This is a genomic window from Anaerotignum propionicum DSM 1682, from assembly GCF_001561955.1.
Classification (GTDB): Bacteria; Bacillota; Clostridia; order Lachnospirales; family Anaerotignaceae; genus Chakrabartyella; species Chakrabartyella propionicum.
Genome location: NZ_CP014223.1, coordinates 2,249,192 through 2,479,877, shown reverse-complemented (window position 1 = coordinate 2,479,877; position 230,686 = coordinate 2,249,192). Strand labels below are relative to the sequence as shown.

At 39.6% G+C, this 230,686-nt stretch carries 216 protein-coding genes, 8 tRNA genes, 3 rRNA genes, 1 pseudogene, 1 riboswitch and 1 other annotated feature; of the genes and pseudogenes, 182 read left to right on the top strand and 46 right to left on the bottom strand.

Annotated elements, in window-relative coordinates:
* The first annotated feature begins 12 nt into the window (after window positions 1-12).
* Genes rsmD through CPRO_RS11585 form a run of 3 tightly spaced genes read left to right on the top strand, consistent with a single transcriptional unit; the run spans window position 13 to window position 1,562 of the window.
* Window positions 13-573, top strand: a complete 561-nt coding sequence (gene rsmD, locus CPRO_RS11595; protein WP_066051999.1) for a 16S rRNA (guanine(966)-N(2))-methyltransferase RsmD — start codon at window positions 13-15, stop codon at window positions 571-573.
* Complete coding sequence (coaD, locus tag CPRO_RS11590; RefSeq protein ID WP_066051996.1) at window positions 570-1,049, top strand: pantetheine-phosphate adenylyltransferase; 480 nt, start codon at window positions 570-572, stop codon at window positions 1,047-1,049. The genes rsmD and coaD overlap by 4 nt, the downstream gene beginning before the upstream one ends.
* A gap of 9 nt (window positions 1,050-1,058) precedes the next feature.
* Window positions 1,059-1,562 carry an ATPase gene (locus tag CPRO_RS11585; RefSeq protein WP_066051991.1) on the top strand — a complete coding sequence of 168 codons (504 nt, stop codon included), beginning with the start codon at window positions 1,059-1,061 and terminating at the stop codon, window positions 1,560-1,562.
* A gap of 2 nt (window positions 1,563-1,564) precedes the next feature.
* Here CPRO_RS11585 and CPRO_RS11580 read toward each other — a convergent pair whose 3' ends face one another.
* The 8 genes from CPRO_RS11580 to CPRO_RS11545 form a co-directional block, all read right to left on the bottom strand.
* The gene (locus tag CPRO_RS11580; protein WP_066051988.1) at window positions 1,565-2,668 is read right to left on the bottom strand and encodes a nucleoside recognition domain-containing protein; all 1,104 of its coding nucleotides are present in this window, start codon (window positions 2,666-2,668) and stop codon (window positions 1,565-1,567) included.
* A 148-nt stretch (window positions 2,669-2,816) separates the two neighbouring features.
* Window positions 2,817-4,043, bottom strand: a complete 1,227-nt coding sequence (locus tag CPRO_RS11575; protein WP_066051986.1) for a nucleotidyltransferase — start codon at window positions 4,041-4,043, stop codon at window positions 2,817-2,819.
* Between the two features lie 444 nt (window positions 4,044-4,487).
* Window positions 4,488-5,480 (bottom strand): phosphate acyltransferase PlsX, encoded by a 993-nt coding sequence (gene plsX, locus CPRO_RS11570; RefSeq protein WP_066051984.1) that lies wholly within the window; start codon window positions 5,478-5,480, stop codon window positions 4,488-4,490.
* 191 nt (window positions 5,481-5,671) lie between these two features.
* Window positions 5,672-5,851: a 50S ribosomal protein L32 gene (gene rpmF / locus CPRO_RS11565; protein WP_066051981.1), complete on the bottom strand. Its 180-nt coding sequence runs from the start codon at window positions 5,849-5,851 to the stop codon at window positions 5,672-5,674.
* A gap of 2 nt (window positions 5,852-5,853) precedes the next feature.
* Window positions 5,854-6,360 carry a YceD family protein gene (locus CPRO_RS11560; RefSeq protein WP_066051979.1) on the bottom strand — a complete coding sequence of 169 codons (507 nt, stop codon included), beginning with the start codon at window positions 6,358-6,360 and terminating at the stop codon, window positions 5,854-5,856.
* Window positions 6,361-6,407: 47 nt separating this feature from the next.
* Window positions 6,408-7,604 (bottom strand): acetate/propionate family kinase, encoded by a 1,197-nt coding sequence (locus CPRO_RS11555; RefSeq protein WP_066051976.1) that lies wholly within the window; start codon window positions 7,602-7,604, stop codon window positions 6,408-6,410.
* A gap of 94 nt (window positions 7,605-7,698) precedes the next feature.
* Window positions 7,699-8,700 (bottom strand): phosphate acetyltransferase, encoded by a 1,002-nt coding sequence (gene pta / locus CPRO_RS11550; RefSeq protein WP_066051973.1) that lies wholly within the window; start codon window positions 8,698-8,700, stop codon window positions 7,699-7,701.
* A 193-nt stretch (window positions 8,701-8,893) separates the two neighbouring features.
* The gene (locus tag CPRO_RS11545) at window positions 8,894-9,940 is read right to left on the bottom strand and encodes an ATP-binding protein (protein WP_066051970.1); all 1,047 of its coding nucleotides are present in this window, start codon (window positions 9,938-9,940) and stop codon (window positions 8,894-8,896) included.
* Window positions 9,941-10,525: 585 nt separating this feature from the next.
* On the opposite strand from CPRO_RS11545, the gene CPRO_RS11540 reads away from it, so the two are divergent.
* From CPRO_RS11540 to CPRO_RS11505, 8 genes are all read left to right on the top strand, one after another.
* Window positions 10,526-11,065 carry a hypothetical protein gene (locus CPRO_RS11540; protein WP_066051967.1) on the top strand — a complete coding sequence of 180 codons (540 nt, stop codon included), beginning with the start codon at window positions 10,526-10,528 and terminating at the stop codon, window positions 11,063-11,065.
* 119 nt (window positions 11,066-11,184) lie between these two features.
* Entirely contained in the window at window positions 11,185-11,589 is a 405-nt protein-coding gene (locus CPRO_RS11535) for a hypothetical protein (protein WP_066051964.1), read from the top strand.
* Between the two features lie 157 nt (window positions 11,590-11,746).
* On the top strand, window positions 11,747-11,977 hold the full coding sequence (gene acpP / locus CPRO_RS11530; protein ID WP_066051962.1) for an acyl carrier protein: 231 nt from the start codon (window positions 11,747-11,749) through the stop codon (window positions 11,975-11,977).
* 2 nt (window positions 11,978-11,979) lie between these two features.
* On the top strand, window positions 11,980-12,675 hold the full coding sequence (rnc, locus tag CPRO_RS11525) for a ribonuclease III (protein WP_066051959.1): 696 nt from the start codon (window positions 11,980-11,982) through the stop codon (window positions 12,673-12,675).
* Between the two features lie 262 nt (window positions 12,676-12,937).
* On the top strand, window positions 12,938-14,395 hold the full coding sequence (locus CPRO_RS11520) for an aminoacyl-histidine dipeptidase (protein WP_066051957.1): 1,458 nt from the start codon (window positions 12,938-12,940) through the stop codon (window positions 14,393-14,395).
* A 21-nt stretch (window positions 14,396-14,416) separates the two neighbouring features.
* Window positions 14,417-15,574 (top strand): AI-2E family transporter, encoded by a 1,158-nt coding sequence (locus tag CPRO_RS11515; RefSeq protein WP_066051954.1) that lies wholly within the window; start codon window positions 14,417-14,419, stop codon window positions 15,572-15,574.
* A gap of 546 nt (window positions 15,575-16,120) precedes the next feature.
* A complete protein-coding gene (locus tag CPRO_RS11510; protein WP_066051951.1) occupies window positions 16,121-16,549 on the top strand; it encodes a SoxR reducing system RseC family protein in 429 nt (142 codons plus the stop codon).
* Window positions 16,550-16,805: 256 nt separating this feature from the next.
* A complete protein-coding gene (locus CPRO_RS11505; protein WP_066051945.1) occupies window positions 16,806-17,165 on the top strand; it encodes a C-GCAxxG-C-C family protein in 360 nt (119 codons plus the stop codon).
* A gap of 224 nt (window positions 17,166-17,389) precedes the next feature.
* On the opposite strand, the gene CPRO_RS11500 is transcribed toward CPRO_RS11505, so the two are convergent.
* Window positions 17,390-19,174, bottom strand: a complete 1,785-nt coding sequence (locus CPRO_RS11500; RefSeq protein ID WP_066051940.1) for a hypothetical protein — start codon at window positions 19,172-19,174, stop codon at window positions 17,390-17,392.
* A gap of 209 nt (window positions 19,175-19,383) precedes the next feature.
* On the opposite strand from CPRO_RS11500, the gene CPRO_RS11495 reads away from it, so the two are divergent.
* The gene (locus CPRO_RS11495) at window positions 19,384-19,959 is read left to right on the top strand and encodes an RBBP9/YdeN family alpha/beta hydrolase (RefSeq protein WP_066051935.1); all 576 of its coding nucleotides are present in this window, start codon (window positions 19,384-19,386) and stop codon (window positions 19,957-19,959) included.
* A gap of 162 nt (window positions 19,960-20,121) precedes the next feature.
* On the opposite strand, the gene CPRO_RS11490 is transcribed toward CPRO_RS11495, so the two are convergent.
* From CPRO_RS11490 to CPRO_RS11455, 8 genes are all read right to left on the bottom strand, one after another.
* Window positions 20,122-20,550 (bottom strand): aspartate carbamoyltransferase regulatory subunit, encoded by a 429-nt coding sequence (locus CPRO_RS11490; protein ID WP_066051932.1) that lies wholly within the window; start codon window positions 20,548-20,550, stop codon window positions 20,122-20,124.
* Window position 20,551: 1 nt separating this feature from the next.
* Window positions 20,552-21,466: an aspartate carbamoyltransferase gene (gene pyrB, locus CPRO_RS11485; protein ID WP_066051930.1), complete on the bottom strand. Its 915-nt coding sequence runs from the start codon at window positions 21,464-21,466 to the stop codon at window positions 20,552-20,554.
* Window positions 21,463-22,101, bottom strand: a complete 639-nt coding sequence (gene pyrE / locus CPRO_RS11480) for an orotate phosphoribosyltransferase (RefSeq protein WP_066051927.1) — start codon at window positions 22,099-22,101, stop codon at window positions 21,463-21,465. Before pyrE ends, pyrB begins: the two co-directional genes overlap by 4 nt.
* Window positions 22,101-22,808, bottom strand: a complete 708-nt coding sequence (gene pyrF / locus CPRO_RS11475; RefSeq protein WP_066051924.1) for an orotidine-5'-phosphate decarboxylase — start codon at window positions 22,806-22,808, stop codon at window positions 22,101-22,103. The genes pyrE and pyrF overlap by 1 nt, the downstream gene beginning before the upstream one ends.
* Window positions 22,805-23,719, bottom strand: a complete 915-nt coding sequence (locus tag CPRO_RS11470; protein ID WP_066051922.1) for a dihydroorotate dehydrogenase — start codon at window positions 23,717-23,719, stop codon at window positions 22,805-22,807. The genes pyrF and CPRO_RS11470 overlap by 4 nt, the downstream gene beginning before the upstream one ends.
* The gene (locus CPRO_RS11465) at window positions 23,713-24,447 is read right to left on the bottom strand and encodes a dihydroorotate dehydrogenase electron transfer subunit (protein WP_066051919.1); all 735 of its coding nucleotides are present in this window, start codon (window positions 24,445-24,447) and stop codon (window positions 23,713-23,715) included. Before CPRO_RS11465 ends, CPRO_RS11470 begins: the two co-directional genes overlap by 7 nt.
* 12 nt (window positions 24,448-24,459) lie before the next feature.
* A complete protein-coding gene (carB, locus tag CPRO_RS11460; RefSeq protein WP_066051916.1) occupies window positions 24,460-27,633 on the bottom strand; it encodes a carbamoyl-phosphate synthase large subunit in 3,174 nt (1,057 codons plus the stop codon).
* A 121-nt stretch (window positions 27,634-27,754) separates the two neighbouring features.
* Window positions 27,755-29,023, bottom strand: coding sequence for a dihydroorotase (locus tag CPRO_RS11455; protein WP_066051913.1), 1,269 nt, complete (start codon window positions 29,021-29,023; stop codon window positions 27,755-27,757).
* A 167-nt stretch (window positions 29,024-29,190) separates the two neighbouring features.
* Window positions 29,191-29,349: riboswitch (ZMP/ZTP riboswitch) on the top strand.
* A 73-nt stretch (window positions 29,350-29,422) separates the two neighbouring features.
* Here CPRO_RS11455 and purE point away from each other — a divergent pair.
* The 46 genes from purE to CPRO_RS11240 all read left to right on the top strand — a co-directional run bounded on the left by purE (window position 29,423) and on the right by CPRO_RS11240 (window position 72,165).
* Entirely contained in the window at window positions 29,423-29,917 is a 495-nt protein-coding gene (gene purE / locus CPRO_RS11450; protein WP_066051911.1) for a 5-(carboxyamino)imidazole ribonucleotide mutase, read from the top strand.
* 219 nt (window positions 29,918-30,136) lie between these two features.
* Window positions 30,137-30,847: a phosphoribosylaminoimidazolesuccinocarboxamide synthase gene (purC, locus tag CPRO_RS11445; RefSeq protein ID WP_066051908.1), complete on the top strand. Its 711-nt coding sequence runs from the start codon at window positions 30,137-30,139 to the stop codon at window positions 30,845-30,847.
* A 38-nt stretch (window positions 30,848-30,885) separates the two neighbouring features.
* Entirely contained in the window at window positions 30,886-32,346 is a 1,461-nt protein-coding gene (purF, locus tag CPRO_RS11440) for an amidophosphoribosyltransferase (protein ID WP_330383838.1), read from the top strand.
* The gene (purM, locus tag CPRO_RS11435) at window positions 32,330-33,367 is read left to right on the top strand and encodes a phosphoribosylformylglycinamidine cyclo-ligase (RefSeq protein WP_066051906.1); all 1,038 of its coding nucleotides are present in this window, start codon (window positions 32,330-32,332) and stop codon (window positions 33,365-33,367) included. Before purF ends, purM begins: the two co-directional genes overlap by 17 nt.
* Entirely contained in the window at window positions 33,361-33,969 is a 609-nt protein-coding gene (gene purN / locus CPRO_RS11430; protein ID WP_066051903.1) for a phosphoribosylglycinamide formyltransferase, read from the top strand. The genes purM and purN overlap by 7 nt, the downstream gene beginning before the upstream one ends.
* 1 nt (window position 33,970) lies before the next feature.
* A complete protein-coding gene (locus CPRO_RS11425; RefSeq protein WP_200777680.1) occupies window positions 33,971-34,690 on the top strand; it encodes an IMP cyclohydrolase in 720 nt (239 codons plus the stop codon).
* Window positions 34,691-34,702: 12 nt separating this feature from the next.
* Entirely contained in the window at window positions 34,703-36,139 is a 1,437-nt protein-coding gene (gene purB / locus CPRO_RS11420) for an adenylosuccinate lyase (protein WP_066051900.1), read from the top strand.
* An 18-nt stretch (window positions 36,140-36,157) separates the two neighbouring features.
* A complete protein-coding gene (locus CPRO_RS11415; RefSeq protein ID WP_066051897.1) occupies window positions 36,158-37,342 on the top strand; it encodes a phosphoribosylaminoimidazolecarboxamide formyltransferase in 1,185 nt (394 codons plus the stop codon).
* Window positions 37,343-37,359: 17 nt separating this feature from the next.
* Window positions 37,360-38,622, top strand: a complete 1,263-nt coding sequence (gene purD, locus CPRO_RS11410) for a phosphoribosylamine--glycine ligase (protein ID WP_066051894.1) — start codon at window positions 37,360-37,362, stop codon at window positions 38,620-38,622.
* Window positions 38,619-42,314 carry a phosphoribosylformylglycinamidine synthase gene (locus tag CPRO_RS11405; RefSeq protein WP_334292472.1) on the top strand — a complete coding sequence of 1,232 codons (3,696 nt, stop codon included), beginning with the start codon at window positions 38,619-38,621 and terminating at the stop codon, window positions 42,312-42,314. Before purD ends, CPRO_RS11405 begins: the two co-directional genes overlap by 4 nt.
* 464 nt (window positions 42,315-42,778) lie before the next feature.
* The gene (locus CPRO_RS11400; RefSeq protein WP_066051889.1) at window positions 42,779-43,489 is read left to right on the top strand and encodes a FadR/GntR family transcriptional regulator; all 711 of its coding nucleotides are present in this window, start codon (window positions 42,779-42,781) and stop codon (window positions 43,487-43,489) included.
* A gap of 238 nt (window positions 43,490-43,727) precedes the next feature.
* Entirely contained in the window at window positions 43,728-44,765 is a 1,038-nt protein-coding gene (locus tag CPRO_RS11395) for a DctP family TRAP transporter solute-binding subunit (RefSeq protein ID WP_066051886.1), read from the top strand.
* Between the two features lie 246 nt (window positions 44,766-45,011).
* Entirely contained in the window at window positions 45,012-45,515 is a 504-nt protein-coding gene (locus tag CPRO_RS11390) for a TRAP transporter small permease (protein ID WP_066051883.1), read from the top strand.
* Complete coding sequence (locus tag CPRO_RS11385; protein ID WP_066051880.1) at window positions 45,512-46,798, top strand: TRAP transporter large permease; 1,287 nt, start codon at window positions 45,512-45,514, stop codon at window positions 46,796-46,798. The genes CPRO_RS11390 and CPRO_RS11385 overlap by 4 nt, the downstream gene beginning before the upstream one ends.
* A 302-nt stretch (window positions 46,799-47,100) precedes the next feature.
* Entirely contained in the window at window positions 47,101-48,099 is a 999-nt protein-coding gene (locus CPRO_RS11380; RefSeq protein ID WP_330383837.1) for a thiamine pyrophosphate-dependent dehydrogenase E1 component subunit alpha, read from the top strand.
* Window positions 48,096-49,076, top strand: a complete 981-nt coding sequence (locus CPRO_RS11375; RefSeq protein ID WP_066051878.1) for an alpha-ketoacid dehydrogenase subunit beta — start codon at window positions 48,096-48,098, stop codon at window positions 49,074-49,076. The genes CPRO_RS11380 and CPRO_RS11375 overlap by 4 nt, the downstream gene beginning before the upstream one ends.
* Before the next feature lie 17 nt (window positions 49,077-49,093).
* Window positions 49,094-50,332 (top strand): dihydrolipoamide acetyltransferase family protein, encoded by a 1,239-nt coding sequence (locus tag CPRO_RS11370; protein WP_066051874.1) that lies wholly within the window; start codon window positions 49,094-49,096, stop codon window positions 50,330-50,332.
* Window positions 50,333-50,653: 321 nt separating this feature from the next.
* Complete coding sequence (gene lpdA / locus CPRO_RS11365; RefSeq protein WP_066051871.1) at window positions 50,654-52,354, top strand: dihydrolipoyl dehydrogenase; 1,701 nt, start codon at window positions 50,654-50,656, stop codon at window positions 52,352-52,354.
* 15 nt (window positions 52,355-52,369) lie between these two features.
* The gene (locus CPRO_RS11360) at window positions 52,370-53,248 is read left to right on the top strand and encodes an NAD(P)-dependent oxidoreductase (RefSeq protein WP_066051867.1); all 879 of its coding nucleotides are present in this window, start codon (window positions 52,370-52,372) and stop codon (window positions 53,246-53,248) included.
* A 61-nt stretch (window positions 53,249-53,309) separates the two neighbouring features.
* On the top strand, window positions 53,310-53,777 hold the full coding sequence (locus CPRO_RS11355; protein ID WP_066051862.1) for a PPC domain-containing DNA-binding protein: 468 nt from the start codon (window positions 53,310-53,312) through the stop codon (window positions 53,775-53,777).
* Window positions 53,778-54,307: 530 nt separating this feature from the next.
* Window positions 54,308-55,060: an MBL fold metallo-hydrolase gene (locus tag CPRO_RS11350; RefSeq protein WP_066051859.1), complete on the top strand. Its 753-nt coding sequence runs from the start codon at window positions 54,308-54,310 to the stop codon at window positions 55,058-55,060.
* An 18-nt stretch (window positions 55,061-55,078) separates the two neighbouring features.
* The gene (locus CPRO_RS11345; RefSeq protein WP_066051856.1) at window positions 55,079-56,026 is read left to right on the top strand and encodes an AEC family transporter; all 948 of its coding nucleotides are present in this window, start codon (window positions 55,079-55,081) and stop codon (window positions 56,024-56,026) included.
* Between the two features lie 896 nt (window positions 56,027-56,922).
* Window positions 56,923-57,078: a hypothetical protein gene (locus CPRO_RS15615; protein WP_200777681.1), complete on the top strand. Its 156-nt coding sequence runs from the start codon at window positions 56,923-56,925 to the stop codon at window positions 57,076-57,078.
* A gap of 65 nt (window positions 57,079-57,143) precedes the next feature.
* On the top strand, window positions 57,144-57,284 hold the full coding sequence (locus CPRO_RS15610; RefSeq protein ID WP_200777682.1) for a hypothetical protein: 141 nt from the start codon (window positions 57,144-57,146) through the stop codon (window positions 57,282-57,284).
* A 262-nt stretch (window positions 57,285-57,546) separates the two neighbouring features.
* Entirely contained in the window at window positions 57,547-58,005 is a 459-nt protein-coding gene (locus CPRO_RS11340; protein WP_066051853.1) for a terminase small subunit, read from the top strand.
* On the top strand, window positions 57,989-59,209 hold the full coding sequence (locus tag CPRO_RS11335; RefSeq protein ID WP_066051851.1) for a terminase large subunit domain-containing protein: 1,221 nt from the start codon (window positions 57,989-57,991) through the stop codon (window positions 59,207-59,209). Before CPRO_RS11340 ends, CPRO_RS11335 begins: the two co-directional genes overlap by 17 nt.
* Window positions 59,199-60,524, top strand: coding sequence for a phage portal protein (locus tag CPRO_RS11330; RefSeq protein WP_066051846.1), 1,326 nt, complete (start codon window positions 59,199-59,201; stop codon window positions 60,522-60,524). Before CPRO_RS11335 ends, CPRO_RS11330 begins: the two co-directional genes overlap by 11 nt.
* A gap of 441 nt (window positions 60,525-60,965) precedes the next feature.
* On the top strand, window positions 60,966-61,514 hold the full coding sequence (locus CPRO_RS11325) for a phage scaffolding protein (protein ID WP_066051843.1): 549 nt from the start codon (window positions 60,966-60,968) through the stop codon (window positions 61,512-61,514).
* 15 nt (window positions 61,515-61,529) lie between these two features.
* Entirely contained in the window at window positions 61,530-62,396 is an 867-nt protein-coding gene (locus CPRO_RS11320) for a hypothetical protein (RefSeq protein WP_066051840.1), read from the top strand.
* A gap of 14 nt (window positions 62,397-62,410) precedes the next feature.
* Window positions 62,411-62,632: a hypothetical protein gene (locus CPRO_RS11315; RefSeq protein WP_066051837.1), complete on the top strand. Its 222-nt coding sequence runs from the start codon at window positions 62,411-62,413 to the stop codon at window positions 62,630-62,632.
* A gap of 16 nt (window positions 62,633-62,648) precedes the next feature.
* Complete coding sequence (locus CPRO_RS11310) at window positions 62,649-62,999, top strand: head-tail connector protein (RefSeq protein WP_066051835.1); 351 nt, start codon at window positions 62,649-62,651, stop codon at window positions 62,997-62,999.
* Window positions 63,000-63,002: 3 nt separating this feature from the next.
* Window positions 63,003-63,368 carry a hypothetical protein gene (locus CPRO_RS11305; protein WP_066051834.1) on the top strand — a complete coding sequence of 122 codons (366 nt, stop codon included), beginning with the start codon at window positions 63,003-63,005 and terminating at the stop codon, window positions 63,366-63,368.
* Window positions 63,365-63,763 (top strand): minor capsid protein, encoded by a 399-nt coding sequence (locus tag CPRO_RS11300; RefSeq protein ID WP_066051831.1) that lies wholly within the window; start codon window positions 63,365-63,367, stop codon window positions 63,761-63,763. The genes CPRO_RS11305 and CPRO_RS11300 overlap by 4 nt, the downstream gene beginning before the upstream one ends.
* Window positions 63,753-64,196, top strand: a complete 444-nt coding sequence (locus CPRO_RS11295; RefSeq protein ID WP_066051828.1) for a hypothetical protein — start codon at window positions 63,753-63,755, stop codon at window positions 64,194-64,196. Before CPRO_RS11300 ends, CPRO_RS11295 begins: the two co-directional genes overlap by 11 nt.
* A complete protein-coding gene (locus CPRO_RS11290) occupies window positions 64,193-64,684 on the top strand; it encodes a hypothetical protein (protein WP_066051826.1) in 492 nt (163 codons plus the stop codon). Before CPRO_RS11295 ends, CPRO_RS11290 begins: the two co-directional genes overlap by 4 nt.
* Window positions 64,685-64,708: 24 nt before the next feature.
* Entirely contained in the window at window positions 64,709-65,083 is a 375-nt protein-coding gene (locus CPRO_RS11285; RefSeq protein ID WP_066051823.1) for a hypothetical protein, read from the top strand.
* The gene (locus CPRO_RS11280; RefSeq protein WP_066051820.1) at window positions 65,080-65,676 is read left to right on the top strand and encodes a bacteriophage Gp15 family protein; all 597 of its coding nucleotides are present in this window, start codon (window positions 65,080-65,082) and stop codon (window positions 65,674-65,676) included. The genes CPRO_RS11285 and CPRO_RS11280 overlap by 4 nt, the downstream gene beginning before the upstream one ends.
* A 25-nt stretch (window positions 65,677-65,701) precedes the next feature.
* Window positions 65,702-67,174, top strand: a complete 1,473-nt coding sequence (locus CPRO_RS11275; protein ID WP_066051818.1) for a hypothetical protein — start codon at window positions 65,702-65,704, stop codon at window positions 67,172-67,174.
* Window positions 67,174-67,869, top strand: a complete 696-nt coding sequence (locus CPRO_RS11270; RefSeq protein ID WP_082754352.1) for a distal tail protein Dit — start codon at window positions 67,174-67,176, stop codon at window positions 67,867-67,869. The genes CPRO_RS11275 and CPRO_RS11270 overlap by 1 nt, the downstream gene beginning before the upstream one ends.
* Window positions 67,869-69,056, top strand: a complete 1,188-nt coding sequence (locus CPRO_RS11265; protein WP_066051816.1) for a BppU family phage baseplate upper protein — start codon at window positions 67,869-67,871, stop codon at window positions 69,054-69,056. The genes CPRO_RS11270 and CPRO_RS11265 overlap by 1 nt, the downstream gene beginning before the upstream one ends.
* Window positions 69,057-69,058: 2 nt before the next feature.
* The gene (locus CPRO_RS11260) at window positions 69,059-69,361 is read left to right on the top strand and encodes a hypothetical protein (protein ID WP_066051814.1); all 303 of its coding nucleotides are present in this window, start codon (window positions 69,059-69,061) and stop codon (window positions 69,359-69,361) included.
* Window positions 69,358-69,495, top strand: coding sequence for an XkdX family protein (locus CPRO_RS15045; protein WP_236782345.1), 138 nt, complete (start codon window positions 69,358-69,360; stop codon window positions 69,493-69,495). Before CPRO_RS11260 ends, CPRO_RS15045 begins: the two co-directional genes overlap by 4 nt.
* Window positions 69,495-70,760: a phage tail spike protein gene (locus CPRO_RS11255; protein ID WP_066051812.1), complete on the top strand. Its 1,266-nt coding sequence runs from the start codon at window positions 69,495-69,497 to the stop codon at window positions 70,758-70,760. The genes CPRO_RS15045 and CPRO_RS11255 overlap by 1 nt, the downstream gene beginning before the upstream one ends.
* Before the next feature lie 11 nt (window positions 70,761-70,771).
* On the top strand, window positions 70,772-71,071 hold the full coding sequence (locus CPRO_RS11250) for a hypothetical protein (RefSeq protein ID WP_066051810.1): 300 nt from the start codon (window positions 70,772-70,774) through the stop codon (window positions 71,069-71,071).
* Window positions 71,072-71,194: 123 nt separating this feature from the next.
* Window positions 71,195-71,548 (top strand): hypothetical protein, encoded by a 354-nt coding sequence (locus tag CPRO_RS11245; protein WP_066051807.1) that lies wholly within the window; start codon window positions 71,195-71,197, stop codon window positions 71,546-71,548.
* Window positions 71,545-72,165 (top strand): NlpC/P60 family protein, encoded by a 621-nt coding sequence (locus tag CPRO_RS11240; protein ID WP_066051804.1) that lies wholly within the window; start codon window positions 71,545-71,547, stop codon window positions 72,163-72,165. Before CPRO_RS11245 ends, CPRO_RS11240 begins: the two co-directional genes overlap by 4 nt.
* 157 nt (window positions 72,166-72,322) lie before the next feature.
* Here the strand turns inward: CPRO_RS11240 and CPRO_RS11235 are convergent, their stop codons facing one another.
* Together CPRO_RS11235 and CPRO_RS11230 are read right to left on the bottom strand one after the other, a co-directional pair.
* On the bottom strand, window positions 72,323-72,688 hold the full coding sequence (locus CPRO_RS11235; RefSeq protein WP_066051800.1) for a VOC family protein: 366 nt from the start codon (window positions 72,686-72,688) through the stop codon (window positions 72,323-72,325).
* A gap of 27 nt (window positions 72,689-72,715) precedes the next feature.
* Window positions 72,716-74,359, bottom strand: coding sequence for a hypothetical protein (locus CPRO_RS11230; RefSeq protein ID WP_066051797.1), 1,644 nt, complete (start codon window positions 74,357-74,359; stop codon window positions 72,716-72,718).
* Window positions 74,360-74,728: 369 nt separating this feature from the next.
* Here CPRO_RS11230 and CPRO_RS11225 point away from each other — a divergent pair, with 369 nt between their 5' ends.
* A complete protein-coding gene (locus CPRO_RS11225) occupies window positions 74,729-76,474 on the top strand; it encodes an ABC transporter ATP-binding protein (protein ID WP_066051794.1) in 1,746 nt (581 codons plus the stop codon).
* Between the two features lie 192 nt (window positions 76,475-76,666).
* Here CPRO_RS11225 and addB read toward each other — a convergent pair whose 3' ends face one another.
* Complete coding sequence (addB, locus tag CPRO_RS11220; RefSeq protein ID WP_066051791.1) at window positions 76,667-80,053, bottom strand: helicase-exonuclease AddAB subunit AddB; 3,387 nt, start codon at window positions 80,051-80,053, stop codon at window positions 76,667-76,669.
* 133 nt (window positions 80,054-80,186) lie between these two features.
* Between addB and CPRO_RS11215 the strand changes: the two genes are divergently transcribed.
* Entirely contained in the window at window positions 80,187-80,600 is a 414-nt protein-coding gene (locus tag CPRO_RS11215; protein ID WP_066051786.1) for an FMN-binding protein, read from the top strand.
* Window positions 80,601-80,764: 164 nt separating this feature from the next.
* Here the strand turns inward: CPRO_RS11215 and CPRO_RS11210 are convergent, their stop codons facing one another.
* Complete coding sequence (locus CPRO_RS11210) at window positions 80,765-81,187, bottom strand: 2-thiouracil desulfurase family protein (RefSeq protein ID WP_066051784.1); 423 nt, start codon at window positions 81,185-81,187, stop codon at window positions 80,765-80,767.
* Window positions 81,188-81,330: 143 nt separating this feature from the next.
* Entirely contained in the window at window positions 81,331-82,407 is a 1,077-nt protein-coding gene (gene rsgA, locus CPRO_RS11205) for a ribosome small subunit-dependent GTPase A (protein WP_066051781.1), read from the bottom strand.
* A gap of 285 nt (window positions 82,408-82,692) precedes the next feature.
* Here rsgA (CPRO_RS11205) and CPRO_RS11200 point away from each other — a divergent pair, with 285 nt between their 5' ends.
* The 5 genes from CPRO_RS11200 to rny all read left to right on the top strand — a co-directional run bounded on the left by CPRO_RS11200 (window position 82,693) and on the right by rny (window position 87,587).
* Window positions 82,693-83,061, top strand: coding sequence for a hypothetical protein (locus tag CPRO_RS11200; RefSeq protein WP_066051778.1), 369 nt, complete (start codon window positions 82,693-82,695; stop codon window positions 83,059-83,061).
* 19 nt (window positions 83,062-83,080) lie between these two features.
* Window positions 83,081-83,539, top strand: coding sequence for a M23 family metallopeptidase (locus CPRO_RS15955; protein WP_066051774.1), 459 nt, complete (start codon window positions 83,081-83,083; stop codon window positions 83,537-83,539).
* Window positions 83,536-84,378, top strand: a complete 843-nt coding sequence (locus tag CPRO_RS11190; protein WP_066051771.1) for a zinc metalloprotease — start codon at window positions 83,536-83,538, stop codon at window positions 84,376-84,378. Before CPRO_RS15955 ends, CPRO_RS11190 begins: the two co-directional genes overlap by 4 nt.
* Before the next feature lie 24 nt (window positions 84,379-84,402).
* Complete coding sequence (locus tag CPRO_RS11185) at window positions 84,403-85,839, top strand: Rne/Rng family ribonuclease (protein WP_159430695.1); 1,437 nt, start codon at window positions 84,403-84,405, stop codon at window positions 85,837-85,839.
* Between the two features lie 209 nt (window positions 85,840-86,048).
* A complete protein-coding gene (gene rny, locus CPRO_RS11180) occupies window positions 86,049-87,587 on the top strand; it encodes a ribonuclease Y (protein WP_096348685.1) in 1,539 nt (512 codons plus the stop codon).
* Between the two features lie 349 nt (window positions 87,588-87,936).
* Here rny and CPRO_RS11175 read toward each other — a convergent pair whose 3' ends face one another.
* Window positions 87,937-89,277 (bottom strand): MATE family efflux transporter, encoded by a 1,341-nt coding sequence (locus CPRO_RS11175; protein WP_066051766.1) that lies wholly within the window; start codon window positions 89,275-89,277, stop codon window positions 87,937-87,939.
* 260 nt (window positions 89,278-89,537) lie between these two features.
* On the bottom strand, window positions 89,538-91,307 hold the full coding sequence (locus CPRO_RS11170) for an Rqc2 family fibronectin-binding protein (RefSeq protein ID WP_066051763.1): 1,770 nt from the start codon (window positions 91,305-91,307) through the stop codon (window positions 89,538-89,540).
* 308 nt (window positions 91,308-91,615) lie between these two features.
* Between CPRO_RS11170 and CPRO_RS11165 the strand changes: the two genes are divergently transcribed.
* From CPRO_RS11165 to rpmB, 17 genes are all read left to right on the top strand, one after another.
* A complete protein-coding gene (locus tag CPRO_RS11165; RefSeq protein WP_066051760.1) occupies window positions 91,616-92,503 on the top strand; it encodes a YicC/YloC family endoribonuclease in 888 nt (295 codons plus the stop codon).
* Between the two features lie 13 nt (window positions 92,504-92,516).
* Window positions 92,517-92,774 carry a DUF370 domain-containing protein gene (locus CPRO_RS11160; protein ID WP_066051757.1) on the top strand — a complete coding sequence of 86 codons (258 nt, stop codon included), beginning with the start codon at window positions 92,517-92,519 and terminating at the stop codon, window positions 92,772-92,774.
* A gap of 2 nt (window positions 92,775-92,776) precedes the next feature.
* Window positions 92,777-93,385, top strand: a complete 609-nt coding sequence (gene gmk, locus CPRO_RS11155) for a guanylate kinase (RefSeq protein WP_066051752.1) — start codon at window positions 92,777-92,779, stop codon at window positions 93,383-93,385.
* Entirely contained in the window at window positions 93,386-93,679 is a 294-nt protein-coding gene (gene rpoZ / locus CPRO_RS11150) for a DNA-directed RNA polymerase subunit omega (protein WP_066051749.1), read from the top strand.
* Between the two features lie 105 nt (window positions 93,680-93,784).
* Window positions 93,785-94,312 carry a primosomal protein N' family DNA-binding protein gene (locus tag CPRO_RS11145; protein ID WP_066051747.1) on the top strand — a complete coding sequence of 176 codons (528 nt, stop codon included), beginning with the start codon at window positions 93,785-93,787 and terminating at the stop codon, window positions 94,310-94,312.
* Window positions 94,309-96,234: a replication restart helicase PriA gene (priA, locus tag CPRO_RS11140; RefSeq protein WP_066051745.1), complete on the top strand. Its 1,926-nt coding sequence runs from the start codon at window positions 94,309-94,311 to the stop codon at window positions 96,232-96,234. The genes CPRO_RS11145 and priA overlap by 4 nt, the downstream gene beginning before the upstream one ends.
* Before the next feature lie 194 nt (window positions 96,235-96,428).
* On the top strand, window positions 96,429-96,890 hold the full coding sequence (gene def / locus CPRO_RS11135; RefSeq protein ID WP_066051742.1) for a peptide deformylase: 462 nt from the start codon (window positions 96,429-96,431) through the stop codon (window positions 96,888-96,890).
* 14 nt (window positions 96,891-96,904) lie between these two features.
* Complete coding sequence (fmt, locus tag CPRO_RS11130; protein ID WP_066051739.1) at window positions 96,905-97,834, top strand: methionyl-tRNA formyltransferase; 930 nt, start codon at window positions 96,905-96,907, stop codon at window positions 97,832-97,834.
* 97 nt (window positions 97,835-97,931) lie between these two features.
* Window positions 97,932-98,606, top strand: coding sequence for a zinc metallopeptidase (locus CPRO_RS11125; protein ID WP_066051736.1), 675 nt, complete (start codon window positions 97,932-97,934; stop codon window positions 98,604-98,606).
* Window positions 98,607-98,884: 278 nt separating this feature from the next.
* The gene (rsmB, locus tag CPRO_RS11120; protein WP_066051733.1) at window positions 98,885-100,231 is read left to right on the top strand and encodes a 16S rRNA (cytosine(967)-C(5))-methyltransferase RsmB; all 1,347 of its coding nucleotides are present in this window, start codon (window positions 98,885-98,887) and stop codon (window positions 100,229-100,231) included.
* 2 nt (window positions 100,232-100,233) lie between these two features.
* The gene (gene rlmN / locus CPRO_RS11115) at window positions 100,234-101,283 is read left to right on the top strand and encodes a dual-specificity RNA methyltransferase RlmN (protein WP_066051731.1); all 1,050 of its coding nucleotides are present in this window, start codon (window positions 100,234-100,236) and stop codon (window positions 101,281-101,283) included.
* Between the two features lie 62 nt (window positions 101,284-101,345).
* Window positions 101,346-102,089 carry a Stp1/IreP family PP2C-type Ser/Thr phosphatase gene (locus CPRO_RS11110; RefSeq protein ID WP_066054004.1) on the top strand — a complete coding sequence of 248 codons (744 nt, stop codon included), beginning with the start codon at window positions 101,346-101,348 and terminating at the stop codon, window positions 102,087-102,089.
* Window positions 102,089-104,482: a protein kinase domain-containing protein gene (locus CPRO_RS11105; RefSeq protein ID WP_066051728.1), complete on the top strand. Its 2,394-nt coding sequence runs from the start codon at window positions 102,089-102,091 to the stop codon at window positions 104,480-104,482. Before CPRO_RS11110 ends, CPRO_RS11105 begins: the two co-directional genes overlap by 1 nt.
* Window positions 104,483-104,494: 12 nt before the next feature.
* Complete coding sequence (rsgA, locus tag CPRO_RS11100) at window positions 104,495-105,376, top strand: ribosome small subunit-dependent GTPase A (protein ID WP_066051725.1); 882 nt, start codon at window positions 104,495-104,497, stop codon at window positions 105,374-105,376.
* A gap of 1 nt (window position 105,377) precedes the next feature.
* Window positions 105,378-106,043 carry a ribulose-phosphate 3-epimerase gene (rpe, locus tag CPRO_RS11095; protein ID WP_200777692.1) on the top strand — a complete coding sequence of 222 codons (666 nt, stop codon included), beginning with the start codon at window positions 105,378-105,380 and terminating at the stop codon, window positions 106,041-106,043.
* A 1-nt stretch (window position 106,044) separates the two neighbouring features.
* Window positions 106,045-106,683, top strand: coding sequence for a thiamine diphosphokinase (locus CPRO_RS11090; RefSeq protein WP_066051721.1), 639 nt, complete (start codon window positions 106,045-106,047; stop codon window positions 106,681-106,683).
* A 112-nt stretch (window positions 106,684-106,795) separates the two neighbouring features.
* Entirely contained in the window at window positions 106,796-106,999 is a 204-nt protein-coding gene (gene rpmB / locus CPRO_RS11085) for a 50S ribosomal protein L28 (RefSeq protein ID WP_066051717.1), read from the top strand.
* Between the two features lie 68 nt (window positions 107,000-107,067).
* Here rpmB and CPRO_RS15400 read toward each other — a convergent pair whose 3' ends face one another.
* Window positions 107,068-107,238 carry a hypothetical protein gene (locus tag CPRO_RS15400; RefSeq protein WP_157881675.1) on the bottom strand — a complete coding sequence of 57 codons (171 nt, stop codon included), beginning with the start codon at window positions 107,236-107,238 and terminating at the stop codon, window positions 107,068-107,070.
* 421 nt (window positions 107,239-107,659) lie between these two features.
* On the opposite strand from CPRO_RS15400, the gene CPRO_RS11080 reads away from it, so the two are divergent.
* Genes CPRO_RS11080 through CPRO_RS11070 form a run of 3 tightly spaced genes read left to right on the top strand, consistent with a single transcriptional unit; the run spans window position 107,660 to window position 110,162 of the window.
* Window positions 107,660-108,601 carry a ribonuclease Z gene (locus CPRO_RS11080; RefSeq protein WP_066051714.1) on the top strand — a complete coding sequence of 314 codons (942 nt, stop codon included), beginning with the start codon at window positions 107,660-107,662 and terminating at the stop codon, window positions 108,599-108,601.
* Entirely contained in the window at window positions 108,591-109,619 is a 1,029-nt protein-coding gene (gene tsaD, locus CPRO_RS11075; RefSeq protein ID WP_066051711.1) for a tRNA (adenosine(37)-N6)-threonylcarbamoyltransferase complex transferase subunit TsaD, read from the top strand. The genes CPRO_RS11080 and tsaD overlap by 11 nt, the downstream gene beginning before the upstream one ends.
* A 15-nt stretch (window positions 109,620-109,634) precedes the next feature.
* Window positions 109,635-110,162, top strand: coding sequence for a GNAT family N-acetyltransferase (locus CPRO_RS11070; RefSeq protein ID WP_066051707.1), 528 nt, complete (start codon window positions 109,635-109,637; stop codon window positions 110,160-110,162).
* 271 nt (window positions 110,163-110,433) lie between these two features.
* Here the strand turns inward: CPRO_RS11070 and CPRO_RS11065 are convergent, their stop codons facing one another.
* Complete coding sequence (locus tag CPRO_RS11065) at window positions 110,434-111,123, bottom strand: YjjG family noncanonical pyrimidine nucleotidase (RefSeq protein WP_066051703.1); 690 nt, start codon at window positions 111,121-111,123, stop codon at window positions 110,434-110,436.
* The gene (ymfI, locus tag CPRO_RS11060) at window positions 111,123-111,863 is read right to left on the bottom strand and encodes an elongation factor P 5-aminopentanone reductase (RefSeq protein WP_066051700.1); all 741 of its coding nucleotides are present in this window, start codon (window positions 111,861-111,863) and stop codon (window positions 111,123-111,125) included. The genes CPRO_RS11065 and ymfI overlap by 1 nt, the downstream gene beginning before the upstream one ends.
* Before the next feature lie 143 nt (window positions 111,864-112,006).
* Here ymfI and CPRO_RS11055 point away from each other — a divergent pair, with 143 nt between their 5' ends.
* The 4 genes from CPRO_RS11055 (at window position 112,007) to CPRO_RS11040 (ending at window position 118,751) form a co-directional block, all read left to right on the top strand.
* Window positions 112,007-112,834, top strand: a complete 828-nt coding sequence (locus tag CPRO_RS11055) for a hypothetical protein (protein WP_066051697.1) — start codon at window positions 112,007-112,009, stop codon at window positions 112,832-112,834.
* 415 nt (window positions 112,835-113,249) lie between these two features.
* Window positions 113,250-115,223, top strand: a complete 1,974-nt coding sequence (locus tag CPRO_RS11050; RefSeq protein ID WP_066054000.1) for a fructose-bisphosphatase class III — start codon at window positions 113,250-113,252, stop codon at window positions 115,221-115,223.
* 369 nt (window positions 115,224-115,592) lie between these two features.
* A complete protein-coding gene (locus tag CPRO_RS11045) occupies window positions 115,593-117,962 on the top strand; it encodes an endonuclease MutS2 (RefSeq protein WP_066051694.1) in 2,370 nt (789 codons plus the stop codon).
* A gap of 102 nt (window positions 117,963-118,064) precedes the next feature.
* A complete protein-coding gene (locus tag CPRO_RS11040) occupies window positions 118,065-118,751 on the top strand; it encodes a response regulator transcription factor (RefSeq protein ID WP_066051691.1) in 687 nt (228 codons plus the stop codon).
* 121 nt (window positions 118,752-118,872) lie between these two features.
* On the opposite strand, the gene CPRO_RS15515 is transcribed toward CPRO_RS11040, so the two are convergent.
* On the bottom strand, window positions 118,873-119,019 hold the full coding sequence (locus CPRO_RS15515; RefSeq protein WP_159430697.1) for a hypothetical protein: 147 nt from the start codon (window positions 119,017-119,019) through the stop codon (window positions 118,873-118,875).
* A 320-nt stretch (window positions 119,020-119,339) separates the two neighbouring features.
* Between CPRO_RS15515 and CPRO_RS11030 the strand changes: the two genes are divergently transcribed.
* The gene (locus CPRO_RS11030; RefSeq protein WP_159430699.1) at window positions 119,340-120,755 is read left to right on the top strand and encodes a sensor histidine kinase; all 1,416 of its coding nucleotides are present in this window, start codon (window positions 119,340-119,342) and stop codon (window positions 120,753-120,755) included.
* Between the two features lie 203 nt (window positions 120,756-120,958).
* Here the strand turns inward: CPRO_RS11030 and CPRO_RS11025 are convergent, their stop codons facing one another.
* Window positions 120,959-122,899 carry an NAD(+) synthase gene (locus tag CPRO_RS11025; RefSeq protein ID WP_200777693.1) on the bottom strand — a complete coding sequence of 647 codons (1,941 nt, stop codon included), beginning with the start codon at window positions 122,897-122,899 and terminating at the stop codon, window positions 120,959-120,961.
* A 12-nt stretch (window positions 122,900-122,911) separates the two neighbouring features.
* Window positions 122,912-123,523: a transcriptional repressor LexA gene (lexA, locus tag CPRO_RS11020; protein ID WP_066051682.1), complete on the bottom strand. Its 612-nt coding sequence runs from the start codon at window positions 123,521-123,523 to the stop codon at window positions 122,912-122,914.
* A 215-nt stretch (window positions 123,524-123,738) separates the two neighbouring features.
* On the opposite strand from lexA, the gene yneA reads away from it, so the two are divergent.
* The 29 genes and pseudogenes from yneA to CPRO_RS10880 all read left to right on the top strand — a co-directional run bounded on the left by yneA (window position 123,739) and on the right by CPRO_RS10880 (window position 146,686).
* Complete coding sequence (yneA, locus tag CPRO_RS11015; protein WP_082754343.1) at window positions 123,739-124,044, top strand: cell division suppressor protein YneA; 306 nt, start codon at window positions 123,739-123,741, stop codon at window positions 124,042-124,044.
* A 522-nt stretch (window positions 124,045-124,566) separates the two neighbouring features.
* Window positions 124,567-125,031 (top strand): NfeD family protein, encoded by a 465-nt coding sequence (locus CPRO_RS11010; RefSeq protein WP_066051679.1) that lies wholly within the window; start codon window positions 124,567-124,569, stop codon window positions 125,029-125,031.
* Window positions 125,032-125,054: 23 nt separating this feature from the next.
* Window positions 125,055-126,062: a flotillin-like protein FloA gene (floA, locus tag CPRO_RS11005; protein WP_066051677.1), complete on the top strand. Its 1,008-nt coding sequence runs from the start codon at window positions 125,055-125,057 to the stop codon at window positions 126,060-126,062.
* A gap of 207 nt (window positions 126,063-126,269) precedes the next feature.
* Window positions 126,270-127,085: an EcsC family protein gene (locus tag CPRO_RS11000; RefSeq protein ID WP_066051674.1), complete on the top strand. Its 816-nt coding sequence runs from the start codon at window positions 126,270-126,272 to the stop codon at window positions 127,083-127,085.
* Window positions 127,086-127,155: 70 nt separating this feature from the next.
* Window positions 127,156-127,317, top strand: coding sequence for a hypothetical protein (locus CPRO_RS15395; protein WP_157881674.1), 162 nt, complete (start codon window positions 127,156-127,158; stop codon window positions 127,315-127,317).
* 516 nt (window positions 127,318-127,833) lie between these two features.
* Window positions 127,834-129,367: ribosomal RNA gene (locus CPRO_RS10995) — 16S ribosomal RNA — on the top strand.
* A gap of 236 nt (window positions 129,368-129,603) precedes the next feature.
* Window positions 129,604-132,501, top strand: a 23S ribosomal RNA gene (locus CPRO_RS10990).
* 66 nt (window positions 132,502-132,567) lie between these two features.
* Window positions 132,568-132,639 (top strand) — tRNA-Asn (locus tag CPRO_RS10985).
* A gap of 5 nt (window positions 132,640-132,644) precedes the next feature.
* Window positions 132,645-132,716 (top strand) — tRNA-Glu (locus CPRO_RS10980).
* A 9-nt stretch (window positions 132,717-132,725) separates the two neighbouring features.
* Window positions 132,726-132,843 (top strand): 5S ribosomal RNA (gene rrf / locus CPRO_RS10975).
* Together the 16S, 23S and 5S rRNA genes with 7 tRNA genes alongside form the textbook arrangement of a ribosomal RNA operon.
* A gap of 10 nt (window positions 132,844-132,853) precedes the next feature.
* Window positions 132,854-132,926 (top strand) — tRNA-Thr (locus CPRO_RS10970).
* Between the two features lie 27 nt (window positions 132,927-132,953).
* Window positions 132,954-133,027 (top strand) — tRNA-Ile (locus CPRO_RS10965).
* 13 nt (window positions 133,028-133,040) lie between these two features.
* Window positions 133,041-133,114: transfer RNA gene (locus tag CPRO_RS10960), tRNA-Asp, on the top strand.
* Between the two features lie 5 nt (window positions 133,115-133,119).
* Window positions 133,120-133,192, top strand: a tRNA-Val gene (locus CPRO_RS10955).
* Window positions 133,193-133,217: 25 nt separating this feature from the next.
* Window positions 133,218-133,291 (top strand) — tRNA-Met (locus CPRO_RS10950).
* 212 nt (window positions 133,292-133,503) lie between these two features.
* Window positions 133,504-134,136, top strand: a complete 633-nt coding sequence (locus tag CPRO_RS10945) for a flavodoxin family protein (RefSeq protein ID WP_066051671.1) — start codon at window positions 133,504-133,506, stop codon at window positions 134,134-134,136.
* A 136-nt stretch (window positions 134,137-134,272) separates the two neighbouring features.
* Window positions 134,273-134,746 carry a 2-C-methyl-D-erythritol 2,4-cyclodiphosphate synthase gene (gene ispF, locus CPRO_RS10940; RefSeq protein WP_066051668.1) on the top strand — a complete coding sequence of 158 codons (474 nt, stop codon included), beginning with the start codon at window positions 134,273-134,275 and terminating at the stop codon, window positions 134,744-134,746.
* Window positions 134,747-134,751: 5 nt separating this feature from the next.
* Window positions 134,752-135,042: a binding site (T-box leader), on the top strand.
* Between the two features lie 117 nt (window positions 135,043-135,159).
* Window positions 135,160-135,723 (top strand): serine O-acetyltransferase EpsC, encoded by a 564-nt coding sequence (gene epsC / locus CPRO_RS10935; protein ID WP_066051666.1) that lies wholly within the window; start codon window positions 135,160-135,162, stop codon window positions 135,721-135,723.
* A gap of 195 nt (window positions 135,724-135,918) precedes the next feature.
* Window positions 135,919-137,331 (top strand): cysteine--tRNA ligase, encoded by a 1,413-nt coding sequence (cysS, locus tag CPRO_RS10930; protein ID WP_066051663.1) that lies wholly within the window; start codon window positions 135,919-135,921, stop codon window positions 137,329-137,331.
* Window positions 137,332-137,333: 2 nt separating this feature from the next.
* Window positions 137,334-137,759 (top strand): Mini-ribonuclease 3, encoded by a 426-nt coding sequence (locus CPRO_RS10925; RefSeq protein ID WP_066051660.1) that lies wholly within the window; start codon window positions 137,334-137,336, stop codon window positions 137,757-137,759.
* A gap of 150 nt (window positions 137,760-137,909) precedes the next feature.
* On the top strand, window positions 137,910-138,674 hold the full coding sequence (gene rlmB, locus CPRO_RS10920) for a 23S rRNA (guanosine(2251)-2'-O)-methyltransferase RlmB (RefSeq protein ID WP_066051657.1): 765 nt from the start codon (window positions 137,910-137,912) through the stop codon (window positions 138,672-138,674).
* Between the two features lie 116 nt (window positions 138,675-138,790).
* A complete protein-coding gene (locus CPRO_RS10915; RefSeq protein WP_096348694.1) occupies window positions 138,791-139,309 on the top strand; it encodes an NYN domain-containing protein in 519 nt (172 codons plus the stop codon).
* Window positions 139,279-139,983, top strand: coding sequence for an RNA polymerase sporulation sigma factor SigH (sigH, locus tag CPRO_RS10910; RefSeq protein ID WP_082754342.1), 705 nt, complete (start codon window positions 139,279-139,281; stop codon window positions 139,981-139,983). The genes CPRO_RS10915 and sigH overlap by 31 nt, the downstream gene beginning before the upstream one ends.
* A 38-nt stretch (window positions 139,984-140,021) precedes the next feature.
* A tRNA-Thr gene (locus tag CPRO_RS10905) sits at window positions 140,022-140,094 on the top strand.
* Between the two features lie 352 nt (window positions 140,095-140,446).
* The gene (locus CPRO_RS10900) at window positions 140,447-141,244 is read left to right on the top strand and encodes a MerR family transcriptional regulator (protein ID WP_066051654.1); all 798 of its coding nucleotides are present in this window, start codon (window positions 140,447-140,449) and stop codon (window positions 141,242-141,244) included.
* Between the two features lie 82 nt (window positions 141,245-141,326).
* Window positions 141,327-142,502 (top strand): trans-sulfuration enzyme family protein, encoded by a 1,176-nt coding sequence (locus tag CPRO_RS10895; protein WP_066051650.1) that lies wholly within the window; start codon window positions 141,327-141,329, stop codon window positions 142,500-142,502.
* Window positions 142,503-142,543: 41 nt separating this feature from the next.
* Window positions 142,544-143,977 carry an alanine/glycine:cation symporter family protein gene (locus CPRO_RS10890; protein ID WP_066051648.1) on the top strand — a complete coding sequence of 478 codons (1,434 nt, stop codon included), beginning with the start codon at window positions 142,544-142,546 and terminating at the stop codon, window positions 143,975-143,977.
* A gap of 57 nt (window positions 143,978-144,034) precedes the next feature.
* A complete protein-coding gene (gene alr / locus CPRO_RS10885; protein ID WP_066051646.1) occupies window positions 144,035-145,177 on the top strand; it encodes an alanine racemase in 1,143 nt (380 codons plus the stop codon).
* A 308-nt stretch (window positions 145,178-145,485) separates the two neighbouring features.
* Window positions 145,486-146,686 (top strand): annotated as a pseudogene (locus CPRO_RS10880) (IS110 family RNA-guided transposase).
* Between the two features lie 239 nt (window positions 146,687-146,925).
* On the opposite strand, the gene CPRO_RS10875 reads toward CPRO_RS10880, so the two are convergent.
* Window positions 146,926-147,345: a YjdF family protein gene (locus CPRO_RS10875; protein WP_066051643.1), complete on the bottom strand. Its 420-nt coding sequence runs from the start codon at window positions 147,343-147,345 to the stop codon at window positions 146,926-146,928.
* A gap of 738 nt (window positions 147,346-148,083) precedes the next feature.
* Here CPRO_RS10875 and CPRO_RS10870 point away from each other — a divergent pair.
* A complete protein-coding gene (locus tag CPRO_RS10870; RefSeq protein ID WP_066051640.1) occupies window positions 148,084-149,091 on the top strand; it encodes an HD-GYP domain-containing protein in 1,008 nt (335 codons plus the stop codon).
* A 131-nt stretch (window positions 149,092-149,222) separates the two neighbouring features.
* Here the strand turns inward: CPRO_RS10870 and CPRO_RS16285 are convergent, their stop codons facing one another.
* The 4 genes from CPRO_RS16285 to CPRO_RS10850 form a co-directional block, all read right to left on the bottom strand.
* Entirely contained in the window at window positions 149,223-149,468 is a 246-nt protein-coding gene (locus tag CPRO_RS16285) for a DUF6485 family protein (RefSeq protein ID WP_066051637.1), read from the bottom strand.
* A 234-nt stretch (window positions 149,469-149,702) separates the two neighbouring features.
* Window positions 149,703-150,611, bottom strand: a complete 909-nt coding sequence (locus tag CPRO_RS10860; RefSeq protein ID WP_066051634.1) for a glycyl-radical enzyme activating protein — start codon at window positions 150,609-150,611, stop codon at window positions 149,703-149,705.
* Between the two features lie 60 nt (window positions 150,612-150,671).
* A complete protein-coding gene (locus tag CPRO_RS10855) occupies window positions 150,672-153,044 on the bottom strand; it encodes a glycyl radical protein (protein WP_066051631.1) in 2,373 nt (790 codons plus the stop codon).
* Between the two features lie 255 nt (window positions 153,045-153,299).
* Entirely contained in the window at window positions 153,300-153,851 is a 552-nt protein-coding gene (locus CPRO_RS10850) for a helix-turn-helix domain-containing protein (protein ID WP_066051629.1), read from the bottom strand.
* Window positions 153,852-154,227: 376 nt separating this feature from the next.
* On the opposite strand from CPRO_RS10850, the gene CPRO_RS15040 reads away from it, so the two are divergent.
* Complete coding sequence (locus CPRO_RS15040; protein ID WP_082754340.1) at window positions 154,228-155,721, top strand: S-layer homology domain-containing protein; 1,494 nt, start codon at window positions 154,228-154,230, stop codon at window positions 155,719-155,721.
* Window positions 155,722-155,979: 258 nt separating this feature from the next.
* Complete coding sequence (locus tag CPRO_RS15925) at window positions 155,980-156,105, top strand: hypothetical protein (RefSeq protein ID WP_257721870.1); 126 nt, start codon at window positions 155,980-155,982, stop codon at window positions 156,103-156,105.
* Window positions 156,106-156,239: 134 nt separating this feature from the next.
* Here the strand turns inward: CPRO_RS15925 and CPRO_RS10840 are convergent, their stop codons facing one another.
* A complete protein-coding gene (locus CPRO_RS10840) occupies window positions 156,240-156,635 on the bottom strand; it encodes a pyridoxamine 5'-phosphate oxidase family protein (RefSeq protein ID WP_066051626.1) in 396 nt (131 codons plus the stop codon).
* A 127-nt stretch (window positions 156,636-156,762) separates the two neighbouring features.
* On the opposite strand from CPRO_RS10840, the gene CPRO_RS10835 reads away from it, so the two are divergent.
* Together CPRO_RS10835 and CPRO_RS10830 are read left to right on the top strand one after the other, a co-directional pair.
* Window positions 156,763-157,107: a winged helix-turn-helix transcriptional regulator gene (locus tag CPRO_RS10835; RefSeq protein WP_066051623.1), complete on the top strand. Its 345-nt coding sequence runs from the start codon at window positions 156,763-156,765 to the stop codon at window positions 157,105-157,107.
* 222 nt (window positions 157,108-157,329) lie between these two features.
* On the top strand, window positions 157,330-158,178 hold the full coding sequence (locus CPRO_RS10830) for a PhzF family phenazine biosynthesis protein (protein ID WP_066051620.1): 849 nt from the start codon (window positions 157,330-157,332) through the stop codon (window positions 158,176-158,178).
* A gap of 286 nt (window positions 158,179-158,464) precedes the next feature.
* On the opposite strand, the gene CPRO_RS10825 is transcribed toward CPRO_RS10830, so the two are convergent.
* Window positions 158,465-158,791 carry a helix-turn-helix domain-containing protein gene (locus tag CPRO_RS10825; RefSeq protein ID WP_066051618.1) on the bottom strand — a complete coding sequence of 109 codons (327 nt, stop codon included), beginning with the start codon at window positions 158,789-158,791 and terminating at the stop codon, window positions 158,465-158,467.
* Window positions 158,792-158,950: 159 nt separating this feature from the next.
* Between CPRO_RS10825 and CPRO_RS10820 the strand changes: the two genes are divergently transcribed.
* The 26 genes from CPRO_RS10820 to CPRO_RS10700 all read left to right on the top strand — a co-directional run bounded on the left by CPRO_RS10820 (window position 158,951) and on the right by CPRO_RS10700 (window position 187,447).
* Complete coding sequence (locus tag CPRO_RS10820; protein ID WP_143148996.1) at window positions 158,951-159,166, top strand: sporulation initiation factor Spo0A C-terminal domain-containing protein; 216 nt, start codon at window positions 158,951-158,953, stop codon at window positions 159,164-159,166.
* Between the two features lie 66 nt (window positions 159,167-159,232).
* Window positions 159,233-159,577 carry a DUF7957 family protein gene (locus CPRO_RS10815; protein WP_066051613.1) on the top strand — a complete coding sequence of 115 codons (345 nt, stop codon included), beginning with the start codon at window positions 159,233-159,235 and terminating at the stop codon, window positions 159,575-159,577.
* Between the two features lie 218 nt (window positions 159,578-159,795).
* Entirely contained in the window at window positions 159,796-160,473 is a 678-nt protein-coding gene (locus CPRO_RS10810) for a hypothetical protein (protein ID WP_066051611.1), read from the top strand.
* A gap of 557 nt (window positions 160,474-161,030) precedes the next feature.
* The gene (gene spoIVA, locus CPRO_RS10805) at window positions 161,031-162,509 is read left to right on the top strand and encodes a stage IV sporulation protein A (RefSeq protein WP_066051608.1); all 1,479 of its coding nucleotides are present in this window, start codon (window positions 161,031-161,033) and stop codon (window positions 162,507-162,509) included.
* Between the two features lie 236 nt (window positions 162,510-162,745).
* Complete coding sequence (locus CPRO_RS15035; RefSeq protein WP_157881673.1) at window positions 162,746-163,114, top strand: hypothetical protein; 369 nt, start codon at window positions 162,746-162,748, stop codon at window positions 163,112-163,114.
* Window positions 163,066-164,682: a sigma-54 interaction domain-containing protein gene (locus CPRO_RS10800; protein ID WP_082754338.1), complete on the top strand. Its 1,617-nt coding sequence runs from the start codon at window positions 163,066-163,068 to the stop codon at window positions 164,680-164,682. The genes CPRO_RS15035 and CPRO_RS10800 overlap by 49 nt, the downstream gene beginning before the upstream one ends.
* A gap of 232 nt (window positions 164,683-164,914) precedes the next feature.
* Entirely contained in the window at window positions 164,915-165,277 is a 363-nt protein-coding gene (locus CPRO_RS10795; protein WP_066051606.1) for a Lin0512 family protein, read from the top strand.
* Between the two features lie 37 nt (window positions 165,278-165,314).
* Window positions 165,315-166,301: a thiamine pyrophosphate-dependent dehydrogenase E1 component subunit alpha gene (locus CPRO_RS10790; RefSeq protein ID WP_066051603.1), complete on the top strand. Its 987-nt coding sequence runs from the start codon at window positions 165,315-165,317 to the stop codon at window positions 166,299-166,301.
* On the top strand, window positions 166,298-167,266 hold the full coding sequence (locus CPRO_RS10785; RefSeq protein WP_066051601.1) for an alpha-ketoacid dehydrogenase subunit beta: 969 nt from the start codon (window positions 166,298-166,300) through the stop codon (window positions 167,264-167,266). The genes CPRO_RS10790 and CPRO_RS10785 overlap by 4 nt, the downstream gene beginning before the upstream one ends.
* 23 nt (window positions 167,267-167,289) lie before the next feature.
* Window positions 167,290-168,285 (top strand): ATP-NAD kinase family protein, encoded by a 996-nt coding sequence (locus CPRO_RS10780; RefSeq protein ID WP_066051599.1) that lies wholly within the window; start codon window positions 167,290-167,292, stop codon window positions 168,283-168,285.
* A 28-nt stretch (window positions 168,286-168,313) separates the two neighbouring features.
* Window positions 168,314-169,642 (top strand): dihydrolipoamide acetyltransferase family protein, encoded by a 1,329-nt coding sequence (locus tag CPRO_RS10775; RefSeq protein ID WP_066051596.1) that lies wholly within the window; start codon window positions 168,314-168,316, stop codon window positions 169,640-169,642.
* A 103-nt stretch (window positions 169,643-169,745) separates the two neighbouring features.
* Window positions 169,746-171,476, top strand: a complete 1,731-nt coding sequence (lpdA, locus tag CPRO_RS10770; protein WP_066051593.1) for a dihydrolipoyl dehydrogenase — start codon at window positions 169,746-169,748, stop codon at window positions 171,474-171,476.
* Between the two features lie 604 nt (window positions 171,477-172,080).
* The gene (locus tag CPRO_RS10765) at window positions 172,081-173,574 is read left to right on the top strand and encodes a biotin/lipoyl attachment domain-containing protein (protein WP_162264909.1); all 1,494 of its coding nucleotides are present in this window, start codon (window positions 172,081-172,083) and stop codon (window positions 173,572-173,574) included.
* A gap of 19 nt (window positions 173,575-173,593) precedes the next feature.
* The gene (locus CPRO_RS10760) at window positions 173,594-174,301 is read left to right on the top strand and encodes a YggS family pyridoxal phosphate-dependent enzyme (protein ID WP_066051587.1); all 708 of its coding nucleotides are present in this window, start codon (window positions 173,594-173,596) and stop codon (window positions 174,299-174,301) included.
* Window positions 174,302-174,331: 30 nt separating this feature from the next.
* On the top strand, window positions 174,332-174,844 hold the full coding sequence (locus tag CPRO_RS10755; protein ID WP_066051584.1) for a cell division protein SepF: 513 nt from the start codon (window positions 174,332-174,334) through the stop codon (window positions 174,842-174,844).
* 14 nt (window positions 174,845-174,858) lie between these two features.
* Window positions 174,859-175,146, top strand: a complete 288-nt coding sequence (locus CPRO_RS10750) for a YggT family protein (RefSeq protein ID WP_082754336.1) — start codon at window positions 174,859-174,861, stop codon at window positions 175,144-175,146.
* A gap of 15 nt (window positions 175,147-175,161) precedes the next feature.
* Window positions 175,162-175,953: a YlmH family RNA-binding protein gene (locus CPRO_RS10745; protein ID WP_066051582.1), complete on the top strand. Its 792-nt coding sequence runs from the start codon at window positions 175,162-175,164 to the stop codon at window positions 175,951-175,953.
* Between the two features lie 16 nt (window positions 175,954-175,969).
* Window positions 175,970-176,449, top strand: a complete 480-nt coding sequence (locus CPRO_RS10740) for a DivIVA domain-containing protein (protein WP_066051579.1) — start codon at window positions 175,970-175,972, stop codon at window positions 176,447-176,449.
* A 269-nt stretch (window positions 176,450-176,718) separates the two neighbouring features.
* On the top strand, window positions 176,719-177,198 hold the full coding sequence (gene lspA, locus CPRO_RS10735) for a signal peptidase II (protein WP_066051576.1): 480 nt from the start codon (window positions 176,719-176,721) through the stop codon (window positions 177,196-177,198).
* A gap of 1 nt (window position 177,199) precedes the next feature.
* A complete protein-coding gene (locus CPRO_RS10730; RefSeq protein WP_066051573.1) occupies window positions 177,200-178,114 on the top strand; it encodes an RluA family pseudouridine synthase in 915 nt (304 codons plus the stop codon).
* A gap of 18 nt (window positions 178,115-178,132) precedes the next feature.
* Window positions 178,133-179,062 (top strand): aspartate carbamoyltransferase catalytic subunit, encoded by a 930-nt coding sequence (locus CPRO_RS10725; protein WP_066051572.1) that lies wholly within the window; start codon window positions 178,133-178,135, stop codon window positions 179,060-179,062.
* Window positions 179,059-180,330, top strand: a complete 1,272-nt coding sequence (locus CPRO_RS10720) for a dihydroorotase (protein ID WP_066051569.1) — start codon at window positions 179,059-179,061, stop codon at window positions 180,328-180,330. Before CPRO_RS10725 ends, CPRO_RS10720 begins: the two co-directional genes overlap by 4 nt.
* A gap of 22 nt (window positions 180,331-180,352) precedes the next feature.
* The gene (smc, locus tag CPRO_RS10715; RefSeq protein ID WP_066051567.1) at window positions 180,353-183,916 is read left to right on the top strand and encodes a chromosome segregation protein SMC; all 3,564 of its coding nucleotides are present in this window, start codon (window positions 180,353-180,355) and stop codon (window positions 183,914-183,916) included.
* Window positions 183,917-184,560: 644 nt separating this feature from the next.
* A complete protein-coding gene (gene ftsY / locus CPRO_RS16165) occupies window positions 184,561-185,472 on the top strand; it encodes a signal recognition particle-docking protein FtsY (protein WP_066053976.1) in 912 nt (303 codons plus the stop codon).
* 14 nt (window positions 185,473-185,486) lie between these two features.
* Complete coding sequence (locus tag CPRO_RS10705) at window positions 185,487-186,206, top strand: suppressor of fused domain protein (protein WP_082754335.1); 720 nt, start codon at window positions 185,487-185,489, stop codon at window positions 186,204-186,206.
* A 773-nt stretch (window positions 186,207-186,979) separates the two neighbouring features.
* Window positions 186,980-187,447, top strand: a complete 468-nt coding sequence (locus tag CPRO_RS10700) for a hypothetical protein (RefSeq protein ID WP_236782343.1) — start codon at window positions 186,980-186,982, stop codon at window positions 187,445-187,447.
* Between the two features lie 181 nt (window positions 187,448-187,628).
* Here CPRO_RS10700 and CPRO_RS10695 read toward each other — a convergent pair whose 3' ends face one another.
* Both CPRO_RS10695 and CPRO_RS10690 read right to left on the bottom strand, forming a co-directional pair.
* Window positions 187,629-187,979: a cupin domain-containing protein gene (locus CPRO_RS10695; RefSeq protein ID WP_066051564.1), complete on the bottom strand. Its 351-nt coding sequence runs from the start codon at window positions 187,977-187,979 to the stop codon at window positions 187,629-187,631.
* A gap of 20 nt (window positions 187,980-187,999) precedes the next feature.
* On the bottom strand, window positions 188,000-188,923 hold the full coding sequence (locus CPRO_RS10690) for a radical SAM protein (protein ID WP_066051555.1): 924 nt from the start codon (window positions 188,921-188,923) through the stop codon (window positions 188,000-188,002).
* Window positions 188,924-189,101: 178 nt separating this feature from the next.
* Here CPRO_RS10690 and CPRO_RS10685 point away from each other — a divergent pair, with 178 nt between their 5' ends.
* Complete coding sequence (locus tag CPRO_RS10685; RefSeq protein ID WP_066051550.1) at window positions 189,102-189,332, top strand: hypothetical protein; 231 nt, start codon at window positions 189,102-189,104, stop codon at window positions 189,330-189,332.
* Window positions 189,333-189,596: 264 nt separating this feature from the next.
* On the opposite strand, the gene CPRO_RS10680 is transcribed toward CPRO_RS10685, so the two are convergent.
* Complete coding sequence (locus tag CPRO_RS10680; protein WP_066051548.1) at window positions 189,597-190,292, bottom strand: response regulator; 696 nt, start codon at window positions 190,290-190,292, stop codon at window positions 189,597-189,599.
* Between the two features lies 1 nt (window position 190,293).
* Complete coding sequence (locus CPRO_RS10675) at window positions 190,294-191,844, bottom strand: ATP-binding protein (protein WP_066051545.1); 1,551 nt, start codon at window positions 191,842-191,844, stop codon at window positions 190,294-190,296.
* A gap of 156 nt (window positions 191,845-192,000) precedes the next feature.
* Between CPRO_RS10675 and CPRO_RS10670 the strand changes: the two genes are divergently transcribed.
* Complete coding sequence (locus tag CPRO_RS10670; RefSeq protein WP_066051542.1) at window positions 192,001-193,257, top strand: diaminopimelate decarboxylase; 1,257 nt, start codon at window positions 192,001-192,003, stop codon at window positions 193,255-193,257.
* Between the two features lie 249 nt (window positions 193,258-193,506).
* Here CPRO_RS10670 and dsdA read toward each other — a convergent pair whose 3' ends face one another.
* Entirely contained in the window at window positions 193,507-194,841 is a 1,335-nt protein-coding gene (gene dsdA / locus CPRO_RS10665; RefSeq protein ID WP_066051540.1) for a D-serine ammonia-lyase, read from the bottom strand.
* A 199-nt stretch (window positions 194,842-195,040) separates the two neighbouring features.
* Between dsdA and CPRO_RS10660 the strand changes: the two genes are divergently transcribed.
* From CPRO_RS10660 to CPRO_RS10635, 6 genes are all read left to right on the top strand, one after another.
* Window positions 195,041-195,664: a formate/nitrite transporter family protein gene (locus tag CPRO_RS10660; RefSeq protein WP_066051537.1), complete on the top strand. Its 624-nt coding sequence runs from the start codon at window positions 195,041-195,043 to the stop codon at window positions 195,662-195,664.
* A 36-nt stretch (window positions 195,665-195,700) separates the two neighbouring features.
* The gene (gene mutY / locus CPRO_RS10655; protein WP_066051533.1) at window positions 195,701-196,744 is read left to right on the top strand and encodes an A/G-specific adenine glycosylase; all 1,044 of its coding nucleotides are present in this window, start codon (window positions 195,701-195,703) and stop codon (window positions 196,742-196,744) included.
* Window position 196,745: 1 nt separating this feature from the next.
* Window positions 196,746-197,303 carry an NUDIX hydrolase gene (locus CPRO_RS10650; protein WP_066051529.1) on the top strand — a complete coding sequence of 186 codons (558 nt, stop codon included), beginning with the start codon at window positions 196,746-196,748 and terminating at the stop codon, window positions 197,301-197,303.
* Between the two features lie 198 nt (window positions 197,304-197,501).
* The gene (locus CPRO_RS10645) at window positions 197,502-198,602 is read left to right on the top strand and encodes a GNAT family N-acetyltransferase (RefSeq protein ID WP_066051527.1); all 1,101 of its coding nucleotides are present in this window, start codon (window positions 197,502-197,504) and stop codon (window positions 198,600-198,602) included.
* Between the two features lie 16 nt (window positions 198,603-198,618).
* Window positions 198,619-199,638: a DUF2156 domain-containing protein gene (locus CPRO_RS10640; RefSeq protein ID WP_066051524.1), complete on the top strand. Its 1,020-nt coding sequence runs from the start codon at window positions 198,619-198,621 to the stop codon at window positions 199,636-199,638.
* Window positions 199,639-199,851: 213 nt separating this feature from the next.
* A complete protein-coding gene (locus tag CPRO_RS10635) occupies window positions 199,852-200,454 on the top strand; it encodes a DedA family protein (RefSeq protein ID WP_066051521.1) in 603 nt (200 codons plus the stop codon).
* A gap of 277 nt (window positions 200,455-200,731) precedes the next feature.
* Here CPRO_RS10635 and CPRO_RS10630 read toward each other — a convergent pair whose 3' ends face one another.
* The 3 genes from CPRO_RS10630 to CPRO_RS10625 are packed head-to-tail and all read right to left on the bottom strand — an operon-like array spanning window position 200,732 to window position 203,622.
* Window positions 200,732-202,141, bottom strand: a complete 1,410-nt coding sequence (locus CPRO_RS10630) for a tetratricopeptide repeat protein (RefSeq protein WP_066051518.1) — start codon at window positions 202,139-202,141, stop codon at window positions 200,732-200,734.
* Between the two features lie 17 nt (window positions 202,142-202,158).
* A complete protein-coding gene (locus CPRO_RS15390) occupies window positions 202,159-202,311 on the bottom strand; it encodes a hypothetical protein (RefSeq protein ID WP_157881671.1) in 153 nt (50 codons plus the stop codon).
* A gap of 15 nt (window positions 202,312-202,326) precedes the next feature.
* The gene (locus CPRO_RS10625) at window positions 202,327-203,622 is read right to left on the bottom strand and encodes a bifunctional folylpolyglutamate synthase/dihydrofolate synthase (RefSeq protein WP_066051515.1); all 1,296 of its coding nucleotides are present in this window, start codon (window positions 203,620-203,622) and stop codon (window positions 202,327-202,329) included.
* A 363-nt stretch (window positions 203,623-203,985) separates the two neighbouring features.
* Here CPRO_RS10625 and mltG point away from each other — a divergent pair, with 363 nt between their 5' ends.
* The 24 genes from mltG to CPRO_RS10505 all read left to right on the top strand — a co-directional run bounded on the left by mltG (window position 203,986) and on the right by CPRO_RS10505 (window position 229,292).
* On the top strand, window positions 203,986-205,098 hold the full coding sequence (gene mltG, locus CPRO_RS10620) for an endolytic transglycosylase MltG (protein ID WP_157881670.1): 1,113 nt from the start codon (window positions 203,986-203,988) through the stop codon (window positions 205,096-205,098).
* Between the two features lie 16 nt (window positions 205,099-205,114).
* Window positions 205,115-205,801 (top strand): O-methyltransferase, encoded by a 687-nt coding sequence (locus tag CPRO_RS10615; RefSeq protein ID WP_066051511.1) that lies wholly within the window; start codon window positions 205,115-205,117, stop codon window positions 205,799-205,801.
* Complete coding sequence (locus CPRO_RS10610) at window positions 205,794-207,035, top strand: peptidase U32 family protein (RefSeq protein ID WP_066053966.1); 1,242 nt, start codon at window positions 205,794-205,796, stop codon at window positions 207,033-207,035. Before CPRO_RS10615 ends, CPRO_RS10610 begins: the two co-directional genes overlap by 8 nt.
* 71 nt (window positions 207,036-207,106) lie before the next feature.
* Window positions 207,107-207,535, top strand: a complete 429-nt coding sequence (locus CPRO_RS10605) for a MarR family winged helix-turn-helix transcriptional regulator (RefSeq protein WP_066051508.1) — start codon at window positions 207,107-207,109, stop codon at window positions 207,533-207,535.
* Between the two features lie 367 nt (window positions 207,536-207,902).
* Window positions 207,903-209,132: a type II secretion system protein gene (locus tag CPRO_RS10600; RefSeq protein ID WP_066051506.1), complete on the top strand. Its 1,230-nt coding sequence runs from the start codon at window positions 207,903-207,905 to the stop codon at window positions 209,130-209,132.
* A gap of 92 nt (window positions 209,133-209,224) precedes the next feature.
* Window positions 209,225-213,730 carry a GLUG motif-containing protein gene (locus CPRO_RS10595; RefSeq protein ID WP_066051503.1) on the top strand — a complete coding sequence of 1,502 codons (4,506 nt, stop codon included), beginning with the start codon at window positions 209,225-209,227 and terminating at the stop codon, window positions 213,728-213,730.
* Window positions 213,731-213,748: 18 nt separating this feature from the next.
* Window positions 213,749-214,525 carry a hypothetical protein gene (locus CPRO_RS10590; RefSeq protein ID WP_066051500.1) on the top strand — a complete coding sequence of 259 codons (777 nt, stop codon included), beginning with the start codon at window positions 213,749-213,751 and terminating at the stop codon, window positions 214,523-214,525.
* A complete protein-coding gene (locus CPRO_RS10585) occupies window positions 214,522-214,830 on the top strand; it encodes a type IV pilus modification PilV family protein (RefSeq protein ID WP_066051497.1) in 309 nt (102 codons plus the stop codon). The genes CPRO_RS10590 and CPRO_RS10585 overlap by 4 nt, the downstream gene beginning before the upstream one ends.
* Before the next feature lies 1 nt (window position 214,831).
* A complete protein-coding gene (locus CPRO_RS10580; protein WP_066051494.1) occupies window positions 214,832-215,350 on the top strand; it encodes a type II secretion system protein in 519 nt (172 codons plus the stop codon).
* Between the two features lie 31 nt (window positions 215,351-215,381).
* Window positions 215,382-217,100 (top strand): GspE/PulE family protein, encoded by a 1,719-nt coding sequence (locus CPRO_RS10575; RefSeq protein ID WP_066051491.1) that lies wholly within the window; start codon window positions 215,382-215,384, stop codon window positions 217,098-217,100.
* Complete coding sequence (locus tag CPRO_RS10570; RefSeq protein WP_066051488.1) at window positions 217,090-218,136, top strand: type IV pilus twitching motility protein PilT; 1,047 nt, start codon at window positions 217,090-217,092, stop codon at window positions 218,134-218,136. Before CPRO_RS10575 ends, CPRO_RS10570 begins: the two co-directional genes overlap by 11 nt.
* A 35-nt stretch (window positions 218,137-218,171) precedes the next feature.
* A complete protein-coding gene (locus CPRO_RS10565) occupies window positions 218,172-219,368 on the top strand; it encodes a type II secretion system F family protein (RefSeq protein ID WP_066051485.1) in 1,197 nt (398 codons plus the stop codon).
* A 192-nt stretch (window positions 219,369-219,560) separates the two neighbouring features.
* On the top strand, window positions 219,561-219,965 hold the full coding sequence (locus tag CPRO_RS10560) for a type II secretion system protein (RefSeq protein WP_066051482.1): 405 nt from the start codon (window positions 219,561-219,563) through the stop codon (window positions 219,963-219,965).
* Window positions 219,966-220,081: 116 nt separating this feature from the next.
* Window positions 220,082-220,897, top strand: a complete 816-nt coding sequence (locus CPRO_RS10555; RefSeq protein ID WP_082754331.1) for a prepilin peptidase — start codon at window positions 220,082-220,084, stop codon at window positions 220,895-220,897.
* Between the two features lie 114 nt (window positions 220,898-221,011).
* A complete protein-coding gene (gene pilM / locus CPRO_RS10550; protein WP_066051480.1) occupies window positions 221,012-222,007 on the top strand; it encodes a pilus assembly protein PilM in 996 nt (331 codons plus the stop codon).
* 12 nt (window positions 222,008-222,019) lie between these two features.
* On the top strand, window positions 222,020-222,625 hold the full coding sequence (locus tag CPRO_RS10545) for a hypothetical protein (RefSeq protein WP_066051477.1): 606 nt from the start codon (window positions 222,020-222,022) through the stop codon (window positions 222,623-222,625).
* A complete protein-coding gene (gspM, locus tag CPRO_RS10540; RefSeq protein ID WP_066051474.1) occupies window positions 222,622-223,179 on the top strand; it encodes a type II secretion system protein GspM in 558 nt (185 codons plus the stop codon). The genes CPRO_RS10545 and gspM overlap by 4 nt, the downstream gene beginning before the upstream one ends.
* 334 nt (window positions 223,180-223,513) lie before the next feature.
* Window positions 223,514-224,659, top strand: coding sequence for an acryloyl-CoA reductase (gene acrC / locus CPRO_RS10535; RefSeq protein WP_066051471.1), 1,146 nt, complete (start codon window positions 223,514-223,516; stop codon window positions 224,657-224,659).
* A 15-nt stretch (window positions 224,660-224,674) separates the two neighbouring features.
* Window positions 224,675-225,478: an acryloyl-CoA reductase electron transfer subunit gamma gene (gene acrB, locus CPRO_RS10530; protein ID WP_066051468.1), complete on the top strand. Its 804-nt coding sequence runs from the start codon at window positions 224,675-224,677 to the stop codon at window positions 225,476-225,478.
* 21 nt (window positions 225,479-225,499) lie between these two features.
* On the top strand, window positions 225,500-226,603 hold the full coding sequence (acrA, locus tag CPRO_RS10525; RefSeq protein ID WP_066051465.1) for an acryloyl-CoA reductase electron transfer subunit beta: 1,104 nt from the start codon (window positions 225,500-225,502) through the stop codon (window positions 226,601-226,603).
* 48 nt (window positions 226,604-226,651) lie between these two features.
* Window positions 226,652-227,833 (top strand): CaiB/BaiF CoA transferase family protein, encoded by a 1,182-nt coding sequence (locus tag CPRO_RS10520; RefSeq protein ID WP_066051462.1) that lies wholly within the window; start codon window positions 226,652-226,654, stop codon window positions 227,831-227,833.
* A gap of 50 nt (window positions 227,834-227,883) precedes the next feature.
* On the top strand, window positions 227,884-228,342 hold the full coding sequence (locus tag CPRO_RS10515; RefSeq protein WP_066051458.1) for a beta-alanyl-CoA:ammonia lyase: 459 nt from the start codon (window positions 227,884-227,886) through the stop codon (window positions 228,340-228,342).
* Window positions 228,343-228,374: 32 nt separating this feature from the next.
* Window positions 228,375-228,749, top strand: coding sequence for a hotdog fold domain-containing protein (locus CPRO_RS10510; RefSeq protein ID WP_066053960.1), 375 nt, complete (start codon window positions 228,375-228,377; stop codon window positions 228,747-228,749).
* A 6-nt stretch (window positions 228,750-228,755) separates the two neighbouring features.
* Window positions 228,756-229,292 (top strand): nitroreductase family protein, encoded by a 537-nt coding sequence (locus CPRO_RS10505; protein WP_066051455.1) that lies wholly within the window; start codon window positions 228,756-228,758, stop codon window positions 229,290-229,292.
* A 354-nt stretch (window positions 229,293-229,646) separates the two neighbouring features.
* On the opposite strand, the gene CPRO_RS10500 is transcribed toward CPRO_RS10505, so the two are convergent.
* Window positions 229,647-230,507: a MerR family transcriptional regulator gene (locus CPRO_RS10500; protein WP_066051452.1), complete on the bottom strand. Its 861-nt coding sequence runs from the start codon at window positions 230,505-230,507 to the stop codon at window positions 229,647-229,649.
* Between the last annotated feature and the right edge of the window lie 179 nt (window positions 230,508-230,686).

Below are 230,686 nucleotides of genomic sequence, written 5' to 3'. Positions count from 1 at the left end.
GGGTGGTATGATATGAGAGTAATCTCTGGGTTGGCAAAAGGACGAAAACTACAAACAATTGAAGGTTTATCCACAAGACCCACCACAGACAGGATAAAGGAGACTTTATTTAATATTATTGCTTTTGATTTGCCTGAGGCAAATTTTTTAGATTTGTTTTCTGGAAGTGGAGCCATTGGCATTGAGGCATTAAGCCGCGGTGCGTCAAAGACAGTTTTTGTAGAGAATAATCTCCAGTGTCAACAGATTATTCGGGAAAATCTACTGCATACCGGATTGGACAAGCTAGGGAGAGTATTGGGCTTAGAAGTACTTCAGGCTTTGACTCAGCTTTCAAAGGAAGAGACTATATTTGATATTATTTTTTTAGATCCGCCTTATGCAGCTGGGCTGACAGAGTCCACACTCAAAGAAATTGTCAGAGGTGGGTTGCTTAAAAAAAATGGTTATATTATTGTTGAACGTGCCGCACAAATTCCCCTTGTACCCATACCCGGGCTTCGGGTTTTACGCGAAAAAGAGTACAGAACAACGGTTATGACGTTTCTGTGCCTGGAGGAAGAAAATTTATGAGAAAAGCTATTTACGCAGGAAGCTTTGATCCTATCACATTAGGACATATGGATATTATCAGGCGAGCGGCAAAGCTGTTTGATATTTTGGTTGTTGCAGTTTTGGAAAATCCCAATAAATGCTCTTTATTTACAGTAGAAGAGAGAAAAGAACAATTGGAATTGGTTCTTTCGGAGATGGAAAATATTGAAGTTGCCTCTTTTCGCGGGCTATTAGCTGACTTTGCGAAGGAAGTTGGCGCAACTGCGGCAGTGAGAGGGCTTCGTAATACGATGGATTTTGCAGTGGAATATCAGATGTATTTAATTAACCGTAAGCTTGGGAAGGATATGGAAACGGTCTTCTTAGCGGCGGATGAGGATCATCTTTGCTTAAGTTCCACAAATGTTAAAGAAGTTGCAGTTTTTGGTGGGAATATTGATTTTATGGTTCCTCAGCAAATTAAGCCTTTTATTTTAGAAAAATATAAGAAGTGAGGGAATGCTATGGATTCTGTTTTGCAATTATTAGACGAATTGGAAGAGATTTTAGATAGTAGCAAGGGGGTGCCTTTTAGCAACAAGGTATCCGTTGATAAAGACGAAATTTATGATATTATCAGCGAAATCCGCATGAAGCTTCCCAATGAATTAAAGCAGTCAAAATGGGTCATTGAGGAAAGAAATAAGATTTTGATAGATGCGCAAAGGGAAGCGGATGAACTGTTGAAAAATGCGGAAGACCGCATGGTAAGAATGGTTGACGATAATGAGGTAACGAAAAAGGCGTATGAGCAGGCAGCGGCCATTATTGATTCAGCAAAAAAGACCTCCAAGGAAATGCGCTTAGGCGCCATGGAGTACGCAGAGGGTGTTTTGGCTGATGCAGAGGGTAAGCTGAAAGAATTGAAAGCCGTTGTTTACAGTGAAAGTATAAAAACCGATGATTATTTTGCCCAAACGCTGAACGTATTAGCTGAAAATATTCAGGAACTGCGCTTAGGCAAATAATCCTATTGTTTTTGCCGTAGAGTGTATAAAAAAACGAAGAAAAGAAACAAAAGACTGCATTTTAAATATGAAACGGGAATGAAAAATTCAGTTTCTGCCATCATAACAAAGGCAGGAACTGTTTTTTGTACGTATTTTTCAATGAATGGAAATGCAATATAAAAAAACAGACCACTAAATATGCTATTACAAATTTTAGCCGCAAGATAGCGGCTTTTTTTTATGGGCACATTTCTTAAAATTCCCATGGTCTGGCATAAAATGGACAGACCTCCCAATGCCACCAGCATACAGGTTGCGGTGAGTCTATAAATCAATGGGTCTGGGGCATAGCTTAAGAGAAATGCTCCGTTGGTCATTTCAAGCAATCCACCTAACACCCCGGAAAAAAAGTCCACAGAGAAGGGCAAAAAAGAAAAGGCTTTTGCAATAAGATGCAATAAACCTGCTTGTTGAAAAGCCTCCACATAAACGGCAAAAAGAATGATATAGCCTCCGATTTGCGTGACAGTATCCATGGAATCAGCAATGGTTTGAGGGAGACACTGTGTGATAGACGGAGGGCTTTTTTTATGATAGAGAAGAGAATCATCCCAAGAATTTTGAGGATAAAACAGGCGAAACAGGATTCCCGTTGCAACTGCCCCAAAAAAACAGCAAAGTAAGAAGATGTATCCCCAATAAGGTGCTTGAAAAAAAGCGGCACCTACTGTTCCAACCAGAAACAGTGGGCCGGGATTATTACAAAAGGATAAAATATGTTCCGCCTGTGAAAGTGAAATTTTTTTTTCTGAATACAATGAGGCGGTGATTTTTGCTCCCATGGGATAACCGGAAAATATTCCAAGAAAAAAAGGGAATGCAGCAATTCCCGGAAGACCAAAGAGGGGTTTCATCAGAGGCCTTAGCCATTCCCCCACTGTTTCCGCAGCGCCCATCCGCAACAATAGCCCACAGGCCACCATAAATGGGAACAAGGAGGGCAAAACTTGATTAAACCATAGCATGACACCCTTTGTACTTGCTGCCAACATAGCCTGAGGATAGCGTAGTAAGGCGAAAATTAAAAAACAGGTACAAAGGATAACGAAGGAGTTTTTTCTCATTTTAATACTTCTTCCATTATGTATTGTTACAATTTATGCCTCGAAACGCTGTTCTATGAAGGCATGTTACAAGTAAAGCAGGAAATGGTATGAAGAAGCTGTGTAGTCCTTTTATTTTTAAGAATGATAATCTTAATAGAGATTCTTGTTATAGAATCGCCATTGGCATAGTAAAATCTTGATTAGCACCACGATAAAGAGGTGTGGGTGCTGCCATCGCATATAAATCAGTGGCGGTTTTTTCCAGTGCCAGCAGGTGCAGGCCGTCTTCATTGAGAATTTCAGGGGCCTTTTTTAAATTAGTCAGAACAGGGCATTTGGCGTTCATTGTAAGATCCCCTAATAGCTCGGCATTTTCTTTGCGGAAACCTAGAACACGTATGTAAGGCATATAAGGTTTTTTCATAAAATACGCAACCTCAGCGCCTTTGATATCCAGTAAAACATGAAGAAGGATGCGTTGTATTTTCGTTCGGGTATAGCGTTTGGATTTGACAAAATTAATTATATCTTCAATCTCGTAGGCAGAATCGATTGATCTTAAAATTCTGTTTTCCAGACCCTCTGTTACTTCAAAAATCTGTCTCATATCTTCTGGGGACATGGTTCTTAATTTATAGTTTAACGGCCCTGCATAGTTTTTCCAGAGGACAGGAGCTGTTCCTAAGGAAAGAGCTTTGCTGTATAGTGAAGAGCAATTTTCCGGAACTTGAGAGAATGACTCTGCCAGTTGTTCTTCTAGTATTCCTGTTCGTATTGCTGAGGCAGAAGCAAATTTACTTTCCAAAGAGGTGCTATGATAGGCCGCACCTTCACGTTTGATAGCCAATGGGGTCATATTGCATTGGTAGCGCTCCAGAGCTTTTAAATACTCCAACGCTAAAATATGATTTGGTTGGCTTAAAATCTCACTATTGATATTTGAAATGGTTTCCATAGCCTTAGCACGGGCACTTGGGTAGGACAGACCCTCATCCAGGTGGGTTTTTAGAAGAGAGCGATATTCCTCAGTCTCATTTGTCATTAATTTCGCTGCTTCCTGAAGCGCAGGAAGGTTTCCGCTTTCTGAACCAAAAGCAAGGATATCCACAATTCCTGTATCTTCTAGAATTCTAACTGCGGCAGAGGCAAAAGTTTCTGCATTTGCGGTAGCAAACAAAACAGGGAGCTCCAGCACCATGTCCACACCATTGAGCAATGCCCCTTTGGCTCGGGTCCATTTATCAAAAAAAGCGGGTTCACCTCGTTGAACAAAACTACCGCTCATTACCACAACAACACGGTCAGCGCCACTTTTTCTCTTCGCCTCTTCTATCATATACTGGTGTCCAAGGTGAAAAGGATTATATTCCGTTATGATACCAAGTGTTTTCATTTTTACATCTCCTTTTCCCAGAGGGTATTTCTTTTTATAATATATTATACCATAAAAAGACAAGAAGGAAGGGTATAAAAAGAAGTGGTTGGCAGAAAGCTTTCGACATTTGTTTTATTACATAGAAATGTTAATGAAAAATAAAAGGATTCTGTTTATTCGGGAACCTTACGGAAGGGGAGGATAGTTCGTTCTTGGTTTACTGCACTAGTAATAGAGAGTTCTTTATTATATCAATCTGAGCATTGACAAGAAAAAGGGGTAGTTTATTCAGAGCATCTACGAAGAGAATAGTTATCATGATTCATTAACATTGAATTATAGGGGGAGGTATATAGGTGGATATATTTGCATAAAAAAACCGCCTATATTATTAGGCGGGCTAGGAAAACAATTTATTAAGATGGGAAAAGGGGTTCCCCTAATATTTGTGATTTATGCAAATTACAGCTTATGTTTTATTTTGCCAACAATATCGGCTTCCGTAAATAATACGCACTGGCGAATGGCATTTTTGATGGCTCTTGCATTTGAACTGCCATGAGCTTTAACAACGAGAGATTTTAGGCCGATAAATGGTGCACCACCAACCTCATCAGAATCAAAGCGTTTTTTCACATTTCGAAAAGGTGTTTTTAACATTGCCGCCGCAAACTTGTAGGAACCTGCGGTAATTTCTTCTTTAATAATATCAATCAAGGTTTTGCTTAAGCCTTCACTAAGCTTCAAAATGGTATTACCCACAAAGCCATCACACACGATGACATCAGCTTGACCAAAGGGTATATCTCGTGGTTCAATATTACCCACAAAATTTATGTTTTCGCTTACTTCCAATAATTCATAGGCTTCTTTGGTCAGTGCATTTCCTTTTTCTTTTTCTGCGCCGATGTTTACCAAGGCAACCTTTGGCTGTGCCATGCCGAAAATATTCTCCACATAAACAGAGCCCATCTTTGCGAATTGCTCCAGATATTTAGCCTTACAATCTACATTTGCGCCACTATCCAGAAGGAAGGTAAAACCGTTTTTTGTAGGCAGGCAAGTTCCAAGAGCAGGGCGCTCTACGCCTTCAATGCGGCCTACAATCAATAAAGCCCCAGTAAGTAATGCACCGGTACTTCCGGCAGAAACAAAAGCATCGGCTTCTCCGCTTTTTGCAAGATTTAACCCTACAACCAAGGAAGAATCCTTTTTTCTACGGATCGCTGATGTAGGCACTTCGTCCGTGCCGATGACTTCTTCAGCATGAATCACTTGTATACGTTCTTTCGGATATGTGTATTTAGCTAGCTCAGCATTTATCTTATCTTGCTGGCCAACAAGCTTTATATCTACATTTAATTCTTTTACTGCATCTACGGCACCTTTTACAATCTCAACAGGAGCCAAGTCGCCACCCATGGCATCCAGGGCTACGATTACTTTTTTATCCATGAAATCACCTGAGTCCTTCCATCATTTTGGTGTTTCTATCATTATTTTTATCTTTAGGATTTCCTAATTTATGTTATTATTTTACTCGAATTGAGTGATGATTGCAACCTCATTCCATGCAAATCAATGCTTAAAAAATGTTATAGATAAGAAGAAAAGACAGCATGTATGCTGTCTTTTCGAGTTTGACATTAGTCAACTTTGATAATTGTCTTTTTGTTATATGCGCCACAAGCCTTGCAAACCTGATGAGGAGTCATCAGTTCACCACACTTGCTGCATTTTACCAAGCTAGGAGTTGCAATTTTCCAACTCTGTGCTTTTCTCTTATCTCTTTTAGATTTCGACACTCGTCCCTTGGGTACAGCCATTTCTACACCTCCTCGTCAACATTGAAAAGAGTCCTTAAACTTTCAAATCTCGGATCTATATAGGTTGTATCGCATTCGCACACACCTTCATTTAGATTCTTTCCGCAAACGGGGCAAAGCCCTTTACAATGATCGCTGCAAAGAACCTTCATAGGTAAAGCACAAAGAATACCCCTTCTGACAAAGTCCGCAAGATCAATTTGATCCCCCGAAAAAGTTTCTGTCTCTTCGTTTCCTCTGCCTGTATGAGCAAAACGTTCCTTGATCTCGAAGCAAAGCTCTTTTCTGACAGGTGCAAGACAACGGTCACACCGAAGGTTGACCTCTGTATTGCCCTTTGCTTCAAAAACGAAAGTTTCATTTTCGTTTTTAAGAGTTCCCTCTAACTTTACAGGCTGCAAAAATTCCACAACATCGGGATAATCCGACGTATCATTGATTTGCTCAGTCAGCATAACGGGAATTGATAATCCGTTTTTGCTAAACAATTGAGCCATTCCAAGTAACATTCAAATCACCCCATAGTCGTACCTAAAATATTATACTGAAAGGCTTCTTATTTGTCAAGAAGTTCCTTCGTATCTCTTGCAATTACCAATTCTTCGTTGGTAGGGATAACTAAAACTCTTACTCTGGAATCAGGAGCAGAGATTTCGATTGCGCTTCCTCTTAAGCAATTGTTGTAAGAGTCAATGTGAACACCAAGGTAACCCAAGTAATCACAAATCAATCTTCTTGTAGGGCCGGAGTTTTCACCCAAACCAGCTGTAAATACGATACAATCAACGCCGTTCATTGCTGCTGCATATGCACCAATTCTCTTTGCTACTTTGTAAGAGAATACTTCCAGGGCAGCTTCTGCTCTTGCATTGCCATGCTCGCTTGCATCTTCAATATCACGGAAGTCGCTGGATACGCCGGAGATACCCAAAACGCCGGATTTTTTATTTAAGATATTATCCATTTCCTGAGGAGTCAGTTTTTCTTTTTCCATCAAGAATGTGATAACAGCAGCATCAACGTCACCAGCTCTGGTACCCATTACAAGACCTTCCAAAGGTGTGAAGCCCATGGTTGTATCAATGGATTTACCGTTTCTTACTGCGCAGATGGAACCACCGTTGCCTAAGTGGCAAGTAATGGTCTTTGTCTGATCGTAAGGTCTGCCCAACATTTTTGCAGCTTCTTCAGAAACGTATCTATGGCTTGTCCCGTGGAAGCCGTATCTTCTGATTTTATATTTTTCATAATATTCGTAAGGAATTGCATACAGGTATGCTCTTTCAGGCATTGTCTGGTGGAAAGCTGTATCAAATACACCAACCTGAGGCACGCCGGGGATAATTCTTTCACAAGCTGCAATACCAATTAAGTTTGCAGGGTTATGCAAAGGAGCAAGCTCGCTACATTTTTCCAAAGCTTCTTTTACTGCATCGTCAATGACAACGGAGCTTGAGAAGTATTCGCCACCATGAACTACACGGTGACCAACTGCGTTGATTTCAGTCATGCTCTTCACTACGCCGTAAACGGGGTTTGTTAAAGCTTCCATTACTTTGCTTACAGCTACATCGTGATTTTCCAAATAGTCATTAAAAACAACATCTTCCTTATCGGTAGGCTGGTGTTTCAATCTGGAACCTTCGATACCGATTCTTTCGCAAAGACCTTTTGCCAATACCGCTTCGCCTTCCATGTCGAAAAGCTGGTATTTCAAAGAGGAACTGCCGCAGTTCAATACAAGAATTTTCATTATTTTCTCTCCTTCATTATTTACCTTTTCTTACTTAAAATTTATTATTTTGAATCGCTTTCAATTGAAAAGCGATCAAGAAACATGTGGAGAATTATTTACCCATTACATGAGCCTGAACAGCTGTCATAGCAACAACTGCCACGATATCATTTGCGGAGCAGCCTCTGGATAAATCATTTACGGGCTTTGCAATACCCTGAAGCACAGGACCGAAAGCTTCTGCTTTACCAAATCTCTGTACTAATTTATAGCCGATATTTCCAGCGTCAATGTCGGGGAATACCAAGCAGTTTGCCTTACCAGCAACGGGGCTTGTTGGTGCTTTTAATTCGCCAACCTCTTTAACGATTGCTGCATCCAACTGGATTTCGCCATCCAACTTGATTTCAGGATATTTTTCCTTCGCAATTTTTACTGCCTCTACTACTTTTGTAACATCAGCATGCTTTGCAGAACCCATTGTAGAATGGCTCAGCATTGCAACTCTTGCTTCTTTGCCTACAAATGCAGCATAGGACTTTGCGGAGTCACCTGCGATGCAAGCCAATTCTGCGGGAGTAGGGTTTTGATTGAGTGCGCAGTCAGCGAACAACAAAATTCCGTCATCACCGTATTCAGGTGTCTGTGTTACCATAATAAAGAAGGAAGACACCAATTCTGTGCCGGGTGCAGTTTTTAAAATCTGCAATGCAGGACGCAGTGTATCAGCAGTAGAATGGATTGCACCAGAAACCATGCCATCTGCAACACCCATTTTAACCAACATAACACCAACAAACATGGAATCATCCAAAAGAAGTTTTTTTGCTTCTTCCAATGTCATGCCTTTGCTTTTTCTTGCTTCTGCAAGGCCTGCAACCATTTCATCCATTCTATCATAAATTTCGGGATCAACGAAAATTGCCTTGGAAACGTCAAAGCTGCCTGCTGCTTCCATGATTTTTTCTTTATTACCGATTAATACGATTTCTGCTAATCCATCCTTTAAGCATTCTGCTGCTGCTTCCAGGTTTCTTTTTTCATAGGATTCAGGTAAAACAATTACTTTCTTATTGGCTCTCGCCTTTTCTTTCATTAGTGTCAAAAAGTCCACGGTAAAAAACCTCCTAGTTGATTGTAGAATTTCATTTGTTACCCACATCTCTATTATTATAAACAAAATGTCCCACAGGTACAAGGGCAAAGACATAAAAAAATGGCTGAAATTTACTCATTTTTTCAGCCAAGTCGCATCTTTTTGCTATATAAATAATTACAGGTTCTTAATTATAATTGATATGATTTCGTTATGAGATGACAGGAAATTCCATAAAAAAAGTGGTTCCCATATACTCTCGACTTTCAATGCGGATGCTTCCACCCAAAGCAGAAATTGTTGCATTTACAACATCAAGGCCTACACCTCTGCCTGAAAACATTGTGGCTCTGCTTTTGGTAGTGAAACCCGGGCGCAACAAAAATGCAAAAATTTCGTTATCCTCATATTCTTCCTCAAGTTTTTTCAAAAGACCCTTTTCATGAGCTGTCTCCAATATGCCATGCTTATCTAAGCCTCGTCCATCATCTCGGAAAACAACAAAGACCCTTTGTCCAGCTTTTTGAATTTCTAAAGAGATTTCTCCAATGGGGGTTTTTCCCAGTTGTTCACGAACAGAAGTGTTTTCTAACCCGTGATCCATACTGTTTTTCATCATCTGTAAAACGGCCATGGAGATTTTGTCGAAAATATCCCTTGGAACTTCTGTATCTGCTCCGGAAACTTTAACTGTAAACTCCTTTGATAGCTCTCTTCCCATAATGCTTGCAAGGCGCTCCATTTGAGGTATGAGGGAAGCAAAGTTTGTGTAAGGAATAATTTGTTTACCTTTACGAGTATAGGCAATTTGGTAGCTTGGGCCTTCCGGTTCATTTTCGTTATCAACATGGGCTAAAAAATTTTTAATTCTTCGCACCACAGCCCAACCAAAATCAGTAACCTCTTCATCCGTTTCCATACGACGCAGTTCCCGTTTCATAAATCCGGATACCATACGCAGTAGTTGTAGGATAGTTTTCAAGTCTTTTTGGGCAGGGTTTTCTTCCTCACGCAAATAAGAGAACAAGTCCTCCGCGCTATGGGCTGTTTCTGAAATAGAGGGATATCCCATCATGGATGCAGAGCCTTTGATGCTATGCATGGTGCGGAATAAGCCGTCTACCTCTTCCCTGGATACGGAAAAGTCTTCTTCTTTTGCTTTTTCTTCTATGAAGCTGTCAATCTTATCAATGTTTTTCCAAGATTCCTCAACAAAGATGTCTTGCAGGAAATCTGGCTTTTCTAAAAACTTTTCCACGTTATCATCCTCAAATCGTAAACTATTATTAAAATTATATCCTTTTTTTTGATAAATTTCCAGATAAATTTTTAACGATTTTTTAATATTTCTTTTGGTTTTTTTTGTTATATCACATATAAATGTAACAATTCATTTTATATGCAATTTGTTATTTATTTACCATTTAAATTATTTAGGTTTATTCTAATATTTGAAAGAATGAGAATGGCTGTTTTTTTGGCGGTTTTAAATATAAACATTTTAAGTTTATTGGATTTTGGCGTTTTTAGAGGTTAGCGAAAAACGATGCACAAAAATACACGGGCTTTATTGAATTTGAATAGTTAACAAGTAATAAGTTGAAATAAAAAGCTATGAAGAAAAATATAATCATGAAAATGTATACTTGTAAAATATTGTCGAATTTTTATCAACCATATTCTGGAATTTTTATTAAATAATAATTGACATAATACAGTGTTAAATAATATAATTTAAAAAGGAAAAAATTACATGTTTAATGAAGGCATTCTGAAAACTTTGTACAGTTTTTCTTAAATAACATATAATGAGAGATGTAAATGACGAGGAGGAATAAATATAATGAAGAAATATATTGCAAAACTATTGGTTTGCGTAATTTGTGTTTCAAGTATTAGCATTCCAACATATGCGAAAGAGAAAGATGGTACAACATATGTGGGTACTGAAAATGCTCCAATTTCTACTAGAGCTCATGAGATGGAGGTAAAAAAAGAAAAAATAGGAAATACTGTAAGAACTACGGTTGACTTAGGGGAAGCGGGAGGACAATTACCGGGGGGAACTAGTTTTACAGGTGGTTCTGGTATGCTTATCTGGAGTGATGGTGGAGCAAATGCTAATTGCTCAGTGAGTATAGCAGGTAGTGCTGTCAGTTTTTCTTTGAATATTGGAACATCAAAATCTGGAGTAAGTGGAAAAGGTATTACGGTACCTGGCGATGGCCGTTTTTATAAACTTGGGGTAAAGCGAACTGTGGATGTTACCGGATATAAATGCTATGAACGATTAGCAGGAACTAGTTTGCCATGGAATTATGTAGGTACAAATGCCGAGGTGAAAAAAATTAGTGAGTCTTTTTATTTGATTAAAGTGCAATAAGATAATTGGGCAAAAAGATTATAGATAAGAAAGTAAATATTAAGTAAATATCAAGTAAATAAAGAAGACTGCCTATCAGATTGGTAGGCAGTTTTTACGACAAAGGCTTGGAGGTGACTATGAAAACGAAAGTAAGGAGATTCATTTATTTGTTTCTCATTGTAATTTGTGTAATCATAGCAAAAAAAGTGATGGATACACCTATATTAACAGGTTCTTTTCAGGGTACATATTCTTATGAAGGGTATACAGTAAGCGTTACTGATACGAATGAATTTTACTTAATGAATCAGGTGTTAGGTATTTATATTAAGGGAGAATACGAAAGAGAAGCTGAAAACGTTTATTATTTAGAGGGAACAGGCATTCAAGGTCAGGAAATAAGATTGAAAAACAAGGTTTTTATTCTTGTTTTTGATGGAAACGAGATGAAGTTTACCAAAATATCTGATTCGGCTATGTTTATAGAAGGTTTAGAAGATTTGGTATTAGAATATGAAAGGAAGCTGAAAAATCCAAAATGAAAAAGTAATTGTGCCTATCTAATAAAGATAGGCAATTATTTTGCCGAAAATTCGCTGGAAAAGTTTCTTTCTTTTTTCGGCTTTTCTACTGACAAATGGGAGCAAATGGGTTATAGTATTGAAAGAAAAATAAAGTTGAATTAAGGAGGTTAATTATATGGACGAATCAGTAGTAATGAATGTAATTGCAGAGCAGATGAATATATCGGTGGATACTTTAACACCTGATACTGTTTTTGCGGATTTGGGTGCGGATTCTTTAGATTTATTTCAGATTATTTCTGCTTTAGAGGAAGCTTTTGATATGGAATTTGAAAATGACGAAGCGGAAAAAATCAAAACCATTGGTGATGCAATTGCCTATATTAAAAATGTATTGGAGAACTAAGTATGAATCATTTAAATCTGGAGGAGTTCGAGCGAAAGATAGAGTACTCTTTTACGGATAAAAGCCTATTGGTGTTAGCTTTGACCCATAGCTCTTATGCCAATGAATTGAAAAAGGGCAGTCATGAAAACAACGAACGCTTGGAATTTTTGGGCGACGCTGTTTTGGATATGGTGGTAAGCGAGTATATGTATCGTTTTTTTCCACAGATGCCTGAGGGAGAGCTGACAAAGCTTAGGGCAGCGGTGGTTTGCGAGGGGTCTTTGGCGGCTTTATCCCGCAACCTGGGTTTAGGACGTTGTATTTTGCTGGGCAAAGGGGAAGAGAGTACAGGAGGAAGAAACCGAGACTCTATTTTGGCAGATGTTTTTGAGGCCATCATTGGTGCTGTTTGCATTGATGGAGGCATTGAGGTAGCCAACGGCTATGTAATGCGTTTTATGGAAGAACAAATTGCCAATACCAAAAATAACTTTAAAAGCTTAGATGGAAAGACTCATTTACAAGAAGTCATTCAGAAAATAAGTAAGGTTCCTTTGCTTTATAAAATTGTTGATGAGCAAGGTCCGGACCATAATAAGGTATTTCTGGCTCAAGTTATCCACGATGGCCGTGTTTTGGGCAAGGGAAGTGGACGCAGTAAGAAAGAGGCGGAGCAAAATGCCGCAAATAACGCATTGGAGCATATGAACGGTTGACAACGGCATATGCTCGAGGGCGCTGTATCGTAAACTCCGATGGAAACCATTCTATCGGAGTTTTTTATGAAGAATATGATTCAGATGAAAGAAGGTCATATGTTTTTGTAAGGATGAATAATACACAAGAAAATAAAGTATGTTTGGTAAAATAGCATTAAAGTGGCTTTTTCCACACATAATAGGGCTGTGAACGGCATTGACATCCTATACTGTTAGGAATAATATGGAAAAGGCGATGTCGAAGGGAGGAAATTAAATAATGGGTAAGCTAGACGGACTATGTGGGGATAAGGTATTTTATTACTTTGAAGAGATTTGTAAAATTCCCCATGGAAGTGAAAATGAAATGGCTTTAAGCGACTATATTGTTGCTTTTGCAAAGGATAGAGGCTTATATTACCGTCAGGATGAGAGTCATAATGTTTTGATTAAAAAAAGCGGGTCAAAGGGATATGAAGAGGTGCCACCTGTGATTCTCCAGGGTCATATTGATATGGTCTGTGAGAAAAATGCAGGAACAGAGATGGATTTTTTGAAGGATCCTTTAGACATATATGTGGAGGATGGATTTATTCATGCCAAGGGAACAACGTTGGGCGGTGATGATGGAATTGCTGTAGCTTATATGTTGGCAATTTTGGATGATAATACATTGGAACACCCACCCATTGAAGCTCTTTTTACCGTTGAAGAAGAAATCGGCATGGGTGGAGCAAGAGCCTTTGAGCCCTTTGATGTGGAGGGCAAGCGGCTTTTAAATATGGATACGGAGGAAGAGGGTGTTTTACTTTCAGGCTGTGCCGGAGGAAGACGGGCAAGGGTTTATCTGCCAGCAGAACGCATGGAAATTTCTGAGGGAAAAGGCGCATATCATATTTCTATTCGTGGATTAAAGGGTGGTCACTCCGGGTCTGATATTCATTTGCAAAGAGCCAACGCCAACCGTTTGATGGGCAGAGTGTTATATATGTTACTGGAAAAGGAAGATTTCTCTTTGGCTAGTGTGGATGGAGGGAACATGGACAATGCCATTTGCCGAGAGGCGGAGGCGGTCATTGTTTTTGACAAGGAAAAAGAAGATGGGATAAGAGAATATTTAATGAAAATAGAAAATATTCTCAAGGAGGAATATAATTCCTGTGAGCCGTCTATAACTATATCAATAGAACTTTTGAAGGAAGCCGTTTTTCAGGTTTTCACAGAAGATACGAAAAGCAAAGTCATTTACACCTTATTGCTTTTGCCCTTTGGGGTGCAAACCATGAGCATGGAAATGAAAGGTTTGGTTGAAAGCTCAAATAATATTGGGATTGTAAAAACCACCGCAGAATATATCTATTTTGATAATGCAGTCAGAAGCTCTGTGGAGAGCAGAAAAGAGCTAATTTGTCAGAAAATTCATGCCATTGCCAACCTTTGCGGCGCAAGGGTTGAGGAAGTAAATGATTATCCCGGGTGGAGGTTCAATCCAGATTCTGAAATGCTAAAATTGTTTGCAAAAACCTACCAAGAAATGTATGGCAAGGAAGCGGAAATTGCTGCAATTCATGCTGGTTTGGAATGTGGGTTGTTTTCCGAAAAGATACCCAATCTGGACATGGTTTCCATTGGGCCGGAGATGCACGATGTGCATACCCCTGATGAATGCCTTTCGGTGGCTTCCACAATACGCGTTTGGGAGTATTTAAAAGAAGTATTACGAAAAATGGATCACTAAAACTTAAGGAATGGTGAAGATATGCGGCTGCCTTGGAACAAAAAGTATTTGGTCATCTCCTTTCATGTAATTTTTACGGTTGGTATTTTAGTTATATTGGGGATGCTTTTGTTTCAGCTTTCCGAGGCGAAAAATGTCGTAATACAGACGGCGAGGGGAATCCTCGCCGTTTTTGCTCCCCTTTTGTGGGCGATTTTCTTCTCGGTATTATTTGAACCCCTTACTCACTTCTTGCAAAGGCAGTATGAAAATCGTTTGACAGCAATACAACGGAGTAAAATCAAGAACAGAAAGGTAGGAACGGGAGCGGCCTATATTATTATATTTATTGTATTATTTTTAGGAGGCAGATGGGCTGCAAAAGGCTTAGGAGCAGCAGATTTAGAAGGCTTAGCAGAGCAGCTATCTGCTTTTGTCAGAAAAATTGGGGATTATTTGGTACTGGTAAATTTAAAGCTGGCGGAACTAGGCATTTTGCAAAATGTGGAAGGAATTTTATCGGCTTGGACAGAGAATGCCACTCTTTGGATACAGGAACAAATCATGGGAATAACTGCATATATTCCACAAATCGGTAACAGTTTGATTGATATTACCATAGGGCTTACGGTGGCTTTTTATTTTCTTATGGAGAAGGAAATGATATTAAACTATTTAAAGGAATTTTCTTTGCTATTATTTGGAGAAAAAGTAACAAGACGGATTCGCAGGGCTTCTTTGGAAGTCAATAATGTAATAATAGGGTATTTAGGGGGACAGATGACAGATGCGGTAATCATGGCGATTTTGTTTTCCATTTCCTTTACAATAGTAGGCCTGCCTTATGGGGTTGTGTTGGGGCTGATTTCGGGGTTTTCAAACTTAATACCTTATTTTGGGGCATTTATAGCTTTTATTTTAGCCATAATGGCGGGGCTATTGAGTGGAGAATCTATCCGCGCATTATATGCTTCCATACTAATTTTAATTTTACAGCAAATTGATAGTGTATATATTGTTCCCAAGGTTGTAGGGAAAAAAGTTGAAATGCATCCCGTATTAGTTTTATTGTCACTGGCTATATTTGGAAGACTATTTGGATTTTGGGGACTGTTGGTTGCTGTACCATTGGGAGCTTTAATCAACAATTTTATAATTTGGTTTATAAAGAAAAAACAAGGGAGTCTGGATGTTTGGTGACGATTCGAACTACCTTTATAAAAGATACAATATTTTTATAATATCAATTAGAAGATAGGAAAAGGCGTCGATTTTATCGACGCCTTATTAAAATGTCTAAGGTTATTACTTAAGTTGATTTGTATCTTAAAGAGGGGGAGGCTGATAAACTGTTTTTATGGCGTCAGTGATTTTATAAAGAATACTGCCATATATTTATTGTTCAAATTTTTTGTGAGAGACATAGACTACAAATGCAGTATGTGTTTTATAAATTTTTATAGGAAAATGATGTGGGAATAGAGATAGAGAAGTTGACAATAAAGGCAGGGGGGATAGGTTAATCATAATGTTCTTAAGGAATTTAACGAAAATTACGATTCAAAATATTGACGAGTAAAATTATAAATGATTCTAAAATTTAGCGTAAATCAGGATGGTAGGAAAAACCTTTCAATAAAATAAAAGCATTGGATATTGAAAAAGCATTGTATTATGTATATAATGTAGTTATAAAGTGTGGAGAAAGCCCTATTTAAGGGTCAGAATAGAAAGGTGGTCTTGCCAATGAAAGGATTGGTAACACAAGAAAGTGGAAATATGGTTAAGGTTCATATTATTCGCCAGGAGGCTTGTGGTCATTGTAAAGCATGTTTCTCAGGCCATATTGAACAGGATATGGATATAGAAGCGAAAAACCTTTGTGATGCAGAGGTAGGGGATTGGGTTGAACTGGAACTGCAGGACAATGCTTTTTTAAAGGCTATTTTGATTAGCTATGGCATACCTATGATTGGTTTTTTCATTGGATTATTTTTTGGTTATTTCGTAGTGAGTCCTTTGGTGTCCCTGCCTGAAAGTTTGATTTCTTTTACCTTGGGTATTGTAGGTGTTTTGATTAGCTTTGCATGGATTAAAAGCCAGAACTCCAGATGGGAAAACGGAAAATATTTGCCATTGGCAGTGCGTTTAACCTCAGAGGGTTATGGTCAGTAAGAAAATGTTCAGAGAAGTAATTATAACTGAAAAAGTATAGAAAACCAAGAGGGCGTCTACTTTAAGGATGCCCTCAAGCAATCTCAATTGAGGTTGCTTTTTTAATATTCAAATCTTTAAAAAGAGTATTCAAATGAAAATAGTTTTTCTTTTAAAGCTAAAATGTATGACACAATTAAAAAATTTTATTATTTGTCCCCATAAGGCAGAACCATTGTCCTTTTTTTTCATACTATGAAGCAAAGGAGATGATTTTATGAAGGAGCGGGCAATGGCTCTTTGCGTTCAGGGAGAAAATTGCTCCCGTGCTATTTTAAGGGCCGCATCAGAAACATACGGGTTTCCTCTTTCTGAAGAATTATTAATGAGCTGTAATGCAATTAGTGCAGGATTTGGCGTAGGAGGCATATGCAGTGCATTGGTTGCGGCGGTCATGGTTTTGGGAATTTTATTTCCTGTAGAGGAGGCAAAGCAGAAAAGCTTGATCTTGCTGTGCAGAGCACAAGGAAACTGGAATTGCGTTGATTGCTGTAGACTTTCTGCCCGAAGAGAAAATTGTAACGATTTGATTGGAGAAATTGCAGAGATGCTAGAGGAGATTATTCGTGAAGAATAAAAATGGCATGATTGATATTCTATTTCATGTCATTTTCAATTTTACAAAATACGCAATTTCAAGGACGGTCAAGCTTTTTCTGAGTTTAGAAAAGAAAAACCCGTATCATAAAAATTCTCTATGGATTCTTGTGATACGGGTTTATTGATGTTCAAAAAAAATCAAAAGCAAGGTCTATGAATCTGCCTCAGATGAATACTCGTTAATCGTGATTTGTAAAATGGTCAATCAATAATTTCTGTTTTTACATCCATTTGATTTTCAGGTGCCTCGACTAGGGGTAATGGAGTTTCGTGGGACTGTGCAGCTATATTTTCTGCCGCTTGAAGCTTTTCAAATTTCACTTCTGTTTGGGCAGATGGAACATGTTGTACAGAGGCAATCCGTTTTTTTTCAACTTGTGCTGCATGGATAGATTGCTTGAGTTTTTCATTCTCTTTACGCAATGTTTTAAGCTCTGCTTCCAAGCGTGAAATTTGGGCTTTCCAACGGGCATTTACCTCAGTGATTTCATCACTTCGTTGAGCCAGAAGTGCAGTTAATTCTTCAATTTGCTGTTTTTGAGAGTTCTGGATAGACGTATATTTTTTTTGCTTTTTTTGCAGTAAGGAATCTTGCCTAAAAGGATTGTTCTGTGTCTCTTGGACAAAAGAGTTTGGTTGTGCTTCTTGAGTAAATCGAGAGTATTGCATCTCTTGCTCAAAAGGAGTACTTTGTGATTGTGTAACCTCCACAGGGATAGGTTGTGTTTCTTGCCCAAATGGCATGGGCTGTGACTGTGGCTCTTGGGTAAAGTGACTGTATTGCGCTCCTTGTTTAACGGGCGTACGCTGTGGTTGTGCATCCTGAACAAACTGTGAGAGCTGCATTTCCTGACCAAAGGGAATGCCCTGTGGCTGTGTATCTTGGGCAAACCGATTTGGTTGTGGTTCTTGGGTGTAGTAAAGGGGTGAAGATTTTTTTTCCTGCTTCCCAGGAAGGGGCTGTTCTTGTTCAAAAGGCAGTGCTTGTATTTGCATTCTAGACTCGGATGCATTCACCAAAAGGAAGGGGTTGAAATTTCTGGACAAATCCCCATAGGTCTCCATGGCGTTGCATTCTAAGGCGTCTGCATTTGTAAGCTCACCCTTTAAGCATTGAGTAGGGAAGCTGCCTGTATAGTGTTCCACTACTCCGAATGTTGCGCCGTTATTTTCCGAAATACAACGCAAAGGTCGGCCGTTGGCAGTCCACATCAACATGAGTTTTCCGTTCTCCAAAAACGCCATGGCATTATCACAATTTGTGTCTTCCCAAAGAACACGAGGGGTGCTGACTGCCGTTGTTTGCTTATATTGATAAATAACCTGGGTGCGGAACATATTACGGGTAATATACAAAATATGAATACGCTCCATATCGTTTACAATGGAAATATCAACAAAATTGGTTTGTGTTTGAATTAGTGGCGTTAAGCTTCCAAGTGTATATGGAGTAAGAAGCATTTCCCGAGCGCACCATGTATTTCTGGCAGTTCTATAATATAGAATGATGTGTTCCTTGCTTAAACGCCGTGCAAGAAAAATAGTTTTCCCAAAGGGGATGAAACGGTCAATTTGTGTAGGGGTTTCCCATCGTCCATTGCGAAAGGAGCAATATACCAAAGAATCAATCCCTTTGGCTTCTGTTGGTAAATGATAGATAATATGTAATGCGTTTTCTGTTGGTACAATAAAGAATTTTAGGTTACTAGAATTGATTGTCATGCCGTTTAAAGGTTCATGCTCCCAATTCACAAAATCTTTGGAGGAAGCGATGTTTAAAGTTCCACCTATTGTGGTATATAGAACATAACATACCTCTCCGAATTGGCAAACAGAGAAGGTTGAACCGATTCTTTCTGCCAAGATTTGCGGTGTTGACCAGCCTGTACTTGTATTTGACTGGAAGAAAAGAATATTACTTTGGCGATAAAAGAGACAGAAATATCCGTTTGGCATTTTTAAATATTTTACATTGGGGTTTTGCATAGGAACGCTCCCTTGAATTTTTTTATCAGTTTATGCATGATACGGGGGAAAAAGAATAGAAGGGTGAAAGATTACCAGATAAGGGATTCATATTGTAAAGGGATTACCTATGGCATTATTTTCAATATACTGATAATATTGAAGAAAAAGTATTAATTAAATGAAATAGAAAAACAAAGATTTGAGAAGTAAAAGAGAAGGGGTCATTTATGCACAAGTCACCTATTTATTTGACACATGGGTTTACTGCCTCCAGCAAGGCAAATTGGTTTCCTTGGTTGAAGGAGCAAATGAAGAAGAAGGGCGTTGAAGTAATTGTTCCTGATATGCCAAATACAGAAGATCCTCACCTTGTGCCTTGGATAGAAAAATTAGAAGAGAATGTATGTGAAATCAATGAAGATACTGTTTTTATTGGACACAGTCTTGGTTGCATTACGACGTTACGATTTATATTGAAAAAGGGACTTAAAATAAAAGGTGCTATTCTAGTTTCCGGATTTATGGACGAAAATCCCATGGAAGTACAAAAGGAGGGATTGATTGAATTTGTGGATGGGGAAATTGATGTAGACAAGGTGAAATGCCTTATTCCACACAGAGTAATGCTAACGGCGGTAGATGATGACATTGTGCCAATGGAGGCAACGAAAAAAATGGCAGAGAAGCTAGATATAAGGCTGATTGTTCTTGATAAAGGCGGTCATTTTATAGATCGTGATGGATTTACTGAATTTCCTCAGGTTTTGGAGTTGTTGGAGGAACTTATTCAATGTGAAAAGTAGTCTATAGTTTAAATGCAGATAATAGAGGGCGGGTTTATAAAGAAAAAGATATAACGAAAGGGTGGTTGTTTTAAGAACCACCCTTTTTGGCTATATCTTAATACTTATAGATAAATTTTTGAGACAATCTGTCAAATAGTTTATCTGTATAGTGAAAATAGGTTACATGGATTCTCCCTTTGCTTTTGACTCGCAATAAATACAGCGATATACCCTGTTTTCACCATCTGTCAACTTAAAAACATGGTCGATTTCCTGTTCCACAGAGGTGATACAACGGGGGTTTTTACATTTGATGACGTTGGTTAATCTTTCGGGCAATTGGGGATGAAATTTTTTGATTCTCTGACCGTCTTTGATAACGTTTATCGTGATATCCGGATTAATATATCCCAATACATCTAAGTTTAGGTCAAAATCAGCATCTATTTTTATAATGTCTTTTTTGCCGATTTTACCACTACTTGCGTTTTTGATTAAGGCAATGGAGCAATCTAAGGCTTCAAGGTTTAATAGTTGATAGATTTCCATGCCTTGTCCAGCCTTGATATGATCAATTACAATTCCGTTGCGAATAGAGTCAATATTCATATCATTCCACCTCCAAAAGCTTTAAAATCAGTGCCATACGGATAAATTTGCCATAGAGAACCTGCTTAAAATAGCATGCCCTTGGGTCATCATCCACGTCTACGGAAATTTCGTTGACACGAGGAAGAGGATGCATGATACACAGGTCGGTTTTGGCAGTAGTCAGCTTTTCTTTATTTAAGATATAGCTATCTTTCAAACGTATATAATCCGCTTCGTTGAAAAATCGTTCTCTTTGTACACGGGTCATATAGAGAATATCCAAGGTGGGCATAACCTTTTCTAAGCTGGTGGTAACGGTATAGGAGATTCCCTTTTTATCTAAAATATCATTAATGATATATTCAGGTAATTTTAATTCCTCAGGAGAGATTAAAACAAAGTGAATATTTTCATAGCGTGACAAGGCGTGTATCAAAGAATGCACAGTTCTACCGAACTTTAAGTCACCGCAAAGCCCTACGGTTAAGCTGTCAAAGTGGCCTTTTTCCCGTTGTATGGTTAAAAGGTCGGTAAGGGTTTGGGTTGGATGGTTATGACCGCCATCTCCCGCATTGATTATGGGGACGGAAGAGTGGAGGGAAGCTACCATTGGTGCGCCTTCTTTGGGATGGCGCATGGCAATGATGTCTGCATAACAGCTTACGGTTCGGATGGTATCGGAAACGCTTTCTCCTTTTGCGGCGGAGCTATTGCTTGCCGCAGAAAAACCTAATACATTACCCCCCAATTCCATCATTGCCGCTTCAAAACTTAACCTTGTTCTTGTGGAAGGTTCGAAAAATAGGGTGGCAAGTTTTTTGCCGCGGCACTTTTCGCTATATTTTATGGGGGATTCAATTATATCATTGGCGGTAGCGATTAATTCGTCAATTTCTGCAATGGAAAGGTCAACAATATCAATCAAGCTTCTCATAATGAAACATTCCTCCAGCCTTCATCACTTGGGTTATTACGGAAGGTAATTAATTTTTTTATATCCTCTTGCTTTATATAGCCTTCTTTTGCGGCAACCTCTGCAACTGCATCAAAGTCCGACAGGCTAATGTTTTTTACGTTGGCTTCTTTCAAACGGTCTAAGCCTTTTTGCATCCCGTAGGTAAAGATGCTGACTACGCCAAGAACTTCTGCACCAGCTTCACGAAGGACATTGACAACCTCAATGACACTTCCTCCTGTGGAAATCAAATCTTCAACCACGACAACCTTTTGGCCTTTTTCCAATTTGCCCTCAATCTGGTTATTGCGGCCATGATCTTTGGCGCCAGAGCGGACATAGCCCATAGGGAGACCTAAAATATGAGCGGTGATTGCTGCATGGGCTATGCCTGCAGTACTGGTGCCCATCAAAACTTCGCAATCGGGGTACTCTTTGCGGATGGTTTCTGCCAAAGCATGCTCCACATGGTCTCTCACTTCGGGAGCGGTCAAGGTTAATCGGTTATCACAATAAATGGGGCTTTTAATACCGCTTGCCCAGGTAAAAGGGTCTTCTGGGCGAAGAAATACGGCACCAATGGATAATAAGTCTTTTGCAATCAAATGTTTCATCACGCATTTCCTCCTAAAAATTCGGTTAAGCATCTTCTATATGCGGCAACAGGATCGGTGGCTTGGGTAATGGGGCGGCCTACGACGATATAGTCGGAGCCTAATTCCCTTGCACGTTCAGGGGTTGCAATACGCACTTGATCCCCTGCGTCCCCATCGGCAAAGCGTACACCGGGAGTAATGGTTAGGAAATTCTCGCCGCAAACCTCCTTTACTTTATTTGCTTCCCAAGGAGAGCAAACGATACCATCCAAGCCTGCTTTTTTTGTATTTTTGGCGTAATGTAATACGGTTTCTTCAAGGCTTTTGTCAATTAAAAGGTCAGCTTGCATTCTTTCCTCACTGGTGGAGGTGAGCTGGGTTACAGCGATTAATAGACCACGGGTGCCATCTTTTTTAGTGAAACCTTCCAGAGCTGACTCCATCATGGCAATGGTGCCTGAGGCATGAACGTTGCACAAATCCACATCCAAATCTGACAAAACAGAGATTGCTTTTTTCACAGTATTGGGGATATCATGAAGCTTTAAGTCTAAGAAGATTTTATGGCCTCTTGCTTTAATCTCTTTTACGATTGCGGGGCCTTCTGCATAGAATAGCTCCATTCCGATTTTCAAAAAAGGTCTTTCTTCCTTGAAATGTTCCAGAAAGGCTATGAGGTCGGCTTTGCTGTTAAAATCGCAAGCAATGATTACATCTTTACTCATTTATGGGCACCTCCAATAATATGGTTTAAATCTTTGATTCCGTATTTTTTCATCACATGGGGTAAATCTTCAATTATATTTTTGCAAGCAAAGGGGTCCACTAAATTTGCGGCACCGACTTGCACTGCCGTTGCACCTGCCAACATTAGCTCTAATACATCCTCAGCAGTGGATACACCACCCATACCGATGATGGGCAGGTTTACTGCTTCATATACCTGATAAACCATACGCACCGCTACAGGGAAAATAGCACTGCCCGAAAAGCCGCCCATTTTATTGGCAATAGTAGGCTTACCTGTTTTTAGGTCAATGCGCATGCCCATTAGCGTATTGATTAAGCTAATGCCATCAGCACCAGCCTCCTCACAAGCCTTTGCAATGGAAACAATATCTGTTACATTGGGGCTCAGCTTAATATACACAGACTTTGTTGTGACTGTTTTTACCGCTTTTGTCACCGCCGCCGCCGCTTGGGGGCTTGTTCCAAAGCTCATGCCGCCATGATGTACATTGGGACAGCTTACGTTGACTTCGATGATGCCTACTTGCTCTTCTGCATTTATTTTTTCTGCGCAATATACATATTCCTCCACAGAAGAACCACTGATATTTGCAATCACAGGCTTGTGAAAAACCTTTTTCATTTTAGGCAATTCTTCGCTAATGACCTTTTCAATCCCTGGGTTTTGTAAACCTACGGAGTTAATCATTCCACCTGTGCATTCTGCTATTCTTGGGGTAGGGTTTCCGAAGCGAGGTTCTCTTGTGGTTCCTTTAAAGGAAAAGGAGCCTAATATATTGATGTCATAGAGCTCTGCAAATTCATAGCCATAGCCAAAGGTTCCGCTGGCAGGGATGATGGGGTTATCTAAGGTAATACCGCTTAAGGTAACTTTTGTGTTTACCATATGATTTCCTCCTTTTCCAAAACAGGTCCTTCTTTGCAAATACGTTTATTACCATACTTTGTTTGGCAGGAGCAACCCATACAAGCACCGAAACCACAGCCCATTCTTTCCTCGAAGCTTAGCTGTCCACTGGTGTTGGTACATGCTGAAAGGGCTTTCAGCATTGGTTCAGGGCCACAGGTATAAAAATAAGTATACGCAGTCAGACTCTTTACAATATCGGTAACAAAGCCTTTTGTGCCAAGGGTTCCATCTGCTGTGGCAACAAGGACTTCTATGCCAAGTTGTTTAAATTCTTCCATATAAAAGGCTTCATCCTTTGTATTAAAGCCCAAAATAACGACAGGTGTTTTTCCTTCATCAAGGAGATTTTTTGCCAGGCGGTACATGGGGGGAACGCCAACGCCACCGCCGATAAGCAAGGGGTGGTTTCCACTTTTTGTGGTATCATAGCCATTTCCCAGACCCGTAAGAATGTCTAATTGGGTAGAGGGCGTCAAGTCTTTCATGATATTTGTACCCTTACCTACAGTTTTATATAAAATTGTAATTGAACTATCGTCATAATCACAGACAGAAATAGGACGGCGCAAAAATAGACCTTCTATTTTTATATTGATAAATTGCCCTGCTCTTGTTATAGCAGAGGTATCCCCCTCAAGCACCATGCGGTACACAGTGCTTGTAAGGGGCTCATTTTTTACTATTTTAAAGTGAGACTGATTCAAGAAAAGCCCTCCTTAGGCGTTGATTGTGGAAATGCAAAGGGTTGTTTCTTCCAAAACATCCAAGAGTACTCTTACGGTATCCAAGGCGGTGAACATGGTAACGTTGTTTTCTACGGCACACTGACGAATTTCTTGACCATCGTTCATACCTTCTTCGGAGTTCACGTCTCTTGTATTTATGACATAGCTGACATAGCCGGAGCGGATGGAGTCGAAGATTTCTTCACTGCCTTCGCTTACCTTTTTCTTGATACGGGTACGGATACCATGCTCCTTCAAAAATTCTGCTGTGCCTGCGGTTGCTTCAATATTAAAGCCCAATTCGTAGAAGCGGCGAATGAGAGGAAGTGCTTCTTCCTTATCCTTATCGGCAATGGTAGCCAAAACGGTGCCGTAGTTCAGAATATTCATGCCTGATGCTTGCAGGGCTTTATATAAGGCTCTGTTCAGCTTATTATCATATCCGATTGCTTCCCCTGTGGACTTCATTTCTGGAGAGAGGTAGGTATCCATGCCTCTCAGCTTTGCAAAGGAGAAGGCGGGAACCTTTACATACCATCTAGGGCTTTCATCAGGGTAGATGCCGAAGATGCCTTGTTCCTTTAAGGTTTTGCCTAAGATGACCAGTGTTGCAATATCCGCAAGAGAGTAGCCTGTTGCCTTGGAAAGGAAGGGTACTGTTCTGGAGGATCTGGGGTTTACCTCAATCACGAAAACGTTGTCGTTGCTATCTACAATGAACTGAATATTGAATAAACCTTGAATGCCTATTCCCAGACCCAATTTTTTTGTATATTCTAATATTTTGCCTTTTGCTTTTTGAGATACACTAAAGGTTGGATAAACACTAATTGAGTCACCGGAGTGAACCCCTGTGCGTTCTACATGTTCCATAATGCCGGGGACGAATACGTCAAAGCCATCGCAGACTGCGTCAACTTCCAATTCCTTACCTTGGATATACTTATCAACCAGTACAGGTTGATCTTCGTTAATTTGTACTGCTGTTTTCAAGTAGGTGCGAAGAGAACTCTCGCTGGAAACAATCTGCATTGCCCGTCCGCCTAAAACGTAGCTGGGGCGAACCAAAACGGGATAGCCGATTTCATTGGCTGTCTTTACCCCATCTTCAATATTGGTGACAGCTCTTCCTTTAGGCTGAGGGATATCCAAAGCTTTTAAAATATGTTCAAAAGCGTCTCTGTTTTCTGCCCGCTCGATGGCGTCTACATCTGTACCTATTATTTTTACACCACGCTCCATGAGGGGTTGCGCAAGATTGATGGCGGTCTGTCCACCAAGGGAGGCGATAATACCCATAGGGTTTTCCAATTCGACGATATTCATAACATCTTCTACGGTAAGGGGCTCAAAGTATAATTTATCACTGGTAGTATAATCCGTTGAGACTGTTTCCGGATTGTTGTTAATGATGATGGATTCATAACCGAATTCTTTAATCGTTGTTACTGCGTGTACAGTTGAATAATCAAATTCTACGCCTTGACCGATACGGATTGGCCCTGAGCCAAGAACGATGATTTTTTTCTTATCGCTGATGATGGAATCATTTTTTTCCTCATAGGTTGAATAGAAGTAAGGAATATATCCGCCGGTTCCACTGGTTTCAATCATTTTGTAAACAGGGAATAATTTCATTTCTTTGCGCAGATTAAAAATCTCGATCTCCTTTTGATTCCAAAGCTTTGCAATGATCTTATCTGAAAAGCCCATCTTTTTAGCTGTGGTCAGGAGTTTTTTGTCACCTATATTTTCGGCTAGAATTTTTTCGTAGTCTACGATATTTTTCATTACCTCTAAAAAATATTTTGTAATCATAGTGGCGTTGAAAATTTCATCTAAGCTCACACCATTGCGGATTAACTGGGCAATGGCATAGATTCTATCATCAGGGCTTTCTGCAATATAGGCAAGGAGTTCTTCGTTGCTTATGGTATCAAACTTTGGCATATATAGATGTGATGTGCCGATTTCCAAGGAGCGGATGGATTTTAATAGACACTCCTCAATGGTACGACCGATGCCCATAACCTCTCCTGTTGCTTTCATTTGCGTGCTCAATTTATTCGTTGCGCTAGCAAATTTATCGAAGGCAAAGCGTGGGAATTTTGCAACAATATAATCTAATGCCGGCTCATAATTTGCATTGGTATTTGCGATTTTGATTTCATCTAAGGTCATGCCTACGGCTATTTTTGCTGTTACCCTTGCGATGGGATAGCCGCTTGCTTTGGATGCCAAGGCAGAGGAACGAGATACACGAGGGTTTACCTCAATTAAATAGTATTTGGAGGAGTTGGGGTCTAAAGCAAACTGAACATTGCAGCCACCCTCTATTTTTAATGCACGAATGATTTTTAAAGCACTATCTCGCAACATACTAAAATCTTGGTCATTCAGGGTTAGGATTGGTGCCACAACAATGGAATCTCCTGTATGTACACCCACAGGATCTACGTTTTCCATGCCACAAATGGTTATTGCACGGTCTGTCTTATCTCTCATTACCTCAAATTCAATTTCTTTGAAGCCTTTCACGCTTTTTTCTATCAAAACCTGATGGGTGGGGGAGAGGGAGAGGGCATTTTTCATCATTTCTTTCAACTCGGCTTCGTTTTTCGCAAAGCCGCCCCCTGTGCCGCCTAAGGTGAAGGCAGGGCGCAGAACAACGGGATAACCGATTTCAACAGCTGCACGAACTGCTTCCTCTATAGAATAGGTGATAATAGAAGGGATAACGGGTTCTCCAATTTCCTGACAAAGTTCTTTAAAGAGTTCTCTATCCTCTGCTTTTTCGATGCTTTCACAGCTTGTGCCCAAAAGCTCTACTTGACATTCCTTTAAGATGCCCTTTTTCTCCAGTTGAATTGCCAGATTTAAGCCTGTTTGTCCACCGATTCCTGGAACGATAGCATCGGGGCGTTCATAGCGAAGGATTTTTGCAATGTATTCCAAGGTCAACGGTTCCATATAAACCTTATCTGCGATGGTGGTATCAGTCATTATGGTGGCGGGATTGGAATTGACCAAAACCACTTCATAGCCCTCTTCTTTTAAAGCCAGGCAAGCCTGTGTTCCGGCATAGTCGAATTCCGCTGCTTGTCCAATTACAATGGGGCCGGAGCCGATGATAAGGATTTTTTTAAGATCTGTTCTTTTAGGCATTTTATTTCCTCCTTGAAATAGATGGATAGGTGTTCTTGCTGGTACAAAAATTTATTTAAACCTTGGAATGTTTCAGAAATTCATAAGCTAGGTAGATGAATGTCTATATTCCTAAGGGTACTTATCTCCTTTGATAAGCGATTTTGCTGTTACAAAGTGTTAGTTCACAGCGACCGAATACTTCTTTTCCTGCAAAGGGCGTGCTTCGACCTTTAGAGAGGAATTCATCTGGATATATTTTATACTGTTTTCTTAAATCAAATACAGTAAGGTCTGCGGGTTGTCCCTCTTCCAAGGGGGTGCCGATGTCAAAGCGTTTTCTGGGATTGGTATGAAGTAATTCCACGAGTTTCTCTAAAGTTAGGATTCCTGTTTGCACCAAATCTGTATACAAAACAGGGAAGGCTGTTTCCAGACCTACAATGCCCATCATGCTTCCTGCAAGTCCCTTTGATTTTTCATCAGCGGAATGGGGTGCATGGTCTGTGGCAATCATATCAATGGTGCCATCTAAAATTCCTTCGATTAATGCGAGTCTGTCTGCCTCACTTCGAATGGGTGGGTTCATTTTAAAACGACCATCCTCTTCCAGCATACTATCATTCATAACTAAGTAGTGAGGTGCTGTTTCACAGGTAACATCAATTCCACAGGCCTTCGCTTTTCGAATGAGGGCGACAGATTCTTTTGTGGAGATATGGCAGACATGATATTTACAGCCAGTTTCTTTGACTAAGGCAAGATCTCGTTCAATTTGCTTCCATTCACTTGCAGAGCAAATACCTTTGTGCCCATGAAGGGTGGCATATTCCCCATCGTGTATATAGCCACCATGAAGCAAAGTATTATCTTCACAGTGGGCTGCAATGATTTTTCCGTATTTACTGATTTTTCTCATGGCAGAGCCCATGAATTCGTCATTTTGCACACCCCTGCCGTCATCGCTAAAACCACAAACCTGCTTTGCAATTTCGTCATATTCGGCGAATTCTTCGCCTTTTTCCCCTACAGAAATGGTGCCGTAGGGATGAACATGGATACAGGCATTTTTTTGAATGCTTTCCAGTTGGGGCGCAAGATTTTCTTTTGAATCCGGTGTGGGCGACAGGTTTGGCATTGCACAGACGGTGGTATAACCCCCATGAGCGGCGGCTTTCGTTCCTGTTTCTATGGTTTCTTTATAAAAAAATCCCGGTTCTCTTAGATGTACGTGAACATCAATAAAACCGGGAAATACAAAACAACCTTCCAATTCAAAAAGAATAGTATCTGAAGAATAGGAAGGTTTGGTTGTGGAAATTTTAGAAATAAGACCATCTGCAATAAATATGTTGGAATTGACAAATCCACCTTGAACAAATACATTAACATTCGGTAAAATGTAGTTCAATTGCTCCAGCTCCTTTCCATTTGGTCGTTTAGGGTAAGTATTTCTTTACAAATTGTCAGTAGTATAGCATACGGTTTTTAATGTGTCAAGAATATATTTTAAGGTTTTTTAGATTGCTTGAATTGACAGAAACGTTTTTTTTGTGTAGACTTAGTTTGTCAATTTAAGAGGCTTTTTATAACTGACGGATCAGTGGGAAACCACAAGGGAGTAGAAAGCTTGAAGTGAGCAGTTCGGAAATATTCGGCGTTTTTTGTGACGCACCTGATTCGCAATGAAAAGTCAGGGGATTGATACTGCTTTTGTCGACCGTCTGGGCAGTCCTGTTTCTGACTAAGGAATAGGAATGCCCTTTTTTTGTTCAAATCATTAAATTTTATAGCCATTAGGAGGTTATCCATGAAAAAAGTAGCGATTCTTATGGGCAGTGACAGTGATTTTCCTGTTGTGGAAAAAGCTCTAACAACCTTGGACAAGTATGGTGTGCCCTTTGAGGTTCACGTGTACTCTGCCCACAGAACACCCGAAGAAGCAAGGGCCTTTGCAATGAATGCAAGAGAGAATGGTTTTGGCGCAATTATTGCGGCGGCGGGGAAAGCGGCTCATCTGGCAGGGGCTATGGCGGCAAATACCACATTACCTGTAATTGGTATTCCCATCAAATCTTCCACGTTGGATGGCTTGGATGCACTCCTTTCTACAGTTCAGATGCCCGGGGGCATGCCTGTGGCAACAGTGGCCATTGATGGAGCAGAAAACGCAGCATTATTGGCAATTCAGATTTTGGCGGTAACGGATGAAGATTTGGCTGAAAAGCTTCGCGTGGCAAGAGCTGATAATGCAAACAAAGTATTAGAAAAGGACCGTATGATAGCGGAAAAATATAATAAATAAACAATAAGATTCACGCATTTCTAGATGGAAAATCTTAATAGATAGATAATTTTAATTTGTGGACAAGGTCGTTGTAGAAATAGGATTTTCTCTGTAAAATCCTGTGGTTCATTCCATTTTTAACCGAAACAAAAAGTAACGATACTTAAAAATATAAATGCTCATTAACCCAACAAGCCGAAAGGCAAAAAGATGATTCTTTAGGAGGAATTCAGTATCATGGAAAAGACAGTTCAGATGTATGAAGGCAAGGCAAAAAAGGTATTTGCAACCAACGATGAAAATTACTGCATCGTATCCTACAAGGATGATGCAACTGCGTTCAATGGTCTGAAAAAAGGCACCATTCTTGGTAAAGGTGCCATCAACAACCGTGTAACAAATCACCTCATGAAGCTTTTAGAAAAAAACGGGATTCCTACACATTTTGTGGAAGAGCTTTCCGATAGAGAAACTGTAGTAAAGAAAGTAACAATTGTACCCTTGGAGGTAATTGTAAGAAATATTGCCGCTGGATCTTTGGCAAAGCGTCTTGGATTGGCGGAAGGCACAAAAATGAAGAGTACAGTTCTGGAATACTGTTATAAAGATGATGAACTGGGCGACCCTATGATTAATGAATATCATATTTTAGCCATGGAATTTGCGACAAAAGAAGAAATTGATTTAATTGCAAAATACTCTTTTAAGATTAATGAAATTTTGAGCAATTATTTGAAAGATGCAAATATTGAATTGATAGATTTCAAATTGGAATTTGGTAAGACAGCTGATGGTCAAATTGTATTGGCAGATGAAATTTCCCCTGATACCTGCCGTTTCTGGGATACCGTAACAGGAGAGAAGCTTGACAAAGACAGATTCCGCCGTGACTTAGGCAATGTGGAAGATGCTTATCAGGAAGTATTAAAGCGTTTGATGGGTGAATAATCCGGTTACAGTACAGAGTGAATAGACGAGGTGCTAACATGTGTATGAATGAAATTCATGAGGAATGTGGTGTATTCGGTGTTTTTGGAAAAGAAACCGCCACAGTTGCGGCAACAACCTATTATGGTCTGTTTGCTTTACAGCATAGAGGTCAGGAAAGCTGCGGCATTGTAGTAAATGACGATGGTATTTTTCGTTTTCATAAAGATCCTGGCTTGGTAAACGATGTATTTACCCCTCAGGTGATGGCTTCCTTGGGAGAAGGCAATATGGCGATTGGCCATGTACGCTATGGCACAACTGGAGTGAATGACCGTACCAATGCCCAGCCTATCGTTGTAAATCACATCAAAGGCAAGCTTGCATTGGCCCATAACGGCAATTTGGTAAATTCTTTTGAATTAAGACAAGAATTGGAATTACAAGGCTCTATTTTTCACACAACAAGTGATACAGAAGTTATTTCTTATATGATTACAAAGGAACGATTGAATGCCCCTTCCATTGAGGAGGCAGTAAACCGTGCCATGAACCGCATAAAAGGAGCGTATTCATTAGTGATTATGTCTGCTTCCAAAATGGTTGCGGCAAGGGATGAAAATGGATTCAGACCCTTATGTTATGGGATAACAGAGGATGGCAGCTACATTGTTGCTTCTGAAAGCTGTGCTTTGGATGCCGTTGGTGCGAAGTTTATTCGAGATATTCGTCCCGGGGAAATTGTGGTTTTTGACCATGAAGGAATTCGTACCATTACAGACCATTGTGAAAAAGTAAAGCCCACTATCTGTATATTTGAATATATTTATTTCTCCAGACCTGACTCCCGTGTGGAAGGCAGAAGTGTGCACGATGCAAGGGTGAAGGCGGGGGCTTGTCTTGCCATGGAGCACCCTGTACAGGCGGATGTTGTCATCGGCGTTCCGGATTCAGGGTTGGATGCGGCAATTGGCTATGCAAGACAGTCCGGCATTCCTTACGGTATTGGATTTATTAAAAACAAGTACATTGGGCGTACCTTTATTTCTCCCGGACAAAAGGTCCGTGAGGATAAAGTGAAGATAAAGTTAAACGTAATTGCAGAAACGGTAAAAGGAAAAAGAGTAGTTTTGGTGGACGATTCCATTGTAAGAGGGACAACCTCCGCACGGATTGTAAAGCTTCTTAGGGATGCGGGAGCAACTGAGGTGCATATGCGTTCTTCTGCTCCTCCCTTTTTGTACCCTTGCTTTTATGGAACGGATGTGGATTCTCAGGAGAATTTGATTGCCTGTAACCATACCATAGAGGAAATTAGAGATATTATTGGCGTAGACAGCTTAGGATATTTAAGTCTTGACCATTTAAGTATGCTGATTGGTACCCCCAACGGTGAGGGTTACTGTGCTTCCTGCTTTGACGGCAAGTATCCCACAGAAAAACCAACAGAGGCTGATAAAAATAGATTTGAAAATAAGCTCAGCGAGAGGAGAAAAAATCAAGATGAAGAGTCACAGTGAGAGCTATAAAGCAGCAGGTGTGGACATTGTTGCAGGATACCAAGCAGTTGAGCTGATGAAGCAGCATATTGCAAAAACAATGACAGCAGGAGTCATGTCTGATATTGGGGGCTTTGGCGGTCTGTTTGAATTGGATATGACAGGGATTACAAAGCCTGTTTTGGTAAGCGGTACCGACGGTGTAGGCACAAAGCTGAAATTGGCATTTTTGATGGACAAGCATGACACTGTGGGCATTGACTGCGTTGCTATGTGCGTGAACGATATCATTTGCGTTGGTGCAAAGCCTTTATTTTTCTTGGATTATATTGCTGTGGGCAAAAACTTTCCTGAAAAAATTGCGTCTATTGTTTCCGGTGTAGCAGAAGGCTGTGTTCAATCCGGTGCGGCATTAATCGGCGGGGAGACCGCAGAGATGCCTGGTTTCTATCCAGATGATGAATATGATTTGGCTGGTTTCTCGGTTGGCGTTGTAGATAAAGCTAAAATTTTGAATAATAAAACAATCAAAGAAGGGGATGTGCTGATTGCATTGCCCTCCAGCGGTGTGCATTCCAATGGTTTTTCCTTGGTACGCCGTGTGTTTGATGTGGAAAATACTGATATGAAGGCGCCTGTTGCGGAACTGGGTGGAAAGTCCTTAGGGGAAACCTTACTGACACCAACAAAAATCTATGTAAAGCCTATGCTTGCTTTGTTTGAAGAAATTTCAGTTAAGGCAGTTTCTCATATCACAGGCGGTGGTTTTTACGAAAACATTCCCAGAAGCATTCCCAAGGGTTTTGGGGCGAAGATTGATAAAAAAGCATTACGTATCCTGCCAATTTTTGATTTGCTTGCTAAAACAGGCAATATTCCCGAAAGAGATATGTTTAACACCTTTAACATGGGTGTGGGTATGAGTGTTGTTGTGGCAAAAGAAGATGCTGAAAAAGCATTGGAAATCCTAAAGGCAAACGGCGAGGATGCATATATTATGGGTGAAATTGTAGTGGCCGAGGAAGGTGTCGTTATATGCTAAAAACAAAAATTGCAGTTTTTGTTTCCGGCGGCGGCACGAATTTACAAGCACTCATTGATGCTGAAAAAAGAGGGGAAATACCCAGTGGTGAAATTGCGCTGGTTTTGGCTAGCAACGACAGTGCTTATGCTTTAACCAGGGCTGAAGAAAACGGCATTAAAAGTGTAGTGATCAAAAGAAAAGGATTTCCTTCTCAAGAAGCATATGAAGAAGAAATGAAAAATGTGTTGGATGAGAACGGAATTAATATGATTGTTTTGGCAGGGTTTATGTCCTTACTCAGCGAGAAATTTACCGCCCTTTATCCCAAGAGAATTGTGAATATTCATCCGTCTTTGATTCCTTCCTTTTGTGGCAAAGGGTTTTATGGCTTGCATGTGCATGAAGCTGCCCTTGGTTACGGCGTGAAGGTGACAGGGGCTACGGTGCATTATGTGAATGAGATTCCTGATGGAGGGGAAATCATTCTGCAAAAGGCTGTGGAGATTTTGGAGGGCGACACCCCAGAGGTATTGCAAAAAAGAGTCATGGAAGAAGCAGAATGGGTGCTTTTGCCCAAAGCTGTGGAAATGGTAGCTTGTAAATTACAGAAAGGAAACTGATATGGATATCTATAAGATCAACCCCATGAGGGACTTGGTAAAGGAAAACCCTTACGTTGGCAGAGGGATAGTAATTGGAAAAACAGCGGATGGAAGCAAGGCGGCAACTGCATACTTTATTATGGGTCGCAGTGAAAACAGCCGTAACCGTGTTTTTATTGAAAACGGTGAAGAAGTGATTATCAAGCCCTTTGATGAATCCAAGGTAGAAGACCCTTCCTTAATTATATATTCTCCCATTAAAAAATTGGAAAACAAATTGATTGTAACTAACGGAGACCAAACAGATACCATTTTTGATTTTATTCAAGCTGGAAAAACCTTTGAGGAGGGCTTGGAGACTAGAGAATTTGAGCCTGATGCCCCCAATTTTACACCAAGAATCAGCGGTATGCTGACCTTTGGGAAAGCGGATTTTACGTATAAAATGAGTATTCTGAAAAGCACCGATGCAAAGGGCAGTGCTTGCAGCAGATATTCCTTTTCTTTTCCAGCTGTAAATGGTTTGGGACATTTTATTCACACCTATGCTTGTGATGGCAATCCTCTGCCTACATTCCAAGGAGAACCAGAGCGAGCAGAAATTCCGAATCAGATTGATGATTTGGTGCAAGAAATTTGGGGGAATCTAAATGAAGAAAACAAGATTTCTCTTTATGTAAGATATATTGATTTGAAAACAGGAACCATTGAAAACCGTATGATAAATAAAAACAAATAAGGAGATTCAGATATGGATAGCACAAAGGAAATTTATCTTTCCCCTTTTTCAACCAGATATGCCAGCAAGGAAATGCAGGCTGTTTTTTCCGAGGGATTTAAGTTTCGTACATGGCGCAAGCTTTGGATTGCTTTAGCTAAAGCCGAAAAAGCCTTGGGTTTAGAAATTACAGACGAGCAAATTTCTGAATTGGAATCTTTTAAAGATGATATTAATTTTGAAGTTGCGGAAGCAAGAGAAAAAGTTGTACGCCACGATGTTATGAGCCATGTATTTGCTTATGGCCAGCAGTGCCCTAAGGCAGAGCCAATCATTCACTTAGGGGCAACTTCCTGTTACGTTGGAGACAACACAGATGTGATTATCTTAAAAGAGGCATCTCATATCATTTTGAAAAAAGCGGCACAGGTTGTAAAAAATCTTTCTGAATTTGCAGATAATTATAAGAACCTTCCTTGTTTGGCTTATACCCATTTACAGCCTGCACAGTTGACAACAGTTGGCAAAAGAGCCACTCTTTGGATTTATGAATTGTGTCAGGATATCCATGAATTGGAGCATCGTTTGGAAGAATTGCTTTTATTGGGTTCAAAGGGAACTACAGGTACCCAAGCAAGCTTTATGGAGCTGTTTGAAGGGGACGAAGAAAAGATCAAGAAAATGGAAGAAATGATTGCCTTAGATATGGGCTTTAAGGGCTGTGTGCCTGTTTCCGGTCAGACCTATTCCCGTAAGGTGGACGCTTATTTCTTATCTGTACTTTCCGGTTTTGCCCAGAGTGCTTACAAATTTTCCAACGATATGCGTATTTTACAGTCTTTTGAGGAAATGGAAGAGCCTTTTGAAAAAAATCAGATTGGTTCCTCTGCAATGCCCTACAAGAGAAATCCTATGAGAAGCGAAAGAATTTCCGCTTTGGCAAGATACGTGATTGTGGATTCCTTAAACCCTGCATTGACAGCAGGAACACAATGGTTTGAGAGAACATTGGACGATTCTGCGAACAAGCGTATTTCCAGTGCAGAAGCCTTTTTGGCAATTGATTCTATTTTGAATATTTATATGAATGTGACAGCTGGCTTGGTTGTTTATGATAAGGTTGTTGAGCGTCGTGTGATGGAAAAACTGCCTTTTATGGCAACAGAAAATATCATGATGAAATCCGTAAAAAAAGGCGGCAACAGACAGGAATTGCACGAATTGCTGCGTACCCATTCCCATGCGGCGGCGGCAAAAGTGAAGCTTGAGGGTGGCAAGAATGATTTGATTGAAAGAATTGCAGAGGACGATGCATTCCCACTGACATTAGAAGAAATTAAGGCGGAATTAGATCCATCTTTATATATCGGCAGAAGTGCTTCTCAGGTGGATGAATTTATAAAAGAGATTGCGCAACCCATTATTGCAAAATGGTATGAAGGTGAAATTGAAGCGGAGTTAAAGGTTTGATAACAGGAGGCTTTTAAAATGAATGAATTTGAATTAAAGTACGGCTGTAATCCAAATCAGAAACCTGCAAGAATTTATATGACAGACGGCAGTGACTTGCCTATCCGAATTTTGAGCGGAAAACCCGGTTACATCAATTTTTTGGATGCCTTTAACAGCTGGCAGTTGGTAAAGGAATTAAAAGAAGCTTTGGGTATGCCTGCGGCAACTTCTTTTAAGCATGTAAGCCCTACCTCTGCGGCGGTAGGTACGCCTATGGGCGCAGATTTAAAAAAGGCTTGCTTTGTGGATGATATTGAAGGTCTGGATGAATCTCCGATTGCTTTGGCATATGCCAGAGCAAGGGGCACTGACCGCTTATGCTCTTATGGTGATTGGATTGCCTTAAGCGATGTTTGCGATGCAGTGACAGCAAATATGATTAAGCGAGAGGTATCCGACGGTGTTATTGCACCCGGTTATACAGCAGAGGCTTTAGAAATTTTGAAAGCAAAAAGAAATGGAACCTATAACGTTGTAGAAATTGATGTTGATTTCCTTCCTGAGGAAAAAGAAGTAAAACAGGTTTTTGGAATTACTTTTGAACAAGGGAGAAACAATTTTAAAATTGATAAGGCTCTTTTGGAAAACATTGTAACAGAAAACAAAGAGCTGACAGAAGAAGCAAAAAGAGATTTAATTGTTGCTTTAATTACTTTAAAATATACCCAGTCTAATTCCGTATGTTTTGCAAAAGACGGACAGGCAATTGGGGTGGGTGCTGGTCAGCAGTCTCGTATTCATTGTACCCGTCTGGCAGGAAGCAAAGCGGATATTTGGCATTTACGCCAATGTGAAAAGGTATTAAACCTACCCTTTTTGCCATCTGTAGCTCGTCCTGCAAGGGACAATGCCATTGATATTTATATATCTGACGATTATGAGGATATTTTGGCGGATGGTGCTTGGGAAAGCATTTTTTCTGTAAAGCCTGAGCCCTTAACAAGAGAAGAAAAGAAGGCATATCTTACTACAATCAAGGGTGTTGCTTTGGGCAGTGATGCGTTCTTCCCCTTTGGTGATAATATTGAAAGAGCGGCAAAAAGCGGTGTTTCTTATATTGCGGAGCCCGGTGGTTCCATCCGTGATGACAATGTGATTGAAACCTGTAACAAACACAATATGGTTATGGCATTCACAGGAATGCGTTTGTTCCATCATTAAAAGGGGGAAAGAATGAAATGAAGGTCATGGTAATTGGCGGTGGCGGCAGAGAGCATGCCATCGTGAAAAAAATTAAGGAAAATTCCAATGTAACTGAGCTTTTTGTTCTTCCCGGCAACGGTGGAATTGCCCAAGATGCCACTTGTGTGGATATTGGTGTGAAGGAAGTGGAAAAAATCGTAGCTTTTGCTATGGAAAATAGAATTGAGTTTGCTGTAGTGGCTCCTGATGATCCTCTTGTATTAGGGGTTGTGGATGCATTAGAGGCTGTTGACGTTCCTTGCTTTGGCCCCAATAAAAGAGCGGCAATTTTAGAGGGAAGTAAAGTTTTTTCTAAAAATTTAATGAAGAAATATAATATTCCTACTGCACAGTATGAAGTTTTTGATGATATGACCAATGCTTTGGAATATTTAGAAACAGCACCCATTCCTACAGTAATCAAAGCGGATGGGTTAGCATTGGGTAAGGGCGTTGTTATTGCGGAAACAAGAGAAGCGGCGAAGGATGCCGTTCGCTCCATGATGGAGGACAAAATCTTCGGTGCCAGCGGTGACCATATCGTGATTGAGGAGTTTCTCACTGGTCCCGAGGTTTCTGTACTTGCTTTTACAGATGGAAAAACCATGCTTCCTATGGTTTCCTCTATGGATCACAAAAGAGCATTGGATGGAGATAAGGGGTTGAACACTGGGGGTATGGGAACGATTGCTCCAAACCCTTATTATACAGATGAAATTGCGGCAGAGTGCATGAAAACCATTTTTCTGCCCACAATGGAAGCGATGAATCAAGAGGACAGAACCTTTAAGGGATGTTTGTACTTTGGATTGATGTTGACACCAAATGGACCTAAAACGATTGAATATAACTGTCGTTTTGGTGATCCTGAGACGCAGGTTGTGCTACCTTTATTGGAAAGTGACCTTTTGACCATTATGCAACACATCGCAAAGGGCACTTTAGCAGAAGCTGAAGTGAAATTTAGCGAGAAAGCTGCTTGCTGTGTGATTATGGCATCGGAAGGCTACCCCGGAAAATATGAAACTGGTTTCCCTATTTTGTTGCCTGAAAACAGCAACCGGATATACGTTGCAGGAGCGAAAATTAAGGATGGCATTATGGTAACAGGCGGGGGACGTGTATTAGGCGTGACAGAAGTTGGGATTACATTAGGCGAAGCCATTGAGAAGGCGTATGAAACGGTAAAAACCGTAAAATTCGAGAATGCATATTATCGCAAGGATATTGGCAAAAAGGCCTTAGCGGCGGAGGTATAAGCATGGTTTACAGAGTTTATGTAGAGAAAAAACAAGGTCTTACAGCAGAGGCAGATGGATTGCGCCATGATATTGTAAATTTGCTGGGGATTACAAATTTGACCGACTTACGCCTTTTTAATCGATACGACGTGGAAAGTATTGAAAAGGATTTATTTGAGTATTGCAAAACAACCGTTTTTTCTGAGCCCCAGCTTGATCATTTATATGATACATTGCCGAAAGAGGATGTAGTTATATTTGCTGTAGAGTATTTGCCCGGGCAGTTTGACCAAAGAGCGAATTCAGCGGCAGAATGTGTGCAGATTATATCCAAGCAGGAAAGACCTTTGGTTCGTACGGCAAAGGTTTACTATTTATACGGTAAGCTGACGGAAGAAGAAATTCTGGCTATTAAAAAATATGTTATCAATCCTGTGGAGGCTAGAGAGGCAACTTTAAACACTTTTGAGACCTTAGCAATGCAGTATGAAATTCCCACAGAGGTTGCAACTGTTGAAGGCTTTTTGCAGTTGGATGAAGCCGGTTTAGATGGTTTTGTGAAGCATTTGGGCTTGGCTATGGATTTGGATGATATTAAAGTTTGTCAGGCATATTTTAAGGAAGAGGACAGAAATCCCACGATTACAGAGATTAAGATGATTGATACTTATTGGTCTGATCATTGCCGTCATACAACCTTCTTGACAACCATTGATAAAATCAAGTTCGAGGATACCTTATTACAGTCTGCTTATGACGAATATTTAAAAACAAGAGAAGCAATTGGTCGCACAAAACCGATCAATTTAATGGATATGGGCACCATTGTTGCAAAGTTTTTAAAGCAAGAAGGAAAACTAAGCAAGCTAGATGAATCAGAGGAAATCAACGCTTGCACAGTTAAAATTGATGTAAATGTGGAGGGTAAAACAGAAAAGTGGTTACTGCTTTTCAAAAATGAAACCCATAACCATCCCACGGAAATAGAGCCCTTTGGTGGAGCGGCTACCTGTGTTGGTGGTGCAATACGTGACCCATTATCGGGTCGTTCTTATGTATATGCTGCAATGCGTGTGACGGGGGCAGGTGACCCTACAGTACCAGTTTCCCAAACCATTCCGGGAAAACTGCCCCAGCGCAAAATTGTAACAACAGCGGCGGCGGGATACAGCTCCTATGGGAATCAGATTGGCCTTGCAACGGGACAGGTGGACGAAATTTATCATCCCGGTTATGTGGCAAAGAGAATGGAAATTGGTGCAGTGATTGGTGCGGCACCTGCAGAGAATGTGCGAAGAGAAGAGCCGAAGGATGGAGATATTATTATTCTTTTAGGTGGTCGTACCGGGCGTGATGGTTGCGGCGGTGCAACAGGCTCCTCAAAATCTCATACTGTGGAATCCTTGGAGAGCTGTGGTGCAGAGGTGCAAAAGGGTAATGCTCCCGAAGAAAGAAAATTACAGCGTTTGTTCCGTAACGCAGAAGCGGCTAAGCTAATCAAGCGTTGCAATGACTTTGGTGCGGGCGGTGTATCTGTAGCTATTGGTGAGTTGGCGCCTGGTCTGGTGATTGACTTAAATGCAGTGCCCAAAAAGTATGATGGCCTTGATGGTACAGAATTAGCCATCAGCGAGTCACAGGAAAGAATGGCGGTAGTAGTTGCGGCGGAAGATGTGGAGCGATTTAAGGAATTAGCATACAGCGAAAACCTAGAGGCCACTGTTGTTGCTGAGGTAAAGGCAGAGCCACGATTGGTTATGCAATGGAATGGCAAGAATATTGTGAATATTTCCCGGGAATTTTTGGATTCCAATGGTGCAGAAAAGCACATTACTATTGCTCCAGCGGCACCCAAAGATATTACAAAGAAAATCCCAGCAAGCTTTAAGGAAGGATTATCGGAAATAGCAGAGGATTTGAATGTTTGCTCCAAGAGGGGATTGTCTGAACGTTTTGACTCCACCATTGGTGCAGGGACTGTATTGATGCCTTTTGGCGGAAGAACCCAGAGAACACCTATCCAAGCAATGGTAAACAAGGTTTCAGTTGAGAAAAAGGATACGACTACCTGCTCCCTAATGGCTTGGGGATATAATCCTTTTATAGCTGAAGCGAGCCCTTACCACAGTGCGTATTTAGCAGTGGTGGAATCGGTGGCGAAGCTGGTGGCAACGGGTGCTAAGTTTGAGGATGTTTACTTATCCTTCCAAGAGTACTTTGAAAAGCCCATGAAGGATGAGAAGCGTTGGGGTAAGCCTTTAGCAGCGTTGCTGGGTGCATTTATGGCGCAAAAAGGTCTGGAGATTGCTGCAATTGGTGGGAAAGATTCCATGAGCGGTAGTTTTGAGCATATTGATGTACCGCCTACATTGGTTTCCTTTGCGGTAACCACAGAGGAGATTAGTAATATAATTTCTCCTGAATTTAAAGGTTCTGGTCATAAGGTTGTTTTGATACTGCCTGAATATGATGTAAGTGGGTTGCCAACAGCCAAAAGCTTAAAGGCTAATTTTGACTTAGTCAATAAATTAATGAGAAATGGCAAGGTTCTAAGTGCATATACACCAACCTACGGCGGTGTTGCTGAGGCAATTTTGAAAATGGCTATGGGCAATGAGCTTGGATTTACCTTTGCCGATGAAATTACTTTAGAAATGGTATTTGGTTATCAGTATGGTGGTTTTATCTTAGAATTGTCCGTAGACGTTGAAGCTGGTATTCTTCTTGGTGTAACAACTGAGAAACAGGCTATTGTTTTTGATAAAGACGAGATTCCTATGAAAGCTTTATTGGATATTTATGAAGGAAAGCTTGAGAAGGTTTATCCTTGCGATATTGCAACAAAAGCTGAGCAAATACCTACCTTTACCTATCATACAGACAAAAATTTTCAGGCAAAAGCATCTTTTGCAAAGCCTAAAGTGTTGATTCCTGTATTCCCCGGTACAAATTGCGAATATGATTCTGCAAAGGCTGTGGAACGGGCAGGTGGGAATGCTGAGATTTTCGTTATCAACAACCTTTCTGCCACGGGTATTTCTGATTCCATTCAAAGATTTGCAAAGGAAGTGGAAAAATCCCAGATGATTTTTATTCCAGGTGGATTTTCCGGTGGAGATGAACCGGATGGTTCAGGTAAATTTATTACTGCTTTCTTCCGTAATCCTGAAATTAAAGAAGTTGTAACACAACTTTTGGAGGAAAAAGATGGTTTAATGTGTGGTATTTGCAATGGATTCCAAGCATTAATTAAACTGGGACTGGTACCTTTTGGAAAAATAATGGATACGGATGAAACTTGTCCCACACTTTCCTATAACACCATTGGGCGTCACCAATCAAAACTGGTTCGCACCAGAGTTGCTTCTAACAACTCCCCTTGGTTGATGAATGTAGAGGCGGGAGAGGTATTTACAGTTCCCATTTCCCATGGAGAAGGTAGGCTATTAGCTGACGAGGCATTGGTGAAAGAATTAGCAAAGAATGGGCAAGTTCTTACCCAGTATGTGGATAATAATGGGAATGTTACAAATGAAATTGCATATAATCCAAATGGCTCTTTTAATGCAATTGAAGGGCTGATTTCTCCTGATGGTCGGATTATCGGGAAGATGGGACACTCGGAACGTATAGGTTGTAACTTGTATCAGAACGTACAAGGGAAGTATGATATGAAATTATTTGAATCAGCAGTGAAATATTATAAATAATTTATTGACAATCTATAAAAATATCCTGATAATATAAGCATATCAGGATATTTTTTTTATGCCAAATTGCAAAAAAAGGAGGCCTTATCTGAGAGAAATTACTGGTGTATATATTGAACAACAAAATGTTTTTTGTATGTATTTTTTAGTTACTGTAGTGGAATACTTACAAATACTATTATTTTTTTCTGCGAAACATGGGCTTTTTTGATGTAAATGCACAAGAAATCCAAGGTGTATGGGCATCTATACAAATTTTTGTTTAAATGTTTGTACAAAACGGAAATTGCTTTTTATTGAGTTGTATGATAACTTATAGTACAAGTAATACATGGTGTACGACAGGTATTAGAACTTTTATTAACATCAACGAATAGAGCCTCCGAAAGAATGCTCCAAATAATTTTCGTACTACTTTTTGTATTGAAAAGGGGCCATGCAAGAGCAGATTAGGGGAGAGAATCATGGATTACTATAAAGGCAGATTGTCACTGAGTGACGAGGTTTATAATCAAATTTTAGAGCAGATTACCAGCGGGGAGTGGAAAGTTGGAGATAAGCTTCCTTCTGAAAGCAAACTTTGCAGCATGTTTGGTGTGAGTAGAACCAGTGTTAGGGCTGCGCTGCAAAATTTACAAGGCAGTGGTATTGTGGTTACAATGCAGGGTGTTGGTTCCTTTGTACATAGAAATCCCGAACAGGGAGTTACGAATGAGGAGCCGCCAGAAGCTTTAAAATCCTCGGATATTTCAAGTGAAGAATTTAAAGAATTTTTTGAATTCAGACAGGCCATTGAGTTTAAAGCAATCGAATTTTTTGTGAGAAGAGCCACAAAGGAAAATGAAGATGTTTTAAAAGACTTGGTTGAAAAGATGCAGGAAGCAGCAAAAATTGATGACAGGGCTTCTTTTACACAGTATGACCTAGATTTTCATATGGCCATCATTGAAGGGGCAAAAAATGTTTTTCTTTATAATTCCATGCTAAATTATAAAGATATTTTTTCTCATTACATGGAAGAGATTACTCGATTGACTGATAAACCACTAACCGTTTTAGCGGAAGAGCATGTGGAACTTTACACCTATTTGATTGAAAAGAAGCCAAAATGGGCGAAGGACTACTTGTTCTGTGATAACACATATTATCACGTTGCATACTTTAACGGTCGTTAATTTCTAAAGATAGGATATTTACGCTTGGATAAAAAGGGAACAGAAAAGGCAATTTGCCGAAGTAGGGGACTTTTTATAAATTTGTGTATGTACCAATGGATATATACGCGAAAGAATTGCGTAGTTACGCAAAAAAACAAAAGAAAAGAGCTATGCCGGCTGCTTTGGAAGGGGTAGCGAGCAAGTAGCAAAAAAGACATGTTGGAAAAGAGTCCAAAATAACGAGGAGGGTAATGAAATGAAAAAAAGATTATTAGCTGGTATTATGTGTGCTGTTATGGCTTTGGGCGTTGCAGGGTGTGGCGGCGGAAGCAAAAGCAGCGATGGTAACAGCGGCGGTGAAGTAAAGGCAATTAACCTGAAAATGGCAGTAACACCTTCTGAAACTAGTGTATGGATGGTGGCAGCAAATGAGTTTAAGAAATTAATTGAGGAACGTACCGAAGGCAGATATACGGTAACAATTTACGGAAATGAGCAGCTTGCAGCTGGCGATCAGACAAAGGGTGTTGAAATGTTATTCAACGGCACAACAGATGTTGACCTTCACTCTTCCATGATTATTTCTAACGTAGTACCTGAATTATCTGTAATCAGTATGCCTTGGATTTTCCCTAATGGCTATGACAGCGTTGATGAGTACATTTTCAATGAAGGTTCTACCGGTTCCGAATTTATTAAAAAAGCAGTTGAAGCAAAGGGTGCACATGTAGTTGGTATCGGCGAAAATGGTTTCCGTCAGATTACAAACAACAAGCGTCCTATTACATCAGCAGCTGATATGTCTATGCTGAAAGTTAGAGTACCTGCGATTTCTTTGTTGGTTGACGTATTTAAGACATTGGGTGCTGATCCTACACAGATGCCTTTCGGTGAAGTATTTACAGCTTTACAGCAGGGTGCAATTGATGGTCAGGAAAATCCTTATGACACAATCAGATCCGCAAAAATTCAGGAAGTTCAGAAATATATGACTATTTGGAATTACTGCTACGATCCAATTATTTTGAGTGTAAGCGGTAACATCTGGAATAAATTAAGTGATGAAGACAAGGCTATCTTCGACGCAGCTGGTAAAGAAGCATGTGCAACTCAGGTGGCAGCTTCCAGAAATATGGATGCTGAAATTATTGAACAGTTCAAGGGAATTGGTGTAGAAGTAAACGAATTGTCCCCTGAAGCTATTGCAGAGATGAAGACAGTTGTTGCTCCTGTTTATGACAAATATAAAGAGCAGTTTGGCGCAGAAGCTTTTGCAGCATTTGGCTACAAATAATTTAGAATAAAAAAATAAGAAAATCATGAAACTGTAGTGTCGAGAGGGCAGGTAGACACGCTGTCCCTGCCCTCTCTTTTTACTGTACATAATGGAATTATTTTGAAATTTTAATAGAGACTAAACAAAAGAAAAAGGTGCGCTGAAAGACTAGTATAGTTTATTAATTATTAATACTTATTTTGTAATAATATTCGTGCTATTTGGCGTGAATGAAAATTAAAAAACGAAAGAAAGGTGGAAAATATGAAATTGCTTTCCAAAATACTTGATTATTTTGAAGAAACGCTCATCATTCTTATGATGTCCTATATGGCGATTATGAATTTCCTCAACGTTGTTTTTAGATATTGTTTTGCAAATTCTTTTTCCTTTACGGAAGAATTAACTGTTACAGTATTTGTATGGGTGACAATGTTGGGTGTTGCAGCCGGCTTTAAAAGATACGCTCACTTGGGTATGAGTTTTCTTGTTGATTTGTTCCACGGAAAAACAAAAGCGATGCTGGCATTATTCAGTGTGGTTTGCAGTTTAATCTTTATGGTACTTGTTTTCTATTTCGGCATAGTAATGGTACAGGGTCAGATTGCTATGGGCTCTACAACTCCTGTTTTGAGAATGCCTCAGGCAGTACAGGGGCTATCTATGCCTGTTGGTGCGGTTTTTGTTATCATTCGTATAATACAGGCAGGTTATCTTCAAGTGAAAGGCCTGTGGAATGAAGAAAAAAAGGGGGGTACTGAGGCATGATGACTTTAATTCTTTTTGGGTTATTCTTTGTACTGGTATTCCTGAATGTACCCATTGCAATTTCTCTTGGTTTAGCAGCATCCGTTGGCTTAATGTACGGTCAGTTTCCACTTTCCGTTATTCCCGGCATCTTATATTCCGGCACAGCCAAGTTTACGTTGCTTGCGATTCCGTTCTTTATTTTAGCCGGTAGTATTATGGAATATGCCGGTATTTCCAAACGTTTAATTAGTTTTGCAAACGCTTGCGTTGGTCACAGAAAAGGTGGATTAATGGCAGTCGTTGTTATTGTTGCATGTTTCTTTGCTGCAATTTCAGGCTCAGGCCCCGCTACTGTTGCGGCGATTGGTCCTGTTTTGATTCCCGCAATGGTAAAGGCTGGCTATGGCAAAGATATGCCTGCTGCTTTGGTTAGTGCTTCCGGTGCCATCGGTATCATTATTCCACCAAGTATTGCGTATGTAGTTTACGCTTCTTGTACTGACGTTTCTGTTGGTGCACTGTTTACCGCTGGTATCATTCCCGGTATTGTTGTAGGTATTGCGTACTATATGGCAGCAGCATGGGATTCCAGAAACAACAAAGAAATTATTGCTCAACCTAAAATGAGTGGTAAGGACAGATTGATTGCTTTTAAGGATGCTTTCTGGGGATTGATGACACCAGTAATCATTCTAGGTGGTATTTACGCAGGTATCTTTACACCTACTGAAGCAGCAGGTATTGCTGTTATTTACGGTTTGATTGTGGGTATCTTTATTTACAGAGAAATTAAACTGAAAGATTTGTATCATATTTTTATGGAATCTGCCGTATCCTCTGCAACAGTAATGTTTATCATTGCAGCAGCAGCGGTATTTGCATGGATTTTAACGACAAGCCAGATTGCAAGTCAGCTGTCTCAGATGGTTCTTGCGGTAAGTGACAACAAATACATAATCTTACTGTTAATTAATATTATTTTCTTGATTGCAGGTTGCTTCCTTGATGCAAACTCTGCATTCTATATCCTGTTGCCTATTATAGTTCCTGTTTTGAACGCAATTGATGTAAGTCTGCTTCATGCAGGTGTTTTCTTGACAGTAAACATGGCAATCGGTATGATTACACCTCCTGTAGGTATTAACCTTTACGTTGGTTGTAATGTTGCAGAAATTCCAGTTGCAGATATTTGTAGAAAGATTATCCCTTTCCTCATTGCGGGTATCGTGGCACTGTTCATCTTAACCTTTATTCCTGACATCTCCTTGTTCTTGCCAAGAATGATTGGACAGATTAAGTAAATAAATTTAAAAGGGTGTATATTAGGTGCCGCTGATAGCAGCGGTACCTAAATTACAAGAATATATACAAAGGATGAAAATGAATAATTTACAAAGGAAAATCGGCTTTTAGGAAACAAAAGATAAGAAATTTATGTGGCCGTATAAAAGACGGCTTTTCATTCGCCACTATCTTGTATTACAGGTAATAGAGGTTTTGCGAGACATACATGACAAGTTACAAGTGGCACTCGGAATTGAAAGCAATATTATAAAACATAATATAATTATATAACTAAAAACTTAAGAAAAGGGTGATTTCATTGGCTAAGAAGAAATATTCAAAAGAAATGCTCATTGATTTGTATCGCATGATGATTCGTATCAGAGCATTTGAAACAAGAGCGGCTGAATGCTTCACAAAGGGAATGCTTGCAGGTAATATTCACCTGTGTATTGGTCAGGAGGCTGTAGCAGCGGGTGCTTGCTATGCCTTGGAAAAAGAAGATTATATGGCTACAACCCACAGAGGACACGGACATACCATTGCCAAAGGCGGCAAATTAGATAAAATGCTTGCCGAATTGTTTGGCAAGAAAACAGGATATTGCAATGGTAAAGGCGGTTCCATGCATATTGCGGATGTTGAAGGCCTGCATCACTTAGGTGCAAATGGTATCGTTGGTGCGGGAATTCCCATAGCTACCGGTTCCGCTTTGGCCTCTAAGGTTCTGGGAGACAAGCATGTTACACTTTGCTTCTTTGGTGACAGTGCTTCAAACCAGGGAACTTTTCATGAAGCGGTGAATATGGCGGCAGCTTGGAAGCTACCTGTTGTATTCCTATGTGAAAACAACAAATATGGTGTATCTACTAACATTCATTCAGTAACAAATACAGATACCATTGCAGTTCGCGCGAAAGGTTATGATATTCCCGGAACTACAGTAGATGGCAATGATCCCGTGATTGTTTACGAAGCAGTAAAAGAGGCAGCGGATTTTGCCAGAGCCGGCAACGGTCCATCTATTGTTGAATGTATCACATATCGTCATCAAGGACACTACTGCGGAGACCCTGCCAACTATCGTCCCGCTGAATATATGGAAAACGCACATAAAGATGATGGCATTCCCAACATGAGAGCAAGATTATTAGACGAAAAAGTTGCAACGGAAGAGGAACTGGTTGCCGTTGAAGAGGAAGTAAAGGCAGAGATGGATGCGGCCTATGAATTTGCTGTAGCATCTGAATACCCCGATCCTTCCGAAGCTACAACAGATGTTTATAGCTCTGATAATGAAAGGAGTGTTGCAAGATGAGTAAGGTATTAAGCATCAGCAAGGCAATTGGTGAAGCTTTGCATGAAGAAATGGCAAGAGATGAAAATGTAATTATCCTCGGCGAGGATATGGGGAAGATGGGTAATGTTTTTGGCATCACCGTTGGTTTCCAAAAAGAATTTGGCGAACACAGAGTATATGATACACCAATTTCCGAATCCGGTTTCTGCGGTATGGCGGTGGGTGCGGCAATGAGAGGTATTCGCCCTGTTGTAGAATTGATGTATGATGACTTTATTACAGTTGCGGCAGACCCTATTATTAATCAGGCAGCAAAGATGAGATATATGACAGGTGGTCAGGCAACAGTGCCAATGGTACTCAGATTACCAATGGGCGCAGGCAGAAGAAACGCAGGACAGCACTCTCAGTGTTTGGAGAATATTTTCTGTCACACACCAGGCTTGAAAGTTGTTGCGCCTTCTACAGCTGCTGATGCAAAAGGTCTTTTGAAATCCGCAGTGCGTGATGATGACCCTGTTATGTTTATGGAGCACAAGCTGTTATATGCGAAAAAAGAAGAATTACCTGAAGGCGAATATACAATTCCTTTGGGCGTTGCTGATGTAAAAAAAGAAGGAACAGATCTGACAATTATTACATGGAGCCGCCAAGTATACTTTGCTTTGGAAGCTGCCGAGGAATTGGCAAAAGTGGGCATTCATGTTGAAGTCCTTGACCTTCGTACATTAGTTCCTTTAGATTGGGATGCAATTGTGAAATCTGTTTCCAAGACACACAATGTTATCGTTCTTTCCGAGGAAGTAAAAAGAGGCAGCTATGCAGGTGAAATTTCTGCACAGATTGCAGAGGAATTATTTGATGAATTAGATGCACCGGTAGAACGTGTTTGCGGTCTGAATATTGTTTCTCCTTTCAGCCCTACACTGGAGGATGAAAACTTCCCTCACCCTGCAGATATTGTAAAAGCAGTGAAAAAAGTTCTGAATAAGTAATTAAAGGAGGGAAAGTCATGGCTTTTGAAGTAAAGATGCCTCAGCTGGGCCTTACCATGGAAGAAGGTACCGTAACCAGATGGGTGAAAAAAGAAGGCGAAGCGGTGAAAGCCGGCGACGTTATTGTTGAGATTACAACAGATAAATTGACAAGCGAAGTAGAAAGCGAATTTGACGGAACAATGTTAAAAATCGTTGCACAAGAAGGGGAAGATATTCCTGTAAAAGGCTTGTTGGCATATATTGGAGAGCCCGGTGAGACAGTGGGCAGTGCAGAAGCAGCACCAGCGACAGCACCTGTGGTAGAGGTGGCACCTGTTGTGGCAGCACCTCTGGCAGCAGTGGCTGTTACAGCTACTGGCAGAGTACGTATCTCTCCTTTGGCGAGAAAAACAGCAACAAAAATGGGGATTGATTACACAAACGTTAAGGGCTCCGGTCCAGCAGGACGTATTGTACAAAAGGATATTCTGACAGCAGCACAAAGTGCACCTGTTGTGGCAACGGTGGCTACACAAGCAGCAGCATCCACACCTGCACCTGTTATAGCTTCCGGTTCCATTGATTTAATGGAAGGTGACGAAGTTGTGAAATTGGCGGGTATGAGAAAAGTTGTTGCAGAACGTATGGCACAGTCTCGCAGAGAAATTCCCAGCGTGACACAGAACGTGAAGATTGACGTAACCAACTTGATGAAATTCCGCAAGCAGGTTAACGAAGACCTTGGCGTAAAATATTCCGTAAACGACTTTATCTTAAAGGCAGTTGCAAAGGCTTTGAAAAATAACAAACACATCCTGGTAACATTAGATGGAGACAAAATCATCAAGCGTGCCCATGTGAATGTTGGTATGGCTGTTGCCTTGGATGAGGGCTTAATTGTTCCTGTTTTGAAGGATATTGATAAAATGAGTCTTGAGGAAATTTCTGCTACAGCAAAGGATTTGGCAGAAAGAGCAAGAACAAACAAACTGGGTATGGATGAATATAAAGGTTCCACTTTCTCCATTTCCAATCTGGGTATGTTTGGTGTAGAGACATTTGACCCCATTGTAAATCAGCCTGATTCCGGTATTTTGGGTGTATGCGCAGTACAGGATGAGTTGGTGATGGATGATGAGGGCAATATCTCAAAGAGACAATTTATGCGCATTTCCTTCACATTTGACCATAGACTGATTGATGGTGCAACAGCTGCCAAGTTTGAATTGGCAATCAAAGAGCTGTTGGAAAACCCTATGAAAATTTTACTTTAATTTGACATAGTCTGTTTTTTGCATGATGACTAAAGATAAAATGCTAATATTAGCATAAATTACAAAAGAAAAGGGAAAGGGTTTCGGCTCCTTTCACGAAAAAACAAAAGTAGACGCCTTTATAGTAATACAACCCGAAATACTGCAAATTTAGTATTTTTATTATCCCAAACCTCTATAAAGCACACGTCTATTGGGAGGTCCTCCTTAACGCAGGTTCTGCCTAAGGAGGACTTTTCAAAATTTTGCCGAATAATAACCCTTTTATAAAAACAAAAAGGTTTGTACAAATTTGTACAAAATAGATTAGGAGGAATTCAAATGGCAGTAGAGGTAAAAATGCCTCAGCTTGGTTTGACTATGGAAGAAGGCACTGTTTCCAAGTGGATCAAAAAAGAAGGCGATACCGTTAAGGTTGGTGATATTCTTGTAGAAATCACCACAGATAAACTAACCAGTGAAGTAGCCAGCGAAGCAGAAGGCACACTGATCAAAATAGTTGCAGAGGAAGGAAAGGATGTACCTGTAAAGGGGATTTTGGCATATATTGGGCAAGCAGGTGAAGTGATTGGCGGCACGGCACCAGCAGCGACCCATCAGGTAGCACCTGCACCTAAAAAAGATGGTAAAACAACAATTGCGGTTATCGGCGGTGGTCCCGGTGGTTATGTTGCGGCAATTCGTGCGGCACAATTGGGCGGCGAGGTAACTTTAATTGAAAAGAATAAGCTGGGTGGTACTTGTTTAAATGTTGGTTGTATTCCTACGAAGGTTCTTTTGCATTCCGCAGAAGCTTTGGCTGAGGCAAAGGAAATGGCGGAGCTGGGCATTAATGTGGAAGTAAAGGGTGTTGACTGGAACAAGGTTCAAGCGAAGAAAAGCGCAGTAACAAACCAATTAGTCAGCGGCGTAAGCGGATTGATGAAGGCAAACAAGATCAAGGTGATTGAGGGTGTTGCATCATTTGCATCAAAGGATACTTTGGCAGTTACTAAGAAAGATGGTTCCAAAGAAAACCTAACCTTTGATAAAATTATTATTGCTGCTGGCTCTGTACCTGCTGTACCTCCAATTCCTGGGGTAAAGGAAAATGCCAACTGCGTGGATTCCACCGGAGCCCTTTCCTTCGACACAGTACCTAAGAGCTTGTTGGTAATCGGCGGCGGCGTTATAGGCATTGAATTGGCAACAGCGTATTCACGTTTTGGAACAGAAGTTACTGTAGTGGAGGCAATGAGCAAGCTTTTACCTATGATGGACGGTGAATTGACGGCTCAGCTTCGTAAGATGATGGAAACAAGAGGCATCAAAATCATGACAGACGCTAAGGTTCAGTCTGTTGAAGCGGTTGGTGCAGCTACAAAAGTAAATGTTGAAGTTGGCAGTAAGGTAGAAGCCTTTACAGCAGAAAAGATTTTGGTTGCTGTTGGTAGAAGAACCGATACAGAAGCTTTGAATTTGGATGCAGTTGGCATTTCCCATGACAGAGGTCGTATATCAGTAAATGATAAAATGGAGACCAGTGTTGCCAATGTTTATGCAATTGGCGATTGCTTAGGTAAGGTTATGCTTGCTCACGTTGCATCTGCACAGGGCGAAATTGCGGCTGAAAATGCATTGGGTGAGGACGTTAATTATGATGGAACAACAAATCCTTCTTGTGTTTATACAGACCCCGAATTTGCAGGGGTAGGTTTGACAGAGGATAAAGCTAAGGAATTGGGCATAGAGTATCAGGTTGGTAAATTCCCTCTGATGGCAAATGGTAAGTCCTTGATTATGAACGGCGGCGTGGGGATGATTAAATTCATCATTGGTAAGGAATATAAAGAGGTATTGGGTGTTCATATTCTTGGGCCCAGAGCTACAGATTTGATTGGAGAATGTGCTTTAGCTATTGGTATGGAAGCAACAGTGGAAGATATTTTTGCTACAATTCATGCACATCCTACAGTGACTGAGGCGGTAAGAGAAGCTGCGTTAGCAGCTGAAAAGAGAGCAATTCATATTCCCAATAAATAATTAGGAGGAAGCGATATGAAAAAGCTTGGTTTTATTGGAATGGGTATCATGGGGCTTCCCATGGCAACAAATATTTTGAAAAAAAGCGGTCGCCCTGTGATTGGTTTTGACGTGATGGAGGCCTCTAGAGAAAAATTTGCTGAGGCCGGCGGAATTGCCACAGGGGATGCAAAAGCAGTATATGAAAATTGTGAAATTATTTTCTTGTGTCTTCCCAAAAATGAATTGGTTGAAAGCGTAGTAAGTGATATCCTTGTTCAAGGGAAAAAGGGTACCATTATTGTTGATTTCAGTTCAACCTTCCCCGGTGTAATCCGCAAACTTTACCCTGAGGTGAAGGCGGCAGGAATGTCTTTAATTGATTCTCCTGTAAGTGGCGGAGAAACGGGAGCCATTGCAGGCACATTGGTTGTAATGTGCGGAGGCGATAAAGAAGTTTTTGAGGAAGTAAAGGATTTGATTGGCTTTGTCGGTAGCAGAGTGACCTACATGGGTTCCTCGGGTTGTGGTGATGTTGCCAAGCTTGCCAATAATATGATTGTTGGGTGCAATTTGATTGCAGTTTCTGAAGCGTTTGCTTTTGCGGTAAAGGCAGGCTTAGATCCAGAGGTATTATTTCATGCAATCAAAGACGGATTTGCCCAGAATGCTGTGATGGATTTAAAGGTACCTAAAATTATCAGCAGAGATTTTAGTGCTAGCGCCAGAATTGCAGTACATCAAAAAGATATGAAAAATGCAGCAAAGCTTGCGGAGGATATGGGTGTGGAAATTCCTATGTCTGCCCTTGTTTTAAACTACATGAACAGAATGGATGAGGCTGGCTTAATTAATGAAGATCAGTGCGCCCTTGTGAAAATGTTTGAGCAGGATATGGGCATTGAAGTGAAATAATTAAAGTTAATGACAAACGAAAGATGAATCTTCAAAGGCGAGGTTTGAAAGGAGTAATATTATGATTTCAACTGCACAGGGAAACATTAAAAGAATCGTTGCTGCAAGAATGAGCCCCGGTGAGGATGTACTTTTAGGGCTTGAAAAAATTTGTAAAGACTACGGTATCAAAGATGGTGTGATTTTGAGCGGTATCGGCAGTTTGGATGGTGCGCAGTTCTTTAATCCGGTTCCGTTGAAGGATAAGAAAGCAGGTTACGGTTACGGTGAGCCTATCATTTTAAGAGGTGCCATTGAATTGGTGGCACTATCTGGTATGATTTGCCATGATGACAAGGGAGAGACTTTGTTACATGTACATTACAGTTTATCTGACCAGTACGGTACAGGCCATGGTGGTCATTTGATTGAAGGCAATAAGGTGCTTATGACCGTTGATGTTGTCATTGCAGAAGTGGATGGCATCGAAATGGGTAGAGGATATGACGAGGATTTGGAAGTGTTCATATTTGCACCTAAGCAAAAATAAGCAGGACGAATAATTTATTGGGAAAATTAGGCGGGGTTACTATCCCTTGCGTAGATTACAATAAGATTTTGAGTTTGGATTGTTTTTTTAGATTGAAAGGTAAGTGCTTTTATTGCTTCCTTTCCGTTAAAATTTAGGGCGCTGTTCTAGTAACCTGTTAGAGGCTTTGGATTATTTTGATAAACAAAAGTACCCATTGCCATGACTTCTTTGCCAATATGTTTTTCCCCATGTAAACATTTAAAAAGCGTTTTCAATCAAATTGGTCTTTCTTTTTAAAAAGCAAGTGGGTTTAGACAACGCCTAAAATTTTAATTGATGGAGCATACTGAGAAAACAAACGAGCGGTATACCAAGAGGCCTGAAAGCTACTTGTTTTTGTAGATGATCAAAGCCTATACAGGGAAGTGCTTTGGGAGGCCCTTTGTTTTCCAAGCCTTTTCGCTACATAAAATAACTTTGTTGACTGTCTGAGGCGGCTATTAGCCGCCTTTCTTATAAAAATGATAAAATGATTTGGAGGATATTTTATGGAACAAAAAAGCTATGCCGTTTTGGTATCGAATGCTGGCGTGATTGTGTTTCATAAAGGGGTTAGGATATTATTGGATGGACTTTATAAGGATTTGGGAAAGAATTTTACAGATTTGCCTGAATGGGCTTGGGAGTTAATGAAAAAGGGGAAGGGAGAATTAGCAAATGTAGATTATTTGCTTTTTTCACATTCTCATTATGACCACTTTTATACGCCGTATTTTATGGAGTATATGGCTGCAAATAAGGTTAAGGGAATTTGTTTTCCCCCTGTTGATGATACCCATGGTTTGGCGGCGGCTGAAGTGGAATATGCCGATAGGAGAATTGCCTTTGATTTAAACAATGAGGCGGTCTTGGAACAAGGCATTAAGCTAAAGATTTTTACCACAAGACATGTGGATAAAAAGTACTATGACATTCCAAATCAATGCTTTCGATTGGATTTAGATGGTATTAGATTAGCATTTTTATCAGATGTGGATTATTATGAAGAAGACTTTGTCCAGGAAAAGGATTTTAGTGCGGACATTGCTTTTGTAACGCCTATTTTTTTTAATCATCCAAAGGGAAGAAGAATATTGCGAGAAATCATGAAAGTGAAAAAAGTTATTATTTATCATTTGCCATCTCCTGAGGACGATCGCTTTATGTATTACAAAATGGCACAAAGAGATGTTGAAAAGTACAGAGAAGAAGGGGAAGAGATTATAATCTGGAACCAAAGTGGGCAAAACCTGTCCTTTTAAGAAAGAAGGGGTTTATGGGTGGAAAATCTTTTATTTGCTTTTAATGCAGTTGCACCATCCTTCAGTATAGTTATTTTTGGATATCTGTTGAGACGCAAGGGTGTTTTGACAGAAGATTTTATTGGAAAAGGAAATGCCTTGTGTTTTAATGTATTGTTCCCGCTGTTGGTATTTTTTAATTTATATGATGCTAAAAACATTGATTTTACTTATCTTAAGATTATCTTTTTTTGTATTGGTGTAATCTTAATTTCTGTTGGAGTTCTGACTCCGCTGATACCTAAATTAGTAAAAGATCGCCGTAAAATCGGCGTTATGATACAGTGCATGTACAGAGGAAATTTTATGCTGTATGGTCTGCCTTTTTCCAAAAGTTTGGGGGGTGCCCAAAGTGTAGCTTTGGCGACTTCAATTATGGCGGCCACTTTGCCTATTTTAAATACAATGGGTGTGTTTGTTTATTCAGCTTTTACGGATATGGGTGAAAAGCCCAGTGCAAAAAAGGCCTTTCTGAATGCGTTGAAAAATCCGATAATATGGGGCGTCATTATGGGAATGTTTTTTTATCTCTTGAAGCTTCCTATGCCTGGTTTTTTACATACTGCTGGAGGAGACGTTGCGAAAATGGCAACACCACTGGCGTTCCTTTTCCTAGGGGGCCAATTTGAATTTCGCTCAGCTAAGAAAAATTTGAGAGTACTGGTGATAGGTTTAATTACTAAATTAGTTATTATGCCTGCTATTTTTTTATTCCCTGCGGTTTATTTTCTTGGCTTAAGAGGAACAGATTTAATTCCTGTTTTTATTTTTGTTTCGGCACCTACTGCAATTACCAATTACCAAATGGCGATACAATTTGATGCAGACTATGAATTAGCTGGGGATTTTTTGATCTATTCTATGATTTTTTCGGCATTTACATTATTCTTTTTTATTTATATTCTTCGAGGACTGGGGCTTATATAGTGTGGTTTTATTTATTTAAAACATTTCTCAATATAAAGCAATGTGTAAGCGAAGCAATGGCAAAATGGGAGTTAGAAAAGCATTGGAAATTTGATTTGAAGCTGTTTGCCCCAAATAGAAATCTTGTAATTTATAGGGGAATAGTAGGCTACAATGTGTAGTATGGGTAGAATCCTTAACACTTTATTTACGTTTCTTTTAGGTCTTTGTTGTGTATAATTAACTCATAACATAGATGAAACATTTTTAATATATGTTTCCATAAATAAATCGACGAAAGTCCCTCTTCCGTTGGTTTATTAAGGGAAGGGTGTAAAAGCCTTATCCCACTCCCAAATTCGACTGCCGAAAGGCAGTTGTTTTTTTACTACAAAAAGGAGAGTATTGAAAAGTTTAAAATAGGTATAAATGAGCAGAAGAAACTTTTGGAAGTAGAACTTCAATGTGCCTGACCAGGGGATTGCTTCAATAAATTACAGAGCATTTGGAGATAGCAAAAATAATTCGTTATATAGAAGATATTGGTCATAGTGTTATTAGCAATCATAGGCTTTTTTTGAGAAATATACTTTTGTTAAGAGGAATTTGGAGCAATTCCTATGAGTTGTGTATATGAATGAGGAATATTATCCTATGAAATCGAAAAAAGTCTTAAATTCGGTTGATCAAAGTTCTCTATAAGAGGCTTTTGGACTGGTGGTAGATATTTTTTTAAACTGCCAGAATTATAGACATCTCATCCCTGTAGTTTTTTAGCTTTTTTTGTATTTTTGGACAAAGGTAACATTTCCCCATGTTATAGTAATAGCATGGCAAGTTTGGAATTGTTTAAGTGGGAAATTCTTTCCTGTATCCTTTTAAAGCTTTTTTGAGAAAATATCTTCGAGGTGAGAAAAATGGCTAAAGCAGGTATGAGAAGACCAAACCCAGAAGAACCCCACGGAACAGAGAGCAATCACAAGACAAAATTTCCCAAAAATGATGCACCCCCTGTTCCTGAAATTCAAGGGAAAGCAAAACATGGACATGAAAAAGCCGGTAGAATCAATTAATTTTTATTGTATCAAAATATGAATTTAGAAAAAGCTAAAAATTAATATTCTATTGAGGTGGGTTTATGGAAAAAAATCAGAAAAGACAAGAAGAACAAAGAAGTAAAAATAAATTCAACAATGAAACAACGTCTCAAAAGGTTCAGAATCAAAATGATACTCACAACTCGGTGAAAGAGGGAATGGGTCCAAACACCAAAAGATAAGTATAGGGCATCCAAAAGGATGCCCTATTTTCATAGAAGGCAGAGTTCTCTGCACACTTCCCTTGAGATGGGATTTGTATCCCATGGCTCTGTTTATAGTATTGGTTTTTCTACATCGAGAACATATGTAGGGGATTCTATTTTACATGTGATTATTAATTGTTTAATATGAGAAAAAATTTTACCTCAGAGGAAAAATATTAAGAATCAATTTGGAAAAGTAGTTGTGTTATTGCAATACTTTTCTGGGGGGAAGAGGGTGATGTTTTTCATGCCGAAATGGGATAGAAAAGGTATGCCGCAATACGAAAATAAGGAAATGGTGGAAGGGCTGATGCAAGATTATTTTAAAATGTGCAAAGGGGAGCCATTACAGGATGAAAATGGAAGTGTGGTTTATCAAAAGAATGGTGAGCCCACTATGGTTGGAGCAAGGCCACCGACTGTTTCCGGTCTTGCTTGTTCTCTCGGCTTTTTAAGCAGAAAGGATTTTTTAGAATACAAAGGAAAATATGCCGAGGTTGTTGCCCAAGCCCGGCTGATGCTAGAGGGATACGCTGAGGAGCGGCTGTATGACAAGGACGGATTACAGGGGGCAAAATTTACATTGACCAATAATTTTCAAGGGTGGGCTGACAAAACGAGAGAAGAATATGATATACAAATTTATGAGAAGTTAGATGGTATTTTGGAGGGGATAAACAATGCAGCTAAGCAGTAAGCAAAAGGAATATTGGAATGAAGCCAACTGCCGCTGGAATATCAAATCGGGAGCAACGCGTTCAGGCAAGACGTATTTGGATTATTATATGATTCCCAGAAGAATTCGAGCGGTAAGAGGAAAATCGGGTCTTGTGGTGATTTTGGGCAATACAAAAGGGACACTGCAAAGAAATATTATTGAGCCATTACAGAAAATTTTTACGCCTGCACTGGTGTCAGATATACACTCAGATAACACGGCAATGCTTTTTGGAGAAAAATGCTATTGTTTGGGGGCAGGCAGGGAGAATCAAGTAGACAGAATTCGAGGGGCAAGCATCAAATATTGCTATGGGGATGAAATAGTAACTTGGCATCAAGACGTTTTTCATATGTTGAAAAGCCGACTGGACAAGCCCTACAGCTGTTTTGATGGCACTTGCAATCCGGAAAGCCCAAACCATTGGTTTTATCAGTTTTTACAAAGTGATGCAGATATTTATTTGCAAAATTATATTTTGGAGGACAATCCATTTTTGAGCAACGATTTTGTAGAAAACTTGAAAAAAGAATATCGGGGTACAGTTTTATATGACAGATACATATTAGGTAAATGGGCATTGGCAGAGGGGCTGATTTACAAGGAATTCGCCGATAATCCTGAAAAATATTTGGTTTCTAAGGATGATTTGCCCAGGGGATTTGACTATATTGGCATTGGACATGATTTTGGAGGAAACAAATCAAACCATGCATTTGTTGCCACAGGAATTTCTTTTGATAACCATGTATACAAATTGCGGGCAAAGAGCATTCCGGCAACGGGTATGAGTTTTTATTCGTTGGAAAAGGAGCTGATTGATTTTGTGGAGGGCATTATTCGGGACTATGGATATCCCAATGGCATTTATTGTGATAGTGCTGAACAGACCATGATAAACAGCTATCGTCAACATACCACATATCCAATTTACAACAGCATTAAGCGACCGATTAACGACAGGATACGTTGTACCTTATTGCTTATGGGTGGGAAGCGGTTTCATATTGTGAAGGGGGAGTGCGACGACCTTGTGAGGGGACTTTCTACAGCAGTTTGGGATAATCAGTTTTTAGAGGACAAGCGATTGGACAATGGCAGCAGTGACATAGATATTTTGGATGCTGATGAGTATAGTTTTGAATACAACATATATAGATTGGTGGGAAATTATGATGCTTAAAATAGTTTGGGAATATATTATGCGGATTTTTGGTATCACTAAAACAAATACAACGGGGGAACAGATGAAGGAGAATATGGCCTTCACCCAGAAATATGAGGCAGCGGATGAGCTGAATCTTACTGCAATCTTTGCTAACAAGCTTTCTACCCTCGCCTTGAACGAAAGCACTGCTGATGTTTCCGGGAATAATGGGAGAGTGGCCTTTCTGGATCAGTGTTTGATTGAAGTTTGGGATAGGATGAAGCGAGTTATTTCTCGCATGTTGGGAACAGGGGGATGCATTGTTGTTCCATATGTTAGACTTGGGATTATTCAATTTGATGTGTTGTCTCAAGAAAGAATGGTTATCCATGAGAAGCAAGGTAACCGCATCACCAGAGCAACAGTTTTGGCGGATAGCGTAAAACAAGGGGAAAAACATTACCACAGATGGATGGATTATCAGGTGGATGGGGGAAATCTTTATATTACAAATAAGGTTACTGACCAATGGGGGAATGCAGCTTTTCTTGAGCAATGGGCAGAAATTGAGGATATTGCTATTGCTGGTGTTGACCGAGTCTTATTTGCCTATTTTCAATCGCCAATAGACAACAGACGGTTTGGGGACGAATATGGTGTACCTATTACATATGGTTGTGATCGTTTAATCAGCGAGATTTTTGAGTGCTTTGAGCAAATTCGAGATGAGTATAAGCTAAAAGAGGTAAAGATTTTTGCCGATGAACGCATGTTTCAAAAGGATGTCAAAACAGGGAAATATCGTATGCCAAGTAAGGTGTTTTTTGCCGCCCATGGCAAAGAAAATGGCGACATGATTGAAGTATTTAGTCCTGAGATTCGACATAGCAGTTATTATGAGCGATTACAATATTTATTTGGGCTACTGGAAAAAAGTATTGGAACAAGCAAAGGAATTCTAACAGCACCGGAAAGCAGAGGAGCCACAGCCACGGAGATTAAGGCAGGGCTTTATGACACCTATGCCCTAATTGGTGATATTCGTAATGCTGTTGAGAGAGGCGTGCGGGATTATCTTTATGCATGTAATGTTTTAGCTAATTATTACGAGTTGGCACCAATGGGAGCGTATGGGGTTCGTTTTGATTGGTCTTATGAGATGATAGAAAGTAGTAGTGAAACATGGGGGCAATTAAAGGATGCGTTGGAGTTAGGTGTAAAAAGCAAAGTTGAGTTAAGGCAATGGCTGAACCCTAACGAGACATCAGACGAAGCACAAAAGGTTTTGGGAGAGATTGAAGAAAGGCAAGAAGTTGGGCAAGGGCAAGATGTAGTATTAGAAAGAATTTAAGAGAGATGAGCATTAAAAACACAAGACTTTTAGATTTTCCTAAAATGATGCAAGCTTATGAAAAGAGGTCGGTTATAATGAAAAAGAGTGCATAGGCATATGGGACACTGGTCTAAAAGGTATTAAGGCTTTCCTCTAAACACCTTGAACGATTAGAAAAGAAATCAAAACAATTACATGCAAAACATGAAATCTCAGAATATAGTGTTTTCAATAAAAAAGTTCAAGGGATGATCCTTTGCAGGGAATAGGGGACAGAGCTCCCAAGGTCAAATGTGTTCTTTTTGTTCTTTCGTCTTTAGGCAATAGACGTTAAACAGGCCTTTTTTTGTACCCTAGCCTGGGGATAAAAAGAGGCGGTTCAAAATCGGGACTGGCCGAATGAAAAGGATAGAACCTAAATGACAATACAAAAATTGAGAGATGGAAGGAGAAAAATTCATGGAATGGTTAAAAGAAGCTTTGAAAGGCTTAGAGAATGCTCAAGAACTAGAGAAGAAAATTGCCGAAGGAATCGGAAAAAATTTTGTTGCGAGAGCAGACTTTAATGCATTAAACAGCGCAAAAAAAGGCTTAGAAGCACAGCTTTTACAGCTTCAGGAGTCCTCTGTAAAGGAAAGTGACTTTAAACAAAGACTGGAAGAGCTGGAGCGAAAGATTGCTGCGGAAAAAGACGAGACCAAACGAAAGGAAAGGGAGGCTGATCAGGAGGTTTATTTGAGAAAACGTTTTGATCAGGCTGTTGGTGAAAACAAATGGCGTGATGAGTTGACGGAAAAGGCTGTTTTTGCCGAGTTTCAGAACGCTGTCGTCATGGACATAAACAAAGGCAAGGAAGATCAGGAAATTTTAGAGGGGCTGACAAAGGACAAAAACTATTATTTAAATCCCAATAGACCCATTGAGATGCCCAGCATGGGCCGAGTGTCTTTGACAAAAGTGGAAGAAAACAAGATGAGAGCATTAATGGGATTAACATTAAAGGACTGAAAGGAGAGATAGACGATGGGAATTGCTTTGGCAAAAAACTATACAAACTTAATTGATGAGGTATACAAAAGTGCTTCGGTAACTGCCGACTTAACCAGTGACAATAATATGATGAAAGCAGGGGGGAACGGTAACGAAATTCTATATCCCCAAATCAGTGTTTCCGGTCTGGGCAATTATGATAGAAACAGTGGTTATACTAACGGCTCTGTTGATGTGGTTTGGAAAACTGCCACATTTAATTATGATAGAGGTACAAAGCTTTCTATTGATACCATGGATGACGCTGAAACCTTTCAGGTGGCTTTTCATATGGCAGGGGCAACGCTGCAAAGGGAAAAGGTTGCTCCCGAGGCAGATGCATTTACCTTTGCAACTTTAGCAGGAACAGAAGGGATTTCAGTAGCAGCTACAGCGGCTTTTTCAACAGCAGAGGAATTTTTACAGGCATTGATGGCGGCAAAAAGCAAGATGGATGAGGATGAGGTGCCTGAGGAGGGCAGAGTGCTATATGCAACTCATGCCCTTTTAAATAGTGTTATGGCATTGGATACCACAAAATCCAAAGAGGTTTTGACTAGCTTTGAGATCGTTCGTAAGGTGCCCCAGAGCCGTTTTTATACAGCCATCGATCTTTTGGATGGCAAAACCACAGGAGAAGAACTGGGGCATTACAAAAAAGCAGCAGAGGGTAAAGACATCAACTTCATGATTGTACATAAGGGTGCTGTAATTAAGTTTGATAAGCATGTAGTGGGTGATGTGATTGACCCTGCAGGGAACCCCGATGCAGACAGTTATATTGTAAAATATCGCAAATATGGAATTGTGGATGTATATAAGAATAAGGTGGCCGGTGTTTATTTGTCTCATAAGGCATAAGGAGGTTGACGATTATGTCAAAAACAGTTGGGTTGGGTGCAAAGCCTGAAAGAGCTAAACCAATTCCTACGGAAGAGGGAAGTAAGAGCTCGCAGACAGAAATGGAAAAGCTTTTTAAGAAAAAGAAGAAGGTTCCGGAAGCAAATAAGATATTAAAAAAAGAGCAAGAAGTGCCAAAGAAAGAGGTCTCCCATGTGAGACCTGATACAGGGGATCAGTCCGAAAATAAGGAGTAAGAGAGGGGGAAGGGCAATGGTATATGCGACCTACGAATTTTATCAGGAAGGGTTTGGGGGAGATGAGATTCCCCAAGATAGCTTTAGCCGCCTAGCAAAACGGTCATCAGAATATATTAATATGGTCACTTTTGAGAGAGCCATGGCGTTTTCTGATGATAATGATTTATTGAAAAAAGCCTGCTGTGCCGTGGCGGAGGCAATTAAAATCAACGAGGAGGGCGGCGGTGTTGTGGCGGAAAGCGTTGGGAGAATAACGAAAAATTATGCCGCCGGTGTTACAAACACACCAAATGAAGAGGAACGCCTTTCCATTGCCGTTCGCCGCTATTTATTGGCAACTGGTCTTTTATATCTGGGGGTGTAAAACTTGAAATCAAGTGATGTATGTACTATATTTAACCGGATTTATGATCCTATTTTTCGCAAATATTTTTTACAGTCTACTATAATAAAGGGAGTTTTTTGGCAGGAAGCTTTGGGAGCGAGGCTGAACCATGAGAAGCTTTATGAGGCGAATGAGGTACATATCTTTATTCCTTTTTCGGCAGAAGCAACCCGTACATTTGGTATACCAGAAGAGTTTGAGAAAAATCCTACATCCTATTTTACTTTGCGCCCTGAGGATAAAATAATCAGAGGAATTACTTCAGGGAAAAGTCTTACTATTTTATCCATCAATACTTTTGACTATGGAAGTAAGGATATGCAGCATTGGGAGGTGGTGGCAAAATGAGTTTTTCGGTGGATTTAAGCAGTTTAGATGTACTGAAAAAAAGTCAGGGTTTAGGTAAGGAAGGAAGAATACAGAGGTATATTGATCAAGAGGTGATTCGCCGCATGGCACTCTTTACTCCCTTTGGCACAGGGGCATTGCAAAACAGTGCTTATGGTAAAAACGGTGAGGTGATTTACACTGTACCCTACGCAAAATTCCTATATTATGGAAAGGTAATGGTGAGCACCAGCACCGGCTCAACATGGGCAAGGGCTGGTGAAGAAAAAGTGGTTGCCAACAGGGCGTTGACATTCAAAGGAGCACCTATGCGGGGGTCATATTGGTTTTTGCGAATGAAGGCACATTATGGGCGGGAAATTTTGAAAGGGGCAGGAAGACAAATTGGAAAATAAAAGTTTAATCCAGTCCATCCGAGATTTTTTTTGTACTTGTCCGTTGCTAAAGGATGGAGCAATTCATGTGGACTATCTTGGGGTTCTTCCCACGGAGTATAGTATTGACGGTGTTCCAGCTAAAAAAGAAGTGAAAGCTTATATTGATGGGAGTGCCCTTTGTCAGTATGTATTTACCTTTGGTAGTGTGGAGAAATATGGGTCAGATGTAGAAACAAATATTGAAAACAGTGGGTTTTATGAAAACTTTGTAGGCTGGTTAAAGGAAAAAAGTCTGAAGAAGGAACTGCCGTCCTTGGGATGTGGCCGCGAAGCTCTGAGTATAGAGGCGGAGAGCGAAGGTTATGTGATTGACGCAAGAGAGAATATGGCAAGGTATCAGATTCAGTGCAGATTACTTTATTTTGAGAAAGGAGTAAAAGAAATAACATGAGTGATACAGTAATGAGACATCAAATTGCAGATTATTTAAATACAAGCAGCAGTAACACGCCAAGCTATGCTTTAATGGGTGTGGGGTTTAATACTTTAGATGAAAATCCCAATGCCCAGACGGATACAAAAACATATATTCACCAAAAGGCACAGTCCAGTCAAATTAAGAATTATCAGACACAGTTTCCCTTTGATACGGATTTGATTGCATCAGAGGAGGCAGTTATGGCTCTTTATAACATTGGACGAAATCAAAAAACAGGTGCTGAGGCTGAGCTGGAGTATGTGCGTGTAGAATTATTTCAACCCCATGAGACTTTGGAGAATACCTTTTATGGAAGAAAATTCAAGGTTGCTGTAGCTGTGACTGGAATTACCGGTGCTGGTGGTGAAGCTATGAAGGTAACAGGAACTCTTCATGGCGTTGGAGACCCCGTTTATGGAACTTTTAACACTACGGCAAAAACATTCACAGAAACAGCATAATATATGCGGGCTAGGGGGATTTTTATGAGCACCTTTCTAAAGAGAGAAACCAAACGAGAGATTTCCATTCTAGGACAGAAATATACTGTGGATTTTGGTAGAGACCACCTTGCTTTTATTTTTAAAAGGGTTCAAGTTGAGCTTGGACAAATTGAGAAAAAGGACCGAGGCAATTTAAGTCAAGAGGAATGTTTTTACGAAATGCAAAATGAGGAAAAGGTAATTCTAAAAAGGGTGATTGAAGAGATTTTGGATTTTCAAAAAGAAAAATTTTTTATTTTTAAGAAAGACGATACGATTGTGTTTCACAGGGACATTTATACTTATTTGGTAGAGGAATATATCGACGTTATGAAAACAAAATCCCCCTATACAATAGAGAGGATTGAAGGGCTATGAACCTTTTAATTGACGCACTGCCAAAAAAGATTTGGATTGATGATAAGGAGTACCCATTTCGATGGGACTTTCGTGTGGGAATTTTATATGAATTATTAATGTTGGACAAAGATGTGGAAGGGGCTGAAAAGCCCCTTCTTGCTTTGCATTTATTTTACCCTGAGGTTCCAATAAACTGGAAGATGGCTTTAGAAGGGATTCAATGGTTTTATCGATCAGGAGAGTCGGAAAAAACGTCAAATCAAAAGAGAAGCCATAGAAAGCAGGAAAGGACTTATTCTTTTGAACATGATGCTTCTTATATATACAGTGCCTTCTTAGAGCAGTATGGAATAGATCTAACACAGGAAAAACAACTGCATTGGTGGAAATTTCGGGCGCTATTTCAGGGTTTAAGGGAAGATATAGCTTTTTGCAAAATTATGGGATATCGTTCCATGGAAATTTCAGAAAGTATGGGTAAGGAACAAAAAGAGTTTTACCGTAGAATGAAAACAATACATAGACTTCCCTTCTCTAAGGGTGAGGCGGAGAAGTTATCTGCAATAGAGGCTGCTCTTTTAACAGGAGGGGATTTATCAGGGCTATTATAATTAATTTTGAAATGAGGTGGGCAAAGTGGCATATCATTATGATGGATATTTGACCTTTGGAACAAAAGTAGATGAATCAGGATTTGAAAAAGGAGTTACTGACTTAAAAAATCTGGCGAACCTCAGTGCAAAGGCAGTTTCTGCTTCCTTTCTTGGTTCGGCAGGCAACCTTTCGTTGTTTGCCACGGCGGTTAACACTGGGCTGGAAAAAATAACGGAGAAAGCCTTAAGTATAGAGAATTCCGCAAAAAACGGTGTCACAAGAAGTGCTTTTGAATTGGAAAAAACTATGAGCGGAGTAGAAAAGGCTGTGGTTGCCATTTCAGAGGAATCTATGCAAAAGGCGAAGAATAGGGCGGTTTCTTATAAAGAATTGGGGAGCCTTTACCTAAAGAGCATGAAAGCTGGAATGGAGGAAGAAGCTTCCACTGCCATTTCACGTATGGAATGGAAAATTGATGCTAATGTAAATGCATTTGCTGAGGCAAACAAAAAGGCCGCTCCAGCATACAGGAAGGCAGCTAAGGAATTAATGGCTGTTTATAAGGAAGCAATCAATAGCGGAGCGAATGAAGCCTATAAGCTTGTAGCCACAAGAATTGAAAATATTACAGAGGTTGCACAAAAACAATATGATGCCCTTATAAATGAAAGACAACGCATGGAGAAAAAGCTTTCCGATTATGGGGATTTGTTTGCCTTTGATGAAAGGGGTGTGGTTCAGCTTGAAAAAATTGACCGTCAAATTGAAGGACTGGAGAGATATGCGCAAATATTAGATAAGCTTCAGGAGAAGGGAATTTCACAAGGGTTGTTTGATGAAGTTCTGGGGATGAGTGTTGAAGATGGGATGGCTTTTGGCGAGGAGTTACTTTCAAAAAGCGATTCATTTTTCGAAGAGTACTCAAAAACTTGGGATGAGAAACAAGACTTAGTAAGAGAAATTGCCGCTAAGTTTTATGAAAAAGAGCTGAAGGCCTTAGATGAGGACTTTTCAGGTGAATTGGAAAAGGCTTTAAATGATATCCCTATTATTTGTCAGGTTGTGGGCGTAGATGCCATGGAGGGGGTGGTCAATGGCATGGAAAGCAGACGTGCTGAGGCCGTTGCCACGGCTAGAAGTATTGCAGATGCAATTATTGCGGAGCTAAAGCGTGCTACTGAAACAGCAAGCCCTTCCAAGAGAGCAGCTAGAGAGGTTGGAAAGCCCATCACACAGGGTGTCATCAAGGGAATGAAGGATGCTTACGACCCACAAGAGTTATTAGTGTACACAGACCGCATGTTGGCAGACATAGGACAGGCGCAAAGCAAGGCTTCGCAAAGTGTTTTGCAGAAAAATACATCTAATGTTTGGAACAGTTCTACCTACAACGGTGGTGATCTCATTTTAAAAGTTGAAAAAATGGTAAATAATGGGAAAGGTTCTGTTTCAAGCCTATTACAAGAGGCAGAATTTTATCGCAAGCAAAGAGTTTCCGCCACAGGAGGTGCATAGTGTTAGAGTCTTATTTTATTTTTAAAGGAAAAGACAGCAGAGATATGGACATTTTGATTTCTGCTATGCCCGACATTGTGAAGCCTCGTCGTCGAGAAGAGGAGGTGGCAATTCCCGGGAGAAACGGTGTTTTAACCATAGATGAGGGTACATATGAAGGGTATACCATTTCTGTGGAATGTGGTGCAAGGGGGACAGAAAAGCTGGAAGAAATAGCGGCATGGTTAGACGGGAGTGGGGATTTGATTTTATCAACGGAGCCTGACAAGATTTACAAGGCGAGAATCAGCAATGCCATTTCAATCGCTGATGTAATTTATTTGTATATTTCCTTTTTGGTGCAGTTTAAGGTTTTTCCATTTAAGTATTCTGTAAATGCCTTTGGGGATAACTTTACCCTTACCAGACCGTGTTCTATTCACAACAAAGGTACCGTTTATTCTGAGCCTACGATGACGATTTATGGTAATGGAAACATCATTTTAACCGTAAACGGCACGAATTATGGACTAAATGGTATAAATGGGAGTGTAACCATTGATAGTGAGATGATGGAAGTTTATAAAGACGCTACCTATGCAAACGACAAATACTCTGCTTTGGATTTTCCCCGCTTTGAGGTAGGGGAGAATAGTGTCAGTTGGACAGGAAGTGTAACAAAAATAGAAGTGGAACCGAAATGGAGGTGGTTATAATGGCCCAAGTTTATGATAAGTTTGTTGTTGATGTGAAAGTAAAGAGAGATAGCATTATTACGGCTGTGCAGAACGACTCTAACAGCCGTTTTTTAGATGTTTATTTGAAGGACAACGGATTGCCCATTAATCTATCAGGTCATGAGGTACGAATTTATTGTAGGAAGCCCGAGGACGGTGGCGAGATTTACAATAACGGTGTGATTACGGAGGCGGCTAACGGCAGGTGTCAATTCCCTCTAACAGACCAGACCCTTGCAAAAGTGGGATATGTGGAAGCACAGATTATTATTTACTACCAAAACGTACAAATTTTGCAAACCATGGAGTTTAAAATTCATGTGGTAAAAAGTTTGTTCTCCAAAAATGCTGTACAAAGTAGTAACGAATACGGCGCATTGGTGGTACTATATCAAAATCTATATGAAGCCTATGATTTAATGACTAACATGGTTCAAAATATTGGCGTTCCCGGGGAGATCGCGGAACAGCTTACCATCGATACTATGTGGGATGCTTGGGAATACCTTTGCAATTATGTTTCCGAGGATTTAACCACACTGCTACAGAATGCAATCAATAACAACTCTGTGGATGGGGTTGTGGAGAGGTTGGGAAATACTGCGGACATAGGCGGAACGGCAACGGCAGGTACGGTAATGGGGAAGCTAAATGCATTAACAGATTTTAACTGGAATTATCAGATGGTTCAGAGGGTAAAAAGCAGTGCTGTTACAACAATTCCTGCACCGGTAGCCAGCGGCACCCAAGGAACGGCAAATTTTGGTATTGAGTTTGATACTCCTGTTCCATTGGATTATATAAAAATAAATATCTTAAGTGTTCCTAGTGGTTATAGTGACAGGTCTGGGATTACAGGAAATATCAGGCTTACTTATTATGATAACACAACACAAGTAATCAGCTTGGTTTATAGTAATTGGAATTACACTTATTATTTATATCTGGGTGCGGTTTTTGGCTTTGCTTATCATGTGTACGGCTCAAGTGCTTTATCGGGAGCATTGACAACGGCTTCTGTACCCAACTTTAAGACTGCTTACATAAAAAAAGTAGAGGCATTGAATTGGTATCACAGGAATGCCATAACCGATCCACCCATTACAGGAACATGTAATGTAAGAGTAGATGTTTACTACAATGAGATGACAAAGGTGAGGGGATAAAAATGCGATATTATGCAGTTTTGAAGGAGGATTCTATTTGTGCAGAAATAAGAGGTGTGCATGAAGAGATAGAACTTCACAATTATATTTCTTTGGACAACGAGGATATATCTATTTTAGGAAAACGGTATAACAATGGTGAATGGGAAGAAGTTGAACTACAAGATTCCATTCCCAAATCCACAGAGGATGAAATCCTACAAGCTGAAATGCTATTAAATCAGCAGATGATTCTAAGCAAACAGACAGAGATTGATATGACATTAGCCGAATTATTGCTGAATCAACAGGGGGTGGTGAGATGATTTATAAAATTGTAAAGCGGTATTTTGATTCTCAGATTTATTCTGCTGAGAATGTAGGTATGTTCGTAAAAAGTGGCAAAATCACAGCAGAGCAGTATGCAGAAATAACAGGGCAGGAGTATGAGGTGGTTTAATGATTACCATACATGAAAAGAATAGCACAACATTTGATACTTTGGGCTTGGGGGCATTGCTTCCGAGCCTTTGTACTGTAAAAGAGGAATTAAATGGCCTGTATGAATTAGAGCTGGAACACCCTTATGATGAGTGGGGGAAATGGGAGGACATTGAAAAGGAGCGGATTCTTGTTGCATCCACGCCTCGTGGAAAACAGCCTTTTCGCATTTATCACATCAAACCAGATATGAATGGAATTCAGGTAAATGCTCGGCAAATTTTTTATGATTTGCTGGACAATCTTTGTTTGAATATCAGTGTATCAGGCACAGCTCAAACCGTGATAAACAGTATCAAAAATGCCTTTGCCTATTCCATGCCTTTTGCTTTTACAACCAATATGTCGGGGACAGGTTCAGTCTCTGCAAGCAAAGTAAACCCTATAGCCGCATTGCTTAGTGATGATGAAGATGCAAGTAGTTTTGTAAAGGCCTTTGGTGGGGAAATCCTGCGGGACGGCTTTACTGTTTCTATGAAAACTTCTATTGGACAGGATCGTGGTGTTGCCATTCGATACGGCAAAAACCTTGTAGGGTTGGAGATTAGTGAGGATATTTCAGAGGTGGCCACAAGAATTTACGCCTTTGGAAAAGACGGTGTGTCAATGTCGGGCGGGTACCTGGATAGCCCATATATTAGTAGCTACCGCTACCCCAAAATCCATGTATTCGAGGATAGCAGTTTGACTTATTATGAATTACCCGGGGCTGTTCAAGCTTTATTTAATGAGGGTTGCGATTTACCCAAGGTTAATATTAAGGCTAATTTCCAGATGCTTTCCCAAACAGCAGAATACAAGGAGTACTCTGTTTTGGAAGAAGTTCAGTTGGGGGACGTAGTGACGGTTTCTAATGTAAAAATGGGCTTTCATAAGAAAGCCAAGGTCATTTCCTATGAGTGGGATTGCTTGCTTGAACAATACAATGAGGTGGAATTGGGGGATTTTGTTGCAGACTTGACATCATCTGTAACCAGCGGGGAGAAGAGCCTTTCCACAGCGGTGAGTGCATCTACCGAGGTAAAACAGGTTTACGGGTTGATTACAGGAAAAGTCACAATAAATGATGGGGGGCTTTATATCTGTGTGGATGGAAATTCTTTTGATACCGCTACAAAGTTATTTCATTTCGGAAAATATGGATTAAGATTTAGTGCTACAGGAACAAATGGCAGTTGGACAACTATTATAGATAGTGAAGGGAGTGTACTATCGCGAATGTAGGAGGTGAAAAGATGAATCAGGATGAAGTTTCGGAAAAATTAGTTGAGGTTGATCAAAGAAGCAAAAGTAACAAAGACAGACTGGACAAATTAGAAGAACGTCAGGGGAATCTAGAGCAGCTTACAAATGCTTTTTCTGTGATGCAAAAAGAGCAAGAATATATTAAAGAAGATGTACGAGAAATAAAAGCGGATGTTAAGATATTAGCCGAAAAACCGGTCAAACGGTGGGAAAGTGTGGTTGAGCGTGTCATCACAATTGTGGTAGGTGCGGTGGTGGGCTATCTTTTGAGTGGTGGACAACTACCATAAGGTAATAGAGATACTTTCTGATAAGTAATGAAATGAATTGCGATTGATATCGTTTTGTAGGTTGCGTGTGCTTCACATATTTTAAGTGATAACTATATCTGAAATTATGAATGGGGGAGCGTTATGAACTGGTTTATTGAAAATTGGTTTTTAATTGTAGTGTTGGTGGCTGGATTATGCTGTGTTGGTGTTTTTATTTATAATTTTGCAAAAAAACCTACACAGGAACAAATCAATACAATCAAAGAATGGTTGCTATATGCCTGTATAGAAGCAGAAAAAGAATTGGGTGGTGGAACAGGGCAACTGAAGCTTAGATATGTATGGGATTTATTTATTTCGAGATTTCCAGCAGCAGCCAAGGTAGTTACTTTTGAAATGTTTTCTGCATGGGTAGATGCAGCGTTAGAAGAGATGAGAACGCTGTTGACACAAAATAAGGCAATTAGAGAGGTTGTAAAGGGGGAAGATAAATGACTGGGGAACAGTTAGTGGCTTTTGCACGCTCAAAGCTTGGAACACCTTATGTATACGGAATGAAGGGGACAGTTATGTCTCAGGCCAATTTTAATTATTTGCAGGGGCTATTCGGCGTGAAGCTTGTATGGAATAGTGATGAGAAGAAGGTTGGCAAGGTTTGTGTGGATTGTTCAGGCTTGATTTCATGGGCTACAGGTATCGTTTTAAGTTCAGCTCAGCTGTTTGAAAAAGCAGTTCGCAAAGAGCCAATTGGCACAATAAAAAATGCACCCATTGGTGCCTTGGTCTGGAAAAGTGGGCACGTGGGAATTTATACGGGTCTGGTAGGTAATGTTCCATACTATATTGCTGCGGATGGTTCGGCATATGGTGTGCGGGAAGTACCGCTGAGCCAGAATAGCTTTACCCATTGGTTATTGATGGAGTATATTAACTATGACAAGGAGGATGATGAAGTGGTAACCAGAGAGAAGATAATTGTAGATGGAAAAGAAATTGTTGTAGACCTGATTTTTAAGAACGGAACCAATTATGTTAAAATACGAGATCTGGGAGATGCTTTGGGTTACGCGGTAAGTAGTAAAGGTAAAACTCCTGTGCTTCAAAAAAAATAAGCACACTTTGTAAATGGAAGCTGTCGGCATGGCTGTTTTCCTTAAAATTAGGAGAAAGCTGTTAGACGGGATTTTACTAGAATTTTTTATTAAATTATAAAAAATAGAAAGCAGAAATTATTGGGATTTTCCCTTTAATTCCTGCTTTTTTGTTTTGTTATCCCTTTGGAATGATTTCGATCCAATAATGATCGGGATCACTGATAAAATAAATTCCCATTTCTGGGTTTTCGAAGCAGATACAGCCTAATTCTTCATGCTTTTTGTGGGCTTCGTCAAAATCCTCTGTTTCAAAGGCGAGATGAAATTCGTTTTCACCTAAGCTATAGGGTGCAGTTCTCTCTTTTAACCATGTCAATTCCAAATTAAAATCTGTTACTCCATCTCCAAGATAAACCAGTTTCCAACTGCCATCGGGAGATTCTAATCTACGAACCTCTTTTAGTCCAAGGGCTTTCTCATAAAAATCCATACTTTTTTCCAGGTCTATGACATTAAAATTATAATGATTAAATGTGAACATATTCTGCCTCCTTTATCTTTTGTGTTTTTAGTGATGCTTGTGGTCATGGTCGTGTTCACAGTTGCAGTCGTGCTTGTGTGCATGATGATGGTCGTGGTCATGTCCACAGTTGCAGTCGTGCTTGTGCTCATGATGGTCGTGGTCATGTCCACAGTTGCAATCGTGCTTGTGCTCATGATGAAGGCCATGGTCATGTCCGCAGTCGCAATCATGCGTATGTTCATGACTGTGATGATGGTTCTCTTCCTGATTTGTAATGGACTGATAACCATTATCGGCAAAAACCATACCCACCTTATCTACAATTAAAACCCTTTGTTCCTCGGTGGAAACATTATCAATTGCATCCATAATGCGTTGCATAATATCCTGAACTGTGCAAACAGGTGGCAATGCTCCCATTAGGGTTTGCATAGCAATTTTCCTTGTTTGTACAGGCAGCGTATCGAAGCTATTTCTTGTGTTTTCGACAAAAGCATCAAACAAGCTGTTCTTTTCTTCTTGTGTAGCGGGAGGCAAGCCATTTGGAAGGTCGAAGCGGAATAATTCGTCATTAAGACCGCCAAAGAAGCATTCTCTTATAAACTCTTCGGTCATAAGAACTTTCTTTGTGTCCTCATGAAAGCCTTCAAATGAGCCGATTTTTTCTAGAAGTTCATACTCTTGCCGACCGATTTCATTTGCTTTATCAATGACTGGCTCTACAGCTTTTTCCAGTTGTTCGTTTAATGTGTCTAAATAAGCGGCTTTTTCCGTCGCATTCCATTCTCCGCCTAAAAACTCACACACAGCGTGGTATAAATCCCCATAGGCTGCATCTCTTTGGGTTAATTCGGTAAAGGAATAGCTAAGATACAGCAAAAGAATGCAGGAATTAATATCATGAAGAATACAAGAAAAATATTCTTCTATTTCTTCCAAAACTTCGAATAATTCATTTAGATCACCATAGGCTTCGCCCAGAACTTCATCTTCCATTTTATGGGGCAAAATCATACGCTTTGTGCCTAAGGTCTCGGCAATTTCAGGGAAATATTTTCCGTAAAGAGGATTTGTTTCAGGGCAGCAAAAACCCTCGAAGGTTTTTAAGGACATTTCAATAAATTCTTTGCTTTCCTCAGTGAAGGCGGCATTTAGGCATTCCTTCACTTCTGTATAGAACTTGTCCCTGGTAATGAAAAGGGGAATACACTTTAATAACTGACTCATGTAGCTTTTTTGTGCCAATGTATGATCTGCACTTTCCATAAAAGCATGACAGTCTGCAAAAAATAAAGACCATTCCACCTGTTTTTCAGTAACCTTGTCTTCAATATATTTTCTCAGAGCGATTTGATCATTTATGGTTGTGGAAATAATGTTCCACTGAGAAAAATAACTATATACAGTTTCATAGATGGAGAGAAGCCTTTTTTTAAGAGAAATACAGTTTTCTAAAACCGCAATACGCCCTTCAGTAAGTCCATCTAATATGTCTTCTAAATTTAAAAGATAGCCGCGGATTTCTTTTCTGATTTCAGCAATATCTTGAGGGATTTGGTAAGGTAGCGGGGGCTGTTCCTCTTCTTCCATTGCGCTTATTAAAAGCAGCAACAGACTGCCAATTGCTTGCTGGTAAATATATTCCGCCGAAAGTGTTTTGATTTGTTCCTCTGATGCATGATTTGACAAAAGAAGATCTCCTTTCTGAATTCAAAATCTTATAATAAGTTTCCCATCTATTATATAGGGTTTTAGTAAAAAGTACAACGAAACTTTTTATTCAAGTGAAGCGTATTGTGCCAAAAACAGTCATTTATAGCATGAAAATAAGTTTTTTTCAAATATCAACCAGTGGGGAGAAAAGGCTCAAAAAGTAATTTCTTTGTAATAGATTTTTTGAAATAAAAAGTAGGAAGGAAAAAAGGTGTAAAATTTTGGTGATGCTGTTATAATGAAACAAATATAAGAGATGTACTATGCTATTTAAATACATGCAGAGTAACAATTATATTAGAAAACTAGAGATATGATACACGAGTACTTACAAAGGAGAACATTATGGAGCTTTTTCAAAAATTCAGTAAATATTATAGGCCATATCGCTTTTTATTTTATATGGATTTATTTTGTGCATTAATTGTATCAGCCATTGATTTATCTTTCCCGTTGATTCTAAATATTCTGAATCGAGGGGTTTTTCTGGGAGACGGAGAAAATATCATAAAAATCATTGGCTATGTAGGCGTTCTTTTGCTGGTGATGTATGTGGTGCGTTATTTTGCCCAGTACTTTATTACTTCTTGGGGGCACATAATGGGTGCCAGAATGGAAAGTGATATGCGGCAGGATTTGTTTTCTCATTTACAGAAACTGAGTTTTTCCTATTATGATAAAAACAACACGGGGGATATGATGTCTCGCATTGTATCCGATCTTTTTGATATATCCGAGCTTGCTCACCATGGGCCGGAGAATATTTTTATGTCAATGCTAAAGATAGCTGGCTCTTTTATCATTTTGTTTTTATTGAATGTTAAGCTAACGTTGATTTTAATTGGTGTGACCATAGTCATGATTCTTTTTTCTTACGTTAGAAATAAAAAGATGCGTGCCATTTTTATGGATAATAGATTGAAGATTTCAGGGGTCAATTCCCGTGTGCAGGACAGTCTTTCTGGCATTCGTGTGGTGAAATCCTTTGTAAATGAGGCATATGAAAATGAGAGATTTCAAGAAAGCAACCAAACCTTTTTGGAATCCAAAAATAGAAGCTATCGTACCATGGGTGGTTATATGGCGGGGAATTCCTTTTTTCAAGGCCTTTTCTATACCATTATTATTGTGGTGGGTGGATTATTAATTGCAAAGGATGAGCTTGTTGCTACCGATCTTGCTCTTTATGTTTTGTATGTCAATATTTATATGAACCCTATAGAGCTTTTGCTAAATTTTACTGAACAATTCCAGAAAGGCTATGCAGGATTTCGACGTTTTGTGGAGGTTCTTGATACAGAGGCGGAAATTGTTGATGCTATGAATGCGACTGAGTTGGTTGAGGTAAAGGGAGATATAGAATATCGGGATGTCTCTTTTAGCTATGACGACTCTGTGAGTGTTCTGAATCATATGAGTGTGGAAATCAAAGCCGGAGAAACCATGGCTTTGGTAGGTCCATCAGGGGGTGGAAAAACCACTTTTTGTTCCCTTTTACCCCGTTTTTATGAAGTCACGGAGGGAGCCGTGCTGATTGATGGGAAGGACATTCGCTCATTGACATTAGAATCTCTGCGTTCTGCCATTGGCATTGTACAGCAGGATGTTTATATTTTCTCCGGTAACATTCGGGATAATATTGCCTATGGCAGATTAAACGCAACGGAAAAAGAAATACATGAGGCTGCTAAAAATGCCAATATTCATGAGTTTATTCTCTCTCTTCCTGAGGGTTATGACACTTTTGTGGGAGAGAGGGGCACTCGCCTTTCGGGAGGACAAAAGCAAAGAATTGCCATTGCTCGTGTGTTTTTGAAAAATCCGAAAATTTTGATTCTTGATGAAGCTACCTCGGCCCTAGATAATGAGAGCGAAAAATATATTCAGGAGTCTTTGGAGAGACTTTCAGAAAATAGAACTACAATCGTGATTGCCCACAGACTCAGCACCATTCGCAATGCTGACGAAATCGTGGTTTTGACGGATGAGGGAATAGCGGAGAGAGGAAAGCACGAGGTGCTCTTGAAAAAAGATGGGATATATGCTCGTTATTATTACATGCAGTTTGAGGGCATTGAGAATAGAGAATAGAATGATAGAAATCAATAAATAAACTATTTATAAAATTGGGTATTTCAGATTTCCAGTATGCAGATGCAGAAATTATGAAATGCCAAAGCTGAAGTAATCATCAACAAAAAGAGTAAAAGGCTGATTCAGAGATTAAATTTCTCTGGAAACAGCCTTTTTTCATGTGTTTGAAAGTAGGAAAGGACGATTTCTTTATTCCTCAATCATGTCCCAAAAATCCTTTTTGGCTATTTTCTTTAAGTTGCGCCATTTGGGTTCATCTTCATAATCATAACGACAAATGGATTTGAAACGACAATAAGTGCAAGGGATTTGATCATTTTTACGATAAGGAGAAGGGGTAATGACACCACTTTGTATGGAATTTCCCAGCTCTTTCCCTCGATTGACAACAAAGGAAAGGAGCTTTTTATATTGTTCTTCATCAGCTAGATAAGCGGTTGAAGATGGGTCTCCTTTTTTTGTATATCCAACGGGGACAATTGCAGAGCTTTTTCCTTTCATATCCTCCATAAAAACATGGTCAAGGCCTTGAATGACTGCTTCATCCTCTAAAATCAAACCGGACATTTGCATTTTTTGATATAAGGCTTCTTCAATTTCCTCTGCACGCATCTCTTGATTGAGTGCTAAATTAGGGTCGGAAATTCTAAAGTAAAATACACCACCGGGTTTTATTGGCGTTTCTGTTCTTTCGTAATGCTTTAAATAGGCATCTAAATAAACCAGCAACTGTAGTTGTAAGCCGTAGTAAATATCTTGAAAGTTAAAGGCTTTGGAACCAGATTTATAGTCGATGATTTTTGCATAGCGTTTTCCTTGGGCATCCAATAAATCCACACGGTCAATTTTTCCCGAAAGCACCAGTTCTTTTCCCTCTGCTAATTCAATAACGATGGGAGGGAGAGCTTCATGATTGCCAAAGCCGATTTCATAGCCTGAGGGCACAAAATCTCCGTTTTTCAAATGCCGTACCAATGTCCAAGCGGCACGGGCTGAAATGCGTTTTAAACGGCGGATGAGGTATTGATTGGCCGCAGAATCCATTAAAACTGCTTCTCCCAATTTAGGTGCGGCAAGGTCAACTGCTTCATAAATCATTTCTTCCGTTTTTTCTTGAGATAGGGAAGCCCAAGGAATATTCTCTGTTTGAAGTTTATTGGAGAACAGCTCCAACACCTCATGGAACAATAACCCCAAATCAGGGGTGTGCAGTTGATAAAGCTTTCGCTCTGTCGCTTTCAGCCCATATTCCGCAAAGTAAGAAAAAGGACAGGCGGCAAAGCGTTCTAAACGGGATACGCTGGAGAAAATTTTTTCACCATATAAACTTGTGATTGTTTTCATAGAGAGAAGTTCTTGTTTTTTTGTTGTTATAAAGCCTTTGCGCAGTAAGGATAACCGCTTTTCCCATATGGGTTCGGTAGCAAAAAAGCTATAGATATCCTGCCAAAGTGGTTCCATTGGGATATCTTTTTTGTGGTTACGCATTTTTTCACCCAGAAGATGAAACACCGATGAGGGAACCATCTCTTCCATTTGAAATACGGAATAAGATTGAATCTGTAAAGTGCTGTCCATTCTGCAAAGACGGTCAATAAGAGGTGAGGGAAAAAGGGCTTTTCCTTCTGTGTTACCGTTTGCAAAGGTTAAAAACAAGCCTTGGGAAGGGCGTGTGAGCCCACGATAAATTAGAAACTGTTCTTCAAAGGCCTTTTGCTTTCCGCCGCTTGCCAGTTCCATACCTGTTTCTGTTAAAAGCTGACGTTCCGTCTCCGTAAAAATTCCTTGGGGTTGGGAGGGAGAAGGTAGGACACCTTCATTTACGCCAAGGACAAAGAGGTACTTAATTTCCGGCAGGCGAGAACGTTCAATATCTCCTACCACAAGGCAGTCTGTAGTGGGAGGAATGACTCCCATGGTGCACTTTTGAAGGCCGGCAGACAAAACTTTTGCAGCTTCCGCCATGGTCATTGGTTCTTCTCCCAAAATTTCCGTTGCTTTATCCAGAACTTGTAGCAGAAGCTGCCATATTTGTCGATGCTCCTCCGCTTTAGATGGGTTACCATTTTCTCTGGATTCTTCCGTCCATGTCACAAGTGTTTCGGCAACATGAAGAGCCTCCAGATGCTGAAACAAAAGGGCGATAAATTCCTTAAGAGGGAGCCGCTCTTTTCTTTTTAATTGCAAAAATGGTTGAAATGGTTCCAAAAACCTTTGCCGTAAAAGGTTCATATAGGCGATGGTTTCTTCTCCTTCTTTTTTCAAACCATACTTCCAGTTCTCTTTTAGCCACTTATAGCCTTTAATTCCGTAGGCGAGAACGTAATTTTCCAAGGCGTCCTGCTCTTCATAGGAGAATGGAATTAGGCCGGATTTCAAATAAGAAAATACATTTTCATAACGAAAATCGTAAATTAACGAATCCAACAGTGCTGTTACCATAGTAATCAGGGGATGGGAAGTGATTTCCCTTCGGCTGTCTATAAAGCAGGGAATTCCATATTCATGCAAAATACTCCGCAGGCTTTTCTCATATGCACCCATTGCATTGGTTACAATGGCCATTTCTTTAAAACGAAGACCTTTTTGCCGCACAAGGCGGATGATTTTTCCTGCTGCAAAAGTGATTTCCTCTTGCTTAGTGGGGCAAGCGGTAATGGAGATGCTCTCTGCCAGACTGCATTTTTTATGGTAACCTTGAAAATAGTATTTCTCCAAGGATTTTAATGCTTGGGTTTCTGCTCTGTGATTTTCCCAAAGAAAAACAGAAGGTGCTAAAGGAATACCGTTCTCTTCAGCAATGCGTATTAATTTATTTTTCGTAATATATGGTTCGTAAAAAGGTGCAGACTGGGGCAAAAATGGAGCAAAAAAACTTTTTTCGTCCATGGGCAGTGTAACGTTAACTTGTGTTGATAGCTTTAACAAATTTTCGATTACAGAATATTCCTGAGGCGTAAAGCCATAAAAACCATCAAGCCATAGTTCAGTTTCTTGAAAGGGTTTTTCAACAGAAAGCTGTGCTGCCAAAAGAGAAAGGGTTTCATCAGCCAAGATGTAATCCTTATTTGTAAATTTAATATAAGCATCATAAATTTTTGCTAAGTCTGTTAGCTTTTCAGTTACGCCTTGTGTGAGGGTTCCTGCTTGTGCTTTTTCAAGAAGCTGGCAAGGCTCTATGTAGTATTGAAAAAATTCAGAAATCGTCAGGCTAAGCTGGTCTATAAAACCTGTCTTGTTCATTACGTTGCCAAAAAAGGAGAGATTTTCTTTTTCATCCAAAAGAACCTTCTGCAGTGCCATGGATTTACCAATGTCCCCCAAAGGGGCCTTTTGTCTCATACCGTTTTTTGAAAAAGTTTGGTAAGCTAGACGGCCAAAGCTTAGAACCTCAGCCAAGAGAATGGCATTTTGAGGGCTGTGTGCAATCAAATCACGCTCTGCCTGAGAGGTAAATTGTTCAGGCACAATATAAATCTGCCGTCCTAGACCCATTTTTTGTTTATCAATTATTTCATCCATGCAAAGATGGGTTTTTCCTGTACCGGCGGTGCCGATGATAAAGCGCAATGCCATTTGGGTATCCTCCTTTTTCTTATCATGATACCCAACAGAAAGCTTTTTTTCAAGGCAAACTTGTACAGCGGAATAAAGGGGAAGTGACAAACATATGGTAAGATTAAGGAAATGTATTCTAGGAGGGAGTAAGGTGGGCGGCACGAAATTTGTGGTAGTAAAGTTAAAGGAGCTCATCAAAACGGTAGTATTTGCTGTGTTGGGCGTCATTATTTTGGTTGGACTGATTTGGTTTTTCTTAAGCTTGGGAAATAATGATTCTGGTACATATCGGGATGGGGTATACCATACCCAGGTAGCCTTGGGCAATGAGAATGCAATGGTTTCTGTAACGGTTGATGATGGAAAGATTGCAGACGTTGCGTTATCTGAGGTTTCTGAAAGCACAATGGTATTCTATCCTCTTTTGCAATCGGCGGCGGATGAGGTTTGCAAAGAGGTTGTCAAGACCCAATCCTTGACCATTCAAGTTTCTGAGAAAAACGCATATTCGGCACAGGCAATTTTAGAGGCGGTAGCAAAAAGTTTGGATGAGGCAAAGAAATAAAGAGGAAAAATGGGTTTTTCTCTTTAGGGTGTCGGTTAGCCGGCACCCTTTAAAAAAGAAAGGTTCTTTGAGCGTCAAATTTTTTACAAACTAGTTTTAACTTTAATGTAATTCCCAATAAGATATTGATTTTAGAAGGTGGGGTATTCCTGCCTTTTTGCGTATCACGGATGAATATCCTCGCAATCCTTTACAGGTATGCCTGCTTCCTTCAAGGTTTTTGCGAAAAGGCCGTGGCCTTTTATTAACTTACCTTGAAAAGTTCCATCGTAAATTTGATTTACACCGCAGGTTGGGCTTCTGGACTGCAAAATTGCTAAAGCTATTTCTTTTTCATGTATTCGTTCCATAGAAACAGCCACACCTTTTTGAAATTCTTTGGTCACGTCTTTCCCATTTTTGGTCATAAAAATACCATCAACTTGCTCCACGCTGTCCCTTGGACAGCCTAGCCCCCCAAGCAACTCGGGACAGATGGGTATCACAGTATGACACTGTATATAATCCATAACATTTTGATTATAGTTATTTTGACCGTTGTATTTACAATTTTGCCCTACTAGGCAAGCACTAACCAAGATATTCATATATGAGCCTCGTTTCCTAAAAATGATTTTTAGTGTTTTATTCAGTAAGAGCATCCGCGAATACGGATGCTCTCCTCATTATTATTTACATCAAAAAGATAAGATGAATTTCATATAGCACCTACTCTAAATGAAGTTATTCTTTAACGATGTCCACTTTTCTTTAAGCTTTTGATGTGATGTTTGGCTTTTTTCATACCGCCAACTTCACGGAACATTTCATTCAGCTTCTTTTCTTCAATTTCTTTTGAAGAAAGACCTTCATAATCTGTTTCTCGCTTTAATTTAAAATAGTTCTGTAATCTTCGGCTCTCCAACTGACCCTCTAAAATTGCTTTTTGCACAGCGCATCCGGGTTCATTGTTGTGAGAACAATCTCTGAATTTGCAGTGCTTTGCCAGCTCCTCAATATCTGAAAAGGTTTTTTCCATATCTGCATTGGCGATACCCAATTCCCGCATCCCTGGGGTATCAATGACAATGGCTCCATTGGGTAATAAAAACATTTCTCGTCCTGTGGTGGTATGTCGTCCTTTATCATATTCATCAATTTCTGCAGTAGCAAGAAGCTGCTTTCCTGCCAAAAGGTTGATCAGTGTTGATTTACCAACCCCTGAGGAACCGATAAAAGATGCGGTAATGCCCTTTTTTAGAAAGGGAGACATTTTTTCTATAGTCGTAGCATCAAAGGATGAGGTTACGATTACGTCACAACCCAAAGCAACTGTTTCGATTTCCGCCATGATTTGTGAGATATTTTCATACAAATCACTCTTGGTGAGTAGAATTACGGGTTTAGCCCCGCTGTCCCAACCGATGGACAAATACCGTTCTAGACGACTTAAATTATAATTTTGGTTGAGAGACATGCAAATAAAAACGATGTCTATATTTGCAGCGATTACTTGGGCTTGATTGATAAGCCCCAAAGCGGCACGTTGAAATACACTTTTTCTTGTTAAAACCTTGTGGATAATGGCGGGGCTGTCGGTATTGCCGATAGTCACCATAACGAAATCACCCACTGCAGGATATTGGGATAGAGTTTCCACTTCATAGGAAAACTTCCCTGAAATTTCGGCGAAACGCTCACCTTCAGCGCTGGCGATGCGATACATGCCCTTATACTGAGCAATAACCCTCCCTAAAGAATATTCCGGATAAAGGGTGGCTTCTTGTATAAACCGCTGAGAAATACCATAATTTTCTAATAAATTCAATGAAATTACCTCCGTAAGAATTCGTATACTATGTGTTCTTTGTATACAACAAGGAGGTTTCTAGAAGATTTAAGCTCTGAAAACCTCCTTGTTTCCCGCAATATCCGTTCTGTCAAAATTGCAATTCATATGCACAATCCCCTTTCAGTATGATTATAAGCTAATTTTAGCAAATCATTAGGCAGAAAGCAAATAAATGGGGATATTTTATTTTCGAATCCATTTTTCATGCTCGTTCATATTTTAAAATTTGGGGCATATATTTGAAATCAGGAGGGATGCGGTATGACAGATAAGGAAAGAAAACGGCGCAGAATGGAAATGGAAAAAAGAATGAGAGACAGACGAGAAGGCCGTAATCCTGGTGAAAGTTCACCTCAGTGGCTTTTGATTTTTCGTACATATGTAACTGTGATTTTGGCAGGGGCATTGGTATTGGTTTCTGCTTTTCATACAGACACATCAGAGGCAGTTTGCAATCAATTAAAGGAGACCATCGCATATCAGATTCCTGCGGAGGATGTTGCAACGGCTAGGGAAAAAATTACAGCTTTTTGGAAGGACAGAAATATTACATTGCCAGCTTTCCATAATGAGCAGAAGGCACCAAAGGAGAATAAGGTTTACAAACCAGATTTAGAGGAATCGCCCTAGTGTATTAGCGTGGTCTTTCGTGAATTGGGAGAAAAAACAAGAGGGATGGATTAACCCTGCAGAGGGGATGGTAACCTCCTCTTATGGGGTAAGGGAAAATCCTGTTCTGAATAAAATGGAGTTACACAACGGGATTGATATTGGGGTGGGAATCGGAACGGAAGTAGCCGCTGTACGTAGCGGGGTGGTTACAGAAATTCGCACCTCTACTACTTTTGGTCATGTGTTGGAATATGAAACAAAGGACGGTTACAAGGTGATGTATGCCCATCTTTCTGAGATTTTGGTAAAGAAAGGGGACAAAGTGAAGCAGGGGCAAATTGTTGCGAAATCCGGAAATTCAGGGTTATCCACAGGCCCTCATTTGCATTACAGCCTTTGGAAGAATGGAAAGCTCATAGATCCTATGGATTATGTTGATTTAAAATATACACAGGAAGTTGCGGCGGAATATGCTGCAAGGGGGGCGAGTATATGATAAAGACTAAGGTTAAATTCCATCCACTGTTTCTTTTGTTAGTAACAATTTTATTTTATTTTGGGATGGGCACCTTGTTTTGGGACATGCTTTTTTGCTGGGCAATACAGGAAGGAGGCTATGTTATTTTTACTAGGCGTAAGGGGCTAAGCGTTCGGTATTGGCTATTTACGCCTTTGGGTATCAGAGCCGACTTTGTGAGCGCAAATATTGCCTTTGATAAGAGACTGAGACTGCATTTTATTGGCAGTGTTTTTGGGATTTTATTAAGTATTGTGCTGTTTGGCTTAGAACAAAAGAATGTTGCAGTTCTTTCGCTGTTGTTGGCAGGGCTTCGCCTACTGCCTTTTTTGCCCTTAGAAGGAGGGCGGATATGTCTGGAAATTTTAGGAAAATGGAAGGGAACGCTGCGGGCCGCAAGTTGGTTAACAAAAGCAGGCTATGGTGTTGGTTATGGACTTTGTGTTTTTGGGGTGTTATTTTCAATTATTGAGCCGAGTGCTTTTTTAATTTTACCAGTTGGCCTTTATCTAATTTACGTCAATCGCCATGAATTTTTACAAATTGCTAAAAATTTGTATACAGGGATGCTGAACGATGCTGAGAAACCTCTGCGTGAAGTAATTGTTTCGGGAAAAGAAACACCCTTTGAGTTGGCTTTACATATGAATCCCTATGAAGATATTTATTTTTTTCGAGAAAACCTAGGTGGAGTGTCACAGGAGCGGGTTATGTTGGCATTATTTACGGAAAAGGATTGTCAGTGGGTGTGGAAAATTGCTAATCAAAAAGATTTTGGTGCAAAAACCTATCAATTCGGGTATGATGATATGGAATAGATGATTGATAAAGTAGGTGTTTGCATGAAACGGGTTTTACTAGATATTGAAGAGGGTATCACTAGGGTTGCCTTAGTAGAGGATGGCAAACTGGTGGAATTATACTATGAAACAAAGGAAGAAGAAAGCTTGGTTGGTAATGTGTATGTTGGACGAGTTGATAACGTAATTCCCAATTTACAGGCATGTTTTGTGGAAATAGGCAGCGATAAAAAAGGCTACCTTTATTACGGAAGCAAGCGTGCTGTTTCTGACCAAGAAAAAAATCCATCTAGACCCAAGGTGGGGGATACTTTGATTGTTCAGGTGGAAAAGGATGCCGCAGGTTCCAAAGGAGCGGTTTTGACCCAAACAATTTCCTATCCTGGAAAGTTTGTTGTATTGGTGCAAGAGGAAGGGGATATCGGTATTTCCCGAAAGATTACAGATAATGGGGAGCGAAATCGTATCAGAGAGGGGGTTAGAGCCGTTTTGCCAAAGGGTTTTGGCGCAGTGGTTCGAACCAACGGGGAAGGGAAAACAGAGGAAGACTTTCAAAAGGAGCTTCAGTCTCTCTTGGAGAAGGCAAAAGTTGTTGAAAACGCTCAGTTTAGAATGGCACCCTCTTTGCTCCTTCAACAAAGCTTGCCTGTGGAAAAGGCCGTTCGTGATTTCTATAGTGAGAAAATTGATGAATTTGTTGTGAATGATCAACAGACCTATGAATATTTATTGAAAACAGGAGATTTTAATGGAGAGAAACAACCAAGGTTGTTATTATATCAGGAGAAATTGCCCCTTTTTGAGGAGTATTTTGTGGAAAGCCAAAGTCAAAAAGCTCTGGATGAAAAGGTCTGGCTGAAAAACGGTGGATTTTTGGTAATTCAAGAGACCGAGGCATGTGTGGTAATTGACGTAAACTCTGGAAAATCTGCAGGTAAAGGGGATCTGGAAAAAACGATTCAAAAAACCAATATGGAAGCGGCCCAAGAAGTGGCTAAGCAGTTGCGCCTTCGGAACCTTTCGGGTATAATCATTGTTGACTTTATTGATATGACCAGTCAAGAAAATAGGAACATCGTCACAAAGGCATTGGAGACTGCTGCGAAAAATGACCGTATAAAGACTGTTGTTGTGGGCATGACAGAATTGGGGCTGATGCAAATTACAAGAAAGAAAACAAGACCCAGTTTATCTAAGCAAATGACTACAAAATGCCGACAATGTGATGGGACAGGCAGAATGCCTTCTATTGATTGGACGGTAACCAAGATGCGCCGAGAAGTTGAGAGTATTTTGGCAAACACAATATACAATCAGGTGACAGTTCGTGCAGATGGCAGGCTGCTGCAAGCTTTTTGCGGGCAGGAGAATGTTTATTTGGACAAGCTTTCCAAACGTTTTCAAAAAAACGTGCGCTGTGAAAGCTCTAAGGATATGGGTTTCTCTTTATATGAAATAATAAAAGAAAAACAAAGATAATTTGGAGGATATGAGCCGAAAACGAAAAAAATCATTGTTTTCGGTTCTTTTTTATTATTGTCGCTTCATTGTGTTGAATTGTTTCTTGACACTTCTGGTAAAAAGTAATAAAATGATAGGGTGTTTTATAACACTGCTTATGGTATGTGAAAACAAAAAATAGAATTTGAAAATGTACTTTGAAAACTGAATAAGGGGAGGTGTTTTTCATAGGGCCGATAAGTGTAATCTGTGCTGTGATTGGCATACTAGTAGGCGCCATCTGTGGTGTCTTTTATCGTAAACGTATTGCGGAAGCAAAGGTCGGTGTGGCTGAAGAGAGAGCCAAGAAGATTGTAGAGGATGCGGCAAAAGAAGCAGAAGGGCGTAAAAAAGAAATTTTACTGGAAGCCAAGGAAGACAGTATCAGAACAAAAAACGAGTTAGAAAAGGAAGTTCGTGACAGAAGAAACGAGCTTCAGAGAAATGAAAGAAGATTGTTCCAGAAGGAAGAGACACTGGACAAAAAGACAGAAGCTTTGGAAAGAAAAGATGAGCAGATGTCAAAAAAGCTGGAAGAGCTTGAAAAACAAAAAGAAGAGACAAAAGCACTTCATGCAAAACAATTGCAAGAATTGGAGCGCATCTCCGGTTTAACTACCGAGGAAGCTAAGAATTATATTCTTGCTATGGTAGAAAATGATGTAAAACATGAAGCAACATTGATGATTAAAGAGATTGAGGGCAAGGCAAAGCTGGAGGCAGACAGACGCTCCAGAGAGATTGTTGCCAACGCAATTCAAAGATGTGCGGTTGACCACGTGGCAGAGACAACGGTTTCTGTTGTTCAGCTTCCAAATGATGAGATGAAGGGACGTATTATCGGTCGTGAAGGCAGAAATATCCGTGCATTGGAAACTTTGACGGGTATTGACTTAATTATTGACGATACGCCGGAGGCGGTTATTCTTTCCGGTTTCGATCCTATCCGTAGAGAAATTGCAAGACTTGCTTTGGAAAAACTCATTGTAGACGGGCGTGTTCATCCATCCCGTATTGAGGAAATGGTGGAAAAGGCTAGAAAAGAAGTAGAGGTTATCGTACGTGATGAAGGTGAAGCCGCTACGTTTGAAACCGGTGTAAACGGTTTGCACCCAGAGCTTGTTAGACTATTGGGCAAATTGAAGTATAGAACCAGTTACGGTCAGAATGTTTTAAAGCATTCCATTGAGGTTGCCCATTTGGCGGGACTCATGGCTGCGGAGCTGGGTGTTGATACAACATTGGCAAAAAGAGCAGGTTTACTTCATGATATCGGTAAAAGTGTTGATCATGAGATGGAAGGTTCCCATGTTAGCATCGGTGTAGGGCTGTTGAAGCGCTACAAGGAAAATCAGCTGATTATCAATGCTGTTGAGGCACACCACGGTGATGTGGAGCCCCAGAGTATTGTGGCTGTTTTGGTACAGGCAGCAGATGCTATTTCTGCGGCTAGACCTGGTGCAAGGCGTGAAACTTTGGAATCTTATATTAAAAGATTACAGAAGTTGGAAGAAATTGCTGACAACTTCAAAGGTGTTGAAAAATCCTTTGCAATTCAAGCGGGCCGTGAATTGCGAATTGTGATAATACCCGAGGATGTAAATGACGAGGGAATGACGCTTCTTGCAAGAGAAATTGCCAAGAAGATCGAGGAAGAACTGGAATATCCCGGACAGATTAAGGTTAATCTGATTCGAGAAACCAGAGCAATTGAATACGCAAAATAAGTATAAAGTCCACCATTTTTGGTGGGCTTTATTTTTTTGTTCGCTTTAACTTGAGAGATTACCCACTCTGCATTTGGTAGAAATGGTTTTTATTAAAAAACCTTTAGCAAAAAGGAGTGTAGGGTTTGCCGTTTTAATGGTGATGAGGTAGGAGATATTAGAGAGACTTTTTTAAGGCATCAAAAGGAATCTATTGGTAGTACGTCTAGATTAGAATGGAACGGGATATTGATAAAGTTTGATTTTTATGACACTAAATTATAAAAGAGAAATGCAGAAGGTTGGTTGCATTTCTCTTTTAAATTTAACTCTAAATGCCAAGTATAGAACGAATAGGCAGAAAACACACCTATCTGCTATACTGCAAATAATGATATTGCTTATTACCAATATACAGCAGAGTAATTGCCAAAATAGCCGTCAAGCCCTCAGCAATGGGGATGGCCAGCCAAATTCCGTTGATGCCAAATATATTAGGCAAGAACAGGATGCAAACTGTAACAAAAAGGAATGTTCTTAAAAATGAAATGATAGCAGACAGCAATCCATTGGATAACGCCGTAAAAAAAGACGAAGTAAAAATATTAATTCCCGAAAACAGAAAGCTCCAAGCGAAAATATGATACCCGTGGAGTGCAATTTTATAGGTATCAGTATTTTTGGGCGTAAAAATTGAAATCGTTGGGGTTGCCATAAAAAATGAAAAAACAGAGATTAAAACCGACGACATCAATATAATTTGAATGCATAATTTAAACATCTTTTTCATTCTTAGTATATTTCGATTTCCATAAATATAGCTAAATATTGGCGCAGCTCCGTTGGAAAAACCCATATATGCTGCTGAAAATAAAAATTGGGCATACAAAATAATTGTGATTGCGGCAACGCCATCCTGCCCCAAAGTTTTCATCATTGTTAAGTTAAACAGAAAAGTAGTAACTGCCATTGCTCCAGAGGTCACCATTTCTGAGGAACCGTTTAGAACACTGGAAAGAATGGTTTTTCCATCCCACTTTGGTTTCACAAAATATAGAATAGCTCTAGGTTTGGCGAAGTACCAAAGAGGGAATAATCCCCCAATAAGAAAGCTTGTGGCAGTACCCCAAGCGGCACCGGCTATGCCCCAATCAAACACCACTATAAACAGATAGTCAAAAAAGATATTTGAAAGCCCTGACGTAACATTCAGCCATAAACCCAGATGTGGTTTTCCTGCTGTTACAAATAAGGTTTGAAACAACACTTGAATCACGGCAACAAAATATAGAGACATAAGAATTTTGCCGTAGTCTATACAATAAGGCAAAAGGACATCATCTGCCCCTAAAAAGCGGCATAAAGGGCTGATAAAGATAAAAGCTATACTGGAAAGAATCAGCCCCAATATAGCGCTAAAGGTAACAATTAATGTAAAGTTGCTTCGTGCATCGTCTATTCGTCCTTCACCTAACGTACGACCAATGACCGCACTGCCTCCTGTACCAAGCATAATGCCCACACCCATTAATATATTAATCAGAGGAAACACAATATTTGTGGCAGATAAAGCTTCTGTGCCCACGTAGCGGGAAACAAAGATACCATCTACAATAGTATAAGTTGCCACAAATACCAGCATAGTGATGGTTGGCAGGGTAAAACGCAAAAGGGAGGATAAGTTAAAATCTTTTGCTAATTCGTTTTGCATATTTAAACCTCAATTCAAAATAATTAGTCCTAAAATCACCATACAATTCAAGACTGATGACTTATACGCCTATATGACTGTGTCTTTTCTCGTCTGGAAAAACGCGCGTAAATACTCAGAAAACTCTGGCTTACAATTGTTTGACTGACAAAAAATTTGCTTGCACATCTTGTATACTCTTGGTGATTAGAAATAACTCGTTAAAAATAGGCGGAGTTTTTCCGCCTATAAGTCAATTGCATGTATAATGCAAGGTGCAATCAGGCATTAGACTGCATAGATTTCACCTTTTCTTCATCAGGGGTTACGTAAATGGTACGGTTGGTCAAGTAAATGACCATACCCGGTTTCGCTCCGTTAGGCTTTTTCACATTTTTTCGTTGAGTATAATCAACAGGAACCATACTGCTGTTTTTGGCTTTGCTAAAGAAGGCGGCTAAATTTGAAGCTTCTTCCAATGCTGTGTCACTGGCGGTGCCTGTACCGTTAGAGCGAATGATGACATGGGAACCTGGAATTTCTTTGGTATGCAGCCAGATATCCATGCTGTCGGCAAAGCGCAGAGTGAGTTCATCATTTTGCAGATTGCTCTTACCTACATATATTTCATAGCCATCTGAGGAGATAAAATGTAGAGGTTTTGCTTTTTTTGCCTTAGGGGCACCTTTTTTTGGTGCTTGGCGGCGCACAAAACCGCTTTCCGCCAATTCAGTTCTGATTTCTCCCAAATCTGCTTCATCAGAGGCGTTATCCAGTGCATTTAGTACACTTTCTAAATAAACAAGTTCTTCATCATTTTGCTTTTCTTGTATTTCTAATGCAGCAAGAGTCCTTTTTGCTTTATTGTAGCGGGAGAAATATTTTTGCGCATTTTCCGCAGGGGTTTTAGTGGGGTCTAAGGAAATCTCAATATCACCCATAGCCTCGTCGTAAAAATCTGTGGTTCGGAAGGTAGTAGCCCCTTGAGGCACGGCATAAATATTAGCGGTTAGGAGCTCGCCTTTTTTGCGCCAGCTTTCCATATCTGCCACGTCTTTGCGGGTTTTCAACTGTATTTCCTTTTTCTTTACACAACGTTCAATGTTTGAGCTAACCAGCCGACGCATATCGTGGGCTTTTTGCTTGATATGGGAGGCATGATCTCGTTCTTGATAAAAGCTTTCTAAAAGTGCTGATATTGAAAGAAAAATTTTTTGCTGGAAGGCTTTAAATTCTGTCATTTCAATTACACCGAAATCCAAAACCCGATTGGAATTTGGATGGTAATACAGTTTTGGTGTAAAGTTTGCTAGCTTGGCATCTTCCATAACAGCTTGAAAGGCATAGAATAATGCTTCACCTTTGTCAGGGGTTATCTGTTGGCAGGCATCAGAGGGCTCTAAAGCGGCACGAAAGCAAATCTCTCCCGCCATAATGGGACTGATTCCTGTGTAGGTTTTATATATAAAATCTTGCAGTTTTTGTCCAGCTTGTAGAGCGAGGGAGAACAAAAAGTCACCTTGCTCTGCAAAAAGAGGATTTTTTTTGTTTTGTGAAGGCGGTAAAACATAATCTTTCCCGGGCAATACCTCTCTTACAGAGCTTTTCTCATGGGAAACTCGCTTAATAGAATCTAAGATTCGTCCGTTTTCGTCGGTCAAAATAAGATTGCTATGCTTTCCCATAATTTCTAAAATCAGGTTTTTTACCGTCATATCGCCCATTTCATTTGCGGATTCAATTTTCAATAGAATGATACGTTCAAAGTTGGGCTGACAAATATCTATAATTTTGCCCCCTGCAATGTGCTTACGCAAAACCATGCAGAACAGAGGCGCCGTCATAGGGTTTTCCCTTGTTGTTTCGGTAAAATGAATTCTTGGATTACTGGAATTTGCAGAAGCTAATATTTTATGGACAACGCCTGTACCTCTTACTGAAAAACGTATTTCATCCGCCGCAGGTTGATGAATTTTGTCGATTCTGCCGCCGATGAGGTTTGTTTTCAGTTCGTGTACGATAGCTGCTGCGGTGATACCGTCTAAAGCCATGGGACGTTCCTCCTTTATTGTTTTTATGTGTCGGTATAGTATAACATAGCAGGAAGAATATTACACGAAGGAGAAATATTAAAATTTGATTAAAAATTAAGTGTAAATTTCTAGGTTTTTCTTGATATTTATGTGTTCATAGGCTATAATGGGGAACAATGTATGTCTGAAGGATCGACTCACGTCATATGGGTTTTTGGTCTTTTGCAGGCTTTTTTGAGTTTGACGGTAAGATATATACTGGTCAACAGGAGAAGCCTCGATTTTGTTATGAAAATTGAAGTGAACGCACAGAGAGGAAAAAGGATATGGGTACAAATGTTAGAAGTATGACGGGATACGGCCGAGGTGAACACATTGCTGAGGACAGAAAATTTACCATAGAACTAAAATCCGTAAATCATAGATATAATGATATTAGTATTAAATTACCCCGTTCTTTGGCTAGCCTTGAAGACAAAATTAAAAAGCATATTATGCAACAGGTTTTTCGTGGAAAGACGGATGTATATGTAAGTTTTGAAACTTTTGCTTCGGATGATGTTGAGGTGAAGTTGAATGAAGCTTTAGCAAAGGCTTACTATGAAAAACTTAAGGTGTTGCAGGATAGCATTGGTTTTGAAGGCGGCAACCTTTTGGATTTGACAGCAAAGTTTCCTGATGTGATTACAGTGGAAAAACCTCAAAAGGATGAATCAATTATTTGGGATGCATTACTGCCGGCTTTGGATGAGGCGGTGACCCGTTTTGCTTCCATGCGTCAGACAGAAGGGGAAGCTTTGAAAAAAGATATTTTGGCAAAGGGAAAACGAATTCAGACTTTGGTTCATGAAGTGAAGGAACGTTCTCCTTTGGTTGTTGAGGAATATAGGGAAAAATTGAATAACCGTTTAAAGGATTTATTGGGCGGTATTGATGTTGACCCCCAACGTATTGCAACGGAGGTTGCAGTTTTTGCCGACAGAGGTTGTGTTGATGAGGAAATAACCCGTTTGGAAAGTCACTTGGTTCAGCTTGCTGATATTTTGGAAAGAGGCGGTCAGGTAGGCAGAAAGCTGGATTTCCTTGTGCAAGAAATGAATAGAGAGTCCAATACCATTGCTTCTAAAGCAAATGATATACAAATTGTGCAGGCAACCATCGAACTAAAAAGTGAAATTGAAAAAATTCGCGAACAGATTCAAAATTTAGAGTAGTTGGGGTGGCGGCATGGAAAAAATTCAATTTTTGAATATCGGGTATGGAAACGTAGTATCTGCAAATCGGGTCATTGCCATTGTCAGCCCTGATTCTGCCCCAATTAAGCGCATTGTGCAAGAGGGGAAAGAAAAAGGAAATTTAATCGACGCAACCTATGGCAGAAAAACCCGTTGCGTGATTATTATGGATAACGGGCATTTGGTGCTATCGCCCAATATGCCTGAAACAGTGGGCGGCAGGCTTTTATCAGAGCAGAAGGGGAATTAACAATGAAGAAACAAGGTGTATTGCTAATTATTTCCGGGCCTTCCGGTTCAGGCAAGGGGACGGTGGTGGAACAGCTTTGCAAAAGAGATAATTTTTCGCTATCTATTTCGGCAACGACAAGAACACCCAGAGATTATGAAATTGATGGGGTGCATTATTTCTTCCATACAAGGGAAGAGTTTTTGCGCATGCAGGAGCATAAAGAGCTTTTGGAGTGGGCAGAATTTTGCGGGAACTATTATGGAACACCTCGTAAATATGTAGTTGAGCAGTTGGCACAAGGGAAAAATGTGATCCTTGAGATTGAAGTACAGGGCGCACTTCAGATTAAAAAAATTTATCCTGATGGAGTTTTGGTTTTTTTAATGCCTCCCAATTTAGAAGAATTGGGCAGACGCCTAACCAATCGAGGCACTGAAGATAAAGATACCATAAACCGCAGAATTCATAGAGCTTTGGAAGAAATGGAATTGGCTCAGGAATATGATTATGTGGTGATTAACGATACCGTTGAAGAAGCTACGGAGGATTTGCTTGTCATTGTTCAGGCGGAAAGAATGAAATGCAGCAGAAATCCCAATATTAAAAAGATATTTAAAGGAGAGATGTAAATGTTAAGACCTTCTTATACAGATTTATTAGAAGTTATCAATGAAGAAACAGATGATATCACTTTAGGGAGCAGATATACCATCGTGATTGCGGCAGCAAAAAGAGCAAGACAGCTAGTGGATCATGCAGAGCCTTTGGTAAGTAAGATTAAAGTGGATAAACCCGTTTCTATTGCAGTGAACGAGCTTTACGAAGGGAGAATCAAGGTGCGTCAAGCCAAAGAAGTCATTTATGAGGGTGAAATGATTCTCAGAGATGACACTGCAGAATTTATGGAACCAACGGAAGATTAGAATTCAGGGCGATAAACATTAGGTATCTTACGCAGGATTTTTGCGAAGGAATTTTGTTTATCGCCTTTTTGACAGTAAAATTTGTTAGAAACGGAGGTGTGAAAAATGCGGTATGCCAGAGTCATTGTTGGAATGAACCATCCACAGACCGATCGAGTATTTGACTACCACATTCCAGAAGCTTTTCAAGATGAAGCGAAGGAAGGGGTTCGAGTGATTGTACCTTTTGGGCGGAGAAATACCAAAACAGAGGGGTACATACTTTCTTTGGCTGAGGAGAGTGAAATTCCCTTAGAAAAGCTAAAAGACATCCTTGAAATTCTAGATGATGGCAGACCAATTTTTACCCCTCAAATGCTTCATTTAGCACAATGGATGAAAGAGCACTATTTTTGTACATTAAACCAATGCTTGCAAGCCATTATGCCTACAGGAATTAAAACCAAAAGTACATGGCAGGTTCTTTTGAACGAAGCAGCTGATGTTTCTGCATGTAAAGGTGGAGAATTAGCGGTTTTAGAAGCCTTGAAGGAAATGGGCGGTTCCAGTGCTTTGAGCGAGCTGGAGAAATTGTTGGGAAGCGGCGTTAAAAACGCAATACAACAGATGCAAAAAAGAAAATACTTTTTTTGAAACAAAAAATGATTCGCTCTGAATATAAAATGGAGCAGCGATTTTATTCTATCAACAATCATACTTCTTTATGGGAAAATACCATAAAAAAAGTAGAGACGGACAAGCGTCTCTCAGGGCAAAAAAAACTCCTACATCTATTCAAAGAAAAGAGTGAAATTTCCCTTGAGGAAATTAAAAAAAGTGGAATCGGTGAATCACCTCTAAAGACACTTTTGAAAAAAGGAATTTTAAAAGAGCGTATAGAGCAGATAAAAAGAGCTGTTTTTTCTCTGGAGGATTATGAAAAGACCACACCCTTTTTTCCCACGGCAGAACAAAGAGCGGCAATTGAGGAAATTGAATATCAAATAGATTTGGAAAAAAAGAAGACCATTCTCCTTCATGGAATTACAGGAAGCGGAAAAACGGAAATTTATATGCAAAGCATTGCCAAAATCCTTGCCATGGGGAAACAGGCGGTGGTGCTGGTTCCTGAAATCTCTTTGACACCCCAAATGATGGAACGATTTATTTCTCGTTTTGGTCAGGCTGTGTCCATTACCCACAGCAGGCTCTCAGCAGGAGAGCGGTTAGACCAATGGAAAAAAGCTAGAGATGGAGAAATTTCTGTTATGATTGGCCCCAGATCAGCACTGTTTATGCCCTTTTCTGATTTGGGAATGATTATTATTGATGAGGTGCATGATAATAGCTATATCTCCGATATTACCCCGAAGTATGATGCAAGGGAAGCGGCGAAGTTTCTTGCAGAGGACACAGGTGCAGTTTTGTTAATGGGCAGTGCCACCCCTGATTTGGTGAGCTACCATAAGGCCAGACAAGGAGAATATCTCCTACTAGAACTGAAAGAAAGAACCGGGGGAGGAACCCCTCCTAAGATGCAAATTGTTGATATGTGCAAAGAACTTGAAGAAGGAAACCGATCTGCTTTTAGTCATATTTTGCAACAGGAGATAGCAATAAATTTAGAAAAAGGTCAGCAGACCATGCTGTTTTTGAATAGAAGGGGCTTTGCAACCTTTGTTTCCTGCCGCAGTTGTGGTCATGTGATGCGGTGTCCTGAGTGTGGTATTTCTTATACATATCATGCAAAAGAAGATGTACTGATGTGCCATTATTGTGGAAAGACAGTGGAAAGCCCTCGAAACTGCCCAGAATGCGGTTCAAAATATATTCGTTATTTTGGAACAGGAACGCAAAAAATTGAAGAAGAGGTAAGGCGGCTTTTTCCAAGAGCCAATGTCCTTCGAATGGATTTAGATACGACTATGGGTAAAAACAGCCATAATCAAATATTAGAGGCATTTCGCAAGGGACAAGCAGATATACTTGTGGGTACACAAATGATTGCAAAGGGGCATGATTTCCCCAATGTAACGTTGGTCGGCATAATGGCCGCTGACACTTCTTTAAATACGGGCAGTTTTTATGCTTCAGAAAATACCTTTCAATTAATTACCCAGGCCGGTGGGCGGGCAGGTAGAGCGGATGACAGTGGTAGGGTTTATATCCAAACCTATCAACCAAAGCATTACTGCATTACCCATGCTGCTGAACAAAATTATAAGGGGTTTTATGAGGAAGAAATATTGTTGCGTGAGATGATGGGATATCCTCCCTTTGGTGCTTTTTGTTCTGTTGTAGTGAGCGGGGAAGTGGAGGAGGATATCGCAAAGGCGGCTGATGTTTTGGGTGGAATCTTGCAGACGGAAAATAGAGGTAACAGCTATTTTATAATGGGGCCTGTACCGGCCATGCTGTTTAAATTCAGAGGAGAGTACCGACAACGGATTTTGATTCAAGGGCATGATGAAGACCCATTGGTGCAGTTTGTAGCCAAGTGCGTGGAAAAAGGAGAACAAAAGGTGGGGAAGGGGATACACTTTCAATTAACCCGAAATCCCTTGAATATTGTATAATTGATAACTTTATGTTAAAATATAGGGTAAACCCTGTTTTTTATTGTTATATGGATGAATAGATAGTTTTTTGGTGATTTAAAGTTTTGGGAGTTTGTGAGATAGAGAAGTAAAAAATCTAAAAGTTGAAAACTTGAATATGGAATTGAAAAGACTGTTTTTGTATGGATAAGTAATTGTAGGAGGTAAGATAAATGGCAACAAGAGAAATACGAATAAGTACAGATGAAATTTTGAGAAAAGTTTGTAAGCCGGTAAAGGAAATTAATCAAAACACACTTACATTATTGGATGATATGGCAGAAACCATGTATGCTGCAAATGGTGTTGGTCTTGCCGCACCCCAAGTGGGTATTTTGAAAAGAATTGTTACCATTGATATTGGGGATGGTCTGATTGAGTTAATTAACCCTGTTGTTGTGGAAAGAAGGGGTTCACAAATTGATTATGAGGCGTGCTTAAGTGTTCCGGGAAGAAGTGAATTGGTAGATCGTCCCGAATATGTTCGTGTGGAAGCCTTAAACCGTAATGGTGAGAAGATCGTTGTAGAAGGAGAAGAGCTGATGGCTGTTGCTCTTTGCCACGAAACAGATCACCTGGACGGAGTTTTATATATTGACAAAGCCATTCCACCAGAAGATGTGGAAGAGGTTTAAGGAGGAATAACCCCATGAGAATGATTTTTATGGGTACACCGGAATTTGCGGTGTATTCTTTGAAGGCTTTGCTGACACAGCATGAAGTGATTGCTGTTGTGAGCCAGCCGGATAAGCCAAAAGGCAGAGGAAAAAAGCTGGCACCAACTCCTGTTAAGGAGTACGCATTGGAACAAGGAATTCAGGTTTATCAGCCTGAAAAGGCAAGAGACCCTGAATTTGTTGCATTGTTGAAAGAATTGAATCCTGATGTGATAGCTGTAACGGCTTTTGGTCAGATATTGCCTGAAAGTATTTTGAATATTCCCCAATACGGTTGTATTAACGTACATGGCTCTTTGCTCCCTAAGTATCGTGGGGCGGCGCCTATGCAATGGTCTATTATAAATGGTGAAAAAGTAACGGGAATTACCACTATGTTTATGGCAAAGGGCATGGATACAGGGGATATGCTTTTAAAGACGGAAGTGCCAATCACACCTGAGGACAATTTTGCCTCTGTTCATGATAAAATGGCTTTGGCAGGTGCAGATTTGCTTTTGGATACCTTAACTGCCTTACAGGCAGGAACAGTGGAAAGAATTCCCCAGAATCATGAAGAGGCAACCTATGCCGCTATGATTACAAAGGAAACAGGGCATATTGATTGGTCAAAAAGTGCAGAAGAAATTTTGAATCTTATGCGGGGGCTGGATCCGGCACCGGGAGCATATGCAATGTATGAAGGGGAGCCTCTAAAACTTTTTAAAGGAACAAAAACGGAAGGTGACTATCGCCATGGGAAATGCGGCGAGGTTGTTGATAGTAACAAAAAGGGGTTCGTCGTAAAATGCGGCGATGGAGCATTGACTATCACGGAATTGCAAGCCACAGGCAAAAAACGTATGCCTGCGGATGCATACTTGAGAGGTCATGCTATTAATCAGGGCGTCCTTTTACAGTAGTCTTTTTAAGGAAAAACTGAGTTGTTTCGCGTATGCAACAGCATACCGATGTAAACAGATTTCCTTAAATTTGTAAAATAAAAAGGAGGAACCAATTATGTTTATTTTATTAATTCTGGCCATGATACTCACCCTATATGCACAGGCCAATGTATCAGGAACATACAACAAATATGCCAATGTTCGTAACAAACGAGGCTATACAGGCGCACAGGTAGCAACGATGATGCTGCAAAATGCAGGCATTCATGATGTAAGCGTGGAAAGAGTGGGAGGAAATCTTACAGATCACTATGACCCTCGCACAAAAACATTACGTCTCTCCCAAAACGTTTATGATAGTCCATCAGTAGCGGCTTTGGGTGTAGCAGCCCATGAAACAGGCCATGCCATTCAGCATGATGTTGGATATGGCCCTCTTGCACTAAGAAGTCTTTTTTATCCAATTGCGAATTTAGGATCTAAGATGGCTATGCCATTAATTTTTATTGGAATGCTTTTTTCCAGTCACAGTGGTTATTTGATGATTCAAATTGGCATTCTTTTCTTTGCCGCATCGGTAGTGTTTACATTAATCACATTACCTGTGGAATTTGATGCATCGGCAAGAGCAACTGATCTTTTGGTTGAGCAGAACTTTTTGGACGAAAGCGAAGTTGAAGGTTCAAAAAAGGTATTGCGGGCAGCTGCATTAACCTATGTTGCGGCGGCCATTGTGGCAGTCCTTCAATTATTACGTTTGATTGGAATTTTTGGAAGAAGAAGTGACTAAATATAATAAGAAGGCTGATTTTTCACTTGAAAATCGGCCTTTTGCCATTTCTTGTGAAAGAATGAAATCCTCGGAGAAATGGCGAAAAATGTTGCTCTATGACAGGGAATACTTTATAATAATAATTTAGTGGATTAGATTTAACGGATTAATTAAGCTGGGTGGAGGATAAACTTTATCGGACATAAGATAATTAACTGTTATTTAAAAAGAGTTTAGCAAGACAGATGATAGAATCTGCTTGTAATCACATTCCTGATGAAGGGGAAAATAGAATAATGATACAGATAAACCCAAGAGAGATTGCCGCCCAGGCCATGATGGAAATTATGGAAGAGGGCGCATATAACAATATGGCTTTAAGAAGGCTATTACGCCAGAATGGGGCAATGCCACCGAAGGATAGAGCCATGGTAACAGAAATTGTAAACGGAACATTACGGAATTTATACTATATAGACCATGTCATCAATCAATTTTCTAAGACAAAAACAGAAAAGATGAAGCCGTGGATTTTGGCGGTGATGCGTACCGCTGTCTATCAAATGTACTTTATGAAGGTACCTGATTCTGCTGCCTGTAACGAAGGCGTAAAGTTGGTTGAGGAAAGAGGGTTGGAACCGTTAAAGGGATTTGTAAATGGCGTTTTGCGCACTGTGGGACGGGAAAAAGAAAATATTGCTTTGCCCAAGAAGGGTACGCCAGAGTTTTTGCATATCCAATATTCTCATCCTCTTTGGGTGATTAAAATGTGGACTGCATATTTTGGTTATGAAGAGACGGAAAATCTTTGCAGAGCAAATAATTGCCCTCCTGATGTAACCATTCGTGTGAACACATTAAAAACGAAAAAGGAATCCTTGAGAAAGGAATTGGAAAAGCTGGGTACAACAGTTACTGATGGCAGACTGGTTTCTTCTGCTTTGCATTTAAAGAAAACAGCGGATATTGGAAGACTAAAATCCTTTTCAGAAGGTTTGTTTCATGTGCAGGATGAAAGTTCTCAGCTTGCAATTGAGATTATGGCTCCTAAAAAGGGAGAGAAAGTATTAGACCTTTGTGCAGCACCTGGGGGGAAAAGCTTTACCATTGGGGAAAGGATGGAAAATGAAGGAAGGCTTGTATGTGGAGATATTTATGAGCATAAAATAGAATTGATTACCCAAGGTGCCCAACGGCTTGGAATCACAATGATTGAACCAATACAGCAGGACGCCACTGAATTTAATGAAAACTATGCAGATGCCTTCGATCGTGTTTTGGTGGATGCACCTTGCTCCGGTTTGGGATTAATGGGCAAAAAGCCGGATATTCGATTAAAGAAAAATGGTGATGAAATCGATCAATTGGTGCCTATTCAGCGTCAAATCCTTGAAAATGGGGCAAGATATGTTAAGCAGGGTGGAACGCTGATTTATAGCACATGTACCTTATGCAAAAAAGAAAATGAAAAAAATGTGGAGTGGTTTCTAAGCAGCCACCCAGAATTTATTACAGAGGATATTACGGAGTTTTTGCCAAAGACCTTATGGCAGGAAACCGCTGAGAAGGGGTATATTACACTGTTACCCCATAAAAGCAATACGGATGGATTCTTTATTGCAAAAATGAAAAGAAAGGGATAAACATGTCGAAAAATGATTTAAAATCTATGAATTTAGAAGAATTGCAGCTTTTTTTGGCTGATATGAAGGAACCAAAGTTTCGTGGGAAACAGGTTTTCGAGTGGATTCATAAAAAACAAGTTTCTTCCTTTGAAGAGATGACAAATCTTTCTAAGAGTTTGCGAGAGAAGCTACAGCAAAATGCAGTTCTCGGTGGCGTGGAAATGGTACGGAGATTGATCTCGCAGGTTGATGGAACAAGAAAATATCTTTTTGCTTTGGAGAATGATTCGGTCATTGAGAGCGTATTGATGAAATATGAGCATGGAAATACTGTGTGCATTTCAACCCAGGCGGGATGTCGTATGGGTTGTAAATTTTGTGCTTCTACATTGGACGGTGTAGAGCGAAATTTGACAGCAGGTGAAATGCTCTCTCAAGTATATGAGATTCAAAAAGATTGCGGTGAGCGTATCAGTGGTGTGGTGCTGATGGGCAGCGGCGAACCTTTGGATAACTATGAAAATGTGGTAAAATTTATACATTTAATCAACCATCCTGATGGGCAGAATATGGGACAAAGGCATATTACCCTTTCAACTTGTGGGTTGATTGAGAAAATGTATCAGTTGGAAGGGGAGCATTTGCAGATTACCCTTGCGGTATCTCTTCATGCGCCCAACGATGAAATTAGAAAGAGCATTATGCCTGTGGCAAAGGCAAATTCTATGGATCGTTTATTGGTTGCTTGCCGTCATTATACGGAGATAACCAAACGGCGGATAACCTTTGAATATGCCATGATGCGTGGAGTTAATGACAGTGATGACTGTGCCAAAGAGTTAGCCAAAAAGCTTCGGGATATGCTTTGCCATGTAAACTTAATTCCTGTGAATGATGTGAAAGAGCGGGATTATATAAAAAGCTCCAATGACAGAGTAAAACAGTTTGCGGCACTGTTGCAGGAAAACGGAGTGGAAACCACTATTCGCAGAAAACTGGGCAGTGACATTGATGCGGCCTGTGGTCAACTAAGACGCAGTCATTTGAAAGACAAAAGAGAATTATCATAGTTAAAGAGGTTATGCTTGAGGATAATTCATTTCGGATTTTTTACACCGGGGAGGTGGATTGCTTGAAAGCAATAGGTATCAGTGATATTGGTAAATGCAGAAAGAATAATGAGGATGCCCTTTATGTTCCGTTGCCGGAGGATGAAATACAAAATCTGTTTATAGTTGCAGACGGCATGGGGGGCTGCAATGCCGGAGAAGTGGCCAGTCAATATGCCATTGATTCCTTTTTGAATTATATCAAAAAGGAGAGAGATTCCCACGGCGAGGAAGATATACCTGATTTATTGGCAGAAGCCATGGCAGCATCTAACCGGGCTGTTTATGATAAATCCAATTCTAAGCGTGAATTTGCAGAGATGGGTACAACTATGGTTGCTGCAGCTGTTCAGGATGGGAAAATTTTTGTTGCATATGTTGGGGACAGCCGTGCGTATTTATTTCGTAAAAAAGAGCTGAGTCCCCTTACCACAGATCATTCCTATGTTATGGAATTGGTTCGACTGGGCTCCATCACAAAGGAAGAGGCGGCAAGTCATCCCAAAAGAAATATTATTACCCGTGCTGTGGGGATCAAAGAAACCGTTGAAACAGATGCAATTGTGGAGAATGCACTGAGGGGAGATATTTTACTCCTATGTACAGATGGACTTTCCGGTATGGTATCAGATAAGGAAATGGCAGAAGTGATAGGAAAGCGGATTACCTTAGAAAAAAAGGCGCAGAAATTGGTTGAAATGGCCAATGAACGAGGCGGATATGATAATATTTCCTTGATTTTGGTTGATGTAGGAGGTAAGAACTAATGTTGTTAAATCCCGGAACTATCCTTGGGGATAGATATGAGATTATAGAGAAGATTGGCTCCGGTGGCATGGCTATGGTATATCGGGGCAAGGATAAGAAACTGGATAGATATGTTACAGTTAAGGTTTTGCGTGAGGAGTTTATCGGGGACGATGAATTTATTGAGAGGTTTCGTTCCGAAGCTTGCTCGGCGGCAAGGCTTTCCCATCCCAACATTGTGCGTGTTTATGATGTTGGAGAGGATGGTGAAACAAATTATATTGTAATGGAATATATTCATGGGGACACTTTGAAGCAGGCAATTCGCCAAAAGGCACCTTTTGATTCCCGTTCTACCCTAAATGTGTCCATTCAGATTGCTTCTGCATTGGCTCAGGCCCATAAAGCTCACATCATACATAGGGATATCAAGCCACAGAATATTTTGGTGGGAACGGATGGTGTGATTAAGGTTACGGACTTTGGTATTGCCAGAGCTGCCACAGTTTCTACCATGACTACTACAGCCAATGCGGCAGGGTCTGTACATTATTTCTCTCCTGAGCAGGCAAGGGGCGGTTATGTGGATGAAAAGAGTGACATTTACTCTTTGGGTATTACCATGTTTGAAATGATTACGGGTGTTTTGCCCTTTCACGGACATAATTCCGTTTCCATTGCCCTAAAGCATATCAGCGAGGAACTGCCTGATATTCGTCAATATAACCCCAATTGTACCCCGGCGATTGAGGGCATTATAAAAAAGGCAACAATGAAAAAGGCGGATGAAAGGTATGCTACCGTTGAGCTGATGCTGGCAGATTTGCTGAAAGCAAGGACCGATACGGCAGGTGGATTTTTACATACAGAGGCACCTGTGAAAAAAGAGGTTGAGGCGGCGGTTACAGCGGCAACTTTAGCAGGAACTGCAGGTGGAAGTACCCATGGTGTGCGTCGTTCTAGAAGAGCAGAGGTGGCTGCTGAGCTAAGAGAGCAGCAAACTTTAGAAGAAAAAACGCAGGATATAGCTTCTTCTGAAGCTGTATCAACATCTGAAGAAAAAGAGGATTTAGAGGCAACAAAATCAGCTGATCCAAAAGAAGTTGAATTTATCAGACTGAATAGAAATACTTTTTCAGAGAAAATAGAGGAAGTGGAAGCACAGGCTGAAAGAGAACCTATGGTAAGCTTTGAAAAATATGGTAAGAAGCTGCGCTTATCAAAAGAAGACGATTACGAAAATGAATATGTGGAGGCAGAGCCTGTGAAAACAAGTAAAAGGCCCAATAAAATGCGTAGAAACCCCAGAAAAGAAGGGGATTATGGAAATGAGCATGATCGTAAAGCAGAGAAGAAAGTAATCATCGCTGCAATTGTTACGGCTTTGGTAATTATCGGTGTAATCTCCGTTTTAGGGATGAAGCTTTTAAGTGGTGGATTGATTGCATCAGAAAAGAATATTGAAGTTCCCGCCTTCGTAGGTGTGCCTCTAAGCGATGCCCAAGCAGCAGCAAAACAAATGGGCTTAGAGTTGGTGGAGGAAGGACAAGATTACAGCAGCTATTATGATGAAGGTTATATTATTTATCAGTCTGTTCAGGAGGGCACAATGGCTTCCTCCGGCACAAAGATTGGCATTAAAACCAGCCTTGGATTGACTTCTCAGGATATGCCTTCTTTGGTTGGTGAAGAAGAAAAAACAGCTACCAGTAAAATTGTCTCACTTGTAGGGACAACACCTAGAATAGAGTATGTTTTTGACAAGGATAAAGAAGTTGGAATTGTTTTAGATCAAAATCCCAATGTAGGCACAAGCATTAATGCAAAGACTACGATTATTTTAAAGGTTAGTAAAGGTGATGAAAATCAGAGTGTTTCTGTGCCAAGTGTGATGGGGCTTTCTGAAGAGCAGGCGAAAAAAGATTTGACGGCAGTGGGATTAACGGTTGGTAGTGTGTCTTATGCGGAAAGTCAAACTGTGGATAAGGGTAAAGTTATGACCCAAACATTAAGCGCAGGGCAAGAGGTGCCCAGTGGAAGCATTGTGAATTTGGTGATCAGCTCCGGCAAGGCAGTGGAGAATGAGCCTTCACAAAATGGAAATAATGGAAATATCAACAATGGAAATACAAATAACGGCAATCCAAACCACGGTGGAAACAACAATGGTAGTGGGGAAGCCACTACAGGAACCAAGTCCTTTACCATCAGTGCACCCAGTGGTGCGGATGGGGATTTATATGTTCGTGTTGTAAAAAATGATGCGGACGGTCTTTTCCCTGCGGTGGATGAGACAAGGAATTCAACACAGTTCCCTTATACGGTTTCCTTAACAGGTAGGGGCAGTGGCACAGTAAGCTGTTATATTGATGATGAATTGCAATGGACACAAAATGTGAATTTTTCAGAATAAGATGGAGGGCATATGCTTGAAGGCGTAATTGTAAAAGGAATCGGTGGGTTTTATTATATAGATACCAAAAGAGGCGTTTTTGAAACCCGTGCAAGGGGGATTTTCAGAAAAGAGGGCATTCGACCAACGGTTGGTGACCATGTGAAAATTTCCGTTTTGGATGAAGAAAACAAAAAAGGAAGCTTGGATGAAATACTGCCAAGAAGAACTGAACTAATTCGCCCTAGAGTGAGCAATGTTGATCAAGCGGTTATTGTTTTTGCGGCAAAAAGTCCTGATATGAACTTGGATTTATTGGATCGGTTCTTGCTCCTTGCAGAGGAGCAGGAGTTGGATATTGTCATCGTGTTGAATAAAATTGACAAGGATAACAATCAGGATTATGAAGAAGCTGCAACATTATACAGACAGGCAGGATATTTGGTGATATGCGCCAGCGCAGAGCTTGGCAGTGGCGTGGAAGATTTGAAAGCGGCCTTGGAAAATAGAATTTCCGTTTTTGCCGGACCTTCAGGCGTGGGAAAAAGCAGCTTAATTAATGCGGCGTTTCCTGGGTTAGAATTAAATACCGGGGAGCTCAGCAAGAAGATACAACGAGGACGCCACACCACCAGACATGCAGAGCTGATACGAATAACGGAGAACAGCTATATTGTGGATTCCCCTGGATTTACCTCCCTGTTTTTAAATCATATTCCTTCGGAAAAATTGCAATACTATTTCAAAGAGTTTGAACCGTTTGTCCATGGATGCTATTATAATGGATGTATGCATATAAACGAGCCGGATTGTGCTGTAAAAGCACAAATCGGCAAGGCAATTCATCCTATGCGCTACCAACGGTATGTAAATATAGTTCAAGAACTGAAAAAGGAAGAGGAAAGGAAGAAATAAAATGGCAATTTATCTTTCTCCATCAATGCTTTCCATCGATTTTGCAAAAATCGGGGAGCAGTTGGCTATCATTGAGCAGGCGGGCACTCCTTATATTCATTTGGATGTAATGGATGGTGTTTTCGTACCCAATATTTCTTTTGGGATTCCTGTGATCAAAGGAATTCGCAAGGCAAGCAACATGGTTTTTGACGCCCATTTAATGATTGTAGAGCCTGAAAAATATGTTGAAGAGTTTCGCAAAGCCGGCGCGGATATTATAAACTTCCACATGGAAGCTACGGAAGACCCCAAGAAGGTGATTGATTTAATTCACAGCACAGGGGCAAAGGCGGGCATTACCATTAAGCCCAATACACCTGTGGAAGCAGTGAAGCCATATTTAGCTGATTTGGAAATGGTTTTGGTTATGACGGTGGAACCAGGCTTTGGTGGGCAGAAATTTATGGAGAATCAGGTTCCAAAAATTTGTCAATTGGCTCTTTGGAAAGAAGAGATGAATCTGGGGTATGATATTCAGGTTGATGGTGGCATTACCCAAGATAATGTTAGAATTGTTTTAGATGCAGGAGCAAATGTTATTGTAGCAGGCTCCGCAGTATTTGGAAAAGAGGATATTGCCAAGGCTGCCAAAGATTTTTTTGAAATTTTTAAGGAGTATGAGTAGAATGAAGGCAGTCATTTTTGCAGGGGCAAAAATATCAAACTATGCATTTTGCAAAGAATATTTAGAAGGTGCCCATGTTCTTATCTGCTGTGATGGCGGTTTGCATCATACTAAGGCGTTGGGTTTAATGCCCGATTATATTGTTGGGGACTTTGACTCGGTGAGCCAAGAAGTTTTGGACTATTATAAAGAAAAAGGCATACCTATTCGTCAGTTTCCTGCCAGAAAAGATGAAACAGACATGCAATTGGGCATTGCATTGGCCTTGGAAAAGGGCGCTACAGATTTAATATTACTGGGAGGACTTGGTTCCCGATTTGATCATTCCCTTGCCAATGCTCATTTGCTTTTGGGACTTTTGAAAAAAGGAATACGTGCAAGATTGGTGGATGAAAATAACAGTGTTGAGCTAGTGAATAGACCTATTACAATACATGGAAAAATTGGGGACTTGGTGTCTACCATCCCCCTATCTATGATGGTTAAGGGGATTACCCTTACGGGATTTGAATATCCCTTAATAAACAGGGATTTGGCATTAGATGACGATATGGTTGCGGTGAGCAATGTTTTGGCAAAGGAAGAGGCAACAATTGATTTTACCGAAGGATATCTTTATGTAATTCGTTCCAAGGATTGAGGCAGAGGAAAAAAAACTCAAATTATCCACTGATTTTCCTTGCAAAACTTTGTCTTTTCTGCTAAAATATCTTTGTTATGTCACATAAAGCAGTAGTGGAGGAGGTGCAGACATGGCTAAATGTGAAATTTGCGAAAAGGGCCAGATGAAAGGTCATAGAATCAGCATTAACCGTAGTCAGGTTAGTAGACGTGCGAATAGAAAGTGGAAACCCAACGTAAAGAAAGTTAAAATCGTTGAAAATAACGGCAATGTAAAATCTATTTACGTTTGCACAAAATGTATGCGTGCAAATAAAGTTACACGTGCAATCTAATTGACCGAGAGCTAAAAGCCTTTTTCCGAATTTGGAGAAAGGCTTTTTTTCGATTATGCATTTTTGCCTTAACACTGATGGAAATTAAAGATAAGCCAAATACCCGCACCAATAAACAGAATTGCCAGCAAAGGAATGCAATAGGGTATTAAGATGGCCAGAAGCATTCCTATGCCCAAAGAAACGAGAATAACCCCACATATCCATTTTAATGGTGTATATCGAAATCTCCTACGCATAAGAACCCCCCCTTTAGTATTTCTATTCCAATGAACACGTTTTTGTACCTGAAAAATAAAATTTTCATACTATTTTGAATATTTTGTTTGTGAAGAGCCATAAAAAGATATTTGTAAGTTCATTTCCTGTAAATAATGATTAGATGGGATGTAAAAAAGAATATAGGAGCAATTTTCGTGAAGGGCTCTATGTCTAATGCATTGTTAGATTTATTTTATTGAGAATAACAGAACGTATATGTTTATTGAGTTTACTTTTTCAATTACAAAAATAAGATTTAGAAAATGAAAATTGAACCAATACAAGGAAATTGAAAAAAGAAAAGTATATTGCTGCTTTTCTGTGGCAAAACTTGTATTTTAACGAGGAATAAGCTATGATGAAAAGTAACGGTAATTTTTAAATTCAAAGGAGAAAGTTATGCTTGATATTTGTTTGCTGGGAACAGGCGGAATGATGCCCATGCCCGGACGATTTTTAACGGCGATGCTGGCCAGAATCAACGGGCGGCTTTTGCTGATTGACTGTGGCGAGGGCACGCAGGTGACCATGAAGATGCAAGGATGGGGCTTTAAATCCATTGATGTGATTTGCATCACCCATTTCCATGCGGATCATATCTCAGGCCTACCGGGGCTTTTGCTAACCATTGGCAATGCGGGAAGGACGGAACCCCTTACGATAATTGGGCCACAAGGACTTGCTTATATTGTGGAAGGGCTTTGCAGGATATGTCCGGAATTGCCTTTTCCACTAACATATATTGAAATTGGAAAGGATACGCCAAATCCTATTCAGGTGGGCAATTTTATGATTTCCCACTGTTTGGCAGATCATATGGTGAAATGCTATGCTTATCGTGTAGACTTGCAGCGCAGAGGAAAGTTTGATGTAAAGAAAGCAGAAGGATTGGGTATTCCAAAAACGTTATGGGGCAGTTTACAAAAGGAAGGTTTCTTAGAGTTTGAAGGGAAGACATATACCTCCGACATGGTACTAGGGAATCCAAGAGCGGGAATAGGTGTAGCCTATTGTACGGACAGCAGACCTGTAGACAGATTACGCAACTTTATTCGAGGTGTTCAGCTTTTTATTTGCGAAGGTATGTATGGCGAGGATGAAAAAATACACAAAGCAAAAGAAAATAAGCATATGCTGTTTTCTGAGGCGGCACAGCTAGCCAAGGATGGCGAAGCAGAAGCTCTTTGGCTGACCCACTTCAGCCCATCTCTTAATGAGCCGGAACTGTTTTTAGAGGTAGCTCAGAATATTTTCCCTAATACGGTTTTGGGGGTGGAAAGAATGAGTACCACCATCCTGTTTCCCAAGGATGATTTGGAGGACAAAAAACATGAAAAATGAAAGAGACATTTATATACTGGCAATAGAAAGCTCCTGTGATGAAACGGCGGCTGCTGTGGTGAAGAACGGACGAGAGGTGCTGTCCAACGTTATTTCCTCACAAATTGCCTTGCATACCCTGTATGGGGGTGTTGTGCCTGAAATCGCCTCCAGAAAGCATATAGAGGCCATTGATGGGGTAATTACACAGGCTTTGCAGGAGGCAGGCGTAACCCTTCAGGAAGTAGATGCAATTGGGGTAACTTATGGTCCCGGTTTGGTGGGAGCGCTTTTGGTTGGCTTGGCAGAGGCGAAGGCTCTTGCTTTTGCAGTAAATAAGCCTTTGATTGGTGTACACCATATTGAAGGGCATATTTGTGCAAACTATATTGAGAATAAGGATTTTGAACCGCCCTACATGGCTTTGGTTGTTTCAGGGGGTCATTCCCACTTGGTTTATGTTTCTGATTATGGCAAGTACGAAATTTTGGGCAAGACTAGGGATGACGCCGCCGGTGAGGCATATGATAAGGTAGCCAGGGTCATTGGAATGGGCTATCCCGGAGGACCCAAAATTGATGCGGCGGCAAAACAAGGAAATCCTGATGCAATTAAATTTCCTCGTGTATTTTTAGAGGAAGATAGTTATGATTTTAGTTTCAGCGGTTTAAAATCAGCCGTTTTAAATTATGTGAATAAGCAAAAGATGTTGGGTGAGGAAATCAATCCTTTTGATATTGCTGCAAGCTTTCAGCAATCCGTTGTAGAGGTTCTGGTGGGAAAAGCAATAAAGGCTGCAAAGGGCAAAGGGCTGCAGAAAATTGCCTTAGCCGGTGGTGTGGCCTCCAATAGCGCTCTGCGAGAAAGAATGAAAGAGGCTTGCGCAAAGGAAGGATTCCAGCTGAGCATTCCTTCCCCTATTCTTTGCACGGATAATGCTGCAATGATTGGGTGTGCGGCGTATTATGAATATTTAGCAGGCGTGCGGGATGGTTTGGATTTGAATGCAAACCCAAGCTTAAAATTAGGAGAACGATGATAAAGGAGTGATACTTTGATTCGTAAAGCAATGGAGAAGGACTTGGATGAGGTTGAAGCAATCTATCACGAAGTTTTGGATTTTGAAGCGGCAAACGGCAGTTATACCAATTGGCAGAAAGGGCTTTATCCAACAAAAGGGGATGCTGAAAAAGCGCTGAAGGAAGGCACGCTTTTTGTTGGTCAGGATGAATCGGGACGATTGTATGGAAGTATTATTTTGAACCATATTCAACCCAAGGAATATACTAATATTGCTTGGAAGATTTCTGCTGAGAATGACGATGTTTTGGTTATTCATACCCTTTGCATCAGACCGAATTCCAGTGGAAAGGGTTATGGTAGAGAGTTTGTTGCATTTGCTGAGGAGTATGCACGTATGAGATGGTGTAAAGTCATAAGACTTGATACATATGAGGGGAACCAACCTGCCATTCATTTATATTCCCATTTGGGATATGAGTTGGCGGGAAAGTGTCTTTTTCATTTTCAGAATGTAATATGGGAGACTTTGGTTTGCATGGAGAAGCGCATCCATGGATAGATTTTGAGGACTTATGCCACTGAATGAGTAAGATACATTTGAACATCAATGAAGCGTGGGGGGGCACTCTGACACCCATAAGGCTATGGAAAACCCTTTCCATGGTATCCTTGCTCCCTATGCTCAGGTTATGGGGTATTTATATTGTGGCTATTTTTTTACACAAAATTTATTTCACTATCTCCCATATCAGAGAGATAGTGAAAATATCTCGATTGTAAAAAAACGGTATCTGCAAATAACTGCGGATACCGTTTTATGTATATGTATATTAAAAGATTTCAAAAAGTGGCAACAGTTCTGTTAGACATTGAATTTCATAGGTAGGTTGAAATTCGGTTTCATTTGTTACCCCGTTTGGGTTAAACCAACAGCTTTCTATGCCGGCGCGCATGCCACCCTGAATATCGGACGATAAGGAATCTCCGATAATGATAGCCTCTTCTTTTTGAAAATTTGGAATACGCTCAAAGCAATATTGAAAGTACTCAACCATTGGTTTTTGAAGTCCGATAACTTCTGAAACAAAGATTGCCTTAAAGTAAGGGGCAAGGCCACTGTCAATTAGGCGTTTTTCCTGGGTAGCGGCAAGGCCGTTTGTTACAACATATAGTTCATGGGTTTTATGCAGTTTTTTGACTACGTCCAGTGCATCCTCAATCAAGTCAATGCCTTCAGAGAGTGCTTGGCGGTATGCTTTTTCCATCAAATTTCCGTCTGCCTTGATAGAAAATTCCGAAAAGGTATCGGTGAAGCGGTTTTGAAAGATAATATCACGGGGAATTTTACCACATTCATATTGTGCCCAAAGTATACGGTTATGGGAAAGGTACCAAGAGAAAATTTCCTCGGTAAAAGGTATACCAAAAGAATCGAAACATTTTTTGAGACCTTTTTTTTCTGTTGCTGAAAAATCCATTAGGGTGTGATCAATATCGAATAATAAAAATTTTTTTTTCATTAATGCATGCCTCCGTCTAAGGTGATAATCTGTCCGGTAAGATAGGACGAAGATTCCTCGGCTAAAAAAAGTGCCAGCTTCGCCACTTCCGCTGGTGTTCCAAAACGCATGAGTGATATTTCGTCTGCAAGTGCTTTTCGCTCCCCTTCATCAAAGGCTGCATTCATTTGAGTTTCAATGACACCGCAGGCGATGGCATTCACACGGATTCCCGAAGGGCCAAGCTCCTTTGCCATTGCTTTTGTAAAGCTGTTGATGCCACCCTTTGAGGCAGAATAAACTGCTTCGCAGGATGCCCCCAACTCACCCCACATAGAGGAGATGTTAATGATTGAGCCGCTTTTTTTCCGCACCATGTCAGCTACCGCTAGATGGGTGCAATTAAATACAGAATAAAGGTTCACAGCTATTAGGTTTTGCCACTCTTGAGGGTTCATATCAGAAAAAAGCCCAATATGAGAAATACCAGCATTATTGATTAAGATATCAACACTGCCAAAGGTATCTTCTATTGTTTGGAACATTTTTTTGCAAGTATCATAATCGGAAGCGTCTCCAAGGAGGGCAAGAACGGGAATGTTATCTCTTGCAAGCTGTTTCTCCATTTCTAAAAGGGCTTCCTTGCTCTTTGATGCATTTAAAATGATATTACAGCCTGCTTTGGCAAAGGCAAAGGCAATTCCTTGGCCGATGCCTCGGGAGGAGCCGGTTATGAAAACGGTTTTACCCTTTAGACTCAAAATGATCACTACTTTCTTAATTGTTATGTTTTTTATTATTGTATCGGAAATATTTAAGAATTACAAGGCAGAAAGCAGTTGGATTTTTTTAGGGAATGCGGTATACTAGTTCTGTTGACTTTTTAGTCAGAAAGGGTGGAAGTATGCTGGAAGCGATTAATACTAAAGAATTAAAATTGATGGATATTTTATCTATTGCCATGAAATTATTTGTTGGAAATCTCCCCATGGTCATGGTTGTTGTAGCTTTTCTGTTTTTTCCCATAAGCATTTTAAATGCAATGATTTTGGATCGGTTGAATATTGGGGTGCAACTTATAGAAAGTTTGAACACTACAGAAGCAATTTTGGAAAATATGCCTGCTTTTAAGGATGCGGCTCTAAGTTTCTTTCAAAATTATTTATTGCTCATTGCAATGTACCTGTTTTTAGAACCAATCGGAGTTATTTCTATTGCTAAAATAGCAAAAAAAAGTATTTGTGGTGATCCCATTCATATGCAAGAAATCATTGGGGAGTCCATGAATTGCCTTTGGAGTGTTATTATAACGGCAGTACCATACTTTTTCTTGATTTTTATTGCAGGTATGCTTTTTATTATCCCGGGAGTTTATCTGGGAATTATTTGGACTTTTTATGTATATGCCATTGGTTTAAGGCAAAAAAGAGGATGGAAAGCCCTAGAATATAGCATGAAACTGACAAAGGGAAGGTTTTGGCAAACAGTTTTAGTGATTTTAACTATTTTTCTGATTGCATTGGGTTGGGATTGGATTTTTGGCACTGTGAAATTAATTCTACCTCAGCATATTGGAACAGATATTTTATCTTACACACTGTCTTACATTGTTGCAAGTTTTGCCAGTATAGCCTTAACAGTATTGTTTATGAATCGGGAGGTGGTATTACTGGGAGAAAGACAAGTAAAAGAGTATACCTTGGATAGCACAATTGACGAAGACAATAAATAAGAATTTAAGAGCCTTTTTTAAAGTGAAATCTACAAATATAGATTTATACTGTTTGGACGTGTATGAAAATTTTTACGTTTAAACTGGATTTCCTTTGAAAAAGGTTCTTTTTTATATAAATTGGTACTGGGAAGTCCAGACCTCTGAAAATATTTGTACTTGTGTTTGATGAGATTCTTTCTACCAATCTGAGATCTCTTCTAGCACTACACAATCATAATTTTTAGGAAGAAACGAATGCAAAAATGTTGTGGGGAAAATGAAATCCAAGAAAAAGCAAGTCAGCAACTCACGAAGTGGGACGAAAAATGTCCCAAGAAAAGAAAATATTTTTGAAAAAGGTCTAGGAAAAGAAAAAACCCTCTGCTATAATAAAACAGGACAATTTTTAAATTGGAAAGAATGGTGGCAGAAAATGTACTCGACAGATTGTACCTTTACGAAGGAAGAAATGAAGTATTTAAAATTACTGGCGAATCAATATAAAAATATCAATAGTGCGGCAACAGAGGTGATGAACCTCAAAGCCATATTGAATTTACCTAAGGGCACAGAGCATTTTGTATCTGATATTCATGGGGAAGCGGAATCCTTTAGCCATGTTCTTAGAAATGCTTCGGGTGTTATTAAAAACCATATCAGCGCAATCTTTGGCGCTAGCCTGCGGGAAAGCGAAAAAAAAGCTTTGGCAACTCTCATTTATTATCCGGAAAAAAAGCTGGAAATGATGACAGAGCAGGAAGAGGATTTGGACGACTGGTATAAAATTACGTTACATAGACTGGTTCGAATTTGCAAGGTAATTTCTTCAAAATATACACGCTCTAAGGTAAGAAAAGCACTACCCATGGAGTTTGCTTATATTATTGAAGAATTACTCCATGAGGATAGTGTTAGCCGCGATAAGGAAATGTACTATAACGAAATCATTCGTACAATTATTGATTTAGAACAGGCAGATCGTTTTATCATTGCGCTGGCAAATCTCATTCAAAGACTTGCAATTGACCAACTTCATGTAATTGGAGATATCTATGATAGAGGGCCTAATGCAGCACAAATTATGGATATTTTAGCAAAATACCACTCCGTTGATATTCAATGGGGTAACCATGATATTGCGTGGATGGGCGCTGCTGCGGGCTGCCAAGCACTTATTTGTAACGTTTTGCGTATTCAGACCAGATATGCTAATCTGGATACCATTGAGGAGGATTATGGAATTAATTTAATTCCCTTGGCAACCTTTGCTATGGAGAAATATGCAGATGATCCTTGTGCGCAATTTGCGCCAAAGGGCACTGAAGAGATGAGCGATAAGGATTTTAATATGATTGCCAAAATGCATAAGGCAATCTCCATTATACAATGGAAAATGGAGGCACAGATCATTAAGCGTCATCCGGAGTTCAGGATGGAAAATCGTTTGCTTTTGGATAAAATTAATTTTGAAAAAGGTACTATCAAGATTGAAGGAAAAGAATATCAGATGAATGATATAAATTTCCCAACTGTTGATCCCAAGGATCCATATAAGCTTACCCCCGAAGAACAGATTGTAATGGATAAGGTAAAATCCTCCTTTGTAAACAGTGAGAGATTGCAGGCACATACAAGGGTTCTTTTCAGCAAAGGCAGCATGTATACCATTTTTAACTCCAACCTTCTATTCCACGGTGGTATTCCCATGAATGAGGACGGGACGCTGAAAACAGTAACTTTCCGAGGCAAGCAGTACTCCGGAAAGGAATATTTGGATGAAGTGGAAAGAACAGCCAGAGAGGGTTACTTTAGCAGACCTCACAGTGATAATAAGCGTGAGTGCATGGACATCATTTGGTATTTATGGTGCGGTGAAGATTCTCCTCTGTTTGGTAAGAAAAAGATGACAACCTTTGAGCGGTATTTTATAGATGATAAAACAACCCATAAGGAAGTTAGCAATCCTTACTACACTTTGCGAAACGAGGAGAATGTATGTAAAACGGTATTATCTGCATTTGGTCTTGATCCTGATGCTTCCCACATCATCAATGGGCATGTGCCTGTAAAAGTATCCAAGGGAGAAAGCCCCATTAAAGCTAAGGGTAGACTTTTTGTTATAGATGGTGGGTTTGCCAAGGCGTATCAGAAGGTGACGGGTATTGCGGGTTATACTTTGATTTATAATTCCCATGGCTTGGTACTGGTTTCCCATGAACCCTTTGTTTCAACAGAAGTGGCCATTGCGGAGGAAAAGGATATTCTATCTTCTACGGTTGCATTGCAATATACCCAGGATCGTATTCGTGTAAGAGATACGGATATTGGTAAGAAATTACTAGAAAGTATTGATGAGTTGGAAAAATTGCTTTATGCATATAAGAATGGCTTAATCAAAGAGCAATAATAAAAATGACCGCTATTTCTCAAAATGAGTAATGGCGGTCTGCTTTTTATTGATATTAGCTTGATAAAACCAACTGTTCTGTTGTTTATGCTGATAGTGACAAGAGTTTTGGAAAAGGAATGACCCCCTATAGAATTAGGACAAACGGGGGGAATAAAATTTTTAATAAAAGTAGTAGTTTAATATGAAGAATTTTGAAAATCTGCTTTACACTCTAATATGATATAATATGCCTATAGGTCGATTGAGCTTTATAAAATCTTAAAAGTAAATATGAAAGGAATTATATTAGCTTTCTACCTTTTATGGTATACTTAAAGATAAAGGATATAATATTGATATTCTCTATGAAATGAATGAGGGATTAAAATGAACAAAAAGGCATTACACACGTTGGAATATGACAAGATTATCGAAAAATTAGCCGCCTTTGCGGTTTCGCCGATGGCAAAGGAACGAGCCAGAGAACTGCAACCTGCAACGGTGATGAGCGATATTGCTCTATGGCAGCAAGAAACCACGGAAGCTACAGATATGATTTTGCGAAAAGGTACACCTTCCTTTGGTGGTTTTCGCGAAATAAGACCCCAGTTAAAACGGGCAAGCATGGCAGGGGTTCTCTCTATTTCCGAACTGATGGAAATTGGGGAATTTCTTTATGTGTGCCGAAAGATGAAAAATTATGGTAAGCATGAAAATAAAGCAGAAGCCTATGAACGAATGGACGAGTATTTCGAATTACTGGCGCCCATACCTTCCTTGGAAAATGAAATAAACCGATGCATTCTTTCTGAAACAGAGATTTCTGATGATGCAAGTGCAGAGCTTCGAAATATCCGTAAGGAGATTAAGATTTCCAATGAAAAAGTAAGAGATCACTTAAATGGAGTGATTTCTTCTTCGGCGTACCGCAATATGCTTCAGGATTTTGTAATTACTATTCGAAATGACCGTTATTGTGTTCCTGTAAAGAGTGAATACAGAAACACCTTTCCTGGTATGATACATGACCAATCCAACACAGGTTCCACTTTATTTATGGAGCCTTTGAGTGTTATTCAGCTGAATAATAAAATAAAGGAGCTTCAAGCAAAGGAGAAAGATGAAATTCGCAAAATCTTGGTGGAGCTTTCCCGTCTGGTTACGGAGAACACCATGGTTCTGGAAGCAAATCTGGAGCTTTTAACCCAAATGGACTTTATTTTCGCAAAGGCGGGTTTATCTGTCTCCATGGGGGGAACCAGACCTTTATTTAACACAAAAGGTTATATTCATATTGAGAAAGCTAGACATCCCCTTTTGGATGCAAAAGCTGTTGTGCCGATTAATATTTATTTGGGTAAGGAATTTACAACATTATTGATTACAGGTCCCAATACCGGTGGGAAGACGGTTGCCCTGAAAACCCTTGGTCTGTTCACACTGATGGGACAGGCAGGGCTTCATATTCCTGCTTTTGACCATTCACAATTGGCTATTTTTGATAATGTTTTTGCTGATATTGGCGATGAGCAGAGCATTGAGCAAAGTTTAAGCACATTCTCTTCCCACATGACCAATATTGTGAAAATTATGGATGAAGTGACAGATGATTCGTTGGTTCTTTTTGACGAATTGGGCGCAGGGACAGATCCTACGGAAGGTGCAGCCTTGGCACTTGCCATTATTCAGGAGCTAAAAGTAAGAAAAATTCGCACTGCTGTAACAACTCATTACAGTGAGCTTAAGGTATATGCTCTTTCAACGAAAGGCGTTGAAAATGCTTGCTGTGAGTTTGATGTGGAAACCCTTCGACCAACCTACCGCTTGTTAATTGGTATTCCCGGTAAAAGTAATGCCTTTGCCATTTCCAAGCGCTTGGGATTGCAAGAGTATATTATTAATAGTGCAAAAGAATTTATCAGTCAAGATGAGGCTAGGTTTGAAGATGTAATCACAGATTTGGAAATCAGCAAGAAATCTGTTGCCTATGAGCAAGAGCGTGCAGAGCAGTACCGTATAGAAGCGGAAAACTTAAAGATTGAGGTGGAACGGCAAAAAGAAAAAACCAGCGAGCAAAAGGAAAAGATTTTGCAAAAGGCAAGAGAAGAAGCTAAGCTGATTTATGCCCAGGCCAAGGAAGAGGCTGATAGCATTATAAAAGAAATGAACCGTCAAGCAAAAGAAAAGGGAAATCAGCAAAAGCTTTTGGAAAACAGGAGTAAGCTAAAGGAAAAGTTATCTTCTGTGCAAGAGGATTTTCTGAAATCCAAAAAGATAAAACCCAGCCATAAAGTGCCTGAGAATTTACAGACAGGAAATCGAGTTTATGTTATATCCTTCGATCAAAACGGTGTTGTCCTTTCTCCGCCTGATAAAAACAAAGAAGTTATGGTACAGATGGGAAGCATGAAGGCCAAGATTCCATTGGCAGAGCTGATGCTGGATGATTCCGCACCAAAGGAAAATAAGCAGAAACAGTCTGCTCCAAGGGCTAAGGTATCTAAGAGCCAATTTATTTCGGCTGAAATTGATTGTAGAGGACAGCTGGTTGATGAAGCTTTAGCAAATATAGACAAATATATTGATGATGCATATTTATCTGGACTAAAGCAAATTGTTATTATTCACGGAAAAGGAACGGGCGCTTTGCGTACAGCGGTGCAGAGTTATTTGAAAACGAACTCTCATGTAAAAAGCCAAAGACCAGGAGTATACGGTGAAGGTGAAGCAGGTGTTACGGTAGTTGAACTAAAGTAATGGATTTCAAAAAGATTGATGATGGGAAAAGAAAAACCCATCCGTTTCGACTGTAGAGTCTAAAAAATTCTGGGAATTCTTTCAACAAAAGGGGAGATCTTCATGAACGGAAAACAAAAGATTTTGATTGTGGATGATGATAAGCATATTGCAGAGCTGATTTCTCTATATTTGGAGAAAGAGGGCTTTGATACCAAAGAAGCATATGACGGCAGAGAGGCAATCAAGGAGATAGGTGCAATTAAGCCGGATTTAGTTATTTTGGATTTGATGTTGCCTGGTATGGATGGATATCAGGTTTGCGCAGAAGTTCGAAAAACGAGTAACGTCCCAATTATTATGCTGACAGCAAAAGGTGAAACCTTTGATAAGGTTCTTGGATTGGAGCTTGGTGCTGATGATTACATGGTGAAGCCCTTTGATTCCAAGGAACTGGTGGCAAGAGTCAAGGCGGTTTTGCGGCGTTATGAACCAAAACAGCAGGAGGATGCCAACATCCTACGGTTTCCCAACTTGGAAATCAATATTTCAAATTATTCCGTGACCTACCATGGAAAAAGTTTAGAATTTCCTCCAAAGGAATTTGAGCTTTTGTACTATTTGGCGGAGCATCCCAATCGAGTTTTTACGAGAGAGCAGCTTTTAGATCAAATTTGGGGATATGAATATATTGGTGATACCAGAACCGTTGATGTGCATGTAAAGCGCATTCGAGAAAAATTGAATCAGGAAGATGAATGGGGTATTTTAACGGTATGGAGTGTTGGGTATAAATTTGGTCAGAAATGAAGCTAAACATTTGAATAATAAAATAAGACGACTGATAATCAGTCGTCTTACATAATATTTATATCATTTTATATACTGTTGCACCATGCTGTGATAATACGAACCAAATAATCAAACGATATTATAATTGAGAGTCTTTTTCAGAGGCAATGAGCTCTTGGTCAACTGACGAAGCTTCTCCTTCTTTGGATTCTTCTATTTCGGTAAACTCCCCATCCTTTTTTTCTTCATGGGCTTGGAGGGTAAGCCTTTGTTTTTCTTGCTCCATTTTTTCCCTTTGGGAATGCTGTTTTCTAATATTTGTGAGGCGCATCATCATGCAGAAAATATAAAGGAAAAACAGGAGATAATGAAAGCTATTCATGTTTCCCCAAGGTGTTCTGATTAAAACATATAATCCCACGCCGATTAAAATAATATCAGCAGTGGAAAGTTTCTTTTTGTCAGGATTAGATTGCGGTTTTTTAAGATTCATTGGATTGTAAAACGGTTATACCGTTATCTCCTTTCTTTTTTAATGCAATATATTTATTATACCATCATTCCGAGATTATGGAAGCTTTTTTGATGGATTTTGGAGGTAAAATCATGCGCAAAGAATCAATTGTGAAAAAACAAATGCTGCAATACATTACTACGATTCTTATTTGTGTGTTGATATTAGGTGGAATCCTATCTGTGGTTTACACACAGCATTATATGAAGGAAAAGCGCAATGAGCTGATTCAGCAAGGACGGAAGATTTCTATTGCATTTACAAATGCCTACCGAACAGGCAACTTAAGTAATTTGAGCTATGAACTGCAAGTATTGGAGGAATACATGGGTGCGGGAATCTTAATGGTAAATGCTGACGGTGTTGTTGTATTGGCATCACCGGGGCTTGATGAAATGATGATTGGACAATCCTTTGCCTTTCAAGATTTGGTGGAAGGGGTAAAGGAGGGAAACATTGTTTCCAGTGAAAGAAAGGCAACCACGATATTTGATGTGCCCACGCTGGTGGTTGGTTATCCCCTTTCTGTGGGAAAAATGGCGGGGATTTTTATGTGTCGTTCCATGCCTGAAATGGAGCAATCCCTATATCAGATGTATCAAGTGGGTGTTGCCAGCATTTTTGTCGTGTTTCTTTTTGCTATTTTGTTTAGCTATCTGACCTCCAGAAAGATGACTAGACCTATTAAAGAGATGAACGATGCCGCAAAGGTAATTGCCAGCGGAAATTTTGAACATCGGGTAGAAATTACAAGCAATGATGAATTCGGTGAATTGGCAAAAAGCTTTAATCATATGGCTGAGAGTTTACAAAACAACGATAAGACACGACGAGATTTTATCGCAAATGTTTCTCATGATTTACGCTCACCACTTACCTCTATGCAAGGGTTTCTTACGGCAATGCTAGATGGAACGGTACCTTTGGAGAAGCAAGAAAAATATTTGCATATTGTTTTGGAGGAAACGCTACGACTTTCTCGTTTAACAGAAGGAATTGTTGATTTAAGTCGGGCGGAGAGTAGTAAAATTATTTTAGATGAGTCTGACTTTGATTTAAATGAGCAAATTCGTGCTAACATTAATTTATTAGAGCCGCAGTTAAACGAAAAGAATGCCGTGATTAAAGCGATTTTTGCAGACCAAATTACCATGGTTCACGGAGATATAGACAAGATTTCCAGGGTGATTCAAAATTTATTGAGTAATGCTGTGAAGTTCTCACCAACAGGAGGGTTAATTGAGGTGGAAACAACAAAAACAGATCGGAAAAAGGTTTTGGTTTCCATCAAGGATCATGGAATTGGCATTAGTCCTGAGGATCAAAAATACATTTTTGACCGTTTTTATAAGGCTGATAGAACGCGTAATCAGGATATGCAAGGAAGCGGAATCGGATTGGCCATAGTAAGAGAGTTCTTGCAGGCTCACAATGAAGGTATTACCGTAAAAAGCACCCAGGGAGATGGTAGCACTTTTGTTTTTTCCCTTAAAATGTCGGAAGAATAGAAAACATTTACTATTGAATGAAAGATACAAAAGACAGAAACCCTTCTGTTTTAAAAGACGAAGATATCTTTACAAGTATGAAAAAGGCCTATAAAACAAGGATTTCACGAATCCAAGTTATATAGGCTTTATTTTAATGAAAAAGAAATATTATGTGTGGATAAAATATATCCCACAATTGTTTTTAACTCTTCCTCAATTGATTATAATTTTTCAACTTCTTCCATCCAGATTCGACTGGACGCATCCGTCGGCATTCGCCAATCGCTTCTTGGAGAAAGACATAAAGCACCAACCTTAGGTCCATCGGGCAAACAAGAACGCTTAAACTGTTGCATAAAGAAGCGATGGTAGAAGTTTTTCAGCCACTTCAAAAGCGTTTCTCTGGAATATGCATTTCCGAAGGCTTGCTCTGCCAGAAATAATACCTTGGCTGGTGAGAAGCCAAATCGAATGATTTGATACAGGAAAAAGTCGTGAAGCTCGTAAGGACCCACCAAATCCTCGGTTTTTTGATTAATATTTCCATTTTCGTCAGGAGGCAATAACTCCGGACTTACAGGTGTATCCAAAATATCAAGAAGAATATCGGAAGCTTTCTGATCTAATTCACCTGTGGATGCAACCCAATTTACTAAAACTCGAACCAATGTTTTCGGAATACCGGCATTAACCGCGTACATGGACATATGGTCGCCATTATAGGTTGCCCAGCCCAATGCAAGCTCAGACAAATCCCCTGTACCAACCACGATTCCCCCTGTTTGATTTGAAATATCCATCAGGATTTGGGTGCGTTCCCGGGCTTGCGTGTTTTCATAAGTAACATCATGGACAGAAGGATCGTGACCGATATCCTCAAAATGCTGTAAAGAGGCTGCACGGATGGAAATTTCTCTGGTGGAAATTCCAAGAGACTTCATTAGTTGAACTGCATTTTGGTATGTTCGATCGGTAGTTCCAAAGCCCGGCATAGTAATACCTAAAACATGATCTCTAGGAATATTCAAAAAATCACAAGCCTTTACACAAACCAAAAGAGCTAGTGTAGAGTCTAAACCACCTGAAATTCCAATCACTAGGGTTTTGGCATGGGTATGTTCCATACGTCTTGCCAGACCGGTTGTTTGAATCATAAAGATATCATGACAACGCTTGCTTAATGAGGCATCATCAGCAGGAGTAAAGGGTTTTGCAGTAATAGGTCTCTTAAACTCATCCAATTCATCCTCGACCATGGAAAATTTAATTTCTCGATAGAATTTTTGTGCATGGGCTCTGGAAAGATGGGACATGTAAGTGGTATGCTTACGGCGTTCGCTAGCCAAAAGTTCTAAATCCACATCGGCATAAATCAGCTGATTTTCCTGTGAAAATGACTCTGATTCTCCAAGCAAAACGCCATTTTCATAAATTAGGCTGTGACCACTGAAAACGGTATCTTGCGTGGATTCGCCAATTCCTGCGGAAGCGTATGCATATGCACACAAACAACGGGAGGATTGTTGAGCAATAAGTTGATGGCGATAGCCCGGTTTTGCTGCCAATTCATTACTGGCCGAGGGATTTAAAAGTACTGTGGCTCCATATAAACTCAAATAGGAACTTGGAGGAATTGGTCCCCACAAATCCTCACAAATTTCCACGCCTACTTTGAGATTTGGGAAGTTTTCCGCAGCAAAAATAAGGTCCCCACCAATGGGAACAACTTGTCCGGCAAAAGTGATTTCTTCCTGAATTAAATCATCGGATGATGCAAACCAACGCTCCTCATAAAACTCGCTATAATTAGGAAGTAATGTTTTCGGAACAAGACCTAATATTTTCCCCTTATGAAGGAGTGCAGCGCAATTGAAAGTTTGATTATCGGACAGAACAGGAACGCCAATTAATATTAGCATGTCCAATTCCTTGGTTTCTGCCGCAATTTCTGCTAAGGTTTTTTCGGCAGAGGCTAGCAAGGGGTTTTGAAAGAACAAATCCCCACAGGTATATGCTGTAACGGAAAGCTCAGGAAAAGTAAGAATTTTCACCTTTTTTTCTGCCGCATTTTTGATTACTGACATGATTTCTTGCTTATTATAAATGCAGTCAGCAACCTTTAATTTGGGAATGGCAACGGCAACTTTAATGTAGTTAAACATGATATACACTCCTTAGAATTTTCTGAATAAACCAATTACTTTGCCTAAGATTGTCACATCACGAACAATGATTGGTGACATGGCAGAGTTTTCAGGCTGTAGACGGATAAAATCTTTTTCTCGATAAAAGGTTTTAACGGTAGCAAAATCTTCAATCAGAGCGACGACGATGTCTCCGTTATTGGCGGAATTTTGCTGCCTGACAAGAATTAAATCTTTATCAAAAATTCCAGCCTCAATCATACTTTCTCCTCTTACGCGCAGCATGAACACAGTATCATTATGGATATATTCAACAGGAATGGGAAAGGTATCCTCAATATTTTCTACGGCCAAAATTGGTGTGCCTGCGGTAATGGTTCCTATAATAGGCACGTTTACCAATTCTTTTTGGGGGGAATCATAAAAATCGGGAGCCAATATTTCGATTGCCCGTGGCTTGGTTGGATCACGCCGAATGAGTCCCTTTTTTTCCAATCTGGCAAGGTGACCATGCACAGTTGAGGTGGATTTTAAACCAACTGCTTCGCATATCTCACGTACCGATGGTGGATAGCCCTTTTCTCTCACTTCGGATTTCATATATTCTAAAATTTGTCTTTGCTTAGGTGACAAATCGCCCATTGATAACACTCCTTTACAGATAGACTTTGTAAATGAAAAACTTTTATACGGTGCAATTATATAAAAAACTATTTCCTTTTTTTGCAGTATAACACAGAGCTAGAATAAAATCAAACCTACGTTCGGAATATATCAAAAAAAATATTGACAAAGAATATAAGTTCGATTAGTATAAAGGGGAATTAAAGAAAATTTGTTCGCGTGGGGGCGTTTTTATGAATTATTATTTTGTTAAAAGATTTATGAAAAAGGTACGTGAAAGAGCATTTTTGTTCATCACATTGGGCATGATTCTAGGCCTTGGAACCATGGTATTGGGTGCACAGAGAGAGCAATCACAAGAAGTTTATTATGAAGCTGTATTCATTCATTCTGGAGATACTCTATGGCAGATTGCCAAAAAATATAAGGCGGATAATGAAAAAGTAGAACATATGATTTCTGAAATCATGAAAATTAACGGAATGCGTTCTGAGAACATATTATCTGGTGAAAGTTTAATTGTTCCAATGAAAAGATGAGCAAATAGCTTTCAAGTTCTTTCTCATCGCCTGTATGTGTTTGAAACAAGGGTTATGTTTTATAGGCTGAACAGAGTGTTAATGATAAAAGATTAGAGGATTTCATTTCAAACTTGCTGATTAGTGAATCCTTTACTGGAACAAATCTGGTTATTATGTTGAAAATAATCGAGGATGTTCGAAGTGGTCTAAATTTTAGAAATTCTTTTTTAGTTTATAAAAATGAAAGCTTTTAGATTTTAGTCTCGACAGTACTGGTGATATTAACAACTTTTCAGAGCCTTTAAGGCTCTTTTTTAAAACATAGAGTTGGTTTTTTTGGAGATATTATAAATTAGATATAAAAACAACGAAGAGTATCAAGATATAAGCCATTAAAAATGGAAAAGTCATTTCTTAAGCATTTTTTACTTTTAAAAGAATTTCGTTGTGATGTAGTTATAATTGTGTTAGAATTGAAAAATAAATTGGTATTTTCTGGCGAGTATTATCAATAGAAAATATAGAGAAGGGAGGGTAAATATGTTACCTTGGATTGTCGTGTTAGCCATACTAGGCTTAATTCTGGTTTTTGCAGAAATGCTTATTCCTGGGTTTGGTGTCTTTGGAGTTTTTGGTATTCTTTCATTATTATGCTCCACAATTATGGCGGCAAAAATCTATGGAGTCATCGTATTTATGATTTTGCTTATAGCATTGGTTGCTCTATTTTTTATAATGTTGATGATTGCTAAAAAAAGCGGATTGTATAACAAAGTGGTTCTGTATGACCGTCTGGAATCAAAGGATTTCGATGAAACCAGACTTGAAGGACTAATTGGGAAAATTGGTGTTACCCAAACTACACTGAGACCCTATGGTGTTGCTGAAATTGATGAAAATAACTATGATGTTTGCTCTTTAGGAGATTTTATTGACAAAGGAAAAAGAGTTAAGGTTGTTCAAATTTCAGGTAAGACAGTGACTGTAAAGGAATGGGAAGAATAAAAGAGAATAAGGAGGAACGATAAATGTTTGATTTAATACCGGTGGTCATGCCACTCATTGTCATTATTGTTATCATCATGATTTTTTTAAGCTTTGTGCCCTTAGGTTTATGGATTTCTGCGGTTTCTGCGGGTGTTAAAGTAGGAATTTTTTCATTAATTGGTATGCGTCTTCGTCGTGTTCGTGCGGATAAAATTATTCGCCCCTTAATCAAAGCGCAAAAAGCTGGCATGGATGTAAATGCAAATCAGTTGGAATCTCACTTGCTATCTGGTGGACGTGTGGACAATGTTGTGGATGCATTGATTGCAGCACACAGAGCCAATCTTGATCTTTCGTTTGAAAGAGCCGCAGCCATTGATTTGGCGGGACGTAACGTTTTTGAGGCTGTTCGTATGAGTGTAACACCCAAAATTATTGAAACTCCATGGATTTCCGCAGTAGCGATAGATGGCATCGAAGTAAAGGTAGTTGCAAAAGTAACTGTTCGTACCAATCTTGCCAGATTGGTCGGCGGTGCTGGGGAAGAAACCATTATTGCAAGAGTTGGTGAAGGTATTGTTACTACAGTTGGCTCTTCCCAAAGTCACAAGAGTGTTTTGGAAAATCCAGATTTAATTTCCAGAACTGTCTTGTCAAAAGGATTGGACAATGGAACTGCTTTTGAAATTTTATCAATCGATATTGCTGATGTAGATATTGGTAGAAATATTGGTGCTCACTTGCAGATTCAGCAGGCTGAGGCGGACAAACAAATTGCCCAGGCGAAGGCTGAGGAACGTCGTGCAACGGCTATTGCAAAAGAGCAAGAAATGAAGGCAGAAGTTGAGCATATGAAATCCAAGGTTGTTGAGGCTGAGGCACAAGTGCCTATGGCATTAGCAGAAGCATTACGCAATGGCAACTTAGGGGTTATGGATTATTACCGTATGCAAAATATTCAATCAGATACTAATATGAAAAATAATATTGGAACGACAGATATCGGCAAAATGTTTAAGTCCCAAAATGATCCTACTACGAAATCATAAGTTAAAAAGACAGTGTAAGAAAGACCGCCTTTGAAGGACGGTCTTTCTTTTAACTTTTAAATAGAGGAAATTGTCTTGGCAAGAATGTATTCTAACCTGAATAGTAGGGTGAAATGCGTAAGGAAGCTAATTTAGGAATAAGGCGGTTTTTAAATGTCGGTACGACAATAATTATAAGGATGAAATAATAGGAGAAGGAGGGTCTCTATGTCAAGGAGCCTTGATGATTTATTGGAAAAAACTTTAGCCATAGAAGAATCTATGCTGGAAAAAATACAACGAAAAAATATCAAACACAATTTCACTAGGCTTGACGAATTGAAGAAAGAGTTGGAAAATAAGATTCCCGAAAAAATGATAGATACATTGAACAAAGGTTTTAATAAGGCATTTCAACTAATTTTTACCAAAGGGATTGGGATTATAGAAAAAACATTTCGGGAAGACGAGTTGGAACTGGCTTTTAGAGTTAATGATTTTAGAATAAACCAAAGGCCTGATAAAAAGTCATTAAGGCTTCTGGAGAAAGAAATAAAAAAAGAACAGAGCTTTAATACCTGTGTAACATTGGCCGAAGGAATAAGCTTAGGGGCGATCGGAATTGGCTTGCCGGATATCCCACTTTTCCTTGGTGTTCTTTTAAAAGGTATTTACGAAACTGCAATTGGATATGGTTTTAATTATAAAGAAGAAAAAGAACAAATTCTCATTTTAAAAATGATTACAGCCGCTTTATGTACTGATGAAGAGATAAAGAAGTTAAATGATAGCGTTGAATTTTGGATCGTGCATATGAATGAGAGCCAAATTATTTATGATTTTGAAGAAGAAATACAAAAAGCATCAATCGCACTCTCTAAGGCATTACTATTATCGAAATTTGTTCAAGGTTTTTTTGTGCTTGGCATTGTTGGCGGCATGGTCAACCCATTTGTTTATCATAAAATTATGAAATATGTGTCTCTAAAATATAAAAAAAGATATCTGATTCAAAAAAGATTAGGTATAAAAAACGAAAGATAATCCATACTATGATTGCGAGGATATTCCTCGATCAATAAAGATTGAAATGAAATTAAGGAGGTCATTAACTATGGAAAAGAGAACAAATAAAGAATCAGAAAAAGCACAAAAAGGTATGAACAGAACCGAATTTGCTCAGGAATACAGCATCGATACTGGTTCTCAAACAAACAGTAAATGTGATAAGACAAACAAAACAAACAAGACTAACAAATCAAGCAACACAAACTAAAGATAAGCAATAAGTTTTTTGAAAATCCCTTCTTGTATAAGGAAGGGATTTTCTTAGTAATAATTACATTGATTAAGATTTTATTGTAGGAAATGTTGATATTACCAGCATTTGACGGATTAACAATAAATTATTTAAAAAATGTCGAAAAAGGTGTTGACAAGATTGAAAAACAGTGTATAATAAATAACTGTCACTGCCGATTGAAAGCATTGAGATAGAAAAAAAGCAGTCAATTCTAAGGAACAAAAAATGTCAAATAGAAATAAAAAATTGGAAAAAAAATTCTTGACAAAAGGAATTGCTTCTGATAAACTAATCTTCGCTGACAACGAAATATGACAGCAACAAAGAATTACTTGATCCTTGAAAACTAAACAGTAGAGATACAAACACACAACCCATAGTCAATTCAGCTTTTTCCGCTTTGCGGAACAAGCAAAAGAAGACAAAGAGTTTGCCGATTTCGAAAAAATCGGAAGTAAGCCAGACATTAAGACTGGCAGGACAAAACTTTAATATAAGAGTTTGATCCTGGCTCAGGATGAACGCTGGCGGCGTGCTTAACACATGCAAGTCGAGCGGAAATATGCAATCGGAGAGCTTCGGCAGGAAGATTACATATTTTAGCGGCGGACGGGTGAGTAACGTGTGGGCAACCTGCCCTGTACTGTGGAATAATCACTGGAAACGGTGACTAATACCGCATGTCATTGCGAGAGGGCATCCTCTTGCAAGAAAAGGATTTATTCGGTACAGGATGGGCCCGCATCTGATTAGCTAGTTGGTGAGATAACAGCCCACCAAGGCAACGATCAGTAGCCGACCTGAGAGGGTGATCGGCCACATTGGGACTGAGACACGGCCCAAACTCCTACGGGAGGCAGCAGTGGGGAATATTGCACAATGGGCGAAAGCCTGATGCAGCAACGCCGCGTGAAGGAAGAAGGGTTTCGGCTCGTAAACTTCTATCAACAGGGACGAAAAAAATGACGGTACCTGAATAAGAAGCCCCGGCTAACTACGTGCCAGCAGCCGCGGTAATACGTAGGGGGCAAGCGTTATCCGGAATTACTGGGTGTAAAGGGAGAGTAGGCGGCATGGTAAGTTAGATGTGAAAGCCCGAGGCTTAACCTCGGGATTGCATTTAAAACTATCAAGCTAGAGTACAGGAGAGGTAAGTGGAATTCCTAGTGTAGCGGTGAAATGCGTAGATATTAGGAAGAACACCAGTGGCGAAGGCGACTTACTGGACTGAAACTGACGCTGAGGCTCGAAAGCGTGGGGAGCGAACAGGATTAGATACCCTGGTAGTCCACGCCGTAAACGATGAGTGCTAGGTGTCGGGGGGGAACCCTCGGTGCCGCAGCTAACGCAATAAGCACTCCACCTGGGGAGTACGATCGCAAGATTGAAACTCAAAGGAATTGACGGGGGCCCGCACAAGCGGTGGAGCATGTGGTTTAATTCGAAGCAACGCGAAGAACCTTACCAAGGCTTGACATCCCTCTGACCGGTGTAGAGATACACCTTCTCTTCGGAGCAGAGGTGACAGGTGGTGCATGGTTGTCGTCAGCTCGTGTCGTGAGATGTTGGGTTAAGTCCCGCAACGAGCGCAACCCCTATTCTTAGTAGCCATCATTCAGTTGGGCACTCTAGGGAGACTGCCGTGGATAACACGGAGGAAGGTGGGGATGACGTCAAATCATCATGCCCCTTATGTCTTGGGCTACACACGTGCTACAATGGCTGGTAACAAAGTGACGCAAAACGGCGACGTCGAGCAAATCACAAAAACCCAGTCCCAGTTCGGATTGTAGTCTGCAACTCGACTACATGAAGCTGGAATCGCTAGTAATCGCGAATCAGAATGTCGCGGTGAATACGTTCCCGGGCCTTGTACACACCGCCCGTCACACCATGGGAGTTGGAAGCACCCGAAGTCGGTGACCTGACCGTAAGGAAGGAGCCGCCGAAGGTGAAGCCAGCGACTGGGGTGAAGTCGTAACAAGGTAGCCGTATCGGAAGGTGCGGCTGGATCACCTCCTTTCTATGGAGTATTGGTTGTTAATGTATACTACTGTTTGGTTTTGAAGGATCAAACCTTCAATGCTGCACCTTGAAAACTGAATACAAGAAAAAAGAGTCAATCGAGAAAAAGTAAAATTTTTTTAGAAATAAAAGTAATAAACGTTGGCAGACGATGCCAACAAAACCGTAGTATCGCTACTACGAAACATTCCAAAGAACAAGCTATTGTTTTGAATTTATTCAAAGCAAAAAACTGGTCAAGCAAGAAAGAGCACAAGGAGAATGCCTTGGCACTAGGAGCCGATGAAAGACGTGATAAGCTGCGATAAGCTTCGGGGAGGCGCAAATAGCCATCGATCCGGAGATTTCTGAATGGGGAAACCTACTTGAGCAAACCTCAAGTATCCATACGTAAATACATAGCGTATGGAAGGGAACGCTGTGAACTGAAACATCTAAGTAGCAGCAGGAGGAGAAAGAAAACTCGATTTCCTAAGTAGCGGCGAGCGAAAGGGAAAGAGGCCAAACCGAAGGACCTAGTTCTTCGGGGTTGCGGACTGTATAAGGTATTGGCAAGAGATAGTCGAACTGTTTTGGGAAAGCAGACCAAAGACGGTGAAAGTCCGGTAGACGAAATTTTGAGCCAGCTGACAGAATCCAGAGTACCACGGGACACGAGAAACCCTGTGGGAAGCCGGGGGGACCACCCCCCAAGCCTAAATACTCCCTAGTGACCGATAGTGAAGCAGTACTGTGAAGGAAAGGTGAAAAGAACCCCGGGAGGGGAGTGAAAGAGAACCTGAAACCTTGTGCTTACAAACAGTCAGAGGGCTTTGTGCCTGATGGCGTACTTTTTGTAGAACGGTCCGGCGAGTTACTAATGCTAGCAAGGTTAAGTGGTCAGAAGCCACGGAGCCGAAGGGAAACCAAGTCTGAATAGGGCGTATAGTTAGTATTAGTAGACCCGAAACCGGGTGACCTATCCATGTCCAGGTTGAAGGAGCCGTAAAAGGCTTTGGAGGACCGAACACACATCTGTTGAAAAAGGTGGTGATGAGGTGTGGATAGCGGAGAAATTCCAATCGAACTCGGAGATAGCTGGTTCTCCTCGAAATAGCTTTAGGGCTAGCCTCGAGAGGAGTCTAACGGAGGTAAAGCACTGAACTGACGCGGGGCCCAAAAAGGTTACCAACTCATATCAAACTAAGAATGCCGTAGAGATACCCTCGGGAGTCAGTCTGCGTGAGATAAGTCGCGTGGACAAAAGGGAAAGAGCCCAGACCGACAGCTAAGGTCCCAAAGTACGTGTTAAGTGGAAAAGGATGTGGGATTTCATAGACAACTAGGATGTTGGCTTAGAAGCAGCCACTCATTTAAAGAGTGCGTAATAGCTCACTAGTCGAGAAAACCTGCGCCGAAAATGTAACGGGGCTAAAACACGTCACCGAAGCTACGGATTTCCTACGAAGAGTAGGAAGTGGTAGAGGAGCATCCTGCAAGGACGAAGCCAAAGTGAAAACAATGGTGGACGAAACAGGAGAGAGAATGCCGGAATGAGTAGCGAGATACATGTGAGAAACATGTAGGCCGAATATCTAAGGTTTCCTGAGTAAAGCTAATCTTCTCAGGGTTAGTCGGGGCCTAAGGCGAGGACGAAAGTCGTAGTCGATGGACAACAGGTTGATATTCCTGTACTACGTATAATCAGAACTGTGGGGACGCAGGAGGATAGGAAAACCGGGGAATGGAAATACCCGGCTAAGCACAAAGTCAAGGGAGATAGGCAAATCCGTTTTCTGATGATGAAGTGCGATGGGGACTGAAAAAAAGTAGGGAAGTTTCCGAATCCACACTGCCAAGAAAAGCCGCTATTGTATTATACGTACCCGTACCGTAAACCGACACAGGTAGATGAGGAGAAAATCCACAGGCCGACGGGAGAAGTGTTGTTAAGGAACTCGGCAAAATAACCCCGTAACTTAGGGATAAGGGGAGCCACGAAAGTGGCCGCAGAAAAGAGGCTCAAGCGACTGTTTAGCAAAAACATAGGTCTATGCGAAACCGTAAGGTGATGTATATGGGCTGACACCTGCCCGGTGCTGGAAGGTTAAGAGGAGAGGTTAGCGTAAGCGAAGCTTTGAATTCAAGCCCCAGTAAACGGCGGCCGTAACTATAACGGTCCTAAGGTAGCGAAATTCCTTGTCAGGTAAGTTCTGACCCGCACGAAAGGTGTAACGATTTGAGCACTGTCTCGACAACACGCCCGGTGAAATTGAAGAACCAGTGAAGATACTGGTTACCCGCAACAGGACGGAAAGACCCCATGGAGCTTTACTGCAGCCTGATACTGGGATTCGATGATATATGTACAGGATAGGAGGGAGGCTATGAAGCCAGGACGCTAGTCTTGGTGGAGCCGCCGGTGGGATACCTCTCTTATGTCATTGGATTTCTAACCCATGTCCATTATCTGGATAGGGGACAATGTCAGGCGGGCAGTTTGACTGGGGCGGTCGCCTCCTAAAAGGTAACGGAGGCGCTCGAAGGTCACCTCAGAATGATTGGAAACCATTCAAAGAGTGTAAAGGCAAAAGGTGGCTTGACTGCGACAGCGACGGCTGGAGCAGGTACGAAAGTAGGACTTAGTGATCCGGTGGTAATAAGTGGGAATGCCATCGCTCAACGGATAAAAGCTACCCTGGGGATAACAGGCTTATCTCCCCCAAGAGTTCACATCGACGGGGAGGTTTGGCACCTCGATGTCGGCTCATCGCATCCTGGGGCTGAAGTAGGTCCCAAGGGTTGGGCTGTTCGCCCATTAAAGCGGTACGCGAGCTGGGTTCAGAACGTCGTGAGACAGTTCGGTCCCTATCCGTTGTGGGCGCTGGAAATTTGAGAGGAGCTGTCCTTAGTACGAGAGGACCGGGATGGACGTACCTCTGGTGTACCGGTTGCAGACCAACTGCACAGCCGGGTAGCTATGTATGGAACGGATAAACGCTGAAGGCATCTAAGCGTGAAGCCGCCCTCAAGATAAGATTTCCCATTCTTCGGAAGTAAGGTCCCTTGAAGATAACGAGGTAGATAGGTTGGAGGTGTAAGCATGGTAACATGTTCAGCTGACCAATACTAATAGACCGAGGGCTTGACCAATAATTCGATTGATGATATAATGTTTCTTGTGTTCAGTTTTGAAGGTGTAGAGATATACCTTGATAATCCTCGTTAGCTCAGCGGTAGAGCATCCGGCTGTTAACCGGAGGGTCGTTGGTTCGAATCCAACACGGGGAGTAAATGGTCCGTTGGTCAAGGGGTTAAGACACCGCCCTTTCACGGCGGTAACGCGGGTTCGAATCCCGCACGGATCATTCTAGATTTTCGGTGATGATGCGCTCAGGGGACACACCCGTTCCCATTCCGAACACGTCGGTTAAGACCTGAGCGGTCGATGATACTTGGTGGGAAGCTGCCTGGGAAAGTAGATGGTTGCCGAAATCTATATTAAGCCGATGTGGCTCAATTGGCAGAGCAGCTGACTTGTAATCAGCAGGTTATCGGTTCGAGTCCGATCATCGGCTTAAATTTTTAACTGAGCGCAGTATTTTGGGTCTTTAGCTCAGTTGGTTAGAGCATCCGGCTCATAACCGGACGGTCCCGGGTTCAAGTCCCTGAAGACCCATTTAATTTAATATGGCTTAGTAGCTCAGTTGGTTAGAGCGCCGGCCTGTCACGCCGGAGGTCGAGGGTTCGAGCCCCTTCTGAGTCGTTTATGGGAGTTTAGCTCAGCTGGGAGAGCATCTGCCTTACAAGCAGAGGGTCACAGGTTCGAGCCCTGTAACTCCCATTTTATTACAAAAAAATTAATATGTGGCGGAGTAGCTCAGTTGGCTAGAGCATGCGGTTCATACCCGCAGTGTCGGGGGTTCAAATCCCTCCTCCGCTATGTCTTATTGCATCCTAAAGCAGGGGTGCTTTTTTGTTTTCAATTTTAAATTTATATAGGCATAATGAAATAAATAGGTTATAATAATTCCATATTTAAATAGTATGATTTAATATTATTTTTTATTTTGAAAGTAAAACCCGGTATTTTAATAACGGTTTTATCAAAATTAATTATTTGTAATAACAATAATAAATAAGGAGGCTAATAGCATGAAGGTATTAATGGTTAACGGAAGCTCAAACTTGAAAGGCTGCACTTTTACAGCATTAACAGAAGTAGGCATGGCTTTGGAGAAACAAGGAATTGACTATGAAATTTTTCAACTAGGCCCAAAACCTATCAGAGATTGTATTGGATGTGGCAAGTGCCACGAAGGAAAATGTATTTTTAACGATGATGACGTAAACAGATTTGTAGAAATGGCTCAAGAGGCAGATGGTTTTATTTTTGGTTCGCCCGTATATTATGCTCATCCTAGTGGTCGTTTGCTCTCTTTTTTGGATAGAGCCTTTTACTGTTCAACCACTTCCCCTAAAAACCCATTTAACTTTAAACCAGCAGCAGCTGTTGTTTCTGCTAGGAGAGGTGGCACTACAGCATCATTTGACGTAATTAATAAATATTTTACCATTGCAATGATGCCTATAGTAGCTTCAAGTTATTGGAATATGGTGCATGGTAATTCTCCCGAAGAGGTTAAGCAGGATGCAGAGGGACTGCAGACCATGAGAAATATCGGGGTAAATATGGCATGGATGTTAAAAAATATTGAGGCTGGTAAGAATAGTGGAGTTTCGTTGCCTGAGGTTGAGCGGACACATAGAACAAATTTCATTCGATAATGAAGGTTAATCCAGTAATTTTCACATTCTTGACAGAATGATAAGGTCAGGGTATAGTAGGGTAATAGAATTAAAAAATTACGTAGGATAGTAGAATTATTTACATCCAAGCATATTTTAAAAGAGAGGTAAAAAAATGCGGATTGGCTCTGGATATGATGTGCATAAATTGGTTAAGAATCGTAAACTGATTCTTGGTGGATTAGAAATTCCTTTTGAAAAGGGTCTTTTAGGGCATTCAGATGCTGATGTCTTATTACATGCTATTATGGATGCGCTTTTGGGTGCAGCAGCATTAGGAGATATTGGAAGGCATTTTCCCGATACGAAGGAAGAATATAAAGGTGCTGATAGTGTAAAGCTTCTTTCCAGAGTTTTATACTTGATTTCTGAAAAGGGATATTGTATAATTAACATCGACGCAACGATTATTGCTCAGAAACCAAAATTGGCGCCCTATCTTCCAGAAATGTGTGAAATAATTGCAAAAACTCTGGAAATAAATAGAAGCCAAGTGAATGTAAAAGCAACAACGGAAGAAGGTTTGGGTTTTACTGGAGCAGGCGAGGGTATTGCCGCTACGGCAGTTTGCCTATTACAGCAAAAGTGAATAAGAAAAAGGTTATGATGGAAAAGAGTAATTCTTTTCTTGCCTAACAGAGAGTAGCGACCTTGGTGAAAGGTGATGAGATTTGAAATCGTGTATGCATGGTTTTATCTGTCAACATCTTGAGATACTTGGGTGGGAGTCGCTTATAGGTGGGGGAGAATGAAGTGCGTTCCTGAACTGAGCAGGCGAATTTTTAGTAGTCTGTATCCGGTGACAACGTTACAGTCCGAAAGAGAGATGGTGATGGCCGTCTAATTAAAGTGGAACCGCGGAGAATATATAGCTTCGTCTTTATTTGTATAAGGACGAAGTTTTTTTATTTCTTGTTTTTTTATAATCCAACGTTAAAAAATGAGTTGTTGACTATAAATTGCTTTGTGAATGAGGTTATCTTAAAAATAGGAGGAATTATTATGTTAAAGGATGCAATTAGAGTTATTAAAGAAAAAGACCCCGCAATTAAAAGCAGTATTGAGGTTTTTTTATATCCCAGTTTTTGGGCTGTAATAAATCACCGTATTGCCCATGCACTTTACAAAAAAAATAAATATTTTTTAGCAAGATTGGTTTCACAGTTTTCCCGTTTTATTACAGGCATTGAGATTCATCCCGGTGCAACCATTGGCAAGAATTTTTTTATCGACCATGGTATGGGTATTGTAATTGGCGAAACAGCGGAAATTGGCGATAATGTAATGCTGTATCATGGGGTGACTTTAGGTGGTACAGGAAAAGATAAAAATAAGCGGCACCCAACTGTGGAAGATAATGTTATGATAGGTGCAGGTACTATTGTTTTGGGTCCAGTTACAATTGGTAAAAATTCAAAAATTGGTGCAGGCTCTGTGGTGATTCAAGATATTCCGGAGAATGTAACTGCGGTTGGTTCACCAGTTATGGTGGTTAGAAAAGATGGCATGCGTATTTCACCCGTTGCTCCTGAGGAGTTAACAGGATGCAAAAGAAGAGCGGTATAAATCTTTATATTCCTGTGGAAAATATAAGTATTTTTTAAGAATATATGATATAATTGCAAAATAGAGGTAATAATTTTCAGGAGCTTTACTGAATTCATTTTTCATTGGAGAAGGAGCTTTTTGAGATGTGCTTGTACAGAATGTTCTTAATATATTTATATTTCGAAATAAATGATTAGAAAGGATGAATCACATATGAAGGTTTATAATACCCTAACCAGACAAAAGGAAGAATTTGTCCCCCTGGAGGAAGGCAAAGTAAAAATGTATGTTTGTGGTCCTACAGTGTATGATTATATTCATATTGGTAATGCACGACCTTATGTTGTTTTTGACACAGTAAGACGTTATTTGGAGTATAAGGGCTATGAAGTAACATATGTACAGAATTTTACGGATGTGGATGATAAAATCATTAACCGTGCGAATAAAGAAAACAGTACGATGCAGGAGATATCCAATCGATATATTCAAGAAGCTTTTCATGATGCTGATGGCTTGAATGTAAAAAGAGCTACCGTTCACCCTCGTGTAACCGAGGAAATGGACTTAATCATTGAAATGGTAAAAGACCTGATTGATAAAGGCTTTGCTTATGAAGATAAGGGTACTGTTTACTATAATACAAAGAAATTTCCTGAATATGGAAAGTTATCACGTAAAAATTTGGATGAACTGATTGCCGGCGGCAGTGAACGTGTTTCAGTAGATGATGCCAAGAAAAACCCTACAGATTTCGTCCTTTGGAAACCCAAAAAAGAGGGTGAGCCCAGTTGGACCTCACCTTGGGGAGAAGGCAGACCTGGTTGGCACATTGAATGCTCTGTTATGGCAAAGCACCATTTGGGTGAGCACATTGATATTCATGCTGGTGGTGAAGATTTGGTTTTCCCTCATCATGAAAACGAAATCGCTCAGAGTGAAGCATGCAATGGCTGCCAGTTTGCAAAATATTGGCTGCACAATGGCTTTATCACTGTTGACAACGAGAAAATGTCTAAGTCATTAGGTAACTTCTTTACGGTAAGAGATATCGCTGCACAGTTCCCATATGAAGTGATCCGTTTCTTTATCTTAAATGGCCATTATAGAAGCCCCATCAACTTCAGTCGAGATTTAATGCAGGCTTGCCAGAATGGTCTGGAACGCATTAAAAACGCTAGAAAAGAGCTTGCATTCTTTATCGAAAATGCCCCTGTGGGAACCATGAGCGAAGAAGAAAAGAGCCAAGTGAAGGATTTAGAAAGCTATAAAGATCAATTTGAAGCTGCCATGGATGATGACTTTAATACTGCTGATGCGGTTTCCGTAATTTATGAATTGGTTCGTTTTAGCAATATTGCTGTTAAAGCAGGTGCTTCCAAGGAGTATGCTTCAAAAATTCAAGATATGCTGGATCACTTATGTCGTGTATTGGGCATTGCGGAATTGAGCGAAGATAGTATTTCTGATGAGGAAACAGCAAAAATTGAAGCATTGATTGCAAAAAGAAATGAAGCCAAGAAGGCCAAAGACTTCTCCGCAGCCGATGCAATTAGGGAAGAATTAACAGCCATGGGAATTACTATTAAGGATACTCGTCAGGGTGTACAGTGGTTTAGAGGTTAAATATGGATTTACAAGAACTTGATTTAATTTTAGGTGGTACAGGGAAGATTGATCCTAAAGGAATGTCGCCCCTAGGTCTTGCTTATATAGGGGATGCGGTTTACGAGATGTTTGTCCGATTGACGGTATTAACAGACGGAAATGCGCCGGTAAATCGTTTACACAAAAAAGCAAAAGATTTGGTCAATGCCAAGGCACAAGCCCAGATGTATTTTCGCATTGCAGAGGATTTGACAGAGGAAGAAGCTTCTGTTTTTCGTCGTGGTCGTAATGCAAAGTCGTTTACGACACCCAAAAATGCAGATTTAATGGATTATCGTCATGCCACAGGTCTTGAGGCATTATTCGGATATTTGTATTTAAAAGGTGAAAAACAACGGGCAATGAGCTTGTTTTCTTTGGGCATGGCAGATATAATAGAAAAATAGGATGAAAGATAAGCCGAAGGAGGGAGAGAAACCTGTTCCTTCGGCTTTCTATAACATTGTGATGTGATTCGTGGGTTGAGTAGGACCCCAATTTAAAAAAATTTTTTTCAATAGATAGGTATTTGGCTTAGAAAAAATGGAGGCATTTTTGTGGATAAAATAGAAAGAGAAATTAACGAAAATCAAGTAGAAGGCAGAAATGCTGTGCTGGAAGTATTAAAAAGTGGCAGAGATATGGAAAAGCTTTTGGTATTAAAGGGGAATCTAGAGGGAACAATTAAGCGCATTATTGCTATGGCAACAGAAAAAGGTGTAGTGATTCAGGAGGTAAGCCGGCAGAAGCTGGACGAGCTTTCCCAAACGAAAAATCATCAAGGTATTATTGCTTTGGTTTCTGCTCATGAATATGTTGAGGTGGAGGATATTTTGGCGATTGCCAGAAAAAAACAGGAAGACCCTTTTATTTTGTTATTGGATGGTATTACGGATCCACATAATTTAGGGGCAATTTTGCGTACAGCAGAATGTGCAGGAGTACATGGTGTAATTATTCCAAAACGCCGTTCTGTAGGGTTAAATGCCACAGTAGGCAAGACTTCCGCAGGTGCCATTGAATACATTCCTGTAGCCAGAGTAACCAATATTGTCAAGACTATGGAAAAGCTGAAAAAAGAAGGTTTGTGGATTGCCTGTGCGGATATGAAAGGCTTAGACCACTTTGATACCAACATGAAGGGGCCATTGGCCTTGGTAATTGGTAGTGAAGGAGAAGGCGTAAGTCGTCTGGTTCGGGAAAATTGCGATTTTACTGCCTCTATTCCCATGTATGGGCAGATTTCTTCTTTAAATGCATCTGTAGCAGCAGGTCTTTTAATGTATGAAGTTGTACGACAAAGAAAATACACTAAAGAATAAAGTATTTGGTAATTCTAATAATAAAATAATATTTATAATGTAAATAGTGGTTTTGCAAATTGCGACAAAATATGTTACTCTATTGTGTATATCACTGCAGAATGGAGGGGGCGCTTTTGCATAAGGAATTCTTATTGGTTGATGGCTATAATATTATTCATGCTTGGGATGATTTAAAAGAACTAGCTCTAGATGTAAGCTTGGAAAGTGCAAGGCAAAAGCTTATGGATATCCTCTCGAATTATAAAGGGGTAAAAAACACAACTATTATTTTAGTTTTTGATGGCTATTTGGTGAAAGGGAATATTGGGTCTGTGAATCCATATCAAAATATATTTGTTGTTTATACCAAAGAGGCGGAAACGGCGGATCATTATATAGAAAGAGTCGTTACTGCCATGCCAAAGCATTACAGAGTTCGGGTGGCCACAGGGGATGGACTTGAGCAGCTCATTATCTATGGGCAAGGTGCCACAAGAATGACGGCAAAAGAGCTAAGAATGGAAATTCAAGCAGAAACAGATTACTTGAGGGAGCGGTTTATTGAAAATAGACCGCCCAAAAATAATTTGCTAGCAGATCATCTTGACCGGGAGGCGTTGGAATGGATAGAAGCGTTGCGGAGAACAAAATAGAAGAAGGAAAAGGCGCGGCTCAAGCCCCAGAGTCGAGCACGATTAGGTTTGGGGCATTTAAAGATGAAGATGTGGTAACAATGGCTCAGCAGGGAAATGCACAAGCAGAGGAATATTTAATGGATAAATTTAAGCCTCTGGTGAAAGCAAGGTCAAGGGCGTATTTTTTAATTGGAGCAGATAGTGAGGATATTATTCAAGAAGGGATGATTGGCCTCTATAAAGCCGTTCGTGATTTTAATGTGGAACGAAATACGTCATTCTGTGGCTTTGCGGAGCTATGTGTGAACCGCCAGATGATTACGGCAATTAAGGCTGCAACGCGATACAAGCATCAACCTCTTAATTCTTATATATCTTTGAATAAACCAGTTTTTGACGATGATTCAGATCAGACCTATATTGATTTATTGCAAGAAGGGGAGCTGTTAAATCCTGAAGCATTATTTATTGGACAAGAAAACAAGGATTTTATTGAATCCCAGATGGTGAAAAATTTAAGTGGTTTTGAAACCAAGGTATTAGCCCTCTATTTGCAAGGCAGAAGTTATTTTGAAATCGCAAAAAGCTTAAAAAAGAATGAGAAATCCATTGATAATGCACTGCAAAGGGTAAAAAAGAAAATGGAACGTTTTTTGGAGCAAAATAGTATTGACGAAACAAAGACAATGTGATAATATATACAGGCTGACGAAATATTTTTCGTGGCTATGCTGATATGGCTCAGTAGGTAGAGCGTCGCCTTGGTAAGGCGGAGGTCACGGGTTCGAATCCCGTTATCAGCTGTCTAGAACCCCCGTAAATCGGGGGTTATTTTTTTGCGTGTGATTTCTGCATACTTGGTCTATGCATTCAGTATATCATAAAAAATTGTGGTATCTATGTTTTATCTTATATAGGGTTATATCGAAATCGCATAATACATTGAAAAAAATAGCTTTTTTCCAAGTTTGGGGAGCTGTTATAATGAATGCAATATTTAAGAACAGAATTCCAATGTGGTATATGGTGTGACTTTAGGCTTATCCCCTTGATTCATCTAAAAAGTTGCCTTTTATTTGGGCTGTTATATTGAGATTTATCTTTTGATAAAGGGTATAATAATTTATTATTTATATGAAGTTATGAGGTGAAATTTTGAAAAAGAAATATACAATTGGAGAGACAGCTGCCTTATTGGGAATTTCTACACAAACATTACGTTATTATGATAAAATTTGTCTGCTTTCTCCAGGATTTACCGATGAAAACACAGGGTATCGATATTATTACTATCAACAATTTCACTTTCTTGATCGTATTAGATATCTTCAAAGCTTTGGGATGCCCCTAGAGGACATTAGAAAAATTATTCACAGCGGCAGTGTGGATTTATTGCTGCCTTATTTGAGGAAAAAAAGAGAGGATGCCTTACAGGAACTAAAAGAAATGGAAGAGCGCATTAAGGATATTGAATGGTATATTGACTATTTTACCTATATGAATAAAGGTGAAAACATAGATAATTTATATAAAATTCAGAAGGAAGAACGATATATTTTAAGCGTTCCTTGCTATTATAAAGAACAACTGGCTCAGATGGAAATACGGTTGGCTGCGGCAAAAAGCAAAAACGAATACACGCAAACAAAGTTTAGAAGGCAATATGGATATAAGATAGATTTGGATGCGCTATTTAAGAAAGAATTTTATCCCAGAGAGTATTTTGTTTATTTTAGAGGAAAGCCGGATTTAGATAGAACACTGTATGACGTAATACCCGCAGGAGAATATTTATGTTTCCAAACACAAGCATTATCTGAAAATTGGGATATTAATATGCTTACCAAATATTTCGAACACAAACCAAAACCCAAGCTGGTTCTTGCTATGGAATTTGAAGATAACTTAGTGGATTATGCTGATGCTCAATATGAAATCCAGATACTTCTTTAGTAATAAGTAATAATTGACCTTATAGTAGGTATAAGAATTACGATTTTATTACTGATTATTTAAGAAAGTGGTGGATAACTTGTTGAAAGAAAATACAGAAATCCTTTATAAAGGTACGGAGGATAGAGAGGGGTCGCTTCATCCTGAAACGCCGGCGATATATCCTTCCTCGGCATATATCATTAAAGATACAAGAGATTATGATTTTGCCAATAATGGTGGAAAATATTTTTACAATAGAACCGCGAACCCCAATCGAGATGGATTAGCAGAAGCAATTTCCTATTTGGAAAATGGTGAAAGCACGTTAGTATGCTCCTCAGGGATGGGAGCTATTTCCACAACCCTGCTGGGCTTGTTAAAATGTGGAGACCATGCCGTTTTCAATAAAAGCATCTATGGTGAAACAATCGAATTAATTGAGATTTTGAGAGGCTTTGGCGTTCATGTTTCTTTAGTGGATTTTACAAATATTAAAGAATTTGAAAATGCCATGAAAGAAAGTACTAAAATAGTCTATACAGAAATTATTGCAAATCCGCTGACTCTGGTGGTTGACATTGAAAAGATCAGCAAAATCGCCCATTCCTTTGGTGCAACGGTAGTTGTGGATAGCACCTTTACTACACCTTTTGTAATTAAACCCCTTGATTTTGGTGCAGACATAGTCATTCACAGTTTAACAAAATTCTTTGGCGGGCACAGTGATGTGACTGGTGGATCAATTACTGCGAGCAATGAAATAATCAAAAAATTGAAACAAAGTTACTTATTGCTGGGAGCTTCTTTGGATGCAAACTCGGCATGGCTTTTACAAAGAAGTATTAAAACCATGGGATTAAGAATGAGAGCACAATTGGATAATGCGGTTCTTGTGGCAGAGGCATTAAGCAAGAATCCTCACATTCAGTGCGTTTACCATCCCAGCTTGGAAAATCATCCTCAGCATGCATTAGCAAGCCAAATTTTTTCCTATGGATTTGGTGCCATGATAAGCTTTTCCGTAGAGAATAACAGAGAAAAAGTGGATGAATTCATTCGCCGACTGAAAGTAATTAAGTATTTAGGTACACTAGGTGGAATTAGAACGACATTAGCTCACCCTGCAACAGCCTTTCGGAATGAGTTTACAGAGGAGGAGTTGACAAAAATGGGTATTCATGAAGGACTCATTCGAATTTCAACTGGCGCGGAAGATGTGGGGGATTTAATCGAAGATCTAAACCAAGCTCTAGAAGTATTTAACAAGGCACAATAAGGCATAATATAGTTTTATAAAATCGGAGGGGATTTTACAAGATGGAAAGAATCTTGGAAGTTTTATGGGCAATTTCAGATTTTCTATGGGGAACACCCATGACTGTCGCATTGGTAGGAACAGGAATTTATTTAACAATTAAATTTAGATTTGCTTACATAACAAAAATAAGGTTTCATTTTAAAAACACATTCGGAAAAATGTTTAAAGGTGGTGAAGGAGAAGGAACAGTCTCTGGATTTGCAGCTGCTTGTACCGCTATGGCCAATACTATTGGTGTTGGTAATATCGGTGGTGTAGCCACTGCCATTACTATGGGTGGCCCCGGTGCGATTTTTTGGATGTGGATGTCCGGCTTGTTGGGTATGAGTACAAAGGCATGTGAAATCATCTTAGGTCAAAGATACAGAGTAAAATATGATAAGTCCATGGATGAGTATCTTTGCGATAGATCATTTGTCATGAAGAATGCCCTTGGATGGAAAACTGGGTCAATCATCTTAGCTGTTTTTGTTTTTGTGTTTGGGCCTTGGACCAATGCGGTTCAGACTGAATCTGTAACCAGCTCTCTTTATGAAGCATTTCAAATTCCTCCCACTATCTCTGTTGCGGTAATCGGACTTACATGCTTTGTAACAATTGCAGGCGGGTTAAAGAGAATCTCTAGTGTTATGGAAAAAGTAGTGCCTTTTATGGCATTGGCTTACATAATATCAGGTATTGGTATTTTAATTATGAATTTTGATGCCGTTCCCGGTGGAGTAGCGCTAATTTTTAAAAGCGCTTTCACACCAATGGCTGGTGTTGGCGGTTTTGCTGGTGCTTCTGTTAGAGATGCCATCAGATATGGTATTGCCCGTGGGCTTTACTCCAATGATGCCGGCACTGGTTATGGCATTGTTGCCCATGCATCAGCGCAGACAGACCATCCGGTTCGTCAGTCCTCTTGGGGCTGGGGCGAAGTTTTCTTAGATACGATTGTTGTTTGTTCCGTAACTGCGTTATCTATCATTTTAACCAATTCCTATATTGATTACCCTGATATTACTAGTGCGCAATTGACTACGGTGGCATTTAAGGTGGCATATGGAAAATTTGGTGGATACTTCATGGCATGTGCCATTTCGGTTTTTGCTTGGACAACCATTATCGGTATGTACTATAGCTGTGCTAAGTCCGTAAATTATGCCCTTGGAGATACTGAGATAAATAAAAAGTTTTCTCCTGTTTACATGGTGTATTTTCTAATCCCTGCTCTTGTTTTTTATAATATCAAGGCAGACATGCTTTGGGCTTTTACAGATATTTTAAGTGCAATGTATGTAATTATTACATTAACATTCATTTATACAAAGCGGAAAGAAATTTTCAGATTATACAATGATTTCTGGAACCGTTTTATTCCGGAACTGAAAGCAGGAAAAAATCCTGAAAGAGTTTCTTATGAAACAATTGAGCACGAAGTAACAAAATAATATTATTTCAAAATGCCTTAAGAGGTTATCTTAAGGCATTTTTCATAGGAGGTCATGATGGACTTAATAAAACGTGCATGGGTTGAAATTTCTATAGAGAACCTAAAATATAATTTTTATAAAATAAAAGAGTTATTAAACGAAAATGTAAAAATAATGGCGGTTCTAAAAGCCAATGGGTATAATTGTGGTGATGTAAGAATTGCTAAGGAATTAACTGCATTAGACGATGAAATCCAATTTGCGGTATCAAATGTAGAGGAAGCAATTCAAATCAGAAAAGGAGGAATTGAGAACCCCATTTTAATTTTGAGCTACACCCCCCCTGAGTATGCCAATTTATTATTAGAATACAATATCACCCAAACCCTAGTATCCTTCGATTATGCGTTGCAGCTGGAAGAAGTGCTTCAGGAGGAAGAACAAAAATTGAAAATACATATCAAACTTGATACAGGTATGGGTAGGATTGGAATCCGCTGTTTTGACGAAAATCTTGATAATGCCATTGCGAAAATTACTAAAATTTGCAATAACAAAACATTCCAGGTGACAGGGTGCTATACGCATATTGCAACTTTCTATGAAAATGACCAAGATTCTCTTGAATACTCTAAACTTCAGTTTGCAAGATTTAAGAAGATTACAGATGAACTGTTGTCAAAAAATAATTATCTTGGAATTTTGCATTGTTTAAATTCTGCGGGAACAGTAAATATGCCGGAAATGCAGTTGGATATGGTGAGAGTGGGAACGTTGATTTACGGCGCATTGCCCGAGATTAACAACCATAGAGGCACGATATTTAAACCAATTGTAACAATCAAATGTCGTATTGGAAAAGTAAGTGATGTAAAAAAAGGGGACTTTATTGGCTACAGCAGAGCATTTTGTGCGGATTCAGATTTAAAGGCGGCTGTATTGACCATTGGTTATTCCGATATTTTGCGCATGGGGTCTGGAAAAGGCTCTGTATTGATTAATGATGTGCTATGCCCTGTGATTGGGGGCGTCTGTATGGATCAAATGGTGGTAGATATATCCCAAGCTGGTGGAGTTAAGGCAGGAGATATTGCTGTGGTGATGGGCCAATCTCGGGAAAAGGAAATAGATTTTGCTGCAATGGCAGAATTTTTAAAATGTGGGGAAGAAGAAGTTTATTGCCACATTACCTATCGTCCGACAAAAATATATGTTTGATTTATAAAAGCCATGGAGCTATTCTCATGGCTTATTTTTAGTACCATAAAAGTGTAAGTGTTAAACACATCATTAGTGCTAAAACATTTGCACTTATTTCTTTATAATAAAGGGAGTAGTTGGTCTGGCGTGGCCTATTTTGGATTTATACATCCGTCACAAAAACCGTCAACCACCCCTTATTATAAGCATTCGATTAAGCAGGTTGAAACTCATAAATGAGCTTTCGTGTAACGAACTAAAATGAATTGTAATAAGTGTGGATGGTAACAACTACAAATATTTTTTGATTTGGAGGGATGGAGTCAATGATTAGTGTTGGAATTGATATTTCAAAAGGAAAGAGTACGGTTTGTATTTTAAAACCATATGGAGAGTTGATTTGTTCACCGTTTGAAATAGAACATACAGAGCAAGGATTATCTGAATTGTCATCTATGCTTTTTAAGATTTAATGAAGACGTTAAAGTTGTAATTGAGGCAACAGGAATCTATCATCTTCCGGTGTTTGATTTTCTGCAAGAACGAGGGATTTTTGTAGCTGTAATAAACCCATTTGAAATGAAACAGTACAGAAGTCAAGGACTTAGGGCAATAAAAACAGATAAGCAGGACTCCATTGCAATAGCAAATTACGGAATTGATTACTGGTTTCGCCTCAAAAAATACGAAATGTCCGAAGGTATTTATCAAGAACTTAAAATATTGGGCAGACAGTATTCACATTATATGAGAATGAGAATAGAGAGTGTACAGTCCTTGACACATTTGTTGGACTATACAATGCCTGGTATAAAAAAATTGTTGAAGGGATGGCAAGATTCAACTGGTAAAGACAAATTATCAGATTTTGTAGAGATGTATTGGCATTTCGATAATATAACAAAACTGTCAGAGATAGATTTCATTAATAATTATTTAGCGTGGGCAAAAGAAAAAGGATACCATCAGAACCATAATAAAGCCGTCAAGATTTATTCCCTGGCACAAGATGGTATCCCTACATTGCCTGCTGAAATGGAATCAACTCAGATTATGATTCAGCAGGCAGTTGGTGTATTGAGGCAAGTCAATACTACCTTGAAGACTATTTTAACACGGATGAAAGAACTCGCCAAGCAGTTGCCAGAATATTCTGTAGTAAGGTCAATGGGGGGAGTTGGAGATGTATTAGCACCAAAATTAATAGCAGAAATTGGTGATATTCGTAGATTTCATAGCAGCAGGGCTTTGATTGCATTTGCAGGAATAGATGCTCCACCATACCAATCAGGGCAATTTATAGGAACGAATCGTAAAATAAGCAAGCGAGGTTCCTCGACGCTAAGAAAAATCGGATATGAAGTGATGAGGGTCTTAAAGACACACAGTGCACCAGCAGACAGCTCTGTTTATTGGTATATTTTGAAAAAAGAATCTGAAGGCAAAGCTAAGAAATTGGCAAAAATTGCAGGTCTCAATAAATTTCTGCGGATATACTATGCACGAGTAAAAGAAGTATATCAATAAAATCAAATCTAGTATTAGAAGACTGGCTGAATGAATCCAGTCTTTTTAGTCATGTGTGAAAAAAGATGGTTTATAAAAAAGGAAACCTGCTAGAAGTCAAATTAACTATTGACTTTTCTTAGCAGGTTTTTATAGAAAAATTACAGAAGCAGGCGCACTTTATCTGTATCTCTTTTAGATACAGAGGTAATAAAAAAGCAAGTGCTAAAAACCCTTGCTTTTTTATTAGGACGATAAAATTAATGTCCCTTATGTTTCTCCTTACGCTTTTGCTGGCGCAATTCGAATTTTCTCTCATTTTCAGCCTCTTTTTCCTTACGGGAGCGGGTCTTTCGATCTTGTTTACCTAGCTCCTGTTGTTGTTTAAGGGCTTGTTGTGCTTTTGTCCCCACCCCTGTGTTTTGCAGTTGGTGTCTAATTTCACGCTGCATACGCTTAGGATTCATGGGTCTTTCTGTAATGCATGGGGCATCCTTAGATGCATAAAACCGAAGATAAGTCCATTTTTTGAGCAGAAAGTCATAAATCTCATAATCCTTTGGCTCTGAGCCAAAGGTAATCTTACACACTTGGTACTCTCCTTGGGTTTCACGCTCATAAACGCCAACCCAAAAGGGGTCCTCAAAAAATACAGTAAATTTCCATACGGTTTTTATCATAGCTTTCCCTCCTGTAAGTTTAAAACATACAAAGAAGGGACAACCAAGGAGGCAGGTTACTGACAGCTTTGCTGCGTCCGGACTACCAACCGGAACTGTGTTTTTATCTTTGTCGTATGATTATAACATAGTGATAAATTTTTTTAAATAATATCTATCTTTCAATTTGCAAAAAAGATATTTTTAAAAATGCTTGATTATGTTTTTTTGTAAATTTTAATAGGTGTACATAAAACGGAAAAGCCAATAGTAGAAAATATAAAGCTTCATAACCCTGCGTTCATTTAACAAGCTTTTTTAGAGAATAGGAATTTGTAGTATGCAAAAGAAAAATATTTCAAAAGTACATTTGGTCTGACAAAATGCAATTTGCATTTTTTGTTGATATTTGTTAAAATAGATTCTATGTAATATGTCTTTTTTATTAGAAAATATGTATTTTTTACTAAGTTATAGTTGCAAATGTAATCTTATATAAATGAATAGAAAAATATTTGGATATTAAATTATTATTTTGTATACAGCTATGCAGTGATAATTTTTAAATATTGTTCAGTCAATGATAAAAATATTATTAAAATTGAATTAAAATCAAGTTTGTATTTTATTTTTATATTATTATATAATAATAAAGTATATCTTATCATAATTTATATATTAAAAATTATGTTTTATACAAACATTTAAGATAGTTATCATTCAAAAGTTTAAGAAGAGAAAGTAAATGGGTGGAAATCAATGCGATATTTACCAATAAAACAAGTGAAAGAAAATTCAATATTGGCCATTCCTGTATATAATGACAGCGGAAGCATTCTTTTAAACGCAAACACCATATTAAAGCAGGCATATTTAAAGAAGTTAGAATTACTTGGATATGTGGGCTTATATATATATGATGACATTTCCAATGGAATTGTTGTGAAAGAATTGCTATCTGAGCAAACCAGAAGAGATACAGTTGCCGCATTGAAATCATTAAACCTAGATTTATGCCGTTTGATGGCTCATTCTATTGTGGATGAATTGCTGGATAAATCAGATGTTTCATATGATATGGTAAATATTGCTGCCTTTGACAATTATACATACATTCATTGTATTAATGTGTCAGTCCTATCGGTTATCGTTGGCATAGGCATGGGCTTAAATTATTCACAATTGAAACACCTTTCCGAAGCGGCACTGTTTCACGATATTGGAAAGGTATCTATCAGTCTGGATATTTTGAATAAAAAGGGCAAGCTGACAGAGGAAGAAATGAATATTATGCGTTGTCATTCTGAAGAAGGCTATAATATGCTGAAAGAAAATTGCATGATTTCTGGTTTGGTAAAAAACGCAGTGCTATCTCATCATGAAAATGAAGATGGAAGCGGATATCCTCGCCAACTATCAGATAAGAATATTCATATCTATGCGAAGATTATCCATGTGTGCGATGTATATGATGCGCTGGTGTCCAATCGTGTTTATAGAAGGGCGATGAATCCGGCGGATGCCCTTGAATATTTGATGTCAAATTGTTATATCATGTTTGATATCGATTGTGTAAAAAAGATTTTGGAATATGTATCACCGTACCCTACGGGAATTTCTGTTGAGCTCTCCAATGGGCAAGAGGCAATCGTGGTTCAGCAAAATACGAAACATTACCTAAGGCCTAAGGTGATGATTACTGCAACCAAGGAGGAAATTGATTTGATGGAGGTTTTCAATTTAACGATATTAAAGATTTTGACTTAGAAAAAAAGCTCCCTGTTACTCGGTTATCAGCAGTTTTAAGTATGCTGAATTGATTAAAGGTAGTTTTTTTATACAGGAACTGACTTTTTTAAATAATATGTAGCTCAAAAAAATTTCCTAAAGCTTAACGCCTATTCTTGTCCGGTTTGCTCCGATACCACTTTGGCGAAGCATTTGAAAGTATCACCGTCTCTTTTCTCTGCATTAGGTATCAGGTTGAAAAAGCAACTGGGAATTTCCTTTAATTTGAGATTTTTAGCAATGCAGGGTGTACAGCCTTGACTGTGATTACTGGGGTGTAAAGGACATGATAAATTCTGGCACGTACAGATTTTATTGAGGGTATCCACGGAATCAACTCCTATTGTCTTTATCATTACATCTATGATACATATTTTTACCTAGGGTGTCCAGAGTAGAATGTGCATGAGTTCGAGAGCATTTAGGAAAAATGATTTACTTGTCTTTTCATAGGGTATAAATTTTTACAGCTTATTTTAATTTAAGCCAAATTCATTTTTGTCCCATATTTCTGGCGTGCGCGCTATTTTTGGTTCAATTTTGTCTGAGGCAAAGGAAAAGGTTCGTTTAACCGAACCCTATTTCTGACTTTATCTGTATTCAATTACGTCTATGCCATTTTTCTTAAAAATTTCATAGGCATGTTGAATTTGGGTTGCTGTTGGTGTAGTAAAGTCAATAAACTTTTCTTCTATTCCCAAGGAAATATATTTGGCCTTGCCCAACCCGTGATAGGGGAGAAGCTCAACATTGGCTTTCGGCAGATTTTCCTTTATAAATTGTGCTGTTTTTTCTATATTATCATCGCTTATGTTTACCTCAACTATGGTTGGAATTCTAATTGTCATTGGAACCCCTGTTTGATATACTTTTATCGCATTTTCCAGAATGATTTCATTGCCACAACCTGTGAACTCTTTGTGTTTTTCGCTATCCATATGCTTCAGGTCGAAGAAAATGTGGCTGAATTTGGGTAATAGGTCTTGTACTGCTTCAAAATCAAAATATCCGCAGGTTTCCACCCAGCTTTCAATTCCCAATTCCTCAAATCGATTTAATAAGACCCGCATAAATTTATGCTGTAAAAAGGGTTCACCTCCTGAAAAAGTAACCCCTCCTCCTGAATAGCGGAAAAATAGTGCATCTCTCTCTATTTTTTTCACCAGTGTATCTACACTTTTCTCAGTGCAAGCAATATCCAGGGCTTTTTGTGCGCAAACTGCAACACATTTTCCGCAAGCAGTGCAGATATCATTGGGTCGCTCCATATTGCAGGGAACGAGATCCATGGGACAGACGTTGGCGCATTTCATACAGCCAACGCATTTATGCCGATAAAAGACCAATTTGCTTTTTGTTGTCCAAGATTCGGGGTTGGCACACCACTGGCAGCGCAGATTGCAGCCAGCAAGAAATATGGTGGTTCTGACGCCATCGCCATCATGTATAGAATAGTCCTGCATCTGAATGACAATGCCGGTATTTGAACATTCTCCCATAGTAACCTCCTATTGTAGACGACGCCTGCCCCACAACGGAGCAGGCGAATTATTTAAAAATTATATTGTTTCGTGTGCCGTTCTTGCGATAATCGCTTCCTGCATTTCTGGTGAAAGATTTACAAATTGGGTACTATAGCCTGCCACACGCACCAAGAGGTCTTTATAATCTTGTGGATTCTTCTGTGCTTTACGAAGCACCTCTGTAGAAAGAGTGTTAAATTGTACGTGGAAGGCACCAAGGGAGAAATATGCCCGAATAATATTGCCAAGGTCTCTTCTGCCCTTAGGTGTTTTTACCATTTCTTCACTTAAACGTAGGTTTAGAAGTGTACCTCCGGTGTGAACATCATGATTCATTTTTGCACTGGAACGCATTGCCGCAAGGGGACTGGTAACGTCACTTCCTGCATAAGGGGATACACCCTCTGTGATTGGCTTTGTGGCTTCTCTGCCGCAAGGAGTGGCGCCAACAATTCTTCCTGTTGGGATATAATTAGAAATTCCCATGAAAGCTGAGTTAAAATTGGAGCCAAAGATATCTTTATGGGCTCTGGTTTCCAGATAATAATAGTTGGCAATTTCTCTTGCAATATCGTCCACATAATCATCGTCGTTACCGTATTTTGGTACACTTAATGCTTTTGCTCTTAATTCTTCATAGCCAACCCAGTTTGCATTCATAGCGTTATTGAGCTCTTCCATGGTGGTTACTTTATCCTCAAAAACTAGTTTTTTAATTACTGCAAGGGAGTTCGCCACTACCGCAAGACCGATACCTGTCAGAACAGGACCAACGTTATAGTGAGCTCCACCGCAGGATAGGTCTTTGCCATTTTTAATACAATCCTCAACACAGGTAGAAAGGAAAGGGCGGGGAACAAGCTGTGTATGTAACTTTTGTGCCACAACTGTTGCAACAACACTATGATAAATTAAGTTTTTCATCTGTTCCAAGGTGGCATCTTTCACCTCTGCAAAGGATGCGTAATTTGCAATAGGTTTTGCATCCAGACCCATTTTTTCCCCTGTAAGCCTGCTTTTTCCTTCGTTTAATGCATATTCCATGGCAGCGGCAAAGTTAATATTTACAGCAGCAGTCCACTGTCCTGTTTTACGGAAATGGGGCACAACACAACCACAATTGCTCCAATCTCTTGCATCCTCAGGTTCATATCCTGCTTGTAAAAGCATTTGTGCTCCCACCTGATCGTTATGGATTGCAGGGAAGCCTGTGCCTTTGCTGACAAGTTCAGTTACAGCATCCAGTAATTTCTGAGGGCAGTCGGAATGGATTCTAACGCTTAGTCCGGGCTGATGGGTTTTCACTTTATCCGTGGCTTCCAGGCAGATATAGGAAAGCGCATTGGTAGCGTCAGACCCGTCTCTTTTGCGTCCACCAACAGTAAGGTTTTGGAATTGGTTATAACCTGCAAAATAACCTGTTGTATTCGCAGAAATTGTCCAAACCCATTCAGAGAATTTTAGCCAAAGGGCCTGAACCAATTCTTCCCCATCCTCCTTGGAAATAATGCCTGCTTTTACATCAGCGTCATAATAAGGGAACATGTATTGGTCAAATCTGCCTGGGTTAAGAGCCAATGGATTTTCGGAAATAATTGCCCCAAGCTGCACAAACCATACAAATTGCACTGCCTCATGGAAGGAGGTTGGGGGATTTGCTGGAACGTTTCGGCAAACCTTAGAGATTTTTAGAAGTTCAGCTTTTCTTTCCTCATTCTGTTCTTGGTTAGCCATTTGCTCTGCCAGATCAGAAAATCTTTCTGCAAAACGCATAATACCCTTGCTGGTTAAAATGGTTGATTTATAAAATGCAATCTTATCAAAGTCATCAGGATTTGCAAAATCCAATTCAACTAATTGTTCCTCCGCTTGCTTCAAAATACCTTGAAAGCCCAAGGGGAAAAGAACATCTTGATAATCTGGGGTTACTTCTCCAACAGCTTGACGCCATTTTGAGTCGTTATCAACAATACCTGTATCCACTGCGATTCTGGCAGTTTCTTCAGGAAGGATAGAGAGAAAATGCTCTTCAAGGGATTTTCCTCTCCAGTAAGGGAAGATATTCTCACGTACATAGGCTCTTTGCTCATCGGTCATTTCATAAGGATCTTGAGGACGTTTATCAAACATGTCCATTTCTTTGTCTACCCATTTCCAAGAGAATTCAGGTGTCAAAATGCCGCTTCTTCTAAATTTACCAGCTGTTCCCACAATTAACTCATCCTCGAAGATTTGAATATCAAATTCATTGCAAAAATCATAAAAGGCTTGGGCTCTGCGAATTGGGGTAGGCATACCCTCTGTGCGCTTATGGGATTCTGTAAAAATTCTTGCTCGTTCAATACATACAGATGGCTTCGAATTTACATAGTTTTGTCTTAATCGTTCAATTCTTGCAGTTGTATTCATATTGACCCTCCTTAATGGATTTAAGATTAACAGTCAGATGATTGTGCGAGATAACAGTCGATTTCTTAATTGGGAAAAGATGTGATAATGAAAAAAGTGTATGTTATAACGCACAACTTATAGTCTTAATATTGCATTTTTTTTCGTTTTTGTCAATATCACATTTACCCAATTATTTTGAAAAAATAGGGTTGATACTTTTTCTTAATAAAATGAAAAAAAGACAAAAATCCTAGGATTTTCGTCTTTTTCATTTTATTTATATCGAATTACATTATGAAATATAACATCCTCATTTGTAGGGTTTGCATAAACATGGTTTGAATCCCCTTGAAAGGACAGAGCATCATCTTTTTGCAAAATATAAACTTTATTGTTGATTGTCATTTGCAATTGTCCTTTGATTATGACGATATATTCATTTAACACATTGGTGTGGGGGAAAGATTCGTGCCGGCAATGGGGCTTCATGTGTATCTGCAAAAAATCCAAGCCTGAAATTGGGTCAAAGGGAAAAATGTTATAGAGAAGCATATCTCCATTCTCTTCTTTTATGGGATAGATATCGTTAATGCTTAAAATATTATTTTCAACTGAATTTTGCGAAATAAAATTGGAAAAGGTGACCTTATAACCGGTGGATATTTTCCAAAGGGTAGAAATGGTAGGAATGGATTCACCTCGTTCTATTTGCCCAAGCATTGCCTTGGAAACCCCTGTAAGGCGGGCAGCAGTGTCTAGGCTGATTCTCATTTCTGTTCGGATTCTTCTCATTTCCTTTCCAATATCAGGGGGCACACTATACATTTCTATCTCCTCTATTTTTGTAATTTAACAATATCATTTAACTATGAATGATTTCTATTATAACAAAAACAGGTTTTTAAGGCAACTTTTTTACTGGTATCCTACATTAAACAAAAATCAAGGGAACCTAAAAAGGATATTGAAGTTCAAAAAATGTATGTGACAAATATGTTACAAATTGGCAATAGCCATTTACGTTGCAATAAAGCTATAGTATAATTGTGGTAATTTATGTAAAAATATGAAGTTTTAGGAAATATTAATTTACAGAAAAGTTGATTTTGTAGCTGTTTGGAAACCAAAGATTGGGTTTGATCATGCATATTGAATGGCTTGATTCTTGAAAATTCCGATTCCAGATTTAGGGAGGTTTATTATGAGTAAAAAAGTGATCAGTTTTTTATTAAGTATTTGTTTGTTAATTTCGGCTACTTCTACGGTTTTTGGAGGAAATTCATATTCCTTTGAAAAGATAGATGACGACTACGCTGTACTTATAGGTAAAGTCACAACAATTTCAAAGGATAGAATCAAGCTTTCAAAAATTAGTGATGAGCTGTGGAGTGACGTTGTAGCGGGAAGAAGATCAGATTATAGGTATATTCAGGATTCAACCAATAAGGATTCCTTCATTTTTGATACCACAAATTTTGAAGAGAATGCGTTTCATGATGGTGATGTGATTAAGGCATATTTTTTTAATAACTCTACGAGTAAAATGAGTGATGATGGAGAAGAAATACCACGCAAGCTTTTAATGTATCAACCGCATGGCAAGAAAATTACCATTGAAGATAAGGTGAAGTTTTTAGAAAAGATGCAGATATTAAAGGGATATGAAGATGGAGCATTACATTTAGAGCGAAATATAACAAGAGGGGAATTTACGGCGCTTGTTATGAAGATGTACTATAATTATACTTGTAACCATTTTACTGGAGCATATAACAATGATGGTGAAATAATATTCCCTTTTCAAGATGTGCCAAAAGAGCATTGGGCAAGAAAGTATATAGAAATTGCTCATTGGAAGAATGTGATTAGTGGAAAAAATGAAAATACCTTTTCTCCCAATGAAAGTATCACCATAAAAGATTGTGTTACTGTATTGATAAAAGCCTGTGCAGACAGGGATACGAAGAAGCAAGGTCTTTCTGTTGCGGTAAATAAATTAGGTGGCTATCCGGAGGGATATCTAAAAATTGCCCGAGAAAATCAACTGATAACAAATCAATTCCCAGACAAGATTGCTACACGGGAAGAGGTAGTGGAGCTTTTATACAACGCTTATAATCATGAACCTAAATTTACATATACTTATCAGGTTAGAAAACCGGTGATTTATCTATATCCTGAAAAAGAAACCAAGGTAAATGTAAAGGTGTCTTTTGATGGAGCATTTACATTTACCTATCCTGAATACAACAAAGGATGGACTGTTACTGCAAAAACAGACGGTACCCTTGTAAGTGGAACTACAGAATATCCATACCTTTTTTGGGAAGGTGAAGTAAGAAATTATACACCTGTATTTGACGAAGGTTTTTTGGTGGGTAAAAAAGAAACGATTTCTTTCTTGGAAGAAAAATTAAGCCTATTAGGTCTGAATGCAAAAGAACGGGCAGACTTTATAACTTACTGGGGGCCCCAATTAATGAAGAACGATTTCAATATGATTAAGTTTGATACCAAGGAATATGCCTCCAAAGTATCTCTTAACATTGAGCCCAGCCCTGACAGCTTGATTCGGGTATTTATGGTGTATAAAGCTGCAAATGGAAATGAAAGTGTGAAGGAGCAAATATTAAATAAGGGTGAAAGAAAAGGCTTTGTAGCTGTTGAATGGGGCGGAACAACAGATGAATCATAAGTTCCGAGTGTTTTAACTTTGAAAATCCTAGAGATTTTAAAGTATAGATTAGTGAAACGGTTATCGTCTTTTCGTATGAATCGCTACAAGGAAATTGAATTAAAACTGGAACAGATAGCTGAGAAGGGCATTTTCCTTCATTTATAAAGACAAGATTGTACAATGATATCTAAAAGAGAAGAGCTTGTGAAAGATGAACAGGTTGCAACAACATGAAGAAATTGAAGCTTGTACAAATAATTAGCAGGAGGTTGTGTCATGGAATCAATATATACAATTTTATTACTTATTCCAACATTTATTGTATACGGACTGGGAATTGCCCTTGCAATATTGGCGGTTAAATGCATGTTAAAGTATTTGAGAGAAGATAAAAATCATTAAGCCTACATCTAGATTTCAATAATTATTAGAAATGCTATTTTCTGATAAAACTTTATAATTATTAAGAATCTAGTCATGTTTTATTTTAAGTAGCAAAGAGACCCAAATGTAATATGGGTCTCTTCTTGTGTTTTTTAAAGGGAAATACTTTTAGATTCGCCTTGCAAAGAATAGAAATTTGCAACTGCATTTTCAAGATAGAAGATTTCAAAAATAGTATCATCTGGGGAGTACATTGATTTTAACATGGGCATTACTTCAAGAGCCTTTTGTTTGGATTCCTTCGAAGTGCAAAATACAGCTTTGCCACTTAGGCGCAGCCATCTTGCATCCTTTGAAGAAGCAGAAATTTCCACATTTGGATTATTCATTAACTGGGTGTATACTGGTTTTTGATTGCTTGTAGCAAAACAAAGTTTCCCTTCGTACTCCATGGCAAAGCTGAAGGGTCGAACTCTGGGTTGATCACCGTCAACTGTAGAAACGAAAAAAACTCCGCATTCATTGAAAAAATTCAAAACTTCATTCATAAATAAACCTCCATTTGTAATTGATTTTTTAACTTCTTTTAGTATAATCATAAAATAAAGTATTATATGGTGCAAGTATGCAGTTTTTTATTACTAAGTAAGTTTATTCTGAGTATAGGAGAATTTTATGAAAGATATGATTATTTTTATGGGCGATAATGTTTTTTGCCCCGTAACATATTCCTTAAGTTTGATCGGTGGAAAATGGAAGTTGGCAATCATTTGGGTATTATCACAATGTGGTACCCTTAGATTCAATGAGTTAAAAAAGAAGACCGTTGGAATCACTAACATGATGCTGACGAGTTCTCTTAAGGAACTGGAGCAAGATGGATTAATTGAAAGAGTACAGTATAATGTGATGCCCCCTCATGTTGAATATTCGTTAGCGGAAGCAGGGAGGAAACTTCTGCCGGTTCTTGATGAATTGGCAAAATGGGGTGCAGAATTGGCACAAGAAAAAATGGATTAATGAAGCAATATTTAGTTCTATATTAAAAGCCTATCAATTGATACAAAAATACTTTACGGACGTTTGCTTTTGGTAAGCCTATAATGCTTTCCTGTCAAGGGGGTATCAGATTCAAACAAAATCGTATTGACTATTTAAGGCATTCGGTAGCATTTTGTATGCTGGAGAGTACCATATAAGAAAATAACTTGTTAAAGAAATGCAGCAAAGGAGAAATAGCAAATGATTTTTTATCATGTAGATGTATTTAGTTCTAAAATTCTTTCAGGGAATGGGTTGACCGTAATATTTCATGAAGAAGATATGTCCAAGGATTATATGCAGGCAATTGCACAGGAATTCAAGCAATTTGAGACTATTTTTCTCAGACAAATCGAAGAGAAGCGTTTTCGTGCCAGAATCTTCACTGTGGAAGAAGAATTGGATTTTGCCGGACATCCAATACTAGGAGCCATGGCAGTCATCCATGAAAAACTATTTGCAGAAGAACGAAATATAACCGCAGTTTTTGAGTTGAACAATAAATCATTGCAAGGGGAATCAGTAAAAAAGGAAGGCTATTTTCAGGCTACGATGAATCAAGGTACACCCGCATTCTTGGGTACTGTTGAGGGTGAATCGGTCAATACATTTTTGCAGGCACTGAATCTTACAACAGACTATCTTCATCCATCGCTTCCAATGGAGGTTGTTTCAACTGGATTACCCTATTTGATTGTTCCTCTTACTTCAGGGTTAGAAAAGGCAAGAATCAGTGTTGGAGACTTTGAGGAGCAGCTAGGAAAAGTTCAAGCAAAATTTGTTTATTTGTTCGATGTAGATAGAATGGAAGGTCGTACTTGGGATAACGGGGGGGCAAGCGAGGATGTAGCAACTGGCAGTGCAGCCGGTCCCACAGGAGCTTATCTATATAAATGGAATATTTTCAATGCAACAGATGATATAACAATTAATCAAGGTGGTTTCGTGGGAAGACCCAGCAAGATAAAGGTATTTGCTGATCAATCAACAGGTGATATTAAAGTATCTGGAGATGTTAAGATAATTGCGAAAGGACAACTATTAATTTAAACAAAACGGTAACAGACATAATACAATATTCATCTGGTGGTAACATTACATCAAAAATAAACGATGGCACTATTGCAGATAAATGCTGTCTCTGATGATTCCTAAATCCTAGCATAAAACTTAAAACAATAAAATTTATAGTTGGAGTTGCAGCTTTTGGGGCAAAGGCAAAAATATCAAAAAAAGAGATATGAATTTTTGTAGTGCAAATAGGATTTTATGTTTATTAAGGAAATTCTAATTCCTTAAATTTAAAAGTAACTCATTATTTATTAATGAGTTACTTTTAATCAACTTTCAGTAAATACAGTTTTAAAAGTCGCTCGGCTAACTTTATTTCTCTTTCGGTACAGTTATTGAGCAATTCAATAATAGGTGAACAATCCGAGGGTGAATATCCCGTTCCAAATAAAACATATTCCATGGGAAGGTGCATAGATGTTGTAATTTTTATTAATGTATCAATAGACATTTGTGTGGTTCCTACTTCAATTTGTCCGTAAAAACCAGGCGAAATATCGGCAAGTTCTGCAAATTCTTCACGTGTTAAATTTAATTCAGTGCGTTTCTGTCTTAAACGTTGCCCAATTTCTTTCAGTTGTGCTTTTTCCATTATCTCTTATCACCTCTTTTTGATTATTCTATATCGAATATTTGATAAGATAAATATGATATAAGTTATTGAAAATAGATATCTTGTATAGTATTATAGAAGTACCTATACAATATTCATTCATTTTTCATTTAGGAAACGGAGGAGGCACAAATGAGCATGCGTAATATTTTTAGAAAAATTGCAAAAGAAAATGGACTTAGCGTAAAAGCGGTAAAGGAAGAAATGCAAAATGCACTTGAATATGCTTATCAAAATACCACGGGTGATGGTATTACATCTGCAAGACAAAATGCTGTACCACGAAAAAATAAGATTCCCACCCCTGAAGAATTCGTAAAATATACTGTTAATTTGGTAAAAGGCAGTAAATAGGTCAATCAAATGATAATATGACGTAATTAAAATAATCCAGAGAACATTTACAGTATAGTAAATATCTTGGGGAAGGAAAATATTAATAATGAGGTATTAAATTTTGATTATAAAATTAAGTCTATTGTTGAGTTCGAGAAGGTGTATATTATATTGTTGTGGAATATCGATAGTGATAATATGGCTGATCAACCTTTGAGCAATGTGTATTCAATAGGAAAGAATGGAAAGGTCTTGTGGAATGTGAAACCAATATTCCAAAATTACAACAAATACACAGATGAACATCTTTTTATTGATATACAAAAAGATGACAATGGAAATTTACAATTACAAACTTTTGAGGGGATTAAAGCAATTGTTGATCCTGTAAGTGGTCGAATATTGCAGAAATCTTGGACTAAGGGCTAAATAGATATATATCAACTAAGAGCTCATGTCTGGCAGATCTTACAAAATGTAAAATTACCGTTGACCAATTCCCTACAACGGAAAAGGCATTAAACATCAGTGCTCCTCTCAAGCCACGTTGAGACGATAGCGATGGTGAATAGGGGGGACAAGTAAGAGGGCGAAAGCATGAAACATGGGTATCCGAGAGTTAGGAGTAATTATATGGAGCGAATTTTATGATAGATTATCCTAAAAATATTGCATACACACAAGATTATAAGATATATAGGGAATCTTTTGATTGGCTATATATGTTAAATCCATCGAACACGACTCAATATAATATAGAGAACAAGTATGTCTTAGAGGTTGTTTTGTATGAGAAATCAGAAGCAGGTACAAACTTCCCAATACGCCATACCGTGTCAAAAGGTATACTAAAAAGCGTAGATGGGATAATTATTACTGAGTTTAAGTGCATTACTGGGTATATATTTGCAAAATTGATTCACCATAGAAATGGCAGAGAATATCTGATATTTAACATTGATTTGTATGGGTATTCAATTATGGATATGTCAAATTTATTGGTAGTATCTTACGTTCCCGAGACTGTTCTTAATAAGGAAGAGACTTTTATTTGGCAAGAAAAGTATTATTGCAAAAAAAATAATATTTTGGTGATTAGTGGGTGTTATTGGGCACACCCATCAGGTCTTGAATTTTATGATTTTTCTTATCCAATGTGTGTGCCTCTTCCAATGTACACTGCTTATAATGAAAATAATTTCATAAATGATCTATCACTTGATTATGATGTCGACTTTGTGACGTTTTCAAAACTAGGAGAGTGTGTTGTGCGTTATACAGATAAAAACGAGCAGACAAAAGAAATACCTTTAAAAATTCTTTAATGACTTTTTATCATTTTATATCATAAATATAGAGATGGCTAAATTGGTCTCAATATTTATGATCGGGAATATTAATTACATTGTCCTTGACGTGTATGGTTAGTGGATAAATAACAAGGACAGAAGTTGTCCATTGACAAACAACACATTGATTAAGATTTATTCCTTCGCTTTTGTTAAAGTTCATCAAGATTCTCTTAGACCATAATAGTGGAATGTTTTCTGCAAGTTAAACTTAATGTGGTGGGTCACACCTAAGAATATTTCATTACATTTACTTCTTATTTATAAGGATTAGGGATAATGAATTTAAAGCCACAATTTTATATTGAAATGTCCTCAAAGTACTTGGATCGGCTATTAAAACTTTCCCATACAAAAGTCAATAGAAAACTAAGAAACATGTAAAATGGTTTTAACAAGACACCAAGGATATTTTGCAATTTCTTTTAAAGAGAAATAATTTTTAAAACAAGTCCTACTTTGTTCTATTCCTGTATTTGAAACATAATAATATATTGTATGGATACAGTTTGAAATCAAAGGAGGAAATTGTTATGGAAAAATTTGATATTTATAAGGATATTTCAGAAAGGACAGGCGGAGATATTTATATTGGTGTAGTTGGCCCTGTGCGAACAGGAAAGTCTACATTTATCAAGCGGTTTATGGATTTGCTGGTGCTTCCCAACATTCAAAATGTTCATTCCAGAGAGCGGGCTAAAGATGAACTGCCTCAATCTGCATCAGGAAAAACCATTATGACAACGGAACCAAAGTTTGTGCCCAATGAAGCGGTGCAAATTACCCTTGGAGATAATACGGATATGCGGGTACGCATGATTGATTGTGTTGGTTATTTGGTTCCGGAAGCAGAGGGACATATGGATGGAGAAATTCCCCGTATGGTACATACACCTTGGTCAGAAAATGCCATGCCCTTTATAGAAGCGGCAGAAATGGGAACAAAGAAAGTAATTACTGACCATTCTACCATTGGCATTGTGGTTACAACAGATGGCTCGGTAACGGAATTATCTAGGGAGAACTATATTGATGCCGAGGAAAGAGTCATTGAAGAATTAAAAGAAATGGGGAAACCTTTCGTAATTCTACTGAACACGGCAACACCTTACGGAGAATCTACGGTCATATTGGCTCGAGATATGGAGGAAAAATATGGTGTTCCTGTTATTCCTGTAAACGTTGCTCAGCTAAAAGCGGAAGATATTAAGACTATTTTGGAGCGAGTATTATATCAATTTCCTATGCGTGAAATTCGTTTTTATTTCCCTGGATGGGTGGAGACGCTGGAGGATGATCATTGGTTGAAAGATTCCCTGATTGAGGGTTTAAAAGAGGTCATGGAAAAGGCTGATCGGTTGGCGGACGTTTCCAGTGCTATTGTAGCCTTAGAAAGCAAAGATTTCCTTAAAAAGGTTTTTTCCGATCGCATGTTGCCGGGAGAAGGTGCTGTGGATGTTGCACTGACCTTTGAGGATGGCTTATTCTATCGTATTTTAAGTGAAACCGTTGATTTACCTATTGAAAATGATTATGCTCTAATTTCTACCATTAAAATGCTTTCAGAAACCAAGAAAGAATATGATAAGATTTCTACGGCGTTGAATGATGTGAAGCGCAAAGGCTATGGTGTGGTTACCCCTGTGTTTGAAGAGATTTCCTTGGAGAAGCCAGAGGTATTCAAACAAGGAAGCCGCTATGGCATTAAGCTGAAAGCAAAAGGCGAATCTATCCACTTAATCAAAGCGGATGTGGAAACGGAGGTTTCACCCATTATCGGGAATGAGGAACAGTCCCGGGAGTTTATTGATAATTTGATTGCAGATTATGAAACTGAGCCTGAAAAGATTTGGGATTTGAATATTTTTGGACGCACGTTAAGTGCAATGGTGAGTGAGGGCATGCAAAACAAGATTTATCGTATGCCTGAGGACGCACAATTTAAAATGGCAGAAACCCTGCAAAAGATTGTAAACGAAGGAAGCGGCGGTTTGATTTGCATTATCCTTTAATGCACAAAACGGTTGTTGTCGAAAGACAGCAACCGTTTTGCTTTATAAAAATATCTAGGTTCTATATGGTTCAATGGGCAACATTGATTTGTTTCATAAATAAGTTGTGCTTCTGTGAAATTACAACAAAAGAGTGAGATATTTCTTGGTAATCTTATACGATTGTGAAAAACGAGATATTCTTGTACAATATAATTAAGACTTTTGAGACAAAATTGGCTTTAAAGGGGGATAAAATGATGGAAATTGAGATTTTACAAGAAATATGGGATCATTTTGTCAAAACAGGTGAGACAGATGAAAGAATGAATCCAATTGTGGAAAAATCATGGAAGAAATGCCAGCACAATGGCCTAGACCCAATGAAGGGCAGAGGGCGTTGTGCCGATGATAAAGTATTTCAAAGTATTCGGGCAGCAAACAAGGAGCTTTTGGAAATTGCTTTGCCCGTTATGCAAAGTGTATACGAAATTGTGAAGCAATCCCACTTTTTATTGGTTTTGACAGATAGTGTTGGTTACATACTGGAAACCATAGGGGATATGGCGGTTGAAAAATGTCTAAGGAGCTGGAGTTTGTCAAAGGCTCCCTTTGGAGCGATTTAGAGGTTGGCACCAATGCCATCGGCATTGCCTTGGACTATGACACGTCTATTCAAATGGTAGGGCCGGAGCATTACGGTTTGCCCCATCATCAATGGACATGCTCCGCTGCACCCATACATGGTGCCAATGGCGAAATCATTGGTTGCTTGGATATATCGGGGGACTTTCACTATGCCCAGCCCCATACCCATACATTAGGGCTTGTGGTTGCAGCGGCCTTTAGCATAGAAACCATGATAAAACAGCAGCAAAGTGCAAGGCTTATGAGAAAAACCCTAGATAGCAGTGAAAATGGAATTGTTCTGTTAAACGATGCATTTTGCCCAATATGGATTAATCAAGCCGCAGAAAAAAGCTTTGGATTGACCATGAATCTTTTGGAAAATTCAGATTTTCGAGAGTATATGCCTGATGTGGATTGGACGCAATTACAGCATTGGGAGCAGGAACGACAATATATTACCAATGACACTCGCCTTTTGGTGGGACGGCATATTTACGATTGCAGTGCAACCATGTCCCCCACCCTAGATGGGGATATTAGAACCTTTACAGTTACATTAAAGCGACAAGAATATTTGATAGATTCTGTAAACAAAGTTTCGGGAAATCGGGCGAATTACACCTTTGAGCACATTTATGCCCAAGACCCTTTGATGAGAAAAACCATACAATTGGCGCAAAAATTTGCTTGCTATGATGGGGTGGTTTTGATTGAAGGTGAAAGTGGAACAGGGAAAGAGCTGTTTGCGCAAGCAATACATAATGAGAGCAGTCGGGCAAAGGGACCTTTTGTAGCAGTGAATTGTGCTTCTTTGCCAAGGGATTTAATTGAAAGTGAATTGTTTGGGTATGAAAAGGGTGCTTTCACTGGCGCCTTAAAGGAAGGAAACCCTGGAAAATTTGAACTTGCCAATTCAGGAACGCTGTTTTTGGATGAAATTGGAGAGATGCCTTTGGAGTTTCAGGCAAAACTTTTGCGGGCGGTGGAATCCCTGCGCATTCGCCGATTGGGCGGAACCCAGGAAAGAAAGCTTGATGTGCGGGTGATTGCCGCAACAAACCGAAACTTGCGTACCGAGTCGGAGCAGGGACGTTTTCGCCAAGATTTGTTTTATCGCCTAAACGTATTAAAACTGGATATACCCCCCTTGCGGGATCGTCCGTTGGACATCAAAGGCTGTGCTGAGATATTTTTGGATCGCTTTAACAAACGTTATCCAAAGCAGCAAAAAAACATGTCCGAGGGATATTTGGATGCGCTGATGCAATATGATTGGCCCGGAAATGTGCGTGAATTACAAAACAGCATAGAAAGAACTTTTTATGCATGCAATGAAGACACCTTGACTACGGAGGACTTTTGTTATGTCATTGGCAATTCAAAATTACAATCAAAAACTGTTCCCCAAACAGATACCATGTATCATGAAGTATTAAAAGCTTTGCAAGGTGCAAAAGGAAATATTGATGATGCTGCAAAGAGCTTACAGGTAAGTCGGGCAACTTTCTATCGCATATGTAAAAAGTGTGGTATTCAACCGAAAAAAGTAAAAGTCATAGATTGAGATTTCTCATTGTATCATGAGAAATTATCGAGACCGTGAGATATTTGAGAGAAATTTTTTCTCAAAAATCTTACGGTTTTTTGCGTTTTAGACAAAATAAACAAAAAAATTTATCAAAGTCTCATGACACTCCATTGTATTTGTGCAAGTGCACAAAATTTTGGTAACCGCCAAATGTGGCACAAACCTTGCTTTATACATAGTACAGAAACAAGGTAGAGGGAGGTGAAGTATGAAGCGTTATATCATTGAATTTGGAATGGGCACGGATTTTCATGGTCAGGATGCAGGTAAAGCGGCAGTAAAGGCGGTGAAGGATGCAGTTTCACGCAGTTGTCTGTGTGGTTTAACAGAAGTTTTGGGCCTAGAGGACTTAAATCAGTCGGTACAAATTCAAGTGACAGTGGCAGTTTCAAGGCCGGAGGAGGTAAATCCTGTTGAGATTGCAAACTGTTTACCCATTGGTCAAGTGGAGGTAAAGGCGGTTAAAGGAGGATTGCAAGTACCAGGGCTTTTTATACCAAGGTTTGGAGATAAAGACGACAGCATAGAGGTTGCCATTGCGGCGGTAGAGGTTAGGATTCTGGAACCATAAGGCGTTCTTGAACAATATTTCAAAGGAGGTTTATGAAATGAAAGTACCTAAGGAAGTCATGAAAGACATGTATCTACGGATGTTACGTATCCGTGAATTTGAAAGCAAGGCACAATCTTTGTTTGCAGATGGGAGAATTCCCGGTTTTGTTCACCTGTATTTAGGGGAAGAAGCAGTTGCAACAGGTGTATGCGCTTGCTTAAGCGATGAGGATTATATCACCAGTACCCACAGAGGCCATGGTCACATTGTGGCAAAGGGCGGCGATTTAAAATTTATGATGGCTGAGCTATATGGCAAAGCTACAGGCTATGGCAAAGGAAAAGGCGGTTCTATGCATATTGCGGATCGTGACAAGGGTATTTTGGGTGCAAACGGCATCGTAGGTGCTGGCCATAATATCGCTGTAGGTGCAGGTTTATCTGCCCAATTGCGGGAGACAGATCAAGTTTGTGTTTGCTTCTTTGGTGATGCTTCCACTAACCAAGGTACCTTCCATGAATCTATGAACTTGGCGGCAGTTTGGAACTTGCCTGTTATCTTTGTATGTGAAAACAATAATTACGGCATTTCCATGAGTCAGGCTCGTCATCAGAAAATTAAAGACGTTGCCGATCGTGGTGCGGCATACGGCATCCCCGGCGTTGTTGTAGATGGCAATGATGTGCTTGCTGTTTATGAAGCGGCAACGGAAGCAGTAGCTAGAGCAAGAAAAGGCCAAGGCCCTACTTTGGTTGAGTGCAAAACATACCGTTGGAGAGGCCACTTTGAAGGAGATCCTGGTAACTATAAACCTAAGGAAGAACAGGAAGCGTGGTTAAAGAAGGACCCTATTCCTAGATTTGAAGCTTTCTTGAAGGAAAACAATGTGTTGAGTGAAAAAGAACTTTCTGCTTGCACAGAACAAGTAATGAATGAAATAAAAGATGCCATTCAATTTGCAGAAGAGAGTCCTGAGCCTGATGTAGCATCCGTTGTTCAGGATATCTATTCCGATATTGTAGAGGAGGTACGGGTAAGATGAAAAAGATGAGTTATGCAGAGGCAATCCGAGAAGGCATGAGCATCCGGATGAGGGAAAACCCCAATGTAGTATTATTTGGTGAAGATGTTGGCGAGTTTGGCGGTTGTTTCGGCGTTTCCGCAGGAATGTTTCAAGAATTCGGCGAAAAACGCGTGCGTGACACACCTATCTCCGAAGGCGTTATTATTGGTACCGCAGTTGGTGCGGCGGCAACAGGCATCCGCCCCATTGCAGAGTTAATGTTCTGCGATTTCTTGACCGTTGGCATGGATCAGCTAGTGAATCAAGCGGCAAAAATGCGTTATATGTTTGGTGGGAAAATTTCTATGCCTATGGTGGTGCGTTTGCCAAATGGTGCAGGGGTAAGTGCTGCGGCACAGCATTCTCAGTCTTTAGAGGCATGGCTGACCCATGTGCCCGGGTTAAAGGTGGTTTATCCCTCCACACCCCAGGATGCATTGGGGATGATGCTTTCAGCAATTGATGATGACAACCCTGTTATGTTTTTGGAGCACAAGGCAATGTATGCCATGAAGGGCGAAGTGGAAAGCTTTGAGCCTATTCCCTTTGGCAAGGGTGACATCAAGCATGCTGGTAATGATGTTACAATCATTGCAACAGGTAAAATGGTACATGAAGCTCTGTCTGCAGCAAAGCAGCTGGAGGCAGAGGGGGTTTCTGTTGAGGTTTTGGATCCTCGTTCCTTATATCCTTTGGATAAAGAATTAATTTTCCAATCCTTAAAGAAAACACATAAAGTTATAATTGCCACAGAAGAAAATAAGCGTGGCGGTTATGGTGGCGAAATTTCCGCAATCATTGCAGAAGAGATGTTTGATTTGTTGGATGCTCCTGTGGTACGTATCGGCGCATTGGATACGCCAGTGCCTTTTGCTCCTGTTTTGGAGCAGGCATGCATTCCCAATGCAATTGATATTGTGGGTGCCATTCGTACATTGGTTTAAAAATATTGGGAAGGAGGGCGTTTATGTCCAGCATTGGCATTATTGCAAATCCCGCTTCGGGCAAAGATATTCGCAGGCTTGTTTCCTATGCTACAACCATTGATAATCAGGAAAAGGTAAATATTGTAAAGCGAATCGTATTGGCGGCGCAATCTCTAGAGATTGATACAATTTGGATTATGCCTGATACGTTTCAAATAGGATATACCGTTATTTCTGATTTGTTAAAGGAAGAAAAACTGCATATCGATTGTCAGGTGATGGAGATTCCCCTAACGGCTTCCGCAGAAGATACCACCACGGCGGCGGTGGAAATGGAGAAACTGGGGGTAGGCTGTGTGATTGTTCTGGGGGGAGATGGTACCAGTCGTGCCGTTGCAAAAGGGCTGAAGGATACACCCCTCCTTCCTCTTTCCACGGGAACAAATAACGTTTATCCAACTATGACAGAGGGGACGGTGGCAGGAATGGCGGCGGCAGTCATTGCCCGTATGGCCAATCCCAAGGAATGCTGTATACAGGATAAGCGCATTGAAGTATATAGAAACGGAGTTTTTTCGGATATTGCTTTAATTGATGCGGTGATTACCGACGATCTCTGGATAGGAGCAAAAGCCATTTGGGATGCTGAGAAATTGAAGCACATTTTTGTGACCCGCTGTCATCCGGCAAGCATCGGCTTTTCCTCAGCGGCGGGATGCATTCAAATTGTAAAAGATAGCGACCCCCATGGTTTAGCCCTGACCCTTGAAGAGACAGGGGAAAAAATTATCGCACCAATCGCCGCAGGTATTTTAGCCCCTCTAAGCTATTCCAAGGCAGAACGGATGCCCTTAGGCATGCCAATGGAATTGGTGATGGAGTGGGATTGCATGGTGGCGTTAGACGGAGAACGGGAATTGCGTGGAAAAAAAGGAGACCGTCTGGCGTTTACCATTACACAAAATGGCCCTTGGCGGGTAGAAATTAGGAAAACCCTTAAAAAAGCCGTAGAAATGGGTCTGTACAAAAGATTCTAACAAAATGATAAGATTTGGAGGTGAAGTTATGGCACAGGAAGTTTTATTACCCAAATTGGGACTGACCATGACAGAAGGAACCATCGATGAATGGAAATTCAAAGAGGGTGAGTTTGTAAAAAAAGGAGACATTTTATATAGTGTTTCTACAGATAAATTAACCAATGATGTGGAAGCAGACGCAGAAGGTGTGCTTTTGAAGATTTTAGTACCTGCTGGGGAAACCACGGCGTGTAAAGCTGTGGTAGCCTATCTTGGCGAAGCGGGAGAAACCATTGCAGAGACGTCTGCTCAGACAGAAAAAACAGAAGAAAAACCCCAAGAACAAACGGGGAAAGGAACAACACAATCCTCTGCCGCACCGATTCGAGAGGGAGTTTTGGCTTCTCCTGCGGCAAAAAAATTAGCAAAAGAAAAAAATATTGAAATTGGTTTGATAGTGGGAACAGGCCCCAATGGTCGTATTACCCTGCAGGATGTGGAAGCTTATCTTGCTAATCCACAGCCGGAAAATACTGCAGAAAAAACAAAAACCAGTCCTATGGCGGCCAAACTGGCTGAGGAATTGGGTGTGAATATTCAATCAATTTCTGCTGACGGCAGAGTGATGAAAAAAGACGTTTTGGCGGCGGCAAATGTAGAAGCAGCAGTGGCTCCGGTGAGCAATAATGACCAGCAACCGGTGAAAGTAAATGCTTTGCGTCGAAGCATTGCCGCAAATATGACATTGTCTTGGCAAACCTCTCCCCGTGTGACTTATACCCACCCTGTGGATACAACAGCAATGAAAGAAATGCGGGATAAATTAAAAGTTGCCTGCAAAGATGACAATGTGAAGCTAACCTTTAACCATATTATTATCAAAATGACAGCAAAGGTGCTAATGGAATTCCCAGATGTAAATGCAAGCTTTGCAGATAATATGCTCACAAGACATACCCATGCCAATGTGGGCTTGGCGGTGGCAAAAGGCGATGGACTGATTGTACCCAATGTGAAAGGGGTAGACACAAAATCTTTAATTGAAGTTGCCAAGGAAACAGAGGCTTTGATTGAAGCTGCCCGTAGTGGAAAAATTGCTATGGAAGATATGACAGGGGGCACCTTTACTATTTCTAATTTAGGCCCTTATGGCATAACCAATTTTTCACCCATCATCAATCAGCCTGAGCTAGCAATTTTGGGTGTTTGCGATATGGTGGAAACACCTGTGGTACGAAACGGACAAATTGAAATCCGCCCAATGATGAACCTATGCTTAACGGCAGATCATCGGGTGGTAGACGGGGTTATGGCGGCGAAATTCTTAAAACGTCTTTGCGACCTTTTGGAAAACCCATATCTTTTGTTTACATAAGAAGCAAAAAACGGATAGGGGCAATGACCTTTGTCCGTTTTTTCAATATAGATGTTGTAGAGGTTTTGGATAATTAACGATAGAATAGAAAGGACTTGAGCATATGGCAATTGAAATTTTAATGCCCAAATTGGGGCTGACCATGACGGAAGGTACCATTGAGGAGTGGAAGAAAAAAGAGGGGGAAGCGGTGAAGGCGGGAGATGTGCTTTTCTCCGTAGCCACCGATAAATTAAGCAGTGATGTGGAATGTGATAAAGAAGGTGTATTACTGAAAATTGTATGCCCTGCTGGTGAAACAGCACCTTGCAAAAGCGTTGTTGCATACATTGGTCAGGCGGGAGAAAGCATTGGGGAAAATGTTGCAGCTGAAAAGGAAGAAGCACCATTAAAAAAAGAATCTTTATCCTCTGAACCATCCCAGAAATCTGATAAAAAATCCATCATTATTGTTGGTGGCGGCCCCGGGGGTTATGTTGCGGCAATCAGAGCGGCACAGTTAGGCGCAGAGGTAACGGTAGTTGAAAAAGAATATTTGGGTGGTACTTGCTTAAATATTGGGTGTATTCCCACAAAAAGCTTGCTTCATAGTGCAGAGCTATATGAACAAATCAAGCATCAAGGCAAAGAGTTGGGCATCAATGCAACAGGACTTAGTGTGGATTTTACTCAGGTTATAGCACATAAAGATGCAATTTCCAAGCAATTAACCTCAGGTGTTGCGGGTTTATTTAAGCTTAATAAAATAAAGAAAATTGATGGGGAAGCCAGCTTTATTGCACCAAAAACGTTGTTGGTAAAAAAAGCGGATGGGAAAGAGGAGCAATTAAAGGGAGATGCCATTATTTTGGCCACAGGCTCTATCAATTTTGCCCCTCCTATACCTGGTCTAAAGGAAAATCCCAATTGCATTGATTCCACAGGTGCCCTTAGTTTGGAGGCGTTGCCGAAATCTATGGTAGTGATTGGCGGCGGCGTAATTGGTTTGGAATTGGCTTGTGCATATGCCGCATTTGGTACGAAAATTACGGTGATTGAAGCCGTTGCCCATATGCTGCCTATGATGGATCGAGAAATTACAGAGGTAAGTGTCGGACATATGAAAAACATGGGGATTGATTTCCATTTGGAATGCCCTGTGCAGGCTATAGAGCCATCACCTTTTGGTGCAAAGGTTATTTGCAAAAATAAAGAGGGCAATACTTTGGCTTTTGAAGCTGAAAAGGTATTGGTGGCAATTGGTCGACGTCCCAATACAGCCAGCTTGGAATTAGAGGTAGGTGGCGTTCATCATGACAACGGACGCATTTTTGTAAATACAAAAATGGAAACAAATGTACCAGGCGTATATGCCATTGGGGACTGCGTAAAGGGCTATGCCCAGCTTGCCCATACTGCATCCGCCATGGGAGAAGTTGCAGCGGAAAATATTTGTGGGCACACCGCTTATTATGAGGAAGGCACAAGTCCTACTTGTGTATATATGATGCCCGAAGCCGCAGGTGTTGGCTTGACAGAGGAGGCATGCAAGGAAAAGGGAATGGAATATAAGGTTGGAAAATTCCCTATGTCTGCCAATGGAAAAGCGCTCATTTTAAACGGTGGAGAAGGCCTTGTAAAAATTATCACCGATGTGAAGCATGAAGAAATTTTGGGTATGCATATTGTTGGGCCAAGGGCGACAGATTTAATTGCAGAGGGTGCTTTGGCCATTCGTTTAGAAGCAACGGCAGAAGAATTGATTTCTACCATTCACTCTCACCCCACAGTGACGGAAACCATGAGAGAAGCCGCTTTGAACGTAGAAAAACGGGCGATTCACATGAAGAACTAAATGGCTATTTTTCCAACAATAGTGTGGATAAAAGCATTATATTGAATTCGAGCTGTGAAGAAGTGCGTTCTGGTGCGAAGTTATCTTGAAACTCATGTATTACTCAAAGAGAAACCTGTCAGCCAGACGTAGAAATTGAAATTAGAAAGAGGTTGTTTTTCAAAAAGAGGTATTCCGTTGATAAAGAATTAACTATGATTCATCTTTTTTTCCTGACAACACTTTCCGATTAATCTGAAGCCACGCGTTTTACCGCGTGGTTTTTTTACACGATAATTTTTTCGGAAAATTGAAATAAAGGAGGCTGTAAAGTTCACTTAGGGAGGAGTTTTGTCTAAGAATAGGAAACACTGGTACATCATGGATTATTTTTTGTTTACCTTCTATGAAATATATTATATAATGTTATGATAGAATTTCTTTGATAACGTTGATAAGGAGGATTTCAATGCAAAAAGATTCCTCAAAGAATAGAAAAAAAAGGCATCCCCAGAGGGGTGGACAAAGTTCAAATAGGCAGACACCCCGCCCTAAAAAAGTATATCCTCCCAAAGAGAATGTCTATAGGATGGATTCTGACATAGGACAAGGGAGCTATGGAAGAGTGAGAACGAAAGTTTCACCTAAAAGAGAAGCACCAAAAACCAGAAAAAGAACACGACGTCTTCGAGTAAGTCGGGTTTTGCCCATGTTTGTGTTCGGGGTAATTGCGATTTATCTTTTTGGACAAATGTTGGCCATGTCTGCCAAAAGATCAGAGATAAATATGGAGACTGTTGATTATGGGGGGCTTGATACTCCGGCACGTTATACAGGGCTGATTGTGAGGGACGAATACGTTGTTCAAAGCAATCGGGCCGGACAGCCTTTTTATCAGTTTTCCGAGGGGGAATATATTTCAAGGAATGCTGTGGTTTGTACGGTAAAGGATACAAATTCTACAGAAGAAATAGAAAGTAAATTGGAAAAGCTTGATAAAAATATTTTGAAAAACCAGAAAAGTCGTTCTGATTTATCGGCTTTTTCAGAAGATATTTCCAGAATTGAAGAAAACATACAGCGAGTGATTATCTCCTATGCGGGAAAATCGATGAAATCCGACGCAAGCTTTCTTTACAATATGAAGGATCAAGTACAATCCTTTATGACACAACGAAATGAAATTTGGCTGACAGAAAATGTTGATAGTTTATCTAAACTGACGCAGGAAAAATCACAATATGAGCAGCAATTGGCTCAGAATATGAGTGCTATGCGTGCGGAGCAAAGCGGTATTTTAGCCCTAAGCTATGATGGCTTGGAGAAAACCCTTACCTCAAAAACCTTGGACGGGATTACAAAAAAACAGATTGGAGAAAGTAAAACCAAATATATTTCAAAAGCAAAAGCTGTTTCTAAGGAAGACCCCTTGTTTAAAATTGTGACAAGCAATCAGTGGTATATGGTTGCTTATCTGCCAAATTCGGCAACTGTAAATTGGGCAAAGGGGGACGGAAAGATACTGAATTTGCTTTTGGATGATGAGGTGATTCCGGTTAATGCCAAAATTGAATCCACTGAAGTGGGGGAAAAAGAAACAAAGGTGGTTTTTTCGACTTATGAGCAGATGGATCGCTTCATCAACAGAAGGGTTTTAGAGTTTTATTTGGCAGGGGCAATTGTGGAAGGACTTAAGGTGCCTAATGATGCTATCGTTGAGAAATCACTCATTAGTATACCGAAGGATTGTATGCAGGAAAGCATGGGAAATACAGGGGTGCTTCTGGTAAATGGCAGCAATGCTAAATTTATAGCTATTTCTGTAATTTCTTATGATGATACAAACGTTTATATCGATCAAAATGGTGAGCTCAAACTAGGTGATGTTATTTTGCAGGGAACAGGTGAGAAGGCAACACATTATACGGTTTCCGGCTTATCTCCACGAACCGGTGTTTATGTTGCAAACAGTTCCATGGCAAAATTTGTGACCATAGATATTTTAGAACAAAATCAAGAATATGCAATCATTCGCTCAGGAACCACCTATGGTTTGCAGGCCTATGATTTGATTGTATCCGATGCAAAAAATATTAAAGAGGGTCAAAACCTTTATTAATAAGAAAGGAAAGACAAATATGAGTTATATTGCAGATAATATCAAAGAGGTAGAAGCAAAGATAGCGGCTGCTGCCCAAAGAAGTGGCAGAAAGCGGGAGGATATCCTTCTGTTGGCAGTGAGCAAAACGCAGACTGTGGAAACCATTCAGCAGGCAGTGGCCTGTGGTTTGACCTCTCTTGGCGAAAATAAAGTTCAGGAGATTATGGACAAGTACGAGCCTATGGGTAACGGGGTTCATTGGCATTTAATTGGACATTTACAGACAAATAAGGTAAAATACATCATTGATAAAGTAGACATGATTCATTCTGTGGAAAGTTTGAAGCTTGCAGAGGAAATTGAAAAGCGTGCAGCGTCCAAGGGCATTGTAATGGACATTTTGGTGGAAGTAAACATGGCTGACGAGGAAAGTAAGTTTGGCATTACTCCTGATAATACGTTAGAGTTCGTCAAAATCCTTGCAAAGATGGAGCATTTGCGCGTAAGAGGCCTGATGACGGTGGCACCTTTTGTAGAAAATCAGGAAGATAACAGGGAATATTTCCGTAAGATGAGACAATTACAGGTTGACATCAATGCAAAAAAAATTGATAATATAAAAATGGACGTGCTTTCCATGGGAATGACCGGTGACTATGAAGTTGCCATCGAAGAAGGTGCAACTATTGTTCGGGTAGGCACGGGTATTTTTGGTGCAAGAGATTACTCCAATAAAGAAAAATAAAGAATGTAGCGATTAGGAGGAAGCAGACAAGTGGCTAGATTATTAGATAAAATGAAGGATTTAATGTTTGGTGAATATGATGATGATGAGTATTATGAAGAAGAGGAATATGATGTTCCTGTGAGAGAAGCGGTTTCCAGTGGTTATGGCTTACGTGAGGTTCCCAGAGAAATGGATTATTCTGCTCAGGCAGCTCGCAAACCAATGCCAAAGGGAAGTCCTCAGGTTTATAGCATTAACACAAACGTGCAGATGCAGGTTGTAATCATTAAGCCCAGCTGTTATGAGGATGCCCAGGAAATTTGCGATCAGATTAAAACAAAAAGACCTGTTGTTGTAAACCTTGAAAAGGTTGAGTATCCCATTGCCCAGCGTATTATGGACTTTTTGAGCGGTACTTGCTATTCCTTAGAAGGATCCATTCAAAGAGTTGCAAATAATATATTCATTATTGCTCCGGCAAATGTGGATATCTCGGGGGATTTCAAAGAAGAGCTGAAGACAAAGGGCGTAATTCTTCCGTGGGTGAATAGTGCTAGATAAGGTGGTATAAAATATTGGAAAATTTACAATTTTTACTAATGAAAGCCGTTGACATGTTTTTTTATGTAATGGAGCTTTTAATATTTGGGCGCATTATTCTTTCTTGGCTGCCCATGGGGTTTCACAATCCAATTGGAGCGTTTCTTTACAACATGACAGAACCGATATTGGGGCCATGTCGCAAAATGCTGGATAAATCCCCCCTTGGTGGTGGAATGATGTTGGATTTTTCCCCTATCATTGCTTTGATATTAATGATGCTTGTAAAGCAGTTGATTTTAAGCTTGATAACCATGCTGTAAGAAACGGGTGATACTGTGAATAAGCAGCAGATGATGAAAGGCATTCAAGATCAAGAAGAGCGTGTGCTTTTTGCCAATGCATTGGATCAAGTGGCATTTTCTTTAAAGCGCCATGAGGTGCAGTTTACTGATTTTATGGATAGAGCAAAATGTGAGCGGTTTTTGGAACGGTTGAAAAGCGTTGGAAAGATTGACATGCTTTCCTTTGGCGGGGTGGAAGATGCGGAGCGGATGATGCTTGGCTTTTCATTCGGCGAGGGTATTCTTTCCCACGAAATTTTTCCGATTACAGTTATAAAAATTGCCCCAAAAAGTAAAAAGTTTGGGCAAAAGGATTTAAGTCATCGTGATTATCTCGGTTCCATTCTTGGACTAGGGATTGAGAGAGGTAAAATTGGAGATATTTTGGTCTCTGAGGATGGTGGGATATGTTTTGCTGAGGCAGAAATGGCGGAATATATACAGACCAATTTGGACAAGGTTTCAAAAACACCGGTAACGGTAACTAAGATAGATAAAGCTGAGGTTTTGTCACCAAAGCGTACGGAAATCCGCCGTATTACTGTGGCATCTTTGCGGCTGGATGCAATATTAGCAGATGCTTTGCATCTCTCAAGGGGAAAGGCGCAGACCTTAATTACAGGAGAAAAGGTAAATGTAAATTGGTCTGCTGTGACAAATACATCTTACATATTAAAAACAGGAGATATGGTTTCTGCCCGAGGATTCGGCCGCTTCCGCGTAGGGGAAGTGGGTGGAAGAACGAAAAAAGACAGAATCGGTCTGGAATTAGAAGTGTACGTTTAGATGAGGAGGATTTTGCGTGATTACACCGAATGACATTGCTACCAAGGATTTTAAAAAGGTTGCCGTTGGGTATTCTCCGGAAGAGGTAGACACCTTTTTGGATGACCTTTATGAGGATTATGAAAGGCTTTATGCCGAAACAAAAAAAGAAAAGGTTCAGGTAGAAGAAGCATCTTCCCAAACTGAGCAAATTACTAATTTACAAAAAACCTTGGAACGCACCTTAACCTTAGCAGAAGCCGCAGCAGAGGAAACAAAGGCGGCAGCAAAGGCAGAGAGTGAAGCAATAATACAAAACGCAAAGCTTCAGGCAGAGGAAATTTTACAAAGTGCAAGAACAAAAACCTACGAATTGGAGCAGGAAATGGCTGCTTTGCAAAATCGTTATGAATTAATGCGAACCAGAGTGAAACTTTTATTATATGCCGAAATTGAATTGCTGGATAAAAACGAAATCCTTGCAGAAAAGGATGAAGTGAGAAAAGCAAGTGAATAATAAGCCAAAAAGCGGTGGACAACGTGTGATTGCCGGAAGCCGCTTTTTCTGCGGTTTGAGGAAGTTTCCGAAATCCCAGGGCATCTGAAATAAGCTGTGACTAAGCATTTTTGCTGCCACGGCTATTTTGCATTTTACAACAGTTCGTCTTTTTATAGGATTGGGAAGTTTTTTGCTTGTTAAAAGAATAGCTGAATGAAACTTTTTTAAAAAAACAGTTCTTGCAATGTACGATATATAAAAATAAAGAATAAGAGGTTGACAGAATTATGTGGTTGATACCTGCATTTGCAGCGATAATTTTAATCGGATTGGATCAGGCAACAAAATATTTGGCGTTGACAAACCTTAAGCCCATAGGCTCCATGGTTTTTATGAAAGGTTTTTTAGATTTCACTTTTGTAGAAAATAGAGGTGTTGCCTTTGGAATGTTTTCGGGACAGCGTTGGTTTATTCTGCTTTTGACAGCGGTGATTACGGTGGCTTTATTGTATTATTATAATAAATTACCTAGAACAAAAGAATATCAGCTGGTTCGTATGGTGATGATTCTTATTTTCTCGGGAGCAATTGGGAACATGATTGATAGAGTATTTCGTGGTTATGTAGTAGATTTTTTTGAGTTTTCTTTTTTCAAATTCCCTGTGTTTAATGTAGCAGATATTTATGTTGTTGTTGGAGTATGTATATTGGCTTTTTTGATTTTGTTTGTGATAAAAGAGCCGGAAGAAAAAAAGAAGGATGAATAATATGGATTATTTTACATTTGGGGCAGAGCCAGAGGACGTAGGCAGTCGCATAGATGTTTTTATTGCAGAAAATATTGAGGAGCTTTCTCGAAGCGGTGTGCAAAGGCTGATTGAAGAAGGTCTTATCAAGTTAAATGGTTCCCCAGTAAAGGCGAATTATAAGCTGCGGGAAAAGGATATTATTGACGTTGAGGTTCCTGAGGCGAAAACAGTGGAAATTTTGCCTGAAAACATACCATTGGATATTTTGTATGAAGATAAGGATGTAATCATTGTAAATAAACCCCAAGGAATGGTGGTTCATCCAGCGCCAGGTCATACCTCAGGTACCCTGGTGAATGCTCTAATGTATCACTGTGGGGATGAGCTTTCGGGGATTAATGGGGAGAAGCGCCCGGGGATTGTTCATCGTATTGATAAGGATACCTCCGGAGTTTTGATGATTGCAAAAAATGATGTGGCGCACCAATCCTTGGCGGAGCAATTAGCGGAGCATAGCATTACTAGAAAATATAATGCAATTGTGTTTAATGGCTTCCAAGAAGATGAAGGCACAGTGGATCAGCCCATTGGCAGAAACCCCTTAGACCGAAAAAAAATGGCGGTGACACAAAAGCATAGCCGCAGGGCAGTTACCCACTATCGGGTGCTGGAACGAATGGGAAATTTCACGTTTATCGAAGCTCAGCTGGAAACTGGGAGAACCCATCAAATTCGTGTTCATTTGACCTTTATTGGTCATCCTCTTTTGGGAGATACGGTATATGGACCCAAAAAACAACCGTTCCATTTGGAGGGACAAGCTTTACATGCCCGTGTTTTGGGCTTTGTGCATCCAACAACTGGGCAGTATATGGAATTTGAAGCACCTTTGCCTGAGAATTATGAAAAACTGCTTATGCGCTTAAAAGGTTAAAATTAGGAGGGTCAGGAAATGCCGCTGATAAAAAAGGATTTTTTTGGTCTAAAGGACCTGTCTGCGGATGATATTCGCTATATACTAGGTACGGCAGAAACCATGAAATATATTTTGAGTCAAAAAAATAAAACGTCTCCCCACTTAAGAGGGAAATCGGTGATTATTTTGTTTTATGAGGCCAGTGCAAGAGCCAAGCTTTCCTATGAATTGGCAGCAAGGCATTTAAGTGCCAGTGTGGTAGATATGACCAGCTCTATCCAAAACAAAGAATTTGACAGTCTTTTGGATATGGGACAATTGGTTGACCAAATGGGTGCGGATTTTATTATTCTGCGTCATCCAATGGCAGGGGCTCCCCAGCTTTTGGCAACCACTGTGGATGCTTCTGTTATCAATGCAGGGGACGGCTTCAATGAAAATCCCGGTCAATCCTTGTTGGATTTGATGACCATTAAGGAGCAAAAAGGCGGTTTTGAAGGCCTTAGAGTTGCGGTGATTGGGGATTTAATCCATAGTCGTGTATCCAAAAGTAATATTTGGGCACTGACAAAGCTGGGGGCTGAGGTTCGTGTTTCAGGGCCTCCTACTTTAATTTCTCCTGAGATTGAGAAGTTTGGTGTAGAGGTTTATTATGATGCCCGTGAAGCCATGAATAACGCAGATGTTATTTTAACAACAAGGATGCATAAGGATAGCCAAAATACCATGGTTTTACCCTCTTTGGATGAATATAAAAGATTTTTCCGTATTGATGAGGCATTGCTTCGTTATGCAAAAAAGGATGCTATTGTGATGCATCCGGGGCCCATTCGCAGGGGAATTGAAATTTCTGCCGGTGTTATTAATGGCCCTCAATGTATCATCAACGATCAAATTGCAAACAGTGTTGCCGTTCGAATGGCAATTTATTATATCCTAACACAGATGGGGGGCGCTTTTCGTTGAAAACCCTGTTGAAAAACTGCCATGTGGTATCTCCTGAATTTCAAGAAAAGGAATTATATGATATCTATGTGGTAGATGGCATTATTGAAGAAATCGGAAAAAACATAGCAAAAGCCGATGCAAAAATTATGGATTTAGGTGGAAATACTGTTTTGCCGGGCTTAATTGATATGCACTGTAACATTTGCGATCCCGGGTTTGAATATTTAGAGAATATTGAAACGGTGTCTCGCAGTGCCGCTCGGGGCGGTTTTACCACAATTACTTGTGAACCAAATACAAATCCTGTGATTGATAATAAAACTGTTGTGGAATATATTGTTTCAAAATCAAAGAGTCAGGCATTGGTGAATATTCATCCTTATGGAAGCATGTCGATTGGCTGTAAAGGACGGGAGATGGCAGAAATCGGCGAAATGTATAACGCTGGTATCGTGGGGGTTTCCGATGGAGACCAATTTACAGATGAGGCATCTTTTTTGCGCAATGTCATGCTTTATGTGAAAATGTTCGATATGCCAGTAATAACCCATTGTGAAGATAGAGGCTTATCAGGAATTGGTGTAATGAACGAAGGTTTTACTGCATCCTATCTCGGTTTAGCAGGAATGCCCCGAGAGGCTGAGGAGGTTGTGGTGGCAAGAAATATTATTTTGGCAGAAAATACAGGAGCAAGACTTCACATCGCCCATGTAAGCACAAAAGGCTCCGTTCAGCTCATTCGAGAGGCAAAGAAAAGAGGGGCTAAGGTAACAGGGGAAACTTGTCCCCACTATTTCCTTTTAACAGAGGAAGGGGTGGATAACTATAATACCTTAGCAAAAGTAAACCCTCCATTGCGAACCATTGAGGATGTAGAGGCAATCCAAAGAGGCTTGGCCGATGGCACCATAGATGTGATTGCCTCAGGTCACAGCCCTTCAAACGAGGGGGATAAAAACAAAGTGTTTACCAGTGCAGTTTACGGTATTTCATCTTTGGAAACAGCATTTTCTCTAAGTTATACAGGCCTAGTGAAAACAGGGCTGATTAGCCTTGCTGATTTGGTTCATATGATGAGTACAAAACCGGCAGAGATATTAAAGTTGGAAAACAAGGGACGCATTGCAGAAGGAATGGATGCGGATTTTATCGTGGTGGATTTGCGCCAAGGTTACCGTATAGATCCCAAGCATTTTGCTTCTAAAGCGAAATTCTCACCCTTTGCGGATTGGGAAGTACAAGGCAGAGTAATTTATACCATGGTAGGCGGAAGACTAATCATGTAATCCAAGTAAACGAGGTGCAGCGATGTATTTAAAAAGATTGGATCTGCAGGGCTTTAAGTCCTTTCCCGAAAAAGTGAAATTAGAGTTTAACCAAGGTGTAACGGCAGTTGTGGGGCCCAATGGCAGTGGAAAAAGCAATGTTTCCGATGCGGTACGTTGGGTTTTGGGGGAACAAAGAGCAAAAAGCCTTCGTGGAGATAAAATGGAGGATGTTATTTTTGCGGGGACAGAGAATCGGAAACCCCTGGGCTTTGCGGAGGTCTCCATAACCATTGACAATCAAGACCAAAAGCTGCCCTTGGCATATACCGAAGTACAGGTGACCCGAAGAGTGTTCCGTTCAGGAGAAAGTGAATATCGTATTAACGGTACAGCTTGCCGACTCAAGGATATTCAGGAGCTTTTTATGGATACTGGCGTTGGGCGAGAAGGCTATTCCATTGTAGGACAAGGCAGAATTGATGAAATATTAAGCGCAAAGGGTGATGAACGGCGGCGTATTTTTGAAGAGGCGGCAGGAATTGTAAAATACAAAACCCGTCGGAACGAGGCTGCAAGCAAGTTGGAACGAGAACAGCAAAACCTCCTTCGTGTGGACGATATTATTGGCGAGCTTGAAGTACAATTGGAACCTTTAGAAGAGCAGAGCGAGAAGGCAAAACGCTATCTGATTTTTAAGGAAGAATTGAAAGAAGCAGAAATTGTGGCTTTTTGCAGAGATTTGAGTAAAATGGAGGAAAGTCTAGCTAAAATTTTGCAGGATAAGGCTCTGGCGGAGGAACAATTAAAAGAGCATCTCGCCCAAGAGGGAAAAGATAAAGCTGAAATTTGCCAATTAAAAAATAGTTTAGAACAGCTGGATGTACTGATACAACAGCAGAACCAAGAGATAGCAGAGCTTCGGGCGGAAAAAGAGCGCAAAGAAGGTGAAATTCGTCTGACAGAGGAGCAAAAGCAAAACGATGCTTCTAATCTCGCCAGAATACAGCGGGAAATCTTGCAAAAGCAAGAGCAAAAAGCTGAAAATCAAAATCAGCTGGAGCTTTGCACAAGTAGAATTACCGCCCTTGGCATTGAAATGGAGCTTCAACAGGGTCAGCTCTCTAAGTTGGAACAGGAATATGCATCTTTAAACTCCAGTTTGCATCAGGATGAAACCCAAGCGGAAAGCTATAAGGATGAAATATTTGAACAAATCAAAGCAGGAACAGAGGCAAAGGGCGAAATAGCAAAACGAGAAGCACTACGAGAACAGTTTTTAAACCGTATGGTGCAATTGCAAACGGAAAAGACACAATTAGAAAGTCGTATTCACCAGCTTGAAATACATATACAGGCTTTGGATAAGCAAGAAGCGGATATGAAAGAGAATGCCTCTTTTATGGAAAAAGAACTTCTTGCATTGGAAAAAGATAAACTAAAAGCCCAAAAAGAGAAAGAGGATGCACAAGGATATCTTTCCACAGAAGGCAAAGTGCTTTCTGAGATCCAATCCAGATTATCAGTATTAAAAGAAATGGAAAGGGAAAATGAAGGTTTTTTCCATAGTGTTAAGAGCCTTTTAAATTTACCTGATAAAGAAAAAAGAGGTATTTGCGGTGCTGTAGGTCAATTGTTTAAAGTTGATGAACTATATGAAGTTGCTATAGAAGGGGCTTTGGGGGGAGCAATGCAAAATGTTGTGACCAAAACCGAAGAAGATGCCAGAGAAGCAATCAATTACTTAAAGAATCATAACTTGGGTCGGGCAACCTTTTTGCCCATTTCCGCAATCAAGGGACATACCTTTGAGGGTAGACCACCTATCTTGGATGAGGTGGGAGTAATTGGCGTTGCCCATGAACTGATTTCTTTTGATGATATGTATCGCCAAATTGCAGAGAATTTATTGGGAAGAACCATCATCATGGAAAATTTAGAGCAAGCTGTAATACTTGCGAAAAAATATAAGCATCAGTATAAAATGGTAACCCTTGAGGGTGATATTTTAAACCCCGGTGGCGCCATGACAGGTGGATCAAAACAGAAAAAGGCGGCACATATTTTCAGCCGAGGAAGAGAAATCCGTTCTTTACAGGAGAAAATGGAAAGTACGGGTAAATTGGTTGGACAGCTTCAAGAGAAACTTTCGCTTTTCCAAGAGGATATGGCAGAGATTGAAGAGCAAATTTTGGAAAAAAGAATGGAGCTGCAAAGAATGACTGTAACCTTAAACAGCAGTCATGGGGATCGGGAAAAAACATCTATGGATACCAAGGAGAATCAGGAACGCTTAAAATTAATTCTTCTAGAGGAAGGCCAGCTTCAGGAGCAGCTTTTGCGAACGGAAAAGGATATCCAAATTGGCAAAGAAACCCTTGCCTTCACAGAGAGTAAGGTGGAACAAGTCAGTGCGGCTTTGATGCAATTTCAGGATAACCTCACCGATGAAAAAGGAAAACGGGATACAGTAATGACTGAAATTACATCTCTGAAGATTGGACTTTCCAAAAATGGTCAAAATATTTCTAATATAGAAGAAACGGTTTTGCGCTTGCAAAGAGAGATTCAAACGCTGTTACAGCAAATAAAACTGGATGAAGAAAAAATATCTGTTCTTGGTGAAAATACTGAGAAAAAAGATGAAGCAAAAGCAGTTTTGCAAGAGGAATCCGTGGCGTTGGATAAAAAAATTCGTGATTTGCAGGAGGCACTGACAAAAACCACAGAAGAAAAGAATAAAATTTCGCAAGTAGCAGAAACCGTTGAGCAAAGAGGAATAGACTTAAGGGAAGCATCAAGACAGATGGAAAGTGAGTTGTTCCGCCTTGAAGCAAAGGGAGAGCGGCTGGAAGAAGAAAAAATGCGCATTACCACGCAAATGTGGGAAGAATATGAAATGACATATCGAATGGCGCTGGAATATACCTCAAATAAACAGAATGACTTGAAAAGCCGTCCTGTAAAGGAAATAAGGGGAGACATTCGTTCTTTGGGTGATGTAAATGTGGGTGCCATTGAGCAATATAAAGAAGTAAAGGAAAGATATGCTTTCTTGACACAACAAAGGGCAGATATTCTGGAGGCAGAAGAAAAGCTTCGGGGTATTATTGAAGAGCTGTCTCTTTTAATGGAAAAGCAGTTTAGAGAGCAATTTCAATTGATTTCTGAAAGCTTTAGTCGTGTTTTTCAAGAGATGTTTGGCGGCGGAAAGGCATACCTAAGGTTGCTTGATACAGAACGGGTGCTGGAATCTCCCATTGAAATAATTGCCCAACCGCCAGGGAAAAATTTGCAGAATATGCAATTATTATCCGGTGGGGAAAGAGCCTTAACGGCAATTGCAATTTTATTTTCAATTCTGTACCTGAAGCCATCACCTTTTTGTATTTTGGATGAAATTGAGGCGGCTCTGGATGATGCGAATGTAAGCAGATTTGCCCAGTATTTAAAGAAGTTTGCAAATGACACCCAGTTTATTGTCATTACCCATAGAAAGGGTACCATGGAATACGCTGATGTGATGTATGGTGTAACAATGCAGGAAAAGGGCATTTCAAAGCTGATTTCCGTAGATTTTTCGGAGCAAAAAAAGGATGCTATGTAAATTCGAAATTGGTTACAATTAATTTTCTAGACGTAATGTTTTAGAGGTGAAAACAAATGGGATTATTTGATTTTTTAAAGAAAAAAACGAAGGATGAGCCTTTGGTAGAAGCACAAAAGGAAGGCGTTTTTGAATTAGATGGGATAGAGGTTGAAACGCCCCAGTCGGAATTGGCAGAGATTGTTTTAGAAATGGATGAAGACTTGGAAAAAACGGCGGCTGTCAATCGGGCTATTGGAAAAGCCATGGGGTCTGAGGAAGTCCAGATTTTTAGAGGGAACGAGGACTCTTTATACGGGGAAGCTGATATGGAAATGGATGCTTTTGAAGAAGCGGAGGTTGAAATTACCACGGAAGATGGAGAAACCTTTGTTTCTGAGAATCAGGAAGACGCAACAGCTTTTATTGAAGCTCTTTCTGATTTGGCGGCTGAGATGCTGGAAAAGCCCAATGGTGAGGAGGAGTTGTTGGTAACAACTGCCGAAGGAGATTGTTTTTCAGAAGAAAATCCAGAGGAAGCCGAAGGGTTTTTGCAAGAATTAACTGACTTGGTTGAGGAGACTTTGCAAGAAGAGCTTGTTGTTACTGAGGTTCCTAAAGAAGAGCTTGCAACAACGGACGAACCTGAGCAAGAAGAAAAAAAGATGGGCTTTTTTGCAAAGCTAAAGGCAGGATTAGATAAAACTAGAAAGAGTATTTTGGGCGGCGTGGATGCAGTTTTAGGCGGATTTACTAAAATTGATGAAGAATTGTTTGAGGAGCTGGAAGAAGCCCTCATTATGGCGGATATGGGTGTGCAGACTACAATGAATATTGTAGAAAACCTGCGCAAACGGGTAAAGCGTGAACATGCAACAGATCCATCCTTAATCAAAGGAATGCTGGCTGACGAAATTACTGCAATTTTATCTGAGGGGGTACAGCAGGAGGAGACCTTACCTAATCCTTCCGTCATTCTTGTAATAGGTGTAAATGGTGTTGGAAAAACCACTACAATTGGCAAATTGGCAAGCCGCTATAAGGCAGAGGGGCGCACAGTTTTGCTTGCTGCGGCAGATACTTTCCGTGCGGCGGCCATAGACCAGCTTGAAGTTTGGGGACAACGTGCTGGGATTGAGGTCATTAAGCAGGAGGAAAATTCTGACCCTGCGGCAGTGGTTTATGATGCTGTTCATGCGGCTAGGAATCAAAAGCGAGATCTCTTGATCTGCGATACCGCAGGACGTTTGCATAACAAAAAGAACCTTATGGAAGAGCTTCGGAAAATTGGAAAGGTAATTGAGCGGGAGCATCCTGATGCCCATAAAGAGGTATATTTGGTTTTGGACGCAACCACAGGGCAAAATGCTTTACAGCAAGCAAAGCTTTTTCAAGAGGTTGCAGATATTACAGGTATTATTCTTACAAAGCTGGATGGCACGGCTAAGGGCGGCATTGTGGTAGCCATTAAAAGTGAACTGCAAATTCCTGTGCGTTATATTGGCGTAGGCGAAGGTATCAACGATTTACAGAAATTCGATGCTAAGGAATTTGCTAAGGCTTTATTTGGGGAATAAGGAGGCAATTGACTATGGAAAATGAGAAAAATACATCGGAACTTCATTATAAGGAGCCCGAGAATACAGGAAAAAAAAGACCTGTGCATACAACATCGTATGACAAAGAAATTGATAAACATATGAAATCGTTATTCCCAGAGCGGAAAGAGCGTGTGTTTTATGAACAAACTTCGGATTTTTTACAGATAGATATTCATTTGCTGGAAGCACCAACGAAAAAAGACTTTCATGTTTTGTATACCGTGGGAATGAGTGCATTGGCAATGAAACTGCCGGAAGACTTATTGCCCCAATATCAAGTATTGGAAAGGGCGGAATTGATGCTTTTGTTGCCGGCGGAATGGAGCCTCATTCTTCCTGAGGATGGAAAGGTAGATAACCGTTTATGGTGGCCTGTGAATTTGATGAAATATATCTCTCGCTTTCCCCATGAATATCAAACTTGGCTTGGATGGGGACACACCATTCCCAACTCGGAAGAATATCTTCCCTATGATGAAAGTACCGCACTTTGCGGCGTCATGCTTGGTGCATTGCAAGAAGAAATTAGTGTAATGCAATGCAAAGATGGAACGCAGATTAATTTTTATACTTTAATTCCTCTTTTCAAAGAGGAAATTGAAGGGAAGCAAAAAGAGGGTACAGAGGCCTTGATAACTAAGCTATCATCTATAAATGGTTTTGGTATGATTATTTTTCCTGACAGACCTTGTGTATTCTATGGTGATTAAAAATATTGTATTAAAATATGAGAAAATTATAATAGCAGGCAGCGAGTATTCGTTGCCTGCTATTTTCTATGCAATCCATTAATTCTAGTGAAATGTTTGTTGGGGAATGATTTTATGTCGACAAAAAAACAAAAAAATCGTCATTATTGTTAATAAATTACCGATTATTAATAAATATTTTTTTATCATGTAAACTATATTTTATTTTTTCATAATTTTTTAATTACAGTCATTTACATATATGTAAAAATATATTATGATAAGTATAAGATTTCCATGGAGTAACTTTGCAAATACTACCAGATATATAAATAAATACTATTAATATGTTGACTTTAATAAGATTTATATTGGATTTTTGCATTTTTAATTGATAAAACCACATTAAATCGAAATTATATATCAATTTTCGGCAAAGCGGAATGCAATAACATTCAAAGTTAAAAATTTGTCATTTAAATTAGAGATAATTATATGTTTTCAGTTTTTTAAACATAATCATTAAAACACCAAAAATACCACTTAAGAGTCAATATATTTGATGAAATGGAATTAGGACAATTTTAAGTGTAATTAGTAATTTACTTACATATTAAAAATCCCTTTGCCTCCGAACATCAAATTACAAAAATTTCAAACACCATGGATTTCAATAATAAAGTTACTCAGAACCAGCATTAATTTACATTTGCTTGCAAAAATCAGAAAAAGGGTTTACATCCCTGCATCACACATTGTTTCACGATTTTTAATTATTTAAGGGGGAGAAAGAAATGAATGAAAATAATAGTGCGACAGAATTAGAAAATAATATGAATGCGGATTGTGGTGATTTGGCAGTGTCAACAAACATCGAATCAGCAATAAACATCCAAACCAAAGTATCCGAAAAGACTAAGAAGAGTAAACTTCTTCTTGTTTCCGGTATATTAGGAACATTATATTTGATATATCTTATTACATATTTTATGGGAGGGATGGCAACTGATGACCAAGCACAAGTGATTGCTGGTGGCCTTGCAACAATGTTAGTAATGCCACATATGCTGTGCGTTGGTGTAGCTGTTCTTTTTACTTGGATAGGTTGGGCATTAAGAGCAAGATGGGGTGCATTGGTAGCAGGAATTCTTTATTCAGTATCCATTTTGGCAATGTTTATCTATGCGCCTTTCGTAATCATTCAACTTATATTAAGCTTTGTTGGATTTGCTAAAATGAAAAAGAGTAATGAAGCTAAATAATGTGGGTATGATTAGATTCTGATTTTGTAAGTTAAGAACTCAAACAACTGGTAGTACTGAAAGTTGCGTTTGTTTCCCAATAGAAGATTTAAGAAATGCACCATAACAATAAAATAGTTGTTATGGTGCATTCTTAGTGCTATTGAATTGAAATTTTGATCAAAGCTAAGGATTATCTATCTTATTTTACTTCTTCATTAATAACCAAAGCAATCATTTCCATATTTTCGTCAGTATTATTTTCGATGGAGTGCCATTGCCCCACCTCGATGAGACAGACATCACCGGGATGTACAGTGGTTTTGGAGCCGTCGTTGTCGATGAAAGTTCCTTCGCCTTTGATAATTGCGTAGGGTTCTGTATTACCGACGTGCTGATGCCAACCGATGCTGCTGTGAGGTTTTATGATGACGCGGGCATACATTGTTGCGTGTCCCATCAATTCTTCTTTTTCCATGAAATGATGAATTTCAACGGAGCCTTTACCATCTCTTAATCCTTCTACTGTTACAACTCTTTCTTTTCTTACCATGTTTGTTCTCCTTTCATTTTTCAGTGAATTCTTTTTTCAACACCCTCTAAATTAAAAATAGGTGTATAATCAGAGGTTGCTGCGCTTTTTTTCTGCATAAAACCATTTTTCAGCCCAATATTTAAGAAATATTCCGTAACTTTATCATACTCAAAAGTAGTGAGTTTACGGGATAGAGCTTTTGTCGTGTTTGCCCGATGCATGGGGGTGTATTGATTTAGGAGGGAGACATAGGTGTCGCCTCCTAAGGTATCTTTAATCCAGTCTAATATTTTAAAGCTGTCCCGATAGTGCGAGGGGAGTACGAGATGGCGAACCATCAAACCCTTTTGCATCAATCCGTTTTCATCAAATATATCAAGGGGAACCTGCCTTCTCATTTCAAGAATAGCTTTGGATGCTATGGTTGAATAATGGGGAGCAGAGGAATATTCTTGCGCAATTTTGTCATCCCAATATTTAAAATCAGGCAGATAGACATCAATTAGACCATCCAATAGACACAGCCCCTCCAAGGATTCATATCCATTGGAATTATACACAACAGGTGTCGTTAACCCGTTCTGTTTGGCAATCCTCAGCGCTATAGCAATTTGTGGGATAAATTGGGTTGGGGAAACCAGATTGATATTATGCAAACCCTGTGCCTGTTGTTCTAAAAAAATTTCTACTAAACGTTCAATTGTAACTTCTTTTCCAAATCCATTTTCGCTAATTTCATGATTTTGGCAAAATATACAACGTAGATTGCAATAGGAAAAAAATACCGTACCAGAACCTTTTGTCCCGCTGATTGGAGGTTCTTCCCAGAAATGTGCACTGACCAAAGCGATTTTGGGAAGAAGGGATGCATGACAAAAACCTGTTTGATTGTCTGTACGATCAATATGGCAATGCCTTGGACAGACTGTACAATGGGATAAAAGGGATTGGCTTTGTTCCATATGAAAACCTGCTTTCCGGATACCCCTATGGAACAAGATACATTAAGTTCCAGCGGAGTCATTTTTGTTTTCTATATGATACCACGATTAGAAACAGTTTCATATAGAAAAATAAAAACTCATGTGGTAAAATGCAATTGTAGCTCGAAATAAGGCGAATCAATTGGGGGGCGGAATGATGAAAGAATACGATATCAAGGCGCAGGAAAGTCAAGTGCTTACTAAAGTTATATGTAATTGCTGTGGCAAGGAGATACCCCAAATCAGAGAGGGGATATGGGAGGAATATTTCCATGCTGAAAAATCATGGGGATATTTATCACAACAAGATGGAAGACAGGATTCCTTTGATTTATGCCAAGATTGCTATGAAAAAATGATTAAAAGCTTTCAAATGAAAGTGCACTAAACAGGGAGAAATCCCTGTACATATTCCAACCCCTTGCCCCGTAGGGGGCTTTTTTTATTGAGGAAATTGTATGAAGTAGGATTCGTGTTTATGGAGCAGGTCTCATTATTATGATTGTTATAGATGGGGTATGAGCTTTTCTTTAATTTTAAATAAGCTGGTAAAGAAAAAAGGCTTTTAAGTTTTTTAGGACTTTGAAGCCTTTTATTTTTATAGATTTGAAAGAATAGGAAATAGATAAAGCAGTAAACGCTGACAGGGGAATTATTCCTCTGCCATGCGATATCCAATACCAACCTCGGTAAAAATATATTCAGGGGCAGCAGGGTTTTTTTCGAGCTTTCTTCTGATGTTTGCCATATTTACCCTTAAAATCTGATTGTCTTTTACGGCATATGGCCCCCAAAGCTCAGTAATAATGGCGTCATAAGTCAAAACGCGACCGGCACTTTTTGCCAGTAATGAAACTATTTTATATTCAATTTGAGTCAAATGAACTTCGCTTCCATCAATGATAACCAGCCTTTTTTGAAAATCAATTTTTAGATTTTTCACTGAAAAAAGATGTTCTGATGCACCTGAATGGTTGCTGGTGTTGTGGCGGATTGCGGTGCGGATGCGTGCCAATAGCTCAGAGGTGCCAAAAGGTTTTACAATATAATCATCTGCACCAATATCCAAAGCTTCAACTTTATCCGCTTCATCGCTGCGGGCAGATACAACGATGACAGGTGTAGAGCTCCACGTTCTAAGCTCTTTTAAAATAGTGATTCCGTCTATATCAGGCAGACCCAAATCCAATATAATTAAATCAGGACAGTGGGATGGAATCATGGATAAGGCTTCTTTCCCTTTTTTCGCACAAATCACGCTGTAGTTATTGGCTTTTAGTGTCATTTCCATAAAATTGCTGATAGGTTCTTCATCCTCAACAATTAGTATTTTTGATTTCACTGTCATATCATGATTCTCCTTTCATGGGCAATGCGAATGTAAAGACAGCCCCTCCGCAGGGTTGGTTTTCTGCAAATATTCTGCCATTGTGGGCAAGAATAATGGTCTTACAAAGGGAAAGGCCAATTCCTAATCCTCGATTTGAATCTACGGAGGCGTTGCCGTTATCTCCTTCAAAAATTGTGGATATTCTTGCAGGATCAATGCCTTTTCCATAATCTGTAATGGTAAAAATAATCTCTTTATTTTCTTGAAATACCTTGAGTGCAATAGGTAGGACAGTTTGGGCATGCCGTATGGCATTTTCCAATAAATTAATCAAAACCTGCTCTATTAGAGTGGCATCCATAGGTACAATCAACATTTCTTGGGGAACTGAAACATATATGGACGCGTCTGGGAATCTTTTATGAACTCTGGCAATGGCTTCAGCAACGATTTCTTCCACCACTTCATCCTGCTTCTTGACTTTTGCGCCTTCGCTGCTAATTTTTGTAATAGAAAGCAGATTTTCAACCATATGAATCAGCCATTGGGCATCATGATGAATATCATGAAGTAAACGATCGAAGGTTTCTTCAGTTATCTTATCTTTATTTTCAAGTAAAGTTGAGCTGGCACCAATAATACAAGTGAGGGGCGTGCGAAGATCGTGAGACACAGCCCTTAAAAGATTGCTTCGCATTTTTTCTTTTTCTTTTTCCAATAAGATTTGCTGTGCTTTTTCTTCTATGGCCTGTCTTTCTATGGCCAAAATAGTTTGAAAAACCATAATACTTGAAAATTTATAGACATCCATTAAAACATTATCAGGGTTTTCAAACAGAAGTCCGATTACTCCATACACCCTATTTTCCACGGAAATGGGGATATAGGTTCCTTTGCAGTTATGAGCCTCTGACTCAAGGGTAACGCCGGAAATCTTATTTGTTGTAAAAGCGATTTTTGCTACTTGTAATTCCAATGGACTGTTTAAGATAAGTTCATCATTATTTTGAATAGCTTTTAGCAATTTAATTTCTGGTTCTGTGGGATCTCCAAAATAACCGATTACACTACATTGATTTGACTGTGAGAAAAAGTCGACGGTAATCTCCAAAATTTTAGTCAGTGTATTGGCGGAGAGTAGTGCATTGCTCATTTTTGTCAGATTTTCAGAGCGATTTTCTCTCATTGCGGAAAGTACGGCAGCTTTTTTTACCCTTGTCGTTAATGCACTGACTAAAACTGACATCAACAAGAGTAAGGCAAAGGTAATGGGGTAACCTGACATGGAAAAATTCAACGCAAAGAAAGGATAGGTAAAGAAAAAATTAACCGCAATAACCCCGCCAATTGAGGATAGCAAACCCCAAATATAACCGCTGGTGATCACAGAGGTAATAGCAACGCCGAACATATAGACCCCAAAAATATTATCACTGATTACATTCATTTCTACAACGCATAGTGCAAAGGAAGTTGCAATCAGAAAGACCAATATGGTTTTAAATAAATCAAATAAAATAATATCCGGGGATAATTTAATCATCTTTAATTGATGCAAATAATCTCTCATAGTATACCTCGCTAAAAATGAATAACAACTATATTATACACTCCTTTTCGGACAAGAGGAAATGTTTTTTCATATTTCTTGTGAGCGTCATTGCAAAGCACAAGATTGTTTGTTATAATTGAAAACAAATTTTATCATAAAAGGAGCATTATACAAATGAAAATTCCATTTGTTTCATTAGAACAGGCAAAAAAAATCATTGATCAGTATCCAACGCCTTTCCATCTTTATGATGAAAAAGGAATTCGTGAAAATGCCCGCATGGTAAACCGTGCGTTTTCTTGGAATAAAGGCTTCCGAGAATATTTTGCTGTAAAAGCAACACCCACTCCAGGCATTTTGCAAATTTTAAAAGAAGAAGGCTGCGGAGTGGATTGCTCCTCTTTTACAGAGCTTATGATTGGGGAAGCATTAGGTTTTTCCGGGGATGAAATTATGTTTTCTTCCAACATGACTCCTGCTGAAGATTTTGTTTTAGCAAATAAATTAGGTGCAATTATCAACTTTGATGATTTTACCCATATTGCATTTTTTGAGAAATTGGCAAAAATTCCTGAAACTGTTTGTTGCAGATTCAATCCCGGTGGTCTTTTCCAGGTTTCCAATGATATTATGGACAACCCCGGAGATGCAAAATACGGTATGACCAAGGATCAGATTAAGGATGCCTTTCGCATTCTAAAAGAGAAGGGTGCAAAACACTTTGGTATTCACTCATTTTTGGCCAGCAGTACAAGCTCTAATACCTATTATCCCATGTTAGCCAAGATTTTATTTGAGTTAGCAGTAGAACTGAAAAAAGAATTAGATGTTCATATTGCATTCATCAATCTCTCTGGTGGTGTTGGGGTACCTTATCATGCTGAAGATGCGGCATGTGATATTATGGCAATTGGTGAAGGCGTGAAGCAGGTATACGAAGAGGTTTTGCAACGTGAGGGAATGGACGACGTAGCCATTTTTACAGAGATGGGAAGGTTTATGCTGGCGCCTTACGGAAGCCTTTTGGCAACTGCTATTCATGAGAAGCATATTTATAAAGAGTATATTGGCCTAGATGCTTGTGCCGCAAACCTGATGCGTCCTGCACTGTATGGTGCTTATCACCACATTACCGTATTAGGCAAAGAAGATAAGGCTTGCGACCATATTTATGATGTTGTGGGTGGTCTTTGCGAAAACAATGATAAATTTGCCATTGACCGCATGCTTCCAGAGATAGAAATTGGAGATATCATTTATATTCACGATACCGGTGCCCATGGTCATGCAATGGGATACAATTACAATGGGAAATTACGTTCTGCTGAACTTCTATTGAAGGAAAACGGAGAAATTGGTTTGCTGCGTCGTGCAGAGACTCCAGAGGATTATTTCGCCACCTTTGATTTTACAAAGCTATTTTCAAAATAAATGTGAAATAAGATTTATGCCTATTTTGACAAACATAGTAAGTGACTTTGACCTATTGGTTTAAAACAAGAAAGCCCATTGCTTTATTTGAAAGATATTTCAGATATTGAAATATGGGCTTTTCTATTATTTTGGCTGACAAATAAAAATAATGTTTGCCGATTTACAATAAATCTAGCTTGCATAATTAAATGAAATAATAAAAATAACGGCGTTTGCCGTTATTTTTATTATCACAAATGAATTTGTTTATTTCAAATGAGTGTGCATATATTCGTCTCTGATTTCTTGTGGAACTAAGCTTCCGCCTGTTGCCCAAGGGACATGAATTGCATTTTTCATTTTAGGAAGCAATCCCATTTTCTCTACATAATCCTTTGTTGAAGGATATTTCATTAACTGAATAGGACCCCAGAAGGAGGCGCAGGCTGATGGTTCCAGAAAGATATCCTCTGTGTTCACAATATCACGCATTAAGTCATAAATATGATAATCTTCAAGGGTGAAAATGCCTGATAATAGGTGGGTCATAACACCGCCTACAAATCCTGAAGCTCGTCCCACTGCAAGACCATCTGCATGGGTTTGACCGGTAAGACCAAAATCTTGCACGCTTACTTTATTTTGCATGCCTGATGCCATACCTACCAGCATGCAGGGCGCCTGTGTTGGTTCTTCATAAAAGACGTGAACGTTATCGCCGAAAATTTGTTTTAGGCCGAAGGTTACGCCTCCCGGTGCACCGCCAACACCACAGGGGATGTATACGAAAAGGGGATGCTCCTCATCGATTACAATGCCTTGTGCATCGAACTGGGCTTTGATGCGTTTTGCCGCAACGGCATAACCAAGAAAAAGAGTTACAGAGTTTTCATCGTCAACAAAATAGCTTGTGGGGTCTGCATCAGAGTTTTTACGACCAACTTCAACGGCTTTACTGTAATCATCATCATATTCAATGACTTCAGCACCACGTTTGCGAAGCAAATCTTTTTTCCATTGCTTTGCATCAGCAGACATATGAACAATTACGTGGAATCCAAGAACGGCACTCATGATACCGATACTCATACCCAGGTTTCCTGTGGAACCAACTTGAATTTTGAATTGGCTGAAGAATTTTTTAAATCCATCAGAAGCAAAGATGCTATAGTCATCTTCTTCTTTTAGCATACCATGTTCCAAAGCCAAATCCTCCGCATGCTTCAATACCTCATAAATCCCGCCTCTTGCCTTTACTGAGCCGGAGATAGCCAGATGACTGTCTTGCTTGAGGAAGAGCCTGCCGGGTATTGTTGTTTTGTATTCCCCCTCTAGTTGAGCTTTCATTTTTCTAATCTCTGTCAAAGGAGATTCAATAAGTCCCTTTTCCCCAGCTGTTTCGGGGAAGGATTTTAAAATAAATGGGGCAAATCGAGCTAACCGTGCCTCTGCATCATCAATATCTTTTAAGGAAATATCAATTTTTGATAAGGCGCTTTGTGCAGTTTCCAAATTTTCATTTACCCAGACCACTTCTTTTCCATTGCTCACCTTTTTTAAAAGGTCTTTGCAATGAATTTGATTCCAAAGTTCTTGATTCATACACATTTCCCTCCATGATATTGATTATACTGATGTTTTCCATTTTTCTCTAGTAATCGTATCACATTGTATGATGATGCGCAAGAGAAACCATTCATGCAATATATAGGCTTTTTTTGATTTTTTACGCTATATATTGACATACCGTTTCGTTATCGTGTATGCTAAATCATATTGTTTTTCTAGGAGGAAATAGGGCGTGGAAAAGATAAGACAGTTGGTTTCTGCAATCATTGCAGGTATGTTAATTGGTATCGGAGGTACAGTTTTTTTATCGATAGAAAATCCTATTTTGGGAAGCTTCTTCTTTGCCATAGGATTGTATTCTATCATCTGTTTTCAACTGCAACTCTTTACGGGAAGGATTGGCTATCTCATTTTCCAAAAGCCTGTGTATTTTATTGAACTCGGTATAACTTGGATTGGGAATCTGATAGGTACATACTTGTTGGCATGGATGGTTCAGCATACAAGACTATATGCGACTATTTCTCAAAGGGTTCAAGGAATTGCCGCAATCAAACTGGGGGATAATTTTATGAGTATCTTTCTTTTGGCAATTTTATGCGGTATGTTAATGTTTATTGCGATTGATGCATATCGGAATATAGAAGGCTCAACATTGAAGGCATTGGCAATTTTTATTCCTGTTATGGTGTTTATTTTAAGTGGCTTTGAGCACGTGATTGCAAATATGTTTTATTTCAGTTTGTCCAAAGCTTGGGATGGACATTGTTTTGTGGCAATTCTTGTTATGACCTTGGGAAACAGTGTGGGGGGATTAATCCTTCCTGTTTATATGAAGCTGTTTTGTATCCGATAAAATGAATATAAATAATTATCTTTGTAAGGAGCTTTTATGAAGGATTCTAAGGATATTGTAAAGGAATTGATACAATGGTATAAGGAAAATGCAAGGGATTTGCCTTGGCGAAGAACGAAAAATCCTTATCATATATGGTTATCTGAAATTATGTTACAGCAAACCCGTGTGGAAGCGGTGAAGCCTTACTTTCAGCGATTTTTGCAGACATGCCCTACCATTGAGGCTTTGGCAAATACCGAAGAGGATACCCTTCTGAAATTATGGGAGGGCCTAGGCTACTACAGTAGGGTAAGAAATCTGCAAAAAGCGGCAAAAACGGTAGTAGATGAATATGGAGGCGCTTTGCCACAGGATTATCATGCTTTGCGAAAGCTAAAGGGCATTGGCCCATATACTGCAGGTGCCATTGCATCCATTGCGTTTTCATTGCCCTATGCGGCGGTGGATGGCAATGTATTGCGGGTGATGTCACGCTTGACGGCTGATGAAAGGGATATTACCTTAGCATCCACCAAAGGAGCTTGGGAGGAAGAACTTTCTTCGATGATGCCCACTGGCGATGAGGGGAATTTTACCCAAGGATTAATGGAGCTTGGGGCAACAGTTTGCTTGCCGAATGGAAATCCCAAATGTGAAATTTGCCCTGTGAGGAAATATTGTCAGGCTTACAGAAAAAATGCTGTATTGCAATTTCCTGTGAAAAGCCCCAAAAAAGAAAGGACTAAGGAATATTTGTCGGTGTTTTTTTTGGTGCATAGAAAAAAAATAGCTTTACAAAAGAGAGATGGAAAAGGACTCCTGTCAGGGCTTTGGCAGTTGCCAAATTGTAATCAGGAGAAAGCCTTACCAGTGGCATTAAGTGAGTGGGGTATTCTATCTGGCAATATAAAAGATATGAAGGCGCAAAAACATATTTTTACCCATATCGAATGGCACATGAGTTGTTATTTTGTTGAGGTGGAGAATGAAAATAAAGACTTTCTGTGGTTATCAAAAGAAACAGTAGAAAACGAGTATGCTTTGCCTTCGGCATTTAAAAAAATTTGGCAAGAGGGTTGCAGTCTTCTGGAGGATTAATATGAATCTATTACAATCAATTTGGGCTTATCGGCCGTATACTATGGAAGAGGAAAAAGAAAAACAGGTAATATTGGAATTTTTAGAAAAAAGCGGTGACCAGATTCTCTTTCGAACCTCCCATTTCGCCCATGCAACAGCAACAGCCATGGTTTTTAATGATAAAAAGGACAAAGTGCTGATGATTAAACATAATATTTTTGATACATGGGCATGCGTAGGCGGTCATGCTGATGGGGAAGGAAATTTATTGTCGGTTGCACTAAAGGAATTGCAAGAAGAAACAGGTGTCATAGCTGCCGTTCCTCATTCAAAGGATATACTCTCCTTGGATATTCTTTCGGTTACGGCGCATTATAAAAGGGGAGAATATGTCCCAAACCACTTGCATATTAATGCAACCTTTGCCTTCATTGCAGATGAAAGAGTTAGTCTAAGAATAAAAGAAGATGAAAATTCCGATGTGGCATGGATACCTGTTAAGGAAATAGAAAGTCATTGTAAAGAGAAGGAATTTGTAAAGGTGTACAAAAAAATCATCGAAAAAATTATTTATTGATAATTATTATCAGTTGATTTTTTCTAATATCTTTAGTAAAATAGTATAGGAAGCTCATCACAAAACTAATTTTAGAACTTCCTTATGGTATCCAAAAGAAGTTAAGCTTTGGTTGCATAAAAAAACAGTGTCTATTAATGGCATAAGATAAAATATTGACCTGATAAAATACTTTGGGTTAGAATTGAGTGAAAACATATGGGTGACAATGAATTTGTAAGAGTAGCTACGAAAGCAGATGCAAAGGATTTTTATCGCCTTTGGCAATTATGTTTTGGGGATAGCGATGCCTTTTGCAATTGGCTTTTTCATAACAGATTTTATCCGGAATATTCCGTTTGTTTGGAAAAAGAAGGTGAAATTTTAAGTGCGATGCAAGGAGTACCCTATACCATTCGTGTTCGAGGAAAGGATTTAACGGGAGCCATGCTTTGCGGTGTATCCACCCACCCCGACCATAGAAAAAAGGGTTATATGCATAAAATTTTTACCCATGAGATGAATTTACTGAATCAAAAAGGTGTAACCCTAGTGGTGCATACCCCAGCCACATTGGAGAGTTATTTTGCATATGGACATTATCCCGTGGCGGATGCTGTATATATTCAAGGCAATAAACCCATTGAGGTGGGTGGAGAGATATCTTTCCTTGACAAAGCACAATGGAGAGAGTTATACCCTTTGTATGAAAAAAATATTTGGAGGCGTTACAGCGGGGCAGTGAAACGCACAGAGGTAGAATTTTTACGCAAGTGCGACGATTATGCTTCAGATGGCGGAATCTGCATTGTTTTAAGAAATGCAGCAATAGAAGGTTATGCCTTTGTCTACTCATTGGAAAACGAAGTGATATGTCCTGAAGCTGTGGCGAACCACGGATGCTATGATGCTTTGTTAAAAGAAATTTTTGTTTTTGCAAAGAGTCGGCAAGTTTCTGTGAAACTACCTCCTGATGTGGAAGTTTCTTCTGAGTGGGATAAAAATGTTTATCCAAAAGGAGTAGCCGGTGTTTCAAATATTGGTGAAGTTCTAAAAGAATTAGAAATAAACTGTCCCTTTGCGGTTGATATTTTTGATCCCATTATTGTAGAAAACAATGGTATTTTTACCTTTAAAGGAACAAAAACCGATGATGATCCCGCGATGAAAGTGGAGGCAGGTCAATTTTTGCGTGTTTTGATGGGCTATACATCTTTAGATGAAATTCGCCCTTTTGTCACAATATTGAATCAGGATGGATATGATTCTATTAGACAGGTTTTACCGAAATGTAAATGTTATATCATTGATGAATATTAAAATTGGAGGCAATTGTATGCCAGGAGTACAATGTTTATGTAAAAATCAAAAAAAAGAAGAGATTGTAAATAATATTGAAATAAAGACATCAAGTGTGTCTTTTCAGTTTTATCCAATCACATTGGATAAAAAGCAGCTAATTGAGAGCTATACGAAGCCTTGGGGAGCAGAATGTTCTGACCTTTCCTTTACAAATATGTTTATTTGGGGTACTGATGGTAAAATGGAATATGCGGAAAAAGACAATGTGCTTTATATTAAGCTGGATTTCAAACGAGTTCCCATTTATTTCTGGGCACCCATCCCCAAATATGGTGAAAATGTTAATTATCGTAAGGCAGTTTATGATGCCATTGAGTATATGAAAAAAGTTGGAGTTGAGCCAACAATTCGCTCTGTCTCTTCACCCTTTTACGAAATGATGCAGAAGGCCTGTCCCGAGCTGTTTATTCAACCCACGGATATTGCATGGGACTATGTGTATGAACGAGAGAAACTGGAGACGTTGTCAGGCAAGAAGCTCCACGCGAAAAGAAACCATGTCAATAAATTCCTTTCCTTATACCCTGACTATGAGTATAGAAAGCTGGAAACTTCTATGATAGAGGACTGCATTGCTCTTTATGACCAATGGAAAGAGGAGAAAGAGGAAATCAGTGCAGAGTTAAAAGAAGAAAGAAAATCTGTACTTTTGGCTTTGAATCATATGGAGGAACTAGGTCTGGTGGGAGGCGCAATTTTTATCGAGAATAAACTTGTAGCCTTTACACTAGGGGAAAGATTGCAGCCCCATTTACAATTAGTGCATATTGAAAAAGCAGATGCCTCTTTTGAGGGAATCTATCCAATGATTAATCAGCAATATGTGAAAAATGAATGCACGGAAGTAGAGTTAATTAACCGTGAAGAAGATATGGGTATTGAAGGAATGCGTAAAGCAAAGCGTGCATATCATCCAGTTAAAATGATTGAAAAATATATGTTCAGCCCTCGTGATCTTTCTCAAGTAAAGGGAATTTGGGGCTGGGAGGAATAAATTTTTTTGGTCTAAATAAAAATTGCTGATTGAGAAGTTATACAAAAATTTTATCATAGAAAAGTCCATTTGTTTTGTTTGCAAATGGGCTTTTTTGTTTCGCAAAATTACAAATAATAAGTGAGTGATAATGATTTAGTGGTCTAATTATGAAAGGTGAATGTCCTATTTCTATTTCTTTTGTCATAGGATAAATGGAGGGGGCGAGAAAAAATGAGTTTGATTGAGGCAATAAAACAATTGATTTTAGAATTGGGTGCAGGAGGAATTTTTGTTGCGACAGCATTAGAATATGGTTGCTTTCCTGTTTCCAGCGAAATTTTACTGCCTTTTATTGGTTATGTCATTGCCATAAATGGCTATAGCCTTTTTCATACCATATTGATTGCAACAATAGGGGGCATGTTTGGGACAACATTCTGTTATTTAATTGGAAGAATTGGTGGAAAAATGGTTGATAAACTGGCGGGAAGATTTGAAACCATTGCCTTGGGGGTAGGAAAAGCCCAGAGTATTTTTGAAAAGTATGGAAAGGAATCTGTTTTTTTTGCCAGATTATTTCCCATTGCACGCACATATATTTCTTTTCCGGCGGGACTGGCAAAAATGTCTGCCTTACCTTTTTTAGTATATACTTTTTTTGGCGTTATAATATGGAACACGGCTTTGATTAGTGCGGGATACTTTTTGGGCAGCCATTGGGAAATTTGCATGGCTTTTTTAAAGGCGTACCAATGGCAGTTATCAGGAGGTATTGCTTTTCTAGTTATTCTCTTTATTGTATTGAGAAATGCTTCGAGAAAGAAGAACCATTAAAGTTAGGTGGCCTTATATTCCCAACGGCTGTTGACATAGTTATTTATGTATCATTGAAAGCTTAAACAAAGCGATCTTTATCCTTTCGGAAAAGACCGCTTTTCTTATTCATAAACTATCAATTCAATCTGAGGACAACAGGAGCTACAATTCCTTTGATCTTGACTCCTCTGATTTTTATATCTTGATAAAAATCAATTTTTGATTATTTTATCCATAGAAGGGCGGATGTTTTTAACACGACTCTGCAAATCACTAATCTAGCTGTAGCGGCATATTATTCAGAAAGATTTTTCAAGGCATTTTCTGCATTGGTAAGTTGATTAGAATCAGGATATTCGGATATAACCTTTTGATAGTAGGCTTTTGCTTGCTCCAAATCCTCATCTTTTTCAGCTATTTTTGCTAAATAGAAGTATGCGTCATCAATAAAATTTTCATCGGAAGCATATTTTAATGCACTTTCCAAACTTGCTTTTGCCTCAGCATATTTGTTGCTTAAAAACTCGCTTTTACCTTTGGTATAGAGGCTGTCTGCGGCCTTTGGATAAACGGTTGCTTTAACGGAATTATATTTTGCAATATCTTCATCGCTAAAGCCTATGGTATCAATACGATCCAATGTGGCTACACAGGTTTCAAAATCGTTATCGGTCATTTGAGATAATGCGGTTTGCAATAATTCAAGATTAGCCTGTTTTGTTTCTTCACTGCGTAGGCGTTTATTTTCATTTCGCAAGGTCTCAAGCTCTGTTCTCATAGCCAAAACTTCGCCGGGTGTCATTTTGGTTTCCCCGGCATAGTTGTCCACTTTTGTTTGCAAATCTACAATTAATTTATCCTTTGCTTCATTCATAGCAGGCATCATTAAAACAAGAATTGCAATCGCCGCACAGACGATACCAAGAAGAAAGGAAATAATATCTCTTTTTTCTAAGATACCGATTTGTTTTTCCTTACGCTTGTATCTGGGCATAGGAGGAGCACTATCTGTTTTTTTCAGTGAGACAGTTTTTTGCGAGGAATCCTCTTTGCTTTCTGCGGAGCGAGGAGTCTTTTTGCGCAGACCACTGGTTCCGCCACTATTGATAACGTTATCGTATTTCAAAGCTTTAGGATTTTTCTTATCCTTTTTCAAAACAATATCAATAAAGTGCTGAGCCCGTTTGTAGTTATTTTCTTCAATGCAACAAAGGGTAAGCAAATTATAAGCATCAATAAAGTCTGGGTTACTGTCAACTGCTTTTTTTAATTGAATAATCGCCATATCGTCGCTGCCATGGTTCAGGTACAGAAGAGCTTGGTTGTACATACGAACAGCATCGTTATATTTTTCCATTTCCCGCCCATTTTTCTGTAGAAAGTCCATATATCCAACGGCGGGATTATTATCTTTTACCATAGAAGTACTGATAATCCAATGTTTTAATGCATCGGCAATTCTGCCGGTTTCACAATAAATCAGCCCCAAAAGGTTTCGGGCTTGCATATTGCTTTTATCAAAAAGAAGGCTTTGCTCCAGCTTTTCAGCAGCACCTGAAAGATCCATCTCCCTTGCAGCTTCCAAGGCTTCATTATATAAACGAATAGAGAGCTTCTGGGTTTTTAGAAAAACAAAGGTGTCAATCCCGCATTTTGGGCAAAGGTAGCCTTCGGAAAAATCAAATCCACAATTTGGACATCTCATTTTTATCGCTCCTTTGTTCATTCCTGGGAAGGACTGATATTTTTATCTTTTGCAATATGTTCGAGAATATCAACCAAGTCTTTCAGTTGATTGGGCTGTAAAGCCTCTTCAATTTGATCTAACTCAAGGATGGGCTGATATCTTGAAAGCTCATCTTTAAAATTGAACATAATAATGTAACCTCCTTATTCAACGGAAAATATATAGGAACGTAAAGCCCCAATCATATAAAGGGAACCACAGCATATAATAACACCATTTGTATCGGTTATTTCTAAGGCTTTTTGATATGCGTGTTCTAACTCAGGCTCAATGAAGAAAGGCAGTTCCTTGTAACAAACGATATCTGCCAATGTTTGAGCATCCAGCTTGCGCTCGCTGTGGGGTTCGGTAAATACGACCTGACTGGCAAAGGGCATAATTAACTCTGCCATTTTTTCATATTCCTTATCACCTAAAACACCTAAAATGATAGTGATCTTTTTATCTTTAAAATAGGTTTTAATACTTTCTGCCAACTGCCGAATACCATCAACATTGTGTGCACCATCCAAAACCACCATTGGATGTTTTTTGCACACTTCCATTCTTCCTGCCCAAAACGTGTTTGAAATGCCTGTGCGAATTTGGGACTCTGTTAATGGGAAACCACTCTTTTTGATAACCTGGCAAGCTTCCAGAATTGTAATGCAGTTTTGAATTTGATGCTGCCCCAGCAAAGGTAAATATAAGTTATCGTAGGCAAAAGAAGGGCTTTTTACATCAAAAACAGTTCCGTCTATGGTCTGAGAGTGAATTTTTACTGCTGTCTCTTTTGGGCAATAAAGGGGAGCATTCAGACCATCGGCTTGCTTCTTAACAATATTATATACTAATTCTTCTTGAGAATACAACACCACGGGACAACTTTCCTTTATAATTCCGGCTTTTTCTTTGGCAATCTGTTCAATTGTATTTCCCAAGAATTCTGTATGATCCATACTGATAGACATAATGACACTTAAAATTGGGTTTTCTACGATATTTGTAGCGTCATATGTTCCACCCAGTCCCACTTCAATCACAGCAATATCTACACCTTCTTCTGCAAAGTAGAGAAAGGCGGCGCCGGTAATTACTTCAAAAAGAGTGGGCGCATCTTTTCCTTCTGCATTCAATTCCAAACAAGCATCCTTTGTTTTCGTAAGGATTCGTGCAAAAGCATCATCAGATATTTCCTCGCCATTAATCAAAAAACGCTCATTGTAGCTGGCAAGGTGGGGTGATGTATAGCCTGCGGTGCGGTAACCCCCTTCTTGCAAAATAGAGCAAAGCAATGCTGTGGCGGAACCTTTTCCGTTAGTACCTGCAACATGAATTATTTTTAACTTTTTTTCGGGATTACCCAGTTTTTCCATTAAATCGGTAATTCTTTCCAACCCGGGGCAAGATGCAAAACCGATTTCTTTTTCTAAATAATGTATGCTTTCTTGATAATTCATCCTATTCTCCTATCACAAAAGAAACCAAAATAAAATTCCGCAGTAGGCATAACTTTTCATGAAAAACCATTTTGCCTCAAAAGGAATAAAATTTTGGTAATCGTCAAAAATTTTTATGGGCGGCAACGTAATTGCGCCCATCACATAAAACGTTGTTTTTGTTCCATCTGTTTATAAATTATAGAATCTTTTATATCTTTTTTAGCCTTTATCTATTATACCAAGATTCGTATTTTCTGCAATAAGATTAAGAAAAGTGAAAAAGAATTTTACGATGAGATTTAGATTAGAAAATAAGGTTGTCGGAAAGGGAATAAAATTGTATAATAGAACAGATTTATGGGGAATGAAAGGAGAACTGCCATGAATGGAAAAATGGATGATGATAGAGGAAGAAAAAGGCAGGTAGATAGGCGGAGATTGCGGGAAAAAAAACGTAGGCGAAATAGAAATATTCGATGGGGGATATTTCTCTTAATTGCGGTGGTGATTGGCCTTCTTTCTTTCGGATTGTTTAAGAGTTTTATGCAATCCTCAGTAGAGGAACCAGTATTGACAGGTGAAACTGTAACGGTGACAATTCCCGAAGGGGCATCTACAGCAGATATTGCAAAAATATTAAAAGAAAATAAGCTGATTAAAAGTACACTTACCTTCCGTGTGAGTAGTAGACTTGATGGCTTCGATGGAACCTATCGTCAAGGGACTTATGAGATAGATAAAGGTTTAAATACAACCCAAATTATGGAGTTGCTGCAAACTGGGGTGGTTTTAGATGAAATGAAAATTACCATACCCGAAGGTTTTACAACAAAGCAGATTGCTGCAAAAGCAGAAGAAAAGGGTATTTGTACTGCTGAGGAATTTATTAATGAGTGTAATACAGGAACTTTTGAATTTGATTTCTTAAAGGATCTTCCGGATAGAGAGTTTAAGTTGGAGGGCTATCTTTTTCCTGACACATACTTTATTAAGGAAGAAACCACTGCACACCAACTGATTCAAGCAATGCTGAAACGCTTTGAACAAATGTATACAAAGGAATATCAAAACGCTGTGGAAGCAAGTGGGCATACTTTAGATGAGCTGGTTACGATCGCTTCGATTATTGAAAAAGAAATTAAGGTGGATGAAGAGCGTCCTCGTGCGGCGGGGGTAATTTATAACAGACTTAAAGATGGAATGCCTTTGCAGGTGGATGCCACGGTTTTGTATGCCATGGGCATTGTAAAGGAAGATATATCTACCGTTGATCTACAGGTGGATTCTCCGTATAATACCTATAAAGTAAAAGGACTTCCTGTTGGGCCGATTTCCAACCCTGGAGAATTGTCCTTTAAAGCAGCCCTTTATCCAGAAGATAATAAGTATATTTACTATGTGGTTGAGGCAAAAGGGAAAGATAACCATGTTTTCTGTGAAACTTATGAGGACTTTTTGAAAGCCAAGGAAAAATATAAGGCTAGCGGAACCTAATTTAGGAGAGAATAAAATGAATTATGTAACAGATGATACGATGAATACCTTTTTGCGCACCATACAACCCATGTATGACGGCGTTTTAGGGGAGATACAAAGGGACGCAAATGAAGGGAATGTTCCGATTATACCTTTGGAAACAGCCAGACTGATGAGTGTTTTGCTCTCTATGAAACAACCGAAGCATGTTTTGGAAATTGGAACAGCTGTGGGTTTTTCTGCGGGGCTCATCAGTAAATATTTACAACCAGGTGGAACAGTAACCACAATTGATCGTTTTGAAGTTATGCTAAAGGATGCACGCCCCAATATCAAACGAATGGGGTTGGAAGAAACCATCACGATTTTGGAAGGGGATGCTGCAGACATCCTGCCAACCTTAGAGGGCCCCTATGATGTGATTTTTTTAGATGCTGCAAAAGGGCAATATCATAGTTTTTTGCCTCACTGTTTGCGGTTGCTGCCCATTGGAGGGCTTTTGATTGTGGATGACGTTTTACAGGGAGGGACAATTGCTCAAACCCGTTTCAGTGTGCCAAGGAGACAGCGCACCATCCATAAACGTTTAAGAACGTTTTTATGGGAAATTACCCATAACGAGGCATTGGAAACCTCTATCATCCCCATTGGGGATGGTATGGCGCTTTGTTATAAAACAAAGGAAACAGAAGGAGAAATGAAACATGTGGAAATTGAATAAGCCGGAGCTTTTGGCTCCTGCAGGTGATTTGGAGAAACTGAAAATAGCGGTGCTTTATGGTGCCGATGCAGTATATATTGGTGGTGAGGCTTACGGTTTGCGGGCTAAAGCGAAAAATTTCGGTTTGGATACCATGGCTGAAGGCATTCGTTTTGCTCACGACCACGGAGCAAAGGTTTATATCACAGCGAATATTTTTGCCCATAATGCGGATTTTGAAGGCATGGCAGAGTATTTTAAGGCGGTAGAAAAAATTGGTGCGGATGCGCTGATTATTTCAGATTTGGGTGTATTTTCCGTGGCTAAGGAAGCGGTACCTAATATGGAGATTCACGTTTCTACCCAAGCAAATAACACCAATTATATGAGCGCCAGCATGTGGTATAAGCTTGGGGCAAAGCGTGTTGTCATTGCCAGAGAGCTTTCCTTTCCGGAAGTAAAGCAAATTCGGGAAAACATTCCTGAGGATATGGATATTGAGGCCTTTGTGCATGGGGCAATGTGCATTTCTTATTCGGGGCGGTGCTTACTGAGCAATTATCTAAGCGGCAGAGATGCAAATAAGGGAGCTTGTTCTCATCCTTGCAGATGGAAATACCATTTGGTGGAAGAAACCAGACCTGGTGAATATATGCCTATAGAGGAAAATGAAAGAGGGACATATATTTATAATTCCAAGGATCTTTGCATGATTGAACATATCCCCGATATTCTAGAATCAGGAATTATGAGCCTGAAAATCGAAGGCCGTATGAAGACACCTTTTTATGTAGGAACAGTGGTAAAGGCATATCGTCAGGCCATTGATGATTATATGACTTCACCTGATTTATATCGAGAAAAACTGCCTCAGTATTTGGAAGAAGTTTCCAAGGCGAGTCATAGAGACTACACCGAAGGCTTCTATTATGAAAAGCCTGATGGGAATCAACAGATTTACAATAGTAATACGTATATTCGTGGTTTTGACTTTGTTGGTATGGTTCAAGAGGACAGCAACTCTGAAACAGGAATTGCCATTGTGGAACAGCGTAATAAATTCTCTGTTGGAGATACCATTGAGGTTATGCCTGCAAAGGGAAATGCATTTACAATGAAAGTTTCTAAGATGTGGGATGAAAAAGGAAATGCGGTGGAATCTGCGCCACACCCTCAGCAAATTTTACAAATTTTGTTTGAAAAACCAGTAAAAAAATTCGACATGTTGCGCAAAAATGTGTTGGATGCTAAATAAAAAACTTGATTTTTGTCTGAAATACAGCTATCCTATATAATAGAATTGAGTAAAGGGAAAAGGATAAGCTTATGGAATTAACACAGTGTATCAACTATTTATTGACTACAGCACAGCATTCTGTTTTTCAGCATCTGAGCTCAAAGCTGTCTGAGTATGACATTACACCATCCCAATATGGTGTTTTAAGCTGCTTATGGCAAAAGGAGTTTGCTACACCAAAGCAAATTTCAGAGATTCTCTGCTTGGAAACATCTACTATTTCAGGCGTGCTAGATCGCATGCAGAAAAAAGGTCTGATTGATCGGGTAATCAACAAGGAAGATAGACGTGAAGTTAGAGTGGTTCCGACGGAAAAAGGGAAAGCTTTAGAGGCACCTATTGGAAAAATCATTGATGACGTGAATGATGAGGTATTGAAATGCTTTTCTGCAGAAGAGATTGGGGTATTGAAGAATTATCTGCGCATTATTGCGGATGGGAATCATTTTGCAGGATAAATTAGAAAGGTGGGTCTTTTGACCTGCTTTTTTTATTTTAATGAAATTTTGCTAATATGTATCAGGGCAAGGCCCTGTTTTAATCCTTTAAAGCAGTATTAAGCTTTTTCAATGCTTTTTTTTCTATTCGTGATACGTACGCTTCTGTTACAAAAGGGCTAAATAAAATTTAAGATTAATAATAAAAAATTTAACAGCAATTGAATTGGAAATCTGGAATAATATTACTATTTTTCATTAAGCAGGAATTTTCTGTTGTTTTATGCAAAAAGTTTTGTTACAATGTGGATGAGATTATTGTAACTACTGATTGAAATTTACTATTGTAAATCTGCCAATCATTTTATGGAAAAGGGGAGTGAGCGCAATGATTGATAAGTTTTCAAAAAGAGAAAAAAAAGGCTACACCCTTATAGAAATGCTGGTTGCAGTCGGAATCCTGATTGTCATTTGCGCCATTGCCATACCTGCGGTAGCCGGCCTTAGAAGAAGCCTTGAGATAACCAAGTATGATGATGTTGCAAGGCAGATTTATTTGGTTTCACAAAACAAGCTTACAACCATGAAAACTGTTGGAACATTAAATACGTTTTGTGAAAACATTGTGAAGGATGAAGATTATTCTGAAAGAAAATTAGGATTTATAGGTAAAGAACCTCAAGATTTCGATGGAGAAACAGATGATTGGAAAAAACTTTATTATTTTACGGATACGGATACTGTTTTTATTGATTATATAATAGGTAATGATTCCATTTTAAATGCTTCCTTAGAAACGGGAGGGCATTATTTGGTAGAGTTAAATCCTGAAACAGGAGATGTTTACGGCGTTTTTTATGGAGAAGAAATGTTTACATATGATGATATAATGGCACTTGCTTCAAGAGGTAAAAGCGATCGAAAAGAAAAAATGATTGGTTATTATGGTGGGATTTCAGAACTTTCCCAAGGTATTGGTCTGCCGGATAAGTTTGAACCCGCTGTAAAAGTGGTAAATAAAGAAGATTTATATTTGGATATTGAATGCAGTGGCATGAGAAAGCTGATTAAAAATCCCGAGAATATCCTTTTGTCTGTGACCATTACAGATGAGAGGTTTCGACCTGATGATACATCAAACCATTCCTTTACCATTGAATTGAAAGGTGGTAGAGATTTTTGGATTAGCAATGATAAGGCAAAAGTTCAAGTTCTTTTGGATAGTGTTCGTGGAGGCATGGAAAGCTTTCAAAATATTACACGGGGGAAACTGACACCAGGTGATAATATAACTGCAACAGTGACGATAACCTATGCCAGAGAAGGTCTTACTGTTACCGGAAGTGCAGTGGCGCCCGTTACAAACAGCCTTTTTGCATCAAAAGATGTGGATGAAAATTTGGCTGTTTCCAGTGTCCGCCATTTAAACAATTTAAGATCATCAAACTATTCTGCCACAGGTAAAGATGGACTTATTATTACCCAGACAGGTGCAATTGACTATGATTATAGCAAATGGCCTGCCGGTTCCATGATTAGCAGTTATGATATAAAAAGAATCCACCGTATTCAGATACCTTTGCTCCCATTGCAAACCCATCATTATTTGATAGAATAACATTCAATGGAAATAATAATGAACTTCGGAATTTTAATATAGCTGGAACGAATAATATTGGTTTGTTTAGCCAGTTGAAAGATTGTGCTTTCATGAATATGAAGTTGGTAGATTTTAGTGTTTCGGGGAGCGCCTATGTTGGTGCATTGGCAGGGCAAATGCAAGGAGGAAGCATAACCAATTGCGGGGTTTATCTTACAACAAGGGATGAATATAACCGTCCTCTTACAGATATGGGAGACCGTGTTGCACGCTATCGCGTTAGTGGAACGGATTATGTTGGTGGATTGGTAGGACGAATCAGTGGTGCTACAATCACAAAAGCTTCATTTGCAGCAATGAATGTTGCGGGGAATGCGTATGTAGGGGGATTTTGTGGCGAATACAGCAATGGACAGATATTCAATTCTTATGCCTCGGGCAAGGTGAATGCAACTGGAAGCTATGCCGGCGGGTTTGCGGGAAGAACTGCAAATACATCTATGAATAGTTGCTATTCCACCTCGGACGTAACGGCTCAGTGGTATGCTGGTGGCTTGGTGGGAAGTGCAGCCAATGGAACGATTTCCGATTGTAGTGCCTATGGTTTGGTACAAAGAGGGGATAGCCTTATAGATAAAGCTACCTCGGGTGGATTTGCCGGAACCTCTACTGCAACCTTTCGCAATTGCAAATTTTTAAGACAGGCAAATTATAATTATGATTATACGATTAGTTTTGCGGATGTTCTGCCAAAAGGATTTCCAGATTTAAAGGTTTCAGGGAATCTTGATAGTAATTGCTACCCATATAGTGATGCTTTGGTAGGAAACCCCATCCCTTTTGTAATGGTGCATAGGGAGGATGGAACAATTCTACCTCATTATGGAGATTGGCCCGCAGAGTTAAAATTACAGACATCTTTGGTTTATTATGAAAGATATGCAAATGCCGATGCAGAGGGAAGCTATTATGGCTATTATGCAGAAACAAGCTTGATGGCAGAAGGGGATAGTTTTGATACAGGGGGTATCAATAGCTGGAAACTAAATACCTTGCGGCAAGAACCTTGTGTGGAGGATGGCTATGCCATCATGACAATCTATTCTTTGACGAAGTTCAATTATTGTTTGAATTTAAAGGATAATGCAACTGCCGATGAAAAGACTGCGGCGACAAAAGTGGTAAATATTACGGATACCCAGAGTGCCGGTACAGCAAAAAGAATTACCGATAAAGTTTCTTTGCAATTTTCAAATACAGCAGATGGGGCGAGGTATACCATTTCAAATGCCAAGGTTTTCCGCCTTCCTTTTGCATTGCAAATGACTGACCGAAATACAGCGGCAAGGTTTTATGACCGCTTGACGATAACAGGCTATATTGATGAAAAAGCAGTGTTCGAGAATTATACATTTTTCTACTGCCCTGACTTTGCAAAAAATGCAATTAATCCCGATATCAGCACAACTGCGGCTGCGGTTCCCAAAAACCCAACAGGGGAGAGTCGACCTATTTCCGTTAGAAGTCCAAGACATATTAATGCTTTGGCTCGTGCTGCCTATTATTGGAATACGACAAAATGGACTGATAGTAGAGATACACGGTATTATTATAGACAGGAAAATGATATTGATTTTGGGACTTATACGAAGACATACTGCGGTATAAGCTATAACCTGATGGATACCGCAAGTGGGAATGCATATCGAAACAGACCTATAGGGCGTCCCAATTCTCAGGCGTTTACAGATCCTACGGGAGCCACCTATACACCAAGTAACTTTAGAAATGTTTATGATGGTCAAGGATATGAAATTATTGATTATCGCTGTGTTACGACGAATGAGGATAGATATCAATTTACAGGCCTTTTTGGTGAGGTACAGGGTGCTTCTCTGAAAAATATCGTTATGGTTGCTTCCGATCCTGAAAACAAATCCGGTTATGTTATCTCTGAATATAATGACGGTTCACATCATCCCGGTGTTGGAGCTTTGGCGGGCTTGGTGTATGTTGGTAAAAAAGACAGCGATGATAATGAGCAATATCGAAATGATGATACATATTCTTATGCATCTGTTAAGAATTGCTCTGTAACTGGATATACAGTAAGTTATGCTCCGAAAAGTAATGCTAAGCTGCCCTGTGCTGTGGGTGGTTTGGTAGGTTATAACTTTGGTAGAATTGAAAATAGCAGTGCGGTAAGTAAGCTGGTTACTGCGGACCGAAGCTCTAATGTTGCCCGTTTTATTGGCGGTTTGGTGGGCTCAATCAATGGTAGAGGGACTATTACAAACTGCTATAGCGGTGGTATCGTATCAGCCTCGGACAGTTCCTCATCCAACACCTATTTGGCAGGAATTTGTGCCGGCTTTGATAATATTTATGGTATTTATGATAATCAAGCCACCAGTAGAAATATGGTCATTACAAATGTATATAGTTATTGTACATGGGATAATGACAAATACCCTATTAGAGGTGTTCCTTATGCTGTAATCAATAAACAGGATAAGCTGAAACTTTATAATGGTTACTACTTAACAAATACCGTGGGTACGGGGGTAACTTTAAATGGCACAGTAGCCGGTGGGGATTTTTCAGTCTACAAATTAAATTATTCCCAGTTATGTGCACTATCCATTCCAGCAAGCAAAGATAGTGCAACTGGTGTCGATGCAAGGGGCTCGGGTCGTGCTACCTCGGGGAATACTTATCCGTGGTCTTCATCATTAGATTCCGTGGCTTATTCTTACCCTGCACTGGTGATCAATCCAAGAGAAAAAACCACTACCTATGTTCATTATGGAGATTGGTATTACGAGTCAACAAAGAAGGATTCAGGTTATTTAACTTATTATGAGCTGTATTCCGATGGTACCTTTGCAACCAGCTATATCAATGAAAAGAATGCACTTGCTTATGTGGGAAGCTTTGACACAACCAACAGCAAAACCATCGAAAGTGCTGGGTATGGTATCCTTCGACTGCTTGAGGATGCAGGAACCTTTAAAGCAAATGGTCAGACTCTTCAGCTAGGGTCTATTCTAAAGAACAATATTGCAGTAGGTAGAGGAATCTATAATTTATTTAGCCTTAATGATGAAAGCTTGGGGTTATTGAACCCTGAGAACAATTTGATAAGCAAGGAATTGCAATTTGGCTATGATGAAACAGAGGATTCTATGAGAACCCCTAGAACACGAACAATTCATGTAAACGGAGCCTTTGCCGATACGCTTTCTACCTCGGCATTACAGGCTTCACCTGAGGCACCTCTTAAGGTGCGTACAGCCCAACAGCTTCAAAACATGACTTCAGCAAGCAGTGGATGGAATATTAAGCTGGATCATGATGTTGTTGCAGGCGTAAATACGGGAGGTATTCACAATGCAGGGTACACATTTGATGGTGGGTACATTTCGGGTGGCAATGCTAGAGTTTTCAATGGATATAAAACCGGAAGTAATGGTAACCGTATTTTCGGTTTGACAAAGCCTTTGTTCGATATCATTGCTATAAATGGCGATGTGAAGAATTTGGCTCTAGTTGGAATAAACATGAGCAGTTCTACAGATGGATTAGCGGCCGTAGCTAAAACGAACAATGGAGATATTCAAAATTGTCTTGCTACAGGTACAATTACAACAAATACTACTAACTTGGGTAGTGCGGGTATGGTAGGTCAAAACTTCGGTACTATTTCAAATTCTTATGTGAATGTAGCGATTTCCAGTGGGAAAGGTGAAGCGGCGGGCTTTGTACTTAGAAACAGTGGAACCATAAATAATTGCTATGCATTAGGCCAAGTGCAGTCTGCCAATGCAGTTGCTTCCGGTTTTATTGGCAAAACTTCTTCTGGGTCTAATGTTCAGAGTTGCTATACCCTTGCCAACATATACGGAACCCAGAGCTATGGATTTGTTCCAACAGGTTCTACGGGCATTACCACAGCATCGTGTTATTGGGCAAAGGATAAAACCATAAACAATGCAATTACCAACTCTGGTGGAACAAGTAAATCCCTCACGCAGTTGAAAACGGTATTTACCTCCGGAGCTTGGACAACAAGCAACACAAGTGCAACATGGAGCAATACCATGAGTGGGGCTTACCCTTATCCCAGACTTTCTGCATTGGATCACTGTGGGGATTGGCCTGTAGGAATAAGCGGGAAGGTTGGAGCGATTAAGTTGTATCGCAGTGGCGGAAATTATTATGCAAATGGTATAATGGTGAGTCTTGAAGATATGTCACAAGGAAACCTTTACGCCCAAGGCTCTGCAATGTACAATTATTTTGGCTATCCATATTACAGTAATAGATATGCATATGGCATTGTTTTTGATAGTGATTTTGCACAGGATTTATCTAATTGGGAAGCGAAATATACCTATAGCTATAACTATTTTGGCTGGCGATGGGGTGAAGATACGATTAATCTTTCCACAGTCTCGGAAGGGAACCTAAGGAATAGCAACGCAAATGGACTTACATTAAATGTGTTCTGGGTAACCAATGGGTATTATTTGGATGAAGTGATATTAAGAAATAAAACGGATGGTACAGTGCATGTATTTGTATATAACAATAACACATTTACCTACCAACCCTAAGGACAAAGAGGTGCTTTTATGAAAATCTATAAAAAAATAAATAGCAATAAAGGCGCCTCTATCTTGCTTGCACTCATGCTTTTCTTTGTTTGCTTTATGGTTGCCTCGGTCATTTTAAGCTCAGCTACGGCAAATATTGATAAGATACGCCAGAGGGATGAGAATCAGAAAGAGTATCTCTCCGTAGGCTCGGCGTCAAATCTTCTCAGGAATATTTTCGGAGGGGTAGAGTATAAGGGTTGGGAAACAAACACAGTCTATGAGTGTTTTGGGGAGCTTTTGCAAATTAGACCTGAAAGGCATAGTGATATAGCTGAGCTTTGTACGGAAATGGACTATGATAAGGGTGTTGAGGCAAGGCTGCGGGCCGAATTACAAGGCATGGTGTATGAGGCGTTTACTTCTCATACCCAGTATGTAACACCCAAGCCGGTATCTGCTGTTATAACCAAAGAATTTGTGATAAAAGGCACAGGTATGAAAGATGTGAAGTTGAAAATGTCCTTGGATCGAGATTCTTATTTACTCACCTGTTCATTGACACTAAATGATAGCACGGATGTAAACAATGCAATGACCGTAACTTTTAAGGCGGGGGTAAACGCCCAGAATAAAGATTCGGCAGATGTGCTTATTAAACCTGATGTTGATTCTCATGAAGTGCAAATTGAAATTGATGATGATGGAATAAGATCAAAAGTATGGGTACCAAAAACCTATGATGTTACTGTTTATACTATTAATACACGTATTGCTTATGATGCAGGAACCGTTTCAAAGGGGGTGTACCCTTGAAATTGATACATAGTAAAAAAGGGGAAACATTATTAGAAACCTTGGTGGCGATTTTAATTCTCACAGTTTCTGCCATGCTGTTGGCAGAGGTGACCGCATCCTCAACAAGAATAAATTTGAATGCTGAAAAAGTAGATAAAAAATATCGTAATGATTTGGAAAAGGTGGAAAAAAGAGAGACTCCTACTATCGGAGTAGTGACAATACAAAGCGGTGGTACTTCCTATACCTATGATGTGAATTATTATGGAGATAGATCGGGATTCACCTCCTATGTAGCTGTAACAAAGGAGGGTGGAGCTTAATATGAAAGGAATCAAGAAATGCTTAAATAAAGGGGGATTCTCCCTTTTTGAATCTATGGTAGCCTTATTGATTATTTCAATCCTAACCATTGGAATTACGACTGCGGTAAATGCGGCAGCAAGTATTTATAAAAAATCCCTGTTTGTTTCTGAGGGGGAGGTGCTGGCAGCTACCATTGATACTGCTCTATCTGATGTTCTGCGGTTTTCTTCCTCTGTTAGTGAGGAGGATGGTAAGATTCAAATTACCAATGAAAACTATAGTGTTGTAAAGGGGCATTTTGTACTGAAAAAAGGCTGGCTTTATTTAAATCTGACAGACGAAAAGGCGGACGGTGCAGATGATGCACCACTGGTGGCATTGATAAACGGTGGAACTTATACGTCTATGAAGATTGATTCCTTTACCTTGAATTATAAAGATGGCGTTTTTTCCGGAAGCTATGTCATTCAAAGTAAAGACGATAGCAATTTGAGAAAAAAATATACTTTTATTTTTCGTACATTAAGCATAGCATAGTAACACCGCAAAGAGGGGGACAAAGGATAAAATGAAGTTTAAAAGATTGGGCGATATGCTGACTTCAACAGGAGTCATTTCCGATGAACAGCTTGAAATTGCTTTAAAAAAACAAAAAAAGACCAAGAACCGCTTGGGAAAAGAATTGATTGAAGAAGGAATTATTTCCGAGGAACAGTTGATTGAAACGTTAAAGCTTCAATTAGGCCTTGATTCCATTGACTTATCGGTGATATCAATACCTAGCTCCCTTTCAGAGTTGGTGCCCAAAAAACTGGCCAACAGTTACGGTCTTGTGCCGGTGAAGCTGGAGGGAGATTCCTTATATGTGGCAATGAGCGACCCATTAAACTTCATGGCATTGGAGGATGTAAAAGCGGTTAGCAAAAAGCGTATTATTCCTATGATTGCAACGGAGGAGTCAATACAAAGAAACATTGCCTCTTTATACGGGAATGAAGGCGCCGCTAGGGCAATTGCTGAGATGAAGCGGGAAATAGATGATGCTCCTGTGGTTGCCATTCTAGGGGATTCCTTTATGTCCAATATCATTGATAATGATGAGCAATCCGCACCAACCATTCGTTTGGTGAATTCATTGATTGAACGAGGGGTGATGGAGCATGCCAGTGACATTCATATAGAGCCCAGTGAAAAAGAGGTTCGAGTAAGAATGCGAATTGATGGCTTGCTACGGCATGTTATGACAGTGCCCAAGGATTTGCAGGCTTCTGTGATTTCTCGTCTGAAAATTATGGGGGGCATGGATATTACGGAGCGCAGAATTCCTCAGGACGGTCGTTCGAATGCTAAGGTAAAAAAAGCGGACATCGATTTGCGTATGTCTACCTTGCCTACCATTTATGGTGAAAAGTTTGTTATCCGTTTACTGGATAAAAATACGCAACTTTTGGATAAAGCAAAAATTGGTCTAACAGGGGAAGATTTGGAAAAGTATATGAAACTGATTGACCAAAAGGGCGGCGGCGTAGTTTTGATTGCCGGGCCAACGGGTTCAGGAAAATCTTCAACCCTATATACAATGATTCGAGAATTAAATACGGTTGAAAGTAATCTGATTACCCTTGAGGACCCTGTTGAGTATAATATATCCGGTATCAATCAGGTTCAAATCAATGAAAAAACAGGGATGACCTTTAGCGGCGGTTTAAGGGCAATTCTTCGACAGGATCCGGATATTATTGCTGTCGGTGAAATTCGTGACGGTGAAACGGCTGAGATTGCCATGAGAGCCGCTATTACAGGTCACTTGGTGCTCTCAACCATACATACCAACAGCGCAATTGCCACGCTGGATCGTCTTTTAGATATTGGTGTTGAGCCTTATCTGATTTCAAGTGCTCTAAACGGTGTTGTTTCCCAGCGTCTTGTACGCAGAATCTGCCCTAATTGTCGAAAGGAATATGCGCCTTCTTCGGAAGAATTGGCAAGCATTGGTCTATCTCAAGAGATCAATCATAAGTTTTATCATGGAGATGGTTGTCCGTTGTGCTTTAATACGGGATATCGAGGAAGAGTTGCAGTGTTTGAGATTTTGGTTATGGATAGAAAAGTGAAAAATGCCATGGCATCTGGTGCAAAAAGAGAAGAATTAGCGGATATAATACAAAGTGATAAGAAGTTTGTATCCCTAGCAGACAATTGCAGGAGATTGGTTTTGGAAGGTGTAACCACCGTTGATGAAGCAAAAAGAATAACGAATTCAGAGGATTATGCTTATGAGAGTTGATGACCTAATTGTTTATGCCAATGATAAGAAGGCTTCGGATATTCATTTGATTTTTGGCTTGCCACCCAAATGCCGTGTCAATGGGCGGTTAGAATCTATGGCCGATTTCATCTTAAATGATGAGGATTGCGATAATTATGCCATGGAATTAGCCAGATATCGGTATGAAGATTTTTTGGAAGTTGGAGAAATGGACTTGGCAAGAACCATTGAGGGGATTCGTGTCCGTATCAATTTGTTCCGTCAGCAGGATCATACCTCTGTGGTTATCCGACTTTTGAATGATAAGATTCCAGTGCTGGAAAGTTTGGGCTTGCCAGAGGGGGTAGAAAGTCTAACGGAGCTTAAGCGTGGCATTGTCATTGTTACAGGACAAACGGGTTCAGGTAAGTCCACCACCCTTGCATCCCTGATTGATCGTATTAATCATACAAGGGATTGTCACGTTATCACATTGGAAGACCCTATAGAATATATTTATGAGCCGGATTTGAGTATTTTTAACCAAAGGGAAATCGGGCGAGATACAAAAAGCTACGAATCAGGGCTTCGTTCCGTTTTAAGAGAAGATCCTGATGTTATTTTGATTGGTGAGATGCGAGATACCACTACTATGGAAACCGCCTTAAAAGCGGCGGAAACAGGGCATTTGGTGCTAACCACATTGCATACCGGCTCTGCGGCAGAGGTTGTGGATCGTATTGTCGATTCCTTCCCAGAGGCTAGACAACAACAGATTCGTTTACAGCTTTCATTAACCCTTATGGCAGTTTTGGCACAACAGCTTCTGCCCAAAAAGGATGGAAGCGGGCGGATTCCCGCATGTGAATTTATGCTGGTGAATCCTGCAATCAGAAATTTGATTCGAGAAGGAAAATCTCCTCAGATAGACAACGTCATTTCGACGACGGCAGATAAAGGCTCTGTTACTATGGATAATGCAATCATCAAGCTTTATCGTGATAAAAAGATTTCTAGCAGAACAGCCTTGTTTGCCGCAAAAAATTTGGAATTTGTAAAAAGAAATATCACATAAGAAACAATTTCCATCAGTGGAAAGGGGAGATGTAATTGCTAACTTATAAATATAAGGCGATTTCCAAAAAGGGTGCGGAAATCGAAGGCTTCATAGAAGCTTTTAGTGAATATGAAGCAATCAATAAAATTAAAGAAAACCATGATATTGTAACAAGTATTTCAGAAGTAAAAATGGGAAAAGGAAATGCTGTTGCAGGAAAAATCAATGAAAAAGCATTGGCAATTCTATGCTCCCAGCTTTCTGTTATTGTAGGTGCGGGGCTTCCCATTCTTCGTGCGGTAGAAATGATTGCGGCACAAACAGAGAATAAAAAGCTGAAAACCATAATGGAGGGGGTTTCCAAGGATGTTGCATCAGGGGTAAGCTTGGCGAAAAGCTTTCAAACCAAAGGCCCCAACCTTCCTATTACGTTTATTGAAACCATTCGCTCAGGTGAGGAATCGGGAACCTTGGAGCATTCCTTTCGTCGGCTTCATGACTACTTTGATAAAACTGCAAAAATGAAGGGGAAGGTCAAAAATGCTATGGTATATCCTGCATTTACCATGATTGTGGCGGTTTTTGTCATTATTATTATTATGGTTAAGGCGGTACCTGTTTTTACAAACAGCTTTGCAGAATTGGGAGTTGACCTCCCGTTGCCTACAAAGATGTTAATTGGCTTATCTAATTTCTTTGTACATTATTGGTTTGCCTTGGTGGCTTTGATTGCTCTTGTTCTGGTTATATATAAATTATATGAAAAAAAGGAAGACAATCGTTTGAAGCTGGAGCATTTCAAGCTTAAAATTCCCATCTTTGGAAAGCTTGCCATGTTAAAGCAGGCATCCCAATTTGCCGCCACCATGTCAACATTGATTGGGGCAGGCTTGCCTGTGGTGGAGGCGGTTTCCATTACGGGGAAGGTGATGGATAACAAATATATTGGCAGTCAAGTAAAAGGCACGGTATCTATGCTTGAGGAAGGAAAACGCCTTGGGGATAGCTTGCATAATCGAACGGAACTACCCCAGCTTTTGGTTGAAATGACAGCCGTGGGGGAAGAAACAGGTTCCCTTGAGTCAACCTTGGATACCATAGGGGAATTTTATGATGGTGAAATTGATACCCAGACCTCAAGAATGGTAACCCTTTTGGAGCCAATTATCATTTGTGTTTTGGCGGTTGTAGTATTGTTTATCCTTGTTTCTGTATATGCGCCAATGTTCTCTCTGTATGGAGGAATATAAAAAATGGAAGCCTTTCCAGAAATTAACGCAAAGCAATTGTTTTACAATCGTTGCCAAAAGTCTGTTGGGCATTTAAAATAAATCTACGTGGATTTCTGCGTTGCAGAACCTAGAATTTAAGTTGTTATTCATTTGTGAGAAACCCGCTCACATAGAATATATTTTTATTGACTATTTAAGGAGGTACATAATATGAACAAAATTTTGAAAAGAAAAAATAAAAAAGGCTTTACATTAATGGAAATGCTGATTGTTATTGGTATTATTGCTGTCTTGGTTGCAATTGCGATACCTACGTTCAGTGGAGCAAAGAAAAAAGCGGAATATGCCGCAGACTTAGCAAACGTTCGTGCATGGTATGCAGAATCATTGACTAAAAACATGGCGGAAGATACTCCTTTACCAACTAGCTATACTGGGCCAGAACGCAAACTATCAGGTTCAACTGTAACAATTACAGGAACGAAGGCTGAGGATTTTAAAGTTGTATACGACCCAAATGGAACAACTGCGGATGAATCTGGTTACCCAAGTGTAACTTTCCCAACACCACCAGCATCCATCACACCTCCCACCACACCTACCACAGGTGGTTGATATTTAATAATAGTTAAATGATATACTAGATATATCCCAATTTCTACCTTCATTCCGATAGAACTGTGGCGGGTTGCAGTTCTATCGAGGGTTTTGGATAAACAGGAGAAGTGCTTATGCTTCCATTAAACAGTTTTCAAGATACTTACATATTAGCATACATGTTTATTTTAACTTTTTTCATTGGCTCCATAATGGGGAGTTTTATCAACTGTGTTGCGTGGCGCATTGCCCACGGCGAGGACTTTGTCCGTGGAAGAAGCCATTGTCCCGTTTGTGGACATACCCTAACCCCTTTTGAGTTAATACCTATTGTGTCTTATTTGATGCAAAAGGGAAAAAGCCGTTGTTGTAAAGAGAAGATTTCCATGCGCTACCCTGCCACGGAGCTTTTGACTGCTCTGGTTTTTGTTACCTTGGTTTGGAAATTCGGCTTAAGTTTAGATACTTTGATGTTTATGGTTTTAGGTTTGATTCTTATGGCAATTGCCCTTGTGGATTTGGAAACAGGAATCATTCCTGATGGTCTGATTATTGCAGGAATTCTTAATTTTGTTTTGTTTACTTGCTTAAAAGGTGATATTATCTTTTTAAAGCTCCTGAAAGGAGCGCTTGCTGGATTGGCTATTTCTGCCCCTATTTTGATTCTTTCCCTTGTGATGGATCATTTTTTGCATAAGGAAAGCATGGGTGGCGGAGATATTAAGCTGTATTTTATAGTGGGGCTTTATTTCAGCATACAGGTTAATGTACTTCTGGTTTTGCTGTCTTGTGTTTTTGGAATATTATTCACACTGATTTTTCAAAATATTCGTGTGGAGGATGAAGAAAACCCCATGGCATTTCCCTTTGGCCCTTCCATTGCAATGGCGGCAATGACTTGCGTTTTTTTTGGCCAGCCCATATTGCAATTTTATTTGGGGTTATTTTAAGTTTGAATATGACCGGCTGGTTTTGGAACAGCTTGGATTTTATATATTTTTAGAGTACCGATAAAGTTTGATACATAGGAAAAGCGTTTATGTAAGACACAGGGGAGGGTTATAATGTCCAAAGGATATACAGGAATACAAATTGGGGAGAGCAGTATCAAAATGATACAGATTGTCGATGGAAAGGCAGTGAAAACGGCAACGGAAATTACGCCGGATAATCTGGTGCGGGATGGATACATTTTGTCCTTTGAGGCTCTGGCAGATATTTTAAAAACAATGGCGAAAGCCAATCAAATGAAAAACCGCAATGCAGTTGTTGTTCTGCCTTTGGAGGTCTGCTATTTACGCAGAACCAGTATGCCTTATATGAGCACAGATCAATTAAGGTTAAACCTTCCCTATGAGTTCCGAGATTATATTCATGCTGATCGAGAGGAATATTATTATGATTATGCCGTCGTTGGTCAGGAAATGGATGAAGAAGGGGAGATACGCTCCTTGGAACTGCTGATAGCGGCAGTGAAAAATGAATTGATTGAGAAGTATACAAAAATATTGCATTTGGCTGGTTTTAAGCTAAAAATTGCATTACCGGATGCTTGTGCGTTTGGCAATATCATTCGTGACTACGAAAATAAAAATGAAAACCACCCCGATGCTTACTGCATTGTAGATTTGGGGCATTCCGGTGTACGGGTGCATTTATATAAGGGGAGCGTTTACGAAACCACTAGGGTAATTGAGTATGGCGGCGGTGCCGTGGATTCTGTGATTGCCGAAGAGTTGGATGTGGATGTACATATTGCTTCTTCTTATAAAATGAAAAATTACAATAATGTGCAAGAAGCAGAGGCTTGCAAGGAGCTTTATGGAAAGATGATTGTTGAAATATTCCGTTCTATAAATTTCTATAATTATAATAATCCCAACAGCGAATTAAAGGACGTTTATTTTTGTGGAGGATTGGCAAAGGTTACGCCGCTGATGGAAATGATTCGCTCAACATTGGAAGTGCGCTGTCATAGTATTGCTGAATTGATGCCTGAAAATGGGCAGGATGAGAACTTGGAATTGATTTGTGGAGCAATTGGAGCGACTTTGCAATAGGGGGTGAGCTGTTTGGGGATATTGGATAAAAAAATTGGAGTGAAATACCCGACCAAAATTAGTATTAACTTTGCGGTTCGGGAAGCAAAAAGTGTAGATAGAAAATCAATGCTGCCCATAGGAATTTTTATACTTATTTGTGTTTTGGGCTTTTTAAAATTGGGAGTTTTGGATTTGCGTCATTCTGTAAATCAGGCAGAAGCGAGTGCACAGCAGGCACAGGTGCAATTGGATCAAATGAAAGAAGCAAATTCTATTTATGATGATGTTTTGAAGGAATATAACGAAAGCGTGTCTTTAAGCATCACTTCACCTGTAATTGCAACCTTGTCCCAACGGTTAGAAATTGTGAATCAGTATTTAATCTCTATGGCGAAGGTGGAATCCTTTAACGTAATGGATGATATTATTACTGTCAGAATCTCAGGGGTAACCTTAAATCAGGTTTCTAGTATTTATACAGATATCATGAAAAATAGTTTTGTCTCTAACGTGCAAATTTATACTGCCAGTACCGATGGTGAAAGCGGTTCCCTTACCACTGCAACAATGACCATTATCCTTGCTGTGGATGAAACCAAGGTGGTTTCCAAAGAGGAAGGAGGCGAGGGACAATGATGTTTAAGTCTTTTACAAAGCGTGAGAAAGTATTGCTGGTCATTTTGGTTTTGATTCTATTTTCAGCGTTATATTACTTTACAGTTGCTCTTCCTTCTATCAATCGTATCTCCGCCGCAAACGAAAAAGCGGCTTCGGTGCAGGATGATATTATGCTGGAAATGGCGAAGATGAAGAAAATAAAAGAGATGCAGGAAAAAATTGAGGAAGCCTCTTCCTCCAATGGATTTAAGACGGTAATTCCCAATTATAATAACTTGGAAAATGTGATGAGGCAAATGGATGCTTTTCTAAGTAGTTCAACGGATTATAAGCTGTCCTTTTCGCCGACAACAGAGGAGAATGGCTTGCTGTACAGACCGATAGATGTGGAGTTTGACTGCGCAAACTATTCTGCCGCCCGAGCAATTATTGACAAAATATACACGAGTCCCTTTAAATGTGTAATTGATAATATCAGTGTTGATAATATGGAATATCAAGATGCTGATATTGTAAATCATCCTGTTAAGGTTACCATGACAGTAATTTTTATTGAAAAGAAGGGTAAATAACAACCATTTGAAAAATCCAAAGTAATTTAAAAAAGCAGGCGTAATTGCCTGCTTTTTTTATTGCCTGTTTTTTTGAGAGCATGGTTGTCAAATTCTACTATTTACATTAAAAGGAAATACCTTGCCATAAGGGAAGGTTTTGAAAAAAGAACCCTATAAATTGAAATTATTAATTGAAGAGACATATTGACATTCCAGTGATTGTATGGGCTATAACTAAAATATGACGATTAAAAGGGAAGGATTGGATCAACTTTTTTGGAAGGAAAGCATATGAGCCAAAATACATCATGCAATGTTTCTATTGAAAATCAAGAAAGAGAGGATGAAAAGAATGGATTTTTCATTAACGAGAGAACAAGAAATGTTGAAAAAGCTTGCACGCCAATTTGCGGAAATAGAATTGGAGCCCGTTGCAGAAGAAATTGATCGTGAGCATGTTTTTCCTGCCGAGAATTTTAAAAAGATGGCAGAAATCGGGCTGACAGGGATTGGAATTCCTAAGGAATTTGGCGGTTCCGGCGGCGGTACATTGGAAAAGGTTATAGCAGTTTCGGAATTCGGTAAAAAATGTATGGCTTCTGCGTCTATCCTATCCATTCATTTGATAGCACCTCAGGCTATCTATAAATATGGCACAAAGGAACAAAAGGAAACATATCTTCCTCGTTTGACAAAAGGGGGAGAGCTTGGTGCTTTTGCCCTAACGGAACCCAATGCTGGATCTGATGCTGGTGCGGTAAAAACAACAGCCATCCTTGATTCTCAAACAAATGAGTATGTTTTGAATGGAACGAAATGCTTTATCTCCGGTGGCGGAAGAGCAGGCGTGCTTGTGATATTTGCGCTGACGGAACCCAAAAAAGGATTAAAAGGGATGTCAGCAATCATTGTGGAGAAGGGAACACCGGGTTTTAGCATTGGTAAAGTGGAATCCAAAATGGGCATTGCAGGGTCAGAAACTGCGGAGCTTATTTTTGAAGATTGCCGTGTACCTGCCGCAAATCTTCTTGGCAAGGAGGGCAAAGGTTTTAAAATTGCAATGGAGGCCTTGGATGGAGCCAGAATTGGCGTTGGTGCTCAGGCAATTGGTATTGCAGAGGGAGCCATTGATTTATCTGTGAAATATGTTCATGAACGCATTCAGTTTGGAAAGCCCATTGCCAATTTGCAAGGGATTCAGTGGTATATTGCGGACATGGCAACAAAAACGGCTGCTGCAAGAGCACTGGTTGAGTTCGCGGCATACTTAGAGGATGCAGGCAAGCCTTTCACTAAGGAGTCGGCAATGTGTAAACTGAATGCTTCGGAAAATGCACGTTTTGTTACCAACTTGGCATTGCAAATTCATGGTGGATATGGATATATGAAGGATTATCCTTTAGAGCGCATGTACCGTGATGCAAAGATTACGGAAATCTATGAAGGCACTTCGGAAATACATAAGGTTGTAATCGCCAGAGAGGTAATGAAAAGATAAGGAGGAGTGTTAACCATGAGAATTTATGTTTGTGTAAAACAAGTTCCGGATACATCGGGAAAGGTTGCTGTAAACCCCGATGGAACCTTAAACCGTGCATCTATGGCGGCTATTATTAATCCCGATGATATGAGTGCCATTGAGCAGGCCTTAAAGTTGAAGGATGAAACAGGCTGTCAAGTTACAGCCCTTACCATGGGGCCACCTCCTGCGGAGGGAATGTTGCGGGAAATTATCGCAATGGGCGCAGATGATGGCGTTTTAATTTCCGCCAGAGAGTTCGGTGGTTCCGATACCTTCGCAACCTCTCAAATTATATCGGCGGCGATACATAAATTAGGGCTTTCCAATGAGGATATGATTTTTTGCGGTAGGCAGGCAATTGATGGAGATACAGCACAGGTAGGACCGCAAATTGCAGAAAAATTAAGCATTCCTCAGGTGACTTATGGGGCAGGGATTAAAAAAAGCGGAGATTTGGTTTTGGTAAAGCGCATGCTGGAAGATGGATATATGATGATAGAGGTGGAAACACCCTGCTTGATTACTTGCATTCAGGATAAGGCTGTAAAACCACGCTATATGACTTTGAATGGAATTATGGAATGCTATAGCAAGCCTCTTTTGGTATTAGATTATGAAGCCCTTAAGGATGAACCCCTAATCGAATTGGATACGATCGGTCTGAAAGGTTCTCCTACAAATATATTTAAATCCTTTACGCCGCCACAAAAGGGTGTAGGCGTTATGCTTCAAGGAACAGACAAAGAAAAAGTTGAAGATTTGGTGGACAAATTGATGCAGAAGCATGTCATTTAACCGAAGGGAGATGGGCTGAGTATGGCTTTTAACAGTGCTGATATAAATTCGTTTCGAGATATTTGGGTATTTTGCGAACAGAGAGAAGGCAAGCTTATTAATACAGATTTTGAGCTGATTTCAGAAGGAAGAAAGCTCGCTGATGAGCGGGGCTCAAAATTGGTTGGTATTTTATTAGGACATGAGGTAGAAGAGATTGCAAAAGAGCTAGGTGGATATGGTGCAGATAAAGTGATTGTTTGCGACCATCCCGAATTAAAATTTTATACCACAGATGCTTATGCCAAGGTACTTTGTGATGTGGTTATGGAGGAGAAACCCGAGGTTATTTTGATTGGTGCAACAAATATTGGCCGTGATTTAGGCCCCAGATGTGCAGCACGCTTACATACGGGTTTAACAGCAGATTGTACCCATTTGGATATTGATATGAACAAATATGTGGACTTTCTTTCCACCTCCTCAACATTGGATATATCATCCATGACCTTTCCTATGGAGGACACAAATTTAAAAATGACCCGTCCTGCCTTTGGCGGACATTTGATGGCAACTATCATTTGCCCTAGATTCCGCCCTTGTATGTCTACTGTAAGACCCGGGGTTATGAAAAAAGCAGAGTTTAGCCAGGAAATGGCTCAGGCTTGTCAGGTTGTTACACGCCATGTAAATTTATCTGATGAGGACTTAAAGACGAAAGTAATCAATATTGTGAAAGAAACTAAAAAAATTGTTGATTTAATCGGCGCCGAAATTATTGTTTCTGTTGGACGTGGAATCAGCAAGGATGTGCAAGGGGGCATTGCCCTAGCAGAAAAGCTTGCCGATGCGTTTGGGAATGGTGTTGTTGGCGGTTCTCGTGCGGTTATTGATTCCGGTTGGCTCCCTGCGGATCATCAGGTTGGGCAGACGGGAAAAACCGTGCATCCTAAGGTATATGTTGCCCTTGGTATTTCCGGCGCCATTCAGCATAAGGCAGGTATGCAGGATTCAGAGTTGATTATTGCGGTAAATAAAGACGAGACTGCTCCTATTTTCGATTGTGCTGATTATGGTATAACAGGGGATTTGTTTAAAATTGTACCAATGATGATTGATGCAATTAAGGAAGGTAAAAATGCTTGAGTCATGAATCATAATTCGTAAGCTTTTAATTGACCGGGGAGGAATCGTATGAAAAAAGCGCTGGAAGGTTTGAAGGTCGTGGACCTTACAACAGCATTAAATGGGCCTTTTTGCACCATGATTTTAGCGGATTATGGGGCGGAGGTTTTGAAAATTGAGCCCATTGAGGGGGAGCAATGCCGTTTTTGGGGCCCTCTTGATGAAAAAAGTGGCGAAAGCGGTTTTTATAATTATGTAAATAGAAATAAAAAGGGTGCTACCTTAAATTTAAAAACAAAAAAAGGATTGGAACTGTTTTATGAGCTTGTAAAGGATGCAGATATTTTGGTGGAGAATTTCAGAGGCGGCATCACGAAAAAACTGAAAATCGACTATGAAACAATTAAAAAAATAAACCCTGCTATTATCTATGCTTCTGGATCAGGCTTTGGACAGTATGGCCCAATTACCCACCGTCCCTGCTATGACATTGTTGCCCAAGCAATGGGTGGGATGATTAACTTAACAGGATTTAAGGAGACGAACCCTGTAAAGGTAGGGCCATCTGTTGCGGATCATGTTGCTGGTATTTATTTGGCTCTAGGTGTTATGCTTGCTTTGTATAACCGCAAAGTTACAGGGGTAGGTCAGCAGGTGGATGTGGCTATGTTTGATACCATTTTCAGTATCTTGGAGAATGCACTGGTGAACTATACCATGGGCGGAGAGATTACCCAGAGAAATGGAAATGTGGATCCCTCTATTTCTCCTTTTGATGTGTATGAATGCAAAGATGGTTTCGTTGCACTGGGCGTTGGAAATGACAAGCTTTTTAGAACCTTTTCTGCAACCATTGGGCATCCTGAGTTAATGGAAGATCCCCGCTTTGCAACCAACGATCTAAGGTGCAATAACTACATACCCGATTTACAAAACCTGATTCGTGGATGGTGTAAAGACTATACCAAGGGTGAAATTGAAAGCATCATGGATGAAGCAGGCATTCCTTGCGGCCCTGTTTTGAACGTGAAAGAGGCCATTGAGCACCCTCATATACAGGAGAGAGAAATGATGGTGCATTGTGAGCATCCCACAGCGGGAGATCAATATTTCCAAGGCTGTGTGATAAAGCTATCGGAAACACCGGGTGAGGTATCAGCTCCATCGCCCCTTTTGGGTCAACATAACCGAGAAATTTTTGGTCTTACAGAAGAAGAAATGAAGAAGCTAAAAGAAGAAGGCGTTTTATAATTTTATAAAATACTTTTACTATGAAAAATAAAGATGGAGGTGCAAATTTCATGAGAAAGGTATCTATTTTAAGCTATAACATGACCACAGCCGATGGAGCGAATCAAGATGGTTTGATTCCCATTGGACGACAATTCGATTTTATCGGAGATGTGGAAACAGAAGAAATGATTTTGGTAGATGGAGATGAATCCCTCTGCTTGGGTTACGAAGATGTAAAATGCTACAAGGATGTGTATGTGGGGGATATGATTGATTTTAAAGCCACCCTGACCAATGTGGGAAATACCTCTAGGGATTGCTGGATTGAGGTGTTTAAACTGGCGACCCCTGCTTTTCGAGAAGGAAAAACAGATTGCAAGCCGGGAGATATGGTTTGGTTTGACGAGCCCATTCTGTGCACAGAGGGAAAGGTTCGTCTTGTTGTGAAAAAGCATTTACAAAGAGGTGCCCAGCCTGAAGGCAAAGTGGTTGAACCATGGCGTCCGTTGGAAGATTTTCCGGAATAAAAATTCTTTTGTTGAAAGAAAGGGGAATGATTATGAGTGAACAAAGCGTAACATATCGTTACAGAATGTCAGATAGAGATGTTTTTTATGGTGGCGGCGTTGTAAACGGAGCAAGAAGCATCACCCTTGCCAATGATACTGCTAACCGCTTGATGGCCAAGGTGTTTCAAAACACAGGACATTGCGTAGAAGTTAGAAAAGTGCGTCTATATGAGCCTTGCTTTGCGGGGGATTATATGGAATTTATGGCAAGGATTAAGAAAATGGAAGGAAATCGTGCAGTGATCGAGGTGCGTTCTTTTAAAATCATTGAAGTGCCTGAAAACCCTCCATTTCCAAGCTCTATTGATGTGCTCCCTGAGCCACCGTTGTCTACAGTAGTCCAGTTTGTATACGAACCCTATTAAAAGCCTATGCATACCATTGAATGCATTAAAACAAGGCGAAGTATCAGACGATATTTACCAAAGAAAGTAGCTCATTCAGTAATCGAGGAGCTAATAGAATGCGTCAGATGGGCACCTTCTTGGAATAATTGTAAGGCAGTGAGATATACGGTTGTGGAGAATGCAGAGCATCTGCAAACCTTGGCAAATACCCTGGTTGCTCCTGAAAATATCCATATTGTCAAAAATGCACCCTTAATTTTTGTCATTTCCAATGTAAAAAAACGTTCCGGCTATGAGCGGGATGGTCATCTTTCTTCATCAAAGGGGGAAAGCTGGGAAATGTTTGATGCAGGGGTTGCGTGCCAAACCTTATGCCTTGCAGCAGCGGAGCTGGGGCTGGGAACTGTAATAATGGGCACATTTGATGAGAAAGGTATTTCCAAGTTTATTGATTTACCGGAAAATGAGGAGATCATTGCTTTGGTGGCCTGTGGCTATGCAAATGAAGTGCCAGTGCCGCCAAGGAGGAAAGCAGTAGGGGAGATACTAAGATATTTGTAATAAGGTAACGATACTACTCAGGAAAAAATCCATAGGAGCGGGCATTTATGGAAATTTCCCTTTGTAGAAGTTGCTGGAAACCATTTCACCATTTTATAACATAAAAAAGAGGCTATTTGCAAAACAAAAGTTTTTGTGAATAGCCTCAAACTGTCTTAAAGCCGTTTAACAATACAAAATTTTGAGAGAGATAGAAAGTTCTTTTTTGCCAAGGAATAAGCTCACTGATTTTTTAAACTAGTTTTCCCATGGGCAGTTTAAGAACTTTCTGGAAAAAATGGAATGTCAAAAGCTGTTTGAAAGGCTGATGGTTTTTAAAAGGGTGCCGATTTTATCGGCACCCTTTTTCTATACTCATTTTTTCTTTTTCTCAATGGGAATTATTATTTTAGTCACATGTTGATCAATATTATTAATGTCCAATGGAGAGATTATAAACTCCTCAGAAACAGGACCAATTATTTTGTACTGATTTTGATTGATCCATTGAACTAATCGAATATGGGTATGAATGATATCAGCATAATTTCCCACATGAATTGCGGTGGCAGCGGTGATGTCTCCGAAAGTTCTAAAGCAATCGCCTTCCTCTGAGGAATCCACAGTAATGCCAAATTCAATGTCGGTATCTGTATATAAAAATTGCTCTAAAGGGTTGCAAAAATATGTAACAATAATGGTTCCCTTATTTTTCAAATTCAAACTATCGCATAAATCAAGAATTTCCACCCACCTATGGACGGAAACATCAATGTTTGAGTAATTGGACATAGTTTTTCGTGTAAAAACCAAATACATTTGGGGAATTTGTTCTATTTTAATATCTCCCGGTATGATAGCATCTTTGACATTTAAAAGGTCTACACCTGTTTTCAAGCGTTGTAAAAAAGCGCTTGTCGATGCATATTTTCTTTGCAGACAATTGATTTCATCCAATAGCTCCGTTAGCTTTATTTCAATGTTTTTTTCCAAATCATCTGCTTTGTTTCCGGTTATAATACTTTGAATTTCCTTTAAACCGAAATCCATGGAACGGAGTTTACGAATAATGCAAAGGGTTACAAGCTGATTTTTGCTGTAATATCTGTATCTATTGACCTCATCTCGAAATTCGGGAACAACTAGTTCTATTTCATCATAATAACGCAAGGTCTTGCTGGGAATGTTACAAATTTCTGATACTTCTCTTATAGAGAATTTGTAGTCGGCATTCATTCTCTCATCCTCCCCATAAAAATGATATGAATTAGTATAACACAATCGGTTAACGATATCAAACTTAATAAAGAAAAGAGAAAAACTTCATTTTTTTTGCATATTTTTTTTGCACACTTTTCATTTTGCTGGTGAAAACAGAAAATAAAAAACCAGATAGAATCCTGTGGTAGGAATGT

What these genes read in the sequence shown, in the direction of transcription:
- CPRO_RS11575 (WP_066051986.1), bottom strand. Translation starts at nt 4,043, where the DNA reads ATGAAAACACTTGGTATCATAACGGAATATAATCCTTTTCACCTTGGA.
- CPRO_RS11515 (WP_066051954.1), top strand. Translation starts at nt 14,417, where the DNA reads ATGCGGCTGCCTTGGAACAAAAAGTATTTGGTCATCTCCTTTCATGTA.
- CPRO_RS10730 (WP_066051573.1), top strand. Translation starts at nt 177,200, where the DNA reads ATGGATTATTTTACATTTGGGGCAGAGCCAGAGGACGTAGGCAGTCGC.
- tsaD (WP_066051711.1), top strand. Translation starts at nt 108,591, where the DNA reads ATGAAAAATGAAAGAGACATTTATATACTGGCAATAGAAAGCTCCTGT.
- alr (WP_066051646.1), top strand. Translation starts at nt 144,035, where the DNA reads ATGGACTTAATAAAACGTGCATGGGTTGAAATTTCTATAGAGAACCTA.
- CPRO_RS11425 (WP_200777680.1), top strand. Translation starts at nt 33,971, where the DNA reads ATGGATATCTATAAGATCAACCCCATGAGGGACTTGGTAAAGGAAAAC.
- CPRO_RS11390 (WP_066051883.1), top strand. Translation starts at nt 45,012, where the DNA reads ATGAAATTGCTTTCCAAAATACTTGATTATTTTGAAGAAACGCTCATC.
- CPRO_RS10500 (WP_066051452.1), bottom strand. Translation starts at nt 230,507, where the DNA reads ATGAATGCCGACTACAAATTCTCTATAAGAGAAGTATCAGAAATTTGT.
- CPRO_RS10510 (WP_066053960.1), top strand. Translation starts at nt 228,375, where the DNA reads ATGAGTGAACAAAGCGTAACATATCGTTACAGAATGTCAGATAGAGAT.
- CPRO_RS10640 (WP_066051524.1), top strand. Translation starts at nt 198,619, where the DNA reads ATGCCAGGAGTACAATGTTTATGTAAAAATCAAAAAAAAGAAGAGATT.
- CPRO_RS10690 (WP_066051555.1), bottom strand. Translation starts at nt 188,923, where the DNA reads ATGGAACAAAGCCAATCCCTTTTATCCCATTGTACAGTCTGTCCAAGG.
- CPRO_RS10670 (WP_066051542.1), top strand. Translation starts at nt 192,001, where the DNA reads ATGAAAATTCCATTTGTTTCATTAGAACAGGCAAAAAAAATCATTGAT.
- CPRO_RS10875 (WP_066051643.1), bottom strand. Translation starts at nt 147,345, where the DNA reads ATGATAAAAACCGTATGGAAATTTACTGTATTTTTTGAGGACCCCTTT.
- CPRO_RS11160 (WP_066051757.1), top strand. Translation starts at nt 92,517, where the DNA reads ATGGAAAAAATTCAATTTTTGAATATCGGGTATGGAAACGTAGTATCT.
- CPRO_RS11370 (WP_066051874.1), top strand. Translation starts at nt 49,094, where the DNA reads ATGGCTTTTGAAGTAAAGATGCCTCAGCTGGGCCTTACCATGGAAGAA.
- fmt (WP_066051739.1), top strand. Translation starts at nt 96,905, where the DNA reads ATGAGAATGATTTTTATGGGTACACCGGAATTTGCGGTGTATTCTTTG.
- pyrE (WP_066051927.1), bottom strand. Translation starts at nt 22,101, where the DNA reads ATGAAACATTTGATTGCAAAAGACTTATTATCCATTGGTGCCGTATTT.
- CPRO_RS11200 (WP_066051778.1), top strand. Translation starts at nt 82,693, where the DNA reads ATGACAGATAAGGAAAGAAAACGGCGCAGAATGGAAATGGAAAAAAGA.
- CPRO_RS11500 (WP_066051940.1), bottom strand. Translation starts at nt 19,174, where the DNA reads ATGCAAAACCCCAATGTAAAATATTTAAAAATGCCAAACGGATATTTC.
- CPRO_RS10800 (WP_082754338.1), top strand. Translation starts at nt 163,066, where the DNA reads ATGTCTAAGGAGCTGGAGTTTGTCAAAGGCTCCCTTTGGAGCGATTTA.
- CPRO_RS11170 (WP_066051763.1), bottom strand. Translation starts at nt 91,307, where the DNA reads ATGGCTTTAGACGGTATCACCGCAGCAGCTATCGTACACGAACTGAAA.
- CPRO_RS15045 (WP_236782345.1), top strand. Translation starts at nt 69,358, where the DNA reads ATGATTTATAAAATTGTAAAGCGGTATTTTGATTCTCAGATTTATTCT.
- CPRO_RS11320 (WP_066051840.1), top strand. Translation starts at nt 61,530, where the DNA reads ATGGGAATTGCTTTGGCAAAAAACTATACAAACTTAATTGATGAGGTA.
- CPRO_RS10605 (WP_066051508.1), top strand. Translation starts at nt 207,107, where the DNA reads ATGGAATTAACACAGTGTATCAACTATTTATTGACTACAGCACAGCAT.
- CPRO_RS11235 (WP_066051800.1), bottom strand. Translation starts at nt 72,688, where the DNA reads ATGTTCACATTTAATCATTATAATTTTAATGTCATAGACCTGGAAAAA.
- purD (WP_066051894.1), top strand. Translation starts at nt 37,360, where the DNA reads ATGAAGGTCATGGTAATTGGCGGTGGCGGCAGAGAGCATGCCATCGTG.
- CPRO_RS10625 (WP_066051515.1), bottom strand. Translation starts at nt 203,622, where the DNA reads ATGAATTATCAAGAAAGCATACATTATTTAGAAAAAGAAATCGGTTTT.
- CPRO_RS11510 (WP_066051951.1), top strand. Translation starts at nt 16,121, where the DNA reads ATGAAAGGATTGGTAACACAAGAAAGTGGAAATATGGTTAAGGTTCAT.
- CPRO_RS11335 (WP_066051851.1), top strand. Translation starts at nt 57,989, where the DNA reads ATGCAGCTAAGCAGTAAGCAAAAGGAATATTGGAATGAAGCCAACTGC.
- CPRO_RS10820 (WP_143148996.1), top strand. Translation starts at nt 158,951, where the DNA reads ATGCGTAATATTTTTAGAAAAATTGCAAAAGAAAATGGACTTAGCGTA.
- pyrF (WP_066051924.1), bottom strand. Translation starts at nt 22,808, where the DNA reads ATGAGTAAAGATGTAATCATTGCTTGCGATTTTAACAGCAAAGCCGAC.
- purC (WP_066051908.1), top strand. Translation starts at nt 30,137, where the DNA reads ATGGAAAAGACAGTTCAGATGTATGAAGGCAAGGCAAAAAAGGTATTT.
- rpmF (WP_066051981.1), bottom strand. Translation starts at nt 5,851, where the DNA reads ATGGCTGTACCCAAGGGACGAGTGTCGAAATCTAAAAGAGATAAGAGA.
- rpoZ (WP_066051749.1), top strand. Translation starts at nt 93,386, where the DNA reads ATGTTAAGACCTTCTTATACAGATTTATTAGAAGTTATCAATGAAGAA.
- CPRO_RS15390 (WP_157881671.1), bottom strand. Translation starts at nt 202,311, where the DNA reads ATGTTCAATTTTAAAGATGAGCTTTCAAGATATCAGCCCATCCTTGAG.
- CPRO_RS10705 (WP_082754335.1), top strand. Translation starts at nt 185,487, where the DNA reads ATGGAAAATGAGAAAAATACATCGGAACTTCATTATAAGGAGCCCGAG.
- CPRO_RS10945 (WP_066051671.1), top strand. Translation starts at nt 133,504, where the DNA reads ATGAAGGTATTAATGGTTAACGGAAGCTCAAACTTGAAAGGCTGCACT.
- CPRO_RS10825 (WP_066051618.1), bottom strand. Translation starts at nt 158,791, where the DNA reads ATGGAAAAAGCACAACTGAAAGAAATTGGGCAACGTTTAAGACAGAAA.
- CPRO_RS11285 (WP_066051823.1), top strand. Translation starts at nt 64,709, where the DNA reads ATGAGCACCTTTCTAAAGAGAGAAACCAAACGAGAGATTTCCATTCTA.
- lpdA (WP_066051871.1), top strand. Translation starts at nt 50,654, where the DNA reads ATGGCAGTAGAGGTAAAAATGCCTCAGCTTGGTTTGACTATGGAAGAA.
- purF (WP_330383838.1), top strand. Translation starts at nt 30,886, where the DNA reads ATGTGTATGAATGAAATTCATGAGGAATGTGGTGTATTCGGTGTTTTT.
- CPRO_RS10695 (WP_066051564.1), bottom strand. Translation starts at nt 187,979, where the DNA reads ATGGTAAGAAAAGAAAGAGTTGTAACAGTAGAAGGATTAAGAGATGGT.
- CPRO_RS15035 (WP_157881673.1), top strand. Translation starts at nt 162,746, where the DNA reads ATGATGGAAATTGAGATTTTACAAGAAATATGGGATCATTTTGTCAAA.
- CPRO_RS10760 (WP_066051587.1), top strand. Translation starts at nt 173,594, where the DNA reads ATGAGTTATATTGCAGATAATATCAAAGAGGTAGAAGCAAAGATAGCG.
- CPRO_RS11315 (WP_066051837.1), top strand. Translation starts at nt 62,411, where the DNA reads ATGTCAAAAACAGTTGGGTTGGGTGCAAAGCCTGAAAGAGCTAAACCA.
- CPRO_RS10830 (WP_066051620.1), top strand. Translation starts at nt 157,330, where the DNA reads ATGATTTTTTATCATGTAGATGTATTTAGTTCTAAAATTCTTTCAGGG.
- rsmD (WP_066051999.1), top strand. Translation starts at nt 13, where the DNA reads ATGAGAGTAATCTCTGGGTTGGCAAAAGGACGAAAACTACAAACAATT.
- CPRO_RS11165 (WP_066051760.1), top strand. Translation starts at nt 91,616, where the DNA reads ATGGGTACAAATGTTAGAAGTATGACGGGATACGGCCGAGGTGAACAC.
- acpP (WP_066051962.1), top strand. Translation starts at nt 11,747, where the DNA reads ATGGACGAATCAGTAGTAATGAATGTAATTGCAGAGCAGATGAATATA.
- CPRO_RS11045 (WP_066051694.1), top strand. Translation starts at nt 115,593, where the DNA reads ATGAACAAAAAGGCATTACACACGTTGGAATATGACAAGATTATCGAA.
- lexA (WP_066051682.1), bottom strand. Translation starts at nt 123,523, where the DNA reads ATGGGCGATTTGTCACCTAAGCAAAGACAAATTTTAGAATATATGAAA.
- CPRO_RS11175 (WP_066051766.1), bottom strand. Translation starts at nt 89,277, where the DNA reads ATGCAAAACGAATTAGCAAAAGATTTTAACTTATCCTCCCTTTTGCGT.
- CPRO_RS10575 (WP_066051491.1), top strand. Translation starts at nt 215,382, where the DNA reads ATGAAGTTTAAAAGATTGGGCGATATGCTGACTTCAACAGGAGTCATT.
- CPRO_RS11395 (WP_066051886.1), top strand. Translation starts at nt 43,728, where the DNA reads ATGAAAAAAAGATTATTAGCTGGTATTATGTGTGCTGTTATGGCTTTG.
- CPRO_RS11050 (WP_066054000.1), top strand. Translation starts at nt 113,250, where the DNA reads ATGTACTCGACAGATTGTACCTTTACGAAGGAAGAAATGAAGTATTTA.
- CPRO_RS11240 (WP_066051804.1), top strand. Translation starts at nt 71,545, where the DNA reads ATGACTGGGGAACAGTTAGTGGCTTTTGCACGCTCAAAGCTTGGAACA.
- rpe (WP_200777692.1), top strand. Translation starts at nt 105,378, where the DNA reads ATGGCAATTTATCTTTCTCCATCAATGCTTTCCATCGATTTTGCAAAA.
- CPRO_RS15395 (WP_157881674.1), top strand. Translation starts at nt 127,156, where the DNA reads ATGGAAAAGAGAACAAATAAAGAATCAGAAAAAGCACAAAAAGGTATG.
- CPRO_RS10645 (WP_066051527.1), top strand. Translation starts at nt 197,502, where the DNA reads ATGGGTGACAATGAATTTGTAAGAGTAGCTACGAAAGCAGATGCAAAG.
- CPRO_RS15610 (WP_200777682.1), top strand. Translation starts at nt 57,144, where the DNA reads ATGGAAAAAAATCAGAAAAGACAAGAAGAACAAAGAAGTAAAAATAAA.
- CPRO_RS15400 (WP_157881675.1), bottom strand. Translation starts at nt 107,238, where the DNA reads ATGCGTAGGAGATTTCGATATACACCATTAAAATGGATATGTGGGGTT.
- CPRO_RS11310 (WP_066051835.1), top strand. Translation starts at nt 62,649, where the DNA reads ATGGTATATGCGACCTACGAATTTTATCAGGAAGGGTTTGGGGGAGAT.
- CPRO_RS10505 (WP_066051455.1), top strand. Translation starts at nt 228,756, where the DNA reads ATGCATACCATTGAATGCATTAAAACAAGGCGAAGTATCAGACGATAT.
- CPRO_RS15040 (WP_082754340.1), top strand. Translation starts at nt 154,228, where the DNA reads ATGAGTAAAAAAGTGATCAGTTTTTTATTAAGTATTTGTTTGTTAATT.
- CPRO_RS10635 (WP_066051521.1), top strand. Translation starts at nt 199,852, where the DNA reads ATGAGTTTGATTGAGGCAATAAAACAATTGATTTTAGAATTGGGTGCA.
- rsmB (WP_066051733.1), top strand. Translation starts at nt 98,885, where the DNA reads ATGATACAGATAAACCCAAGAGAGATTGCCGCCCAGGCCATGATGGAA.
- CPRO_RS11025 (WP_200777693.1), bottom strand. Translation starts at nt 122,899, where the DNA reads ATGTTTAACTACATTAAAGTTGCCGTTGCCATTCCCAAATTAAAGGTT.
- CPRO_RS10570 (WP_066051488.1), top strand. Translation starts at nt 217,090, where the DNA reads ATGAGAGTTGATGACCTAATTGTTTATGCCAATGATAAGAAGGCTTCG.
- CPRO_RS10725 (WP_066051572.1), top strand. Translation starts at nt 178,133, where the DNA reads ATGCCGCTGATAAAAAAGGATTTTTTTGGTCTAAAGGACCTGTCTGCG.
- CPRO_RS10925 (WP_066051660.1), top strand. Translation starts at nt 137,334, where the DNA reads ATGGATTTACAAGAACTTGATTTAATTTTAGGTGGTACAGGGAAGATT.
- CPRO_RS10780 (WP_066051599.1), top strand. Translation starts at nt 167,290, where the DNA reads ATGTCCAGCATTGGCATTATTGCAAATCCCGCTTCGGGCAAAGATATT.
- CPRO_RS11280 (WP_066051820.1), top strand. Translation starts at nt 65,080, where the DNA reads ATGAACCTTTTAATTGACGCACTGCCAAAAAAGATTTGGATTGATGAT.
- CPRO_RS11415 (WP_066051897.1), top strand. Translation starts at nt 36,158, where the DNA reads ATGAATGAATTTGAATTAAAGTACGGCTGTAATCCAAATCAGAAACCT.
- yneA (WP_082754343.1), top strand. Translation starts at nt 123,739, where the DNA reads ATGAATTATTATTTTGTTAAAAGATTTATGAAAAAGGTACGTGAAAGA.
- dsdA (WP_066051540.1), bottom strand. Translation starts at nt 194,841, where the DNA reads ATGAATCAAGAACTTTGGAATCAAATTCATTGCAAAGACCTTTTAAAA.
- CPRO_RS11250 (WP_066051810.1), top strand. Translation starts at nt 70,772, where the DNA reads ATGAATCAGGATGAAGTTTCGGAAAAATTAGTTGAGGTTGATCAAAGA.
- CPRO_RS11010 (WP_066051679.1), top strand. Translation starts at nt 124,567, where the DNA reads ATGTTACCTTGGATTGTCGTGTTAGCCATACTAGGCTTAATTCTGGTT.
- CPRO_RS11325 (WP_066051843.1), top strand. Translation starts at nt 60,966, where the DNA reads ATGGAATGGTTAAAAGAAGCTTTGAAAGGCTTAGAGAATGCTCAAGAA.
- smc (WP_066051567.1), top strand. Translation starts at nt 180,353, where the DNA reads ATGTATTTAAAAAGATTGGATCTGCAGGGCTTTAAGTCCTTTCCCGAA.
- CPRO_RS11470 (WP_066051922.1), bottom strand. Translation starts at nt 23,719, where the DNA reads ATGGTAAACACAAAAGTTACCTTAAGCGGTATTACCTTAGATAACCCC.
- coaD (WP_066051996.1), top strand. Translation starts at nt 570, where the DNA reads ATGAGAAAAGCTATTTACGCAGGAAGCTTTGATCCTATCACATTAGGA.
- CPRO_RS11505 (WP_066051945.1), top strand. Translation starts at nt 16,806, where the DNA reads ATGAAGGAGCGGGCAATGGCTCTTTGCGTTCAGGGAGAAAATTGCTCC.
- CPRO_RS10600 (WP_066051506.1), top strand. Translation starts at nt 207,903, where the DNA reads ATGATTGATAAGTTTTCAAAAAGAGAAAAAAAAGGCTACACCCTTATA.
- lpdA (WP_066051593.1), top strand. Translation starts at nt 169,746, where the DNA reads ATGGCAATTGAAATTTTAATGCCCAAATTGGGGCTGACCATGACGGAA.
- floA (WP_066051677.1), top strand. Translation starts at nt 125,055, where the DNA reads ATGTTTGATTTAATACCGGTGGTCATGCCACTCATTGTCATTATTGTT.
- purB (WP_066051900.1), top strand. Translation starts at nt 34,703, where the DNA reads ATGGATAGCACAAAGGAAATTTATCTTTCCCCTTTTTCAACCAGATAT.
- CPRO_RS11265 (WP_066051816.1), top strand. Translation starts at nt 67,869, where the DNA reads ATGGCCCAAGTTTATGATAAGTTTGTTGTTGATGTGAAAGTAAAGAGA.
- CPRO_RS11210 (WP_066051784.1), bottom strand. Translation starts at nt 81,187, where the DNA reads ATGAATATCTTGGTTAGTGCTTGCCTAGTAGGGCAAAATTGTAAATAC.
- CPRO_RS15615 (WP_200777681.1), top strand. Translation starts at nt 56,923, where the DNA reads ATGGCTAAAGCAGGTATGAGAAGACCAAACCCAGAAGAACCCCACGGA.
- CPRO_RS11245 (WP_066051807.1), top strand. Translation starts at nt 71,195, where the DNA reads ATGAACTGGTTTATTGAAAATTGGTTTTTAATTGTAGTGTTGGTGGCT.
- pyrB (WP_066051930.1), bottom strand. Translation starts at nt 21,466, where the DNA reads ATGAGAAGCTTGATTGATATTGTTGACCTTTCCATTGCAGAAATTGAC.
- spoIVA (WP_066051608.1), top strand. Translation starts at nt 161,031, where the DNA reads ATGGAAAAATTTGATATTTATAAGGATATTTCAGAAAGGACAGGCGGA.
- acrA (WP_066051465.1), top strand. Translation starts at nt 225,500, where the DNA reads ATGGCTTTTAACAGTGCTGATATAAATTCGTTTCGAGATATTTGGGTA.
- CPRO_RS11360 (WP_066051867.1), top strand. Translation starts at nt 52,370, where the DNA reads ATGAAAAAGCTTGGTTTTATTGGAATGGGTATCATGGGGCTTCCCATG.
- CPRO_RS10680 (WP_066051548.1), bottom strand. Translation starts at nt 190,292, where the DNA reads ATGACAGTGAAATCAAAAATACTAATTGTTGAGGATGAAGAACCTATC.
- CPRO_RS10855 (WP_066051631.1), bottom strand. Translation starts at nt 153,044, where the DNA reads ATGAATACAACTGCAAGAATTGAACGATTAAGACAAAACTATGTAAAT.
- CPRO_RS11540 (WP_066051967.1), top strand. Translation starts at nt 10,526, where the DNA reads ATGAAGAAATATATTGCAAAACTATTGGTTTGCGTAATTTGTGTTTCA.
- CPRO_RS11290 (WP_066051826.1), top strand. Translation starts at nt 64,193, where the DNA reads ATGAGTGATACAGTAATGAGACATCAAATTGCAGATTATTTAAATACA.
- purE (WP_066051911.1), top strand. Translation starts at nt 29,423, where the DNA reads ATGAAAAAAGTAGCGATTCTTATGGGCAGTGACAGTGATTTTCCTGTT.
- CPRO_RS11560 (WP_066051979.1), bottom strand. Translation starts at nt 6,360, where the DNA reads ATGTTACTTGGAATGGCTCAATTGTTTAGCAAAAACGGATTATCAATT.
- CPRO_RS10560 (WP_066051482.1), top strand. Translation starts at nt 219,561, where the DNA reads ATGAACAAAATTTTGAAAAGAAAAAATAAAAAAGGCTTTACATTAATG.
- CPRO_RS11400 (WP_066051889.1), top strand. Translation starts at nt 42,779, where the DNA reads ATGGATTACTATAAAGGCAGATTGTCACTGAGTGACGAGGTTTATAAT.
- CPRO_RS10840 (WP_066051626.1), bottom strand. Translation starts at nt 156,635, where the DNA reads ATGAATGAAGTTTTGAATTTTTTCAATGAATGCGGAGTTTTTTTCGTT.
- CPRO_RS10795 (WP_066051606.1), top strand. Translation starts at nt 164,915, where the DNA reads ATGAAGCGTTATATCATTGAATTTGGAATGGGCACGGATTTTCATGGT.
- CPRO_RS11555 (WP_066051976.1), bottom strand. Translation starts at nt 7,604, where the DNA reads ATGAAAATTCTTGTATTGAACTGCGGCAGTTCCTCTTTGAAATACCAG.
- CPRO_RS11535 (WP_066051964.1), top strand. Translation starts at nt 11,185, where the DNA reads ATGAAAACGAAAGTAAGGAGATTCATTTATTTGTTTCTCATTGTAATT.
- ispF (WP_066051668.1), top strand. Translation starts at nt 134,273, where the DNA reads ATGCGGATTGGCTCTGGATATGATGTGCATAAATTGGTTAAGAATCGT.
- CPRO_RS11375 (WP_066051878.1), top strand. Translation starts at nt 48,096, where the DNA reads ATGAGTAAGGTATTAAGCATCAGCAAGGCAATTGGTGAAGCTTTGCAT.
- CPRO_RS10775 (WP_066051596.1), top strand. Translation starts at nt 168,314, where the DNA reads ATGGCACAGGAAGTTTTATTACCCAAATTGGGACTGACCATGACAGAA.
- CPRO_RS11490 (WP_066051932.1), bottom strand. Translation starts at nt 20,550, where the DNA reads ATGAATATTGACTCTATTCGCAACGGAATTGTAATTGATCATATCAAG.
- ftsY (WP_066053976.1), top strand. Translation starts at nt 184,561, where the DNA reads ATGGGCTTTTTTGCAAAGCTAAAGGCAGGATTAGATAAAACTAGAAAG.
- CPRO_RS10590 (WP_066051500.1), top strand. Translation starts at nt 213,749, where the DNA reads ATGAAAATCTATAAAAAAATAAATAGCAATAAAGGCGCCTCTATCTTG.
- pilM (WP_066051480.1), top strand. Translation starts at nt 221,012, where the DNA reads ATGTCCAAAGGATATACAGGAATACAAATTGGGGAGAGCAGTATCAAA.
- CPRO_RS10595 (WP_066051503.1), top strand. Translation starts at nt 209,225, where the DNA reads ATGAATATGAAGTTGGTAGATTTTAGTGTTTCGGGGAGCGCCTATGTT.
- acrB (WP_066051468.1), top strand. Translation starts at nt 224,675, where the DNA reads ATGAGAATTTATGTTTGTGTAAAACAAGTTCCGGATACATCGGGAAAG.
- CPRO_RS11255 (WP_066051812.1), top strand. Translation starts at nt 69,495, where the DNA reads ATGATTACCATACATGAAAAGAATAGCACAACATTTGATACTTTGGGC.
- CPRO_RS10835 (WP_066051623.1), top strand. Translation starts at nt 156,763, where the DNA reads ATGAAAGATATGATTATTTTTATGGGCGATAATGTTTTTTGCCCCGTA.
- CPRO_RS10860 (WP_066051634.1), bottom strand. Translation starts at nt 150,611, where the DNA reads ATGGGAGAATGTTCAAATACCGGCATTGTCATTCAGATGCAGGACTAT.
- CPRO_RS10630 (WP_066051518.1), bottom strand. Translation starts at nt 202,141, where the DNA reads ATGAGATGTCCAAATTGTGGATTTGATTTTTCCGAAGGCTACCTTTGC.
- CPRO_RS11125 (WP_066051736.1), top strand. Translation starts at nt 97,932, where the DNA reads ATGTTTATTTTATTAATTCTGGCCATGATACTCACCCTATATGCACAG.
- CPRO_RS11260 (WP_066051814.1), top strand. Translation starts at nt 69,059, where the DNA reads ATGCGATATTATGCAGTTTTGAAGGAGGATTCTATTTGTGCAGAAATA.
- CPRO_RS11030 (WP_159430699.1), top strand. Translation starts at nt 119,340, where the DNA reads ATGCGCAAAGAATCAATTGTGAAAAAACAAATGCTGCAATACATTACT.
- CPRO_RS11090 (WP_066051721.1), top strand. Translation starts at nt 106,045, where the DNA reads ATGAAGGCAGTCATTTTTGCAGGGGCAAAAATATCAAACTATGCATTT.
- CPRO_RS11385 (WP_066051880.1), top strand. Translation starts at nt 45,512, where the DNA reads ATGATGACTTTAATTCTTTTTGGGTTATTCTTTGTACTGGTATTCCTG.
- CPRO_RS16285 (WP_066051637.1), bottom strand. Translation starts at nt 149,468, where the DNA reads ATGATAAAGACAATAGGAGTTGATTCCGTGGATACCCTCAATAAAATC.
- rsgA (WP_066051725.1), top strand. Translation starts at nt 104,495, where the DNA reads ATGCTTGAAGGCGTAATTGTAAAAGGAATCGGTGGGTTTTATTATATA.
- sigH (WP_082754342.1), top strand. Translation starts at nt 139,279, where the DNA reads ATGGATAGAAGCGTTGCGGAGAACAAAATAGAAGAAGGAAAAGGCGCG.
- CPRO_RS10580 (WP_066051494.1), top strand. Translation starts at nt 214,832, where the DNA reads ATGAAAGGAATCAAGAAATGCTTAAATAAAGGGGGATTCTCCCTTTTT.
- CPRO_RS11145 (WP_066051747.1), top strand. Translation starts at nt 93,785, where the DNA reads ATGCGGTATGCCAGAGTCATTGTTGGAATGAACCATCCACAGACCGAT.
- CPRO_RS10685 (WP_066051550.1), top strand. Translation starts at nt 189,102, where the DNA reads ATGAAAGAATACGATATCAAGGCGCAGGAAAGTCAAGTGCTTACTAAA.
- CPRO_RS10675 (WP_066051545.1), bottom strand. Translation starts at nt 191,844, where the DNA reads ATGAGAGATTATTTGCATCAATTAAAGATGATTAAATTATCCCCGGAT.
- CPRO_RS10650 (WP_066051529.1), top strand. Translation starts at nt 196,746, where the DNA reads ATGAATCTATTACAATCAATTTGGGCTTATCGGCCGTATACTATGGAA.
- CPRO_RS11355 (WP_066051862.1), top strand. Translation starts at nt 53,310, where the DNA reads ATGATTTCAACTGCACAGGGAAACATTAAAAGAATCGTTGCTGCAAGA.
- CPRO_RS10870 (WP_066051640.1), top strand. Translation starts at nt 148,084, where the DNA reads ATGCGATATTTACCAATAAAACAAGTGAAAGAAAATTCAATATTGGCC.
- gmk (WP_066051752.1), top strand. Translation starts at nt 92,777, where the DNA reads ATGAAGAAACAAGGTGTATTGCTAATTATTTCCGGGCCTTCCGGTTCA.
- CPRO_RS10520 (WP_066051462.1), top strand. Translation starts at nt 226,652, where the DNA reads ATGAAAAAAGCGCTGGAAGGTTTGAAGGTCGTGGACCTTACAACAGCA.
- CPRO_RS15925 (WP_257721870.1), top strand. Translation starts at nt 155,980, where the DNA reads ATGGAATCAATATATACAATTTTATTACTTATTCCAACATTTATTGTA.
- acrC (WP_066051471.1), top strand. Translation starts at nt 223,514, where the DNA reads ATGGATTTTTCATTAACGAGAGAACAAGAAATGTTGAAAAAGCTTGCA.
- CPRO_RS10810 (WP_066051611.1), top strand. Translation starts at nt 159,796, where the DNA reads ATGATAGATTATCCTAAAAATATTGCATACACACAAGATTATAAGATA.
- rnc (WP_066051959.1), top strand. Translation starts at nt 11,980, where the DNA reads ATGAATCATTTAAATCTGGAGGAGTTCGAGCGAAAGATAGAGTACTCT.
- CPRO_RS10890 (WP_066051648.1), top strand. Translation starts at nt 142,544, where the DNA reads ATGGAAAGAATCTTGGAAGTTTTATGGGCAATTTCAGATTTTCTATGG.
- carB (WP_066051916.1), bottom strand. Translation starts at nt 27,633, where the DNA reads ATGCCTAAAAGAACAGATCTTAAAAAAATCCTTATCATCGGCTCCGGC.
- CPRO_RS11580 (WP_066051988.1), bottom strand. Translation starts at nt 2,668, where the DNA reads ATGAGAAAAAACTCCTTCGTTATCCTTTGTACCTGTTTTTTAATTTTC.
- gspM (WP_066051474.1), top strand. Translation starts at nt 222,622, where the DNA reads ATGATGTTTAAGTCTTTTACAAAGCGTGAGAAAGTATTGCTGGTCATT.
- rlmN (WP_066051731.1), top strand. Translation starts at nt 100,234, where the DNA reads ATGTCGAAAAATGATTTAAAATCTATGAATTTAGAAGAATTGCAGCTT.
- mutY (WP_066051533.1), top strand. Translation starts at nt 195,701, where the DNA reads ATGAAGGATTCTAAGGATATTGTAAAGGAATTGATACAATGGTATAAG.
- CPRO_RS11495 (WP_066051935.1), top strand. Translation starts at nt 19,384, where the DNA reads ATGCACAAGTCACCTATTTATTTGACACATGGGTTTACTGCCTCCAGC.
- def (WP_066051742.1), top strand. Translation starts at nt 96,429, where the DNA reads ATGGCAACAAGAGAAATACGAATAAGTACAGATGAAATTTTGAGAAAA.
- CPRO_RS11330 (WP_066051846.1), top strand. Translation starts at nt 59,199, where the DNA reads ATGATGCTTAAAATAGTTTGGGAATATATTATGCGGATTTTTGGTATC.
- CPRO_RS11185 (WP_159430695.1), top strand. Translation starts at nt 84,403, where the DNA reads ATGAAACGGGTTTTACTAGATATTGAAGAGGGTATCACTAGGGTTGCC.
- CPRO_RS11065 (WP_066051703.1), bottom strand. Translation starts at nt 111,123, where the DNA reads ATGAAAAAAAAATTTTTATTATTCGATATTGATCACACCCTAATGGAT.
- CPRO_RS11585 (WP_066051991.1), top strand. Translation starts at nt 1,059, where the DNA reads ATGGATTCTGTTTTGCAATTATTAGACGAATTGGAAGAGATTTTAGAT.
- CPRO_RS11350 (WP_066051859.1), top strand. Translation starts at nt 54,308, where the DNA reads ATGGAACAAAAAAGCTATGCCGTTTTGGTATCGAATGCTGGCGTGATT.
- CPRO_RS10515 (WP_066051458.1), top strand. Translation starts at nt 227,884, where the DNA reads ATGAGAAAGGTATCTATTTTAAGCTATAACATGACCACAGCCGATGGA.
- CPRO_RS11225 (WP_066051794.1), top strand. Translation starts at nt 74,729, where the DNA reads ATGGAGCTTTTTCAAAAATTCAGTAAATATTATAGGCCATATCGCTTT.
- CPRO_RS11300 (WP_066051831.1), top strand. Translation starts at nt 63,365, where the DNA reads ATGAGTTTTTCGGTGGATTTAAGCAGTTTAGATGTACTGAAAAAAAGT.
- CPRO_RS10850 (WP_066051629.1), bottom strand. Translation starts at nt 153,851, where the DNA reads ATGTATAGTGTGCCCCCTGATATTGGAAAGGAAATGAGAAGAATCCGA.
- purM (WP_066051906.1), top strand. Translation starts at nt 32,330, where the DNA reads ATGAAGAGTCACAGTGAGAGCTATAAAGCAGCAGGTGTGGACATTGTT.
- CPRO_RS10615 (WP_066051511.1), top strand. Translation starts at nt 205,115, where the DNA reads ATGAATTATGTAACAGATGATACGATGAATACCTTTTTGCGCACCATA.
- CPRO_RS10700 (WP_236782343.1), top strand. Translation starts at nt 186,980, where the DNA reads ATGAATGAAAATAATAGTGCGACAGAATTAGAAAATAATATGAATGCG.
- CPRO_RS11520 (WP_066051957.1), top strand. Translation starts at nt 12,938, where the DNA reads ATGGGTAAGCTAGACGGACTATGTGGGGATAAGGTATTTTATTACTTT.
- CPRO_RS10785 (WP_066051601.1), top strand. Translation starts at nt 166,298, where the DNA reads ATGAAAAAGATGAGTTATGCAGAGGCAATCCGAGAAGGCATGAGCATC.
- mltG (WP_157881670.1), top strand. Translation starts at nt 203,986, where the DNA reads ATGAATGGAAAAATGGATGATGATAGAGGAAGAAAAAGGCAGGTAGAT.
- CPRO_RS11190 (WP_066051771.1), top strand. Translation starts at nt 83,536, where the DNA reads ATGATAAAGACTAAGGTTAAATTCCATCCACTGTTTCTTTTGTTAGTA.
- addB (WP_066051791.1), bottom strand. Translation starts at nt 80,053, where the DNA reads ATGGCATTGCGCTTTATCATCGGCACCGCCGGTACAGGAAAAACCCAT.
- CPRO_RS15515 (WP_159430697.1), bottom strand. Translation starts at nt 119,019, where the DNA reads ATGGAGCAAGAAAAACAAAGGCTTACCCTCCAAGCCCATGAAGAAAAA.
- lspA (WP_066051576.1), top strand. Translation starts at nt 176,719, where the DNA reads ATGTGGTTGATACCTGCATTTGCAGCGATAATTTTAATCGGATTGGAT.
- CPRO_RS10555 (WP_082754331.1), top strand. Translation starts at nt 220,082, where the DNA reads ATGCTTCCATTAAACAGTTTTCAAGATACTTACATATTAGCATACATG.
- plsX (WP_066051984.1), bottom strand. Translation starts at nt 5,480, where the DNA reads ATGGATAAAAAAGTAATCGTAGCCCTGGATGCCATGGGTGGCGACTTG.
- CPRO_RS11080 (WP_066051714.1), top strand. Translation starts at nt 107,660, where the DNA reads ATGCTTGATATTTGTTTGCTGGGAACAGGCGGAATGATGCCCATGCCC.
- CPRO_RS11055 (WP_066051697.1), top strand. Translation starts at nt 112,007, where the DNA reads ATGCTGGAAGCGATTAATACTAAAGAATTAAAATTGATGGATATTTTA.
- CPRO_RS10790 (WP_066051603.1), top strand. Translation starts at nt 165,315, where the DNA reads ATGAAAGTACCTAAGGAAGTCATGAAAGACATGTATCTACGGATGTTA.
- epsC (WP_066051666.1), top strand. Translation starts at nt 135,160, where the DNA reads ATGTTAAAGGATGCAATTAGAGTTATTAAAGAAAAAGACCCCGCAATT.
- purN (WP_066051903.1), top strand. Translation starts at nt 33,361, where the DNA reads ATGCTAAAAACAAAAATTGCAGTTTTTGTTTCCGGCGGCGGCACGAAT.
- cysS (WP_066051663.1), top strand. Translation starts at nt 135,919, where the DNA reads ATGAAGGTTTATAATACCCTAACCAGACAAAAGGAAGAATTTGTCCCC.
- CPRO_RS11000 (WP_066051674.1), top strand. Translation starts at nt 126,270, where the DNA reads ATGTCAAGGAGCCTTGATGATTTATTGGAAAAAACTTTAGCCATAGAA.
- CPRO_RS11040 (WP_066051691.1), top strand. Translation starts at nt 118,065, where the DNA reads ATGAACGGAAAACAAAAGATTTTGATTGTGGATGATGATAAGCATATT.
- CPRO_RS11105 (WP_066051728.1), top strand. Translation starts at nt 102,089, where the DNA reads ATGTTGTTAAATCCCGGAACTATCCTTGGGGATAGATATGAGATTATA.
- CPRO_RS11340 (WP_066051853.1), top strand. Translation starts at nt 57,547, where the DNA reads ATGTTTTTCATGCCGAAATGGGATAGAAAAGGTATGCCGCAATACGAA.
- rpmB (WP_066051717.1), top strand. Translation starts at nt 106,796, where the DNA reads ATGGCTAAATGTGAAATTTGCGAAAAGGGCCAGATGAAAGGTCATAGA.